This window comes from Rossellomorea sp. KS-H15a, assembly GCF_024195245.1.
GTDB classification, from domain to species: domain Bacteria; phylum Bacillota; class Bacilli; order Bacillales; family Bacillaceae_B; genus Rossellomorea; species Rossellomorea vietnamensis.
Genome location: NZ_CP096886.1, coordinates 920,172 through 1,150,857 on the forward strand (window position 1 = coordinate 920,172; position 230,686 = coordinate 1,150,857).

The 230,686-nt window shown below is 46.1% G+C and carries 216 protein-coding genes, 2 riboswitches and 3 other annotated features (2 of these 221 only partly in view); of the genes, 152 read left to right on the forward strand and 64 right to left on the reverse strand.

Going from position 1 to position 230,686, the window contains the following annotated elements; genetic code table 11:
• The 3 genes from M1J35_RS04655 to pxpB all read right to left on the reverse strand — a co-directional run.
• Positions 1-708, reverse strand: partial view of an NRAMP family divalent metal transporter gene (locus tag M1J35_RS04655; protein WP_371928737.1) — the 5' portion only. It extends 435 nt beyond the left edge of the window; the window shows 708 of its 1,143 coding nt (coding positions 1-708); the start codon lies at positions 706-708; its stop codon lies beyond the left edge, outside the window.
• A 71-nt stretch (positions 709-779) separates the two neighbouring features.
• Entirely contained in the window at positions 780-1,784 is a 1,005-nt protein-coding gene (locus tag M1J35_RS04660; protein ID WP_254652856.1) for a 5-oxoprolinase subunit C family protein, read from the reverse strand.
• Positions 1,781-2,500 carry a 5-oxoprolinase subunit PxpB gene (pxpB, locus tag M1J35_RS04665; protein WP_305882330.1) on the reverse strand — a complete coding sequence of 240 codons (720 nt, stop codon included), beginning with the start codon at positions 2,498-2,500 and terminating at the stop codon, positions 1,781-1,783. Before pxpB ends, M1J35_RS04660 begins: the two co-directional genes overlap by 4 nt.
• Positions 2,501-3,031: 531 nt before the next feature.
• On the opposite strand from pxpB, the gene M1J35_RS04670 reads away from it, so the two are divergent.
• Together M1J35_RS04670 and M1J35_RS04675 are read left to right on the forward strand one after the other, a co-directional pair.
• Positions 3,032-4,222 (forward strand): MFS transporter, encoded by a 1,191-nt coding sequence (locus M1J35_RS04670; protein WP_254652858.1) that lies wholly within the window; start codon positions 3,032-3,034, stop codon positions 4,220-4,222.
• A gap of 246 nt (positions 4,223-4,468) precedes the next feature.
• The gene (locus tag M1J35_RS04675; protein ID WP_254652859.1) at positions 4,469-7,213 is read left to right on the forward strand and encodes a GTP-binding protein; all 2,745 of its coding nucleotides are present in this window, start codon (positions 4,469-4,471) and stop codon (positions 7,211-7,213) included.
• Between the two features lie 68 nt (positions 7,214-7,281).
• On the opposite strand, the gene M1J35_RS04680 is transcribed toward M1J35_RS04675, so the two are convergent.
• From M1J35_RS04680 to M1J35_RS04700, 5 genes are all read right to left on the reverse strand, one after another.
• Complete coding sequence (locus M1J35_RS04680; RefSeq protein WP_254652860.1) at positions 7,282-8,148, reverse strand: STAS domain-containing protein; 867 nt, start codon at positions 8,146-8,148, stop codon at positions 7,282-7,284.
• Between the two features lie 152 nt (positions 8,149-8,300).
• On the reverse strand, positions 8,301-8,834 hold the full coding sequence (locus M1J35_RS04685; RefSeq protein ID WP_254652861.1) for an RNA polymerase sigma factor: 534 nt from the start codon (positions 8,832-8,834) through the stop codon (positions 8,301-8,303).
• Positions 8,835-8,857: 23 nt separating this feature from the next.
• Complete coding sequence (locus M1J35_RS04690) at positions 8,858-10,822, reverse strand: DUF6449 domain-containing protein (RefSeq protein WP_254652862.1); 1,965 nt, start codon at positions 10,820-10,822, stop codon at positions 8,858-8,860.
• Positions 10,794-11,696 (reverse strand): ABC transporter ATP-binding protein, encoded by a 903-nt coding sequence (locus M1J35_RS04695; RefSeq protein ID WP_254652863.1) that lies wholly within the window; start codon positions 11,694-11,696, stop codon positions 10,794-10,796. The genes M1J35_RS04690 and M1J35_RS04695 overlap by 29 nt, the downstream gene beginning before the upstream one ends.
• On the reverse strand, positions 11,683-12,078 hold the full coding sequence (locus tag M1J35_RS04700) for a GntR family transcriptional regulator (protein WP_159361106.1): 396 nt from the start codon (positions 12,076-12,078) through the stop codon (positions 11,683-11,685). Before M1J35_RS04700 ends, M1J35_RS04695 begins: the two co-directional genes overlap by 14 nt.
• Before the next feature lie 197 nt (positions 12,079-12,275).
• Between M1J35_RS04700 and M1J35_RS04705 the strand changes: the two genes are divergently transcribed.
• From M1J35_RS04705 to M1J35_RS04760, 12 genes are all read left to right on the forward strand, one after another.
• Positions 12,276-13,061 carry an ABC transporter ATP-binding protein gene (locus M1J35_RS04705; protein WP_254652864.1) on the forward strand — a complete coding sequence of 262 codons (786 nt, stop codon included), beginning with the start codon at positions 12,276-12,278 and terminating at the stop codon, positions 13,059-13,061.
• A 2-nt stretch (positions 13,062-13,063) separates the two neighbouring features.
• The gene (locus tag M1J35_RS04710; RefSeq protein WP_254652865.1) at positions 13,064-14,686 is read left to right on the forward strand and encodes a hypothetical protein; all 1,623 of its coding nucleotides are present in this window, start codon (positions 13,064-13,066) and stop codon (positions 14,684-14,686) included.
• 221 nt (positions 14,687-14,907) lie between these two features.
• A complete protein-coding gene (locus M1J35_RS04715) occupies positions 14,908-15,723 on the forward strand; it encodes a ZIP family metal transporter (protein ID WP_254652866.1) in 816 nt (271 codons plus the stop codon).
• Between the two features lie 79 nt (positions 15,724-15,802).
• The gene (locus M1J35_RS04720; RefSeq protein ID WP_254652867.1) at positions 15,803-16,372 is read left to right on the forward strand and encodes a histidine phosphatase family protein; all 570 of its coding nucleotides are present in this window, start codon (positions 15,803-15,805) and stop codon (positions 16,370-16,372) included.
• Between the two features lie 18 nt (positions 16,373-16,390).
• The gene (locus M1J35_RS04725) at positions 16,391-16,717 is read left to right on the forward strand and encodes a thioredoxin family protein (protein ID WP_254652868.1); all 327 of its coding nucleotides are present in this window, start codon (positions 16,391-16,393) and stop codon (positions 16,715-16,717) included.
• 261 nt (positions 16,718-16,978) lie between these two features.
• Complete coding sequence (locus M1J35_RS04730) at positions 16,979-17,278, forward strand: hypothetical protein (RefSeq protein ID WP_034760911.1); 300 nt, start codon at positions 16,979-16,981, stop codon at positions 17,276-17,278.
• Positions 17,279-17,346: 68 nt separating this feature from the next.
• Positions 17,347-17,445, forward strand: a riboswitch (TPP riboswitch).
• 70 nt (positions 17,446-17,515) lie between these two features.
• Positions 17,516-18,112 (forward strand): energy-coupled thiamine transporter ThiT, encoded by a 597-nt coding sequence (gene thiT / locus M1J35_RS04735; RefSeq protein WP_254652869.1) that lies wholly within the window; start codon positions 17,516-17,518, stop codon positions 18,110-18,112.
• A 145-nt stretch (positions 18,113-18,257) separates the two neighbouring features.
• Complete coding sequence (locus tag M1J35_RS04740; RefSeq protein ID WP_254652870.1) at positions 18,258-18,899, forward strand: DedA family protein; 642 nt, start codon at positions 18,258-18,260, stop codon at positions 18,897-18,899.
• A 130-nt stretch (positions 18,900-19,029) separates the two neighbouring features.
• On the forward strand, positions 19,030-19,791 hold the full coding sequence (locus tag M1J35_RS04745) for a threonine/serine exporter family protein (protein ID WP_034760917.1): 762 nt from the start codon (positions 19,030-19,032) through the stop codon (positions 19,789-19,791).
• Between the two features lie 23 nt (positions 19,792-19,814).
• Complete coding sequence (locus tag M1J35_RS04750) at positions 19,815-20,270, forward strand: threonine/serine exporter family protein (RefSeq protein WP_034760918.1); 456 nt, start codon at positions 19,815-19,817, stop codon at positions 20,268-20,270.
• Between the two features lie 254 nt (positions 20,271-20,524).
• Positions 20,525-22,213, forward strand: coding sequence for an ABC transporter ATP-binding protein (locus tag M1J35_RS04755; RefSeq protein ID WP_254653684.1), 1,689 nt, complete (start codon positions 20,525-20,527; stop codon positions 22,211-22,213).
• The gene (locus M1J35_RS04760) at positions 22,206-23,987 is read left to right on the forward strand and encodes an ABC transporter ATP-binding protein (RefSeq protein ID WP_254652871.1); all 1,782 of its coding nucleotides are present in this window, start codon (positions 22,206-22,208) and stop codon (positions 23,985-23,987) included. Before M1J35_RS04755 ends, M1J35_RS04760 begins: the two co-directional genes overlap by 8 nt.
• Positions 23,988-24,414: 427 nt before the next feature.
• On the opposite strand, the gene M1J35_RS04765 is transcribed toward M1J35_RS04760, so the two are convergent.
• A complete protein-coding gene (locus M1J35_RS04765; RefSeq protein WP_254652872.1) occupies positions 24,415-24,837 on the reverse strand; it encodes a pyridoxamine 5'-phosphate oxidase family protein in 423 nt (140 codons plus the stop codon).
• Positions 24,838-24,961: 124 nt separating this feature from the next.
• Between M1J35_RS04765 and M1J35_RS04770 the strand changes: the two genes are divergently transcribed.
• Entirely contained in the window at positions 24,962-25,612 is a 651-nt protein-coding gene (locus M1J35_RS04770) for a uracil-DNA glycosylase (protein WP_371928738.1), read from the forward strand.
• A gap of 29 nt (positions 25,613-25,641) precedes the next feature.
• Here M1J35_RS04770 and M1J35_RS04775 read toward each other — a convergent pair whose 3' ends face one another.
• Complete coding sequence (locus M1J35_RS04775; protein WP_254652873.1) at positions 25,642-25,890, reverse strand: alpha/beta-type small acid-soluble spore protein; 249 nt, start codon at positions 25,888-25,890, stop codon at positions 25,642-25,644.
• A gap of 180 nt (positions 25,891-26,070) precedes the next feature.
• Here M1J35_RS04775 and M1J35_RS04780 point away from each other — a divergent pair, with 180 nt between their 5' ends.
• Entirely contained in the window at positions 26,071-27,528 is a 1,458-nt protein-coding gene (locus M1J35_RS04780; protein WP_254652874.1) for an alanine/glycine:cation symporter family protein, read from the forward strand.
• A gap of 43 nt (positions 27,529-27,571) precedes the next feature.
• On the opposite strand, the gene M1J35_RS04785 is transcribed toward M1J35_RS04780, so the two are convergent.
• Positions 27,572-28,057 (reverse strand): hypothetical protein, encoded by a 486-nt coding sequence (locus M1J35_RS04785; RefSeq protein WP_224521538.1) that lies wholly within the window; start codon positions 28,055-28,057, stop codon positions 27,572-27,574.
• A 186-nt stretch (positions 28,058-28,243) separates the two neighbouring features.
• Here M1J35_RS04785 and M1J35_RS04790 point away from each other — a divergent pair, with 186 nt between their 5' ends.
• The gene (locus M1J35_RS04790; RefSeq protein WP_254652875.1) at positions 28,244-29,404 is read left to right on the forward strand and encodes an acyl-CoA dehydrogenase family protein; all 1,161 of its coding nucleotides are present in this window, start codon (positions 28,244-28,246) and stop codon (positions 29,402-29,404) included.
• A gap of 750 nt (positions 29,405-30,154) precedes the next feature.
• Here the strand turns inward: M1J35_RS04790 and M1J35_RS04795 are convergent.
• The 3 genes from M1J35_RS04795 to M1J35_RS04805 form a co-directional block, all read right to left on the reverse strand.
• Positions 30,155-31,228: an aromatic acid exporter family protein gene (locus M1J35_RS04795; protein ID WP_061809994.1), complete on the reverse strand. Its 1,074-nt coding sequence runs from the start codon at positions 31,226-31,228 to the stop codon at positions 30,155-30,157.
• Positions 31,229-31,345: 117 nt separating this feature from the next.
• Positions 31,346-31,672, reverse strand: coding sequence for a cyclic-phosphate processing receiver domain-containing protein (locus M1J35_RS04800; protein WP_224521535.1), 327 nt, complete (start codon positions 31,670-31,672; stop codon positions 31,346-31,348).
• Between the two features lie 161 nt (positions 31,673-31,833).
• A complete protein-coding gene (locus tag M1J35_RS04805; protein WP_254652876.1) occupies positions 31,834-32,766 on the reverse strand; it encodes a glycerophosphodiester phosphodiesterase family protein in 933 nt (310 codons plus the stop codon).
• A gap of 224 nt (positions 32,767-32,990) precedes the next feature.
• Between M1J35_RS04805 and M1J35_RS04810 the strand changes: the two genes are divergently transcribed.
• On the forward strand, positions 32,991-34,040 hold the full coding sequence (locus M1J35_RS04810) for an ATP synthase beta subunit C-terminal domain-containing protein (protein ID WP_159361119.1): 1,050 nt from the start codon (positions 32,991-32,993) through the stop codon (positions 34,038-34,040).
• Positions 34,041-34,237: 197 nt separating this feature from the next.
• Complete coding sequence (locus tag M1J35_RS04815; RefSeq protein WP_371928740.1) at positions 34,238-35,494, forward strand: ATP-binding protein; 1,257 nt, start codon at positions 34,238-34,240, stop codon at positions 35,492-35,494.
• A gap of 35 nt (positions 35,495-35,529) precedes the next feature.
• Here M1J35_RS04815 and M1J35_RS04820 read toward each other — a convergent pair whose 3' ends face one another.
• A complete protein-coding gene (locus M1J35_RS04820; protein WP_254652877.1) occupies positions 35,530-36,129 on the reverse strand; it encodes a YczE/YyaS/YitT family protein in 600 nt (199 codons plus the stop codon).
• A 102-nt stretch (positions 36,130-36,231) separates the two neighbouring features.
• Here M1J35_RS04820 and M1J35_RS04825 point away from each other — a divergent pair, with 102 nt between their 5' ends.
• The gene (locus M1J35_RS04825) at positions 36,232-38,502 is read left to right on the forward strand and encodes a helicase C-terminal domain-containing protein (RefSeq protein ID WP_254652878.1); all 2,271 of its coding nucleotides are present in this window, start codon (positions 36,232-36,234) and stop codon (positions 38,500-38,502) included.
• 33 nt (positions 38,503-38,535) lie between these two features.
• On the opposite strand, the gene M1J35_RS04830 is transcribed toward M1J35_RS04825, so the two are convergent.
• A complete protein-coding gene (locus tag M1J35_RS04830) occupies positions 38,536-38,973 on the reverse strand; it encodes a ferritin-like domain-containing protein (RefSeq protein ID WP_060671539.1) in 438 nt (145 codons plus the stop codon).
• Between the two features lie 148 nt (positions 38,974-39,121).
• On the opposite strand from M1J35_RS04830, the gene M1J35_RS04835 reads away from it, so the two are divergent.
• Both M1J35_RS04835 and M1J35_RS04840 read left to right on the forward strand, forming a co-directional pair.
• The gene (locus M1J35_RS04835; protein ID WP_254652879.1) at positions 39,122-39,277 is read left to right on the forward strand and encodes a hypothetical protein; all 156 of its coding nucleotides are present in this window, start codon (positions 39,122-39,124) and stop codon (positions 39,275-39,277) included.
• Between the two features lie 61 nt (positions 39,278-39,338).
• A complete protein-coding gene (locus M1J35_RS04840; protein WP_060671538.1) occupies positions 39,339-39,578 on the forward strand; it encodes a YkuS family protein in 240 nt (79 codons plus the stop codon).
• Between the two features lie 68 nt (positions 39,579-39,646).
• On the opposite strand, the gene M1J35_RS04845 is transcribed toward M1J35_RS04840, so the two are convergent.
• Positions 39,647-40,609 (reverse strand): S8 family peptidase, encoded by a 963-nt coding sequence (locus tag M1J35_RS04845; protein WP_224521530.1) that lies wholly within the window; start codon positions 40,607-40,609, stop codon positions 39,647-39,649.
• A gap of 357 nt (positions 40,610-40,966) precedes the next feature.
• Here M1J35_RS04845 and M1J35_RS04850 point away from each other — a divergent pair, with 357 nt between their 5' ends.
• Positions 40,967-41,488, forward strand: coding sequence for a superoxide dismutase family protein (locus tag M1J35_RS04850; protein WP_254652880.1), 522 nt, complete (start codon positions 40,967-40,969; stop codon positions 41,486-41,488).
• Between the two features lie 54 nt (positions 41,489-41,542).
• Here M1J35_RS04850 and M1J35_RS04855 read toward each other — a convergent pair whose 3' ends face one another.
• A complete protein-coding gene (locus M1J35_RS04855) occupies positions 41,543-42,886 on the reverse strand; it encodes a sodium-dependent transporter (protein ID WP_224521528.1) in 1,344 nt (447 codons plus the stop codon).
• A 74-nt stretch (positions 42,887-42,960) separates the two neighbouring features.
• Positions 42,961-43,170, reverse strand: a binding site (T-box leader).
• 243 nt (positions 43,171-43,413) lie between these two features.
• Between M1J35_RS04855 and M1J35_RS04860 the strand changes: the two genes are divergently transcribed.
• Positions 43,414-44,529, forward strand: a complete 1,116-nt coding sequence (locus tag M1J35_RS04860) for an NAD(P)/FAD-dependent oxidoreductase (RefSeq protein ID WP_254652881.1) — start codon at positions 43,414-43,416, stop codon at positions 44,527-44,529.
• Between the two features lie 105 nt (positions 44,530-44,634).
• A complete protein-coding gene (locus tag M1J35_RS04865; RefSeq protein ID WP_254652882.1) occupies positions 44,635-46,191 on the forward strand; it encodes an ABC-F family ATP-binding cassette domain-containing protein in 1,557 nt (518 codons plus the stop codon).
• A gap of 52 nt (positions 46,192-46,243) precedes the next feature.
• Here M1J35_RS04865 and M1J35_RS04870 read toward each other — a convergent pair whose 3' ends face one another.
• Together M1J35_RS04870 and M1J35_RS04875 are read right to left on the reverse strand one after the other, a co-directional pair.
• Positions 46,244-46,927 carry a GntR family transcriptional regulator gene (locus tag M1J35_RS04870; protein WP_224521525.1) on the reverse strand — a complete coding sequence of 228 codons (684 nt, stop codon included), beginning with the start codon at positions 46,925-46,927 and terminating at the stop codon, positions 46,244-46,246.
• A 110-nt stretch (positions 46,928-47,037) separates the two neighbouring features.
• The gene (locus M1J35_RS04875) at positions 47,038-47,883 is read right to left on the reverse strand and encodes a YitT family protein (protein WP_224521524.1); all 846 of its coding nucleotides are present in this window, start codon (positions 47,881-47,883) and stop codon (positions 47,038-47,040) included.
• 246 nt (positions 47,884-48,129) lie between these two features.
• On the opposite strand from M1J35_RS04875, the gene M1J35_RS04880 reads away from it, so the two are divergent.
• Both M1J35_RS04880 and M1J35_RS04885 read left to right on the forward strand, forming a co-directional pair.
• Positions 48,130-48,585 (forward strand): MarR family winged helix-turn-helix transcriptional regulator, encoded by a 456-nt coding sequence (locus M1J35_RS04880; RefSeq protein WP_224521523.1) that lies wholly within the window; start codon positions 48,130-48,132, stop codon positions 48,583-48,585.
• A gap of 12 nt (positions 48,586-48,597) precedes the next feature.
• Positions 48,598-50,196: an MDR family MFS transporter gene (locus tag M1J35_RS04885; RefSeq protein WP_254652883.1), complete on the forward strand. Its 1,599-nt coding sequence runs from the start codon at positions 48,598-48,600 to the stop codon at positions 50,194-50,196.
• 46 nt (positions 50,197-50,242) lie between these two features.
• Here the strand turns inward: M1J35_RS04885 and M1J35_RS04890 are convergent, their stop codons facing one another.
• Complete coding sequence (locus M1J35_RS04890; RefSeq protein ID WP_224521521.1) at positions 50,243-51,151, reverse strand: DUF899 family protein; 909 nt, start codon at positions 51,149-51,151, stop codon at positions 50,243-50,245.
• Positions 51,152-51,403: 252 nt separating this feature from the next.
• On the opposite strand from M1J35_RS04890, the gene M1J35_RS04895 reads away from it, so the two are divergent.
• The 13 genes from M1J35_RS04895 to paaX all read left to right on the forward strand — a co-directional run bounded on the left by M1J35_RS04895 (position 51,404) and on the right by paaX (position 62,368).
• The gene (locus M1J35_RS04895; RefSeq protein ID WP_254652884.1) at positions 51,404-52,729 is read left to right on the forward strand and encodes a phenylacetate--CoA ligase family protein; all 1,326 of its coding nucleotides are present in this window, start codon (positions 51,404-51,406) and stop codon (positions 52,727-52,729) included.
• Positions 52,730-52,802: 73 nt separating this feature from the next.
• Positions 52,803-53,771, forward strand: a complete 969-nt coding sequence (paaA, locus tag M1J35_RS04900; RefSeq protein WP_034760964.1) for a 1,2-phenylacetyl-CoA epoxidase subunit PaaA — start codon at positions 52,803-52,805, stop codon at positions 53,769-53,771.
• A 16-nt stretch (positions 53,772-53,787) separates the two neighbouring features.
• The gene (gene paaB, locus M1J35_RS04905) at positions 53,788-54,144 is read left to right on the forward strand and encodes a 1,2-phenylacetyl-CoA epoxidase subunit PaaB (protein WP_034760966.1); all 357 of its coding nucleotides are present in this window, start codon (positions 53,788-53,790) and stop codon (positions 54,142-54,144) included.
• The gene (paaC, locus tag M1J35_RS04910) at positions 54,141-54,959 is read left to right on the forward strand and encodes a 1,2-phenylacetyl-CoA epoxidase subunit PaaC (RefSeq protein ID WP_254652885.1); all 819 of its coding nucleotides are present in this window, start codon (positions 54,141-54,143) and stop codon (positions 54,957-54,959) included. The genes paaB and paaC overlap by 4 nt, the downstream gene beginning before the upstream one ends.
• Positions 54,960-54,971: 12 nt before the next feature.
• Positions 54,972-55,451, forward strand: coding sequence for a 1,2-phenylacetyl-CoA epoxidase subunit PaaD (gene paaD / locus M1J35_RS04915; RefSeq protein ID WP_156030065.1), 480 nt, complete (start codon positions 54,972-54,974; stop codon positions 55,449-55,451).
• A 41-nt stretch (positions 55,452-55,492) separates the two neighbouring features.
• On the forward strand, positions 55,493-55,801 hold the full coding sequence (locus M1J35_RS04920; RefSeq protein WP_034760972.1) for an EthD family reductase: 309 nt from the start codon (positions 55,493-55,495) through the stop codon (positions 55,799-55,801).
• Positions 55,794-56,573 carry an enoyl-CoA hydratase/isomerase family protein gene (locus M1J35_RS04925; protein ID WP_254652886.1) on the forward strand — a complete coding sequence of 260 codons (780 nt, stop codon included), beginning with the start codon at positions 55,794-55,796 and terminating at the stop codon, positions 56,571-56,573. The genes M1J35_RS04920 and M1J35_RS04925 overlap by 8 nt, the downstream gene beginning before the upstream one ends.
• Before the next feature lie 12 nt (positions 56,574-56,585).
• The gene (locus tag M1J35_RS04930) at positions 56,586-57,359 is read left to right on the forward strand and encodes an enoyl-CoA hydratase-related protein (RefSeq protein WP_254652887.1); all 774 of its coding nucleotides are present in this window, start codon (positions 56,586-56,588) and stop codon (positions 57,357-57,359) included.
• Between the two features lie 24 nt (positions 57,360-57,383).
• Complete coding sequence (locus M1J35_RS04935) at positions 57,384-58,901, forward strand: aldehyde dehydrogenase family protein (RefSeq protein ID WP_254652888.1); 1,518 nt, start codon at positions 57,384-57,386, stop codon at positions 58,899-58,901.
• Between the two features lie 65 nt (positions 58,902-58,966).
• A complete protein-coding gene (locus M1J35_RS04940) occupies positions 58,967-59,842 on the forward strand; it encodes a 3-hydroxyacyl-CoA dehydrogenase (protein WP_229596094.1) in 876 nt (291 codons plus the stop codon).
• Positions 59,839-61,044, forward strand: coding sequence for a thiolase family protein (locus tag M1J35_RS04945; protein ID WP_254652889.1), 1,206 nt, complete (start codon positions 59,839-59,841; stop codon positions 61,042-61,044). The genes M1J35_RS04940 and M1J35_RS04945 overlap by 4 nt, the downstream gene beginning before the upstream one ends.
• Before the next feature lie 74 nt (positions 61,045-61,118).
• Complete coding sequence (locus M1J35_RS04950; RefSeq protein ID WP_098351222.1) at positions 61,119-61,340, forward strand: hypothetical protein; 222 nt, start codon at positions 61,119-61,121, stop codon at positions 61,338-61,340.
• Between the two features lie 152 nt (positions 61,341-61,492).
• Positions 61,493-62,368: a phenylacetic acid degradation operon negative regulatory protein PaaX gene (paaX, locus tag M1J35_RS04955; protein WP_254652890.1), complete on the forward strand. Its 876-nt coding sequence runs from the start codon at positions 61,493-61,495 to the stop codon at positions 62,366-62,368.
• A gap of 53 nt (positions 62,369-62,421) precedes the next feature.
• Here paaX and M1J35_RS04960 read toward each other — a convergent pair whose 3' ends face one another.
• Together M1J35_RS04960 and M1J35_RS04965 are read right to left on the reverse strand one after the other, a co-directional pair.
• Positions 62,422-63,090 carry a DUF1129 family protein gene (locus tag M1J35_RS04960; protein WP_254652891.1) on the reverse strand — a complete coding sequence of 223 codons (669 nt, stop codon included), beginning with the start codon at positions 63,088-63,090 and terminating at the stop codon, positions 62,422-62,424.
• A complete protein-coding gene (locus M1J35_RS04965) occupies positions 63,080-63,415 on the reverse strand; it encodes a PadR family transcriptional regulator (protein ID WP_254652892.1) in 336 nt (111 codons plus the stop codon). The genes M1J35_RS04960 and M1J35_RS04965 overlap by 11 nt, the downstream gene beginning before the upstream one ends.
• Positions 63,416-63,619: 204 nt before the next feature.
• On the opposite strand from M1J35_RS04965, the gene M1J35_RS04970 reads away from it, so the two are divergent.
• The 17 genes from M1J35_RS04970 (at position 63,620) to ilvD (ending at position 82,577) form a co-directional block, all read left to right on the forward strand.
• Positions 63,620-64,576, forward strand: coding sequence for an NAD(P)H-dependent flavin oxidoreductase (locus M1J35_RS04970; RefSeq protein WP_254652893.1), 957 nt, complete (start codon positions 63,620-63,622; stop codon positions 64,574-64,576).
• 373 nt (positions 64,577-64,949) lie between these two features.
• Complete coding sequence (locus tag M1J35_RS04975) at positions 64,950-65,921, forward strand: ABC transporter substrate-binding protein (protein WP_034762640.1); 972 nt, start codon at positions 64,950-64,952, stop codon at positions 65,919-65,921.
• 16 nt (positions 65,922-65,937) lie between these two features.
• Positions 65,938-66,966 (forward strand): ABC transporter permease, encoded by a 1,029-nt coding sequence (locus M1J35_RS04980; protein ID WP_254652894.1) that lies wholly within the window; start codon positions 65,938-65,940, stop codon positions 66,964-66,966.
• Positions 66,941-67,735 (forward strand): ABC transporter ATP-binding protein, encoded by a 795-nt coding sequence (locus M1J35_RS04985; RefSeq protein ID WP_034762642.1) that lies wholly within the window; start codon positions 66,941-66,943, stop codon positions 67,733-67,735. The genes M1J35_RS04980 and M1J35_RS04985 overlap by 26 nt, the downstream gene beginning before the upstream one ends.
• Before the next feature lie 215 nt (positions 67,736-67,950).
• Positions 67,951-68,346, forward strand: a complete 396-nt coding sequence (locus M1J35_RS04990; protein ID WP_254652895.1) for a thioesterase family protein — start codon at positions 67,951-67,953, stop codon at positions 68,344-68,346.
• Between the two features lie 101 nt (positions 68,347-68,447).
• Entirely contained in the window at positions 68,448-69,554 is a 1,107-nt protein-coding gene (locus M1J35_RS04995; protein ID WP_254653686.1) for a Leu/Phe/Val dehydrogenase, read from the forward strand.
• Positions 69,555-69,616: 62 nt separating this feature from the next.
• Positions 69,617-70,681: a pyruvate dehydrogenase (acetyl-transferring) E1 component subunit alpha gene (gene pdhA, locus M1J35_RS05000; RefSeq protein ID WP_254652896.1), complete on the forward strand. Its 1,065-nt coding sequence runs from the start codon at positions 69,617-69,619 to the stop codon at positions 70,679-70,681.
• A gap of 1 nt (position 70,682) precedes the next feature.
• Positions 70,683-71,678 carry an alpha-ketoacid dehydrogenase subunit beta gene (locus M1J35_RS05005; protein ID WP_305882331.1) on the forward strand — a complete coding sequence of 332 codons (996 nt, stop codon included), beginning with the start codon at positions 70,683-70,685 and terminating at the stop codon, positions 71,676-71,678.
• A gap of 15 nt (positions 71,679-71,693) precedes the next feature.
• Positions 71,694-72,872 (forward strand): dihydrolipoamide acetyltransferase family protein, encoded by a 1,179-nt coding sequence (locus M1J35_RS05010; protein ID WP_254652897.1) that lies wholly within the window; start codon positions 71,694-71,696, stop codon positions 72,870-72,872.
• Positions 72,873-74,300, forward strand: coding sequence for a dihydrolipoyl dehydrogenase (gene lpdA, locus M1J35_RS05015; protein ID WP_254652898.1), 1,428 nt, complete (start codon positions 72,873-72,875; stop codon positions 74,298-74,300).
• A gap of 120 nt (positions 74,301-74,420) precedes the next feature.
• Positions 74,421-75,536: a 4-hydroxyphenylpyruvate dioxygenase gene (gene hppD / locus M1J35_RS05020; protein ID WP_254652899.1), complete on the forward strand. Its 1,116-nt coding sequence runs from the start codon at positions 74,421-74,423 to the stop codon at positions 75,534-75,536.
• A 181-nt stretch (positions 75,537-75,717) separates the two neighbouring features.
• Entirely contained in the window at positions 75,718-76,827 is a 1,110-nt protein-coding gene (gene hisC, locus M1J35_RS05025; RefSeq protein WP_224521507.1) for a histidinol-phosphate transaminase, read from the forward strand.
• Position 76,828: 1 nt separating this feature from the next.
• Positions 76,829-77,440, forward strand: coding sequence for a flavin reductase family protein (locus M1J35_RS05030; protein ID WP_224521506.1), 612 nt, complete (start codon positions 76,829-76,831; stop codon positions 77,438-77,440).
• A gap of 6 nt (positions 77,441-77,446) precedes the next feature.
• Positions 77,447-78,412, forward strand: a complete 966-nt coding sequence (locus M1J35_RS05035; RefSeq protein WP_254652900.1) for a fumarylacetoacetate hydrolase family protein — start codon at positions 77,447-77,449, stop codon at positions 78,410-78,412.
• Complete coding sequence (locus M1J35_RS05040) at positions 78,378-79,523, forward strand: homogentisate 1,2-dioxygenase (RefSeq protein ID WP_254652901.1); 1,146 nt, start codon at positions 78,378-78,380, stop codon at positions 79,521-79,523. The genes M1J35_RS05035 and M1J35_RS05040 overlap by 35 nt, the downstream gene beginning before the upstream one ends.
• 471 nt (positions 79,524-79,994) lie before the next feature.
• The gene (ilvE, locus tag M1J35_RS05045; protein WP_224521503.1) at positions 79,995-80,894 is read left to right on the forward strand and encodes a branched-chain-amino-acid transaminase; all 900 of its coding nucleotides are present in this window, start codon (positions 79,995-79,997) and stop codon (positions 80,892-80,894) included.
• 15 nt (positions 80,895-80,909) lie between these two features.
• Positions 80,910-82,577: a dihydroxy-acid dehydratase gene (gene ilvD, locus M1J35_RS05050; RefSeq protein ID WP_254652902.1), complete on the forward strand. Its 1,668-nt coding sequence runs from the start codon at positions 80,910-80,912 to the stop codon at positions 82,575-82,577.
• A gap of 18 nt (positions 82,578-82,595) precedes the next feature.
• Here the strand turns inward: ilvD and M1J35_RS05055 are convergent, their stop codons facing one another.
• The gene (locus tag M1J35_RS05055) at positions 82,596-82,784 is read right to left on the reverse strand and encodes a hypothetical protein (protein ID WP_254652903.1); all 189 of its coding nucleotides are present in this window, start codon (positions 82,782-82,784) and stop codon (positions 82,596-82,598) included.
• Between the two features lie 166 nt (positions 82,785-82,950).
• On the opposite strand from M1J35_RS05055, the gene ilvB reads away from it, so the two are divergent.
• The 11 genes from ilvB (at position 82,951) to thrB (ending at position 95,866) form a co-directional block, all read left to right on the forward strand.
• Positions 82,951-84,672, forward strand: a complete 1,722-nt coding sequence (gene ilvB, locus M1J35_RS05060; protein ID WP_254652904.1) for an acetolactate synthase large subunit — start codon at positions 82,951-82,953, stop codon at positions 84,670-84,672.
• A complete protein-coding gene (ilvN, locus tag M1J35_RS05065; protein ID WP_034761039.1) occupies positions 84,669-85,193 on the forward strand; it encodes an acetolactate synthase small subunit in 525 nt (174 codons plus the stop codon). The genes ilvB and ilvN overlap by 4 nt, the downstream gene beginning before the upstream one ends.
• Before the next feature lie 49 nt (positions 85,194-85,242).
• Positions 85,243-86,274 carry a ketol-acid reductoisomerase gene (gene ilvC / locus M1J35_RS05070; RefSeq protein WP_079530754.1) on the forward strand — a complete coding sequence of 344 codons (1,032 nt, stop codon included), beginning with the start codon at positions 85,243-85,245 and terminating at the stop codon, positions 86,272-86,274.
• Entirely contained in the window at positions 86,261-87,811 is a 1,551-nt protein-coding gene (locus M1J35_RS05075) for a 2-isopropylmalate synthase (RefSeq protein ID WP_034761043.1), read from the forward strand. The genes ilvC and M1J35_RS05075 overlap by 14 nt, the downstream gene beginning before the upstream one ends.
• A 60-nt stretch (positions 87,812-87,871) precedes the next feature.
• Positions 87,872-88,984: a 3-isopropylmalate dehydrogenase gene (gene leuB / locus M1J35_RS05080; RefSeq protein ID WP_079530756.1), complete on the forward strand. Its 1,113-nt coding sequence runs from the start codon at positions 87,872-87,874 to the stop codon at positions 88,982-88,984.
• A gap of 102 nt (positions 88,985-89,086) precedes the next feature.
• Positions 89,087-90,502 (forward strand): 3-isopropylmalate dehydratase large subunit, encoded by a 1,416-nt coding sequence (gene leuC, locus M1J35_RS05085; RefSeq protein WP_254652905.1) that lies wholly within the window; start codon positions 89,087-89,089, stop codon positions 90,500-90,502.
• Positions 90,503-90,514: 12 nt separating this feature from the next.
• Positions 90,515-91,120, forward strand: a complete 606-nt coding sequence (leuD, locus tag M1J35_RS05090; protein WP_254652906.1) for a 3-isopropylmalate dehydratase small subunit — start codon at positions 90,515-90,517, stop codon at positions 91,118-91,120.
• Complete coding sequence (gene ilvA / locus M1J35_RS05095; protein ID WP_254652907.1) at positions 91,120-92,103, forward strand: threonine ammonia-lyase; 984 nt, start codon at positions 91,120-91,122, stop codon at positions 92,101-92,103. Before leuD ends, ilvA begins: the two co-directional genes overlap by 1 nt.
• A 474-nt stretch (positions 92,104-92,577) precedes the next feature.
• Complete coding sequence (locus M1J35_RS05100) at positions 92,578-93,876, forward strand: homoserine dehydrogenase (protein ID WP_224521496.1); 1,299 nt, start codon at positions 92,578-92,580, stop codon at positions 93,874-93,876.
• A complete protein-coding gene (gene thrC, locus M1J35_RS05105; protein ID WP_254652908.1) occupies positions 93,873-94,934 on the forward strand; it encodes a threonine synthase in 1,062 nt (353 codons plus the stop codon). Before M1J35_RS05100 ends, thrC begins: the two co-directional genes overlap by 4 nt.
• A complete protein-coding gene (gene thrB, locus M1J35_RS05110; protein WP_254652909.1) occupies positions 94,931-95,866 on the forward strand; it encodes a homoserine kinase in 936 nt (311 codons plus the stop codon). The genes thrC and thrB overlap by 4 nt, the downstream gene beginning before the upstream one ends.
• Positions 95,867-95,892: 26 nt before the next feature.
• Here the strand turns inward: thrB and M1J35_RS05115 are convergent, their stop codons facing one another.
• A complete protein-coding gene (locus M1J35_RS05115; protein ID WP_224521493.1) occupies positions 95,893-96,198 on the reverse strand; it encodes an AbrB/MazE/SpoVT family DNA-binding domain-containing protein in 306 nt (101 codons plus the stop codon).
• A 180-nt stretch (positions 96,199-96,378) separates the two neighbouring features.
• On the opposite strand from M1J35_RS05115, the gene M1J35_RS05120 reads away from it, so the two are divergent.
• From M1J35_RS05120 to M1J35_RS05130, 3 genes are all read left to right on the forward strand, one after another.
• Positions 96,379-97,551, forward strand: coding sequence for a cation:proton antiporter (locus M1J35_RS05120; protein WP_254652910.1), 1,173 nt, complete (start codon positions 96,379-96,381; stop codon positions 97,549-97,551).
• A gap of 64 nt (positions 97,552-97,615) precedes the next feature.
• Positions 97,616-98,932, forward strand: coding sequence for an ATP-binding protein (locus M1J35_RS05125; protein ID WP_254652911.1), 1,317 nt, complete (start codon positions 97,616-97,618; stop codon positions 98,930-98,932).
• A 15-nt stretch (positions 98,933-98,947) separates the two neighbouring features.
• Positions 98,948-100,081 carry a DEAD/DEAH box helicase gene (locus M1J35_RS05130; RefSeq protein ID WP_254652912.1) on the forward strand — a complete coding sequence of 378 codons (1,134 nt, stop codon included), beginning with the start codon at positions 98,948-98,950 and terminating at the stop codon, positions 100,079-100,081.
• 58 nt (positions 100,082-100,139) lie between these two features.
• Here M1J35_RS05130 and M1J35_RS05135 read toward each other — a convergent pair whose 3' ends face one another.
• Positions 100,140-101,747 carry an amidohydrolase gene (locus M1J35_RS05135; RefSeq protein WP_254652913.1) on the reverse strand — a complete coding sequence of 536 codons (1,608 nt, stop codon included), beginning with the start codon at positions 101,745-101,747 and terminating at the stop codon, positions 100,140-100,142.
• A 154-nt stretch (positions 101,748-101,901) separates the two neighbouring features.
• On the opposite strand from M1J35_RS05135, the gene M1J35_RS05140 reads away from it, so the two are divergent.
• Positions 101,902-102,447, forward strand: a complete 546-nt coding sequence (locus M1J35_RS05140) for a GNAT family N-acetyltransferase (protein ID WP_254652914.1) — start codon at positions 101,902-101,904, stop codon at positions 102,445-102,447.
• Between the two features lie 883 nt (positions 102,448-103,330).
• On the opposite strand, the gene M1J35_RS05145 is transcribed toward M1J35_RS05140, so the two are convergent.
• On the reverse strand, positions 103,331-103,564 hold the full coding sequence (locus tag M1J35_RS05145; protein ID WP_034761070.1) for a hypothetical protein: 234 nt from the start codon (positions 103,562-103,564) through the stop codon (positions 103,331-103,333).
• Positions 103,565-103,821: 257 nt separating this feature from the next.
• Between M1J35_RS05145 and M1J35_RS05150 the strand changes: the two genes are divergently transcribed.
• Positions 103,822-106,071, forward strand: a complete 2,250-nt coding sequence (locus M1J35_RS05150) for a UvrD-helicase domain-containing protein (protein WP_254652915.1) — start codon at positions 103,822-103,824, stop codon at positions 106,069-106,071.
• A 107-nt stretch (positions 106,072-106,178) separates the two neighbouring features.
• On the opposite strand, the gene M1J35_RS05155 is transcribed toward M1J35_RS05150, so the two are convergent.
• From M1J35_RS05155 to kynU, 3 genes are all read right to left on the reverse strand, one after another.
• The gene (locus M1J35_RS05155) at positions 106,179-106,319 is read right to left on the reverse strand and encodes a hypothetical protein (RefSeq protein ID WP_167562116.1); all 141 of its coding nucleotides are present in this window, start codon (positions 106,317-106,319) and stop codon (positions 106,179-106,181) included.
• Positions 106,320-106,434: 115 nt separating this feature from the next.
• Positions 106,435-107,058 (reverse strand): arylformamidase, encoded by a 624-nt coding sequence (gene kynB, locus M1J35_RS05160; RefSeq protein WP_254652916.1) that lies wholly within the window; start codon positions 107,056-107,058, stop codon positions 106,435-106,437.
• Positions 107,059-107,079: 21 nt separating this feature from the next.
• Positions 107,080-108,357 carry a kynureninase gene (kynU, locus tag M1J35_RS05165; protein WP_224521484.1) on the reverse strand — a complete coding sequence of 426 codons (1,278 nt, stop codon included), beginning with the start codon at positions 108,355-108,357 and terminating at the stop codon, positions 107,080-107,082.
• 203 nt (positions 108,358-108,560) lie between these two features.
• Here kynU and M1J35_RS05170 point away from each other — a divergent pair, with 203 nt between their 5' ends.
• From M1J35_RS05170 to M1J35_RS05180, 3 genes are all read left to right on the forward strand, one after another.
• Complete coding sequence (locus M1J35_RS05170) at positions 108,561-109,958, forward strand: sigma-54 interaction domain-containing protein (protein WP_371928710.1); 1,398 nt, start codon at positions 108,561-108,563, stop codon at positions 109,956-109,958.
• A 74-nt stretch (positions 109,959-110,032) separates the two neighbouring features.
• Positions 110,033-111,418, forward strand: coding sequence for a YjiH family protein (locus tag M1J35_RS05175; RefSeq protein ID WP_254652918.1), 1,386 nt, complete (start codon positions 110,033-110,035; stop codon positions 111,416-111,418).
• Positions 111,419-111,467: 49 nt separating this feature from the next.
• Positions 111,468-112,790: an aspartate aminotransferase family protein gene (locus M1J35_RS05180; RefSeq protein WP_254652919.1), complete on the forward strand. Its 1,323-nt coding sequence runs from the start codon at positions 111,468-111,470 to the stop codon at positions 112,788-112,790.
• Positions 112,791-112,832: 42 nt separating this feature from the next.
• On the opposite strand, the gene M1J35_RS05185 is transcribed toward M1J35_RS05180, so the two are convergent.
• A complete protein-coding gene (locus tag M1J35_RS05185; RefSeq protein ID WP_034761092.1) occupies positions 112,833-113,684 on the reverse strand; it encodes a MurR/RpiR family transcriptional regulator in 852 nt (283 codons plus the stop codon).
• A 305-nt stretch (positions 113,685-113,989) separates the two neighbouring features.
• Between M1J35_RS05185 and M1J35_RS05190 the strand changes: the two genes are divergently transcribed.
• From M1J35_RS05190 to M1J35_RS05235, 10 genes are all read left to right on the forward strand, one after another.
• Positions 113,990-115,333 (forward strand): GntP family permease, encoded by a 1,344-nt coding sequence (locus M1J35_RS05190; RefSeq protein ID WP_034761093.1) that lies wholly within the window; start codon positions 113,990-113,992, stop codon positions 115,331-115,333.
• 78 nt (positions 115,334-115,411) lie between these two features.
• On the forward strand, positions 115,412-116,935 hold the full coding sequence (gene gntK, locus M1J35_RS05195; protein ID WP_254652920.1) for a gluconokinase: 1,524 nt from the start codon (positions 115,412-115,414) through the stop codon (positions 116,933-116,935).
• Between the two features lie 142 nt (positions 116,936-117,077).
• Entirely contained in the window at positions 117,078-117,797 is a 720-nt protein-coding gene (locus M1J35_RS05200; RefSeq protein ID WP_034761095.1) for a YebC/PmpR family DNA-binding transcriptional regulator, read from the forward strand.
• Between the two features lie 137 nt (positions 117,798-117,934).
• The gene (locus tag M1J35_RS05205) at positions 117,935-118,522 is read left to right on the forward strand and encodes a hypothetical protein (protein ID WP_254652921.1); all 588 of its coding nucleotides are present in this window, start codon (positions 117,935-117,937) and stop codon (positions 118,520-118,522) included.
• 215 nt (positions 118,523-118,737) lie between these two features.
• Positions 118,738-120,003 carry an ATP-grasp domain-containing protein gene (locus M1J35_RS05210; protein ID WP_254652922.1) on the forward strand — a complete coding sequence of 422 codons (1,266 nt, stop codon included), beginning with the start codon at positions 118,738-118,740 and terminating at the stop codon, positions 120,001-120,003.
• 57 nt (positions 120,004-120,060) lie between these two features.
• Positions 120,061-122,025: a hypothetical protein gene (locus M1J35_RS05215; protein ID WP_254652923.1), complete on the forward strand. Its 1,965-nt coding sequence runs from the start codon at positions 120,061-120,063 to the stop codon at positions 122,023-122,025.
• 100 nt (positions 122,026-122,125) lie between these two features.
• Entirely contained in the window at positions 122,126-122,320 is a 195-nt protein-coding gene (locus M1J35_RS05220) for a hypothetical protein (RefSeq protein ID WP_224521475.1), read from the forward strand.
• A gap of 12 nt (positions 122,321-122,332) precedes the next feature.
• A complete protein-coding gene (locus M1J35_RS05225) occupies positions 122,333-122,479 on the forward strand; it encodes a hypothetical protein (protein ID WP_156030069.1) in 147 nt (48 codons plus the stop codon).
• 1 nt (position 122,480) lies between these two features.
• Positions 122,481-122,681 carry a hypothetical protein gene (locus M1J35_RS05230; protein ID WP_224521473.1) on the forward strand — a complete coding sequence of 67 codons (201 nt, stop codon included), beginning with the start codon at positions 122,481-122,483 and terminating at the stop codon, positions 122,679-122,681.
• 161 nt (positions 122,682-122,842) lie between these two features.
• A complete protein-coding gene (locus tag M1J35_RS05235) occupies positions 122,843-123,496 on the forward strand; it encodes an NAD-dependent epimerase/dehydratase family protein (RefSeq protein ID WP_254652924.1) in 654 nt (217 codons plus the stop codon).
• Between the two features lie 48 nt (positions 123,497-123,544).
• Here M1J35_RS05235 and M1J35_RS05240 read toward each other — a convergent pair whose 3' ends face one another.
• On the reverse strand, positions 123,545-124,402 hold the full coding sequence (locus M1J35_RS05240) for a TetR/AcrR family transcriptional regulator (protein WP_224521471.1): 858 nt from the start codon (positions 124,400-124,402) through the stop codon (positions 123,545-123,547).
• Between the two features lie 163 nt (positions 124,403-124,565).
• Between M1J35_RS05240 and M1J35_RS05245 the strand changes: the two genes are divergently transcribed.
• From M1J35_RS05245 to M1J35_RS05285, 9 genes are all read left to right on the forward strand, one after another.
• Entirely contained in the window at positions 124,566-127,712 is a 3,147-nt protein-coding gene (locus tag M1J35_RS05245; RefSeq protein WP_254652925.1) for an efflux RND transporter permease subunit, read from the forward strand.
• Between the two features lie 356 nt (positions 127,713-128,068).
• A complete protein-coding gene (locus M1J35_RS05250; RefSeq protein WP_229596547.1) occupies positions 128,069-129,094 on the forward strand; it encodes a LacI family DNA-binding transcriptional regulator in 1,026 nt (341 codons plus the stop codon).
• Positions 129,095-129,199: 105 nt separating this feature from the next.
• Positions 129,200-130,513 carry an ABC transporter substrate-binding protein gene (locus M1J35_RS05255; RefSeq protein WP_079530771.1) on the forward strand — a complete coding sequence of 438 codons (1,314 nt, stop codon included), beginning with the start codon at positions 129,200-129,202 and terminating at the stop codon, positions 130,511-130,513.
• Between the two features lie 81 nt (positions 130,514-130,594).
• Positions 130,595-131,494 carry a carbohydrate ABC transporter permease gene (locus M1J35_RS05260; RefSeq protein ID WP_034761119.1) on the forward strand — a complete coding sequence of 300 codons (900 nt, stop codon included), beginning with the start codon at positions 130,595-130,597 and terminating at the stop codon, positions 131,492-131,494.
• A gap of 144 nt (positions 131,495-131,638) precedes the next feature.
• On the forward strand, positions 131,639-132,415 hold the full coding sequence (locus M1J35_RS05265; RefSeq protein ID WP_254653688.1) for a carbohydrate ABC transporter permease: 777 nt from the start codon (positions 131,639-131,641) through the stop codon (positions 132,413-132,415).
• 15 nt (positions 132,416-132,430) lie between these two features.
• The gene (locus tag M1J35_RS05270) at positions 132,431-133,798 is read left to right on the forward strand and encodes a GH1 family beta-glucosidase (protein WP_224521468.1); all 1,368 of its coding nucleotides are present in this window, start codon (positions 132,431-132,433) and stop codon (positions 133,796-133,798) included.
• Positions 133,795-135,123, forward strand: coding sequence for a glycoside hydrolase family 30 protein (locus M1J35_RS05275; RefSeq protein ID WP_254652926.1), 1,329 nt, complete (start codon positions 133,795-133,797; stop codon positions 135,121-135,123). The genes M1J35_RS05270 and M1J35_RS05275 overlap by 4 nt, the downstream gene beginning before the upstream one ends.
• A gap of 191 nt (positions 135,124-135,314) precedes the next feature.
• Positions 135,315-136,631: an oligosaccharide flippase family protein gene (locus M1J35_RS05280; RefSeq protein WP_254652927.1), complete on the forward strand. Its 1,317-nt coding sequence runs from the start codon at positions 135,315-135,317 to the stop codon at positions 136,629-136,631.
• A 143-nt stretch (positions 136,632-136,774) separates the two neighbouring features.
• Positions 136,775-138,652, forward strand: a complete 1,878-nt coding sequence (locus M1J35_RS05285; RefSeq protein WP_224521465.1) for a cation:proton antiporter — start codon at positions 136,775-136,777, stop codon at positions 138,650-138,652.
• A 14-nt stretch (positions 138,653-138,666) separates the two neighbouring features.
• On the opposite strand, the gene M1J35_RS22675 is transcribed toward M1J35_RS05285, so the two are convergent.
• Together M1J35_RS22675 and M1J35_RS05290 are read right to left on the reverse strand one after the other, a co-directional pair.
• Positions 138,667-138,801 (reverse strand): hypothetical protein, encoded by a 135-nt coding sequence (locus tag M1J35_RS22675; RefSeq protein WP_256503964.1) that lies wholly within the window; start codon positions 138,799-138,801, stop codon positions 138,667-138,669.
• Between the two features lie 94 nt (positions 138,802-138,895).
• Positions 138,896-139,615, reverse strand: a complete 720-nt coding sequence (locus M1J35_RS05290) for a tryptophan-rich sensory protein (RefSeq protein WP_263497692.1) — start codon at positions 139,613-139,615, stop codon at positions 138,896-138,898.
• 213 nt (positions 139,616-139,828) lie between these two features.
• On the opposite strand from M1J35_RS05290, the gene M1J35_RS05295 reads away from it, so the two are divergent.
• The 11 genes from M1J35_RS05295 (at position 139,829) to M1J35_RS05345 (ending at position 150,608) form a co-directional block, all read left to right on the forward strand.
• On the forward strand, positions 139,829-141,616 hold the full coding sequence (locus tag M1J35_RS05295; RefSeq protein ID WP_254652928.1) for a M3 family oligoendopeptidase: 1,788 nt from the start codon (positions 139,829-139,831) through the stop codon (positions 141,614-141,616).
• A 212-nt stretch (positions 141,617-141,828) separates the two neighbouring features.
• On the forward strand, positions 141,829-142,173 hold the full coding sequence (locus tag M1J35_RS05300; RefSeq protein ID WP_224521464.1) for a lmo0954 family membrane protein: 345 nt from the start codon (positions 141,829-141,831) through the stop codon (positions 142,171-142,173).
• 15 nt (positions 142,174-142,188) lie between these two features.
• Positions 142,189-142,842: a PspA/IM30 family protein gene (locus M1J35_RS05305; RefSeq protein WP_254652929.1), complete on the forward strand. Its 654-nt coding sequence runs from the start codon at positions 142,189-142,191 to the stop codon at positions 142,840-142,842.
• A gap of 123 nt (positions 142,843-142,965) precedes the next feature.
• Positions 142,966-143,697 (forward strand): cell wall-active antibiotics response protein LiaF, encoded by a 732-nt coding sequence (liaF, locus tag M1J35_RS05310; RefSeq protein WP_224521462.1) that lies wholly within the window; start codon positions 142,966-142,968, stop codon positions 143,695-143,697.
• A complete protein-coding gene (locus tag M1J35_RS05315; RefSeq protein ID WP_224521461.1) occupies positions 143,694-144,743 on the forward strand; it encodes a sensor histidine kinase in 1,050 nt (349 codons plus the stop codon). The genes liaF and M1J35_RS05315 overlap by 4 nt, the downstream gene beginning before the upstream one ends.
• A complete protein-coding gene (locus M1J35_RS05320) occupies positions 144,736-145,368 on the forward strand; it encodes a response regulator transcription factor (protein ID WP_034762656.1) in 633 nt (210 codons plus the stop codon). The genes M1J35_RS05315 and M1J35_RS05320 overlap by 8 nt, the downstream gene beginning before the upstream one ends.
• A gap of 221 nt (positions 145,369-145,589) precedes the next feature.
• Positions 145,590-146,516, forward strand: coding sequence for a hypothetical protein (locus M1J35_RS05325; protein WP_224521460.1), 927 nt, complete (start codon positions 145,590-145,592; stop codon positions 146,514-146,516).
• A gap of 63 nt (positions 146,517-146,579) precedes the next feature.
• Positions 146,580-147,209, forward strand: a complete 630-nt coding sequence (locus M1J35_RS05330; protein WP_224521459.1) for a DUF4129 domain-containing protein — start codon at positions 146,580-146,582, stop codon at positions 147,207-147,209.
• A 36-nt stretch (positions 147,210-147,245) separates the two neighbouring features.
• Entirely contained in the window at positions 147,246-148,373 is a 1,128-nt protein-coding gene (locus tag M1J35_RS05335; RefSeq protein WP_254652930.1) for a DUF4350 domain-containing protein, read from the forward strand.
• Complete coding sequence (locus tag M1J35_RS05340; protein WP_061810314.1) at positions 148,370-149,299, forward strand: AAA family ATPase; 930 nt, start codon at positions 148,370-148,372, stop codon at positions 149,297-149,299. The genes M1J35_RS05335 and M1J35_RS05340 overlap by 4 nt, the downstream gene beginning before the upstream one ends.
• Positions 149,250-150,608, forward strand: coding sequence for a DUF58 domain-containing protein (locus M1J35_RS05345; protein WP_254652931.1), 1,359 nt, complete (start codon positions 149,250-149,252; stop codon positions 150,606-150,608). Before M1J35_RS05340 ends, M1J35_RS05345 begins: the two co-directional genes overlap by 50 nt.
• Here the strand turns inward: M1J35_RS05345 and M1J35_RS05350 are convergent.
• Positions 150,600-151,556, reverse strand: coding sequence for a stage II sporulation protein M (locus tag M1J35_RS05350; protein ID WP_254652932.1), 957 nt, complete (start codon positions 151,554-151,556; stop codon positions 150,600-150,602). The genes M1J35_RS05345 and M1J35_RS05350 overlap by 9 nt on opposite strands.
• 104 nt (positions 151,557-151,660) lie before the next feature.
• On the opposite strand from M1J35_RS05350, the gene M1J35_RS05355 reads away from it, so the two are divergent.
• Together M1J35_RS05355 and M1J35_RS05360 are read left to right on the forward strand one after the other, a co-directional pair.
• Complete coding sequence (locus tag M1J35_RS05355) at positions 151,661-152,464, forward strand: RDD family protein (protein WP_224521456.1); 804 nt, start codon at positions 151,661-151,663, stop codon at positions 152,462-152,464.
• Between the two features lie 281 nt (positions 152,465-152,745).
• The gene (locus M1J35_RS05360; RefSeq protein ID WP_254652933.1) at positions 152,746-154,704 is read left to right on the forward strand and encodes a phospholipase D-like domain-containing protein; all 1,959 of its coding nucleotides are present in this window, start codon (positions 152,746-152,748) and stop codon (positions 154,702-154,704) included.
• Positions 154,705-154,753: 49 nt separating this feature from the next.
• On the opposite strand, the gene M1J35_RS05365 is transcribed toward M1J35_RS05360, so the two are convergent.
• Together M1J35_RS05365 and M1J35_RS05370 are read right to left on the reverse strand one after the other, a co-directional pair.
• Positions 154,754-155,041, reverse strand: coding sequence for a hypothetical protein (locus M1J35_RS05365; RefSeq protein WP_254652934.1), 288 nt, complete (start codon positions 155,039-155,041; stop codon positions 154,754-154,756).
• Between the two features lie 114 nt (positions 155,042-155,155).
• A complete protein-coding gene (locus M1J35_RS05370) occupies positions 155,156-155,956 on the reverse strand; it encodes a VLRF1 family aeRF1-type release factor (RefSeq protein ID WP_254652935.1) in 801 nt (266 codons plus the stop codon).
• Between the two features lie 217 nt (positions 155,957-156,173).
• Here M1J35_RS05370 and M1J35_RS05375 point away from each other — a divergent pair, with 217 nt between their 5' ends.
• Positions 156,174-156,407 (forward strand): hypothetical protein, encoded by a 234-nt coding sequence (locus M1J35_RS05375; protein ID WP_034761169.1) that lies wholly within the window; start codon positions 156,174-156,176, stop codon positions 156,405-156,407.
• Between the two features lie 223 nt (positions 156,408-156,630).
• Here the strand turns inward: M1J35_RS05375 and aldA are convergent, their stop codons facing one another.
• Both aldA and M1J35_RS05385 read right to left on the reverse strand, forming a co-directional pair.
• Positions 156,631-158,079, reverse strand: coding sequence for an aldehyde dehydrogenase (gene aldA / locus M1J35_RS05380; RefSeq protein ID WP_254652936.1), 1,449 nt, complete (start codon positions 158,077-158,079; stop codon positions 156,631-156,633).
• A gap of 176 nt (positions 158,080-158,255) precedes the next feature.
• On the reverse strand, positions 158,256-159,278 hold the full coding sequence (locus M1J35_RS05385) for an NADP-dependent oxidoreductase (RefSeq protein WP_224521452.1): 1,023 nt from the start codon (positions 159,276-159,278) through the stop codon (positions 158,256-158,258).
• Positions 159,279-159,387: 109 nt separating this feature from the next.
• Between M1J35_RS05385 and M1J35_RS05390 the strand changes: the two genes are divergently transcribed.
• On the forward strand, positions 159,388-160,299 hold the full coding sequence (locus M1J35_RS05390) for a phosphotransferase (RefSeq protein WP_254652937.1): 912 nt from the start codon (positions 159,388-159,390) through the stop codon (positions 160,297-160,299).
• A 40-nt stretch (positions 160,300-160,339) separates the two neighbouring features.
• Here the strand turns inward: M1J35_RS05390 and M1J35_RS05395 are convergent, their stop codons facing one another.
• Positions 160,340-160,843, reverse strand: coding sequence for a peroxiredoxin family protein (locus tag M1J35_RS05395; protein ID WP_254653689.1), 504 nt, complete (start codon positions 160,841-160,843; stop codon positions 160,340-160,342).
• Between the two features lie 152 nt (positions 160,844-160,995).
• On the opposite strand from M1J35_RS05395, the gene M1J35_RS05400 reads away from it, so the two are divergent.
• The gene (locus M1J35_RS05400) at positions 160,996-161,328 is read left to right on the forward strand and encodes a phospholipase (protein ID WP_254652938.1); all 333 of its coding nucleotides are present in this window, start codon (positions 160,996-160,998) and stop codon (positions 161,326-161,328) included.
• A 49-nt stretch (positions 161,329-161,377) separates the two neighbouring features.
• On the opposite strand, the gene M1J35_RS05405 is transcribed toward M1J35_RS05400, so the two are convergent.
• Complete coding sequence (locus M1J35_RS05405; RefSeq protein WP_254652939.1) at positions 161,378-161,821, reverse strand: GNAT family N-acetyltransferase; 444 nt, start codon at positions 161,819-161,821, stop codon at positions 161,378-161,380.
• Positions 161,822-162,183: 362 nt separating this feature from the next.
• Positions 162,184-162,636 (reverse strand): DUF2269 family protein, encoded by a 453-nt coding sequence (locus tag M1J35_RS05410; protein ID WP_224521448.1) that lies wholly within the window; start codon positions 162,634-162,636, stop codon positions 162,184-162,186.
• A 100-nt stretch (positions 162,637-162,736) separates the two neighbouring features.
• Here M1J35_RS05410 and M1J35_RS05415 point away from each other — a divergent pair, with 100 nt between their 5' ends.
• Complete coding sequence (locus M1J35_RS05415; RefSeq protein WP_254652940.1) at positions 162,737-163,459, forward strand: 5-formyltetrahydrofolate cyclo-ligase; 723 nt, start codon at positions 162,737-162,739, stop codon at positions 163,457-163,459.
• A 420-nt stretch (positions 163,460-163,879) separates the two neighbouring features.
• Here M1J35_RS05415 and M1J35_RS05420 read toward each other — a convergent pair whose 3' ends face one another.
• The 3 genes from M1J35_RS05420 to M1J35_RS05430 form a co-directional block, all read right to left on the reverse strand.
• Complete coding sequence (locus M1J35_RS05420) at positions 163,880-164,437, reverse strand: beta-class carbonic anhydrase (RefSeq protein WP_224521446.1); 558 nt, start codon at positions 164,435-164,437, stop codon at positions 163,880-163,882.
• Between the two features lie 23 nt (positions 164,438-164,460).
• Positions 164,461-164,958, reverse strand: a complete 498-nt coding sequence (locus M1J35_RS05425; protein WP_224521445.1) for a hypothetical protein — start codon at positions 164,956-164,958, stop codon at positions 164,461-164,463.
• Between the two features lie 110 nt (positions 164,959-165,068).
• Positions 165,069-165,719 carry a cobalamin B12-binding domain-containing protein gene (locus tag M1J35_RS05430; RefSeq protein WP_224521444.1) on the reverse strand — a complete coding sequence of 217 codons (651 nt, stop codon included), beginning with the start codon at positions 165,717-165,719 and terminating at the stop codon, positions 165,069-165,071.
• Between the two features lie 347 nt (positions 165,720-166,066).
• Here M1J35_RS05430 and queF point away from each other — a divergent pair, with 347 nt between their 5' ends.
• The 8 genes from queF to M1J35_RS05465 all read left to right on the forward strand — a co-directional run bounded on the left by queF (position 166,067) and on the right by M1J35_RS05465 (position 174,549).
• The gene (gene queF / locus M1J35_RS05435; protein WP_254652941.1) at positions 166,067-166,564 is read left to right on the forward strand and encodes a preQ(1) synthase; all 498 of its coding nucleotides are present in this window, start codon (positions 166,067-166,069) and stop codon (positions 166,562-166,564) included.
• Positions 166,565-166,816: 252 nt separating this feature from the next.
• Positions 166,817-167,665, forward strand: a complete 849-nt coding sequence (locus M1J35_RS05440) for a YitT family protein (RefSeq protein ID WP_034761197.1) — start codon at positions 166,817-166,819, stop codon at positions 167,663-167,665.
• A 109-nt stretch (positions 167,666-167,774) separates the two neighbouring features.
• Entirely contained in the window at positions 167,775-169,412 is a 1,638-nt protein-coding gene (locus tag M1J35_RS05445) for a DUF2339 domain-containing protein (RefSeq protein ID WP_254652942.1), read from the forward strand.
• A 79-nt stretch (positions 169,413-169,491) separates the two neighbouring features.
• Positions 169,492-169,605 carry an RAxF-45 family protein gene (locus M1J35_RS22745; RefSeq protein ID WP_305882332.1) on the forward strand — a complete coding sequence of 38 codons (114 nt, stop codon included), beginning with the start codon at positions 169,492-169,494 and terminating at the stop codon, positions 169,603-169,605.
• 229 nt (positions 169,606-169,834) lie between these two features.
• On the forward strand, positions 169,835-171,715 hold the full coding sequence (abc-f, locus tag M1J35_RS05450) for a ribosomal protection-like ABC-F family protein (RefSeq protein WP_254652943.1): 1,881 nt from the start codon (positions 169,835-169,837) through the stop codon (positions 171,713-171,715).
• A gap of 86 nt (positions 171,716-171,801) precedes the next feature.
• A complete protein-coding gene (locus M1J35_RS05455; protein ID WP_254652944.1) occupies positions 171,802-172,764 on the forward strand; it encodes an NAD(P)/FAD-dependent oxidoreductase in 963 nt (320 codons plus the stop codon).
• 87 nt (positions 172,765-172,851) lie between these two features.
• A complete protein-coding gene (locus M1J35_RS05460) occupies positions 172,852-173,367 on the forward strand; it encodes a GNAT family N-acetyltransferase (protein WP_254652945.1) in 516 nt (171 codons plus the stop codon).
• Positions 173,368-173,481: 114 nt separating this feature from the next.
• Positions 173,482-174,549, forward strand: a complete 1,068-nt coding sequence (locus M1J35_RS05465; protein WP_254653690.1) for a nitric oxide synthase oxygenase — start codon at positions 173,482-173,484, stop codon at positions 174,547-174,549.
• Between the two features lie 48 nt (positions 174,550-174,597).
• On the opposite strand, the gene M1J35_RS05470 is transcribed toward M1J35_RS05465, so the two are convergent.
• The 10 genes from M1J35_RS05470 to M1J35_RS05515 all read right to left on the reverse strand — a co-directional run bounded on the left by M1J35_RS05470 (position 174,598) and on the right by M1J35_RS05515 (position 184,956).
• The gene (locus tag M1J35_RS05470; RefSeq protein WP_159361179.1) at positions 174,598-174,825 is read right to left on the reverse strand and encodes a hypothetical protein; all 228 of its coding nucleotides are present in this window, start codon (positions 174,823-174,825) and stop codon (positions 174,598-174,600) included.
• 88 nt (positions 174,826-174,913) lie between these two features.
• The gene (locus M1J35_RS05475; RefSeq protein WP_254652946.1) at positions 174,914-175,552 is read right to left on the reverse strand and encodes a class F sortase; all 639 of its coding nucleotides are present in this window, start codon (positions 175,550-175,552) and stop codon (positions 174,914-174,916) included.
• Positions 175,553-175,626: 74 nt separating this feature from the next.
• Positions 175,627-176,979 (reverse strand): copper amine oxidase, encoded by a 1,353-nt coding sequence (locus tag M1J35_RS05480; protein ID WP_254652947.1) that lies wholly within the window; start codon positions 176,977-176,979, stop codon positions 175,627-175,629.
• Between the two features lie 360 nt (positions 176,980-177,339).
• A complete protein-coding gene (locus M1J35_RS05485; RefSeq protein ID WP_254652948.1) occupies positions 177,340-178,056 on the reverse strand; it encodes an anti-sigma factor in 717 nt (238 codons plus the stop codon).
• On the reverse strand, positions 178,053-178,616 hold the full coding sequence (locus tag M1J35_RS05490) for an RNA polymerase sigma factor (protein WP_254652949.1): 564 nt from the start codon (positions 178,614-178,616) through the stop codon (positions 178,053-178,055). Before M1J35_RS05490 ends, M1J35_RS05485 begins: the two co-directional genes overlap by 4 nt.
• Before the next feature lie 184 nt (positions 178,617-178,800).
• Positions 178,801-179,805, reverse strand: coding sequence for a rod-share determining protein MreBH (mreBH, locus tag M1J35_RS05495; protein WP_034761217.1), 1,005 nt, complete (start codon positions 179,803-179,805; stop codon positions 178,801-178,803).
• Positions 179,806-180,249: 444 nt separating this feature from the next.
• Complete coding sequence (locus M1J35_RS05500; protein ID WP_254652950.1) at positions 180,250-181,908, reverse strand: methyl-accepting chemotaxis protein; 1,659 nt, start codon at positions 181,906-181,908, stop codon at positions 180,250-180,252.
• Positions 181,909-181,929: 21 nt separating this feature from the next.
• On the reverse strand, positions 181,930-182,907 hold the full coding sequence (locus M1J35_RS05505; protein WP_254652951.1) for a BMP family lipoprotein: 978 nt from the start codon (positions 182,905-182,907) through the stop codon (positions 181,930-181,932).
• A gap of 259 nt (positions 182,908-183,166) precedes the next feature.
• On the reverse strand, positions 183,167-183,670 hold the full coding sequence (locus tag M1J35_RS05510; protein ID WP_034761222.1) for an acyl-CoA thioesterase: 504 nt from the start codon (positions 183,668-183,670) through the stop codon (positions 183,167-183,169).
• Between the two features lie 92 nt (positions 183,671-183,762).
• Positions 183,763-184,956, reverse strand: a complete 1,194-nt coding sequence (locus M1J35_RS05515) for a NupC/NupG family nucleoside CNT transporter (RefSeq protein ID WP_060671615.1) — start codon at positions 184,954-184,956, stop codon at positions 183,763-183,765.
• A gap of 145 nt (positions 184,957-185,101) precedes the next feature.
• Positions 185,102-185,203: riboswitch (purine riboswitch) on the reverse strand.
• 240 nt (positions 185,204-185,443) lie between these two features.
• On the opposite strand from M1J35_RS05515, the gene M1J35_RS05520 reads away from it, so the two are divergent.
• Positions 185,444-187,222, forward strand: a complete 1,779-nt coding sequence (locus M1J35_RS05520; RefSeq protein ID WP_371928711.1) for a solute:sodium symporter family transporter — start codon at positions 185,444-185,446, stop codon at positions 187,220-187,222.
• Positions 187,223-187,286: 64 nt separating this feature from the next.
• Here M1J35_RS05520 and M1J35_RS05525 read toward each other — a convergent pair whose 3' ends face one another.
• Positions 187,287-187,415 carry a YflJ family protein gene (locus M1J35_RS05525; RefSeq protein WP_079530789.1) on the reverse strand — a complete coding sequence of 43 codons (129 nt, stop codon included), beginning with the start codon at positions 187,413-187,415 and terminating at the stop codon, positions 187,287-187,289.
• 384 nt (positions 187,416-187,799) lie between these two features.
• Between M1J35_RS05525 and M1J35_RS05530 the strand changes: the two genes are divergently transcribed.
• Both M1J35_RS05530 and M1J35_RS05535 read left to right on the forward strand, forming a co-directional pair.
• Entirely contained in the window at positions 187,800-188,993 is a 1,194-nt protein-coding gene (locus M1J35_RS05530) for a hypothetical protein (protein WP_254652953.1), read from the forward strand.
• Positions 188,994-189,026: 33 nt separating this feature from the next.
• Complete coding sequence (locus M1J35_RS05535; RefSeq protein ID WP_254652954.1) at positions 189,027-190,493, forward strand: midas domain-containing protein; 1,467 nt, start codon at positions 189,027-189,029, stop codon at positions 190,491-190,493.
• Positions 190,494-190,536: 43 nt separating this feature from the next.
• Here the strand turns inward: M1J35_RS05535 and M1J35_RS05540 are convergent, their stop codons facing one another.
• Positions 190,537-191,826, reverse strand: a complete 1,290-nt coding sequence (locus tag M1J35_RS05540; protein WP_254652955.1) for an MDR family MFS transporter — start codon at positions 191,824-191,826, stop codon at positions 190,537-190,539.
• A gap of 186 nt (positions 191,827-192,012) precedes the next feature.
• Here M1J35_RS05540 and M1J35_RS05545 point away from each other — a divergent pair, with 186 nt between their 5' ends.
• Entirely contained in the window at positions 192,013-192,594 is a 582-nt protein-coding gene (locus M1J35_RS05545; protein WP_224521426.1) for a DUF6944 family repetitive protein, read from the forward strand.
• 322 nt (positions 192,595-192,916) lie between these two features.
• Here M1J35_RS05545 and M1J35_RS05550 read toward each other — a convergent pair whose 3' ends face one another.
• On the reverse strand, positions 192,917-194,149 hold the full coding sequence (locus M1J35_RS05550) for an aminopeptidase (protein ID WP_079530790.1): 1,233 nt from the start codon (positions 194,147-194,149) through the stop codon (positions 192,917-192,919).
• A gap of 226 nt (positions 194,150-194,375) precedes the next feature.
• Here M1J35_RS05550 and M1J35_RS05555 point away from each other — a divergent pair, with 226 nt between their 5' ends.
• Entirely contained in the window at positions 194,376-194,768 is a 393-nt protein-coding gene (locus M1J35_RS05555) for a hypothetical protein (RefSeq protein WP_034761232.1), read from the forward strand.
• 97 nt (positions 194,769-194,865) lie between these two features.
• Here the strand turns inward: M1J35_RS05555 and M1J35_RS05560 are convergent, their stop codons facing one another.
• The gene (locus tag M1J35_RS05560) at positions 194,866-195,324 is read right to left on the reverse strand and encodes an RrF2 family transcriptional regulator (protein ID WP_079530791.1); all 459 of its coding nucleotides are present in this window, start codon (positions 195,322-195,324) and stop codon (positions 194,866-194,868) included.
• Positions 195,325-195,485: 161 nt separating this feature from the next.
• On the opposite strand from M1J35_RS05560, the gene hmpA reads away from it, so the two are divergent.
• Positions 195,486-196,694 (forward strand): NO-inducible flavohemoprotein, encoded by a 1,209-nt coding sequence (gene hmpA, locus M1J35_RS05565; RefSeq protein ID WP_254652956.1) that lies wholly within the window; start codon positions 195,486-195,488, stop codon positions 196,692-196,694.
• Positions 196,695-196,818: 124 nt separating this feature from the next.
• Here the strand turns inward: hmpA and M1J35_RS05570 are convergent, their stop codons facing one another.
• The gene (locus M1J35_RS05570) at positions 196,819-196,986 is read right to left on the reverse strand and encodes a hypothetical protein (RefSeq protein WP_254652957.1); all 168 of its coding nucleotides are present in this window, start codon (positions 196,984-196,986) and stop codon (positions 196,819-196,821) included.
• A gap of 185 nt (positions 196,987-197,171) precedes the next feature.
• Here M1J35_RS05570 and M1J35_RS05575 point away from each other — a divergent pair, with 185 nt between their 5' ends.
• Positions 197,172-197,549 carry a DnaJ family domain-containing protein gene (locus M1J35_RS05575; protein WP_254652958.1) on the forward strand — a complete coding sequence of 126 codons (378 nt, stop codon included), beginning with the start codon at positions 197,172-197,174 and terminating at the stop codon, positions 197,547-197,549.
• A gap of 38 nt (positions 197,550-197,587) precedes the next feature.
• On the opposite strand, the gene M1J35_RS05580 is transcribed toward M1J35_RS05575, so the two are convergent.
• Positions 197,588-197,773 (reverse strand): hypothetical protein, encoded by a 186-nt coding sequence (locus tag M1J35_RS05580; protein ID WP_034761236.1) that lies wholly within the window; start codon positions 197,771-197,773, stop codon positions 197,588-197,590.
• Positions 197,774-197,817: 44 nt separating this feature from the next.
• Positions 197,818-199,299: a methyl-accepting chemotaxis protein gene (locus M1J35_RS05585; protein ID WP_254652959.1), complete on the reverse strand. Its 1,482-nt coding sequence runs from the start codon at positions 199,297-199,299 to the stop codon at positions 197,818-197,820.
• Positions 199,300-199,476: 177 nt separating this feature from the next.
• Between M1J35_RS05585 and motA the strand changes: the two genes are divergently transcribed.
• The 10 genes from motA to M1J35_RS05635 all read left to right on the forward strand — a co-directional run bounded on the left by motA (position 199,477) and on the right by M1J35_RS05635 (position 212,241).
• Positions 199,477-200,268 carry a flagellar motor stator protein MotA gene (gene motA / locus M1J35_RS05590; RefSeq protein WP_034761239.1) on the forward strand — a complete coding sequence of 264 codons (792 nt, stop codon included), beginning with the start codon at positions 199,477-199,479 and terminating at the stop codon, positions 200,266-200,268.
• Positions 200,255-201,046, forward strand: coding sequence for a flagellar motor protein MotB (motB, locus tag M1J35_RS05595; protein WP_254652960.1), 792 nt, complete (start codon positions 200,255-200,257; stop codon positions 201,044-201,046). Before motA ends, motB begins: the two co-directional genes overlap by 14 nt.
• Before the next feature lie 344 nt (positions 201,047-201,390).
• A complete protein-coding gene (locus M1J35_RS05600) occupies positions 201,391-202,782 on the forward strand; it encodes an alanine/glycine:cation symporter family protein (protein ID WP_254652961.1) in 1,392 nt (463 codons plus the stop codon).
• Between the two features lie 131 nt (positions 202,783-202,913).
• Complete coding sequence (locus M1J35_RS05605) at positions 202,914-204,008, forward strand: carbohydrate kinase (RefSeq protein WP_254652962.1); 1,095 nt, start codon at positions 202,914-202,916, stop codon at positions 204,006-204,008.
• A gap of 73 nt (positions 204,009-204,081) precedes the next feature.
• Positions 204,082-204,957 (forward strand): pseudouridine-5'-phosphate glycosidase, encoded by an 876-nt coding sequence (locus M1J35_RS05610; protein WP_371928741.1) that lies wholly within the window; start codon positions 204,082-204,084, stop codon positions 204,955-204,957.
• A gap of 133 nt (positions 204,958-205,090) precedes the next feature.
• Positions 205,091-207,523: a PAS domain S-box protein gene (locus M1J35_RS05615; protein ID WP_254652963.1), complete on the forward strand. Its 2,433-nt coding sequence runs from the start codon at positions 205,091-205,093 to the stop codon at positions 207,521-207,523.
• Positions 207,524-207,800: 277 nt separating this feature from the next.
• Positions 207,801-209,117, forward strand: a complete 1,317-nt coding sequence (locus M1J35_RS05620; protein WP_224521414.1) for an FAD-dependent oxidoreductase — start codon at positions 207,801-207,803, stop codon at positions 209,115-209,117.
• Positions 209,114-210,112, forward strand: a complete 999-nt coding sequence (locus M1J35_RS05625) for a class I SAM-dependent methyltransferase (RefSeq protein WP_254652964.1) — start codon at positions 209,114-209,116, stop codon at positions 210,110-210,112. The genes M1J35_RS05620 and M1J35_RS05625 overlap by 4 nt, the downstream gene beginning before the upstream one ends.
• Positions 210,113-210,342: 230 nt before the next feature.
• Positions 210,343-211,659: a lysine N(6)-hydroxylase/L-ornithine N(5)-oxygenase family protein gene (locus tag M1J35_RS05630; protein ID WP_254652965.1), complete on the forward strand. Its 1,317-nt coding sequence runs from the start codon at positions 210,343-210,345 to the stop codon at positions 211,657-211,659.
• 66 nt (positions 211,660-211,725) lie between these two features.
• Complete coding sequence (locus M1J35_RS05635; RefSeq protein ID WP_079530796.1) at positions 211,726-212,241, forward strand: type 1 glutamine amidotransferase domain-containing protein; 516 nt, start codon at positions 211,726-211,728, stop codon at positions 212,239-212,241.
• A 76-nt stretch (positions 212,242-212,317) separates the two neighbouring features.
• On the opposite strand, the gene M1J35_RS05640 is transcribed toward M1J35_RS05635, so the two are convergent.
• Complete coding sequence (locus M1J35_RS05640; protein WP_034761256.1) at positions 212,318-212,545, reverse strand: DUF1128 domain-containing protein; 228 nt, start codon at positions 212,543-212,545, stop codon at positions 212,318-212,320.
• A gap of 245 nt (positions 212,546-212,790) precedes the next feature.
• On the opposite strand from M1J35_RS05640, the gene M1J35_RS05645 reads away from it, so the two are divergent.
• The 13 genes from M1J35_RS05645 to M1J35_RS05705 all read left to right on the forward strand — a co-directional run bounded on the left by M1J35_RS05645 (position 212,791) and on the right by M1J35_RS05705 (position 226,301).
• The gene (locus M1J35_RS05645) at positions 212,791-213,210 is read left to right on the forward strand and encodes a hypothetical protein (protein ID WP_051758354.1); all 420 of its coding nucleotides are present in this window, start codon (positions 212,791-212,793) and stop codon (positions 213,208-213,210) included.
• A gap of 17 nt (positions 213,211-213,227) precedes the next feature.
• The gene (locus M1J35_RS05650; RefSeq protein ID WP_254652966.1) at positions 213,228-214,070 is read left to right on the forward strand and encodes a YihY/virulence factor BrkB family protein; all 843 of its coding nucleotides are present in this window, start codon (positions 213,228-213,230) and stop codon (positions 214,068-214,070) included.
• A 117-nt stretch (positions 214,071-214,187) separates the two neighbouring features.
• Positions 214,188-215,927 (forward strand): sensor histidine kinase, encoded by a 1,740-nt coding sequence (locus M1J35_RS05655; RefSeq protein WP_254652967.1) that lies wholly within the window; start codon positions 214,188-214,190, stop codon positions 215,925-215,927.
• Positions 215,924-216,637, forward strand: coding sequence for a LytR/AlgR family response regulator transcription factor (locus M1J35_RS05660; RefSeq protein ID WP_224521407.1), 714 nt, complete (start codon positions 215,924-215,926; stop codon positions 216,635-216,637). The genes M1J35_RS05655 and M1J35_RS05660 overlap by 4 nt, the downstream gene beginning before the upstream one ends.
• A gap of 304 nt (positions 216,638-216,941) precedes the next feature.
• Positions 216,942-218,390 carry a carbon starvation CstA family protein gene (locus M1J35_RS05665; protein ID WP_254652968.1) on the forward strand — a complete coding sequence of 483 codons (1,449 nt, stop codon included), beginning with the start codon at positions 216,942-216,944 and terminating at the stop codon, positions 218,388-218,390.
• Between the two features lie 328 nt (positions 218,391-218,718).
• On the forward strand, positions 218,719-218,919 hold the full coding sequence (locus tag M1J35_RS05670) for a hypothetical protein (protein WP_034761269.1): 201 nt from the start codon (positions 218,719-218,721) through the stop codon (positions 218,917-218,919).
• A gap of 191 nt (positions 218,920-219,110) precedes the next feature.
• A complete protein-coding gene (locus tag M1J35_RS05675; protein ID WP_254652969.1) occupies positions 219,111-220,292 on the forward strand; it encodes a sigma-70 family RNA polymerase sigma factor in 1,182 nt (393 codons plus the stop codon).
• A 49-nt stretch (positions 220,293-220,341) separates the two neighbouring features.
• Positions 220,342-220,592: a binding site (T-box leader), on the forward strand.
• A gap of 59 nt (positions 220,593-220,651) precedes the next feature.
• Positions 220,652-221,875, forward strand: coding sequence for an MFS transporter (locus M1J35_RS05680; RefSeq protein WP_254652970.1), 1,224 nt, complete (start codon positions 220,652-220,654; stop codon positions 221,873-221,875).
• 27 nt (positions 221,876-221,902) lie between these two features.
• Positions 221,903-222,928, forward strand: a complete 1,026-nt coding sequence (locus tag M1J35_RS05685) for a hypothetical protein (RefSeq protein WP_229597402.1) — start codon at positions 221,903-221,905, stop codon at positions 222,926-222,928.
• Positions 222,929-222,974: 46 nt separating this feature from the next.
• Positions 222,975-223,179 (forward strand) — a binding site (T-box leader).
• Between the two features lie 155 nt (positions 223,180-223,334).
• On the forward strand, positions 223,335-224,765 hold the full coding sequence (proS, locus tag M1J35_RS05690) for a proline--tRNA ligase (RefSeq protein WP_254652971.1): 1,431 nt from the start codon (positions 223,335-223,337) through the stop codon (positions 224,763-224,765).
• Positions 224,766-224,809: 44 nt separating this feature from the next.
• Positions 224,810-225,358 (forward strand): hypothetical protein, encoded by a 549-nt coding sequence (locus M1J35_RS05695; RefSeq protein ID WP_254652972.1) that lies wholly within the window; start codon positions 224,810-224,812, stop codon positions 225,356-225,358.
• Positions 225,359-225,455: 97 nt separating this feature from the next.
• A complete protein-coding gene (locus M1J35_RS05700; protein WP_156030071.1) occupies positions 225,456-225,629 on the forward strand; it encodes a hypothetical protein in 174 nt (57 codons plus the stop codon).
• 114 nt (positions 225,630-225,743) lie between these two features.
• Positions 225,744-226,301 (forward strand): GNAT family N-acetyltransferase, encoded by a 558-nt coding sequence (locus M1J35_RS05705; protein ID WP_254652973.1) that lies wholly within the window; start codon positions 225,744-225,746, stop codon positions 226,299-226,301.
• A 37-nt stretch (positions 226,302-226,338) separates the two neighbouring features.
• On the opposite strand, the gene M1J35_RS05710 is transcribed toward M1J35_RS05705, so the two are convergent.
• Entirely contained in the window at positions 226,339-228,024 is a 1,686-nt protein-coding gene (locus M1J35_RS05710; protein ID WP_254652974.1) for a DUF3159 domain-containing protein, read from the reverse strand.
• Between the two features lie 143 nt (positions 228,025-228,167).
• Between M1J35_RS05710 and M1J35_RS05715 the strand changes: the two genes are divergently transcribed.
• Both M1J35_RS05715 and M1J35_RS05720 read left to right on the forward strand, forming a co-directional pair.
• Positions 228,168-229,193 (forward strand): LacI family DNA-binding transcriptional regulator, encoded by a 1,026-nt coding sequence (locus tag M1J35_RS05715; protein WP_254652975.1) that lies wholly within the window; start codon positions 228,168-228,170, stop codon positions 229,191-229,193.
• Positions 229,194-229,328: 135 nt separating this feature from the next.
• Positions 229,329-230,686: the start of a carbohydrate binding domain-containing protein gene (locus M1J35_RS05720; protein WP_254652976.1), read on the forward strand. The gene runs 1,603 nt beyond the window's last position; only the first 1,358 of its 2,961 coding nucleotides appear in the window; the start codon lies at positions 229,329-229,331; its stop codon lies beyond the right edge, outside the window.

The following is a 230,686-nucleotide window of genomic DNA, read 5'->3' on the forward strand; positions in this document are numbered from 1 at the left end:
TGGGTCTAATGCAAACCCTTGAGCAACAATCCCTAACGCGGCGAGGAATAGAAAGATTCGCATGATGGACGCGATCCCGATGGCTGATACGGAGCTTTTTGTGATTTCAGGAAGGGCTTTTTTCCCTGTTATCCCAGCCTCTAATAATCGATGCCCCCCGGCAAAGGTGATGTATCCACCGACGGTCCCGCCGACCAGGGTGATGATCGCGAGAAAATCGATGGTGTCGGGAGCGAATGTTTTCGTTACGGCTTCGCCGACAGGTGGATTGGCAGTAAACATGACATATACCGTAAGGATGATCATCAATAATCCCAGGATTTGAGCGAATTTGTCCATCAATCTGCCCGCTTCCTTTACCAGGAAGATCCCGACTGCGACGATTCCGCTGAACAATGCGCCCATTTCAGGTGAAATCCCGAATAGGACATTCGTACCGAGTCCGGCTCCGGCGATATTCCCGATGTTAAAGGCAAGGCCTCCTGCCACGATGAGGATGGCAAGGAAATACCCTAATCCAGGAAGGACATCATTTGCGATATCCTGAGCCCTTTTTTCAGAAATGGCAATGATGCGCCAAATATTCAGCTGGGCGCCAATATCGATTAGGATGGAAATTAATATGACGAAACCAAAGCTTGCGGCCAGCTTTTCAGTAAAGACGGTTGTTTGAGTCAGGAAGCCCGGTCCGATGGCGGAGGTCGCCATCAGGAATGCTGCTCCCAGTAATAGGCTGAAATTTGATTTTTTCTTCAAGGGGTTCTCTCCTTTGTTGTGAACTAAGAGTTAAATTTCAAGGCGATTCCTTGCTTCAAATGGTTTAATTGGCGCTCACGATCTATGTATAGCTCCTGCGCCTTTTCATGGGAGATCATGGTGAATGTAATGGATTCCCCCGGCTTCGTTTGAGCAATGAGGGGAAGATCAACGGATGCAATGTATCCTATCCTCGGATAGCCTCCCGTCGTTTGCCGGTCAGCGAGCAGAATGATTGGCTGACCATTTGACGGAACTTGAATCGTTCCAAACACCACTGCTTCCGATACCATATCGAATTCCTCATCAAGATAGAGGGACGGACCTTCAAGACGGTATCCCATCCTGTCTGATTGGGAAGATACTTTAAATGGCTGATTGAAAAACTGTTCGCGGCTCTCTTCGGAAAATAAATCGTACTCCGTTCCAGGGATGACCCGAATGACTTTCTTCTGGTGATAGGATGAAATGAATTCGGATGATATCGACCAGTCTATTTCCGTGAAGTCACTCTTCTCGACATAGGGAAGTAAATAGTCGATCATATTGGCTGATTCTTTGTTGATCGGTCCTGATTCCAATGTATCGCCCGCCTGAAGGGGACGACCTTCCAGTCCTCCGATTCCCGCCCTTACATATGTGGACCTGCTGTTCATGACTTTTTCGACACGAAAACCACCCGCAACGGCAAGATAACTGCGGCATCCATTCGTGCATGCCCCAAACCTAAGGATGCTTCCGGCTTTGATCAAGAGGGATCTCCTTAATGGAACTGGTTTCCCGTCAATCGTCGGAGTTAAATCTCCCCCGCAGATCGAGATCAGGGAAGTTTCCTTAAATTCAAGGACAGGTCCAATCAGGGTGATTTCCAGGGTTGCTTCGTCCACTTCGTTGCCGACGAGAAGGTTCGCAATTTTGTGGGCGAGGGGATCCATGCTCCCACTCACGATGACGCCGTACTTTTGATAGCCGTACCTTCCTAAATCCTGAATGGTTGTCAGGAGGCCCGGTTTGACTATAGTAATCATTGTTCCTCCTCCAATGCTCTATATTCTTCAAGTGAAATCGGTGTGAAGCGTATCCGGTCCCCGGCTTTCAGCAGGCTCGGTGAGTCGTTTTTATCAGGCTGGAACAGTTTTAGGGGTGTACGGCCGATCAGTTGCCATCCACCGGGTGTTTCGATGGGGTATACCCCTGTTTGTTCCCCTGCTATTCCAACTGAGCCTGCCGGTATTTTCAGACGTGGGGATTTTCTTCTCGGTGTCGCGATTTCCGGAGACATGCCGCCGATATAAGGGAATCCTGGTGCGAAGCCGATCATGTATACGAGATAGTCCCCGTTCATGTGTTTGGTGATGACTTCCTCAGTGGATAACTGATGATGGTTGGCGACTTCTTCAAGGTCAGGCCCGAATTCTCCGCCGTAGCAAACGGGGATATCGATGATTCTTGCTTCTCCTTTTTCTCCGGTTTTCAGGGTTGAAAGCATGTTTTCAATTTCAGAACAGACGACCGTGTATGGAAGTGTGTTTTGAAAGGGTTTGTGAGAATCAATGAGTTTGATCGGGTCGTAATAGAGTGTGACGGTTGTGAAGGCCGGGATATATTCTACCAGCCAGTCGAATGATTGGGTTTCGATTAGATTTGTTACCGCTTTCACCAGGTCGTGCGTTTCTTGTTGGATCGAGCTGCCTAATTGGATGACGACGGCGTGGTCGCCTAATGGGCGTAACGTATACTTCAAAGAATGACCTCCATTCATGGTTGTATATTTATAAGGAGCAAAAAGTAAATATGTATGAGTGGCCGCGCAAATAAGATAATTCAGAAAGTTTGGCCATGTTGTTATTATAGTATAATTCTTTGTGTTTTCAATAAAAGTATGGGAATTAGCTGAATAATTGAATGGATTATGACTTTGAACCTAAGTAAGTGTTCATGCTTTTTTTGGCTTATTCGAGTGAAACGTCCGTTTCACTCGCCTTTCAGCGTGCGCTGAAAGGCCGGGTAGGGAAGGACAACCGAAAGGAGCAAATTCATTTGCTCTTTCGGTTGTCCTTCCCTACCCGGAATAAGCCAAAAAAGAGTGTAGAATTATTTTCTATATAATAATGAATCTATTCTCAATGTTACTATTTGCATTCTGTTAAAAACTTACACATTTCCGTTGTTTTAATTCGTATCGCAATTGTGTTTTATGTGCTATTATTTAGTAATCCGAAATAATATCCCCATCTGCTGGTGGGGTTTGATAGATGGGAAGGGAGGTTTGTTTATGAAGGTGAAGGATCCTTTATGGACGAGGTCTTTTATTATGTTGATGGTGGGGAATTTGTTTGTGTTTATGTCGTTTCAGATGTTGATTCCGACGCTTCCTCCTTATATTAAATCGATCGGGGCTTCAGGGCTTGAGATTGGATTGGTGACGACGCTGTTTTCGATCGGGGCTGTGTTGAGCCGGCCGTTTATTGGGTTTATGCTGGAATACAGGGACAGGAAGCCTCTTGTCTTGATAGGGGTGATCTCGTTACTCGCGATTACGGTGATTTATCCATTGTCGAGTGTGGTCTTCATCTTTTTATTATTCCGCTTTGTGCACGGGCTCGCTTGGGGCTGGTCCACAACTGTCAACGGAACGGCAGCCGTCGATGTGGTGCCTAAATCCCGATTGGGAGAAGGGATGGGGTATTACGGCTTGTCGATTACGATCGGGATGATCATCGCCCCGAGTCTCGGAATCTATTTATTCCAGGTGACGACCTTCACGAATCTGATCATCACATCAAGTGTACTTGGTGTCATCGCGATCTTCTTATTGGGAATCGTTCATTATCAGACGCCTAAAGTGGTCAAAGAAACGAAGAAAAAAGATTTGAAGTTTTCCTATCTTGGTTCATTAGTCGAAAAATCCAGCTGGTTCCCGGCTTTCATTACCATCATGGTGACATTTGGATACGGATCGATCGTAACATTCATCGTTATCTTCGGGGAAGAACGCGGAATACAGCATATCTTCCTTTTCTATTTATGTAACGCGATCATGGCGTCCCTATCCAGACCGATAGCAGGGAAGTGGTTTGATGAACGGGGACCAAAGGGGCTTGTGCTATTCTGTATCGTCGTTACGTTTATCGGTATGTGGGCACTGTCTTTCGCCCATTCCGATTTACTGATCGTCGTAGCCGGTCTTCTTTTCGGAGTTGGATTCGGTTCACTCATCCCGACCCTTCAATCCTGGACATTGTCCATGACGCCGGATCATAGACGTGGAGTAGCGAACGGCATGTTTTTCTCTTCCATCGATCTGGGTATCGGGTTGAGCGGCTTAGTATTCGGCGTGCTGGCTCAGTATGTCGAGACGGGTGTACTATTCCAAATTTCCAGTCTGTTTTTACTCATTGCCCTCGTAGTGGCGATTTTTGAAGGCAGGAAACAAAAAAAGCTTGTCCATCAGACTTCCGCATAGTTTGATGGGAGAATAATAGTGGTAAGTATAAAGGACTATCTATTTTGGAGGGGGAGCAAAGCCTTTCGTAATGGATAGTCCTTTCTTCTGTAATAGAAGTAATTCCATTGAATCACGGCAGAAAGTATCAATCGGAAAATGAAAAGGAAATGAAATTTTATCCCCATGAAATTCTGTTAGAATGAGAGAAATAGACAAGTCTGTGAGGCTTCCGGCGAAGGAGGCCCACATATAACGGAGGACATTATGACAGAAGAAAAATTACTGATGGAGAAGTCATTTTATCGAACTTTTTTAGTAGATCAGGACACGAACCGTCATCCAATAGAAGTACTTGGAGGAGCATTTGTCGAAGAACAGCAAAACGAACCGTATGATTTAACGTACATCCGCTATGCCCAAGGGGAGGTTTACTTTCACAGCAGGGACTATGAAGCAGCCATCTTCAAATGGGAAAGCATCCTGAACGAACTGGAGCCTTGGGCTAAGAAGAACATTGCGGATTCTTACTATGAGCTCGGGATGCTGTCATCAGCCGAGGATGTGTACACAGCCATCCAAACCGATAGTACGATACTGACCATGGAGGTGTCCCTGCAGCTATTCTCCCTGTACATTGAGAGGAACAAGATTCAATCGGCCTATCACACGATCGAAAAAGCATTATCGATCGAACCGGATTATCCGAACGTCACTGAACTCGCAAGGTCTTTTTATGAGGAGCAGGGGGACTGGAATAAAGCGGTGGAACTGGCGGTGAAGGAATCCATCCGGACGAGGGAACCTGCATGGTTCATGATTTTGAGAGAGTATGGTGATCAAGGGTACACAAGGTCATTTGCTCCGGATTATTTCTATGATCTATTGATCGCAGTGTATGAAAAAGACCGTAAACAATTCAAGGATCTCGTATCCAGTCTCTGGGCGAGCTACAGAGGTCACTCCGCTGCCCATATCGAATGGATGCTGACGGTGAATACAATCTTTGAATATGTGGAGATCCTTCCGAACGATTCTTGGCAGGACATTCTTTCTCACTTTCAAGAGGCATATATCGGCTTTCTTGAAGGTGATTACCTTGTGAAAGACCTTGAAGGCTTCATGCCAAGTATGTTGACGAATTGGTTGAAGGTGAGCAGGGATCAAGAGCCGCTATTTCCGGCAGCAGCCGTTTTGGCTTGGAACGATGTCTTTTCCTACAGCATCGAACCAATGGTGACGGAAGAAGCGGAGATGATCCTCCTGGAGGAAAATGCTTATCAGGCCCGGTTTGAAGACATCATTCTGTTCTTGAATAAAATCATTCAATGGTCGGAACGGAATGAAGCACCTGTCGGATACAAAACCCAGTGGATCGCAGAGCAGTTGATGAATCTGAGTGAACATCATCTATTGATTGCGGGAAGTGCATCGAGCGGGAAGTCTTCCTTCGTTCAATCCGTCCTGGGTGAAAGTGTCGGAGAAGCTGAAGAATCAACGATCATCTACAGCTATCATGATCAGCAGGTGGAAGTGAAGGAAATCCATGATCAAGGTGTTCATCAAGTGGAAAGCATCGCAGACTTCGAAGAGTTGATGCAGCGTGAAGCCTTTGTCGAGTATAAGCTTCCATCAGAGTTCCTTAAGAAAAATGGAACGGCCCTCATCGATGTTCAAACGGGTAAGAGGAAGCTTGACGATCTGACTGCCTTTTATCCTGCAGCCGATGGGTTATTGTATGTCCTGAATGCCGATGCCCCGTTTAATGCAGAAGACCGTCAGACCCTACGGAAATTAGCGGAAATCGGACAGCCTGTGAACGTACATTTCTTATTAAATAAGATGGATAAAGTATCCCACACCGAGAGAACGGAAGAAATCATTGAATCTGCACGGAACAAAGCCCGTGAATGGTTCCCGGATGCGGAGGTGCTGCCTTACTCGTCCCTTGAAGCCGTTCATCTTCAGCGTAAAGATGTGGAGACGTTCCTCAGGGAGCATTATCAGGTGAAAAGCGGTGCCCTTAAGGGAGAGCGTGGAAGCAAATTATTTTATTTAGTGAGAAAAACGTTAAGGGATCTATACTCGAAGCGTAAGAATCATGAAATTGATTTAAAGGAAACGATTGAAAAAAATGAGGACATCCTCACCCGTCTAAACGGATTCGAGAACTACTTGGGAGACATGCAAAGCGATAAGGTTTCTATCATCAAGGATTCCTTCCATCAAAAGAAGGAAGCCATGAAGAAGGAAATCTCTGAGAAAATTCCTGCGATACTCAGCGGCTGCTCGGAATTGATCAGCGAAGAAAGTGATTTCAAACAAATCCACACGGAATTAAATGATGCGATGAACACAAGGATCCAGGAGTACATCCAGGACGATCTCATGCCTCGTTACGTCACGTCCCTGGAGGAATGGCTTGCCTTTTCAAAACAGGAACTGCAGGACAGTCAGGACTACTTGAATGAAATGAGTGAAACGTTCAACGGACTATTTGGGAAGGATAAAGTCGTTTTACAATGCGATTTCCAAGTGGTTGATGATTGGCGCAGGGACGTCAGCAGAATGGGAACGAGGGCACAGATTGACAAAGAGAATATACTGTTACGGTTTAAACCGGCCCAGTTCCTTCTGAAAAGCGCAGGAAAGCTGCTTGGGGTCCTTCCGCAGAATAAGTCATTATTATACAACCAGTACAAGCGTTATCTGGAGAATGAAGACTATCAGGATATTACGGCATCCGTTGTCCAGAAGTTCTTCCTTCAGTTTGACCTGTTCGAGAAATCCCTGCAGCAAGATGTTCATTCATTCTTTGCGGAGCCGTTCAAGCAACTGGAGGTGACGATCAAGGATACGGAAGCGGAGATTGCATCCGATCAGCAAGCACTGAAGAAAATGAAAGCAAATCCGGAACGATATTTCGATCCGATCACCCTGTTTGAAGTGAAACTTCTTCAGCATGAATACATGGTGAAGGCCAGTTACAACGCTTCCCATCATTTTTCATAAAATAAAAAGACTGATTCAATCCATCGGCCACACATTGGATTGGATCAGTCTTTTCTTTCGTTCGCTACTTACATGTGCAAAAAGCTGCTGTTTTCCTGGATGACTTCGGCGATGATCCGTTCCAGGGAATTTTCAGTATGGATGGTGGAGAAATCAAGTCCGAGATGGATTGCTGTCTGGGCGACTTCAGGCCGGATACCCGTGATGACGGATTTGACTCCCAGCAGGTTCAAGGCATCAATGAGGCGGAAGATCTGCTGTGCCACCATGGTGTCCACCAACACGACTCCGGACAAGTCGATGATCAGCATGGACAGATGGGCATCAGCACTTTGCTGAAGGGTCGAGTCCATGATCATTCGGGCACGGGTTGTATCAATATCCCCAATGATCGGAAGCAGCCCAACTTCAGAGGTTAAAGAAATGACAGGTGTACTTAATTCCTGGATCAATGTGGACTGAGCCTGAAGCCTATTCATTAAGATCCCAAGGAATGTCGAAGTGAACGTTTCCAGCACATAATCCAGGGCGAAGTTAATCTTGCGCTCCCACTCAAAGACCTCTTTCAATTGGATGTGTAGTTCAGCGTGTTCTTCGACGAATCTTTCGACATACGTCCAATACACCCTTCTGAAAATACCTGAGTTTCGCACGACTTCATCAAGGGTCGTACTGGATTTGCTTCGATCGGTGGCCGTTTCCTTCGTCCAGTTAGAGATCAATTCTTTTGATTCCTCTTCTGAAAGTAATAGGCATCTTGCAATGACCTTTACATAATTGGAATTTTGTTCTTTGACTTTATTCAGAACCTCAGGCGGAGAATCCGGAGAATAGTGAGATCCGGTTTTAATATTCTGAAATCTCAGCCAGTCTTCTGTGAAATCTATGGCGTGGTGGGTTAAGTATTCATATAAATGAGACGAATGAGTGTCCATAAACTCTCCCTTTGAGAATGACTTATTCTTCTATTTTGAAACCTATTGGAAGGGCTGTCAATCATTTGGGTTAGAATTCCTAAAAACCAATAATTTATATACATCTTATTATCATTAACTAAAAAGGAGCCTTCTCACCAAGGCTCCTTTTCTTATGCCGATATTTTCGTTTGAACGATTGTATACAATTGCTTCCTTGCCCGGTGAAAACGGGTTTTCACCGTAGAAGGGGGCAGGTTCAGCTTTGTGGCGATTTCACTGTCACTCAAGTCTTCCGTGACTTTCAGTGCCATGACTTCCTGCTGAGTGAGTGGAAGGGACGTGATATGATCCTGGATGCTGCTTTTAAGGAAGAGGGCATCGATTTCATCTTCCAGGGAGCGGTGCTCCTCTATGGAATGGAATTCTTCGTGCTCTTCTATGCAGGTTTCATTGCGCCTGGATCGTTGACGGATGATGTCGATGGCTGTACATTTTGCAATCGTGGTGAGCCATGATTTGATTTTTGCCGGGTCTTCAAGGGTATCCATTTTGATATAAGCTTTCAGGAAGGTTTCCTGGCTGACATCCTGTGATAAATGAACGTCCTTTGTTATGTTGTAAGCGATGTGATAAATCAGCTTGTGATATTGTTCATACACCTCCTCTATCGTCAGAGGAGATGATGATGTATTTAGTGTGTCCATAGGGTCACCTCAACTTTCTTTATTCAATCGTTCAGTTCTCTTTTGATAAAGGAAGGGGCATCTTCCTTTTGTAACCCGAAAGTTTGGATGGATCCGTGGTTTTTATATTTGATGATGACGGTGTACGAACTGGTCATATGATCGTATACAAGATCATTCATGATGGATTCGATCTGTTCCGCATCTTTCACTTCGATTCCCTTATTTTCTTTCTTTAACTGGAGGACCGCATCTTCCACCGGTTGAGAGAAAGGATCGGTGTAATCAAGTGGCTGCGTCACATACATCCACTCGATATCAGATGCCGTCATTTCAAGGTCTTTTAAGTATCCTTTATCCTCGAGCCATGCAATAAACTTCTTATCGTTCTTTTTAACGCCGGTATTTGCCCAATTGTCTTTGGACATGAGGAATTCAACATTATAAAGATTGATTTTGTCACGATCCTCAAAGGGATCATCGTACGTTTCTTCTTTCAGGATATCGATGGCTTCCTTGATATCAGCGGGGTCTGCTACGGTGATGGCAGGTTTATTCCCCATCTCGTTATAAATGGTGAGTTTGTCGACTTTATCTGAGTCCACACCGAAAAGCTGTTGAGTTTTCTCTTTGTAATTTTTGCTTTCATAAAGAGATGCATACTGAGATTTCACATCTTCAATATTGATCAGGTAATTCCGTACGATTTTACTGCCGTCTTTCATCTTGTAATAGAGAAAGATCTGCTCGTTTTTCTCAGGTGCTTCATTCTTATCACGCTGATGATCCACAATCGCTTCATGAAGATCCAGGACGGCTTCAATCGCTTTCGGATCTGTCATAAAATGATCTTTAATCAGATTCTCAGGGTTGTCCGTCAGGGAGTAATAGCTCTGACTGACATGAACTTTCTCTACATCTGCTAATTCGGGCACTTTCTGTTCATAGTGAAACAGGTCGAACTGAATGATGAACCCGAGAGAGGCAATGACGATGGCGAATCCTGCGAAACCCTTCCATTGACGGAATACTCTCCAATGTTTCTGCAAAATCATTTCACCGATGTAGTACCCGATGAGTGAACCGAAGAAATATCCGAATAAGGTCCAGCCATCAGACTGATAAATGCCTTCGAAGTACACCCCGCCGACCAGCATGAAGCAGAAGGAGATACCGTATTTAAACAACGGTCTCAAGAAAGGATAGACAATCGCCTGGGAGGCAGCCTCCACTTTTCTCATTTTGTATAACACATATGAGAAACCATAGAATACGAGAGTGATCAAGATGAATAACAAGACATCTGTACCGGACAGGAGATTGTTCTCAAGGTAGACCGTTTTGATGAGCGGGGAGTATTTCTCGATTTGTACATTAAAGAAATAGTCCTCGGGAAATCCGAATAATAGATTTTTCAAACTGTAGCAAACAAGCATAAACATTCCTGCAGGCAATAGGAGCAGGATGTAAGTCAGTGCACCCTGCACGGCAGTCAGTCCCGTTATCATGGCAACGAAGGTAGAGGCTGTGAACAGGAGCACACTCATGAGTATCGTAATGCCGCACCAGGCAAAAATATCCTGAACCCCTACATATTGTTGAAGATCCGTGAATGAATAAAGGGAAAGGACAATTACGGTATTCAATACAACCGGCAGGATGAGGATCCCAAACCCCGTCCCGGTAAAATGGAAAAACAATTTTCTGCGGGTGATGGGTAGGCTGTGCATGAAGTCCCCAGCCTGTTTCACATGCAGATAACGAAATAGGAACAAAGATAGAATGACCGGGATGACTAGCAATAAACCTATTTGGATCGGGTATTGCATTTTAAACAAATTTTCATAAATCGCAACCGGGTACGATTGAGGATCCCTTGATAATTGTCCGATGATGTCGACAGGTAGAGAAAAGAGAAGTCCGATAAAGTAGACGATGCCGACCCATCCAACATTCCTCAGGCTGTGAACGATGATTTCTTTATTGATCCATGATGTTTTGGATGGCATATCCGACGTCCTCCATTTCATAAACGAAAATTTCTTCAAGTGTCAGGGGCAATAAGTCGAAAATGACCGGATGGTAGGACTGAATCAAGCTCCTCACCCGTTGCTCCTCACCGCGGACGATACAGAGGGACACGCTTCCCCTCGTTTCGTTGTGCAGGATTTCAAGATCACTAAAGAGCTGCCCGGGGATATCCCCTTTGAATGCCAGCTGTACTTTGTGAATGCCGGACTTTAAATCATCGAGTTCCTTCTCCAGCAAAAATTCCCCTTCATGCAAAATGCCGATATGATCACAAATATCCTCCACTTCCCGGAGATTATGAGAAGAGATGATAATGGTCATGTCCCGGTTGGCCACTTCTGAAATCAGGACGCTTTTGGCTTTTTTCCTGACAACGGGATCAAGGCCGTCCATCGGTTCATCCAGGATCAGGACGTCGGGTTGAGTGGCCAGGGCCAGGATGAAAGCCGCCTGCCGCTGCACACCTTTAGAGAATTTATGAAGGTTTTTATGAGGATCAATCCCGAATAATTTACTCAATGATTGAAAGCGATCCTCTTCCCAACGGCTATAAGTGTTCTGATAGAAACGAGCCATTTGAGTCAATGAGTAATGAGCAAAGAAAAACGGTTGATCAGGGATGAAGAACAACGTCTCTTTCGTCGGGATATTTTCATAGACAGGCTGGGTGTTAACGGACACCTCTCCACTATCAGGCTTCAATACTCCTGCAATGGTTTTCAGTAATGTGGTCTTTCCTGCACCGTTCGATCCGAGCAGGCCATAGATCGAACCTTTTTGAACAGAGAAAGAGATGTCATGAATGATTTCTGTGCCTTCAAAGGCTTTGTTTATGGATTTAATCTCGATCATCAGTTTGATTACCCCCAACCGTTGCCTCGATTTCTGCAATCATCTGCTTTAAGTCTTCCGTTGTGATCCCTAAGTAAAGGGCCTCAGACAAAAGTTTAGACAACTCTTCTTTTACTTTCATGATTTTCTCCGCGTTTTGAATGTGACTTGAAGGATTGACAAAGCTACCCCGTCCTTTCACAGAATAAATGAATCGTTGAGATTCGAGTTCCCTGTAGGCTTTTTGGATTGTGTTTGGATTTATGGTCAGTTGCTGTGCCAGGGCACGAACGGAAGGCAATTGTTCATCCGGCTTCAGCACTTCATTAATGATTAATTCTTTTAGTTTTTCGACTAATTGTTCATAGATGGGTTTACGACTTCTTAAATCAAGCTCAAACATATCCACCCTCCCGACTGTATGTAGTGTACTACGTGTCTTAATACAGTTAAAGTATATAACAAGTTCTGCCAGTTTGGGAAGGGGGGAAATGAAATATTTTTAAAAGGATCAAGTTTCCGGATATTCCGTATTTGCCTGACCATAAAATGGAATTTATGTTAGCATATAGGCATATCTAAAGAAAAAAGGGGATTGTTATGGACGGACGTGAACCGGTTTTGTCGATTAGGGATTTGAAGAAGAATTTTGGCAGTAAGGAAGTGTTGAAGGGTGTCCGGCTGGATGTGTATGAGGGACAGATCATCGGGTATATCGGTCCGAATGGTGCCGGGAAAAGTACGACGGTCAAGATCATCCTCGGCCTTGAAGAAGGATACTCGGGGCAGGTGACGCTCTTCGGTGAAGATATATCCGGTAGTTCCATAGAATATAAGAAACGGATCGGCTATGTGCCTGAGATGGCGGATCTTTATGATAACCTGACAGCAGAAGAGTACCTCACATTCATGGGGGAACTATATGGAATGGAACAAAAAAAGGCGGGGGAGAAAGCGGAGAGGCTCATCCGGTTGTTTGGACTTTCGGAAGTGTATGAGTCAAGGATCGCCTCTTATTCAAAAGGGATGAAGCAGAAGATTCTGATCATCTCGAGTTTATTACATAATCCCGATGTTTTATTTTTGGATGAGCCCATCAATGGACTCGATGCCAACTCGGTCATGATTTTTAAAGAGCTCCTCGCCCAGCTTGCTGCTGAAGGGAAAACTATCTTCTACTCCTCTCACATCATGGATGTGGTGGAGAAGATCAGCAACCGGATCGTTCTCCTGCATAACGGGCAAATCGTGGCGGATGGAAGTTTTGAAGAATTGAAGAATCAGAATATGGAAGGATCCCTGGAAGAAATCTTCAACCAATTAACCGGATTCAATGAGTATAAAGAAACGGCAGCGGAAATCGTTTCTGTTGTGCGAGGGGTGTAGGGATGAAGGAATTTCGTACCCTTTTGTTTCTGGATTGGTTTCAAGGATTGATTAGGAGGCTTGGATTCGATTACCGGTTGTTAAGAAGAATCCTTCAAGTCAAGCTGACAATGGATCAAAGACGTGTGCCTACGATATTCCAACAGCAAGGAAGGAAGAATGGAAAGGATGAAAATCGTTTCATTAAATCCCTCTGGGTGTATGCGCTGTTTGGATTATTCGTCATACCTTTCATTGTGATGGGAGATCAATATATTTTTCAGATGAGCATCACCTTTACCGTGCTCATTTTCATCGTCATGACGTCGATGATTTCAGATTTCTCAGTTGTCATACTGGACATCCGGGATCATACGATTCTGTTTACCAAGCCTGTTGAAAGGAAAACCATCAGCCTGGCTAAAACGCTTCACGTGTTTATTTATCTGTTTTTCCTGACAGGCTCCTTGACCGCCATTCCACTGGTCGTAGGGTTGATCAATCAGGGTCTTTCCTTCTTTATTATTTTCCTGGCAGGGATCATCCTGATGAATATCTTCATCGTTGTGTTTACGGCCATGCTCTATTATTTCATCCTCCAATATTTTGATGGGGAAAAACTGAAGGATATCATCAACTATGTGCAGATTGGATTATCCATCGGACTTGCAGTGGGATATCAGGTTGTGGCGCGTTCCTTTGAATTTGTGGATTTGACGGTTTCTTTTACACCGGATTGGTGGAATATCTTTCTGCCTCCCATTTGGTTCGGGGCTCCGTTTGAATGGTTCCTGAACGGTAATCACGAGACCATGATCCTGATTCTTTCATGTACGGCTGTGCTGGTTCCATTCCTGGCTCTTATCGTTTATGTGAAAGCATTGCCGACATTTGAAAAGAATCTTCAGAAGTTATCCTCCCATGGCGGTAAGAAGAAGAAAGCCCGTTTCCGGTTGGGGGATGGTCTTATGAAGGTATTGTCCAAGTCGAACGAAGAGCGGGCATTTTACCGGTTCGCCCATTATATGATGAAAAATGAAAGGGAATTTAAGTTGAAGGTGTATCCCGCCCTTGGGTTTGCCATCATCATGCCGTTCATTTTCATCTTCAATGGATTGATGGATGGGACAAGGGAAGACCTCCTGACTTCAAGCATGTACCTATCGATCTATTCAAGTTTCATCGTTATACCGACAGTCGTGATGATGCTAAGCTATTCAGGTAAATACAAGGGATCCTGGATATATAAAGTAGCGCCTGTCTCAGGCAGGGCGGCCATTTACAAAGGGACATTGAAGGCATTCCTTATGAAACTATTCCTTCCGCTTTATGCCAGCATAAGCATTGTCTTCATCATTCTGTTTGGGTACCGCGTGATCCCTGAAATCATCATCGTCTTTGTCAGTGCCTGTATATTCACCGTCATCTGTCTGAGCTTAATGGGGGGGACACTGCCATTTTCAGAAAGTTTCGAAGGTGTCCAACAAAGTGACAGCTGGAAGGTGCTGCCGTTCTATCTCATTGTAGGGGTGTTCTTCGGCCTCCATTACCTGGCCCTGCAGATTCCATTCGGTATCCCGGGCTATCTCATCCTTCTATTCGTCCTGAACCTTATTTTATGGAAAACAGCCATAAGGGACGAATAGGAAGCACGTTCCTGTCTTCAAGGCAGGGGCGTTTTTTGTATAGCCCTTAGGTAAGGAGGGAAAGTATAAACGATACATACACCATTTGAAGCGAATGACATATACATAGAAAAATGATGGGCTCTGGTAAATAGGTAGTATGACATTTCCTTTGACAAAGAAAGTTTCCTTGATGCAAGATGGTAGTATTCAAAATGTTTGATCGGAGGAGAGTGGTTCGTATGTTCATAGACTGGTTAAGTGGATTTAATCCCACGATGCAGGCACTGTTCGGCGGTCTGGTGACATGGGGGCTGACGGCCCTTGGAGCAGCCACGGTGTTTTTCTTTACGAAAATTGAAAAGCATACGTTGAACATGATGCTCGGGTTTGCCGCAGGAGTCATGATAGCAGCATCGTTCTGGTCACTGCTTGCGCCTTCAATTGAATTCAGTGAGCAAAACGGTCAAATCCCATGGCTTGCACCTGCCATCGGTTTTTTACTTGGTGGTGTGTTCATTAGACTTTTAGATTTTGTCGTACCGCATTTACATTTAGGCAATGAATCGGAAGATGCGGAAGGACCTCCAACTAAATTCAAGAAATCGACCTTATTATTCCTTGCGATCACCCTCCATAATATTCCGGAAGGTCTTGCCATCGGGGTTGCCTTCGGTGCTGCCTCACTTGGCCTCGGGGATGCAACGTTAGTGGGGGCCATTGGCCTTGCCATTGGAATCGGGATCCAGAATATGCCTGAAGGGGCTGCTCTTTCCATCCCGCTAAGGGGAGAGGGGATGTCCCGTTTGAAATCCTTCCATTACGGTCAGCTGTCAGCCATCGTAGAGCCGATAGCCGCTGTGATCGGTACTGCTGCAGTCTTGATGGTGCAGCCCCTCCTGCCTTATGCCCTTGCTTTCGCGGCAGGAGCGATGATATTCGTCGTCGTCGAAGAACTGATTCCTGAGTCACAATCTTCAGGGAGTACGGACTTGGCTACATTGGGACTGATGCTCGGTTTCGTCGTGATGATGATTCTGGACGTTTCCCTGGGCTGATCAAAAAGAAGGCATGCGTCCCAAGCGCATGCCTTTTCTCTTCCATAAACTAGTATAATGGGTGGGGGAGGGGATGTGTATGAAGATTGGTCTCATAAGGCACTTTAAAGTAACGAGGGGCTACCCGGCTTCATATGTAACGAGTGATGAGCTGATGAAGTGGGTGGAAGAGTATGATGCCTCGGACGTAGAAGGCAATGAAGTTGATCTTAAAGATATTGATTGGAAAGGCTGCTACTCCAGTGACTTATCTAGGGCACAAATAACGGCTGAAGCGGTTTATGAAGGAGAAATCACCTTTCTCAAGGAACTGAGGGAAATTAGATTATCTCCCATCTTCCGGTCTGACATAAAGCTGCCGCTCTTTCTTCATATGGCATCCATCAGGCTCGCCTGGTGGTTCAATCATCGTTCCCAGCCTGAAAGCAAGCGGGAAATCGAAGAGAGGATCCGTGTGGTGGTCGATAGGGTCGTCCATGAAGGGAAGGATGTGCTCATCGTAGGTCATGGCGGAATCATGATATTTATGAGGAAAGAATTACGAAAGCGGGGATTTACCGGGCCGTCGTTCAGGAGACCTTCCAACGGAAAGGTGTATGTTTATCAGGGCGGAACAAGGGAATCATTTACCCAAACAATACAAAAATAGGAGAAAGGAGGCCGTAAAATGGAAGAAGTCCATTCACTAAAAGCACTTCGTGAAAAGCTCGAAGCTGAGAAGCTGGTACTACTATACATATCAAGGCCAGGTTGTTCTGTATTTCACGCACTCCTGCCCCAGGTGGAAGAGATGTTGAAGGATTTCAAATCTGTGAGATCCATCCATGCCGATGCAGAAGAAATTCCGGAAATAGCAGGGGAATTTTCCATCTTCACCGTGCCTGTCATCATCGTATTTGTAGACGGTAAGGAGATGTTCAGAAAAGCACGCTTCGTTCCAATCGACGAACTCCACAGCCAAATTTCCCGTCTTACTGAGATGTTAGACAACTAAACAAACGTTTGATTAGTACGCGAAAACGTTTGTTGGTCTGGCCTGGAGGGGTTAAACAGTTGATTAGTAGGATAAATATCTGTGGGTATTATAAATGGTAGGTTGTATTTGGATTCTATATAAACTTTAAAAAGAGCTGCTAAAAATGGGTATTTAGACACATCCCATTAGAGTAGCTCTTTTGTCATGGTTCAGTGAATAGGTATATAATAGTGAGTATACGAGTATAGTAGTTATGAGAAATGAAAGGGGGCTTGATGAATGATCAGATTGTCCAGGACAAAGAAAGTCATGTTACTCTGTTTCGCAATCATCCTCATAATAGTAGCCAACCGGATTTCCACTGTACAACATCTGACAGCAAGGATCGCCACCAACCTGTATGTGAGCCTGAAATACCAGGACCTTGATCTTGAATACCAAAACGTCGAATTCTCACCCCAGTTCGGAGATTATTCTGTAGCGTATAAGGACAAGGATGGTAAAGTATATGGATTCATGGTCACCCCTAAGTCAATGCCCGTCATCATCCTTCATGATCCTCTGAGAGAGACACCTTAAGAAAAAGTTCCTATCATGCTTTTCAAATATGTTTCTTCATGTATAATAAACCTTAACAACTTTATAAACGGTACCACAAGGGGAGCGAAAGCTGAGAGTGAACAATCTGTTCTGACCCTCTGAACCTGTTAGTTAGGACTAGCGTAGGGATGTGGAAAATAGGCAGCATTGTGCTTATTTCGATTGTTCATTCTCCCTCCTTATGGTTTCGTTTCAGTTCATAAGGAGGATTTTTTTATGAAAAACACGCGACTTGTCGTATTGCTTGAAGCGTCATTGATGGCGGCTTTTGCGATCATCCTTGATCTGTTGCCTTCTATTAAGCTATCACCGAGTATCTCGATATCGATTGCCATGGTTCCGATCTTTCTATTATCTTATCGAAGAGGCTTGAGAGCCGGACTGATAGGGGGCTTTTTATGGGGGATCCTGCAGATTGCCCTTGGGGATGCCTGGATTGCGACCCCGGTCCAAATGGTGATTGAGTATTTCATCGCTTTTGCTTTTATCGGTTTTGCCGGGGGGTTCGCCGGGAAAATTCAGGGTGCACTGGGAGGCGGTCACCGGTCCAAAGCAGTCTTCTGGGTAGTGATGGCAACATTCGCAGGAAGCCTTGCCCGTTATTTCTGGCATTTCATTGCCGGATTCGTGTTTTTTGCCGAGTATGCACCGGATGAGATGTCTCCATTGCTATTTTCTCTTATAGTAAACGGGATCACGATGTTGGGATCGGCAGTATTATGCTCCGTTGTGATGGTGATCATCGCCAATATCGCACCAAGATTGATCAAAGTGCAGTCGCATCCACAGGAAATCAGCCGAAAGGCATCCTAAAGAAACGAAAGACCGGCCAGTCTCAGGGCCGGTCTTTCGTTCTGTCAATACATCTCAAGACTTAGCGTAAATTACCTCCACGGATTCTGTTGGCGTCAGAGGGTCTCTTCTATACTGAAGATACAAGCGTACAGGAGTGATTCACATGACGGAATGGATAATAAATTCAGCAGAAGAGTGGGGGATATGGGGTGTACTGTTTTCTCTATTCATTGAAGGGAGTGCCTTTCCTTTTATTGGAACGTTCTTTATCGTAACGATGGGATTCATCCTCCACCTAACGTGGATGCAAATCGTGTTCATATCTTTAGCAGGAAGTCTCCTATACACAGTGGGAAGCTATATTCCTTACTATATCAGTTTAAAACTGGGAGATAACATAGAAGGAAGGCTTAAGCCCCAGAAGCTTGAGAAACTCCGCACAGCCCAGAAAAAATTCAATCGATACGGTGTTTGGAGCGTGGCGATTGCAAGCCCCCTTCACTTAGGGAATGTCATCCCATTTCTTGCGGGGATGGTCAGAATGGATGTGAAGGCATATTCCCTCCTTACCATGCTCGGTATAGCACCATCCACTTTTCTGTTCTTGACGATCGGGAAGTTATATGACGGGGAGAAAGAAGCGATCCTTGAAGTGATTGAAGACTATCAAATGGTGGTCCTCGTGGGGTTTGTGGTGGTGACGGGTGCGTACATGATGTATAAAAGAAAGATAAAAAGGGGTTCCCTGCCAACAAACGACCCATCGGAACGAAAAGCCTTCCAAGAGAGGGAGGAAAGTAAATGATGCTTGAACCTGCCTTCCTTTCATCCCTCAAGATCAAATCTACGGAAAATCACCCCGTTCCTCATTGCTTACACCACTGCTTTCCTATAAACTAGACCTATTCAAAAAATAGTACGTGTGGAGAGATCGTATGGAAGCAAAAATGATAAGAAGATATGACATTATGGAGGTCAGCCTGCTGGCGGGGAAAATCATGCTGCAAAGTGGGGCGGAGACGTATCGCGTCGAGGACACGATGATGCGCATCGCCGCTTCTTATGGGATATCGGAATCGCATAGCTATGTGACCCCCACTGGGATCATCTTCTCGATTGAAACGTCGGAACCGACCAAAACGAAGCTCATCCGAATTAATGAGAGGTCTACGGATCTTGAGAAAGTGACCCTCGTGAACAGTATCTCAAGGCAGATCAGTAAAGGGCATCTGACACTTGAAGAAGCATACAATGCCCTTGAGAAGCTGGATCAGTCCGATCTATCTTATTCCTTCCTGATTCAAGTGGCAGCGGCTTCGATTGCAAGTGGTTGTTTTCTCATCATGTTCCAGGGGATGTGGAAGGACTTCATTCCAGCTCTGATCACGGGAGGCGTCGGGTTTACGAGCCTGATTTATTTACACCGCCTCGTCCCGATAAAGTTCTTCGCGGAATTTCTTGCATCCTTCATCATCGGCATGGTGTCATATGGGTTTGTACAGCTTGGTATCGGGCAGGAATTGGATAAGATCATCATTGGATCCGTGATGCCCCTTGTTCCCGGTCTCCTGATCACCAATGCGGTCCGGGACTTGATGGCGGGTCATCTCGTTTCAGGTCTCTCAAAGGGCGCGGAAGCTTTTTTAACGGCATTTGCCATTGGGACGGGCATTGCTGTCGTATTTACATTAACGTAAAGTGAGATTGGGGTGAAAAGGGAATGCACATCATCGAGCAATTAGTGACCAGCTTCATTTCCGCCGCTGCATTCGGGATTATCTTCAATGCTCCAAAGCAGTCCCTTTTTAAATGCGGAATTGTCGGGATGCTTGGCTGGATCATTTACATACTGATGAGTTTAAATGAAGCAGACACCGTTCTTGCTACGTTACTTGCCTCCTTTGTCGTGGCGGTGGTGAGTCAGGTGTTTGCGAAAATGTACAAAACCCCGGTCATCATTTTCTCTGTTGCCGGGATCATCCCCCTCGTACCCGGGGGGCTTGCGTACGATGCCATGAGAAATTTCGTTCAAAATGATTACAATGCCGCCATCAATCTGGCAGCCAAAGCTTTTATGATCTCCGGTTCCATTGCCATCGGGCTCATATTTTCGGAAGTCATCAATCAGGTCATCCGAAATGCGCGCCTGAACGCCAGTGCCCGGCGGATGAGATAGAGGGACGGACCTTTACTGTTATGGGTTGATAAAGAAAATGCTTTATCAGAGTTGAATAACTGCATATATTAAGAAGAGACCTCGAAATTGTCGCGGTCTCTTTTTCAATTCATGATAGGGAGCACGTCTGGTGCTTCCAACTACCACCCTGCATAAAAAAACGATATGATGATACATATAAATAATGGCAGATATTTGTTTAGAGGGGTGTTCGTTTGAAGGTCATACGTTTCTTAAAGCCTTACCGTGCTGCCATGGCCGTTGCCTGGAGTCTGATGCTGGTAGAGCTTGCAGTAGAACTACTGAATCCGCTGTTCATGGCGCGGATCATTGATGAAGGAATTCTGAACAAAGACTTGGACACCGTGTTGAAATGGGGATTCATCATGGTCGGGATGTCTCTCGTTGCCTTCTTTTCAGGTGTGACGAACTCATTTTTTGCTGCGCATACGAGTCAGGGATTCGGATATGATGTGCGGGAAAGTCTGTATAGGAAAGTCCAGTCGTTTTCGTTTGCGAGTTTTAATAAGCTTCCGGCCTCTTCTCTCATCACGAGAATGACGAATGATGTCAGGCAGCTCCAAAATACGATCTTCATGAGCCTCAGGATCATGCTAAGGGCTCCATTGCTTGTAGTGGGTTCCACCATCATGGCCCTGATCGTCAATGCCCGGCTTGCGCTTATTCTAATCGTTGTGATTCCGGTGTTATGGCTGTTCCTATTTTGGGTGTTGAAACGCGGGTGGAGTCTGTTTGAAAGAGTTCAATCAAGGCTCGATAAAGTAAACGAGGTCATGAAGGAAAACCTTTCCGGAATGAGGTTGATCAAAGCGTATACGAGGAGTAAGCATGAAGAAAGCCGTTTTCATGAAGCGAATGAAGATTTGAAGGATCGAACGGTGCGTGCCCTCAGGTTCATGGAGATCATTATGCCTCTCTTGATGCTTGTCATGAACCTTGCCCTTCTTTCCGTTCTATGGTTCGGAAGTATTGATGTGGCCTCTGGTGGTACCAGGGTTGGGGAAGTAGTGGCGATTGTCACCTATGTCACGAGAATCTCATCTGTTTTTTCCATATTCTCTTTTATCATCACCAGCTTTTCAAGAGCAAGGGCTTCTGCTGAAAGGGTCGAGGAAGTACTTGAAACGGAGATTGACTTGAAGGATGGAACGGAGGTAGACTCTCGCAACAAAGTGGTCAGAGGAGAAATATCTTTTAAAGATGTATCGTTTCAATACCCATCCACCAGGGGAAGCGTGCTTCGGGATGTTTCCTTTAAGGTGGGAGCGGGACAAACCGTTTCCATTTTAGGGGCTACGGGATCAGGTAAAAGCTCCCTGTTTCAGCTCATCCCCCGTCTGTATGATGCAACAGGGGGAACCGTTCAATTGGACGGACGGGAAATCCGGACCATCCCATTGGGGGAAATAAGAAAAAATATCGGATATGTCCCTCAGGAAGTCATCCTGTTTTCTGGATCGGTTTCAGAAAATCTCTTGTGGGGAAAGGAAGATGCCACAAGGGAAGAAATGATTCAAGCGGCAAAAGATGCCCAAATCCATGAAACCATCCTGAATCTCACGAACGGATATGATACGGTCCTCGGGCAAAAAGGGGTCAACCTTTCTGGAGGTCAGAAACAAAGGCTTTCCATTGCCAGGGCCCTTATTCGAAAACCGAAGATCCTCCTGCTGGATGACAGTACGAGTGCATTGGACTTGAAAACAGAGTCGAAGCTCCTTCAAGCATTGAAGAAATATGAGTGTACAACCATGATCATCACTCAAAAGGTCAGTACGGCGATGGAATCCGATCTTATTCTGCTGTTGGAAGATGGACGATTGATCGGGGAAGGGGCCCACCAGTCCCTGGTAGAGGATTCCGTTCTCTATCAACAGATTTACCAGTCTCAATTCGGAGAGGGGGAAATCCATCATGTCTAGGCATATACGAAAGAAATTGGGGGAAAACGACAAGGCAAAAGATGCAAAAGGGACACTTCGACGCCTGTGGAACTACCTTTCCAAAATGAAGGTCATTTTGTATCTGGTCATTTTAATGGTGTTCATCAGTTCGGCAGCGGCACTTCTCGGCCCCTTTCTTGTGGGGAAGGCGATTGATGACTATATCGTCACGAAGGAGACATCGGGGCTGGTGGGACTGATCACAGGCCTGGTTGCGGTGTACATCCTGCATTCTCTTTCCGTGTGGTTTCAAAATTATTGGATGATCGGTGTCGCTCAGGATACGGTATACAGGTTGCGGAAGGACCTCTTCCATCAATTGCATCAACTCTCCATCCCTTTCTTTGATAAACGGAAGCATGGTGAACTGATGAGCAGGGTGACCAATGATATTGACAATGTGAGTGCCACCTTGAATAGCTCATTCATTCAAATCATATCCAGTGTCCTTACATTAGTGGGGACCGTCTCGATCATGCTTTGGTTAAGCCCGCTCCTCACTCTCATTACCTTGACCATTGTCCCGCTCATGGTCTTTGGCATGAAGTGGATCACGAAACGGACAGGCCGCTTATTTAAACAATATCAGCACAATATAGGTGAAATGAACGGATATATCGAAGAAACCATCTCTGGTCACAGCATCATCAAAACGTTTTCCAGGGAAGAAACGGCCATCAAAGAATTCGGTGAAAAGAATCAGAGGCTGAAGACAGCTGCCTATTGGGCGGATACGTATTCCGGTTTCATCCCGAAACTGATGAACGTGCTGAATAATCTCAGCTTTGCCGTGATTGCCGGAGTGGGAGGGGTCTTTGCCCTGAATGGCATGATCACGATCGGTGTCATTGTCATATTTGCAGAGTATGCGAGGCAGTTCACGCGGCCGTTGAATGAGCTTGCGAATCAGTATAACACGCTCCTCTCAGCGATTGCAGGTGCCGAGCGTGTATTTCAAATTTTAGATGAAGAGGAAGAAGCGAAGGACGAAGGAGATGCCGTGGGAATCGAGTCCGTTGAAGGAAAGGTCGAGTTTCAACATGTGTCGTTCTCCTATGAAAAAGGAGATCAGACGCTTGAGGATGTATCCTTTTCCATTCGTCCCGGTGAAACCGTTGCCCTGGTCGGACCGACAGGGGCTGGTAAGACAACGATCACGAATCTACTATCCCGGTTTTATGAGCTGAATGAAGGCAGGATAGAGATCGACGGTCAAAATATTCAGGCCATTAAACGGAAAAGCTTACGTCAGCAGATGGGCTTCGTTCTTCAGGATAGCTTCCTCTTCCAGGGGACGATTGCCGACAATATCCGTTATGGCCGGCTCGATGCGAGCGATGACGAAGTAAAGGATGCCGCTAAGCTCGCCAATGCCCATACCTTCATCGAGAAGATGCCCGAGGGCTACGATACGATGCTGAGGGCGGATGGAAGCGGGATCAGTCAGGGTCAAAAACAGCTGTTGTCCATTGCGAGGGCCATCCTTTCCAATCCGTCCATCCTGATCCTGGATGAAGCAACGAGTAGTATCGACACCATTACGGAGCTGAAGATCCAGGATGCCCTCAAACGGTTGATGAACGGACGGACGAGCGTAGTGGTGGCGCATCGCCTTAACACGATCCGGCAGGCTGATCAAATCCTGGTCCTTGATGGAGGAAGAATCATTGAACAGGGCACTCATGATGAGCTTCTTAAGACGAAGGGCTTTTATCATGGGTTGTATCACAGCCAGTTGAAGGAGAGCGGTTGAGAAGGCAGAAGACAGGGAAGAATCAACGAGAACACAAAAAAACACCTCAAAAGTCAGCGCTTTTGAGGTGTTTTTCCTTATAAAGGGGCTAATCATCCCGTTAGCGATCCCTTTGCTACTGCCCTTAATCGGATAAAGGCAATTCTGTAACTTGCAACATCACAAGTAATATATTTATATCTTGAACGTTGTTTGCAGATAATAAACAGCCGCGGGCAATTCCTTGAGTCGTTTGATATACCTAAACGACGTAAGCCCTACCTCTCTTACATCCTAACGGCTCCGAAGCCGATCCAGTGTGAATAAGTTGTTAAATCAAAACAGAATAGAATTACGAATTATCTTCTCTATCGTTTCAATGTATGTTACAAGATTACAATAACTAAATATATCATTAATCTTATAACATGTCAAGGAATCATTTTATTTATAATTCAAGCGACTGCGGAGAATCTTCATCATCGTTCATCAGACGAATGGCTGTCGGCTGAATTTTCAGGACGATGTAATTGGGATCATCTGGGCCTTCAAACCATCTCTTCATATGGTCATTCCATAGTTTTTCTTTGTAACGGGCAGAATCTTCGACGGAAGCGCGTCCTTCGATTTCAACGAAAGTGTCTCCGTATCCTTCCCCTTCATAGCCGAGGAGGATGTGGACATTGGGATTATCTTCGATTTCATCGGTTTTATGCGTTTCGTTGCTCGTTGGCGTATATAAAGTGAGTTCATCATGCGAGAACGTCATATAGCGGGAATGAGGCTTATTATTCTTCACAGTCGCCAGCGTACCTACTTTGCTTTCGTCAAGAACCTTTAAGATTTGTTGTTTCAGTTCAGCTTGTGACAATCCATCCATCTCCTTTAATCTTTCTTTTATCCATACTATTCCTTTTCTGAGAGGGAATTAAACATGTGAATGTGTAGACTCCATCCACATCGGGAATAACGAAAATAATAAGAAGTGAAGGATGATGTGCGTGATACCGGAAACACTGGTGAATCTCTGTAAAGACCGGATGAAAGGGTATGACTGTGAAGGCTTTGTCCATGGAAGGGGACCGATAAACCCTACCATTATGATTGTCGGGGAGGCACCCGGGGAAACCGAAATTCATAATGGGATGCCCTTCACTGGGAGAGCAGGTAAGGTACTCGATCAGTTCTTTCATTACCTCGGATTAGAAAGGGAAGATATTTACTTCACCTCTACGGTCAGGAGCAGACCTTACAAAATTGTACAAAAGAAAAGCGTAGACAATGAAATGATCGAAAAGAAATACAACAGGGCACCGATCCTTAAGGAACAGCTGGCCCATGCACCGATATTGGATTATGAGCTCCAACATGTGAAGCCGAAGCAGCTTGTCACGTTGGGGAATATAGGGTTGCAAAGATTAGTGGGGAGGAAATATACGATTTCGGACTGTCATGGCCGGTTGATCCAGTCGAAGGTCAGGCGGTTGAAAGATCTCGATTCTAATGAATGGACCTGGAGTGATGAAACGTATTCCATCTTTCCAACTTTTCATCCAGCTTCGATTTTCTATAATCGGTCCCTGGAAGAGGCCATCTATGAGGATCTTGACCATTTGAAAGAAATACTCCATAAGAAGAAAAGCTGACATCAAGCGTATGTCAGCTTTTTGAATGATCATTTTTTTGACATATTCTCCTGGGCCATTCTGACAAGTTCTTTCACCATATTACCACCGATTGATCCTCCGACCTTGCCCGCTTGTTCAGACGTTAATTTCCCATTATAACCTCTTTGAAGAGGGATACCCTGTTCCTTTGCGATTTCATATTTGGCTTCCTTTGGATCCAGTGTACCCGACACTCTCGCTTTGAGCTCATCCATTGCGGCTCGGGATTCAGGGACGAGAAGTTTTTTTTTCGACATTTTATCACCTCTTTTATAGAATGCCCCAAAATTTTTTTGCGAGTATAAAGTCTTGGCATATAAGGGTTTTTCTACGTTTAGGAAATTTTCGTCATAAAAAAGGATTGTCTATATTGTGTCAAATAAAATATAATTCTTAATAGTTAGAAAATTTTTATAAAAATAAAAGGGGGAAATGCCGTGGAAGAATTCGTTGGCAAGCTCGTAGGGATCCTTTGGTCCCCGGTCATGATTTATTTTTGTTTAGGCGTAGGCTTACTATTTTCTATTTTAACGAAGTTTTTGCAGGTCCGGTTGATTAAAGATATGGTGGTTCAAATGTTTAAGGGTGGAAGCTCAAGTGCAGGGGTGTCTTCATTCCAGGCTTTGGCTCTTTCATTATCCGGACGTGTAGGAACGGGGAATATCGCCGGTACGGCTACTGCCATCGCCTTCGGTGGTCCGGGAGCCGTCTTCTGGATGTGGACGATTGCCTTCATCGGTGCAAGCAGTGCCTTTATTGAGTCGACATTGGCTCAAATTTATAAGGTGAAGCAGGACGGGGAATACCGCGGTGGACCAGCCTATTATATTGAGAAGGGTATTGGCTGGAAGTGGTATGCCGTATTATTCTCATTTGCGACATTACTCGCTATGAGCATTCTGATGCCGGGGATCCAGTCAAACTCGATTGCATTGGGACTGGAAAATGCATTTGGCCTTAACACGACGGTAACAGGTATCGGTCTTGTCGTGTTAATCGGTGTCATCATCTTTGGTGGAGTCAAACGTATTGCGGGAGTGGCTTCGTACGTTGTGCCATTCATGGCCATTGCGTATATTCTTCTTTCCCTTATCATCGTTGGAATGAATATTGCTGAAATACCGGCTGTTTTTGCCCTCATTTTCAAAAGTGCATTCGGTGCCGATTCTGTGTTCGGCGGTATCATCGGTATGGCTGTATCGTGGGGAGTAAAACGCGGAATCTATTCCAACGAAGCAGGTCAGGGTACAGGACCCCATGCTGCTGCGGCGGCAGAGGTTTCACATCCGGCGAAACAAGGCTTGGTTCAAGCGTTTTCGGTTTATATTGATACCCTTCTTGTTTGTACGGCAACAGCATTCATGATCCTGTTTACGGGTTCATTCAATACGGAAGGTCCTGACGGGACGATGCTTGCAAACAATCTCGATGGTATTGAAGCGGGTCCTGGCTATACACAGGCTGCCATTGAATCCGTCATTCCTGGATTCGGGGCATCATTCGTCGCGATCGCTTTATTCTTCTTTGCCTTTACGACGATCATGGCATACTATTACATGGCTGAGACGAATGTGGCTTACTTGATGAGAGGCAAGAATTCGAAGGTGGCCATGGTGATCCTGAAGGTAGTCCTTCTTGGAGCCACTTTCTACGGAGCGGTAAGAGAAGCTGCCCTTGCGTGGGCGTTGGGAGATATCGGACTTGGGCTTATGGTATGGCTGAACCTGATCGCGATCCTCATCCTTGCCAAACCGGCACTCAGAGCGCTTAAAGATTACGAAGAACAGAAGAAGCAGGGGCTTGATCCGGTCTTCAACTCGAAAAAACTCGGTATCAAAAATGCAGAGTTTTGGGAGCAGGAATACAAAGTCGAAGATAAAGAAAATGCATCATAATCTACAAAAAAAGAAACCTGTTGCCATTGTGGCAACAGGTTTTTTATTGAAGTGGGGCTTTGATTTTTGAATAAAGCTTTTCCCCGATATATTTTTGGAAAGCATACATGAGCAGTGATTTCATGAAAAACAGAAGAGATAGCTTGTATTGCTTTAAATGGGTTAATTTCCACACACCCAGTTTTTTGAAAAGGGAATAAAAAGGGTACGTGAAAAATGTATCAACAAGAAGGTTGACGAATACATAAAGGTATATGTTTTGATAAGTGAACTTAAGGATCCACACCGATCCTGTCAGGAAAACCCCGATGACAAATGGCATAACGCCGTTTACTCTCGGGAAAAGCCTTGTTGAGATGGTCCACCAATGGATTCTCTCTGCCAGCACATTTTCAGAATACACAAGAAGTGACATGAACATGGAGGCGGGTAAATATCGTTTTAAGGTTTCTTTTCCTGCCAATAAGAGGAATACCCACGATATGAGCATCAGAATCAATATGTACCATTTATTGCGTTTGTCGCTCAAGGTCATCTCCTCCTTAGTGTGTGTGATGTTATTTATAGAATGTTCATTGCAAAAACAATTATTCGATTTAAGGAGAAAATGTAACCCGATCAGATTAGTAAGCTTTATCTTTGAGTCGGGCAGCGAAATTGATTATGATAAACGGAGAAGAGAAGCGTCATTTTATCATTGGGAGGTGCTGTTTCATTGGATGTATATCAATCGTTTATACAGAATGAACGCCAAAGGAAATTGGTTGACTTAGCCGGGGAACTTGCCGATACTTTTTCAGAACGAGGGGAGAAGTACGATAGAGAGGATGCGTTCCCTTATGAAAATTTCGGCGACCTCAAAAAAAGTGGATACGGGAGTCTGTCTCTTCCGAAAGAATATGGGGGAGAAGAGATCAATTTATATGAGCTTGTGATGATCCAGGAGAGACTGGCAACAGGGGATGCCGCCACGGCATTGTCCATTGGCTGGCACTTGGGGGGATTGATGGAGCTTACAGAGACCCGTGCCTGGGAGGAAGCGATCTTCAAGGATCTGTGTGAGAAGATTGTTTCAAACAAAGCTCTCGTGAACCGTGCGGCCACAGAACCGGCAACGGGCAGTCCGACACGTGGGGGACTTCCTCAGACCAAGGCGATCAAAACCGAAAAGGGCTGGAGAATAACAGGCCGGAAATCCTTTACTTCAATGGCGAGAGTGCTGGACTATTCCTTAGTATCGGCTGTGATCGGTGATACGGAGGAGAAAGGATTCTTCCTTGTGGATCATGACTTGGAAGGCGTGAGCATCGAGGAGACGTGGGATACGATTTCCATGAAGGGGACAGGGAGCGATGACCTCGTTCTTAAGGACGTCCAGTTACCATCTTCTTCCCTCGTGGAGCGGGACAGCGACCAAGGGAAGGGTGATCTTCCTAAGGCATGGCTGCTTCATATCCCTGCCTGTTATATAGGAGTAGCGATGGCCGCACGTAATGATGCCATCCAGTTTGCCAAAGACTACTCCCCGAACAGTCTGCCCGGCCCGATCAAGGATGTTCCTGAGGTCCAGCGGAAAATCGGTGAAATTGAGCTAGAGTTGTTTAAAGCCAGGCAGATTCTGTATTCCGTGGCAGATAAGTGGGTAAGGGAGCCTGCAAAGCGGGGGGATATGGCTGCAGAACTTTCTTCTGTTAAGCACATTGTCACAAACAGCGCCTTTCATATCGTGGACATTGCCATGAGGATCGTGGGAGCAAGGAGCCTCTTCCGGACCAATTCCATGCAGCGCTATTATCGTGATGTGAGAGCAGGGCTTCATAACCCTCCAATGGATGATATGGTCATTGCAATGTTAGCGAATAATGCCCTGAAATAAGGCTTTTAGACAAATCCGTTTCATACAAAAGAAATCCGAACGTGACTCGACATTCTTTGAATATCGAATTCGTTCGGATTTTTTCGTTTTTGTAAAAAGCTCTTTTCGTAAAGATGGTTGTTTTCTAACATAGGAACTACTGAGGCTCTGTCTATGTGTGTATGGATAGATGGTGAGGGGAACGGCTTCGCTTTCCGGCGGACGAACGGCCAAGCCTCCTCGCATTCGCTGCGGGGTCTTGTCTCGTCCGTTTTTCCGCAGGAGTCTACGCCGTTCCCCTCCCCATCTAAATGAGATAGCGTGACAGAGCTTACCAGTGAAAAAACGAATGAAACAGCATTTTACTATTCAAGCTGAAATCGACCATTCCACACACTGAAAATGATGTTTTCTAGAGGTGTACAGAAGTAAATTAATCCTCGATACCAATAAAGTTGATTGTAGCGGAAGGTGCTCGACTCCGACGGGAATAGCGGGAAAGCCTGTAAAGCGAAGGTGGCTTGCTCAGCCCCGACAAGCATAAGATGAATGGGCTAAGAAGGCGTTCTTTTGCCTTCTTGGACCATTTAGCTTATGACCTCGAGGGGCTAGCCACCGTAGCTGGATCTTGAGACCCCGCAGGGCAAAGCCCGAGGAGGCTCAACTCACGCCCCGCGGAAAGCGAGCACCTGCAGCGGAAATCAACCACTACTCGCTACCTTACATAGCAACAAGGTTTACGAAAAGAGCTTTGTAAGAAGATATGAATCATCATTCAGGGTACAGTGCTTTTTCCAATACGTTACGATGCTGTGCCTCAAGGAGATGAATCTCACTCAGCTCTTCAATAAGGTCATGAATGGATAACAGTTCATAAAGCATGATGGTTTCGCAGGAGAAGTGATGCTTCATGGATTGAAATGGTTTCATATGAAGCCCCTCCTGATCCTCCCAGAATTCCTCCAATAAATTCTTCATAAGGGTGAAATGCTGATCGGGAATATCAAAGGAAGGGTGGTGCATAATTCCTTTTAAACTTAATGTTGCATCCATGATCCGTTCCTTTTCTTCTTCACTGAAAGAGTAGTGGACGGGTAGATAGATGATGTTACCGATATGAAATAGGATCTGTCTCAAGATGTTCAGCTTCTTATATTCATAATGGAAGCAGCGCATTTCCTGACGGTTGGAGCGGTGGAGCTTCCATTCTTCTTTCTGGTATTCGCAAAGAGTATCCGTCACATCAATCTCCCTTAAAATATCATTGAATATCAATTTCGTCTCTCTGTGCAGAGAATGATTCTGGAGGACCTCAGAGCCCCTTCTTTCCAGCAGGTTTCCCGTTTTGAAATAGAGATTATGAATATTGGTTGAGATTGTGTTGCTGTACTTGGGTGGAAGGATCCACAGATTGACCAAAGTCGATACAATCAGCCCGATTGTAGTCGTTCCAAGGCGGATGAAAAACGTTGCTACGTAGTGATCATGGATCGTGGGAATCATAGCGATTCCCGTTAATGTAGCGACCAGGATACCCGCACCCAGATGAAGCTTATGGCAGGTAATGATCGTCAGGAGCGCGACCAGGGCATAGGTAAGGGCGTGGGCCCCTAACGTATGAGTGATGATCACGGCAAATAAAGCACCGATAGCCGATGCCGGAAAGCGGACGTACGCTTTTTTGATAGAATTGGCAGCCGTCGGTTCAATGGTGACGATGGCGGTTATGACGGCAAAGGTCGCCGGCCAGTTCAACAGTTCACATACGAGGGCGGTAAGGAAAACGGCAAGTCCCGTTTTAGCAATCCTTCCCCCGACAAATTGAAATTTTTTCAGAAAACCCATAATGTAACCCTCTTTAAATAAAATTCTCTATTCTCCATTATAAAGTAAGAAAAAACCAAATTAAATAAATTGACAAAAAAAGAACTGTTCAGGGAACAGTTCTTTATATATGATAACTCATCTTAGAGGCAATGGCCGTAATAGAATTTGGATGGACTGAGGCATCTTCCGGTCGTTCTGTGCCTCTTTTAAATACTTGAACATTCTCTTGCCCGCGCCAGAGTTTGCGGAATGAATCGTGATTCTTTCTGCAAATAACTGTTTTTCCACCATGTAGTGGACGAGCATTAAACCATTACGTGTCTTACTCTCTAAGTCGTGATCCAGTGAAAGATGAGCGATAGAATAATTAAGAAGCAGGTCAATACATTCATCGATATCCTTCGCGAGAATGTACCCTTGTGGACAGTGTCGATAGTCGTCTAAAAACACATTTACTGTCATATTTATTCTTCTTTCGTCATTTGACTTAATTTAAGCCTAACAGAGATTGACAAACACTTATATAGGTCAATAGTATGAACATTACCATTATATTTGTAATTTTTTTGTAGGTTTTTGGTGAGGAATCTTTATATCATACCCTTTTCTCAGAGAAGAAAGTATTATCTCTCCTCCAGTAGGTTCAATAATAAATCAGGTCGATCTGTAATGATGCCGTCTGCACCGAGGTTTATGAGTCTTTCCATCGTTTCCCGGTCGTTGACGGTCCAGTAATGTACCTGAAGGCCGATGCGATGTGCGCCTGAGATCAGAATCGGTTGTGTAAGGTCCAGATTTCCTTCTTGAAGGGGAAGTTGAAAAGCGTCGACACTCGTTTTATAAAGATTTCGCATGAACAGTTTGTGCAGGATGACGAATTTCTTGGCTTCTTGTTTGCCACCTTGTGTGGCGACCCTTCCATTGGAGTAGGCTTCGACTAGATTGATGATGTCCTGGTCGAATGAGGCGATGAGGACTTTATCCTCCATATCGTATTCTTCAATCAGTTTTATTAACTTCTGTACCATTTCCTCTATCCGTTCTTCCGGGTTGTCATCTTTTACCTCAATATTGACCCTCATATCGGGAAAACGCTGAAAGACTTCCTCTAGGGTAGGGACATATACATGTTTACCCCTGAATGAGTAATCCCCCTTCAGATCTTGGAAATAGTATGCCGCATCAAGCCGTTGGAGCTCTTTCAATGTGTAGTCCTTTACATATCCACGTCCGTCCGTTGTCGCATCAACTGTGGGATCATGAATCGTTACCAATTGGCCGTCTTTGGTAATATGTATATCCGTTTCGATGACATCGGCTCCAAGATCCACGGCATTTTGGAACGCTTCAATGGTATTCCCTGGTGCAAGATGTTTTCCCCCCTGATGGGCAATGACAAGGGGACGCTCATTTTCCTTTTGCAAGAAAGGGGGTGGTGTGGCCTTTTCAACAGGCAGCCAGTACACGATGATGGAAAACAGGACAAAGAAAGCGACCATCATCTCGATGACGATGCGCTGGATTTTGGGCGTTTCGGGTAATTTCGTATTTTTCATCTGCTTTCATCCTTTTAAATAAAGAATCTTATTTTTCATTATAAGTAGGACCTTGTTTATTTAGGACAATAATATAAGAGAAATTAAGATTAATATAAAAGAGGAATGAGAAATGATGATTAGTTTTTACTTTTAAAAGTAAAAAAATTACGCTTTGAGTTAAAAAGTTATTGCTTTTAAAGGTAAAATAGATTACCTTATAAAGTAAGGAGGGGATATTTACCATGAAAGAACATTTAAGGTTAAATGTTTCATTGCTGCGTAAGCGTGTACCGAATCTCACATCTGCGGCCAAAACGGTGGGATTAAGGCCTGCCACTGTGTCAAATTTATGTACAGGAAAAATATCGGTTGGACGCGCCGAGGTGAAAACGATCGTGACCCTTGCAAACCTGGCAAATTGCACGTTGGATGAATTAATTATTCAAGGAGGGAAAGTTAGTATGATCGAAACGGGGATTAAACCGCTTGATTTATTTGCACCCATTGTTCAGGGGGGGACCAACGGATTCGTTGCGAGATCCCAGGTCGGCCAATTTGTTGTTTTGGCTGAAATGACACAAGTGTTGAAGGAGAAGGGTTACCATGCCATTTTATTAACTCCGGATCAAACCTATCCCGGTTTAAGTGACCTTGAAGGATTCGTCGATGCGAAATGCCACACGATCGGGGATGCCTTTGCGGAGGTTTCGTTGGTGGGGGATAAGGAAAGTATCCTCTTGTATGTTGATCGTTCGTTTATCGTCTCAGGGGAGCTGTATGAATTGAGAGAGAGATTTGAAGCAGAGGGCTATCCGGACATCACAACCATTTTATTTGATCCAAGCGGAGAAGCGGTCGATGAAGATGACCCGTTTGGTCCACTTGATACCTTGTGTTATTTCGACATAGATCTCGCTACCCGTGGGATGTACCCGGCCATCCATCCCGTTCAGTCGACATCCATCCTGCTCGAAGACGAAGCTTTGGATGCAAGCCACGCTGCGACCCATAAGAAGGCAAAGAAAGTATTAAGGCGATATAAAGAAATCCGCGTCTTGATGAATACGATCGGGAAGGAAAAAATCCCGGAATCAGATCTTGAGCTGTTCGAAATAGGGGAGAGACTCGAAGCTTACTTGAGTCAGCCTTTTTATGTAGCGGAGGAATTCACCAAGGTGAAAGGACAAAGTGTACAGATACAGCAAACCATCGGGGATATACAGAAGATACTTCAAGGCCATTACAACCACCTCGAACCCAAAGACCTCACCTATAAAGGACAATTGAATTAACCCTCTTATGAGGGACGGACCCCGGGCAGGATTGCCGGGGTCCGTCCCTATGACTTTTTTTGTAATTTTATGTCTATGGAGAAAGGATTTATCTAAATTTTGTCGTATGTGTAAAGTAATACTTTTTTCTGGGAGACATTTCGATGCTGATTGAGAAATTATTATTACATGTACTGATTATATTGGCTCCTGTTCTCATTCAAACCTCTCTCCTGGAAAATCACAGGCTAGGGAAATCCCCTGTTTTCATTGGTGTATTACATGGGATTGCCGCTTTCATGTGTTTGATTTTCGCCTATGAAAGCTTCGGATTGTATTGGGATTTCAGGTATATCCCATTGGTTCTTTCCATGTTGTACGGAGGTAGGAAAGCCGGGGTCATTGTCTTTCTGTTTATCTTGGCGGCACGTATCATCCATGGAGGTGATGCGATTGTCTTCGGATTCATCAGTGCGTTTCTGGCCGGGATCCTGCCATTTTTGATTTCCAATCGTTTTTGGACATTCCCTCCACGAAAGCGAGTGACATTTGCGGTGTTACTGGGTTTTTGGCCGGCTCTGGTCATGCTCGGCATCCTGCTTTCCTTTGCCTTCATTTCCGGTGTCCCTGTTTCGGGTAACCGGGAGATGGGAATCTATGTCCTTATATTCGGCGGGATCCAGGTGCTGGGAGTGGGACTCGCAGCTCAATTGAGTGAATGGATGATTGAAAAGAAGGTAATGCGGGAAGAAATCATGAAGTCGGAGAAACTCAATACTCTTGGTGAACTCGCAGCTTCCATCGCTCATGAAGTGCGCAATCCCCTGACGGTTGTGAAAGGGTTCCTTCAATTAATGAAAAAACAGGTCAAAGGTGATCACGAAGAATATTTGAAGATCGTACTAAGTGAATTGGGAAGGGCAGAGGACATTATCAATGATTATTTGAACTTTGCCAAGCCGGAGCTTGAAAAGGTCGAGAAGATCAATGTCAAAGAAGTCCTTTCAGATGTCACCGTCCTCCTCAATGCCTACGCATTGAAGGAAGGGGTATATCTTGAGGCAGACTTGAGGGAAGATGGTTATTTATTATCAGACAGGAATAAATTGAAACAAGCATTCGTCAATATCATCAAGAACGCCATTGAGGCAACTCCTCCACAAGGCAGTGTCACCATTCACCTCGAAGTCACACATACACAGGTGATCATCACCGTCACGGATACAGGGAAAGGCATGACGAAAGAACAGATTGCACGAATCGGGACCCTCTTTTTCACGACAAAGGATCAGGGGACCGGGCTCGGTACATCCGTGTCCATGCGGATCATCGCTGCCATGGGTGGGCTTGTCCATTATTCAAGCATTGTGAATAAAGGGACGGTGGCAACGATCAGCCTGCCGTTAAATCAGGAAAAACTGGCAAAGTTTGATGCGAAACCTGCCAATACGTATGTGAATAATCAAAACGCTTAGGGAAGAGCTAAGTGTTTTTTGTTTGCTTAAAAAAATCAACTCCATTTCCCGTACATACGTTCCATGATAGGATAGAAGATATGAATGATAAATCCTAACGTGCAGGCGACAACAACCGTTCCAATGCCGACAGCCCCATGGAAGACCATGGCGAGGGTGATGGCAATCGCTTCATTTAACAACCGGGAATTGCGCAGGTTCAATCCGAACCGTCGGTGGATCGCCACCATGAAGGTATCCATGGGACTGGATGGGAGCTTTGCTTGAAGATAGATGGAGATTCCGATCCCGAGAAGCAGGATGCCGATCAGGACAAGAGATAGTTGCTGCCCGAATCCAACGGGTTCAACTGTTTTAAGGCCGGTCGTGATCCAGTAATCAACCATCATCCCGATCACAAAGATGGAGAGGGCTGCCAACCACTGGATCCCTTCTTTTAACAGGAGTGCGTTAATGAGGATGAGAATGCATCCATTCATGAAGATGCATGTCCCGATAGAAAGGTGAAGCAGTGTGGATTCCCCGACGGCAAGTGCATCCCAGGGAGCTGCTCCCAAATCCCCTTTGATAATAAGTGAAACCCCTAATGATAGAGACAGTAACCCAATGCAATAAAAGACGAATCTTGCCTTCATTCTCCCGAATCCTCCGTTCCACACAGCTTGTCTAATATATATGTATATCTGAAATCAGTTAGAATCATCATTTTCCTTTTGAAAACAGGAGGTGAAACATCCGTGAAAAAAACCATGAAAGTATCCATCAGGGAGTTAGTTGAGTTTGTTTATAAGGAAGGGAGCATCGACCTGAGATTCCAGTCCCGTTCTTCTATGATCATCGGTACAAGACTCCATCAGAAATGGCAGAAACAATATAAAGAAGGCGATGAGAAAGAAGTCTTTCTGAAAGGGGAGAAGGAAGCCGGTGGTCTCGTCTATCACCTTGAGGGCCGTTGTGACGGCATCCACTATGACGACGGAGAAGTGACTGTGGAGGAAATCAAATCGACGGCAAAAAGTCTGGACTTGATCGAAGAAGGGAGCCGTGTTCACTGGGCTCAGGGTGAATGCTATGCTTACCTGCTGGCAAAGGAAAAGGAACTCTCCCATGTGAGTGTTCAATTAACCTATATCGAAGTTGAAACAGAAAGAACGAAATCCTTCATGCATACTTATTCCATTGAAGAGCTTGAACGCATCGTGAAGGAAACACTGATCGCATATACACCGTTTGCCACTGTGATACTGACAAATGAAGAAAGTAAATTGAAAAGTATCCCGGGTCTGACATTCCCCTATCCTTCTTATCGAAAGGGACAGAAAAAACTCGCAGGTGCAGTATATAAAACAGTAACCGAATCGAAATCCCTTTATGCCAATGCTCCAACAGGAACAGGGAAAACCATTTCCACCCTGTTCCCTGCCATAAAAGCGATGGCAGAAGGAAACAGCAAATGGTATTATGTGACGGCCAAAACGATCACCCGTACAGTGGCAGAAGAGGCGCTTCTCCTTTTGGAAAATAAAGGTCTGGCACACAGGACGGTTACGATTACGGCGAAAGACAAGATCTGCTTTAAAGAAGAAACGATATGTCAGAAAGAGTATTGTGAATTTGCAAACGGCTATTATGACCGCATTAACGGAGCGCTGATTGATATTTTGACACAGGAAACCATCATCACGCGTCCGATCATCGAATCGTATGCGAGCAAGCATAGGGTGTGTCCTTTTGAATATTCCATCGATCTTTCCTACCTGGTTGACGGAGTCATCTGTGATTATAACTATATCTTCGATCCGAGGGTATCCCTGAAAAGAATGAGTGATGAAAGTAAGAAAAAGACGAATCTCCTTATTGACGAGGCCCATAATCTTGTAGGCAGGGGACGAGAAATGTATTCTGCCGCCCTGACAAAATCTGCTTTCTTACAAATCAAAAAGCGACATCCTGACCATGAGGGATTGAAGCAGGCAATCACTGCTGTAAATAAGCAATTTCTGCGATTGAAAAAAGAAGAAGATGCTGACACCCGGCTGGAATTGGACGGTTCATTCCTCGAGACGATTGCAGGCTTTATTGAAATAGCGGAAAAGTGCCTGGGGGAAACGGGCAGGGAGTGGTCGGAGGAATTTATGCAGCTATATTTCGATAGCATCAGTTTTGTAAGGATTTCAAATCTCTACTCCGAAGAACATCGCTTTGTCATTGGTCGCAGCTCCCAAGATGTAGAGGTGAAACTTTATTGCATCGATCCATCGAAGCTTATTAAGCAGGTTACACGTCCTTATCAATCATCGGTATTCTTCTCTGCCACACTCCTTCCGTTTTCGTATTATTTTCAGCAGCTGGGCGGGAGTGAAGAAGATTATCGATTTCTGATTCCTTCCCCATTCCAGCACAACCAGTGGCATGTTGGGATCCACCCGATTTCCACCCGATTCAGGGACAGGGAACGGACCCTTCCCATCATTATTCGTTCCATAGAGGAAACGTTCAATGGGTACAAAGGAAATTATCTCATCTTCTTTTCTTCTTACTCTTATATGCAGAAAGCGTATGACAGGATGAATAAAGAATCAATGGACGCGGTGGTCCTTATTCAGGAGCCGAATATGAGCGAGAGAGAAAGAGAAGAATTCCTCCGGGAGTTCCGGAGTGATAGAGAACAACCCGTTATCGGTCTGGCGGTCCTCGGAGGGATCTTCTCAGAAGGGATCGATTTGAAAGGAGACAGGTTAAAGGGTGTGATCGTGGTAGGCGTGGGGCTGCCTCAGCCTACTGATGAACAGGAAATCATCAAGGACTATTTTAATGACATGGGAATGAATGGGTATGACTATGCATACGTGTATCCCGGATTGAATAAAGTATTTCAATCAGGAGGCAGGCTTATCCGTTCGGAAGAGGATAAGGGAGTCCTGAAGCTGATCGATGATCGGTATTTGACCCCGAAATACCAGGCTTTATTGCTGGATGAATGGAAGAAGCTTCGTATTATAACGTAAAAAAAGACCGCTGAAAACAGCGGTCTTTTATCATTAGTTAAAGGAAGGGTCCTTTAACAGACGGTCAAATTCTTCAAGGTGATGAGTTTCATCAGCAATCATATCATCAAGCTTGATGCTGAGCTCAACAAGACCCAATTCTTCTGCTTGTTCTTTACGCTTCTTATAGCGCTCGATGGTATCTGCTTCGGCTTTACGTCCTTCTTCAAGCATTTCCTTCACATCATCCGTTTGTTTAACGGCTGCAGGCGTCGTTGTCGGTTGACCGCCTAACGTTTTAATCTTTTCGGCAAGGTATAAAGCGTGACCCTGCTCATCAGGAATTTCTTCTTCAAAGAAAGGTTTTAAGATTTGACGATATAAGCCGCTCACTACAGCAGCGTAGTTAGTGTAAAGAATGACTGCCGCATACTCATTGGCTAAATCTTCGTTTAATCCATCAATCAATTCATGTAATTTTGCTTCATCCATGTAAAAACCACCCTTTTCATTGTTGTTATAGAGACTATTTACCCGGGTTGATGTAAAAATAAACATTCCGGTGGGAATCGGATGCCCTTCAAATATTTTGCCTGAAAATGGGGATTCTAATTCTATAAAAGTCAGAGGAGGGATGAGCATGTCTAAGCAGGGTAGGAAGAGTATGGATCAAACTTCTCAACAGCTGGCAAAACAAAAGGCCAAAAACGATGTGGAATTTGCATCTGATACCCAGGCGGGAAATACAGAAGGACAAAGTCAGAAAAAAAGCAGCAGACAAGTAAATAAAAAATAATGGAAGAATATCTTTTTCATCGAAAGAAAAACCTATATATAGAACCAGGAGGTGTAAAGGCATGAGAATTGGTGTTGAACAATCCTTAACAAACGTTGTTGAAGCCTTACGGGCACAGGGGCATGAAGTAGTGGAGCTTAAGCAGGAATCCGATGCTAACGGGTGTGACTGCTGTGTCGTGACAGGAATGGATACAGATGTAATGGGTATTCAAAATGTAGCGACTCAAGGCCCTGTCATCGAAGCAAGCGGACTGAGTGCCGATCAAATCTGTCAGGAAGTCGAAAGCAGACTGCAATAACTCCAACACCAAAAAGAACAGCCATTGATGGCTGTTCTTTTTGTGTTAAATATTGCAATCCACATCCTTCACCCAATCTGGGCAAGAGGTTGGTTTCTCAAGTGCTCGCGCAGGAGATCAGGAGCGGTTAAAAAGACCAGGCCGTTACCTTCCAGTGTTTTCGGGAAGCCAAGTGGTACAGTCCGCTTAATGAGCTGCGCATATACTTCACATTCAGAAAGTTTCCGGGCAAAGGATGCCTGTTCAAATTCCTTGATCAGGGCTAACGCTCCAGAGATGTGGGGAGCTGACATGGAGGTTCCGCTGAGCTTGGCATATTTTTCTCCGGGAATGGTCGACAGGATTTGTTCGCCGGGTGCCACCAGGTCAACTTCATTATTGGAATTGGTAAAGTAGGAAGACTTTCTTTGAAGATCGATGGCGCCGACCGAAATGACTTCATTGTAGCAGGCAGGGTAGGAAAATTCATCAGTGCCGCTATTGGAGTCGCCTTCATTCCCTGCAGCGCAAACCACCAGGATATTGGCATCCACCGCTTTTTGAATGGCTTCATGCAGAGGGTCATAATCTGAAGGTCCTCCCAAAGACATTGAAATGATGTCGACCTTTTGCTCGATGGCATAGAGAATACCATTTACGATCCAATCATACTGCCCACTTCCACGGCTGCCTGCAAGAACTTTAATCACCAGTAAGTCAGCCATTGGAGCCACTCCGATGACCCCATCACCATTTTCGTTTGCGGCAATGGTCCCTGCCACATGGGTACCGTGCCCGCTGTAATCCGTTACCTTATCTTCTGCACCGTCATCATCGTCGGTGAAATTTCGGAATCCTTTCACCCTACCTGCAAGATCGGGGTGGTTCATATCACATCCCGTATCAAGGATGGCGATGGTTACACCTTTCCCTTTATACCCATTTTTCCACATGCTGGGGGCTTGGATTAAGTCAACGCCCTTAGGAATTTCATTTGTATCCACAATCATTTCGTCCATGAAATATGGAATTAACCTCATTTCACATTGCATAGCAATCCCTCCTAAAATAGTGTGGGGCACAGGAATAGAAATCAGAAGTTTCTGAAAATATACCATTTTTAGGACAAAATGAAAAGGGATAATAGTAATAGGAAAATAAAACCAGTCATATTTCGGTCCGCCTCTGCATATAGGAAGGGCTGACCCATCTGATTGAGAGAATGATCAGGGAGGTCGGTCTTTTGGGAGATGAAAATTTAAACAAACGTTTGACTAAGGGGGCGAACCCTTGATAAGAAAGGGGTTATCAGTGTTAAACAAACGTTTGGTTAAAATCAATGTTCCGGGTTTTTCATCATGTCGCCACGGGTCCCAACATAAAATAGGGTGAAGAAAGGGGGCACATGGATGAATTATTATCAATATGGTTATCCTGCTTATTCCCATTACCGAAATGCTTCGAATATGGCCTACGCTCACATTCAGGGAGGTCCACTCGCTCCGGGGCTCAAAGGATATGTATTTTTTCGTGAAGTGCAAAATGGGGTGGAAGTATTTGCCGAGGTGACAGGTTTACCATCCTTTAAAGAAGGAAAGGGTGATCAAAAGCCGATCGGTCCCCACGGATTTCACCTCCATGAAAAAGGGGTATGTGAAATAGGAGATCCTAATGAACCTTTCACGTCTGCAGGAGGGCATTGGAATCCGACCAATCAGCCGCATGGGAATCATGCAGGGGATTTTCCCGTTTTATTTTCAAATGACGGCTACGCAAAGATGTCCTTTTTTACGAATAAATTCAATGTGAAAGATGTGATAGGGAAGGGTGTCATCATTCATCAAAACCCTGATGACTTCAGGTCACAGCCTTCAGGTGATGCAGGGAAACGATTGGCGTGCGGAGTGATCATGGGGTATGGAGCATCATAAAGAAAAGGGTTGACCCGCGCTATGGGTCAACCCTTTTGTATGGAGCGGGAGTGATTAAAACACTCCCAGGACATCAAGCATGACGAATAGTATTAACACCGGCGCCACAAAGCGTATCAAGAAGAACCATGTTTCAAATAATCCCCGTTTCAACCCGCTGCCCTGCTTTAATTCATCATATAAAGCGGTTTTCTTCATTTTGAGCGGTACAAAGAGAGCGATAAGCAATGATCCGATTGGAAGCAATACATTACTTACTGTAAAGTCGGCTAAATCAAAGATGGTTTTCCCAAACAACGTGATATCACCAAGCACCCCGAAAGATAAAGCCGATGGGATACCGCAAACGAAAATGGCGAGACCGATGATCCACGACCATTTCGTACGTTTTCCGGGGTCCCCCTTCGAAATGACCGATACGATGATCTCAAGCATCGAGAACGCTGAAGTCAATGCTGCGAACAAGAATAGCACAAGGAATGCAATGAAGAAGAGCATCCCGAATGGAAGCTGACTGAACACGGTAGGCAGTACATTAAATAGCAGCACCGGACCCGCGCCAGGCTCCAGATCAAAAGCGAAGACTGCCGGGAAAATCGCAAGTCCTGCCAATAATACGATGAAGATATTCATCGCCACGATCGAAATGGCCGAACGGGGAAGACTCTGTGTTTTCGGAAGGTACGAGCTGTATGTCACCATCACCGATACCCCGACACTTAACGTAAAGAACGATTGACCCATCGCTTCTAAAATCGTCTGTGACGTTACTTTGGAAAAATCGGGCTTGAGCAGGAATGAAACTCCTTCCGCTGCCCCATCAAGGGTCACTGCGCGGATCACTAACAAAATGAAAAGAATAAATAATGCCGGCATCATAATCTTACTTGCGAGTTCAATCCCTTTTTCAATCCCCTTGGCCACCACGATGATGGTCATCAAGATGAAGAGGAGCTGAACGAATACACTTATCCCGGGATTTGAAATCGTTGCCCCGAATACTTCTGTGTATTGATCTGAAGAAAGGCCGTTCAATTGTCCTGTAACAGCTTTGAATAAATAAACGACAATCCATCCCCCGATGACACTGTAGAAGGAAAGCAGGATGAAGGATGTAATCATCCCGAGGATCCCGACCCAGTGCCATTTGGTCCCGGGAGCGATTTTTCGGTACGAATCTACCGCATTGCTTCCGGCTGTACGTCCGATTGAGAATTCAGCCAGTAATAATGGAAGGCCGAGTAATAAAGTAAATAAGATAAAGATCAGGAAGAATGCTCCGCCTCCATTTTCACCGGCAATATAAGGGAATTTCCAGATGGCCCCCAATCCGATGGCAGACCCGGCTGCCGCTAAAATAAAGCCGATTTTCGATGACCATTGTTCACGCTGACTCATTCTCATACTCCTTTCGGTTTTTATTGACGTGTGAGGGTAATTTCTGACCAAATAAAAAAATCGCCCCTACATATCGTAGGGACGATTTGGATATCGCGGTACCACCCTAGTTATGAGAAAATAGTTCTCATCACTCTTCACACATAACGGTCTTACCCGTCTTTTGATCTCGTCAAAAGAAGCTCCGGAATCGAAATTCGCTTCATCTATGTACCGGTTCACACCAACCACCGGCTCTCTTAAACAGGGAAATGTACGCTACTAGTTTCCTTCAAAGCTTATTCAATATTAGGTTATACAATTTTTATCATGAATCAAAACAACTTGTCAATCTATTTTGGGAAAAGTAGTGAGAATTGTCTGGAATTGATGGTGGTTTTTGGTTTGGTGATGATTGTGTACCTGGTCCAAATAGGAGGGGATGTACCAGGTACAAGCTGATCCTCATCCATTGAAACGTCCAGCCATTGAGTTCGCCCCTCTTCTCAAGTAAAATAAAGAAAAAATGGACTAAAAAGGTGTTTTGCATGAAATCATATATCATCATTGGGGCAGGCATTCTCGGGGCTTCCGCAGCGTATCATCTTGCGAAAGCAGGAGCGGATGTCACGATTATTGACCGGAATGACCCTGGACAGGCAACGGATGCAGCGGCGGGAATCGTCTGTCCATGGCTTTCACAACGCAGGAATAAAGTGTGGTATCACCTGGCAAAGGGTGGGGCGAGGTATTATCCGAGCATCATAGGACAGTTAAAAGCAGACGGAGAAACTGAAACAGGATATAAACGTGTGGGGGCCATCAGCCTCCACACGGATGTGAATAAGCTCCATAAAATGATGGAGAGAGCAGAGAAACGCAGGGAGGATGCTCCGGAAATCGGTGAACTGACGCTTCTGACTTCAGAAGAAACACGTCAGCGCTTTCCGCTGTTATCAGAAGAGTTCCAGGCTGTTCACGTAAGCGGCGCTGCCCGGGTGGATGGCAGGGCGATGCGGGATGCACTCTTGAACGGGGCTAAAAAGAACGGAGCCACCCTACGACAAGGGGATGCCGGATTGTTACACGAAAAAAACAGGATCACCGGCGTCCAAATAGCGGATGAAGTGCTTCGGGCGGATGGGGTGATCGTAACAGCCGGTGCCTGGGCGAAGGAACTCTTTCAGCCTCTCGGAATAGACTTTCTTGTAACCTCCCAGAAAGCACAAATCCTCCATCTGGAAATAGGCGGGGTAGAGACGGGTGAATGGCCCGTCGTCATGCCTCCGAATGATCAATACCTCCTTGCCTTCCCCGAGGGGAAAGTCGTAGCTGGAGCCACACATGAAAACGATGTGGGCTTTGATCACCGGGTAACAGCGGGCGGACTACACGAAGTCCTTCAGAAGGCAACGGCTGTCGCACCTGGAATTGGAGACGCGGCAATAGTGGAAACGAGAGTCGGATTCAGGCCGTTCACTCCTGGATTCCTTCCGGTTTTCGGAGCAATACCGGGGTTTGATGATGTCTGGGTGGCAAATGGTCTTGGGGCATCAGGTTTGACGGTTGGTCCATACCTTGGATCGGAGCTTGCCAAACTGGTGATGGGTGAATCAACTGAACTCGATCCCGCTGACTATGACGTAGCAGGGGCCATCGGGTAAACGGTAGTAAAAAAACACCAGCTCATTTCCCCCTATCTTCTAAGCAATAGGACCCTTATAATAGAGAGAGCGAATTTTAGTATAGAAAGAAAAGGTGTTTACGACATGAGTTTATTAACAGTCAAAAATTTAACCCACGGTTTCGGTGACCGTGCGATTTTTAATGACGTTTCTTTCCGTTTGTTGAAGGGTGAGCATATCGGCTTGATCGGTGCCAACGGAGAAGGAAAGTCTACATTTATGAACATCATCACTGGGAAGCTTGAGCCTGATGAAGGGAAAGTGGAATGGGCGAAGCGGATCCGCATCGGGTATCTGGATCAGCATGCAAAGCTGAAGCAGGGGATGACGATCCGGGACGTGTTGAAGACGGCCTTTCAATACCTTTTTGATATGGAAACGGAAATGAATGAGCTGTTTGCCAAGATGGGTGACGCCACTCCTGAAGAACTGGAAGAATTGCTTGAAGAAACCGGTACACTTCAGGATGCCCTGACGAATAATGATTTCTACATCATTGATGCCAAGGTGGAAGAAATCGGCCGTGGTCTTGGATTGGATGATATCGGTTTGGATAAGGATGTACACGATTTAAGCGGGGGACAGCGGACGAAAGTCTTACTGGCGAAGCTTTTACTTGAAAAGCCGGACATCTTGTTACTTGATGAGCCAACCAACTACCTTGATGAACAGCATATCAACTGGTTGAGACGCTATCTTCAGGAATATGAAAATGCCTTTATCCTGATCTCTCATGATATTCCATTCTTAAATAGTGTCATTAACCTGATCTATCATATGGAAAATCAGGAATTGAATCGTTATGCAGGAGACTATCACGAATTCAAGCGTGTCCACGAAATGAAGAAGCAGCAGCTTGAGTCAGCGTTCAAGAGACAACAACAGGAAATCTCGGAGTTGAAGGACTTTGTGGCGCGTAATAAGGCCCGGGTATCCACCCGAAACATGGCCATGTCCCGTCAGAAAAAGCTGGATAAGATGGATATGATCGAACTGGCTGCGGAAAAGCCGAAGCCGGAATTTCATTTTAAACAAGCAAGGACCGCAGGCAGGGTCATCTTTGAAACGAAGGATCTTGTGATCGGGTACGATGAACCGTTATCAAGGCCCCTCAACCTCAAGATGGAGCGCGGGCAGAAGATTGCTCTATCCGGAGCCAACGGAATCGGGAAAACGACTCTATTACGGAGCATCCTCGGGGAAATCAAACCGATCTCCGGTTCAGTGGAGCTTGGGGATTATCTCCATATCGGATATTTCGAACAGGAAATCAAAACAAAGAACAACTACACGTGCATTGAAGAGGTTTGGAATGAGTTTCCTTCCATGAACCAGGCGGAAGTGCGCGCTGCCCTGGCGAAGTGCGGTCTGACGACCAAGCATATCGAAAGCAAGGTGGAAGTGCTGAGCGGTGGGGAAAAAGCGAAGGTACGCCTATGCAAATTAATGAATAAGGAATCGAACGTCCTTGTATTCGATGAACCGACCAATCACTTGGACGTAGAGGCTAAGGAAGAGTTGAAGCGGGCGTTAAAAGAATACAAAGGTACCGTGCTCTTAATCAGTCACGAACCCGACTTCTACCAGGATGTAGCGACGGAAGTATGGAATTGTGAAGACTGGACAACGAAATTGTTTTAATCAAAAAAAGCCGATCCTCTGAATTCAGGTGATCGGCTTTTTTTATATCATTCTACTCTGTCAAGACCGATTCCAAGGACGAATATCCATGATCCTCCATCCGCAAATCGTCAAAGCTGTGCTTCAAATGAAGGTCGATCAATTCAAGGAGCGTCTGCTGATCTTTGTTTTCAATGGCCTTCACCATTTCCTCGTGTTCCCGGAAACGGACATTTTCACCCGGCTCTACATGATAAAACACATCAAATAAAAACAAATAGACGTTCGATTGGGTAAGCATTTCGTCCATATAGCGGATCAGAAACTTATTTCCACTTACCTCCGCAAGGAACAAATGGAATTGCTTATTAAGCTCGACGTATTTTAACAGGTCCTTTTTTCTATACGTTTCCTGTTCCTCTTCAAGAAACGAATAAAGCTTGGACATATCGGATTTTTTAACTTTAGGAAGGCCGTACTTTACAGTCAGAAATTCAATTTCTTTCCTCAATTCAAAAAAAGAAATGATCTCTTCCCTGGAAGGATGGACGACGAATGCCCCGCGGTTCGGGATGATCTGAACCAGCCCCTCTGCTTCGAGCCGTTTCAACGCATGCCGGATAGGGGTCCTGCTTACAGCCATCTTCTGAGAGATGATCTGTTCGACAAGCTGGGTACCGGGTGCGATCTTCCTGGCCAATAAGGCGTCCTTTAGATGGCTATATACTTTTAATTCTGTGGTCTGTCTTTTTTTCACGGTCATCATCCATTCAATCGATATTTCCTTTTCCTATCATATATGAAAAAGAGGCTGATCCAAAATCGGATGCCTTCTAAAAAAGACACCCGACTCCAGTATCAGCCCATTTAAGCAAATGATTTAAAGTTATTACCCCAGATTTCGTTCATGCTGTGAACCGTAATGAATGCTTTCTGGTCGGTAGATTGAATATGCGCTTTCAACTTGGAGAAGTCCTTTCGTCCCACGATGGTGGTGATGACTTCTTTCTGGTCATCGGAAAAGGCTCCCTTGGCCGAATGGACGGTGGCCCCTCTCTCCAGGTCTCCAACGATGAACTCCTTGATATCTTCACTATGTTCGCTGATGATGACCACTTCTTTGCTTTCATTGAAAAATTGAAGCGTGCGGTCGATCATTATCCCTTTGAGCAGCAAGCCAAAAAATGCATATAGTCCGACCTGCAGTCCAAAGAACCAGGCAGACGCAAGGACAATCAGAATATCCGAAGCAAGAACGGCCCGTCCCAGTTCCAGCCCGGTGAATTTGTGGATGATTTTCGCCAGGACGCCGGTACCTCCGGCTGAAGCACCCTGGTTAAAGATCATGGCGACTCCGATGGCTCCGATCAGCGTCCCGATGACAATTTGAATCAGGACATCATGACCGATCGGGTTCTGAAGGGGATGGAACACCTCCAACCCCCACACCATTCCGCTGAGGGTTGTACTCGCGAAAACGGATTTCAGGCCGAAACTTGGACCGATCAATATGAGGCCGAGAATGAATAATAACATATCCAGTGTAAACATGATGACGCCGACAGGCAGATCCATAAATTGAGCAAGCACGATGCCGGCTCCGCTCGTCCCGCCAGTGCCCACCTTATTGGGTGAAAGGAAAAAATGTATATTCAATGCGATTAATAACGCACCAAGAGATATGTTTAATAAAGATTGAATTTGTTTCATCATGGAGCACGCTCCTTTTAATTACGGTAGTTTGAAAAACAATCAACCCGATTATAAAGAGTGTTATAACCCCGTGTAAATGATAAATTCTTATGAAAGCATTTACGTATAAAAGTTTTTATAATGCATGTTTTCTGATAGTTTTCCTGCCGAATGTAGAGGAGAAAAAAATGTTGACTTTTTTACATCAGGTGATTAATATTTAAACAGGTTAAATATTAAATGGTTGAATAGAAATGGGGGATGATCTTGGACCTGGAACAGATCCAGCACTCTTATATAGATCGCTTGTTTACAGCATTTCACGTAACGAATCGCCATATTCAGCAGGAAATGGCGGTTGCATTGAAAGATATGAATTTAACAGGTCCTCAGTTTTTCATACTATATCTTTTGTCGACTTCAGAAGATATGAAATCGACGGAGCTTGCTGAGAAGTTAGATGTAAAGCCAAGTGCCATCACTGTCATGATCGATCGACTTCTTAAGAATGATCTGGTTTCGAGGCAGAGAGACGAGAGTGACCGCCGGATTGTGAAGCTCGAGCTTACAACGAGCGGTCGCGAGGTTTTCGAGAGGGCGAAAAAGGTAAGGAGGGAAATTTTCTCCCAATACCTATCCTATCTTGAAGAAGAAGATGTGGAACAACTTGTAACCATCTATGAAAAGCTGGCTGCAGCCGTTGAGAACAATACAGAAGAATAAGGAGAGAAACATATGTCAGTACAACCAGGGATAAATAAACGTTTGGTTCTGACCGGTCTGATCATCGGGATGTTCTTCAGTGCCCTTGAACAAACCGTGGTCGGGACCGCGATGCCGACCATCATCGCAGAATTGAACGGGTTTTCTATTTTTGCGTGGGTCACCACGGCTTATTTGATCACTTCCACAACGGTTACACCGATCGTGGGGAAATTATCGGATTTATATGGCAGACGATTATTGTATTTAATCGGAGTCATCATCTTTATTATCGGGTCAGGTCTATGTGCCACGGCCACTTCCATGGAGCAGCTCGTGCTGTACCGCGGCCTTCAGGGGATTGGCGGGGGGATGATCATGCCTTTATCCCAAACCATCATCGGGGATATTTTCACTGCTGAGCAGCGTGCAAAGTGGCAGGGTGTGTTCGGTGCTTTATTCGGATTGAGCTCGGTCATCGGACCGTTCATTGGCGGATTCATTGTCGATACAATCAGCTGGCACTGGATTTTCTTGATCAACGTACCGTTTGGATTGTTATCAGCCCTTCTATTATTCATCGGTTTGAAAAATGAAAATGTCGGTCGCCCGACGGATAAGGTAAGCATTGATTACCTGGGAATCATCACCTTGATCCCGGCACTGGTCCTCTTATTGCTTGGACTGAATTTCGGAGGGGATAAATTCGAGTGGATGTCAGGAACGAGCTTCATGCTCTTTGGCGGATCCATCGTTTTGCTTCTGGTATTCGGGTTCATTGAAAACAAAGCGAAGGAACCGATTCTTGATTTAAGCCTGTTTAAAAACCGGGTCTTTGCTACGACGAATGCCCTAGGGTTCCTTCTCGGATTAGGAATGTTCGGTGCGATTATGTTCGTACCAATGTTCATGCAGGGGATCCTCGGTGTGACGCCTACTCAAGCCGGGTCCACCATGACACCGATGATGATCGCCTTGATCACGGCGAGTATCATCGGCGGAAGATTATTATTAAGGCTGCGATACCGTACAGTGTTGACGGCTGGTATGCTGATCACAGTGGTTGGATTCTTCCTGATGAGTACGATGGGTCCTGAATCGAAGGAATATACAGCGTATATGTACATGATCGTGATGGGATTCGGAATGGGTCTTGTCATGCCGACGCTTATGATCGCGGTTCAAAATGAATTCCCTAAATCGAGGCTGGGAGCCGTCACCTCTTCCGCAACGTTCTTCCGGTCCATCGGGGGGACAATCGGAATCACCGTATTAAACGCTGTGATGAATCAATCCCTTCAGGAAAATATGAAGGATGTAGCGGCACAGCAGGATATTCCTGCGGCAGCTCAGATCCTTGGCGGATTAAGCGAAAAGACGGATGCGCTATTCGGACTCCTCGTGACCCCGGGGTTACTGGAAGTACCGAAAGAAATCGGCAGCATCGTGATTGCATCAATTGAAACCGCATGGTCCGATGCGTTCACAACCGTCTTCTTAACTGGCCTGATCTTCATTGCCATCGGCGTCGGAGTGGCCCTGTCGGTTGGAAACGGGAAGATAAAACGGGATAAAGAATTACAGGAAGAAGCGGAAAAGGAAGAGACAATCCTTAAACCGGCTACTGAATAATATAATAAAGAGCCTGCCTTGGATTTCAAGGCAGGCTTTTTTATATTTAATTGTTTTTTCGGACCTCATACAAATGAAATGACAATCCAAATGGATCCGATATCATTTCACTTTTCGAATGATAGACATGATCTACCCTGCAGCCGCTGTCCAGGAGCTTTTGCTTACTTCTATCAAAATCATCCACAGCGAACTCGAAATGCACGGTGTTATGATCACTATCTTCAATGAAGAAATTCCGCCCATTCATTGAGAACTTTGTTTCCTTTTGTCCCTGCTCTTCAACCTTCATTCCAATGATATTCGTGTAAAATTGAATCGCTTCATGATAATGCTTCACTCCAACTGCAACATTATGAGTGAGCTGAAAGGATGAACGAAGGTTATGCTTCAGCTGAGGGACAAAATCTTCAGATGGAGCATGTAATAAATCCAGTAAAGAATAAATGACGCAATATTCGTCTCCGGGCCCGAAGTAAGCAGAGCTGCAATGATAAATCATGCCTTCTTCATTTTTTTTGAAAGTGGATACTCCGGGCATGGAGGTTTTCCCATTTTTAAACCCGAGATCTTGTGAAAAAGTGTTTTCTTTAGATGATACAAGTGGAAAGGCCCACCCTTTTGAAGCTGCAAAGTCTTCTTGAACGGCCGGGTCGTCTGGAGAGGATAGAACAAATTCACAACGACTTAACAAATGATGATACACCCCATTAAAGCCATCTCCCCACATGGAACAATAGCGACAATTCCTCCCCATATTATGGATGATGATAAGTTCATCCTTGTCTTTGAAAAGTTCCTCCAGTGTAACGGTTTGTTGATCAGTTGTTAAAAAGAGGTAGTTTTCAACCTTTTGCGGCGCTTGTTCTTTGCGTAGCTGTGCAAGCTGCCTTTTCTTTTCCATGATTTCCAACTCTAATGCCTGTATTTCCTTCGTTCCTTCAAAAGTGGTCATATTATTGCCTCCTATTTGAACGTGTCATATGTAAGATTCTGTATTGGCATGAGATGTCCTTCTTTTCAGGAGATAGATTGTACCTTACCTTGCCGTCAACAAATGTACTTTAATTAAATTTTCTGAAAATATATTGACAATTTTCAGCAGACACGTTATCTTTTGAGTAGTTGAATATAACACATATTTACGTAAACGAATTAATAACGTTATATAAATATATTTTTATATCATGACAGGGAGGCCGATACATTGATTTTGCATGAGATTGAAACTGCCGGTCGATCGCAAATGGAGCGCCTTCAACTAGAGAGACTGCAACATGTTGCTTCAGTCGTTTATGAGAAAGTTCCCTTTTACCGGGAGCAGTTTGAGAGAAGGGGCATCAAGCCGGAGGATATAAAGTCTTTGTCAGACTTAAAAATGTTACCGCTTACAATCAAAAAAGACCTTCGGGATCATTATCCATTCGGCCTGTTTGCCGTAGAGCGCGAGGAAATGGTAAGGGTCCATGCTTCAAGTGGTACGAGCGGAAAGCCCACTGTCGTAGGCTATACCCAGAATGATATTGAGATGTGGGGAGAAATCGTGGCACGGGCAATCAGCATGGCAGGCGGGAAACCGGGGGATGTCCTGCATAACGCATATGGATATGGTTTATTTACCGGCGGACTTGGTCTTCATTATGGCAGTGAGAAGCTCGGGATGATCACGGTTCCGGTGTCAGGAGGGAACATGTCCAGGCAGATCACATTATTGGAAGACTTTAAGCCGTCCATCATATGCGGTACACCTTCGTACGTTCTCAATTTAGCTGAATCAATGGAGGCTCAAGGAAAGGATCCGGCTTCCCTTTCTGTAAAGTATGGAATCTTCGGAGCCGAGCCGTGGTCGGATTCAATGAGGAAGACGCTGGAGCGGAAGATGGATATTAGAGCATGCGACATATACGGGTTAAGTGAGGTCATCGGTCCCGGGGTTGCCATGGAATGTCATGAAGCACGGGACGGCCTTCATATAGCAGAGGATCATTTCCTCGTTGAAGTCATTAACCCTGATACGTTAGAGACCCTGCCGGAAGGGGAGGTCGGGGAGCTTGTGTTTACGAGCTTAACGAAGGAAGCCTTTCCGATCATCCGGTATAGAACCGGCGATATCGCTTCGATTCAGCACGGAACATGCTCATGTGGACGAACAACGGTGAAAATGTCCAGGGTGAAAGGAAGAGTCGATGACATGCTCATTATCAGGGGTGTGAACGTGTTTCCATCTGAAATGGAGCATTTTCTGCTTCAGATAAGTGAACTTGCACCGCATTATCAAGTTCACTTAAAGAAAAAAGGGGCACTGGATTTGGTGGAGCTGCAGGTCGAGGTGACGGATGAATGTTTTAATGGGGTGTCGAATGACTTACATCATGACCGCCTGAGTGAGCTCGAAAGAAAAGTGAAGAGCCTGATGAAAGACCGTTGCTATGTTTCCATGGATGTCAAAGTGAGAGCTCCCAGGGAAATACCCCGCTCGGAAGGTAAAGCCATCCGGATTGTCGATCTTAGAGGAGAAGCCATGCTTCAATAAATTTTTTTGAAAAAAATACCTATCACACCATTTCAGTATAACGTTGAAATGGTGTGATGAAGGAGGGGCTGCAATGAGTGACGTATTGACAAATCAACCATTGACGGAAGATGAGCGTATGGCTCATTTTATGAAAAAGATCGAAAATGACGAAAAGATAGAAGCCGATGATTGGATGCCGGATGAATACCGGAATGCGCTGATCAAGCTGATCTCCATGCACGGCATCAGTGAAATCATGGGGGCACTTCCTGAGAAGGAGTGGGTCCCGAAAGCACCTACCCTTAGAAGAAAACTGGGGATCATGGCGAAGGTTCAGGATGAGATGGGGCACGGACAGCTTCTGCTTCGTGTAGCGGAAGATTTGATGAAGCCTTACGGGAAAACGAGAGAGCATATCATGAGAGATTTGTTTTCCGGAGATTTGAAGTTTCATAACGTCTTTCATATGGAGGCACCGACATGGGGGGACGCAGGATTGATCGGCTGGCTTGTGGATGGGGCGGCGATCATCACACAAACGAATATGCTTCATGCTTCCTACGGACCGTACGCCAGGGCGCTGAAGAGGATTTGTGCCGAGGAGGTATTCCATGCCCAGCATGGTGAGGCGATCATCATGGCTCTCGCAGAAGGAACACCGGATCAGAAGGCACTGGTCCAGGATGCGGTGGACCGTTGGTGGGAATCTCTTCTGATGTTCTTTGGACCTGGTGATGCGAAGACGACGGGCTCTTCCAAGCAGGATATTACCATCAAGTACAACATCCGGACGAAAACGAATGAACAGCTTCGACAGGACTTTTTCACGAAATATGTTCCAAGGATGCTGTCATTGGGACTGACGCTCCCGGATGAAACCATGTACTTTGATGAAGAACAGGACTTATGGATTTATAAGCAGCCAGACTGGAGTCGCTTTAAGGAAATCATTCGCAACAACGGGCCGAAATCGAAGGATCGCCTCCGTTTAAGGGAATTATCCTACGATAATAATGCGTGGGTCCGGGAAGCGTTAAGCCCTGGTGACCGAGTAAGTTAGAAGGGAATGAGAAGAGATGTCAGACAAGGGTCAGAACTTTTATCAGGAATTTGAAGTGTTCAGTAAACGGTCGGACGGAGCACAGATGCAGCACCAGTTCAGTCTGCTGGCTCCCAACCATGAGCTTGCTATGGTGATGGCTCAAGAGAATTTCATGAGAAGAGAGCCTGTTTCGGATATATGGGTAGTGAAACGGTCGGATGTCCGGATGATGACGCCCGAAGAAAGAGAGAGCGTCTCCCGTCTTGATAATAAAGATTACCGTAACGCCAAGGGCTACGGCTATTTGAAGAAAAAGTGGAGACAGTACGAACAGGAAATGCTTGATGAGAAAGAAATCATGTCGTGGGGAGAGTTGGTGAAGAAGAAATGAACGTGAAAAGTCTACAGGACATTCCGAATGCAAATTATAAGGAAGCCCTCTTGAGCCTCTTATATCAGCTGGCTGATGACGATTTCATCCTTGCTTACCGGGGATCTGAATGGCTGGGGCTCGCTCCCCATATCGAGGAGGATGTCGCGTTTTCTTCCATCAACCAGGACACAATGGGACATGCGACCATGTTTTATCAGCTTCTTGAAGAGTTGGGAGAAGGCGATCAGGACCATCTCGCCCATGGTCGGAAAGCGGCCGAAAGAAGAAATGCCATTCTCCTTGAAGAAGTGAACGGACCCGGAAACTACATGGAGGAACCACGCTATGATTGGGCCTTTGCCGTGGTGCGGCATTATTTTTACAGTGTGGCGAAAAAAGTGCGCATCGATGCGCTTAAGAATTCTTCCTATGAACCACTAGCCGAGATGGCCGTCAAGATCAACACAGAATTGTACTACCACCTGCTTCACTGGAAAACCTGGTTCATTCAGTTGATGAATGCAGGCGGGGAAGCAAGGGAGCGTATGAATAAGGCAATGGAAAGAGTGCTGGAAGAATTCGCTGGGGTCCTGACCCTGGGGCCAAGGGGGAAAGAAATGTCCCAAATGGCATTGATCGAAGGGGAAGAAAGTTTAACAAGACGTTGGGAGCTCGCGCTCGAGCCGGTCTTCAGGTCCTGTCAACTATCCTTTCCACCGATTGTAGGAATGAAAAAGGGGAATGGACGCTTAGGTGAACACACATCTGAACTGGATACGGCACTTTCGACCTTAAGCGAAGTCTATCAAACAAATCCGGCTGCAAGCTGGTAAAGGATGAGGGAAATGACTGCTACCGTTTTAGATGTTCTTCAAACAGTGAAAGATCCTGAAATCGATTCCATCAGCATTGTGGATCTCGGAATGGTCAATCGCGTCGATCAACAGGAAGGAAATCTTGTGATCGAGCTTCTTCCCACTTTTGTAGGCTGTCCTGCACTGGACATCATTAAAGGCAATGTGGAGAAGGCATGCAGGGAACAGCTGGACGTCCGATCTGTACAGGTGGAGTTCGTCTATTCTCCTCCATGGACATCGGACCGACTGACGATGAATGGACGGGAGCGGCTGAAGGAATTCGGCATTGCGCCGCCTCCAGAACATTTTACAGGGGAAGAAGATTGGGAGATTCATTGCCCGTACTGTGATTCCGCCTATACGTCCATGGAGAATCTGTTCGGGCCCACCGCCTGCAGAAGCATCCTCTACTGCAAACAGTGCCGGAACCCGTTCGAAGCCATGAAACCTATATCCACGATGATGTAAAAATCTAGTAAACTACTGAAAACTAAAGGAGAGATTCCATTATGGTAAAACTGATTGCGTTATATAAGCACCCTGAAAATAAAGAGAAATTCGATGAGCATTACTTCAATACCCACGGTCCGATCACTGCGAAGATTCCCGGCTTGAAGAAGATGGATGTCACTCGCATTGTCGGATCTCCGATGGGTGGGGAAGGCAAATATTACTTAATGTGTGAAATGTATTACGAAAGCCATGAAGCACTGAAGGCAGCCATGAAATCCGACGAAGGAAAAGCTTCCGGGAAGGACCTTATGGGCTTTGCCGCAGATCTTGTCACCCTTATGATCGGCGAAGAAGTGAATGAATAAAGAGTACGAATATATCGTAGTGAGCGAGAGGGACGGAGTTGGTTTCATCGAACTGAACAGACCGAAAGTCCTGAACGCCATCAATCGTCCCATGGTATCGGAACTGGTCCATGCTTTCGAAGCGTTTGACAGGAACGACAATGTGAAGGTGATGGTGTTATCCGGCAGGGGGAGAGCTTTCGCCGCAGGAGCGGATATTGATGAAATGGCAGAGGACGGGGCCATTGATCTGGAGCTCTTGAATCAATTCACCGAATGGGACCGCCTTGCCTGGATCAAGAAGCCGATCATCGGAGCGGTCCAGGGGTTTGCGTTAGGTGGCGGATTTGAGCTTGCCCTTTGCTGTGACCTTTTATTCGCAACGGAGGATGCAAGCTTCGGTTTTCCCGAAGTAAATCTTGGGGTCATGCCGGGAGCAGGCGGGACACAAAGGCTTACAAAGTTGATCGGGAAATCCCGTGCTATGGAATGGCTATTATCCGGAGACATGTTTACAGCCGCCCAAGCACTCCAATGGGGAGTCATCAACCGGACGATCCCTAAAGAGATATTAATGGAAGAAACAGAGAAATTTGCGAGGAAATTGGCTGTCAAGCCTCCGCTTTCCCTTCGCTTGATCAAGGAGTCAGTACATAAAGCCGTGGATTCCTCGATTTATGAAGGAATGCAGTATGAGCGTAAGAACTTCTATCTCCTTTTTGCCTCGGAAGACCAGAAAGAAGGCATGAAGGCTTTCGTGGAAAAACGCAAACCTGATTTCAAAGGAAAATAAGGAGGCTGCACTATGTTTGAAACGATTAACTATGAAGTGAAGAATAACGTAGCCTGGATCACCCTGAATCGTCCCGATAAGCTGAATGCATTCATCCGTCAACTGAATATGGAAATTCAAAAGGCGGTAAAAGAGTCTTCGCGAAATGAAGAAGTGAGAGCCATCGTCATCACGGGGGAAGGCAGGGCCTTCTGCTCAGGGCAGGATCTAAGTGAAGTGGATGAAAGCATGGATCACGGTGAAGTGCTGCGGAATCATTACGGGCCGATGGTGAAGGAAATCGAGCAGTGCGAAAAACCTGTCATCGCCGCTGTCAATGGAGTGGCTGCAGGAGCGGGGTTCAGCCTTGCGCTTGCATGTGATTTCAGGCTCGTGTCAGAGAAAGCGAGCTTCATTCAGGCATTTGTGCATGTCGGTCTCGTTCCGGATTCAGGAAATCTTTATTACTTATCGAAGATTGTTGGATACGCCAAAGCCCTTGAGCTGGCCGTTTTTGGAGAGAAAATCAAAGCGGATGAGGCGGAGAAACTGGGTCTTGTCACAAAGCTCATTTCAATTGATGAGTGGCAGGAAGAGACGAGAGCCTTTGCCGAAAGGATCGCCTCCATGCCGACAAAGGCAATCGGCTTGATGAAGCGCTTATTGAAGGGAAGTGCGGATCTGTCCTTCAACGAATACTTGGAAAAAGAAGCATATGCCCAGCGGATCGCAGGCAAGACAGAGGATCACCGCGAAGGTGTATCAGCCTTCATGGAGAAAAGAAAACCAGCCTTTCACGGAAAATAATTCAATCAAAAAGGAGATGGAGTTATGTCTACAGTAAAAGAGCAAAGTTTTGAAGTCCTTGAAATGAAAAGAGAGCATTATTCATTGGTGATCAACGGTCAGCGTATGGAAAGCACCTCTGGGGAAACCTTCACGACATACAACCCGGCAACAGGTGAGGCAATCGCCACTGTTTCACTGGCATCAACAGAAGATGCGGAAAAAGCGGTAGAGGCAGCAAGGAATGCATTCGATTTCGGTAAATGGAAGAAGTTCCCGATCAATAAACGTTCCCGTGTCCTTAATAAAATTGCAGGCATTATGAGATCCCGTTTCAATGAACTTGTATCCCTTGAAATCATGGACAGCGGGAAGTCGTTATCCGCGGCACAAGGTCAAGTGATGCAGGCAATCGAAGACTTTGAATTCTATGCAGGTGCGATCGTGGGTCACCGCGGAACGGTCAATAACGTACCGGGTCAATTCTCAAACGTCGCAGAGAAAGAACCGGTCGGTGTCTGTGCTCAGATAATCCCTTGGAATTATCCATTAATGATGGCTGCATGGAAAATCGCACCTGCCATTGCCGCAGGCTGCTCGGTTGTCGTGAAACCAGCCACCCTTACTCCTCTGACGGCCATTGTACTAGGTGAAATCTGTATAGAAGCGGGAGTACCTGAAGGGGTCGTCAACATCATTCCGGGAGCGGGTTCTTCTGTCGGTAATTACTTAGTGGAGCATGAAAAGGTTGATAAAGTTGCCTTCACCGGTTCCACTCCGATCGGAAAAAACATCATGGAAAAAGCGTCTCAAACGTTAAAAAGAGTCACCCTCGAATTAGGCGGAAAATCCCCTAATATCGTATTTGATGATGCCGATGTGGATGCAGCTGTGGATGGTTCCCTATTCGGAATCTTCTATAATACGGGCCAATCCTGTGAAGCGCGTTCCAGATTATATGTGCACGAAGATATTTACGATGAGTTCATGGAAAAGTTCGTCGAGAAGACGAAGAAGCTGAAACTGGCTGATCCTCATGACAAAGGAACGCATATCGGGGCCATCATCAACCAGGGTCAACTGGATACGATCGATGGATATGTCCAGTCGGCCAAAGAAGAAGGAGCAACGATTTTAGCTGGAGGAAACCCAGCGAAAGTAGAAGGCTTCGAAAATGGCTACTGGTATGAGCCAACCATCATCACCGATGTGAATCATGATATGAAGGTGGTAAAAGAAGAGATCTTCGGACCTGTTGTGGTCGTAATGAAATTCAAGGATGAAAAAGAAGCGATCAGACTGGCGAACGACAGTGAATATGGATTGGGTTCTGCCGTATGGACTCAAAACCATGGCCGTGCGACAAGAGTATCGAAGGCGATCCAGGCTGGGATCGTCATGGTGAACTGCCCGTTCTCGGCTTTCCCGGGGACTCCATTCGGAGGCTATAAGCAGTCCGGGTTCGGCCGTGAGCTCTGTGTCGAAACGCTGGATCTGTATACTGAAACGAAGAGTATCATTTCGTACTTCGGAAACCGTCCGTTAAATCCATTTGGCGTATAAAAAACATCAAGCAGGGGTTGTCCTAACAAGGTCAACCCCTTATTGCAAGAAAGGGGAAATGAAGGATGACACAGCATATCGTGGTAGTGGGTTCGGGTGTGATGGGTAGAGGGATTGCCTATGTAAGTGCAACAGGAGGTTTCAGAACCACACTGGTTGATATTAAACAAGAGCAGTTGGATCACGCAAGAGAAGAAATCGAAATCATCTTCCGGAAGGGGATCGAAAGAAACAAGCTTACACAGCAGGAGTATGTAGAAGCAAAAGAGCTGATGAGCTATTCAACGAATCTATCGATTGCCGTCAGGGATGCCGACGTGGTCATCGAAGCCGTTCCGGAAAAGACAGACATCAAGCGTGGCGTATTCGAGGTCCTGGATGCCCATGCACCTGAGTATTGCTATCTGGCGACCAATACGTCCACCATGAGTCCGACTGAAATCGGGTCCTTTACGAAACGTCCGGATAAAGTGATTGCCATGCACTTTTTCAACCCTGTACATAAAATGCCACTCGTCGAAATCGTGAGGGGATTGGAAACGAGTGATGAAACAGCGGAGGTCATCGGGCAGGTGGCCCGCCTGATGGGGAAAGAAACAGTGGTCATCAATGAATTCCCAGGGTTTGTTACAAGCAGGATCTCGGCACTCGTCGGGAATGAAGCCTTCTACATGCTTCAGGAAGGACTAGGGTCTCCCGAGGAAATAGATAAAGCGATCAAGCTTGGCTTAAATTACCCAATGGGTCCCTTTGAACTCGGTGATTTAGTAGGATTGGATACACGATTGAATAATTTAAAGTATCTCCATGAAAAGCTTGGCGAGAAGTATCGTCCGGCGCCACTGTTAGAGAAGTACGTGAAGGCAGGCCGCCTTGGCAGAAAAACAGGCAAAGGGGTCTATGATTATTCAGCACCAAAAGAGAAGGAGCCCCAATCATGAGAGAGGTTGTCATTGTCGATGCCGTCCGGACCCCGATCGGAAGATATAAAGGAGCTTTAAAAGAAGTGCGTCCTGATGACCTTGGAGCTCATGTCATAAAAGCTCTGGTGGAAAGGAATCCCCTTGTCCCCGTCCATACGATTGAAGAAGTGGTACTGGGAAACGCCAATGGTGCCGGAGAGGATAACCGGAATGTCGCACGTATGTCGACTCTCCTTGCGGGTCTTCCTGTCGAGGTCGGTGCGACGACCATCAATCGTCTGTGCGGCTCGGGACTGGACGCTGTGAACTATGCAGCAAGGGCCATTTTAGCAGGAGAAGGGGAGGTCTTCATAGCAGGTGGAACCGAAAGCATGACGCGTGCCCCGTACGTCATGGCCAAGCCTTCAAAAGAATTCCCGAGAGGCAATATGGAAATGTTCGATACGACGATCGGTTGGCGTTTCGTCAACTCCCGGCTGAAAGAAAAATACGGGACCGACTCCATGCCGGAAACGGCTGAGAACGTGGCGAAGCAATTTGGCATTTCACGTGAAGAACAGGATCACTTTGCTTATTGGAGCCAGGTGAAGGCGAAGCGTGCCATGGACGAAGAACGTTTCAAAGAAGAGATTGTACCGGTGGAGCTTCGTGACCGCAAAGGAAATGTCTCTACCTTCATGATGGATGAGCATCCAAGACCCGACACCAATAGTGAGAAGCTGCAGAAACTTAAGCCCCTGTTCCAGGGGGGGACCGTGACGGCCGGGAATGCTTCCGGTGTGAATGACGGAGCATCGGCTCTTTTACTCATGAGCAGGGAAAAGGCGGAAGAATTAGGGGTCACCCCCCTCGCCCGCTACGTGACGTCAGCCACTGCGGGCCTGGAGCCTTCCGTCATGGGACTGGGGCCAATCTATGCCACACAGAAGGTCCTTAAGCGCTCGGGCCTCGCCCTTGATCAGATCGGCTTGGTGGAGCTGAATGAAGCCTTCGCGGCCCAGTCCCTCGCCTGCATCCGTGAACTCGGACTGAACGAAGAAATCGTCAACGTCAACGGGGGAGCCATCGCCTTCGGTCATCCGCTTGGGGCAAGTGGGGCCCGTATCCTGACCACCCTTCTCTATGAAATGAAGAAGAGGAAAGTACGATACGGCCTCTCCACCATGTGCATCGGAGTAGGTCAGGGAATCGCGACCCTCGTTGAAAATATAGAATCGTAAGTGCCCTGTTTTTGCAGGGCTTTTTGTGATTAAGAGGTTTCCTTTTTAGAAAGGATAGACGTGAGGTGATAAAGATGGAATTTGAAATCATGACAGTCGAAAGTGAAATTCCCTGTCTCGTCGTCGCAGATGAAGATAACGGCAGATTTATGATCAGGAAGGCGGACACGAGCGGGGAAGTGTTCAACAGTCAGGAGGAGCTTGTACATTGGATCGAGGCAAACTGGTCCAAGGAAAAGGTCGTGAACACGTATGATTTTGTAAAGATGCTGGAGATGTTGAGGGTGTATCATTGAGGGACAGGCTCTTTGGGGGAGCCTGATTTTTTTATTTAGAATATGTATCTAAGAATATTCATTTATCTTCCTGGATTTTTTATGCTATTATATTTATTAAACGTAAAATTAACGTCATAAATGAATGCGATAGGATAAAAGGAGAGGCAGCGATGAATACAAGATCAATGATCTTTACACTATACGGGGACTATATTCGCCACTACGGAAATAAAATATGGATCGGCAGCTTGATTCGCCTGCTGAATGAATTTGGTCATAATGATCAGGCCGTCCGTGCCGCGATTTCGAGGATGAACAAGCAAGGATGGGTCCAGGCGGAGAAACAAGGGAACAAGAGCTATTACTCCCTGACTGAACGCGGCGAGGTCCGCATGGAAGAAGCGGCAAACAGGATATTTAAGCTGAAGCCTGAGCAATGGGACGGAAAATGGAGGATCCTCATGTATTCCATTCCCGAAGAAATCAGGAGTATCCGTGATGAACTGAGAAAAGAACTGGTTTGGAGCGGATTTGGAACGCTGTCGACAAGTACGTGGATTTCTCCCAACAACCTGGAGAAGCAGGTGCAATCCCTTATCGATAAATACGATATTAAAGAGTACGTCGATTTCTTCATCGCAGAACATAAAGGTCCGAATGAAAATCAACGGTTAATAGAAAAAAGCTGGGATCTGAACGAAATCAATGACCGATACCAGGAATTCATTTCCCGGTACAGCCAACAATACATGATTGATAAGAGTAAAATCAGTAAAGGACAAATGAGCGATGCCGAATGCTTCGTGGAAAGAACAAAGCTCGTCCATGAATACCGAAAATTCCTTTTCGTCGACCCAGGCCTGCCGGAAGAACTCCTGCCTGAAAAATGGCTCGGAGCCCACGCGGTCACTCTGTTCGGAGAATACTACAAAGAACTCGCAGAGCCGGCATCCCGATTCTTTGAAAGTGTATTCGAAGACGGAAACGAACTGAAGAACAAAGATGTGAGTTATAACGTGATGACACATCCGTTATTGCTTGACTGAAAAAACCACCTGCCCATTTAAATCGGCAGGTGGTTTTTTTGAGGGACGGACCTCTACTTTTTCATAAAATAAGAGAGTACTAAAAGCAACGCACCTGTAATAAGCGAAGCATACCAAGGAAACATGAAGGAAGGCCCGATATTAGGCAGGAAGTAGATACTGCAAATAATGATCCCCATTGATATCATGCCCATTGTTCCTGCCTTAAGGGAGTCTTTAATAGGGGTTTGCTTCTCTTTGAACAGGGATTTTTTAATAATAGAGAAGATAATCTTTACACCAATTAAACTTGAGCAGAAAATAAGAATGGCAAGGATGGAGAATGTGACTGGATAGAATTCATTGCTTATTTCTTTAAACATTGGACCTATCAATAATAAAAGTCCACGTGTCAACAAGAAGTATCCTAATAAATTCAAAGCTAGCGATGCTATGAATGTAGTGATACTCCTCTTCTTTTCGAAGGGAAGCTGCTCAATGATATCGTCAGCGTAAGCTTTGGGATCCTCTCCTAAGATCATTCTGGCTGTTTTCCCTTCACGTTGCCCGTCAATAATATGATCCAGAATTTCCATTAATATTTCCTCAGTCTGCTGCTCTGACAAAGTAAGCTGAAGGCGCATATATATCAGAAAGTCAGAATAGTACTTTTCATTTTCTTCCGACAAACTTGTTCGTTTCTGATTGTTTAATTCAATTAACTGCTTGGCTTCAATCATCATGATTCCCCCTTATTAACAATGTTGTCACTGGTGATACGATTTGTTCCCATTCCTTCGATATATCAGATAGTACGGAATGGCCGTCCTCCGTTAAATAATAATATTTTCGGTTGGGGCCAGAATCTGAAGGCTGCATTTCCCCCCGGATTAACTTATTTTTTTGGAGCCGTAGTAATACAGGATATATAGTCCCTTCGCTTACATCCTGTAATCCAGAAGACTGCAGTTTTTTTGAAAGTTCATATCCGTAGACCGGTTCTTTTTCAATTACAGAAAGAATACAACCATCTAATATCCCCTTTAATAGCTGACTGCGGATAGACATATGATATGAAACCCCCACTTCTAGTATATTGCATTACAAGGTACCGGATGATAAAACAGCTACCTTGCTTTGCAAAATAGCTACTTTTAGAATATGTGTTTAGGAATAAATTGTCAACAAATATTTCAAATTAGTGGAAATATCATTTGGACTTGTCGAACAATCCCAAAAAGTATAACATAAATTTAACGAAGGGGGATTATAATGAATAACTTAACGAACGTCTTACATATAAAATATCCTATCGTTCAAGGTGGCATGGGGAACATCAGCAATGCCCCGTTGACGGCGGCAATCTCTGAAGCAGGAGCACTTGGAACGATTGGAGTCGGGACCATGGGCGTGGAGGAAGTGGAAGCGATCATCGTCGAAACGAAAAAGAGAACCAGCAAGCCTTTCGCCCTGAACATCCCGATTTCCATCACACCGCATCTGAAGGAGATGGTTCGTTTAGTGGTGACACACGGCATACCTGTCGTTTCCTTATCAGCGGGAAATCCATCCCCGCTCATTCCTTATTTTCATGAGCACAATGTAAAGGTGATCTGTGTCGTCGCTTCGAAAAAACAGGGAAAGAAAGCGGAAGAGGCAGGTGCGGATGTGATCGTCGCGGAAGGGTATGAAGCCGCCGGGATCAACTCCAATCTGGAAACGACCACTCTGGCCCTTATTCCTCAACTCGTGGATACGGTAAAGATTCCGGTAGTGGCAGCAGGTGGAATCGGTGATGGACGGGGACTTGCTTCCATGCTTGCCCTTGGTGCGAGCGGAGTGCAAATGGGGACACGGTTCATCGCGACCAAAGAAGCTCCTTTTCATGAAAACTATAAATCGACCCTGGTGGATGCGAAGGACGATAGCACGGTCATCGTGGGCCGTTCTGTCGGCAGGGTGAGACGTGTGATGAAGACACCTTATGCAGATGGGTTGCTTCAAAAAGAGCGGGAGGGAATCGCTCCTGATGAGTTCAACCACATGACATCCGAGGATCATCACCGGATTGGGGCGCTTGAAGGGAAACTGGATCAGGGCTTCATCAACGGCGGGCAGGTGTCCGGTCTTGTAGAGGATATTCCAACGGTAGAGGTGCTGCTCAAAAGAATGATGAGCGATGCAAACAGGATTTTCAGAGAGCTTTCCAGTTACGAAATGCGTTCTTAATAGATTAAGGTTTTCTAAGCGCTGCTCCTTTTAGGGAGGGCGCTTTTTTTGGGTGGAGCTCGCAAAGTGGCACAGGTTCAACATCCCCCATCACAGATTCCATCCTCATGTCAGAAAGCTATTGCACAAAAATTTTCCGTAACTTCCTCTAGATATTCCCCCCAAGACCGACTATACTAGTATTAATTTTTAAATTTTCCGAATATTATTGACTATTTTGCGACTGGAGTGATAATATAACGTTGTATTTACGTTCGTTCATATTTTTATCATACATGGATTTGCTAGTCTAGTAGACTACTGATCATATATCAGGAAGAGAAAAAGGGGGATTTCTGTGAAGAAGAAGAGTTTATTACTTGTTGTGATCTCTATGTTATTTGGAATGCTGATTCTATCAGGATGTGGTAGTGATAAGAGTTCCGGCGGTGGAGATGGTGAGAAGCAATATGTCATCGGGGTAACCCAGATTGTGGAACATCCATCACTGGATGCGGCATTTGAAGGTTTTAAGAAAGCTTTGGATGAAAACGGTTTCAAGGAAGGCGAAAACGTTAAGTATGATGTTCAAATCGCTCAAGGAGACCAAAGTAACTCACAAAGCATTGCGAAGAACTTTGTCGGGGACGGTGTAGACCTTATCTTTGCAAACTCTACCCCAAGTGCACAAACTGCCCTGAATGCAACGAAAGACATTCCAATCGTATTCACCTCTGTCACGGATCCTGTCGGTGCTGAACTGGTCAAGTCATTTGACGAGCCAGGTGAGAATATTACTGGTACGACGGATACTCACCCAGAAGCGATTTCAAAGACACTCCACTTTATCACGGATGAAATGAAAGCGAAGAAAATCGGGATTGTCTATAATTCCGGTGAGCAAAATGCTGTCGTGCAGGTAGCTGAAGTGAATAAACTCGCGAAGGAAAAAGGCGTGGAAGTGGTTGAAGCAACGGTTTCAACGTCTGCAGATGTGAAACAGGCGACTGAATCCATGGTGGGAAGGGTCGATGCCCTTTACATCCCGAAAGATAACACAGTCGTTTCAGCCCTTGAGTCGGTCATCACGGTAGCGAATGAAAAGGATATTCCTCTATTCGTCGGGGAACTCGATTCATTGAAAAAAGGAGCCATTGCTGCAAGTGGATTCAACTATGAAGATCTTGGTTACCAAACCGGGTTGATGGCGGTGAAGATCTTAAAAGGGGAGAAAAAGCCTTCTGAACTCCCTGTACAGGCTCCGGAAAACTTCGAGTTGATGTTCAATAAAGCGGCAGCTGAAGAACAAGGTGTGGAAGTACAGGAAGCCTGGTCAGACCTTGGGAAGTTTATCGAAGAAAAATAGGAAGGGATGATGATTCGTGCCAACAGCAATATTCGCATCCTTTGAATCTGGAATCATTTACGCTATTATGGCCCTCGGAGTCTACCTGTCCTTTCGGATATTGGATTTTCCTGATTTAACAGTCGATGGCAGCTTCGTAACAGGGGCCGCTGTCGCTGCAACCATGATTGTCAGTGGCGTAAACCCCGTCATCGCAACGATTACGGCGATAGTGATCGGATTTGTAGCAGGATGTATAACAGGTTTACTTCATACGTTTGGTAAAATAAATGCCTTATTATCAGGGATCTTGATGATGATCGCCCTTTATTCCATCAATCTTCGGATCATGGGGAGATCGAATGTACCCCTGCTCAGTCAGGATACTGCGTTTACAGGGATAGAAGGATTCTGGTCCCCTCTTGGTATCGATGCCGCCCTTAATAAAGTATGGACAGGCATCGGGCTTGGGGAGCCAGTTCCGGGAACATGGAGCATTCTGTTCATCATGACGATCATTACACTGCTGATCAAATTTTTGACAGACGCATTTTTGAAAACGGAAATCGGGTTGGCGTTGAGAGCGACTGGGGATAATCAACGGATGATCCGCAGCTTCTCTGCCAATACGAATCTGATGATCATTCTCGGGTTGGGGATCTCGAATGGGATGGTGGCGCTATCCGGTGCTCTGATCGCCCAATACAGCCGTTTTGCCGACGTCGGAATGGGGATCGGGATGATCATCATCGGGCTCGCTTCTGTCATCATCGGTGAAGCATTATTCGGAACGAAGACGATTGCCCGTACGACCTTAGCCGTTATCGGCGGGGCGATCATCTACCGATTGGTCGTTTCCATGGCTCTTCGTGTCGATTTCCTTGAAACAGGGGATATGAAACTGATCACGGCGACCATCGTCATTCTGGCCCTTGTCATGCCTAAGGTGATGGATCGTTACAAGGATAAGAAACGAAAGGCGCAGCGGATGGCGGAACGGGTAAACCAAACGTCGATTTCAGAGAGAAAGGGTGATGGCGGTGTTACAATTAAATCGAATTCATAAAGTATTCAATGAAGGGACACCCGATGAGAAAATCGCCCTTGATGATATTCAGCTCTCTCTGAAACCAGGTGATTTCGTGACGGTCATCGGGAGTAACGGCGCGGGGAAATCGACACTGATGAACATCGTCTCAGGGGTGTTGATTCCTGATATCGGAAATGTGTTGATCGATGACCACGAGGTATCGAAGGTTTCTGAGTATAAACGTTCAAAGCTCATTGGCCGCGTATTCCAGGATCCCATGGCAGGGACGGCGCCATCCATGACCATAGAGGAGAACCTGGCCATGGCGTATTCCCGCAACCGGACGAGAACCTTCAGGATGGGGGTCACGAAGAAGCGGAAAGTGTTCTTTAAAGAAGTACTTGAAACCCTTCATCTCGGACTTGAAAACCGTCTGAATGCCAAGGTGGGATTATTGTCAGGTGGAGAACGGCAGGCCCTTTCCCTATTGATGGCGACCTTCACAGAGCCATCGATCCTGCTATTGGACGAACACACGGCTGCCCTTGATCCGGCCCGTGCGGATCTGATTACGAACCTGACAAAGGAAATTGTGGAGAAATACAAGCTCACTACATTGATGGTCACCCATAACATGCAGCAGGCCCTGGATCTCGGGAACCGCTTGATCATGATGGATAAGGGACAGATCATCCTTGAAGTGAATGAAGAACAGAAGAAGCATCTCACCGTCGAAGGATTGCTTCACGAATTCCAGAGGATCCGTGGCAGTCAACTGGCAAGTGATCGGGCACTTCTTTCATAGAATATAAAAAGAATAAACAACCTTCTGTAAAAAGCAACGGGACTTTGGTTCCGTTGCTTTTTTGCGTTAATAGAGTCACTATGCATAACTTATATTAATATAATATTTTAAATATTTTAACAATTTATTGACTATTTATAAAACAAAATGTTATTATATCGTTGAATTAACGTTATATAAAAATGTATGATTCGTTGGTTTAAAGGGGGAAAGCAATGAAGTCTGGATTAGCAGTAGGACATACTGCCGTTATTACGACTGAAGTCATCCCCGGCATGTATGCCCAGTTTGAAGGAAACGTGGTTCATCCCGTGTATTCAACGGTGTCAATGGTGTATCACATGGAATGGGCATCCAGGAAAGTCATTCTACCCTATTTGGAAGATCACGAAGAAGGAATGGGGGCAGAGGTGAACGCCCGGCATGTGGCTCCGGCGAAAACAGGTTCCCTTCTTGAAATTAGAGCGAACGTTATTGAATATGAACGAAACGTCATCGTAACGGAAGTGACTGTCAGAGATAGAGAGAGTGACAGACTCATCGGAAAAGGTGAAGTGAAGCAAGTGGTATTACCGAAAGAGAAAATTAACGAAAGAATTAAAGAGAGCTAGATCCATTTATGAAGCGGGTAGTAAAAGGAGGAAGCAAAGTGTCTAAAGTATCGACTGAATTGAAAGCGGTTACAAACAGAGAGCTTGTAGGGGGAAATGATATGGATATGTTCCAGAAAATACAGAACCATGAACAGGTCGTTTTTTGCAACGATGAGGAAACAGGGCTGAAAGCCATCATCGCCATACATAATACCACCCTCGGTCCAGCTCTTGGCGGATGCCGCATGAGACCTTATTCATCAGTAGATGAAGCGCTTGAAGACGTCCTGCGCCTATCCAAAGGCATGACGTATAAATGTGCAGCGGCCGACGTCGACTTCGGTGGAGGGAAGGCGGTCATTATCGGAGATCCGGAAAAAGATAAACATCCGGAGCTGTTCCGTGCCTTCGGTCAATTCGTCGAATCCCTTAATGGACGATTCTATACAGGGACAGATATGGGGACCACGCCTGAAGATTTCGTTTATGCCTTGAAAGAGACAAATTGTATCGTCGGCGTCAATGAAGAGTACGGCGGAAGCGGTGATTCATCCATCCCGACGGCCATGGGCGTGATTTATGGGTTGCAGGCGACAAACCAAAATGTCTGGGGTTCAAAAGACCTTCATGGAAAAAGCTACGCCATTCAGGGGCTCGGGAAAGTCGGGTTTAAAGTAGCAGAGCGACTGTTGGAAGAGGGAGCCGATCTGTATGTAACGGATATCAGTCAGAAATCCATCGATCTATTGGTTGCGAAAGCGAAGAACATTGGTGCGGCCATCAAAGTCGTATCGGGAGAGGAAATTTATTCTGTCGATGCGGATGTCTTCGTGCCATGTGCCATCGGGGGAGTCATCAACGATCACACGGTGGATCAGTTAAAGGTAAAGGCGGTGGTGGGTTCTGCCAATAATCAGCTATTAGATCTTTCCCATGGGCTGAAGCTGCACGAAAAAGGGATCCTGTATGCCCCTGATTACATCGTCAATGCCGGAGGACTGATCCAGGTGGCGGACGAATTATATGAGCCGAACAAAGAACGGGTCCTTCAAAAGACAAGCGCCATTTACAACAGCCTTCAAAACATCTATCTGCAGTCGGAAAATGAGCACATGACCACGGTGGAAGCGGCCAACCGTTTCTGCGAGGACCGGATCCACGCACGCACGAGAAGGAACAGCTTCTTCTCCCATGCGAAGCGTCCGAAGTGGTCGGTGAGAACGTAAATCCAGGCAGTTTCATGATTATCCCGAATCTCCAACAATATTGCACCACACGAGGTGATGAAATGATCGAGGAATTTCAACTGGTCCAAGTCATGGACCAACAAGGACAACTGGTTCAAAGCGAGTATGAAAAAGACATTTCAGAAGAATTGGCCCGTACGTTTTACCGGCATCTCATGAGGATCCGCACCTTCGATCGTAAAGCCGTAAGCCTTCAGCGCCAGGGCCGTATCGGAACCTATGCACCATATGAAGGTCAGGAGGCATCCCAGGTGGGGAGCGCCCTTGCCCTGCAGGAGAAAGACTGGTTATTTCCATCCTACCGCGATCATGGCGCAACCATGACATTCGGACATTCGCTCCTTCATATCCTTCTTTTCTGGAAAGGGAGGAATGAAGGGTGTGTCCCTCCTGAAGGGAAGAATATCTTCACTCCAGGCATCCCGATTGCGACCCAGCTTCCACATGCGGTAGGCGCGGCTTTCGCTGAAAAGAGAAAAGGAACCCGGAATGCGGCCATTGTCTATTTCGGCGACGGCGCCACTTCCGAGGGCGATTTTCATGAAGGATTGAATCTGGCAAGTGTATGGGGGGCTCCAGTCGTCTTTTTCAATCAAAATAATCAATATGCCATATCTGTCCCCATCCACAAGCAAATGAAGACAAAGACCATCGCCCAGAAAGCCCTGGCCTATGATATCCCAAGCGTCCGCATCGACGGCAATGATATTTTTGCCGTTTATTTTGAAACATTGAAAGCACTGGAGCGAGCAAGGAACGGGGACGGACCTACCTTAATCGAATCGGTGACATGGAGATATGGTGCCCATACGACAGCCGATGATCCGACGAAGTACCGTAACCAGCAGGAAAGCGAGTCCAGGCGTAAAGATAATGACCCCGTCGATCGTTTAACCAAATACATGAAGCTAAGGGGCTGGCTTGACGAGGAATGGACGGCTTCTGTCCAAAAGGAATGTGCGAAAGAAGTGGACCTTGCCGTCGACGAACTGGAAGCATATCCAGCCGCGGATCCGGGTTTGATCTTCGATTATGTGTTTGCCAAACCGACATGGACGATCCAGGAACAAAAAGAAAAGCTCATTGAGCAATTGAGAGGTGAATAGAATGAGCACCTTAACGAAAATGAAGACGTTGACGATGGTTCAGGCCATCACGGATGCCATGAGAGTGATGCTCGAAGAAAACGAGGACGTCCTGTTGATGGGGGAGGATATCGGGACGAACGGGGGAGTGTTCCGGGCGACTGACGGCCTGCAACAGGAATTCGGCGAAGACCGGGTGCTGGATACACCCTTAAGTGAAGCCGGGTTTATCGGTGCCGCCATCGGGATGGGTTTGAATGGATTCCGCCCGGTGACGGAGGTCCAGTTTTTAGGATTCATCTACCCGGCATATGAGCAGATCATGACCCATGCTTCCAGAATACGGGCACGCACACTCGGGTCTTTCACCTGCCCACTGGTCATCAGGGCTCCTTATGGGGCCGGGGTCCGGGCGCCGGAAATCCATTCCGATAGCACAGAGGCACTTTTCACTCACATGCCGGGAATCAAGGTTGTCTGTCCGGCCACACCGTATGATGCCAAAGGTCTTCTGATTGCGGCGATTGAAGACCCCGATCCCGTCCTGTTTCTTGAGCCCATGAGATGCTACCGGTCTTCTAAAGAGGAAGTACCGGAAGAGAAGTACACCGTGGAAATCGGGAAGGGAAAGGTAGTAGCAGAAGGGGAGGATGTCACAATCATTGCATGGGGTGCGATGGTGAAGATAGCCGAGGACGCAGCGAAGGAAGCGGCGGATAAAGGCATCTCCTGCGAGGTACTTGACCTCAGAACCCTTTATCCCCTTGATAAGGATTTGATCTCAAACTCTGTCCAGAAGACCGGGAGGACCGTCATCGTCCACGAAGCCCATGCAACGGGTGGGGTTGGAAATGATGTACTTGCAATCATCAATGACAAATCTTTTTTATATCAAAAAGCGCCCACAGAGCGCGTAACAGGATTCGATACACCTGTCCCGTATTTCGGATTTGAAGATTTCTATTTGCCTGACAGTAAACGAGTGCTTGCTGCAGTGGAGAAAGTGGCGCGCTATTAGACAAGGAGGGAGTCCATGGAAGTTAAGCTTCATGATATCGGGGAAGGGATGACCGAAGCCAATATCAATCACTTTCTTGTGAAGGTGGGGGATATCGTAAAAGCGGATCAACCACTTGTAGAGGTACAAACAGATAAAATGACGGCGGAAATCCCGGCACCATTTTCAGGTGTGATTAAGGAATTCACCGTAAGTGAAGGTGAGACGATTCCCGTCGGATCGACGGTATTGCTGATGGAAAAGGAAAGCAGGGATGCTAGCCGCCGTACCGTTTCCCAGACGACTCAGGTCTTAAAGAAGAAGAGGATCCTTGCTTCCCCGTATACGAGAAAAATCGCAAGAGAAAATGGGGTCAATATAGAAGAAGTGGTTGGTTCAGGGGCCGGGGGCAGAATCGTCGATGAAGATGTTCTCCTCTATATGAAAGGCGACATAGGGGCGTCTCCAAAACCTGAAGAGGAAACTGTTCCTGCTGTTCAACCGAAGCCAGCAGAAACCGTGCCAAACACCATCCCTTTCAGGGGCAGGAGAAAACAAATTGCTTCCAAGATGGCTCATTCACTCAGAACCATCCCTCACTGCACCCATTTTGAAGAAATCGACGTGACGAATCTATTAGTCTGGAAAGATACGATGAAAAGAGGGGGACAGTCCGTTTCCATGGGGGCGTTTTTTATCAAAGCTCTTTCTGTCTGTTTAAAAGAGTTCCCGATCTTCAATGCCCGCCTCAATGAAGAGGAAGAATGTATCGAGCTTCAGCCACACCATAATATCGGTGTCGCAGTCGACACGGATGATGGTCTGATCGTTCCTGTCATCAAAGGGGTGGAAGGAATGACAATGGTCGAAATCCAGGCTGAAATGAAGGCCCTCACCGTCAAGGCTCAGGAAGGCAAGCTTGCGATGAAAGAGATCAAAGGAGGTACCTTCACGGTCAGTAATGTCGGCCCGCTGAACGGATCGATCGGGGCCACCCCGATCATTAACGAGCCGGAAGTGGCCCTCATAGCCTTTCATAAAACGAAGAAGCGTCCGATGGTGAATGAACACGATGACATTGTCGTCCGCTCCATGATGAATGTATCCATGTCCTTTGATCACAGAGTGGTGGATGGCGGGTCGGCCGTGACCTTTACAAATCGTTTGAGGGATTTGATCGAAGAGCCTCAATCCATGCTTTTGGAGTTGATATAAATGGTAGTGGGAGAAATTACAGAAGAAAAAGACGTCATTGTCATCGGAGGAGGTCCCGGAGGCTATCACGCAGCCATCAGAGCAGCGGGCCTCGGTAGACAGGTCACGCTGATCGAACGGGAGGACCTGGGGGGTACCTGCTTGAATAAAGGCTGCATCCCATCAAAGGTATTTACCCATTTTGCCCAGGAATTCAAAAAGACGAAGCACCTGAAGGAAATGGGGATGGAGTTCGGGGAAGTAGAGGCAAACCTTGCGACTCTTCAACACTATAAAAATAAAAAAATCACCCAGCTCCGTACCGGTGTGGAATCCCTCTGTAAAGCAAACAAGGTTGAAATCATAAAAGGGACGGCTTCATTCCTGTCAGAATCCCGTATCGGAGTCGAAAACGGGCATGAGTTCAGTCTTCTTAATTTTAAAGAGGCGATCGTCGCAACAGGTGGAGACTTTCACTATCCGGATGAAATTATCTTCAATGATGATACGATCCTGAAGGAAAGACAGGTGTTTGAGCTGGAGGACATCCCCCGGGAACTGATCATGTATGGTGCAGATTACATTTCATTGGAGATCGCGTCCGTTTTCTCAACATTGGGAAGTCGGGTCACGCTAATCCTGAGTGAAGAATTAGCATTGGATCCCTCCCTTTCCAAAGAATTGTCCAGGCAGTTAAAAAAACAGAAAATCAGTGTCATCAAAGATTGCGTACTGAAAAAGGCCAGTGAGAGGGACGGACTTGTCCTTGCAGAGCTCCAAAAAGAAGATGGAGAAACGGTCTCCATTGAAGGTTCTCACTTTGTCGTGAGCGGTCAAGTAAAACCGAATCTATCTGATCTCGGTCTCGACCGCCTTCGTATCGAAACAACCGGGCAGGGATATATCCATACAGATCGGGAGGGACGGACCTCCATTCCCCATATTTGGGCGATCGGGGATGTGACGGGAGGTCCGTCCCTCGCCGTGAAGGCGATCAAGCAGGGGAAGGCAGCTGCAGAGGCAATGGCGGGTCTTCCGGTAGAAGTGGATCTGCGGTTCGTGCCTACGGTGGTGCAGATGAGTCCCCCGATTGCGTACGCCGGCCTTACAGAAGAGGAAGCGAAGAGTGAAGGCTATTCGGTCACAGTGAGTGAGAACCCTGTCAGGGGAAATGGGTACGCCCAGCTCACAGAGGAGAAGGACGGATTCGTCAAAGTCGTGTCAGACAGTGAAACGGATATGATCCTTGGTATTCATATGATGGGAATGGGTGCGGTCGAGCTGATCACGGCAGGTGTAATGGGACTCGAAATGGCAGCGAGGGATGAGGACTTTCGCTTTCCGCTCTATCCCCACCCCAGCATGAATGAGACCATGCTCGAAGCGGTCGAAGGTTTAAAGGGGGATGCCGTGCATATGCCACCCAGAAAAAAGGAGCCAGTGAGATAAAAAGAGGGACGGACTTCATCACAGAGAAGCGTTTAAGCTTTACTAGCCATTCTTGAGAAGTTGTATAAAACGATTTAATATAATATTCAGAATATACTTACGTTTAATGGAGGGGTTAATATGCAAGAGAACGTAGCAAAAAAGCAGGCTAAGGCAGAAGAGGTATTCCCGGTAAGAGATGTCGATTATTTAGAATATTATACAGGTAATGCAAAGCAGGCAGCCCACTTTTTCTGTACAGCATTCGGATTTAAGACCGTTGCTTATTCAGGGCTCGAAACAGGCAATCGTGACACGGTATCCTATGTATTGCAACAAAACAAGGTGAGATTGCTCATTACAGGGAGTCTGCATGAAGGAAGCCGGGTATCCCAATTCGTGAAGAAACACGGAGACGGCATCAAAGACATCGCACTTGTCGTGGATGATATTGAGAAGGCTTACAGTGGAGCGGTGGAACGTGGTGCCATTGAAATCATGCCCCCTTCCACACTGGAAGACGATAACGGAACAGTGAAGAAAGCCGTGATCGGTACATATGGGGACACGATCCATACACTTGTGGAACGTAAAGATTACAAAGGGATTTTCATGCCTGGATTTGAAAAATATGATACGGCGCTTAAAAACGAAGATGCCGGCATCATCGCTGTCGACCACGTCGTCGGAAATGTGGAGCGCATGGAAGAGTGGGTGGAATACTACGAAAAAGTGATGGGCTTCAAGGAAATGCGTCATTTCACGAATGAAGATATCACAACAGAATATTCTGCCCTGATGTCCAAGGTCATGCATAACGGCGGCCGTATCAAATTCCCGATCAATGAACCTGCTGAAGGGAAGCGCAAATCACAAATCCAGGAATATCTTGAGTTCTACGGTGGCCCGGGAGTGCAGCATATTGCCATCCTGACAGAGGATATCGTGAAGACAGTCGGGATTCTTAAGGAAAATGGAGTAGAGTTCCTGAGCACTCCGGATTCCTACTACGAAATGCTCTCAGAGCGTGTAGGTGAAATCGATGAAGAGATTTCGCAAATCAAAGAGTTGAATATTTTAGTGGACAGGGATGACGAAGGGTACCTGCTTCAAATTTTCACGAAGCCTATCGTGGATCGTCCTACACTATTCATCGAAGTGATCCAGCGTAAAGGGGCGAGGGGATTCGGCGAAGGGAACTTCAAAGCACTATTCGAATCCATCGAACGCGAACAGGAGCGCAGAGGAAACCTATAAAAAATAGATAGATAGAATATATATAACGGGGGTCAAAGGACCGGTCAGGGGGTTAACTCATGAAGAGATTAGCTGCTTCTACGCTTAATATCGTACCGATTGCAGGTACCTATTTGAACGGGAAGACAAGCTAACACATGAGTCAACCCCCTTCATCCATGAGGAAGGCGAGGGTATATGTATGGCACTGAAGTTCAAAACAAGGGAAGCGGTCACACATATCGCTCCATATGTGCTGGGGAAGACGCTTCTGGATTTAAAGAAGGAGCATGGACTCAGCTCGATCAGAAAGTTATCGGAAAACGAAAATATATATGGCTGCTCCCCGAAAGTGAAAGAGTGGTTTAAAGAAAACGGAAGCGACTTGTTTTTATATCCCGACGGGGCTGCGGTGGACCTGAGTCAAAAAGTTTCAGCGTTCTTGGGCGTTCCGAAAGAACAACTCGTATTCGGGAACGGATCGGATGAAGTGATCCGGCTGTTGACGAGGGCCTATTTGAGCAGCGGAGACGAGGCGATCATGGCCGATGTGACGTTTCCGAGGTATCAGACCAATGTGTTGTTAGAGGGAGGCACACCCGTCATTGTCCCTCTCGTAGCCGGTACCCATGATTTACAGGGCATGCATGACCACATCACACCAAGAACAAAATTGATCTTTGTCTGCAACCCCAATAATCCAACGGGGACCATTGTAGGGAAAAGGGAACTACTGCAGTTTATCGAAAGTGTCCCATCCAACGTTCTCGTGGTGGTCGATGAAGCTTATATGGAGTACGTGACAACCGATGATTATTTAGAAACCCTGCCGCTTCTTACGGCATTCGAAAACCTGATCGTCCTCAGGACATTTTCAAAAATTTATGGCCTTGCCGGGTTAAGGGTCGGGTTCGGAGTCATGAATGAGGAAATTGCTGAACAGCTCCGTAAAGTGAAGGATGTCTTCAATGTGAATACCGTTGCCCAGAAATCGGCGATCATTGCCCTGGAAGATCAGGCGTTTATAAGGGAATGCACCCATAAGAACGAACAGGGTCGTCATTACTTGGAGGGGGAATTCGACCGGATGGGCTTATCCTATTTCCCTTCTCAATCCAACTTTATCATGGTGGACACAGGCTTGAATGGGGACGTGGTGTCCCATGAACTCGTAAAAGAGGGTCTCGTCGTTCGTTCAGGAACGCTTCTGGGATACCCGGACACGGTCAGGGTCACGGTTGGAACAGAAGAGGATAATAAACGATTTGTTGCAGCGCTGGAATCCATTTTGAATAACAAAGGGGTGAAGTGAAATGGACATCAAACCCCAGACCCTTGAGTGGCAGTCAGCGTATAAATTGATGATCGGCTCGATTCTGCCAAGACCGATTGCCTTTGTTTCATCCATTGATGAAAAAGGGAATGCGAACCTCGCTCCATACAGCTTCTTTACGGCGATTTCTGCAGAGCCTATGCTCGTCTGCTTCTCTCCCATGAGAAGAGGGAAAGATGGCAGCAAAAAGGATACCCTTCGAAATATCGAGAAAACGAAGGAATTTGTCATCAACATCGTCAGTGAAGAGTTTGTGGAGGAGATGAATAACTGTGCCATCGAATTTGATTCCGACGTGGATGAATTTGAACAGGTCGGACTGACGAAAAAGGAGTCCATCACTGTAAAGCCTCCTGGAGTGACGGAAAGCAAGGTTCAGTTGGAATGCGTGCTTCATGAGGTCCTTCACTTCGGCGATCATCCTGGTGCAGGAAGCCTTGTCATCGGGAAGGTGGAGTGTGTCAGGGTCAATGATGAACTCTACTATGACGGGAAAATAGATTCAGAGAAACTCAAACCGGTGGGAAGGCTTGCCGGCCAGATGTACACCAAACCATTATCCGATTCATTTGAATTGATTCGAAAAAGGTGATGACACGTGAAGTTGGTTAGTTTTTTAATAGATGGAGAAGTAAAGGCGGGGATGGTTCAGGATGAACTTGTCGTGGACATCCATGCTGTGAGCGGAGGCTCACTCCCTAAAGATATGTTATCCATCATCGATCTTGGTGACGAAGGACTGAAACGGATGAAGGAGCTGGGTGCTTTTTCAGAGGGAGAAGAGGGAGTGTATCCATTACGGGACGTCACACTGAAGGCACCGATTCCAAGACCTGTGAGCATCCGGGATTTCTATGCCTTCGAAGAGCATGTGAAAACGGCCCGTAAACGAAGGGGGCTCGATGTGGTGCCGGAATGGTATGACATTCCCGTGTTTTATTTCACCAATCACTTAGCTGTAAAAGGTCCAGGCGATCCCATCGCGAAACCTGCCGGCTGTGAGTGGCTCGATTACGAGCTGGAAATCGCCTGCGTCATCGGAAAAGAAGGCAGGAACATTTCCCCAGGAAGCGCGCAAGACTTCATTTACGGCTATATGATCATGAATGACTGGAGTGCAAGGGACATCCAGAAGCATGAAATGAAAGTCGGGCTCGGTCCTGCGAAAGGAAAGGATTTTGCCACGTCATTCGGACCTTATGTAGTGACGAAAGATGAGATGGATGCGTATCGAAACGGGGAACGTCTTGATCTGCCCATGACGGCAAAAGTGAATGGGAAGCTCTTATCCGAGGGGAATTATCAGGATATTCATTATACATTTGAAAACATGATCGAGCGCGCATCGAAAGACGTCACCCTGTATCCCGGTGAGGTGATCGGATCCGGTACGGTCGGCAGCGGCTGCATTTTAGAGCTTGGTCCCGAGAAGCATCCGTGGTTGAAGCCCGGGGACGTAGTGGAATTAGAGATTAAGGGATTAGGAGTATTAAGGAATACGATTGTAGAGAGAAGAAAGGGGGAAGACCATGTACTATCGTCAATTGGGGAACATACCTCATAAACGTCACACCATGTTTAAAAAGGAAGACGGAACGCTTTACAGGGAGCAGGTCATGGGAACGAAGGGATTTTCGGGAACCCAATCGATCCTGTATCATCATCACTTGCCTACGGCTGTGGCGAAAACAGAGTTTTTAGGCAGTTATATGCCGGAATTTGAGGAAGAGGGTGCTCTGCGTCATCGACATTTCTTTACAGACAAAGTCGAGAAGAAAGGCTGTGCCTTAAAGAGCCGTGAGTATTTACTTGGTAACTCCGATTTATTGATTGGAACCGCCTATGTCACGGAAGAGATGACAAGCTTTTACCGGAATGGTGACGGTGATGAAATGCTTTATATCCATTTTGGTAAAGGAAAGGTAGAGACGATGTTCGGAACGATCACGTATGGAAAAGGTGATTATGTGGTGATTCCGATCGGAACCATCTACCGGGTCGTTCCTGAAGAAGAGACGAAGATGCTGATCGTCGAGTCCTTCAGCCAGATCACCACTCCTCGTCGCTATCGTAACGAGTACGGGCAGCTGCTGGAACACAGTCCGTTTTGTGAGCGTGATCTGCGGGGACCTGAGAAGCTTGAAACGAACGATGAAAAGGGAGAGTTTGAAGTGATCACCAAATCCAGGGGTGCGCTTCATTCCCATGTATTGGATCATCATCCACTGGACGTCGTCGGATGGGATGGATATTTATATCCATGGGTATTCAACATAGAGGATTTCGAGCCGATCACCGGCCGTGTCCATCAGCCGCCGCCTGTCCACCAGACGTTTGAAGGTCATAACTTCGTCGTATGTTCATTCGTGCCGCGATTATATGATTATCATCCTGAATCGATCCCGGCTCCCTATAACCACAGCAATGTGAACAGTGATGAACTGCTGTATTATGTGGAAGGGAATTTCATGAGCAGGAAGGGGATCAAGGAAGGGTCGATCACCCTACATCCGAGTGGAATTCCACACGGGCCTCATCCAGGAACGACGGAAGCCAGTGTCGGAAAAAAAGAAACCTTGGAGCTCGCTGTCATGATCGATACCTTCAAACCGTTGAAAATCGTCAAAGAAGCAAACGATGTCGAAGATCAGAATTATATGTTCACATGGGTATAGAAGAATCAATCCAGAGGCCAGACTCTGGATTGATTTTTTTTTGTTGCATGAACATGCCTATTCCAGATCCGATCCGGCTGGGTACAAACACCCCGAACGCCGATACCTGTAGGATTTTGTCGAAAATTTTTTCAAGAGGTATTCTCCAAATCTGAACCACCATTCACCACCCTTAATGAAAAAATTCTTAAAAAATTTTTTCTTCCCACAAACTCTATAAGGACAAAGATGTAAGCGTTTACTTATAATCAGATTAATCTAAATAGTCAAATAATTTACAAAAAGCCTGTTGACCTTCCTGGGAAACGGGAGTAATATTGTCCTCAATATAAAAAACAGAGCCGGCGGGAAGCGGCAGTCACAAACCAATCAGCCGCGTTCTGAGTAGGCTTATCAAGTCAACGTACTTTCGTTGCAAAAATAAATTTCTGAATAATCAAATAAATCACAACCGGGAAAGGAATGATTAACATGAACGAACAGTGGATCTACTTAGACGGACAATACGTAAAAAAGGAAGACGCAGTTGTATCTGTGTACGACCATGGTTTTCTATATGGAGATGGAGTGTTCGAAGGGATTCGAATGTACGATGGGAACGTGTTCCGTCTGGATGAACATGTTGATCGCCTTTATGACTCAGCAAAATCCATCATGTTGCACATTGAACTCTCTAAAGAAGAGATGAGCGACATTATCGTTGATACATTGAAAAAAAATAAACTCGAAAATGCCTACATACGGGTGGTCATTTCCAGGGGTGTTGGAAACCTTGGGTTGGATCCATTCACTTGCAGGAAGCCACAGGTCATCGTCATTGCTGAACAACTGGCTCTATTCCCTAAAAGCTTATATGAAACAGGCATCGATATCGTTACCGTCGCAAGCCGGCGAAATCGTGCGGATGTCCTATCACCAAAAGTTAAATCATTAAACTACTTAAATAACATTCTCGTTAAAATCGAAGCCAACCTTGCAGGCGTAAGCGAAGCTTTGATGTTGAACGATCAAGGATATGTAGCAGAAGGATCGGCTGATAACATCTTCATTGTGAAGAAAGGAAAAATCCTTACACCTCCGGGATATGTAGGAGCGCTCGAAGGGATCACCCGGAATGCCATCATCGAAATTGCCGAAAAAGCAGGTTTCGAGATGAAAGAAGAAGTCTTCACCCGACATGATGTATATACAGCAGATGAAGTGTTCTTAACAGGAACAGCCGCTGAAGTCATTGCCGTTGTAAAAGTTGATGGCCGTGTCATCGGAGAAGGAAAACCTGGAAAGTATACAAATCAATTATTGCAGGAATTCAGAAACACTGTCACGCAGGATGGAAGAAAAGTTTACAAACAAAACGCTCAAGTTGGCTAAGTTGGAGGTGATGACGTGCGAAGTGACATGATCAAGAAAGGGATCGACCGGGCTCCCCACCGCAGTTTACTCTACGCGACGGGAGTCAAGCTCGAAGACATGGAAAAACCATTTATCGGGGTATGTAACTCTTATATCGACATCATCCCCGGTCATATGCATTTAAACGGATTCGCCCAGGTGGTGAAAGAAGCGATCCGGGAAGCGGGGGGAATCCCGTTCGAATTCAATACGATCGGTGTTGATGACGGGATCGCCATGGGGCATATCGGGATGAGGTACTCACTCCCAAGTCGCGAACTGATCGCCGACTCGGCAGAAACGGTCATCAATGCTCACTGGTTTGACGGAGTATTCTACATTCCAAACTGTGACAAGATCACACCGGGAATGCTGATGGCATCAGTCAGAACCAATGTCCCTTCCGTTTTTGTATCGGGAGGCCCCATGGAAGCAGGAGTCTCAAGTGAAGGGAAGCCACTATCACTCGTATCCGTTTTCGAAGGGGTCGGCGCCCACCAGTCAGGAAGGATGACGGCAGAACAGCTTCTCGATATCGAAGCAAATGCCTGTCCGACCTGTGGGTCATGCTCCGGGATGTTCACGGCGAACTCCATGAATTCCCTGATGGAAATGCTAGGAATGGCTCCACCGGGGAACGGGACGATCGTAGCCACCTCAGAAGAACGTCACAAATTGATCAAAGACGCAGCGAAACATCTTGTGGAAATGGTGAAAAAAGATATCAAGCCACGAGACATCATAACAGAGGACACCATCGATGACGCATTCGCCTTAGACATGGCGATGGGAGGCTCGACGAATACCGTCCTCCATACGCTGGCGATTGCCAATGAGGCGGAAATCGATTACGACATCAACCGGATCAATAAAGTCGCAGAAAGGGTTCCCTATCTATCCAAGATAAGCCCGGCCTCGGATTACTCCATGCAGGATGTTCACAATGCCGGAGGGGTCAGCGCCATCATTAAAGAGCTCTGTGAAATGGAAGCTGTACACAAAGACCGCATCACCGTTACAGGGAAATCCCTTTATGAAAATGTGAAGGATGCTCATATTCAAAATGATGATGTCATACGCCGCAGGGAAAATGCCCACAGTCCAGTCGGGGGATTATCCGTTCTCTTCGGGAATATTGCTCCTAATGGCGGTGTCATCAAAGTAGGGGCAGTCGACCCATCCATTAAAACATTCATGGGTGAAGCGATTGTATATGAATCCCAGGATGATGCCCTTGCCGGAATTGAAAGCGGAGAAGTGAAAGAAGGTCATGTTGTCGTTATCAGATATGAAGGTCCAAAGGGCGGTCCGGGAATGCCGGAGATGCTGGCACCGACAGCAGCCATTGCAGGACGCGGACTTGAGAAGCAAGTCGCACTCATGACAGACGGCAGATTTTCAGGTGCATCCCGTGGTATTTCCATCGGGCATGTCTCCCCTGAAGCAGCCGAAGGAGGGCCGATCGGTGTGGTGGAAAATGGAGATCCCATCTTCATTGATCTTACAAACCGGACGATTTCCCTCATGGTTTCTGAAGAAGAGTTGACGTTCAGGCAACAGGAGTGGGTACAGCCTTCTCCGAAAATCAAAAAAGGGTATCTTGCAAGATACGCAAAACTTGTTACATCAGCAAGTACAGGTGGAATCTTGAAAACGGAATAAGTGAAAGCGTTGAAGAGGTTAAAGGATTGGGAGCTGTATTTTCAGAGAGCTGGTGGTGCTGCAAACCAGTAATACAACCAATACCGACATCCCCTCTGAGTATCGTTCTGAACCGTGTAAGTAGGAACGATCGAGTAGATGATACTCGTTACAAAAACAAAGGCTGATGAAACCGATCAGCCTGCCAAGGGAGATGATATCGATCATCTCTGAACGAGGGTGGTACCGTGGAAAGGATCAAGACCTTTTCGCCCCTGCGAAAGATGAACTCTGTCGTAGTGGGTGGAAAGGTCTTTTTTATTTGAATGAATTGGTTGAACCATGCTGAGTGAAAAATCGAACATAGCAATTTAATAAGGGGAGGAGATAGGCAATGAGAGCGAAGGTAGAGGCAGAACCGGCTTCACAGACACTGACAGAAAACGGCAACGGCGCTGATATGCTCATGAAAGCTTTAAAGGAGGAAAAGGTTGAGATTCTGTTTGGGTACCCTGGAGGAGCGGTCTTGCCGATTTACGATGCTCTATACAAAGCCCCGATCAAGCACGTACTCGCCCGCCATGAACAAGGGGCCATCCACGCGGCTGAGGGTTATGCAAGGGTATCAGGGAAGCCGGGTGTGGTCATTGCGACATCTGGACCTGGTGCTACCAATCTCGTGACAGGGATTGCCGATGCCATGATGGACTCCCTTCCGCTGGTCGTCTTTACGGGGCAGGTGGCGTCGGGGGTCATCGGGACCGACGCATTCCAGGAAGCGGACGTGGTAGGCATCACGATGCCGATCACCAAGCATAATTACCAGGTACGGGATATTAAAGATTTACCGAGGATCGTGAAGGAAGCCTTTCACATCGCATCAACCGGGAGGCCCGGACCCGTACTTGTCGATATTCCAAAAGATTTGACCCTACAGCAGGCCTACCCGGTACACGAAGTGGAGATGGACTTACCCGGTTATCAGCCCAACTTTTATCCGAATCCCCTCCAAATCAAGAAGCTGGTGGATGCGATCAAGGTGTCGAAGCAACCCGTCATCCTTGCAGGGGCTGGAGTGCTTCACGGAAAGGCCACGGAGGAATTGAAGGCATTCGCTGAACAATATGACATCCCGGTGGTTCACACCTTATTGGGATTAGGGGGGTTCCCGGCAGACCATACCCTGTTTCTTGGCATGGCGGGGATGCACGGATGTTATACGAGTAATATGGCTATCCACGAATGTGACTTGCTCATCAATATCGGTGCCCGTTTCGATGATCGTTTAACAGGGAATCTCGCTACCTTTGCACCGAGGGCAAAAGTGGTTCATATCGACATCGACCCGGCTGAGATTGGCAAGAACGTTGAAACACAGATCCCGATCGTGGCCGATGCGAAACAGGCGCTTACCAGGCTCCTTCAAAATGAGTCCGAGAAGCCCGATTTCGATGCCTGGCATCAGCATCTTACATCATACAAAAGGGAATATCCTTTCTGGTATAACCAGGCTCATGATGTATTGTCCCCACAGCGGTTGATTGAGCAGGTGTACGAAATGACGAACGGGGAAGCCGTCGTCACAACGGACGTGGGTCAGCATCAAATGTGGGCGGCCCAATACTATTCTTTTAAAAAGCCGAATAACTGGGTCACATCCGGAGGACTTGGCACGATGGGATTCGGATTTCCCGCAGCGATCGGGGCACAGTTAGCAAACCCGGACAGTACAGTGGTCGCCTTTGTAGGAGATGGAGGCTTCCAGATGACTCTTCAGGAGCTTGTCCTCCTGAAAGAATTGAACCTTCCTGTAAAAGTGGTCCTTCTCAATAACGGCACACTTGGAATGGTGAGGCAATGGCAGGAAACGTTCTTCGAAGAGAGGTATTCCCAATCGGTGTTCTCCACCCAGCCTGATTTTGTGAAACTGGCTGAATCATATGGAATCAAGGGATATAAAGTACAAACCCAGGAAGAAGTCGATTCTGTTTTAAAAGAAGCCTTAACAAGTGATGAACCGGTGCTCATCGATTGCTGGGTGAACCCGAAGGAAAATGTCTACCCGATGGTGGCTCCAGGTAAAGGATTACACGAAATGTTAGGAGTGAAACCATGAGGAAACGGATTGTAACAGCCCTTGTTCATAACCGAAGCGGTGTCTTGAACCGGGTGACCGGATTGTTTACAAAGCGTCAGTTCAATATTGAAAGTATTTCGGTCGGATATACAGAAACGGAAGGGATTTCGAGGATGACCTTCGTCGTCAACGTAGAAGACGATCGTAAAATCGAACAGCTCCTGAAGCAGCTCCATAAACAGATCGATGTCCTCAAGGTTTCCGACATCACGGATCAAGGAGTCGTTGCCAGGGAGCTTGCCCTCATCAAAGTCCTGAGTACCGGACAGACAAGATCCGAAATCAATGGGATCGTTGAACCTTTCAGAGCGGCCATCATTGATGTCGCACGGGACAGTGTTACGGTTCAGGTAACAGGAGAAACCTCAAAAATAGAAGCCATCATCGACCTATTAAGGCCTTATGGTATCAAAGAAATCGCCCGTACAGGCATCACGGCATTTGCAAGGGGCAATGGAAAATCGGTCACGGATCTGAAACAGTATTCGATTGTAAATTAAAAGTAACGTTAAAAAACGTATTATTTAAAAAATGGAGAGGATGAGGGAAATGGTAAAGGTCTATTATAACGGAGATGTGAATGAAGAGGTTTTGAAAGGGAAGAAAGTAGCGGTTGTCGGTTATGGCTCACAAGGTCACGCACATGCTCAAAATCTGAAGGAAAGCGGATTTGATGTTGTAGTGGGATTGCGAAAAGGAAAGTCGTGGGACCAGGCGGAAAAGGACGGATTCGACGTCTACTCCGTTAGGGAAGCGAGCGAACAGGCGGATGTCATCATGGTTCTCCTGCCGGATGAGCATCAGCCGAAAGTATATGAAGCAGAAATCAAGCCCGCCCTGTCATCAGGTAAAGCACTCGCATTTGCACACGGATTCAATATCCATTTCCATCAGGTCGTTCCTCCGGAAGATGTGGATGTCTTCCTTGTTGCCCCTAAAGGACCCGGACATCTTGTAAGAAGGACCTTTGAAGAAGGAGCCGGGGTACCTGCACTCTTCGGGGTTTATCAAGACGCTTCAGGTCAAGCCGCAGAACTGGCCCTGGCGTATGCCAAAGGTGTCGGCGCAGGACGTGCAGGAATCTTGGAAACATCCTTCCAGGAAGAAACAGAAACCGATCTCTTCGGGGAACAGGCAGTCCTTTGCGGAGGGGTGACATCACTTGTGAAAGCAGGATTTGAAACACTGGTCGAAGCCGGTTATCAAAAAGAAGTCGCCTATTTCGAGTGTTTACACGAATTGAAGCTGATCGTTGATTTGATGTATGAACAGGGATTGGAAGGAATGCGCTATTCAATCTCAGATACGGCTCAATGGGGAGATTTCGTTTCAGGTCCAAGGGTAGTGAATGAGGAAACAAAAGCCCGCATGAAGGAAGTACTGACGGATATCCAAACAGGAAAATTTGCGAAGGGATGGATCCTGGAGAACCAGGCGAACCGTCCGGAATTCAACGCTATCAATCAGCGTGAAAGTCAGCACCCGATCGAAGTCGTTGGCAGGGAGCTTCGTAAAATGATGCCATTTGTACAGAAACCTTCTACTAAAGAAAAGGAAGTGGTAGCGAGTGCGAACCATTGAGATCTTTGACACGACTCTACGGGACGGAGAACAGTCAGCGGGCGTAAATCTGAATACGATTGAGAAAATCGAGGTAGCAAAGCAGCTGGAGAGACTCGGGGTGGACGTCATTGAAGCTGGATTTCCTGCAGCTTCAAAAGGGGACTTCGATGCCGTGCAGCGGATCGGTTCCACGATCAAGAACAGCTCGGTAACGGGACTTGCGCGGGCACAGCAGCGGGACATCGATGCCGTATGGGAATCCCTTAAAGGAACGGCGGAACCAAGGCTGCATGTCTTCCTTGCAACCTCCCCGATTCACATGACCCATAAGCTGAAGATGACACCGGATCAGGTCATCGATACGGCCGTGCAGGCCGTTCAGTACGCGAAGAAATTTTTCCCGGTCGTCCAGTGGTCGGCGGAAGATGCTTGCAGATCGGATCTCAACTTTTTAGTGAAGATCATGGAGAGGGTTATTGATGCCGGAGCTTCCGTCATCAATCTTCCCGATACGGTGGGGTATATCACCCCACATAAATACGGTGAACTGTTTCGGTACGTAAGAGAAAACGTACCGAATATCGGCGGCGTAAAGCTATCGGCACACTGCCATGATGACCTGGGGATGGCGACGGCCAATTCCCTTGCAGCCATTGAAAACGGAGCCGACCAAATTGAGGGAACCATCAATGGAATCGGTGAACGTGCCGGGAATGCAGCCTTGGAGGAAGTCGCGGTTGCCCTACGCATCCGTGAAGATTTCTACGGGGCGACGACCAGACTGAAGCTGGATGAAATCAAGAAAACAAGCTCTCTTGTCAGTAAGCTGACGGGGATGAGGGTACCGGCTAACAAAGCGGTTGTAGGGGATAATGCCTTCGCCCATGAGTCAGGCATCCACCAGGATGGCGTATTGAAAGAGAAAACAACGTACGAAATTATCACACCGGAACTGATCGGAGTGAATTCCAACCGACTCGTTCTTGGAAAACATTCAGGGCGTCACGCGTTCAAGAATAAAGCTGTCGAGCTGGGCTTTGACTTAACGGATGAAAAGTTGAACGAAGCGTTCCACACATTTAAAGATCTTGCGGATAAGAAGAAGGAAATCGTCGATGAAGACCTCTTCAGCATCCTGACGAATAAGCAGACGGAAATGACTGAAGGTGTCGGATTCACTCTGGAAAGAATGCAGGTTCAATATGGGATGGACAATATCCCGACGGCTACGATCGAATTGAAGTTTGAAGACGGAAGCGTCACTCGCCTTGCTTCAACGGGATCAGGAAGCGTGGAAGCCATCTACAATACAATCGAAAAAATCCTTCCGGGCAAGTCAAAGCTCTTGGATTACAAAATCAACTCAGTGGGCGGTGGCCGTGATGCACTCGCCGAAGTGTATGTCCGACTGGAGTATGACGGTGAAAATACAAGCGGACGCGGAACCGCTCAGGATGTATTGGAAGCATCAGCCCGCGCGTATCTAAATGCTGTGAACCGGTCGGCACAGCGATCACACTCAAGAGGGAAAGAAGCGGTGCAAGCCAGCTTATAAACCACAGGAGCCTTGAATTATAAGGCTCCTCATAAACCAAAAAATCAGGAGGTAATTCTAATGAAGAGAAAAATCGCTGTACTACCAGGAGACGGTATCGGTCAAGAGATTATGGACGGGGCATTAGAAGTACTGAAGGCAGTGGGTGATTGGTTCGGTCATGAATTCGAAGTCGAGAAAGGATTCATCGGGGGATCGGCCGTTGATCGCTTCGGTACACCGTTACCTCCTGAAACGATCAAGCTTTGTAAAGAGAGCGATGCCGTCCTATTAGGGGCAGTCGGAGGACCGAAATGGGAGCACTTGCCGAAAGAAATCCGTCCTGAAAAAGGGCTCCTGGCCATCCGAAAAGAGTTCGACCTTTTCGCGAATCTGCGCCCGGTGAAGGCATTTGAAAGTTTACTGGGGGCATCCCCGCTTAAACGGGAGATTGTGGAAGAAGTAGATTTGGTGATTGTCAGGGAGCTGACGGGTGGATTGTATTTCGGTCAGCCGTCCGGCCGCCAGGGGAAGCGGGATGAAGTGGCCGTTGACACCCTGGTTTATGAAAAAAGTGAAATTGAACGGATCGTCCATAAAGCATTCAAGCTGGCTCAGAAACGCAAGAAAAAATTAACGTCGGTCGACAAGGCAAACGTTCTGGAAACCAGTCGAATGTGGCGTGAAGTCGTGAACGAAGTGGCCGGTGAATATCCGGATGTAGAAGTCGAACACATGCTTGTGGATGTTGCAGCCATGAAGCTGATGTATCAGCCGAAACAATTCGACGTGCTCGTGACCGAGAACATGTTCGGTGACATCCTGAGCGACGAAGCCTCCATGATCACAGGCTCACTTGGAATGCTTCCTTCCGCCAGTTTAAGAGGGGACTCATTCGGCCTTTACGAACCGGTTCACGGATCCGCCCCTGATATCGCCGGAAAAGGAAAAGCCAATCCACTGGCTATGATTCTATCGGTTGCCATGATGCTTCGTCATTCCTTCGGCTTGAAAGAAGAAGCGGAAATGATCGAAATGGGGGTCCAGGAAGTCCTGAATGCAGGTTACCGGACAGGAGACCTTTGGACGATGGGACGCGGTACCGTCGTCGGAACGGGTGCCATGAGTCAGCTGGTCGTAGAGCGTCTGGAAGCAGATCATGCCCTGTCTTCCATCCTGGCAGCGTACTTGTAATAAAAATTTATGGAGGGGGTGACCGGAGCGAAAATCAACGGTCACTCTCTCCACCAAAACAGTCTTCATTAAAAAAAATCTGACCAAACCAGGAGGGAGTTCATGGCAGGGAAAAATATCATCGAAAAAATTTGGGAAAAACACATCGTACACAGGGAAAAGGGCAAGCCGGATTTATTGTATATCGATCTTCACCTTGTACATGAAGTAACGTCCCCCCAGGCATTCGAGGGGTTGCGCCTGAAAGATCGCAAGCTGCGGAGACCGGACCTGACGTACGCGACCATGGACCACAACGTTCCGACAAGAGAACGTCACATTGTCAGGGATGAGATCGCCCGACTGCAAATGGAGACGTTGAAGAAAAACTGTGCAGAATTCGGTGTCACCCTGGCAGACATCCATCATCCCGATCAAGGAATCGTCCACGTCATCGGTCCTGAACTGGGTCTGACCCAACCGGGGAAAACGATCGTGTGCGGAGACAGCCATACTTCAACCCATGGAGCGTTCGGAGCACTGGCCTTTGGGATCGGGACGAGTGAGGTGGAGCATGTACTGGCGACCCAGACATTGTGGCAATCGAAGCCCCGGACCCTTCAAGTCGAAGTCTCAGGGGAGCTCGGATTCGGTGTCACGGCTAAAGACGTGATCCTGAACATCATTTCCACCTATGGAGTCGGTTTCGGCACCGGATATGTCATCGAATTCACGGGAGACGTGATTCGCAATCTGTCCATGGAAGAAAGAATGACCGTCTGTAATATGAGCATTGAAGCAGGAGCGAAAGCCGGATTGATCAGTCCCGACGAAACGACCTTTGACTATTTAGACGGCAGGGAATACCTTCCCAAGAACAAATCGTTCCAGCAGTGCAAGGAAGAGTGGCAATCCCTGACAAGCGATCGTGACGCCACCTATGATCACAGAATCGAAGTGAAGGGTGAAGAGATCGAACCTCATGTGACATGGGGGACGAACCCGGGGATGGGTGCTGGGATTTCAAGGTCCGTCCCTCATCCGGATGAGTACGGGGACCCTTCTGAAAGGGAAGGGGTTGAACGGGCGCTTCATTATATGGGGCTTGACGCCGGAATGAGAATCGAGGACATCGAGGTTGATTACGTATTTATCGGTTCTTGTACGAATTCACGCTTGAGTGACTTGAGAGCGGCGGCTGAAGTGGTGAAAGGGCACAGTGTTAAGCAGGGCGTCACCGCATTGGTTGTTCCCGGTTCGTTTAAGGTGAAGAAAAAGGCAGAAGAAGAAGGCTTGGATACGATCTTTACAGAAGCTGGTTTTGAATGGAGGGAAGCGGGCTGCAGCATGTGTCTCGCCATGAATGACGACATCGTCCCACCCGGCAAACGCTGTGCATCGACTTCCAACCGGAATTTTGAAGGCAGGCAGGGTAATGGTTCAAGAACCCATCTTCTCAGTCCTTCCATGGCAGCAGCCGCGGCCGTCACAGGGAAATTGACCGACGTACGAAAGCTTGAAAAAATGCCGATTTCATAGGAGGTGAAAAGGGTGGCAATCAATCATGTGGAAGCGAATGTATTTCCTCTCAGGAGGGACAACGTAGATACGGATCAAATCATACCGAAACAATTCTTGAAAAGGATCGAGCGTAAAGGCTTCGGTCAGTTCTTATTTTATCATTGGCGGTTTGAAGACGATGGGAAGTCCCTGAGACATGACTTCTCATTGGATACCCCTAAATACCGGGATTCCGAGATTCTTCTCGGCGGAAAGAATTTCGGATGCGGGTCTTCACGGGAACATGCACCCTGGGCCCTTCAGGACTATGGATTTCAAGTGATCATCGCGAAGAGCTTCGCAGACATTTTTTATAACAATTGTTTAAAGAATGGGATCCTGCCGATTCAGTTGAATGATAAAACAGTCGATAGCCTTATGAAGAATGAGAGTCAAGTTGATTTATATAAAATCGAAGTGTCCCTTGAGCACCAGACCATCTGTGATTCTGAGGGGCTGCGTGTCTCCTTTGACATTGATCCTTATTGGAAAACGATGCTTCTGAAGGGTCTGGATGAAATCGATTTAACGTTGCATTACGGTAAACATATCGAAGACTACGAAAAAAAATATGAGGTGAGTGACTTGGGAATTTAATGGATAACACTGAAGTGGTAGAAGCGATGGAAAGAATCAGTCATCAGGTGCATCGAACACCGTTAAAGCAATCATCGACGCTGAATGCGTTCACTGGTGGAGAAGTCTATTTGAAAATGGAGAACCTGCAGCGGACGGGTTCCTTCAAAGTGAGGGGCGCCATGAATAAAATCATGTCATTGTCTGAAGAAGAAGCAGGGAGGGGGATCATTGCCGCGTCGGCAGGGAATCATGCCCAAGGGGTGGCGCTGGCTGCCTCCAAGCGAGGGGTCCCTTCAAAAATCTTCATGCCAAAGCGGACGCCTTCTACTAAAGTTGCGGCAACGAAACATTACGGAGCTGAAATCGTTTTGACTGGAGACACCTATCAGGAAGCCTACGGGGCAGCACTTGAGGAGAAAATCAAAAAAGGCTCGACGTATGTTCATGCATTTGATGATCATAAAGTGATGGCTGGACAAGGGACAGTCGCACTGGAAATGCTTCAACAGCTCAGTGATTTAGACATGATTCTCGTCCCCGTCGGTGGAGGGGGCTTGCTCGCAGGGATGGCACTGGCCGTGAAAGCCTTTAATCCCCGCGTACAGATTGTCGGCGTGCAAGCTTTGGGGGCGCCGGCTACGTATAATTTTTTTACAGGAAGCAATAAAGGTTCCCTTGAGCATGTTCATACCATTGCGGACGGGATCCTCGTCAAGAAGCCTGGAGAGCTCACGTTTCCGATCATCCGGAAGTATGTGGACGACATGGTCACCGTGACCGATGAAGAAATCTCCTATAGCATCATGTTCATGCTTCAACGGGAGAAAACCCTGGTCGAAGGAGCGGGAGCCGCATCCTTGGCGGCAGCCATGGGTCAAAAAGTCAAGGTACAGGGGAAGAAGGTAGGCTGCGTCATCAGCGGCGGGAACGCCGATCCGAGTAAAATCCCTGTTTATCGGGATTTATCCAAAATGGCCAGACAGCTGCATCATATTGTGTAAAGATGGGACGGCTCTTGACTGCGTGAGTAGTTGGGGGCAGTCCTCTGTTTTTACCAATTTGTTAGGGGATTTGTTTGGTTTTTCCTATAAATGGTAAAAGACGCAATTACTATGTAAAATGACGCAATTATCGAGAAAATGACGCAATAAACATAATAATGACGCAATTCCTCACTAAAATGACGCAATTATCTACAAGTTGGGATGGTGAAGTGCCGTAATAATAGATAAAAGAACCACCACACCCCTAAAAAAGATCAACAAATCACAGGCGATCCTTGAAAAATCAAATTCGGCAACTGTTTTTGCTGAAAACTAGAGTGATTCAGCAATATCACAATCAATTAGTATTGTAAGCTCTTACATTCTGAAAATACGCAAAAACCTATTGTAATAGGTAATATTTTCAACTATAATGTCCACTATACAAATACAAATGTACACCAGAAATAAACAAATGGAGGTTTTCGGCTTATGGAATCAATTTCAATCGGACTTTTAGGACTCGGAACGGTGGGAGCCGGAGTGGTGAAGATAGTAGAGAATCATCAGGATAAATTGTCTCATCAGATCGGCTGCCCGGTGACGGTGAAAAAAGCCCTCGTTCAGGATTTAGAGAAAGACAGGGGACTGGATATTGAAAACAGCATATTGACCTTAAATCCTGAGGAAGTCCTGTTTGACCCTGAAATTGATATTGTGGTCGAGGTCATGGGTGGAATCGAAGCAACGAAGGAGCATCTCCTGCATGCATTAAACGAAGGTAAGCACGTCGTCACGGCAAACAAAGATCTCATGGCCCTCCATGGACCTGAATTATTAAGAGCAGCCTCGGAAAATGGCTGTGACTTATTCTACGAAGCAAGCGTCGCAGGAGGCATCCCGATTTTAAGGAGTTTAGTAGACGGGCTTGCCTCGGACCGCATCACGAAAATGATGGGAATCGTCAACGGGACAACGAACTTCATTTTGACAAAGATGACGAAAGAGGGACGGACCTTCGATGATGTTTTAAAAGAGGCCCAGGATCTCGGCTATGCTGAATCGGATCCGACGGCAGATGTCGGTGGATTGGATGCGGCAAGGAAGATGGCGATCCTGTCCACTCTGGGGTTCTCGATGAATGTGGACCTGGCGGATGTGAAAGTGAAGGGCATCACGGAAGTAACGGGAGATGACATCCAATATGCCGATCAATTCGGTTACACGATGAAGCTCATCGGTTACGCCCACCGGGAAGGGGAAAAGGTCGAGGTAAGCGTGGAGCCGACCCTGCTCCAAAATGAACACCCCCTGGCGTCTGTACATGATGAATATAACGCCGTGTACGTGTACGGCGAAGCGGTGGGAGAAACGATGTTTTACGGTCCGGGTGCAGGGAGTCTTCCTACAGCGACTGCTGTCGTATCCGATATGGTGGGAATCATGAAGAATATGAGACTGGGTGTGAATGGGAAGAGTGCCGTGAATCCACAGTTCCCGAAGAAACTAAAAGAACCTGATGAAATTCATTCAAAATATTTCTTGCGGTTGCATGTTCGTGATGAAGTGGGCGTATTGGCCAAACTGACGTCCATCTTTTCAAATCACGGAGTCAGTTTCGAGAAAATACTCCAGAATCCCCTGGACAGTGATGAGTTTGCTGAAATCGTCCTGGTGACTCATAAGGCATCCCTGGAGCATTACGAAGACATCCTCATGGAGCTGAAGGATTATGAAGCGGTTCATTCGATCGAAAGCTCATACCGCGTAGAAGGAGGAGAAAAAGGATGAAATGGAAAGGACTACTGGAAGAGTACGGAGAACAGCTTCCATTAAATGCAGATACTCCCCTTTTAAGCTTGAACGAAGGAAACACACCATTGATCGAGTTGAAGTCGTTGTCCGAGGAGTGGGGCATCGAGCTTTATGCAAAGGTTGAGGGGGCGAACCCGACAGGCTCCTTTAAGGACCGGGGGATGGTCCTGGCCGTTGCGAAAGCGGTGGAATCAGGCAGCACGACGGTCATTTGCGCTTCGACAGGCAATACTTCTGCTTCAGCTGCAGCTTATGCGGCACGGGCGGGGATCAAATGCATCGTCGTCATTCCGGAGGGGAAAATCGCCCAAGGGAAATTGGCTCAGGCCGTTATGTACGGGGCCGAAATCATTTCAATCGAAGGAAATTTCGATGAAGCCCTCGAGATTGTCCGGGAGCTGAGTAAAACGGAATCCGTCACGCTTGTGAATTCGGTGAATCCATATCGACTGGAAGGACAGAAAACGGCGGCCTTCGAAGTCATCGAAGGATTAGGGGAAGCCCCGGATGTGCTCGCCATACCTGTCGGGAATGCAGGAAATATTTCAGCATACTGGAAAGGATTCAAGGAATATTCAGTTCGCAGCGCTTCATCGCTTCCCCGCATGTTCGGCTTTGAGGCATCGGGGGCAGCAGCCCTTGTCCACGAACGCGTGTTTCCCCAGCCCGAAACGATTGCCACTGCCATCCGCATCGGGAACCCGGCGAGTTGGACATTGGCTGTCGACGCAATGAAGGAATCCAACGGACATATTGATGAAGTGACGGATGAAGAAATCCTGGAAGCCTATCAGCTGATGGCAAGGAAAGAAGGGATCTTCGCGGAACCGGCTTCCTGCGCTTCCATCGCAGGGATCAAGAAGTCATTGGAAAAAGGGCTCCTTGAACCAGGGGCGAAGGTTGTCGCGGTATTGACGGGGAATGGATTGAAAGATCCGGTTACGGCCATGGAGTGCAGCCCGGTGACACCGGTGAAGCTGCCAAATGATCGTGAACTGGTGAAGGATTATATCAAGGGAACGATCGGGGTATGAAGGGCCGGGAATCTCGCTCCTGGAAAATCATCGTCCCGGGGAGCACAGCCAATTTAGGAGCAGGATTTGACTCACTCGGTTTGGCTTTGGATGTCTTTTTAACCGTCGAGGCACATGAAGCAGATGACTGGCAGGTGATCCCTTTGTCACCTGCCCTGGAGGTATTTCCTGAAGATGAGTCGCATTTCATCGTAGAAGTCGTCAAGGAAGTGGCAGGTGAATATGGAAGGAAGCCTGCTCCATGTCATGTATATGTATCAAGTGATATCCCATTAACCAGGGGTCTCGGATCCAGTGCCGCGGCTGTCGTGGCAGGGGTCGAACTCGCCAATGCTTTATGCGACCTCAACTTGACACAGGAAAAGAAGCTGGTTCTGGCCAATCGTTTCGAAGGTCATCCCGATAACGTCGGGGCATCGCTCTACGGAGGGTTTGTCGTCAGTTGTCAAGATGAAAGGGGTGTTAACCTGATCACAGTGCCTGACCTTCCAATCGATGTTGTATGTGTCATTCCGAAAGTGGAGCTGAAAACGTCGGATTCGAGAAATGTCCTCCCGTCATCTCTATCATTTGCAGAATCCGTTAGTGCTGGAGCGGTATCCAATGTTTTAGTGGCGGCGTTCCTGACCGGTGATTGGGAAATGGTCGGGAAGATGATGAAACGGGATCGTTATCATCAGCCTCACCGGAGAAAGCTTCTACCCCATTACGATGCCGTTGAAAAAGTGGCGGATCGCTTCGGTGCTTTCGGCGTCGCTTTAAGCGGGGCCGGCCCAACGGTTGCCTGCTTTGTGGAACGGGAAGCAAGTGAATGGCTCTTCCGCCAGCTCGAACAATCCTTCCCGACCATGGATGTCCGCAAACTATCCATCTCCGACACGGGAAGCAACATCACCATCCAACAACCAAAGGTCCGTCCCTCATCGCTTTAAAGCAGCGAGGGACGGACCTCATTTTATTATTTCTCCGTTGTGATCATAAAACAGTTGTCTTTTTCGTTGACGTGCAAGCAGTAGGAGGATGGATACGTCATGCCCATTTCTTCCCGGAGTTCCTTCGGGATGTGGACCGTTCCTTTTTCTGAGATGTAGCGTTTGTTATTGGTGGAGTCCCGCGTGGCCTGCTTAATATAGAGGCAATTGTTTTGATAGACGAGCTCTGCAAGTTTTCCCGGCAGCAGTCCAAACTTCTCCCTCCATTTATGGGGGAGAGTGATTGTACCGCTTTTACTGAAAGGTTTACTCCCATACATCATACTTAACATTCGTATCACCTGCCTTCACTATCATATTGTTCTCTTTTTACCTCCCTAAAGGAAAATAAACACCAATTTGAAAAATTAGGAAAAAGGATGGATGTTAAGTTTAGTAAAATATAATGAGTGGAAATAATCTTGTAACTGGAGGTGTGAATCATCGAACCTATACATATTTTAATCCTGCTTATGATTGGTTATAGTGTCTTTACCTTTGATAAAAAGAAGAAGAACATTCCTGTTCCGGTTGTTTTGCTTCTCATTGGAATAGGTCTCTCGTTTATTCCCGCGTTTTCTGATGTCACCCTGACGAAGGATATTATATTCCAGTGGTTTCTGCCGGCACTTTTATTTATATCCGCTTATCAATTTCCTGCAAAGGCTTTAAAGAAACATGCTGGAATCATCACTCTCCTAAGTACGATTGGTATTGTCATCACTACATTATTGATGAGTCTCCTTACGTACTACGGTTTGCACCCATGGATCCCTATGACCTATGGAGAAGCTTTACTGATTTCTGCGATCTTAACACCGACAGATCCGGTCTCAGTGGTATCGGTATTGAAAGAGTCTTCAAACAGAGACGACATAGCCGATGTAGTGGAGGGGGAATCGATGATCAATGACGGCACAAGTATTGTTCTCTTTACTGTTGTGGCCGGAATTTACTTTGGAGGGGAAACGTTTTCCGTTTCTTCTTTCATGGGAGAATTCCTGTTGGTTTCTCTGGGAGGGATCGTATTGGGTGTGACGCTTGGATGGATGGCGAGTAAAGCGATCCACTTCACGACAGATTCGCGATATCAGATCATGCTGAGTATCATCCTTGCATACGGAACCTTTTATGTGGGGGAAGAGTTGGGTGTCTCAGGCGTCCTTGCAACAGTATCCTCAGGAATCATGCTTTCCTATGAATATGGAAAAACAATAAAGGAAAATCACTTCAGGCAGGACCTGGATGGATTCTGGACCGTTATTGAACCGACCATTCTTACCTTTTTATTCTTATTGATCGGAATCCAGACGACACGGTATTTATCTTTCTCTTTAACCGGCTGGATCTTCTTCCTTTTTGTTCTCTCATTATTCGTTCGCTATGTTATTATTATTGGTGTTGTAAAAATGAAAGAAACATGGAGGATGACGTATGGATGGAAGGAAGTATCCATCTTAACCTGGTCTGGAGTTAAAGGAACAATGTCTGTTGCTTTATTATTAGGTTTAGATGATCAAGGCCCCTTTCTTCTGCACTCCTTAACTTTCGGAGTCATCATGCTTTCACTCCTGATACAAAGCGTGGGAATCTACCCCTTATCTACATTGTTCCTGGAAGGAGAGAATAAGGGGGAAGATTTTTGATAAATGGATAAGAACTGAGAAACCATAGGAGAAAGACTATTGGAATTTAGGTGAATGTCACATCATGAAACAAGCTAAAGATATTGCCTTGAAGATATCCGTCACCTATGTATTGTTAGGCGCAGTATGGATAGTGTTTTCAGATTATGTTTCCATGATTATCGCACATGAGAAGCTTAGTATGTATATTTATTTTCAGCGCTATAAGGGCTGGCTATTTACATTTGTCACAGGTATCATCATTTTTTTCCTGATCTACCGCAGGACCAATGAGCTGATTATCTCAAACGATAAACTATCGAAAAAAGAGAACCAGCTTCAGATAAGAAATCAGCATTATCATTCGTTGTTCGAGCAGAATCCCGACGCCGTCTTGGAGCTGAGCTTAGATGGACATGTCATATCTGTCAACGCAGAAGCCGAGGTATTACTTGAATTCACTCAAGAAGAGTTAAAAGAAGTGAAATTCAGTAAGTTCCTGGATGAAGAAGAAATGAAGCGGGTGACAGACTACTTTTTTGCTACGTTCAAAGGCCTCGCATCCACCTTTGAAACGAAGATCCATATCGGCGATAATAAAGGAAAGATCCTCAGGTGCTCCCTCGTTCCGATTATCATTAATCGTGAGGTGACAGGAATGTTCGCTATCGCAAGGGATATCACATCCAATCGGGAAAACGAAGAAATGGTCGTCGCATCGGAAAAGCTTTCCGTCATAGGTCAGTTAGCAGCTGCCGTTGCCCATGAAATACGCAACCCGCTCACATCTCTCAAGGGATTTATCCAACTTATGCAAACGACCAATACCATTAACCACGATCATTTGGACATTATGCTTTCTGAAGTGGATCGAATTGATTTGATCTCAGGTGAGATGCTGATCCTTGGGAAACAACAGGAAACTCACTTTCGTCCTGAAAGAATAAATGAGATCCTCCAGCAGGTCCTCGTCCTGATGGAAGCACAGGCTAATTTTGATAATGTTTCCATAACATATGAGAATCTGTCTGAAAAACCTTTGTATGTGTCGGGAGAGTCCAATCAGCTTAAACAGGTTTTCATCAATATCATAAAGAATGCCGTGGAAGCCATCCCCCCATCCAGGGATGGGAAGGTCTCGATCACATTGGAAGAGCAGGGGACAGACGCCTTGGTAATCGTGAAGGATAATGGAGTCGGCATGGAGCCTGGAAGAATCGAACATCTGGGGGAACCGTTTTACTCGACGAAAGAAAAAGGTACGGGCCTCGGTCTCGCCGTATGCAAGAAAATCATCCAGCGTCATAAAGGACATATACACTTTCAAAGTGATAAAGAAATAGGGACGGCAGTGGAAATCAGCTTACCCATTGAGGAAGAGCCTTCTGCCTTTACCAATTAAGAAAGGACGAAACGAATGAATTCAATCTCAAGCATCATCCATTCGCCAATACTACAAAAAAACTGGGAAGAAGCAGGGTTTACTGCATTCACTCCCGTACAGGAAAGAGTCGTGCCCCTTATCATGGAAGGGAAGGACGTTGTGTGTGAATCACCAACGGGGACGGGGAAAACCCTGGCTTATTTACTCCCGATCATCCAGGCCATCGATCCATCAAGAAAACAGGCACAGGCAGTCATCCTTGCACCATCAAGAGAGCTGGTCATGCAGATCCACCAGGAAATCCAGAAATGGGCTAAGGGGACGGACATTACGAGTGCTGCCTTCATCGGTGGGGCGAACGTCAAGAAACAAGTCGAGAAGCTGAAGAAAAAGCCTCATATCGTTGTCGGAACAACGGGTCGCCTGATCGAATTGATGAAAATGAAAAAACTGAAGATGCATGAAGTGAAAACCATCGTCGTCGATGAGTTTGACTTAATGATTTCATCAGAGCATATCCGGGAAGTGAAGGATATCATCAAATCAACTTTGAAAGAACGTCAGGTGCTTTTCTTCTCAGCAACTTTATCAGATGAAACGGAACAAGTAGCCGAATCTCTCTTACAGAACCATGAAATTGTCAAAATGGAAGCCAACCTTGATAATCCGAAAGTCGACCATGTCTTTGTATATAGTGAATTGCGGGATAAGATGGAAGCCCTCAGAAGTATCTCTTACTTCAAAGGGATCAAGGCACTTGTATTCTTCAATCAACTGGAGAAACTCTCTGAAATGGAAGAGAAGCTGAAATATAAAGGAGTCGAGCTCGAAGTCTTAGCAGGAGAATCGAACAAGATGGAGCGCAAGCAATCCCTGGATCGTTTCCGCTCAGGGAAGGTGTCCATGCTTCTGACAACCGATGTCGCGGCACGAGGCCTCGATATCACCGATGTCACACACGTGATCCATTTCGATTTCCCGAGCGACACAAAGCAGTACATTCACCGTTCAGGAAGAACCGGCCGCATGGGTGCAGAAGGAACCGTCATCTGCCTCGTATCCAAGCGTGAACTGAGCTTCCTTGAAAAGCTAAGCAAAGAACTCAACCTGCCATTCCAGGAAAAGAACATCCGCGGCGGCGGACTGCAACAACCGGAAACAAAATAAAAAAAGAGGTCCGTCCCCGGATATGAGGGACGGACCTCTATTTAGTTATACACTTCCGCTATTTTTCATACACAATCCTGCCGTCCATCACTGTCATCCATACCTTCGTCTCAAGGATCTCCTCAGGATCAACTTCAAATGGATTCCGGTCCAGAACGGCTAAATCAGCTTTTTTTCCGACTTCGATCGTTCCTAAATCATGCTCCCTGAAGTTTCCGTAAGCAGGGGATTTCGTGTAATGAATCAGGGCATGGGCCAATGAAATTTTCTCATGAGGATTCCATCCGCCTTGAGGAGAGCCGTCTTCGTGCTTCCGTGTGACCGCCCTGTACAGGCCCAGCATCGGATTCAAGTCCACAATCGGAAAGTCCGTTCCAAACGCAATGGCTGCGTCATGCTTCTGCAATGAACCGATCGGCCACGTATAGCGTGCCCGCTCCATCCCGAGTCTGTCCAGATACGCATGGGAATCCATGGAACCCGATGTGAGATGCTCGGGCTGGATGGATGCGATGACCCCGAGCTTCCGGAAGCGCTCGAAATCCTGTGGGTCGCATACTTCAATATGTTCGATCGTATGTCTGGAATCCCTTGCACCATTGACCTTCCTCGCATGCTCATACACATCCAGGCCCAACCGGACAGCGGCGTCCCCGCAAGCGTGCAGGCGGATCCGGAACCCTTCCCGGTCAGCATCCTCGATCCACTTTTGATACACATGGGGTTCATAAATGGTCCCGCCAATTTCCGTCGGCCGGTCTGAGTATGGCTGAAGCAAATACCCCGTATACGTCAAGGGGACCCCATCGAGGAACTGCTTCAAACCAGAAAACTGAAGCTTATCCGATTGATACTTCTCCCTAAACTGTATGCCACGCTCGAGGTCACCATCCAGCACGTCCAGGAAGTGAATGCGGGTCGTCAGCTCCCCTTTTTCTTCAAATTCCCGATAAAACCCGGGGTCTCCCAATGTATAGCCGGGAAGAGGCAGCATGTCGGCAACGGAAGTGATCCCATAGGATGCCGTCTTCTTCAGCATTCCGTTCATCAATCTGTTCTTTACTTTCCTCTCGAATGTAAAAGCCTCCGTCACATACTGTACGGCCGTCTCATATAAAAATCCGGTTGGTTCACCGTCGGAATCTTTTTCAATCTTACCAAAAGGAGGTGCGGGAGTATCCCGGTGAATCCCTAATTTGTGGAGGGCAGCTGTATTCAACCAAGCGCTATGAGCTTCTTCATTGAGCAGAACAACGGGGCGGTGGGGCAGGTACCGGTCCAATGAATGGCGGGTGGGGGTGGTCTGCTCCGGCCAGCGGACATGATGCCATCCAAATCCAAGCACCCATTCCTCCTCGGGATGGTCCCGGGCATATTCCGCCACCATTCTTGCTGTCATATCCTCTGTGGTTCCGAAAGTCAGTTGGCAAAACCCCTCAAACATCGCTCCTAAAAACCAATGAAGATGAAAGTCATGGAACCCTGCCGTCACCAGGCGGTTTCCGGCATCCTTGACGTCCGTAGAGGGTCCTATGAAACTCTCCATCTCCGCACGGGGACCGACCCCAATGATCACGTCATCCTTTACTGCAACGAATCCGTTGATGGGAGCAGCTGCATTCCCGGTGAATAGGGCAGTGCTTACCAGTATTTTATCGGCCTTCATGTCATCCCCATCCTTTTTCATCTATTACATCGATTGTAACCAGATGAAGGAAAGAACACAAACGGTGAAATGATAAAAACTTGCTTTTACAAGAAGGCATTGGAAAATCCCATGTTGAATACATAAGGAGAACAAATAGAAAAGGAGAATGAACATGTTGACACGAACCTTTCCGGCACTTGAAACAGATAGATTTCGCTTACGGCAGATGAAAGAAGGGGATGCTCCCCGTGTTTTTGACTATTTCTCAAAAGATGAAGTCACCCGATATTATGATCTGGAATCGTTCCATGAGGAAAAACAGGCACTGGAGATCATTGAGAAGTGGAACGAAAGGTTTCATCTGAATGAAGGAATCCGATGGGGGATTGCCCTGAAAGAATCCAACGAGATCATCGGCAGCTGCGGTTTTCATCAATGGGAGAAAGAACATTTTAAAGCCGAGGTGGGGTTTGAGGTACATCCATCCTATTGGAGACAAGGGGTCATCACAGAAGTATTACAGCCGATCCTGAGATACGGCTTTGAAGAAATGAATCTTAATCGGATCGAGGCCTATTACGATCCGGAAAATATGGCATCGAAGAGGAGTCTCGAAAAGGCCCGCTTTACATTTGAAGGCGTATTGCGAAAAGCGGCATTTGAAAAAGGTGTCTTTTGCGATGCGGCTGTCTGCTCTTTATTAAAAGAAGAATACTGACCACAAATTTAAGACGCTGCTTATGCCTATACCACATAAACAGCGCCTTAACTTAAGTAAACCTTATTCAATTAACTTTACTATCCTTTCTTACTAATACACATACGTAACATTCATTTAACATTAAATTAATGGTCTTGCATGGTTTATTAGTTTATTTTCGTTTGCCGCTGATTTTCCCACACGCCCACATGTTACGAAGATAGTTTTCACGGGCTATCTTCTTGCGTACCATGATGTTAGCATGCTTCGCTTACATTCTTCATTGGAATCATCTCCTGAAATAAGATTGCGCATTCCCGCATATCCACACATCTTGAAATCAGTTTTCACGGGCCGATCTCAAAAGCGAGATGTGATGCTGACATGCTTTGCTAACTCACTTCATTGGAATCACGCCTTCCTTTAAAGATTGTTTTGTAAATCATTTATTAATTATATATTAACAAATTATAAAATTAATGCAAATGTTCAGAATAATCAATATAGTGCGATTTTGGGTGGTTTTTGAATTGAAATGGGCGGTTATCTTGGTTTATCTTATTTTTTCTAGTTTTTTTATGTTTTTTTAAAAGAGCTTAGTAGCTCTGTAAGGAGAATTTATTGAGGCGGAGACCGTTCCTTTCTGCTACAGGTGCTCGCTTTCCGCGGGGCGTGAGTTGAGCCTCCTCGGGCTTTGCCCTGTGGGGTCTCAACTTTCCCGCTATTCCCGTCGGAGTCGAGCACCTTTCGCTTCAATCCACTCTGTGCTTTTTCATAATATTTTCTTTGGATCAAAGATCAAACAGTAAAAATAATTTAACAACAGTATTGAACTTTACTTCAAAATCAGACATTCTACATTGGACAAGCGCTAATTTCATTATATGAACAAAAAAGAGCGTTAATCCAATCTCCTATTAAGGTAATTCTCCTCCAGATCCATTTCCCTATTCACCAGCAGTTCCATTTGTTCTAGGTGATGGGTTTCGACGACGGGGTCGAGGTGGGACCAGTGGATTTTGTTGATGAAGTAGTAGTTTCTGATTTTCCTCAGGATGACGAGGGAGTGGGGGAAGTGGTCGAATTCTGCTTTTATGCTGTTGAAGCGGGTGTAGCCCCATTTTGTCAGTTTCATTGTTTATCACCTAATGTTCTATTACCTTTTCTTTCAATATATTAATCCTCTGGGAGCATATCTGATTTAAACAAACGTTTGTTTAGTGTTTCAAAACATTTATTCTACTAGGGTTGGGGGGATTAAACAATCGTTTAACAGTATTTACATATCGTCTCGTGCATCTGTTTCGTCCTGAGATTGTCATTGCTATTCACGGAGGGCTCTTGTTATGATGAGAAGGTTATGAATCGAAAGAAAAGCTAGGAGAATGAGCTTTGAATAAAGTAGTATCCAACTATTCCATTTATCCATATGAAGCAGATAAGAAGGAGATCCCCGTGTCTCCGCTCCATAAGGGGGAAACCACGAAGCAGCTGATATCCTCCCATGACGAGGATGCTTTTTTCTTTCGGACGATGGAGGAAGCGGGCATTCATCTGAATGCGGCTCAGATTGAAGCGGTCCGTCATGTGAAAGGACCATGCTTGACCCTTGCCGGTGCGGGAACGGGAAAAACGACGGTGCTCGTCTGCCGTGCAGGCTACTTGATGGCCGTGAAGGACATTCAGCCAAGAAATATTTTGCTTGTCACATTTACCAAAAAAGCATCGGAAGAGATGAAGCAGCGGATTTCAAGGCTTCCGGGAGCAGAACATGGTGGACAGGTACATGCCAGCACGTTTCATGCCCTGTTCCTTTACTTGCTCAGATCCCGTCATTACACACAGGAAGTGATTGGGAACGAGCGCTATAAACAAATCATTTTGAAACAGATCCAGAGAGAAATGAATATATATGATCCGTATGACGCCGAGACGCTCCTTGCCAAGCTTTCTCATTATAAGCTGAATCAGAAAGATATACGGGAGCTCCCCGAGAAGTCCAAGTCAGAAAAAGAAGTGCGAAGCATCCTCTTAAAATATGAAGAGTGGAAGCGGATGAATCATAAAATGGATTTTGATGATATTTTGACAGAGGCCTATCAATTACTATTGGGAAATCCGAATCTCCTGACTTCCCTTCAGCACCGTTTCCAGTATGTGATGGTCGATGAATTTCAGGATACGAATCTGGTTCAATATGAATTGATCAAATTGATTGCGGCTCATCGTAATCTGTTCGTGGTCGGGGATGATGATCAAACGATTTACACCTTTAACGGGGCCCGGAACGAATTCATTTTGGATTTTGATGAGGAGTTTCCGGATGCCAAAGTCGTGACCTTAAAAGAAAATTACCGTTCAGACGCTTATATCATCGGACTCGGGAATGAAGTCATCGGACGGAATGAACATCGGAGAAAAAAAGAGCTGATCGCTACAAAAGTGGAGGGACAGAAGCCTCTCTATTCAAGACCCGCTACAGCCGATGAAGAAGCCGTCTGGATCACAGAAGAGATTCAGAGATTACGAGAAGAAGGCTACGGTTATGGAGATATGACGATTCTCCACCGTACGATGAGCAGTGGGCGTGCCGTCTTTGAGCAGCTCCTGTTAAAGGAGATTCCCTTCACACCATACAATCAAAAGGATTCCCTTTTCTATGATAACTGGACCGTGAAGCCCGTGGTGGATTACATGCGATTATCGATCGTTCCAAGAAATTTCTCAGCCATGGAATCGCTGCTGCCCACCCTTTTTATCCGAAGAGACCGGGGAATGGCTCACATCCTGGAAGAAGAGCAGAAGGAGCGGAAGAAGTATCCCCTCATTCACTTAACGACTTTATCCGGGCTGAAGCCTTTCCAGGTGAAGAATGTGAAAGAACGGATGAAGTTCCTGAAGGCGATCGGTGACCAATCACCGGAAAGTGCCATCAAGCGTATCCGGAAGGAATTCTATCACCAGTACATCGACGCCCAGGAATCTCACGTGGTGACGGAGCAGAAGGAGCTCATTAAAGAAATGCTGGACGAGCTTGAAGGCTCAGCAAAGCGCTTTGATACGATTTCTAGCTTCATTACCTTCATTGATGAGATGAAAGCGAAGTATGAGGAGATCTATTCGAATCAAAGGGGAAGCAGGGACACGGACAGTGTATCCCTTATGACGATTCACCGGTCAAAGGGCCTTGAGTTCCCCGTTGTGTTTTTAATCGGGGCCATCGAAGGGAATCTTCCCCACAGTTCAGCTCTCAACGCCAATAAGCTCGAGGATAAGGTGTATAAGGACCCGAGCCAAAAAGAGAAGACTTCGGGTGCAGTGGAGGAAGAAAGGCGCCTTGCCTATGTAGCCATCACGAGGGCAAAAGAGAAATTGTTCATTTCTTCACCGGCCTATTATCAAGGCGAACAGCGTAAGTGCTCGCGCTTTATTGCTGACTTATTCAAACAGACTCCACACGCTGAGCCGAAGCCTTCTAAAAAGGCGAGAAGCGGAAAGGTGGGTAAGATTCTTGCCTTGGTGTGCACAAGCTCTGAGTGCATTGCCTGGCAGAGGCCCGATACCCATGAAGATACCAAATCCAAGGTTTGTCCCCTTTGTTCAAGCCCTATGAAACTGGGAGAAAAGGACATTATCGAATAAAAAAAGCCCCGGCGTCCTGGAAAATGAAGGACGCCGGGGCTTTTTGCGGTTTATTGAGCGTTCTATGAAATGCTTCACATACAAGCGAACATCAGTAAACCGGCCCCTTACTGTGAAAAATGGTCATCTCGTGAATCAACCTTCTTCGAATCATTCGAATCCAAGGCCTGTCTTAAAAAATAAATAAGAATTCCCATGATGATTCCAAGTATCGCGATAAAACCGATGGTGATCGTGATTCCCATCATAAACCCCACTCCTTTTTATAGCTATCGCTATATGATTGCAGCCTTCTACTATCAGTCTATGAAAAAGGAGTGGAGATATATTCGAACCGAAGGACAAAAAAGGTTCACGAATATTTTACGTCCGGTCAATCAAAACGGCACGAACCGGGGATCCGTCCCCTTCTTTAAGAGGAAGGGGAAGGGCTACAAGCTCGTATATCCCAGGAGTTACATGGGTAAGATCGATCCCTTCGAGGATTCCGATGTCATGTTCCCGCAATGAGTGATGGGCATGCAATTCCTTGCTGTCCAAAGGGTCAACAGAGGGAAGATCCACCCCGATCAGATCAATGCCCTTTTTCTTTAAAAAAGGGGCAAGTTCTTTCGTGACAGGGGGGATGTGTCCGGGGAATCGGTTTGGATCACTCCAGGCATTGGTTTTAAACAGAACTTTTTTGACATCAGTCAAGTCGAGCTCTATTAATCGTTCAGGACCGATTTCAGGCGCGCCTTCCAACGAAACCACGATGGCCGGTCCCATAAAACGTTCTGGGGCCATATCGAGGATCCGGTTCCCGTCACTGTCGAAGTGGAAGGGGGCATCCACATGGGTCCCGGTATGGGAGCTCATGGTCAGCTGACCGACATTGACGGATCCCGATTCTTCCTTCGTCCAGTTCAAGGAAAAGGAGAAAGGCGTGTCTCCCGGCCAAACAGGGGTTTCATTATGCAGGGGTCTTGAAATATCGATGATTTTCATGATTGCCTCATCCTTTCAGTGTTAAGCGACAACGTTCCGTGTATTGTCAAACTGCTTGTATTCTTCTTTTTCCATGATGTTTTTCAAAATATGAATCGTTTCCCATACATCTTCATACGACGAATAAAGAGCCACAGGTGCCAGGCGGATCACATTGGGTGCCCGGAAATCAGGTGTTACCCTGTTTGCTTTCAAGGCTTTACAGATCCTCGCTGCTTCCTCATGCTGCAGACTGATATGTCCGCCCCGGCATTCATCTTCAAGGGGGTTACAGATGGTAAATCCATAGCCGTTAAGCTCCTGCTGGAAGACATCCATCATGAATCTTGTAAGAGAAAGGGATTTCCGTCTCAGATTCTCGATCCCTGCTTCTTCAAACAGTTGAAGGGAACCGAGGAGGGGGGCGCTGCTCAAAATATGGGGTGTCCCGATTTGGAAAGCACCGGCAGAATCAGCATGAGTAAGCGTATGATCCATATCGAACTGTGCATCCTTTCGTGAACTGAACCAGCCGGAAAGACCGGGCTTTTTCCCTCTGTGGCGGTTGTGAACGAATAATCCCCCGACACCACCCGGACCGCTGTTTAAGTATTTGTAATTGCACCACACCGCAAAGTCCACACCGTCTTTGTGCAGCTGATGAGGAAGGGCTCCGATCGAATGGGCGAGGTCGAATCCGATGACAATACCCCGTTTGTGGGCTTCATCCGTCAAGCGTTTGATATCCAGCAGCTGCCCGCTTCGGTATAGAACGGACGGTAGGAGGATAAGGGCAATCTCATCGGTCATTTGATGAATGATGTCTTCCTCCCGCAGGGTAAATCCATCCCTGCTTTCCACCTGTACCAGATGCTCGTCAGGGGAATAACCCTTTAATTCTAGCTGACTTTGAACCGCGTAAATATCCGACGGGAAAGTCAGTTCATCTGCCAGGATCCTCGTTCGTTTTCCCTGAGGTTGATAGAAGGTGGCCAGTAATTGATGAAGATTCGTCGTGATGGAACCCGTCACGATGACTTCTTCCTTTTCTGCACCCACTAAAGGAGCCGTCATTTCTCCAAGCTTCTCAGAATAATAGAACCAGGGCTCCTGCCCGTCCATCCAGCCATCGATGCCATGTTCCTTCCAATCATTCAATGAGGTCAAAAGCGATTCCTCGGCTCGCTTCGATAGTAGGCCCAGGGAGTTCCCATCCATATAATAGTGATTTTCCTTTATGTAGAATTCCTTTCGGAAATGGGCGAGCGTATCCTGTCTATCCATCTCTTTGGCGTGTTCCAACGTTAATGCATGTGTCATCCTTTTCCCACCTTTCACTGTCTTACCAAAATGATAATCGAAATGATTTGAATAGTAAAATAATTGTTTTATAAGAGAGTGGGTTTTTATGCATTCTTAAATAAATTATTCAAAAATGTATAAAAAGTCAAAATAGTCTGGTATAAATGGATTAATATAATAAAATTCAGTGGAATTATTCTTAATTGAATAATCCGGAGAAGATGAAAGGGGTGACCACGGTGAGTGAGACGAAAAAAAGTTGGAATGAAAATGAAGCAATCCTGCACTCATTGCAGGACGATATTTTAGTCACGAATACAGATGGAATCATTTTGAAAGTCAGTGAGGCGACTGGTGGTATTTATAATGTGAAGTCAGAGGATATGGTAGGGAAATCCGTCTATGATCTTGAGAGAGAGGGAATCTTCACACCGATTTTGACTCCATTGGTTTTAAAGGAAAAAAGGAAAATTACCCTGGTTCAGACAAGTAAGGATGGAAAAAAGCTCCTGGTCACAGGGATCCCGGTTTTCCATGAAGATGGTGAGCTTGTGCGGGTCGTCAGCTATTCACATGACGTCACGGAATTATTGAATATGAAGAAATACTTAGAGGACATGGAAGATGAGATGGAAAGGGTGAAAAGTGAACTCGAAATCCTCAGGAGCCGTCATTATTATTCGGAAGGGATCATTGCCACAAGTGATGAGATGAAGAGGGTTCTCCAGATTGCCCTGCAGGTGGCAGAAGTGGATGTGAATGTCCTGTTGTTAGGGGAATCCGGTGTCGGCAAGTCCCATATTGCGAAATTCATCCATAATAAAAGTCAAAGAAAAGGGGGGCCTTTCATTGAAGTCAATTGCGGTGCCATACCGGAATCCTTATTTGAAGCTGAGTTCTTCGGTTATGAACCCGGCTCTTTCACCGGGGCCGATCGCAAGGGGAAGGTAGGATTGGCTGAACTTGCAGAAGGCGGTACCCTGTTTCTTGATGAAATCGGGGAACTGTCTCAACCCAATCAAGTGAAAATCTTGAAATTCATCCAAGAGAAACAATTTTACCGGGTCGGTGGCACGAAGCAAAGGAAGGTGGACTTTCGGGTCCTGGCAGCGACGAACAGGGATTTGGAGATGGCCGTGGAGAACAGGGAATTCAGGCAGGATCTATTCTTCCGCCTGAATGTCGTTCCCATAACCATCCCGCCTTTAAGGGAACGGACATCGGATATTATAACGATGATCGATTATTTTGTGGGCTATTTTTGTGAAAAATATCAGCGCCGGAAGACATTGGATGAAGGGGTGATCCATCAGCTTCTCATTCAGGAATGGAAAGGGAACGTCAGGGAGTTGATGAATCTGATCGAGAGGCTGATTGTCACATCTTCGAGGCAGCTCATTGAAATGGAAAACCTGCCCGGGCAATACATAAAGCATAGTGGGGATCTGTCAGAGTTTGACCGTGACGGACAATCATTAAAGGACGTCCTGGAAGCGGTTGAAGAGCAGGTGCTGAAGAAAGCGAGGCAGCAGTATAAAACGACGACTATAATGGCTCAAAATCTTGGGATCAGTCAGCCTTCGGTTGTCAGAAAAATGAAAAAATACAGCATTAGATGAAAGGTTGGCATGATACTTGCAAGTTCTTTGGTGAGTAGAAGGATAAATGAATCATTTCAAAGGGGTGTTTGACAATGGAGGTTGGAAAACAGAATGTCAGTCAGTTACAAACCCGGTCCGGGAGGTCAGCTAAGGAAGCAATGAAGTTTATCATTCCTTCCTTAATAGGAGTATTGCTGTTTTTGATCCCTGTGACGTACGAAGGGAACATGACCATCGGGGTCGGAATCTTTGCTTCTTATTTTCAAGGGATATTTGAAGGAGTATTGCCATTATTCATGACGATCATTTTTGGGATATCCGCTCTCATGGCCATTTATACAAAGCTTCTTCAACCTAAGTGGATCGTCACCCAGCCATTTTTAAAAGGGCTGTTCGATGTAGGTACGTTCTGGATCGCCATCCGTGTCATCGGTTCAGTCTTTGCCATCATGACCGTCAACGGGATCGGACCGGAATGGATCATATCCGACTATACAGGCGGAACGGTTCTGTATTCGTTGGTCCCTGTTTTGACCACATGGTTTTTGTTTGCAGGATTATTGATGCCTCTTCTATTAGATTTTGGACTGATGGATTTCTTCGGGACCCTGCTGCAGAAGATCATGAAGCCTTTATTCCAGCTGCCGGGACGATCTTCCATTGATGCCCTGGCTTCCTGGATGGGGAGTGGGACTGTTGGTGTCCTCATTACAACGAAACAATTTGAAGAAGGCTACTACACAAAACGGGAAGCTGCGGTCATTGCAACCAACTTCTCTGTTGCTTCCATCGCTTTCAGCCTCGTGATCGTCAGTTTCATAGGTTTGGAATCCATGTTTGTGCAATTATACGGAACCGTCGTCATTGCCGGGATCGCAGCCGCGGTGATTTGCCCGCGCATTCCGCCTCTTTCCCGTAAGAAAGATACGTATTACGAGCCGGTGGGAATGCAAATCTCTGAAACAGTACCTGAAGATGTTTCCCGTCTTCAATGGGGCTTCGAAAAAGCTGTTGAAAAAGCATCTGAAGTGAAAAGTGTCGGTGAAGTGACCAAAAAAGGACTGCAAAACGTATTTGATATCTGGTTCGGACTCATTCCACTCGTCATGGCCCTTGGAACGCTTGCTTTAGTCGTGGCAGAATACACACCGGTGTTTGATGTGCTGGCTTACCCGGTCGTCCCACTCCTTGAACTATTGCAAATCCCGCAGGCTGCGGATGCTGCCCCTGCGATGATCGTCGGGTTTGCCGATATGTTCCTGCCTGCAGTGGTCGGTAGCGGGATCGAAAGTGAGTTAACGAGATTTGTGATCGCGGCCATGTCTTTGACTCAATTAATCTACATGTCTGAAATCGGGATCCTGCTGATCAAATCCAAGATTCCCATCAGCTTCCTGGATCTCTTCATCATCTTCATCCAACGAACCATCATCACACTGCCAATCGTCGCATTACTGGCGCACTTTTTCTTTATGTAAAACCTCGACAATCTAGCATTATACTATAAGAATATCTGGGGGTACTGAAATGGAACGAACGTTTGAAAAGCTTATCGAGCGGATGCCGGATCGTCTGGCACCGAGCATGGCAAAGGATCATCCGAATTTACCGGTTGTGAAAGAAGAAGGGTGCTACTACTATGGGCTTGACGGAAGGAAGTATCTTGATTTCACCTCTGGCATCGCCGTGACAAATGTGGGCCATCGTCATCCGAAAATCGTCCAGGCGATCAAGGATGCAGCGGACGGTCTGATGCACGGTCCTTCCGGTGTCATCATGTATGAATCGATCCTTCGCCTGGCTGATGAATTGGCGGAGATCCTTCCGGGTGACCTTGATAGTTTCTTCTTTGCCAACAGCGGGACGGAGGCCATCGAAGGGGCGATCAAGCTTGCTAAATATGTAACGAAGCGCCCTTATGTCATATCCTTTACGGGATGTTTTCATGGCCGTTCATTGGGTGCACTCAGTGTCACGACCTCAAAGAGTAAGTATCGGAAGTTCATGCAGCCTTCGGGTTTGACGTATCAAATTCCGTATGCGAATGAACGGGAGTGTCCGGAAGGAGAGGATTCAGCCCGCTATGTTGTCAGCAAGCTTGAAAAGGATTTTGAAACGCTTTTTGATCACCAGGTCACTCCTGAAGAAGTGGCGTGTGTCATTTTAGAACCGGTGCTGGGGGAAGGGGGATATATCGTCCCTCCGAAAGCCTGGCTCAAGAAGGTAAGGGAGGTTTGTGACCGGCATGATATATTACTGATTTTCGATGAAGTCCAAACGGGCTTCGGACGAACGGGTAATTGGTTTGCGGCACAAACCTTCGATGTGACGCCGGATATCATGGCGATCGCGAAAGGAATTGCGTCGGGTCTTCCCCTGAGCGCGACGGTGGCGTCCAATAAGCTGATGAAGCAGTGGCCGCTTGGAAGCCATGGCACGACGTTCGGCGGGAACCCGATCGCTTGCTCTGTCGGTCTTGCCACCCTGGAAGTCATGAAGGAGGAAAGACTCCTTGATAATACGAAGACGATGGGGGCATACGCCGTTTCAAGGCTCGAGATGTTGAAAGAAAAACATCCTGTGATCGGCAGCATCCGGGCGGTGGGGTTGATGATCGGGATTGAAATCGTCCATCCGAAGACGCGTAAACCGAATCAGGAAGGCTTGATGGATATCCTTGACCGGGCGCTTGAAAAAGGGGTTTTATTTTATCTGTGCGGAAATCACTCCGAAGTGATCCGCATGATTCCACCCCTTACGGTGACAAAAGAGCAGATCGACGCCGGTCTTCACATGCTGGATGAAGCGGTGACGGAATATGAAGCATCACTGATGAGTCATCTGGATTAAAATAAAAAAAGGTTGATCAGTTCTGAACTGATCAACCTTTTTTTATAGCCTTTTAACCGAAATGGCCTTCCTCATCTTCCGGAGGGCATCCTGTCCTTCTGTTTCCCTTCTCATCATTAAGTTCACATAGAGAGCATCAATCAATGTTAACTGAGCAATGCGGGACGACAGAGCTTCTGAACGGTAGTCGGTTTCCTCTGAAACGGTGAAGAGGGGTGTGTCGACCCTCTGGCTTAATGGGGACTTAGCGAAATTGGTGATGCAGATGGTCTTTGCCCCGGTTTCTTTCACAATGTCGAGAAGCTGAAGAATATCCTTCGTCGATCCTGAATGGGAGATGAACACGGCGCAATCGTCACTCGTCATCTGGGAAGCGGTCATCAGCTGAATGTGACTGTCACTTGCCGCATGCACGCGCAGACCGGTCCGGATGAATTTATGGTAAGCGTCGAGGGCGATGACACCGGATCCGCCGCTTCCGAAGAACTCGATGGAGCGGGCGCTAGTCATCATGTCCACGGCTTTCATCAGCTTTTTCTCATCCACCACCATCAACGTGTCTTCGATCGTTTTGATATTGGACTTAAATACTTTTGTGGCGATCGTTTGTGCCGTGTCACCTTCATCGATGCGTTCGTGAATGTCCTTAAGTCCGGTCACGATTTCAGAGGCAAGGGCGATTTTCATCGCCTGATAGCCTTTAAAGCCGATTCGTTTACAAAAGCGAAAGACAGTAGAGTCGGCCACTCCCAAATCTTCTGCCAGACCGTTGATCGTTGAATGGATGATCTCGTTGGGGTTTTCCAGTATATAGTCGGCGATTTTTTTCTCCGTCACACTGAATTGAGGATAGTGAGAACGGATGCTTGCTAAACAATGTTGATGTTGACTCATTGACACCACTCCTGTAAGGGTTTTCATAGTTTCATTATACAAGATTTGTAGAAAAATAAAAATAATTTCTGTAAACGGTTGCAAAAAGAAAAATATTTTTTATAATAGAGATAGACAGAAAATAATTTTCCTGCTCGTTTTGTTCTCTCGAATTGGCAGCTCTCATACTGAAATGGGAGAGTCATAGTTACATAGAGTGTTTTGCAAACGCTTTACTTGCTCGTCGGGAACATATAAGCAGGATCAAGTGGTATAAAAAATTTGGCAGCAGGGCTGCCGTGAGGAAAGAAAGGTAGGGATACACAATGTCAGATCAAATGCTCATTTTAGTGGCACTGGCCGGAATTTTTCTTTTATTATTTTTAGTAATTAAAACAAAGCTTCACGCTTTTGTTGCCCTATTATTAGTAAGTTTAATCGTAGGGATCGCGGCCGGCATGCCGCTGCAGGAAGTAGTGGCATCTATACAGAGCGGTATGGGCGGAACCCTCGGATTTGTCGCCGTTGTCGTTGGTTTAGGTGCGATGTTCGGACGCATGCTCGAAGTATCAGGGGGAGCGGAACGACTGGCTCAGACCTTGATTAACAAATTTGGGGAAGATAAGGCACAATGGTCCCTTGGGATCACAGGTTTCCTCGTTGCCATTCCCGTATTCTTTGATGTAGGATTCATCATTCTTGTACCGATTGTATACGGATTGGCCAGAAAAACAGGCAAGTCACTCCTGTACTATGGAATTCCATTGCTTGCAGGTCTTGCCGTCACACACAGCTTCATCCCACCGACTCCGGGACCGATCGCGGTTGCTGACTTGATCGGGGCGGACCTTGGATGGGTCATCCTGTTTGGTGCGATTGCCGGTGTTCCATCCATGATCATCGCTGGTCCACTTTTTGCAAAATGGATTTCAAAACGAATTCACGCAGTGGTTCCTGACTATATGCAGGCAGAAGAAATAGAGTACGATAAAGAGCTTCCAAGTTTCGCTCTGATTGCTTCTCTTATCTCGATTCCATTAGTATTGATTCTATTGAATACGCTTTCGGGTGTTATCCTGGATGAAGGAAACATGATTCGTTCCATCCTGACTTTCTTGGGACATCCATTCGTAGCTTTAACAATCGCAACATTATTGACGTTCGTTCTATTAGGAACAAAGCGCGGATATTCCCGCCAGGAAGTTCAGGACATTGCAACGAAAGCACTTGAGCCTGCAGGGATCATCATCCTTGTAACGGGTGCCGGTGGAGTATTCAAACAAGTATTGATCGACTCCGGTGTTGGGGAAGTATTAGGAAATATGATGGCTGGTTCTAGCCTGCCACCGATCGCACTTGCCTTCTTGATCGCCATGGTCGTTCGTGTCGCTCAAGGATCGGCGACTGTTTCCATGGTAACAGCTGCAGGATTGATGAGCCCGCTGATCGAAACTCTTGGTATGCAAGGTCCCGTTCTTGGTTTGATGGTTATTGCCATCGCTTCAGGAGCGACAGTATTCTCCCATGTAAACGATAGTGGTTTCTGGCTCGTGAACCGTTACTTTGGATTAGATGTAAAAGATACGTTAAAATCTTGGACAGTGATGGAAACCCTCATCGGTTTTGTAGGATTTGCCGTTGCGTTCATTTTAGGGATATTCATTAGCTAAAATAGGATAGAATAATAGCAGAAGAGGGAAGAGCCATGTCGCTTCTTCCTTTTCTCTATTTATTTAGGAGGAACGAAGATGTCAGAATTCATGATCGGTGTCGATATCGGGACCACCAGTACAAAAGCCGTACTATTTAATAAAGAAGGAAAAGCGATCGAGCGTCACGGGATCGAATATCCATTACATACACCAACGCCCGGGACGGCTGAACAGGATCCTGAAGAGATTTTTCAGGCAGTCCTGAAGTGCGTCAAGGAAGTGGCTTCAAGTACAAATGAAACGATTTCATTTGTGTCGTTCAGTTCTGCCATGCACAGTTTGATCCTTGTGGATGAAAACGACCAGCCATTGACCCCTTCGATTACATGGGCAGATAACCGAAGTGCTGCATGGGCGGAGAAAATCAAGATAGAAATGAACGGGATGGAGATTTACAGAAGGACCGGTACGCCGATCCATCCGATGTCACCCCTTGTGAAGCTTGCCTGGCTGAAGGACGAAAAGCCGGAATTGCTCGGAAAAGCGGCAAAGTTCATCTCGATTAAAGAATTCGTTTTCCATCGTTTGTTTGGGAAGTATGTAGTGGATTATTCCATTGCTTCTGCTACAGGGATGTTCCATCTGGAAAACCTGGCTTGGGATGAGGAAGCCATGAAAGTGGCCGGAGTCTCGAAGGATCAGCTGTCGACTCCGGTATCCACAACAGAAAGCCTGGTTGGTTTAAAGTCTGAATACACAGAGATGCTGGGCTTACCTGCCGATACGCCATTTGTTGTCGGCGCAAGCGACGGGGTTCTATCAAATCTTGGTGTCAATGCCATCGAGCCGGGAGTGGTCGCCGTGACGATCGGAACAAGTGGTGCGATCCGGGCTGTGACGGACCGGCCGGTGACCGATCCAAAAGGACGGATCTTCTGCTATGCCTTAACGGATAAGCACTGGGTGATCGGCGGACCCGTGAACAATGGTGGAATGATCTTCAGATGGGTCCGGGACGAACTTGCTTCCGGTGAAGTGGAAGTGGCGAAACGATTAGGGAAGGATCCCTATGAAGTACTAACGGATATTGCGGCAAAAGTAGAGCCGGGATCAGAAGGACTCCTGTTCCATCCTTACATGGCCGGGGAACGCGCTCCCCTTTGGAATGCAAAAGCACGCGGTTCTTTCTTCGGCCTCGGGATGCATCATAAAAAAGAGCATATGATCCGTGCCGTCCTTGAAGGAATCGTCATGAATTTGTACAGTGTTTTACTTGCCCTGGAGGAATTGATCGGTACGCCGAAACGGGTCCAGGCAACCGGTGGATTTGCCCGCTCTGAGCTGTGGCGCCAGATGCTTGCCGACGTGTTCGATCAGGAAGTGGAAGTACCGGAAAGCTTTGAAAGCTCATGCCTAGGTGCCGTCGTACTCGGGATGTACGGCAGTGAAATGATCGACTCTTTGGAAGCAGTAAGTGAAATGGTAGGGTCCGTTCATTCCCATCAGCCAGACCCGAAAGCGACGGAAGCTTATACGAGGTTGATGCCGATTTTTATCCGGGTTCCACGCTTGCTGGAAGAGGAATACGAAGCCATCAGTGCATACCAGGAAAAAGGCTGACTCACTTGAGTCGGCTTTTTTTTCGGAACAGGATGGAAGGGAATCACTTAGCCAAAAGGTGCCTTTTTCATGTATAATAGAAACGAATATACCTTTTATAATCAGAAACTATCTATAGATAAATGAAAGAGAGTGAAACGATATGGGACGTAAGTGGAATAATATTAAAGAAAAGAAAGCGTCTAAGGATGCCAATACGAGTCGTATATATGCCAAATTCGGCCGCGAGATTTATGTTGCAGCGAAACAGGGAGAGCCGGATCCTGAACTTAACCAAACGTTGAAATTCGTTCTTGAACGTGCGAAAACGTATAGTGTACCGAAACACATTGTCGATCGTGCCATCGAAAAGGCAAAGGGCGGTTCAGAAGAAAATTATGACGAATTGCGCTATGAAGGCTTTGGACCGAACGGATCCATGGTCATCGTGGATGCCTTGACGAACAATGTCAACCGTACAGCATCCGAGGTTCGTGCTGCTTTCGGTAAGAATGGCGGGAATATGGGTGTGAGTGGATCAGTAGCGTATATGTTCGATGCGACAGCAGTCATTGGCATCGAAGGGAAATCTGAAGAAGACGTAATGGAAATCCTGATGGAAGCGGACGTGGACGCTCGTGACATCATCGAAGAAGATGATTCCGTGATCGTTTATGCAGAGCCGGATCAATTCCACGCTGTTCAAGAAGCATTTAAAGGTGCCGGTATCACTGAGTTTACAGTGGCAGAGCTTACGATGCTTGCTCAGAATGATGTTGAACTTTCTGAAGACGATCAAGCTCAATTCGAGAAAATGATTGATGCGATTGAAGACCTTGAAGATGTTCAACAGGTATATCATAACGTTGATTTAGGTGAATAAAAGCTGTTGAATCCCCCTGACGAATGTGTCAGGGGGATTTTCTGCATTAGAAAATGGTGACTTCCGGATAGAAACTTCAGATAATCTCAGTAAGGCTGGTAAAACTATGGTTATACCAATTTGATTGAGGTGATCCGATGAAGTATATCCATATTTTGATTCTGGTAGTATTTATAGTCTTCTTCTCGTACACAGGTTCAATCGGAAGTGCTCATCCGAACGGGGAAAATTCTGAAGTGGATGTCAGTGATGTGACCTATGTCCTGTCAGAAACGAAAAGGGATCCAATGCTTGAAAAGGCATTTAGTAAAGCTTTTGATTTAAAACAGGGTGAAGATCAGATTCAGTACTATTATAATCACATCGACTTGAATGATGATCAACAGCCTGAAACATTTGTTTATCTGGTTGGTTCCCCAGTGTGTGGAAGTGGGGGATGCAGCGGTGCACTATTCACAAATCAAAACGGTGAGTACAAGCTGGTTACGACCTTTTCATTACTCAGGTCACCCGTGATCATCGAGAATGAGAAAACGAATGGTTGGAAAAATATGATCATGTATGTTTCCGGTGGGGGGATAAAAGGAGGCTATAAACGCTTACGCTTTGATGGTAAGACCTATCCTTCCAATCCTTCCGTACAACCGGATGTTCAAAAGGGAAAAATCAGCGGAGTGGGAATCATCAATGATGACATCTCGAAGAAAGAAGGCATCCCTTTTTAACATCTTTCATAAAGAAAATGAGGCATATTCCGAAGTTGGGAATATGCCTTTTTTTATCTAAAGAGGTCTTGAGAGGCAGTCGGTGTCGGGTAAAGTCGCATTAACACTTTATTTGTCGAAAAGACTGAAAATTCAGCATAATACTTCATTCTCAGCAGGGCCTTTGTTATGCTAAAGATGAATCTGAATAAATACGTGAAAAGGGAGAGGAAAATATGGGACTAGATCAACTTGAAATGCAGCAGGCCAAACAGAATGTGAAAGAAAAAACCAAACCCTATTTAACGGCACTAATCGGTTGGAGCCTGCCGGCCATCGAGGCGTGTACGAAGCTTGAACGACCGTTCGTTGTTGTGGGTCCACCTGATTTTGAGTCTTATGCAGAAAAGCATGATATTGCCTTTATCGGCTGGGACTTCGATCGGTTGAATGAAGGTTCAGATCATCTTTACAAACAGCTGAATGCCCTTGGTGCTGAAGTCGCCATTCCTTTATATGAAGAATGCGTGGAGTGGGCAGGAGCACTGAACTCCCGTTTCCGCAGCGAACCCCGTGTCTTTAACCGATCTCTCCTCTTAAGGGATAAAGGGATGATGAAGCGTAAAGCCCAAATTGCGGGAATCAAAGTAGGTGTATTTGAAGAAGCAAGGGATAAAGAGGATGTAAGACGCTTTCTGAAACGAGTAAATGAAGCCCTTTTGAAAGTCGAAGGGGATAAGAACGACCCCATTCATGTCAAGCCTCTTGATAAAGCAGGCTCTGTCGGACACCGGGCCATCGAGAATCCTGAAGATATAGATGCCCTCACTGAATCTGAGTTTCCATTGTTGATGGAGAGTCACTTAGACGGGCAGGAATTCTCGTGTGAAGCGTTCATTCATAAAGGAAAGATCCAATTTTTAAATATAACGGAATACGTGAGATTGGGTTATTCGAATTTCGTACCGGCTTCTCCGACACTTGAAGAAAAGCGTCCGATCATCCGGGAGGCCATTCAACAGCTCATCGATGCATTTGAAATAGAATACGGAGTCATCCATCCTGAATATTTCATCACGTCCGACGGTACACTTCATTTCGGTGAAGTCGCAGCCAGGGTACCTGGTGGTCATATCTTTGATTTAATTGAGCGGGCATATGGTTTTAATGCGTACCAGGCACAGATTCTTTGTGGAGATCCAAACACAACGGAAGAGGAACTGAGAGAATTCTTCCCTTCGACAGGTGAGAAAGCCGAGGCCCATGCAGGGTGTTTAATGGTTCACCCTCATGTCAATTATGTAGAAAAGCTTGAGGTGCCGGACGAGCTTGAAAATCATCCGTATTTCGAAAAACATGATATGTTTAGCCCCGCCCAGGGGAAAGTGGCCCAGAGGATCGGGTTCGGAAACCATTACGGGACCATCTTCTTCTATGGGGAAGACAGCGAAGTGATGAGGGACCTTTTAAAAGAGTACGAACAATTTAATTTCTATATTTAGGCTGGTCTTTTGCCTGAACAACCTGTCCGATATTCTGATCGATAAAGGAGTTTTGAAATGGCTTTTGAATTAACTTCCAAGCTGGAAGATCGATTTTTGCAGGCGCTGAATGAATTGGAGAGTGCAGCTTCTTTTGCAAAATCAATGTATCAAACGGACGTCTATCAGGAAGCTCAACGATTACTGGACACTGACGAAGGTCTCGGAATTTTATACCAAAGTGCAAGCCGCTTTGAAAAAGCCGGGGTATTCCAAGACGGTCCCTGGGAAAAAGCATCCAAGCTTCAACCGCCACTTGTGGCGGGATCCCTGCAAGCAAAGGGTCTGCCCTCGATTATTGAAATCCTGAGCGAGCTAAGGATGCTTTCCATTGCCGAAGCTCAATATGAACATTCCGATGTCACGGCGGAGATGGCGCAGGATTTCCTGAATGAAGTAATGGTACTGAATCTGAACCTGCTTTTCCCTGAAGCGACGGAAGCGGCGCGGATAGAAGGTGGGGAACAGAGTGAAAGGGCTACAGAATTGTTTCACTTCCTTTCAGATAAATTGTCTTATCAAGCCCTTACGACTACGTTGATCAAAGAGATCGAACGGTTGACGGCACAGCGTCCCATCATGGTGAAACGAACCGTTTCCATGATCGAGACCGCTAAGAAAATGCTCCATTCCGATCTTAGTGCAGCGGAACGTCTGGTGTTGGAGAAATACGTATCGGCAATTGAAGGCCCGACCCCGTTAAGTAAAAGTATTGTGAAACCGGGTGAATATCGCAAGAAGCTGTTGGAACTATCTCAAGAAGAGCTGGAGAAAGAGGCGGTACATTTTGCCGGGTCTATGCGTGATACCGGATTGGTGGCTCCGCAGCACGCCATCCTTCTAAGATATTTATGCAGGAAGTTTCCTGAGCTTGTACCGACAGCCCTTCAGTTGAATGATAAAGGTAAAGCGAACCTGGATGAAAATGCAGAGCTTGTATTTCAACTTGTGAAAGTGGCGATCTACCCGGCCACGAAGCAATCCGTATACGGACTTGCCCTCATGCTTGAACGAGGAGTTCTTTCCTATTCCCCGGTCTCACCGGGACTCAAAAGGCTGATCGAACTCGATATCAGGGCCGAGGTAAGAAAGACGCTTCTGAATTCATGTAAAACGGGAGATGGCATTACAGCAAACTCCGTACTCCTTGCAGGTGTCATCAATGTCCTCGGGCAGCCCATCGGTATCGGTCAAGGCCTGAACCCAACCTGTCAAACAGCGCGGGGGATCAGCCTGTGGGCGCAGCATGCTCCCGGGTATCTGCTTGAACTGATCCCAAGGGCTGCAAGGGATGGCGACATCGATATCATGTTTGAAGGTACGCCCGTTCATTCAAAGGACTTGAGCGGAGGATTGGCGCCTGAGCTTCATCAGGAGCTTGATCCGGTTTCACTTGTTCTCGTCCCGCATCTTGATCGTATTTATAGTGAAATGATGAGAAGGGTTTCTCTCAGAGGGGAAGATGGACATCGTTGGGTGAATCCGGAGTTTTATGGAGATTGGGTGCAGAAGGGTTTCAGCACGGTCATCGATCCGTTGACCGGACTCATTTCTGACTATCCGGGTTTTGTCAGGCTGTTTTATGCAACTCATCATCCGGAATACAATGATGATTACGGATTGATCTATCCGAATCCGGTAGGGATTTTCATCACGAATGTCCACGGGAAGCTCCTTGGATTTCACGCCGTCTCCATTCTCCGGATCACACAGGATCCGAGGGGTGAGTACCGGATTTATTTCTATAATCCGAACAACGACGGTTCGCAGAATTGGGGCCAGGGAATCGAACCTTCCGTGATGGATAACGGGGAACTGGAAGGCGAATGCTCCCTTCCGTTCCATGAGTTCGTCTCCCGGCTCTATGCCTTCCACTACAATCCGTATGAGCAGGGGGATGCATTTGCGGTTGAGAATGAAATAGTCGACGAAATCAAGGTCCTTGCCAGGGAAAGCTGGGGAAAGGATTATACATGGGTTTAATAGGATGAAAGGCGCCTGAGCGACGGTCGTTGCTCAGGCGCTTTTTAAATTGGAATGATTCTCCTGCCACTAGCCATACTAAATAGTGGAGGTGGTACAAATGAGTAACGACAAGAAATCGGAAGATGTGCTTATGGACACCCCATTGAATCCTGAATTCACCATGAATGACCGGCGACGCGATCCAAGCCAGGTATACGTTCCAGGAGAATCGTTGGAAGAACATCATGCGGTTGAAGAAGGAAATGGCGTCATTGCAGAGAAAGTCATCGGTCAAGCAAATGAAAATGGATAGGAGGGGTCGGCTATGAAAGAATATCCCGTGGCGGATTTGTCTGAAGATGCCTTGAATAAAGTGAAGAGTATGGAAAATGAACTTTGTCAGCAATCTGCAGATGACATCGTTTTGATTGCTTATAAAAATACGGATAGAAGCCGGGAAGGGGCAAGATAAGATGGATAAAGGAAATAAAGATATGCCGGACTTCAACGAGTTGAATGACCGTGTCATTGCCGAGGAACCAAAAGGTCCATTTTTCGCCATCAAAACCAATATGGATACACAAGGTGTAAAAGATAATCCTTATGCGACAGAAAAAGCGAGTCCTGAACAAGAGGAGAAATTACAGCAGTTTTTTGAAGATGAAGAGTTATAGGGGTAACCGAAAGGCGTTAATCACCAAACGTTGATTAACGCCTTTGCAGTTGGAACCGGCCACTGGCTATAGGGAGGAGACTATTAGTGGTTACATAAGGATTTTATATGGAAATGCATTATACTTAAGAAAGATTACCCATATAGAGAGGGGAAAATAATGTGTCTAAAGTAGCCTTAATCGCAGGGGCGACCGGCCTGGTCGGTTCCCACCTGATGGATATCCTCCTAAAGAGTCCTGAATATACAAGAGTGATTTCCTTTGTAAGAAGAGAAAGTGGAGTGAAACATGAGAAGCTGGACGAACGGATCATTTCATTTGATGGGATGAAGCTTCTGCCCCATGAGGAAATTGATGATGTGTTTTGCTGCCTGGGAACCACGATTAAGAAAGCCAAGACGAAACATGCCTTTAAGAAAGTGGACTACGAGTATCCCATTCAACTTGGGAAACTTGGGAAAGCACATGGAGCAAAGCAGTATCTCGTGATATCCTCGATTGGTGCAAGTCCGGAATCACCGTTTTTTTATAGTAAGGTCAAAGGGAATTTGGAGAAGGAATTGAAGGAGCTTCATTATCTTTCCCTTCATCTATTCAGGCCATCCCTTTTATTGGGGGAGAGGCAGGAGTTCCGATTGGGTGAAAAAGCGGGGGAGATCTTCTCAAGAGCGCTCCGCCCTGTCATGGTGGGCAGGCTGAAACGATACAGAAGCATTCCGGGCAAACAGGTTGCCTATGCCATGTACCGGGCGGCTGTAGGGACGTTCGGAGAAGGGGTAATCATACATGAATCGGAAAGGATTCAAGAGCTTTAGGGTATAGGGGGAAATGAGGAAAGACCCGTGTCGGAAGCGGGTCTTTCCTCATTGTATTTGATAAAAATGCCTCAAAGCATTCATAAGGTGCTTCATTGAAGTATCCTCTGCCAGATTCACAAGCATTCCTTTGATGACGACGGGGCGGGTTTCGTCTTTTTGTACTTCTTCTCTGATGACTTCCAGGGAAATCCGGATACTCTCTTCCTCAGCAACCTCCAGCGCGTCCTGGATCATGTGAATGAGTGTCGACTCAGTGATTCTCGACGAAGAGGTAAAGTCCTTCACCAGATCATCCAGTTTCTCAAAGGATAGCACCGGCTTATCTCCGCTTTTGAGCAAACCATCCACAAGGTCATCTGTTCGTCTCAATATAAAATGGGATAGATATGAAAAGTCCAGATCGATTTTATCCAGCATGACCAATTCTAAATAAGAATGGAAAAAGCCTTGAATCATCATGGTGATGTCCCAAAAATAGGGTTCGATCTTTTTTCCGTATATCCCAAATAATCTTCTTCGGTAATACCGGTGAGTATTCATCTTCATCTCGCTGAGGAGATCATGGATTTCATCATTGAACGGCATGGCGTTCTCCCTGATCTGCATGATGATGAACTCTTTATGTTTACAGATTTCAATCAGCTGACACTCTAATTGCTTTTGGAATTTATCGTATGGTGATAAATCCTCGTTCTCGATCTCGTTCACTTTATCCGTGATCATCGTGAAATAGTAATTCATAATGGCGAGCAGCAGGGCTTCCTTTGATTTGAAATATAAATAGAAGGCACCCTTCGATATATCACATTCGTTCACGATTTCTTGAACGGAGGTAGCGTTGAACCCTTTCGTGGCAAAAAGCTTAATGGATGTTTCAATGATTAATTTTTCTTTTTCCTTCATACTTTCCTCTCCTTGATAAACTCCTTATGTACATTATGACCGATTGGTCACAAAAAATAAACCTTTTGTTTTATAAGTATATTGACTTATGACTATGTGGTCAGTTATATTAGATTGTGTTATGACTAGTCGGTCAGAATAAGAGAGAAGGGATGAATACAACGTGAACAGTATTATTAATTTCGTACTTAAGAATAAGTTTGCTGTGTGGCTGATGACGATCATTGTCATTATTGCAGGACTATATTCAGGATTTAATATGAAACTCGAAACACTGCCGAACATCAATACCCCGATTGTCAGTGTGACAACCGTTTATCCTGGCGCCACGCCGGAAGATGTTGCAGACAAGGTTTCAGAACCGATTGAAAAACGCTTGAAGAATTTAGATGGGGTAAATGTCGTCAGCTCTACCTCATATCAGAATGCTTCAGCCGTTCAGATAGAATACAAGTTTTCAAAGGATATGGATGAAGCCAAGACCGAAGTGGAAGAGGCTCTTTCCGATCTTCCTTTTCCGGATGGAGTCAATGAGCCGGAAGTTTCAAGACTCAATTTTAACGCCTTTCCGGTCATTGCCCTTAGTGTAGCGAATGAAGACCAATCATTGGCACAGTTGACCTCTACAGTAGAAGATACGATCGTTCCGGAACTCGAGGGAGTGGACGGGGTAGCTTCTGTACAGGCTTCTGGTCAACAGGTACAAGAAGCCCGTCTTGTATTTGACGAAGAAAAGCTTCAAGAGTACGGACTTACAGAAGAAACGGTTCAAAACATGATCAAAGGCTCGGACGTGACGGCTCCATTGGGATTGTACACGTTCAAAGACAGCCAGAAATCCGTCGTGGTCGACGGAAACATCACGACGATTGAAGATTTGAAAGAAATGAAGATTCCTGTGACTCCAAGCACTGGTGGACCCTCGGCACAAGGGCAGCAACAGCCTTCTGCACAGGGGCAAACGCCACAAGCACCTCCTGCTGGAGCAGCATCTTCAGGCATGAAGATCCCAACGATTCAACTTTCAGATATTGCTGATATTGAACTGGTTGGTAAAGCAGAATCCATTTCCAGAACGAATGGGAAAGAATCCATCGGACTTCAGGTGGTAAAAACGGCAGACGCCAATACGGTGGATGTTGTCAATGCCGTCAAAGATAAGATCAAAACGTTTGAAAAAGACATTGATGGTGTAGAAATCATTTCTACCTTTGACCAGGGGGAGCCGATTGAGGAATCAGTCAGCACGATGCTGAACAAAGCATTATTCGGTGCTGTGTTCGCAGTCATCATCATTCTCCTGTTCTTACGGGATATCAAATCGACGCTGATTTCCGTCGTGTCGATTCCATTATCATTATTAATCGCGATTTTACTTTTAAAACAGATGGATATCACGTTGAATATCATGACCCTTGGTGCGATGACCGTGGCCATCGGGCGGGTTATCGATGACTCCATTGTCGTCGTGGAAAATATCTATAGAAGGATGTCACTGAAAGGTGAAATGCTGAAAGGGAAAAACCTGATCCGTGAAGCAACGAAAGAAATGTTCGTTCCGATCGCATCCTCTACGATCGTCACGATTGCCGTGTTCCTTCCATTAGGGTTGGTACAAGGGATGATCGGGGAACTATTCCTGCCATTCGCCTTAACGATTGTGTTTGCTCTATTGGCTTCCCTTCTTGTAGCGGTTACGATCGTACCGATGCTTGCCCACTCCATGTTTAAAAAAGGCGTTGGGAAGAAGCATATCGAGAAGAAAAGCCGTTTAGCGAACTGGTATAAAGGCGTATTGAATTGGACGCTGAACCATAAAATCATCACATCGATCCTGGCGATTGCCATGTTGGTCGGAAGCTTGTTCCTGGTTCCATTGATCGGTGTCAGCTTCCTCCCATCCGATGAAGAGAAGATGATCATGGCGACGTATAAACCAGAACCTGGTCAAACGGAAGAAGATGTTCAGAAAATCGCACAGGATGCAGAAGGATATTTCCAGGACCGTAAAGGAGCTGAAACCATTCAGTACTCTGTCGGCGGGGAAAACCCGATGAGTCCGGGAAGCAACAATAATGCGATTTTCTACGTTCAATATAAAGACGATACAGAGAATTTCTCTGAAGAAAAAGAAAAGGTCATCAAAGACCTTCAACAAGCAACAGATAAAGGGGAATGGGCTTCCCAGGACTTCTCTGCAAGTGCCGGCAGCAACGAGATTGTCGTGTATGTATACGGGGAAACCCTGAAAGACATAGAACCTGTTGTCAACGATATTCAAGACATGATGGAAGACAAGAAGGATTTCAAAAAAGTCGGATCAAGCATCTCTGAATCCTATGATGAGTACTCGTTCATCGCCGATCAGGAAAAGCTGAGCGAACTGGGCCTCTCAGCAGGTCAAATCGCCATGGAACTTGGTCAGACACGACAGCGTCCGGTCCTTACTACCATTGAAAAAGATGGAGAAGAAGTAAATGTCTATCTTGATGTGGAGAAGGAAAAGTATGAAAACATCAACGACTTAACGGATAAAACCATCCAGTCACCACTGGGTATGGAAGTTCCAATTAAAGACGTTGTTGAAGTCCAGGAAGGTGAAACATCCGATACCGTTTCACGACGTGACGGAAAAGTCTTTGCTCAAGTGAGTGGGGAACTGAAAACCGACGATGTCTCGAAAGCATCCCAGGATATCCAGAAGGAAATCAAGGATATGGATATTCCATCCGGCATCGATGTGAACATGGGCGGGGTAACAGAAGACATCAAGGAATCCTTCACACAATTAGGATTAGCGATGCTTGCAGCGATCGCGATTGTCTACTTGATCCTTGTCATCACATTCGGCGGTGGTCTAGCACCATTTGCCATCCTGTTCTCACTGCCATTCACGATCATCGGAGCATTGGTAGCGTTATTGATTGCGGGAGAAACGATCAGTATTTCCTCTATGATCGGAGCACTTATGCTGATCGGTATCGTCGTCACCAATGCGATCGTTTTAGTCGATCGTGTGATTCATAAAGAGAACGAAGGTTTATCCACACGTGAAGCCTTGCTGGAAGCCGGCTCAACCCGACTTCGTCCAATCCTCATGACAGCCATTGCTACAATCGGGGCTCTGTTCCCACTGGCACTAGGACTTGAAGGAAGCGGATTGATCTCGAAAGGGCTCGGGGTAACCGTTATCGGCGGATTGACCAGCTCGACGCTCTTGACGCTCGTCATCGTACCGATCGTGTATGAAATCCTGATGAAAATCAAAGGGAAGATCGGTGGGCGTAAACGGAAAGTAGTGAAAGAATAGTTTGAGAGAAAAGCAGTCCTTTAGGGGGCTGCTTTCTTTATTTTTGAAGGTGGGGTGTGCGAGAAGATGAGGTTGTTAGTTCTAAAATATGTAAAACGGCTGGATAATCTGTCATATCGGCTGGATTCCATCCAGTGTCGGCCGGATTTCCGCTCATTTCGGCTGGATTTTTATCCGAAGCGGCCGGATTACAACCAATTTCGGCTGGATTCCTTTCACCCCCACACTCATTAACTCAGCGGCATGGCAAAATCTCTGAAACTTTTTAAAGTTTTCTAAAAATAGTATTGATTCCATCAAAAGTCTGGACTATAATAACAATTAACGAAAGCGCTTTCGATGAAGAGGAGACAGCAATGGTTACAATCTATGACTTAGCAAAACGCACTGGGTTTTCCAGTACGACAGTTTCTAAGGCTCTTAACAATTATACAGATGTGAGTCAAAAGACGAAGCAAAAAATCCTCGATGCAGCGGCTGAAATGGGTTACTTACCCAATGCCCATGCCCAGTCCTTATCAACTAAGAAATCATGGACGATCGGGGTCATGTTTGCAGAGGACAATGAGGTCGGATTGAAACATCCTTTCTTCAGCGCCCTTATTGAAAGTTTCCGCAAGTATGTGGAACGGGAAGGGTATGATTTGATTTTCGCATCAAGGAATCTACGAAATCGGGATACGAGTTACCTGGAGCATTTCTTATATCGTGCTGTGGATGGAATCGTCGTGATCTGCTCAGATCCCCACGATCCCCAGGTTCAGGACATGATCAATAGCCACCTGCCGATTGTCGTGATCGACATGAGCAACCAGAACTGCTCAGTTGTTTATTCCGATAATATCGAGGGTGGAAGATTGGCCGTCAAACACCTGCATTCGTTGGGCCATACCAGAATCGCCCACATTTCAGGGGATCCGTCGATCGATGCGGGAGCACAGAGGATCAAAGGCTTCAAGAAGGGCATGGATGAGCAGCATCTCCCCATTCTTGATGGGTATCTTGTTAACGGCGGGATGTTCTCGATTGAAGAAGGAAAAGCTGCAATGGAAACACTCCTGGAACTTGAAACCATCCCTACGGCAGTCTTCGTTGCAGGTGATCACATGGCCATCGGTGCCATGGAAGCCATCAAAGAGAAGGGATTAAGGATTCCTGAGGATATCTCCATCATCGGGTATGATGATATCGAAATGTCTTCCTATCTCACGCCGAAGCTGACCACGGTCAGACAGGATACGGACCGGATCGGTTCACGGGCGGGGCAATTACTGATGAAGCAGATCATCCAGAAGAAGAAGCTGTTATCCACAGAAGTCATCCCGGTGGAACTCATTATCAGGGAATCTTGTACGATGGTAAAAAAAGAAAAAAAGAAATAATCTTATATTTTTTCGGGAATTTCGAAACCGGTTTCGAAATTTTTAATTGAAGTGAACCGAAACCGCTTTCGTATCTATATCTACAAATGTAAAAGGGGGATTAAGATGAAGAAGATTTTGGCAATATTCATGACGGTTGTACTGGTTGCAGGGGTACTTTCGGCCTGTTCGGGAGATTCCAAGTCATCGGGTAGCTCGAAAGATAAAGACGTAGATTTAAAGGTATGGTCCTTCACGGATGAACTGAAGAAACCGATCACGAAGTTTGAAGAGAAAAATGGTGTGAAGGTAGAATTGACGATCGTTCCGATTGCCGATTATCCGACGAAATTAAAGCCTGTTCTTGAAAGTGGCGTAGGGGCTCCTGATGTATTCACAGGGGAAATCGCGTTCCTTAAGCAGTGGGTGGACGCTGGCTACTGGGAAAACTTATCAGAAAAACCATACAATGTTGATGAAATCAAAGATAAATATGTACCTTATGTATTTGACCTAGGTAAAGATAAAGACGGTAATGTAAGAGCATTATCATGGCAAACGACTCCTGGCGGGATCTTCTACAGAAGAAGCATCGCGAAAGAAGTACTTGGTACGGATGATCCAACTGAAGTAGGAAACATGATGAACTCCATGGACAATGTATTCAAAGTAGCGGAGAAAATGAAAGAAAAAGGCTATAGCATGTTCCCGGATGAAGGCTCCATCCGCTGGTTCTCTCAAGGAGATAATCCACAACCTTGGGTAAACGACAAGAATGAGCTTCAACTGACAGATGAAAAGATCGAGTATATGGAATCAGCGAAGAAGCTTCGTGAAAACAATTATACAGCTCTTGCTGCAGAATGGTCTCCATCATGGTTCGAAGCGATGGATAAGCCGATCAAAATGAAAGAAAACGGTAAAGAGAAAGAAACACAAGTATTCTCTTATGTTCTTCCTACTTGGGGACTTCACAGCGTCCTGAAAACGAACGTAAAGGAAACAACAGGTGACTGGGCCGTTACAAGTGGACCAAGCCCGTACTTCTGGGGTGGAACATGGTTAGGGGTTTACAACAAATCAGAAAACAAAGAACTTGCCTATGACTTTGTGAAAATGATGACTCAGGATGACGAATTCCTGACAGATTGGGCGAAAGAAACGGGCGATGTCCTTGCCTACAACCCTGTAACGAATGCGATCAAGGATGACTTCAGCAGTGAATTCCTTGGCGGACAGAACAACTATCAATTCTTCCTTGAGCAGGCAAAAGAAATCGAGCCTGGTATCGTAACGAAATACGATCAGCAGCTTGATACGTTCTACGGAAATGCCGTGCAACAATATGTGGACGGAAAGAAATCCAAAGACGATGCCATTAAAGAATTTTATAAAAAAGTACAAAACGCATATCCGGACATTAAAGTACCAAAAAACTAAAAGAGTAACCATGTAATGGCAGGCGGTGTGGCTTCATGCCGCCTGCCGATAATCTATTAAAACAACTAGGGGGGCTGGGGAATGAAGAAAGTAGATCGATTTGGTTATCTGTTTATCGCCCCGTTTTGGATCATCTTTTTAATATTCAGTATTTATCCTGTTGCTCTTACATTCTATTACAGCTTTACAAACTATTCAGGAAGCGGGACAGCGGAAGTCGTCGGTCTTGCCAACTACACCCGTTTACTCACGGACAGCTATTTTGTGGAAGCATTTTTCAACACGTGGAAAATATGGGGAATCAACTTTGCCCTGCAAATTGGTCTTGCCCTTGTACTCGCATTAATCTTCTCTGATATGAGAATGAAGTTGAGAGGTTTGGCGTTTTTCAGATCAATCTTTTATTTACCTAATTTAATCACGATTAGTTCGGTCGCCCTGTTGTTTGGTATCTTACTGGACTGGCAGCATGGATCATTAAATATGATTCTATTAAATATAGGTCTTATATCAGAACCGATTAATTGGCTGAACGAGCCTGCGACTGCACAGTTGTCAGTATCCCTGATCCTTACGTGGATGTGGTTCGGTCATTCGTTCATCGTCGTCATGGCGGGGGTTTCCGGAATTTCGAAGGACTACTATGAGGCTGCTTTGATCGATGGTGCAAACAGATGGCAGACGTTTACGAAAATCACGATCCCTTTATTAAAACCGATCTTGCTTTATATCATGATCACATCCCTGATCGGCGGTCTTCAATTATTTGATCTGCCAATGCTTCTGACAGATGGTATCGGTTCTCCGGATGGATCACTGAATACGATGGTACTGTATCTGTACAATCAGGCATTCAAGTTTAATAACTATGGATATGCTTCAGCTGTCGCATATGGATTGTTCGTCATTACCTTGATCTTCTCGGCGATTGTCTTCAAAGGGATGTATGGAAATGAACGCAAACAAGCAAGGAAGGTGTAAAGCATGTTGGGGAAAACAGCGGTAGAAAAAAATGTACCGGCTCAAAAGGTAGAAAAGTCAAAGCCTGAACTTTTGCCACATGAGTCCAAACTGAAAACCAGAAACACCATTGTGAAGAGCATCATCTACATCGTACTTGTGTTGATGGCGATTGTCTGCTTCATTCCATTCCTGATGATGCTTGTGAATGCTACAAGGTCAAATGAAGCGATCCTGTCTGGATTCACCTTGGTACCGGGGAGTTCTTTAGTTGAAAACTACACGACGATGATGGAGTACGTAAACATCTGGTCGGGGTTCAAGAATAGTCTGATCATCTCTGTCCTTACGACTTTATTATCAGGGTATTTCTCAGCATTGACTGCCTATGGATTTGCCTTTTACACATTCAAGGGGAAGAATTTCCTGTTCGTGTTCATGCTTGTGATGATGATGGTCCCAGGACAGTTGGGGCTCATCGGCTTCTACGAACTGAGTAAAAATCTGGGGATCCTCGATTCCTTCATTCCTCTGATCGTTCCGGCCATAGCAAGTCCGTTCGTCGTATTCTTCTTACGACAATACATCCAGACCACGCTTCATCCAAGTTTAATCGAAGCTGCCCGCATCGATGGGGCAAGTGAGTTCAAGATTTTCCATACAGTGGCGATTCCGATCATGATGCCGGCAATTGCGACGATGTCGATCTTCACGTTCATTGGATCATGGAATAACTACATCATGCCACTCGTCATCCTGTTCTCACCTGAGAAATATACGCTGCCAGTATTGATGGGATTCTTGAAGGGATCTCAAGTGGCACAAAATTTAGGTTCAATGTACTTAGGAATCGCGATTTCAGTCGTACCAATCATGATTGCCTTCCTATTCCTGTCTAAATATATCGTCAACAGCATTTCAGCAGGATCAATCAAAGAATAGAGGAGAGAATGACCGATGAAATTTGATCAAACATTTACCTTTGGAACCGCCACATCATCGTATCAAATCGAAGGTGCACATAATGAAGGAGGAAGAACTCCGTCCATCTGGGATATGTTCTGTGACATTCCAGGGAAAGTATATAAGCAGCATAATGGTGATGTCGCTTGTGACCACTACCACCGATTCGAAGAAGACATTCAGCATATCAAGCGCCTTGGTGTAGACACTTATCGTTTTTCCATTGCCTGGCCTCGTATCTTTCCTGAAAAAGGGAAGTACAATCAGGAAGGAATGGACTTTTACAAAAAATTGGCGGCAAAACTTCAAGAAGAAGGCATCAAGCCAGCTGTGACACTGTATCACTGGGACCTGCCGATGTGGGCCCATGAAGAAGGCGGATGGGTCAATCGTGAATCTGTAGAATGGTTCATGGACTATGCAAGAGTGTGCTTCGCGGAACTTGATGCGGTCGTCGATTCATGGATTACCCATAATGAACCTTGGTGTGCAGGGTTCCTTGGCTATCATCAAGGCGTCCATGCACCGGGTCATACGAATCTGGATGAAGCAGTGAAAGCGGTCCACCATATGCTTCTCTCCCACGGAAAAGCGGTTGAGCTGCTGAAGAAAGAATTCAAATCTGAAACCGACATCGGCATCACGTTGAACCTGTCACCTGTGTATCCAAACACGGATTCAGTGAATGACCTTCTTGCTGCCAACAACGCGGACGGTTACTCGAATCGCTGGTTCCTGGATCCAGTATTCAAGGGAGAATATCCGAAAGACATGATGAACTTATTCTCAAAATATGTTCACTCCTATGACTTTATTAAAGAAGGGGACATGGACCTGATTTCAACGGAATGTGATTTCTTCGGGATCAACTATTACAGCCGGGGGATCGTCGAGTTCAGTGCCGCCAATGATTTCATGCATAAGGGAGCTTATTCCGATTATGAAAAAACAGGCATGGGCTGGGATATCGCGCCGAATGAATTCAAGGACCTCATCCGCCGCCTGAGAGAGGAATATACGGATCTGCCAATCTATATCACGGAAAACGGAGCCGCCTATGATGATGTGCTGGAAAATGGAAGAGTGCATGATCACGAACGTGTCAACTACTTAAATCTGCATCTTCAAGCGGTTTCTGACCTTAATGAAGAAGGCATGAACATTCAAGGATATTATTTATGGTCACTGATGGATAATTTCGAGTGGAGCTTCGGATATGATAAGCGTTTCGGCATCCTTTATATCGACTTCGATACCCAGGAGCGAATCTGGAAAGACAGTGCTTTCCGTTATGCTGAAGTCATTCGGGATCATAAACAGAAGCATGGCCTCCATACCAATGCCGAGGAAGTAGCCCAATGAATATGAAGGTGATTTTGACAGCTAAAGAAACAGGAGATCGGTTCTCTGAAAAAGAACCGGTTTCTTTTTCTGAAGGACGTGCTTCTACCCACATCCAACTCGATCGGGAGCTTAAATATCAGGAAATATTGGGATTTGGCGGTGCATTCACCGAAGCGGCGGCTCACAGCCTTTCCCTCATCAGCCCTGAAAAAAGGAAAGAAATCATCCACCGTTATTTCGATCCGTCAGAAGGACTTGGTTACCGCTTCGGCCGGACGCATATCAACAGCTGTGACTTTTCATTAGGGAACTATGCCTATGTGGAAGATGGAGATACTTCGCTGGAAAGCTTCTCCATCGAGAGGGAGAAGAAGCTCGTGATTCCCCTTATCCGGGAAGCGAAGGAAGTAGCCGGAGGGGAACTTTCCATCGTGGCTTCTCCGTGGAGTCCTCCTTCATGGATGAAAACGAACGGTGAAATGAACAACGGAGGGAAACTATTGCCCGAGTTTCAATCCGTATGGGCAGACTACTACTCGAAGTATATAGAGGCGATGGAAGAAGAGGGGATCGGAATCTGGGGATTGACGATCCAGAATGAACCGGAAGCGAAGCAGGTGTGGGATTCATGCCTGTACACAGGGGAAGAAGAACGGTACTTCATTAAAGATCATCTAGGTCCGTCCCTCGAGAAACATGGCCACGGGGATGTGAAGGTCATCATCTGGGATCATAATCGTGATGTGATTCATGAACGTGCGAAGGCGGTCCTGTCTGATCCCGAAGCGGCCAAGTATGTGTGGGGAACAGGTGTCCACTGGTATGTATCAGAGGAGTTTGATAACCTTTCTAAAGTGCATCACGACTTTCCTGATAAGCATTTGATCTTTACAGAAGGATGCATCGAAGGCGGGGTCAGACCCGGCGCCTGGGATACGGGTGAACGCTATGGCCGGAATATAATGGGTGATTTGAACAATTACCTTGAAGCGTGGATCGACTGGAACATCGTATTGAACGAAGAAGGCGGACCGAACCATGTCGGGAATTACTGCGATGCACCGGTGATTGTCGACACTGTGAATGACGAGGTCCGGTACAATAGCTCGTACTATTACATCGGGCATTTCAGCAAATACATCAAAGTCGGAGCAAGACGTATCGGATGTCAGATTTCCAATGACGCTGTATCGGCTGCTTCCTTTGAAAATCCAGACGGGGAGATCGTCGTCATTGTGATGAATGCGAATGACCGTGAGGAACAGATCTCGCTTGCCATAGGTGAGGGGAGTTTCAATACGACTCTTCCATTGCATTCGATTGCCACTTTTATGATCCGTTAGTTGGAAAGCAGTCCTTTTGGGGGCTGCTTTTTATTTTGATTGAGAGTGGGTATTATGATTTTTCACTAAGTTCCCCGAATCCGACGCAACACTTCTACCACCGTACTTTCTCCGGCCTGCACCCACGTCTCATATTCCCCGGACAACCATCATAGAATAGACCATCTTACATAAAGGCAGGGTACAAGCATATGAGTCTGTTTTTAAGAGGTACATTGGTGTTGGTGGTGACGGCATTCGTAGGGGAATGCCTGGAATTTATCATTAATATGATCCTTGCCCGGGAGCTTGGGGAAGCAGGGCTTGGCACATACATGTCGATTCTCCCGACGGTATTCCTGATCGTCATTTTGTCGAGCATGGAACTGCCGATCAGCCTTTCTAAATTCTTTGCAGAAAAGGAGGAAAGCTACCACAGGGGGATGCTGCACTATGCTTTCAGGTTTGCGATCATCACCACATGCATTCTTTTATTGATCATGGTGATGGTTTACGCCTGGACTCCTTTATTCCAAGGATATCACTCCGGGATTCGTTGGCTCGTCCTGATCGTGATCCCGATTGTAGCCTTCACTTCCATAACAAGAGGGTATTTCATGGGGATACAGAAGATGGGGAAAATCGCAGCGGCGAATTTTCTTCGTAAAGGAATCCAGTTATTTTTATTGGTGTCCATCTATCAATTTTTATCCTTTGGCATCGATACATCCATCTTCATTGCCCTTGGGACGTTAATTGCCAGTGAAGTGGTGGTTTTTGTCTATTTGATTCATGCTTACGTTCTTGAAATTAAGGGTAAAAGAAAGAACAGCCATTCTACACTATCAACAAGTGAAATGAGAAAGTCAGTGCTATCTGTTTCGATCCCGACCACGGTCCTTCGCATCTTCCATGCACTGACCCATGCCATACAGCCTTTTTTGATCAAATGGGCCCTCGTCCTTTCGGGGATGGGAGCGGTGGATGCGAATGAACATTTCGGGATGCTGGCGGGAATTGCCCTCACCATCGGGTTCTTTCCTTCGTTCATTGCATTTTCGATGTTGATCGTTTTGATCCCGACCGTATCGGAAAAAGTATCGTCCAAGGATTTTGATGGGATCCTGACCCATCTTAAGCAAGTGATGTGGCTCACATTGGGCTACGGTGTACCGGCCGTGATCATTTACTATACGCTCGGAGACTACATAACAGGGACGTTTTTTCACTCTGTTTCCTCCGCCTATTATTTAAAGCTGCTTTGGCCGTACTTCCTGTTTCATTTTCTGGTGTTTCCCCTTCAGGCTTTTTTGATCGGCCTTGGACTGGTGAAGGATGCTCTCCTTCATACCATCTGGTCGAGTGTCTTTTCGTTTTCACTCATTTACCTGCTTGGTTCCCGTTTTGGAATGGAAGGTGTCATCCTGGGCATGAATGCAGGAGCCGTCTTGATCACCATGCTCCACTATGTGACCATCTGCAGGGAATTGGAAACGACTCTTTGGTTAAAATCAGCCATAAAAATGTAAACTATACAAAACAAATGTGCGAGCGTGAGGCATTTGTTTTGCAATAGGAGGGACGGACCTTTTATTCTATTTGTAATCTGTAACACCTACATACCATTCTTTTGTTATGATGGCTGATTTCATAACCTTTAAAGGAGAAATATATGATCGATTCTATTTTATTCAACATCATGTTAGTCGGAGTACTCGGGATCGCTTCCCAATGGCTTGCCTGGAGATTCAGGCTGCCGGCCATCGTCGTCATGTCGATTGTCGGACTGCTCGTAGGTCCGATCTTCGGCCTCATCAATCCTAAGGACGATTTTGGGGAAGTGTTTAAACCCATCATTTCGATGGCTGTTGCCATCATCCTCTTTGAGGGAAGCTTGAATCTTGATTTCCGCGAAGTGAGGGGACTCGGGAAACCGGTATTCAGGATCGTGACGTTCGGAGCCCTCCTTGCCTGGATCCTCGGTTCCCTTGGAGCCCATTATGTTGCAGGATTATCGTGGGCTGTGGCCTTCGTGATCGGAGGATTATTCATCGTAACGGGTCCAACGGTCATCCTTCCGCTACTCAGGCAGGCGAAGCTTAAGCCGAGACCTGCAGCAATCCTGAAGTGGGAAGGGATCGTCGTCGACCCATTCGGCGCATTGATCGCGGTATTTGCCTTTGAAATCATCAACTTTTTGATCAGTGACGATGTAACGGGATTATCATTACTGTTATTCTTTGCCGCATCCCTGTTTGCCGTCGTATTTGGATGGGCGCTCGGGAAATTCACAGGCTTTATCTTTGAAAATGGACATGTTCCGGAATTCCTTAAGTCACCTGTCGTGTTCGCGCTTGTCCTTGCCTGTTTCACGATTTCGGATCATATTACACATGAAACCGGCCTCCTTGCTGTAACGGCCATGGGGATGACGTTAGCGAATATGCATATTTCATCCATCGACGACATGCGTCACTTTAAGGAAAATATATCGGTGCTGCTCATATCGACCATATTCGTGATGCTGACGGCTTCCTTAACCGTCGATACCCTATTCCAGATCTTCAATTGGAATATCATCGCATTCGTCCTGCTCATGCTATTCATCGTACGGCCGGTGTCCATCTGGCTTTCCACGATAGGGACGGACCTCTCCGTCAGGGAGAAGATCCTTGTGGGATGGATCGCACCGAGGGGAATCGTAGCCTTGACCGTATCAAGCTACTTTGCATCGGTATTGTTGGAGAAGGGGTTCGAGGATGCGAAGATTTTGACATCCCTCACATTCGCCCTTGTATTCTCAACCGTATGTGCGCATGGATTCTCGATTAAATGGCTGGCTAAGAAACTGGATCTGGCCATCAGCGAGCAGCCGGGTGTCATGATTGTCGGAGGAAGCAAGTTCAGTACCGAATTTGCCAAAACCCTTCAGAATATGAAGATACCGGTCCTTATCACAGATTCCTCCTGGCAGCGATTGTTTTCGGTCAGAAAAGCCGGGATCCCTTTTTACAGGGGAGAGATTTTATCCGAGCAGACCGAGTATTATCTGGATATGACTCCTTATGAATATATGATTGCAGCAACAGAACTCGACTCCTATAACGCCCTCGTCTGTACGACATTCGTACCTGAAATCGGGCGGAACAACCTCTTCCAGCTGAGCCTCAGGAGCAAGCGTGATGATGACCTGGAAGATATGGTCCATACAATTGGTGGACGCATTCTCTTCCAAAACCATGTCACGTGGGAAGAGTTGAATAAACGTGTCGAGCGCGGAGACGTATTCAGGAAAACGAATATCACGGAAAAATACACCTTCGAAGAGTATTTACACGAGCGGGATGAAAATACCCTGCTGATGTTTGCCCATAAACCGACGGGAAGAATCGAATTCTTTACGGAAGGCTCATCACCGAAGATTGAGCAGGGAGATGTGATTGTCAGCCTGACACAGCCTTGTAAGGAACTCAATAAGATTCAGGAGAAGCTTACGGTTCAAAGGGAAACAAAAGCTAAAGAAGAACAACAGAAAGAAAGCGCCGACTGAGTCGGCGCTTTCTTTTACTTTTTACCTGTATATTGCTCACCTAACAGCTGCTTCACTTGATTGTACGTCAGGCCGGATTGTGCGTTCTGACGTTTCACCTCGTCAATGTCCGTACCTGCTTTCGAAACATTCCTCTTCTGCTGATCCATCCAAACACCCCCTATTCCTTAATGTCAGTCACAGGGGACGATTCTATGCAGGAAGAAAGGTCCGTCCCTCAACCATGGGGACGGACCTTCCATATTATCTGCGTGTGCGCTTGTAGACAAGGTCAAAGATCAGGATGATGACGGCAAGGGCATAGGCGGTATATGAATAGGTGGAGTGATCTGCCATATTCTTGACGCCGATACCGATAAAGGCCCATACAAATACGAGTGGGTATAGGAGATCATGCTGGGTGATACGGAACCAGAAGGCAAGGACAGTCGCGACAATCAATCCCAGGTATGCCCAGATAAGCTCGGAAAACCCGAATCCGTTCCAGCCGATATCCGTTAAATAATAGGTGATATTCACAATCGTCGCAATCGAAATCCATCCTAGATAAATCGAGAAAGGGGCCGAATCCAAGAGGGACGGACCTGTGCTCTTCACCCGTCTATACAGGGCGATGAGGGTTAATAAAAGTCCGAGCATAACAAACACGGAAACGAGAAAATAATTATAGTGCCATACCAGGATCCATCCTGAATTCAAAAGGCAGCTGAGGACAAATAGACCGCTCGTTTCCTGATAAAGCGGGAGCTCCCGTCTTGCTTTAGGGAATTGGCGGATGATCCAGATGGCGAGCAGAAGGTAAATGAGGCTCCAAATGGAAAAAACGTAGCCTGCAGGAGTGATCATGATATCCAGCCGGTCACTGATTTCGCTCGTGGATTGATTGTTCAAAGGCAGTGTGACAGCCAGCGTATTCATGACAATCACCAATGCGAAGGCTAGAATATTTAAAATCAACTTCATAATGTATCCCCCTTGAAAAATAATGGTGATGCCGGAAAGGATCCCTTTCGAGACCTGTTGTTTGCTATATACTATTCCACTTTTATCCGTTTAAAAACCAAATGAAGAGAGTTTAGGTAAAAGGAATTGTAAAAGATCATGAAGGATTTAGAGGTTTTATCGAGAATTAAAAATAGGATAGGGACAATTTACATATTACATTAGGGGGACATTATGGACCATACAACTCATACATATTCAACGGTTTGGAATTTAGATGTTTTTTTCCAAGGAGGAAGTGAATCACAGGAATTCAGGAATCATCTCGATACATTAGAAAAGAAGAAAAATGATTTCGCAGAGAATGCGCTTGCCTTTCACCCGCCTCAATCGGCGAAGGATGGGGAGCTTGTGTGGAAGCTCATTGATGAAGCGAAGGACGTGATGTTGTATTTGCGCCAGGCCGGTGCTTTTGTCAGCTGTCTGGAAGCTCAGAACATGCATGACCGGAAGGCGGATGCTCTCAGAAGCGAAGTGACAACCCTGAGTGCCGATTTCTCATCAACTTTCACGAAATTCCAACAGCAGCTTTCAGATTGCAGGGAAGAAGTGTGGGAAGAATTGCTGAAGCATGATCGCCTGAGTGAAATCACGTTTGTGCTGAATGAGTGGAGACAAAAAGCGAAGGACAAACTTTCAAGCAGTGAGGAATCCTTGATCCAGGCATTGGCCGTCGACGGATATCACGGCTGGGGACAGATGTACGACACGATCGTCGGTGCGATGGACATTACTCACGACGGAAAAAGCCTCTCGGTGGGACAGGCCAATAATCTTCTATCAAGCCCCGATGCGAAAACCCGGAAAGAGGTTTTTGATAAACTGGAGAACGCATGGGAACAGAATGAAGAGCTTTTTGCCCGTACCCTTAATCATCTTGGCGGCTTCCGCTTGAATGTGTATAAAAAGCGGGGCTGGGGCGAATTGATGAAGGAGCCCCTTGAGTACAACCGAATGAAGCAGGAAACCCTGGACGCCATGTGGGGGGCCATCAGCAAAAACAAAAAGCCTTTCGTCCAGTATCTGGACCGGAAAGCGAAATTGATCGGCAAGGACAAACTGGACTGGTATGACCTGGACGCTCCGGTGGCGGAATCGACGAGCACGATGTCATACGATGAAGGAGCGAAATTCATCCTGAAACAGTTCGCCCGTTTCGGAAGTGAAATGGCCCAGTTTGCAGAAAAAGCCTTTGAGGATGAGTGGATCGAAGCAGAGGACCGTTCAGGAAAACGTCCCGGCGGCTTCTGTACATCATTCCCGTTAAGCGATCAATCACGGATCTTCATGACGTACTCAGGCTCGATGTCGAATGTTTCGACACTCGCCCATGAATTGGGCCATGCATTCCATTCCTATGCGTTAAAGCCAATGCATACGTTGAATCGCAATTACGCCATGAATGTCGCAGAAACGGCCTCGACTTTTGCCGAAATGATTGTGGCGGATGCAGCCGTGAAGGAAGCGGAAACGAAGGAAGAAAAGATTGCCCTTGTCGAAGATAAACTTCAGAGGAGCGTCGCGTTCTTCATGAATATCCATGCCCGCTTCTTATTCGAAACCCGTTTCTATGAAGCACGCAAAAAAGGGGTCGTGTCTGTCGATACGTTGAACGACCTGATGGTGGAAGCCCAGAAGGAAGCATTCGCCGATTCACTGGGAGAGGTCCACCCGCGTTTCTGGGCCTCGAAGCTTCATTTCTATATCACAGGAGTGCCGTTCTATAACTTCCCGTATACATTCGGCTACCTGTTCTCGCTGAGCATTTACGCGAAGGCACTGGAGTCCGGCGAAAGCTATGAAGAGAAATACATGGCCCTGCTCCGTGACACAGCCGTCATGAACGTGGAAGACCTTGCCATGAAGCACCTCGGTGAGGACATCACCAAAGAAGCCTTCTGGCAAAAAGGAATCAACTTATGCATCGCCGATGTAGAAGAATTCCTTGAACTGACGAACTAAATAAACGTTTTGAGGTCCGTCCCTTGTATTGAGGGACGGACCTTTGTTTTTAACCCACCCCCATCCATCACCATCAATCCTCCCTTCAAAATTCCTATAGTCCCACCCCTCCTAAGCCTCAAGTCTGATTCGAAAATAAAGCTCCGGCTCGTTATGGGAAATCCGGAAAATAGGTAGGATAGAGACATGAAGAAGAAAGGAGGCAACAACATATGAAGAAATTCGGATTGCTTTTAGCTGGAGGGATTGCAGCGATTGTGCTGCTTGCCAATTTAGGACCGATTGTGGGGCTTGCGATCTCGTTAGTGATCATGTATTACAGCTTTAAAGGTTTCGTCAAGACAGACTCCACAGGGAAGAAAATCCTATGGGCACTGATCGGTCTTGCCGCATTCAGTGCAACTGTATCGAACTTCCCGGCGATCATCGGGCTCGTTGCTCTGTATGTCCTGTATGTCATCTATAAGAACTGGAAGAAAGAAGAAGTCATCGTGGAAGAGTCATCATCTGATCCCTTCACGAACTTTGAAAGAGAATGGTCTCAATTAAAAAACTAAAGGAGAGATTTAATAATGGCAAATTTATTTCAAAGATTGAAGAATACCGTCATGTCAGACCTTCACGAAGCAATCGATAAAAAGGAAAAGAAAAACCCGATTGCCGTCCTGAATCATTACTTAAGGCAGTGTGAGCAGGAAGTGGAAAAGGTAAGAAAGCTTGTCGAAAGACAGTATCTCTTGAAAGAAGAGTTTCAAAAAGAGTACCAGCAGGCTTCGGTTCTTGCTGACAAACGGAAGTACCAGGCAGAGGTAGCGTCAAAGGCAAATGAAGATGGCCTGTATGAATTTGCCCTCCAGGAACAAAAATACTATGAAGAACGTGCCGTCCGCATCCAGGAATCCAAACTGCAAGCAACAAAAGAGCTTGAAGAGCTTGAGCGTAAATATGAAGAAATGAAGCACAAGCTAAAGGATATGTACATCAAGCGCATGGAGCTGATGGGCAGGGAAAATATTGCCCGCGCTCATAACAAAATGAACTCTGTCCTGGAATCATCTTCAGGGTATAATAATCAGGCATTTTCTAAGTTTGATGAAATTGAAACATACTTAGATCAACTGGAGCACGGTGTGAATTCTTCCTATTACCGGAACACAATTGACGCGAAAATCGCTAAATTGGAAAAAGAAATGAAAAATGAGGAAACAGAAGCCATTCCGTCCTGAAACATGGTATTCTAAATGAAGAAAAACATGATAACGTAAAAAAGGGGGAGCCCATGATGGGTTCACCCCGTTTTATCTTAGGATTTGAGCCGTTACATACATAATCGGAAAGGAGGGACCCCCGTGTTCAATCGCTTACGCTCTGACGGGATCAGTTGGATCATCTTAATCGGGACATTACTTATACTGCTGGAAGTCTCCTTTTATGATGGGGGGGTTCTTGTCTTTCTATCGATAGCGGCATTCTGCATTTATATCGGACGCAAAAAACTGCCGAGGACGTCGGGGAAGATCCTGCTGTGGTTCGGGATCATCAGCTTAGCGATCAATATTTTCAATACGGTCGCATTTAAATTCCTGTTATTTGGCATTCTTCTCTTTATCATTGTACGTTTCGCCGATTCAAAGAAACATCCGAAGCATATCACGCCGTCCATCAAGGAAACGTTTACCCAAAGCCATGAACCGCTCATGATGAAAAGAGCGGCTCTTCAGAATGAGTGGTTCGGTCCCAAGCGGACGCCGGATGATGTGTACGAATGGAATGATATCAACATCCAGGGCGTCATCGGGGACTCGGTCATCGACATCGGGAATACGGTACTTCCAAAAGGTACTTCCGTTGTATCCATCCGGAATATACTGGGGAATATCGAAATTCTGATCCCATATGACGTGGAAGTGAGTGTGCATCATTCGGTCCTGGCGGGATCCATCGAGATTTTTGATGAAGTGGAACCGAAGGCGATCAATCAGTCCCTCTATTATCAAACACCGGGATACGATGATGCGGTCCAGCGGGTAAAGATCATCACCTCCATGTGGATCGGGGATCTTGAGGTGAAGAGAATATGAGTACGGTCAGTAAGCAGGTCGTTGCAGGTATCCTCTTTTCCCTTGTCATGGTGCTGTTTTTATCTCTTTCCTTCTTTTATTTATATCCGTTACAGGATTGGTCCCTTTTATGGGAAGTGGAAATCATGGATATACCTGGAGCCGGGTTTATTCTCGTGTTCAGTATTGTGATCGGGATTGTTTTCGGCATCGGGAGCGGCTTGAAGGATAAGCGGCAACTGCGGGAAATGGAAGATGCCCTCCATCACGTGGAGCAGGGGCGCACGATCACCATCCCTGAAACGGCAACCTCCGAGGTGCAGCAGGTGTGGAAAAAGGTCGACGCCCTTGGGAAGCATCTCACCGATCAAGCCCGGTACTCCCAGAAACTTGCCAATGAAAAAGCCGAGGAGCAGGAAAAGAGGATACAGGAAATCGTATCTCAGGAGCGGAATCGATTGGCGAGGGAATTGCATGACTCGGTCAGTCAGCAACTGTTTGCTGCATCGATGCTCATGTCGGCGATCACGGAGACACCCTCCCCCCACAGGACCCCCCATGAAGAGAAGCAGCTGGGAATGGTCGAACAGATGATTCATCAGTCGCAGCTTGAAATGAGGGCGCTCCTCCTCCATCTTCGTCCCGTGGCGTTAAAAGGAAAGAATCTTCAAGAAGGAATGAAGGAGCTGTTGGTCGAATTAGCTCAGAAGGTCCCCCTTGAGATCGAATGGAAAATAGAGGACATGAGCCTGGATAAGGGAATTGAAGATCATTTGTTCCGGATTCTGCAGGAGTCGGTTTCGAACACACTTCGCCATGCCAAAGCGACTTCCCTCGACATCCGCCTCATTAAGAGGGAGTCGATCATCATCTTGAGGGTGGTGGACGATGGCCTCGGGTTTGATGTGAATGAGTCGAAGGTGACGAGCTCGTATGGGCTTCAAAATATGAGGGAACGGGCCATTGAAATCGGTGGGACGTTTAAAGTCATTAGTGTGCCAAATAAGGGGACGCGATTGGAAGTGAAGGTTCCCGTTGTAGAGAATGAAGGTGAAAAGAATGATTAAAGTAGTATTTGTGGATGATCATGAAATGGTGAGGATCGGTGTATCATCTTATTTGTCGGCCCAGGCGGATATCGATGTCGTCGGGGAAGCGTCAGATGGGAAAGAAGGTGTGCAGCTGGCCCTTGAACTGCGTCCGGATATCATCCTGATGGATCTTGTGATGAAGGAAATGGATGGGATTCAGGCGACGAAAGAAATCATCCGAGAGTGGCCGGATGCGAAAATCATCATTGTGACAAGCTTTCTCGATGATGATAAGGTGTATCCTGCCCTTGAAGCGGGTGCCGTCAGCTATATGCTGAAAACATCGAAGGCCAGTGAAATCGCAGAAGCGGTTCGCAAAACCCATAACGGTCAGTCGATACTCGAGCCCGAAGTGACGGGGAAGATGATGACACGGATGAGGCAGAAGACCGTTTCCCATCCCCATGAGGAATTGACGAACCGGGAGCTTGAAATCCTCCTTCTCATGACGCAGGGGAAAACGAATCAGGAAATCGCCGATGAATTATTCATCGCCCTGAAAACAGTGAAAACCCACGTGAGCAACATCCTGTCGAAGCTCGGAGTTCAGGACCGGACCCAGGCCGTCATCTATGCCTTTAAACATGATCTCGCTAAATAATATAAGAAAAGTGACCCAAAATGAAAACTTTTGGGTCACTTTTTCGTATAGAAAGAAGAAGGCAGAGAGCATCAAATGCAAATGGGACCATATGAACAGGCATAGGATGCTGATAGTAAATTAGTGCAGGAAAATGACAAATATTTCATCAACTGAAGGAGGAATAATGTTAAAATAAGCGATATATTGTAAAAATTTGAAAAATAGCGGAGGGTCAGAATATGAACGCACAATTCAGTAAACCAAAGCGATTCGGTGAAATACTGGATCATACATTTCGACTAAGTAAGAATCATTTCAAAGATTTTTTCCTGATTGTCCTTGTATTATTGGGACCTGTCTATTTGTTGCAGGCTCTCATTGATCTTGCGTCGGGAGTCAGTTTCTTTAGAACGACAGGGTCAGGGGAAACCTGGTTCGAAGGAATTGTCAATAGCTTTTCAGGAGAGTTTTCACCTGAGGAAGGGCCGGCTGTGAATGTGGGAGCGGAACTCGGCGCGGCACTGATTGGTCTTATCACAATGATTCTGTCACCGATCGCCCAGGCGGCGATATTGTTCACCCTGAATCATATGAGGAAAAATGAAGACTACTCGGTCAAGCTGGTCATCAAAGAAGGATTCTCCCGTTTTTGGCCGATCATCGGAAGCAGTATCCTATTCGGATTGATTGTGTTTGGATTCATCTTTGTCCCTATTTTCACAATCGGGATCGCAGGGGTATTCAGTGCTGCCTTATTTGATACAGGGGTCGGGGTAATCATTACGATCATCGTCTTATTCCTCCTCATTGCGGCTGTAGTCGCTTATTTGTTGACACGATGGAGCTTCTATCTGGGAGCGGCGGCCATTGAGCATGACGCACCTGGACTTGGAAGAAGCTGGAGACTGACGAAGAAGCGCACATTCACCATCATTGGATTGTATATTGTGTTCGGGCTGATCATCGGGATCGTCAATACCGCATTTGAATTCACGTTCGGCCTGGCATTGGGGAATAGTGTTTTATACGGGATGATCCTCAATGTGGTGACATTATTTACGACCATGTTGTTCGCTGTTGGTTTCGGAGTGATGTTCTTTGACCTGAAAACAAGGCATGATGCGGATGATTTAAATGAAATGATTGATGACTACCGTACGATTTAACCAAGGAAGTATACAGTCTGGCCCGGGGTTCCGGGCTTTTGATCTGAAAGCCAGGTGAAGAAAGTGTTGAATGAAAACAGAGCACGGGATCAACTCGAAGAAATTCTGGAAAGGGAAGAATACAAAGCCTACATTCAGGATCATGAGGGCCTGCTGTCGGGCTTGTGGGAAAAGGCAAAGGAATGGATCAGGGATCTGCTCGGAAACATTGACCCTTCTCTTGAGCCGACAGGCGGGGCGGCATCGGGGATCCTGATCACACTCATTGTCATCGTTGTGGGCATCCTTCTCCTCATCGCATTCAATGCGGTGCGAAACGGGGTGAGAAGGCGCAAGTTCCGTTCGAACAAGCCCCTTCAATCCATGAACGAGATGGAATGGTCTTATACAAGGCATCTTGAGGAAGCCCGTAAGCATGAGGACCTGGGTGATTATTCGAAAGCCACCCGTCATATGTTCCTTGCATTGCTTCTGTACTTTCACGAAAGGGAGTATCTGGAGGCGCGCGTGTGGAAGACGAATTGGGAATATTACGACGAGCTTCGTAAAGTGAATCAAAGATGGGCGGATCGATTCTACCGGCTTGCCCTTTTATTTGACGAGGTTGCATATGGTGAACGAGAAGTGGAGGAAGAGGAGTATCATCACTATAAACAGGAAGCCCGCAGCTGGTTGGAAAATGGAGATTCATAGATGGACAGTGTAAGGGAAAGGAGGTAGGATCGGGCATTGAAGTTAACTATAAAAAGGTGGATTCCCCTGGTGGGTCTTCTTGGTGTATTCATCGTGATCGGGGTCTTTCTTTCTCCGGAAAAGCTGAAGGAGTATCCGGCCTACGTATCAGAATCCCCCTCGCCAACAGGGATAAAGGCCCTTTACACCTATTTGGAAAACGAAGGGGATGCCATTTCTAGATGGTCCCTTTCACCTGACCGGTTGTCCAAAAAAGAAACCGGCCAGCTTTTGATCATGGCGGAGCCCTTTACAGTCCCGGATCAGGAAGAAATGGAAGAATACGAGGATTTCATGAGGCGGGGAAATACCATCCTCCTTCTGAAGGATAATCCAAAAGGGATGTTCGATATCAAGACGGAAATGATAGACAGCCCCATTCTTCCCCTTGTACGGGACGGGAAAGGAAATACATATAAAACCGATACTTTATCAGGCGTCCGCCTTGAGGAAGAGACGGGAGATAAGGTCCTCCTGGATGATGTGGATGGAACAATCGCCTACAAAACGGACGTAGGTCAGGGGTCACTCATTGTTTCCACCACTCCTGCCTGGATGACGAACGGCAGTATCCTTGAGAAGGATCATCTTTCTCTGATCCTTCTTTTATTAAAAGAGGGTGGTGCCGAAGAGGGGACCATCCTGTTTGATGAATTCCTCCACGGAGGAGAAAGCGGGGCATCCCTTGCGACTCTATACCCGCAATGGCTATTGCTTCTGCTTCTTCAATCGGCCATCTTCACCTTACTCGGGCTATGGATGCAGGGGAAACGGTTCGGGGGCATCCTCACCCCCCGGGAGGAAACGGTCCGGTTCAGCGATGAGCGAATCAAGGCCCTATCAGCGTGGTACTTGAAAGGGAAACAGTACAAGGCTTCCCTTCTGATCCAGTCTGATTATGTAAGACTCCTGTTCCAGGAGCGGTGGGGGATCCCGACGAGTAAAGAGTGGGGGGACTTGAAAGAATTGTTGGAACGGAGACTGCAAACCCTCTCCGAAAAGGAAATCGCCTCCTTTTTAATGGGGATAAAGGGTGTGCTGAATAAAGAAAGAATCAGTAAACAGGAATACATCATGTGGTCGAAAAGATTAGAATTATTCAGGAAAGAGGTGGAGGATCGTTGAAACCAGAAATCACATCCTTAATGGAGATATTTGAAGAGCGCATCGTAGGACAGGGGACGAATCTTAAACTCTTGCTGTCTTCGATTCTCGCAGGAGGACATGTATTGATCGAAGGGGTACCGGGCACCGGGAAGACTCAAATGGTCAAAACATTGTCCCGTTTGCTTGGAGGAAGCTTTAACCGGATTCAATTCACCCCGGACCTGCTGCCGAGTGACATAACGGGAAGTACGATTTATAACATGAAGGACAACCGTTTCCAAACGATTAAGGGACCGATTTTCACCAACGTCCTATTAGCCGATGAAATCAACCGGACACCGGCGAAGACCCAGGCGGCACTCCTTGAAGCCATGGAAGAAAAGCAGGTAACGATCCAAGGATCGACGTACCCCCTTGAAGAGGTATTCTTTGTGGTGGCAACCCAGAACCCGATTGAATTCGAAGGTACCTACCCGCTTCCCGAAGCTCAGCAAGACCGATTCCTGTTCAAGCTCGATATTGATTTCCCTTCATTTGAAGAAGAGAAATCGGTTTTAAAACAGGTGATCGAGAATCATGTGGACCGGAGTGAAGTGGGGGCGGTCCTCGACATTGAAACCTTCTTATCCATCAGGAAAGAAATCGAGGAGGTCACCCTGAGCGACGCGGTATTGGATTATATCATGCAAATCGTCAGGAAAACCCGGGAAACGGAGACGATCCGCTTCGGTGCAAGTACACGGGCGGCCATTTCCATCGGGAAGGCAGGCAGGTCGTGGGCCTATCTGTCAGGGCGGGACTATGTCACCCCTGATGATATCAAAATGGTGGCAAGACCGGCCCTCAGACATCGCATCCAGCTATCCCCGCACGTAGAATTGGAGGGACTGACCATTGACCAAGTCATCCAGGAGCTTATTGGGTCGATTACTGTTCCAAGATAAGGGGATCCTGCCGACTGGGCGTCTGCTGATTGTGTACGCATGCTTTTCAGGTATCCTTTTTGCAGGCACGCTGGTTGGGCTGTCGTGGACATGGATCTTTGTATTGAATGCTTTGTTTCTCGCTTTGAGTCTCATCGATTTAACGTTCTCTCCTTCAAAGAAAAATATTGAAGTAAAGAGGAACATCCCTGATCAAATGGAAAGGGGACTTGATTATACGGTCGAATTAACGATCCATAACACATCGGATCGGGATATGTCGTATCGTCTCTTGGACGGGACACCGCAAAGCTTTCAAGCCACGTTCCCACTTAAAGGGAAGCTATCCGGACATTCAACTGCTAAGCCCTCTTACCATGTGGTGACACCTGTACGGGGGGACTATGAGTTAACCCGGCTCTATTTCCGCTACCGGAGCTCACTGGCACTATGGGAGAAACAAAAAACCGTGGAAACGGTGGAGAAGGTGAAAGTCATCCCCGATCTCACTGAGACGAGAAAGGTACTCGAAGATGCCCAGCGGTTTTTACTGTATGAAGGGGTGAAAATCCGGAAGATGCAGAGTGGCGCAGGGGAGTTTTCGAAAATCAGGAATTACGTCGTGGGGGATGATCCAAGAAAGATCAACTGGCGTCAAACGGCAAAGCTCAGAGAAGTGATGACGAATGAATATGAACCTGAGCATGGAAAGTATATCACGATTCTCATTGATTGCGGACGGATGATGGGGGCGGAGCTTGAGAAAGGGAACCGGCTGGAGAGGTCCCTTGAAGCCGCCATGACCGTCACGGCGGCTGCCCTTCAGAACGGGGACTATGTTTCGGTCCTCGCTTTCAGTAAGAATGTGAAGGTCTACATCCCGCCTGCCAAAGGGATGGCGCATCTCCAGACCATCCTCCACCGCATTTATAATCTCGAGGTGGACGCGGCGGAATCCAATTATGCTGCCGTCCTCCATTACGTCCAGACGGTCCAGAAGAAACGGAGTCTGCTGTTATTATTCAGCGATATCCACACATTCCTCCATGAAGATAATGCTCTCTATTATCTGCAACGACTGCGCAGGCAGCATCTCTTTTTAATGATCGGGATCGAAGATGACATGTTGGTGAAAAGGATCAAATCGGAGCCGATTGACGAGATCCAGGCCATGATGAAGAGTATGGCCCAGAAACAGATGCTCGTTAAAAAGAGGGAGAAATCCAAGTGGGAAAAACAGGGCCTCCTGATGGTGGAGGCCCGTGAAGAGAAACTGGCAACGACCGCCGTTTCGTACTATATAGATCTGATGAATCGCGGATTAGTGTAATCTGCTGAGTCGGAGCTTACCGATGGCCACATAGAGAATCAGTCCGGCAACCGTCAACAGAGCGACCATGTACTTCGCAGGAAGTGAAATCGCGGCCGGTGTGATGAAGCCTTCAATGAGCCCGGCGATGACAAATAGCGGGATCGTACCGAGGAGGAGCTGGACGGATCGCTTAGCCTGCTCCTTCAGTTGATATCCCCGCGTGAAGCGTCCGGGTACGAAAAGCTTATAACCCATCAATAATCCCGCACCACCGGCTATGAAAATGGCCGTAAGCTCAATCATGCCGTGGGGGACGATATATGCCCAGAATTCGTAGCTCATTCCCTGATGCCAGAAGACGGCGGCGAGGGCACCGACAATGATGCCGTTGTATACGAGCATATACATCGTCAATAAGCCGAACGTGACACCGCCTGCAAAAGCAAGGAAGGCCACTTTGATATTATTGGTCATGATGGCAGCAGACATGATAGAAGAATTCACTTCCCCGTCACTTTTTCCCAGATTACCGGGATCCACTCCCTGAGACATTTCAGGGGGGAGGAAGGAATAAAGATGCAGGGGATCATTCACGATGGAAAGAAAGGCACCCAGTGCACCGATCGTAAACAAGACCATTGCCAGGACAACGAATTTCCATTGATCGAGAAGGAGACCGATAAACGTCGTGGAGAAAAAATGCCGGATTTGCTTTCCACTTGTGATCTGATCTTTATAAAAGAGATTGTGAGATTTCGACACGAGTCCGTTTAAATAATCCGTCACTTCTTCTTCGGGGAAATAGGTCTGGCTGTACGATAAATTCTGGGCAGCCTTTTGATAGAGGCGATTGAACTGATCGATGGACGTTCCCGTCATATTCTTTCTTTTTCGCAACGTTCCGAGGAGATCCTCAAGAGACTTCCAATCATCCCGGTGCTGTTTGACAAATTGCTTCACTTTCATTGTGACACCTACTCGTTCATTGGATTTCTTATCTCTTATTATAGTAAGTTTAGAAAAAAATAGAAACTATTAAAGGTAAATTCAACCAAAAGGAGGGGATGGATATGCATGAAGAACAGGTCGATATCCGGACGCCCGAATATGTATCCCTGAAATTTCAGCCTGCGGGACTTGGAAGCCGTGCCGCGGCTCTTATGATCGATCAAATCATCTTGACCATTGTGAACATTTTGATTGTGGTGCTCCTGTTTTTCGTCCTCGCAGATGATAACCTGAAACTAAATATGTTCGATTTCAACTCAGTTCTCCTGGGGTTCTTCTTGATCACCATCTTTGTCATTAACTGGGGATATTTCTTTGCACTGGAGTACTTCTGGGGAGGGAAAACAGTGGGAAAACGGATGTTGGGCATCCGCGTAATACAGGAGAATGGACATAGTGTCACACTCTTATCCTGCTTCATCCGTAATCTGATGAGAATCATCGACATGCTCCCGGTTTCCTATTTTCTCGGAATGATCATGATCTTCCTTCACTCCAAGCATAAACGGCTGGGTGACATCGTCGCAGGAACCATCGTCGTGCATGAACGACGGGTCAAAGGGAAGAGAAAAGAGAAAGCCATCGAAAAAGAAATCCGGCAACGAGGGCTCAGGCAGGAAGACCTGTCAGTCGAAGAATGGACACTGAAGCAGCTCGGTACGAAAGAATGGAACCTGGTCAGGACGTACGCGAATCGCTTCCTGCAGCTGCCCCTTTCAGAGCGAAATCAATTAAGCAAAAAATTGGCCGATATCCTGTTTCCGAAACTGGGAATGGATATGGAGGGCAAGACGTATGAAGAACTTGAAAACACCCTTCTCCTTCTCTATTTGGCATTGAGGGAAGAATGGGAAATCGAATGGTAAAACGGCAGAGTCTGAAGAGGACTTCGCCGTTTTTTATTGGGTCTTTGTACCTGGATGGGGTTGTTCCTTTAACGTAAACGTTTGTTTCTTAATAGACCAAATCTATTAGTAAATAAAGTAAAACTAGTAGGAATATAGTGATGACGATTTACACTGAATCTACAAAATTTACAAAATGGTTAGAAAAATCATGTCCATTCTCCCCTTACATTACAAAATGCGACAAAATATACTTGTACTGTAATCATTTTAATATCTTTGCATTCTGAAAGGGGAAGGGCATGAAGACAAAAAAGGTATCATTATCGATCATCAGTATCCTGTTTTTGCTGACGGGAGGATTCATTCAACCACAGGATGGAAATAAGAGCGTGAAAGCGGCCACTCAGACAGCCGTCATCAATGAAGTGGCATGGATGGGAACGACAGGTTCCTACAATAATGAATGGATGGAACTCCACAATCCGACTTCAACGGATCTTGTCCTTGATGGTTGGACACTTGAAGCCGGGGACGGTTCACCAAGCATTGCCTTAAGCGGGACGGTTGCGGCACAGGGTTATTTTTTGCTGGAAAGAACGAGCGACAGCACGATCTCAACTGTTACAGCTGATCAAGTATATACAGGAAGCCTTGGGAATTCCAATGAAACCCTGTATTTGAAAGATGCATCGGGTACCATCATCGATGAAGTAAACGGATGGTATGCCGGGGACAATACGACGAAAGCGACGATGTCGAGGATCGATCCGTCTGTCAGTGGGACCGTCTCAACGAATTGGAGTACGGCAACCACTTCATACGAAGGTGGATTCGGGACACCTAAAGCGGCTAATGCCGAAGCTCCGGCGGGTGATGGGAGTGAATCCCTTACGAATGTGAGAGAGGAACTGGGGGCCATCAATGTCTATTTCAATAAAAGTGCCTCTACTCAATACGCCATGCCGGGTAATGAAGCAAACTACAATGTCAATCTCGAAGATCGATTATTAAAGCGATTGAATGCAGCGACAACGTCAATCGATTTCGCCACATATGAAATCAATCTGCCGCGGGTGGTGGATGCGCTAATGGAAAAAGCCGCTCAAGGGGTGGACGTACGAATTCTGGCAGACGCGAAGGACGGAAGTGATCCTCACTATGCAGAACGTTATGAGACGATGCGTCTAAACTTGGAAAAGCTTGTCCGAGGAAAGGATGGAGTAGTCGGAACTGGGGACGATGCCCATATTTTATCGGATTCTCCCATGTTTGTCGTTGAAGATGCAACGAAGCGTGGGGCCTATGGTTTACCAGCAAGCTTCAATGACTTTCCAAAGCGTAATGTGACAGTCGGAAGTACGGCGACTACAGGCTATATGTTTGTCGAAGGAGAACTGAAAGACACGGACAGCTACTATTCTCCCGGTAATCAGATGCATAATAAATTTGCGGTGATCGATGGGCAATGGGTCTTCACCGGCAGCTGGAACTTTACCGTTACAGGACTCTATGGAACGGAAGAAAACATGGAGCAAGGAATCCTTGACGGAAATCAGCAGCATGTCGTAGAGGTCCATTCACCTGAGCTTGCTTCTATCTATAAAACAGAATTTGAAGAAATGTGGGGAAGCGGGACGACGACGCCGGATAATACGGTTTCCAATTTCAGTACCCGCAAAATCGATAATACTCCTCATACCCTGACCATCGGTGGCGATAAAGTTGAAATTTATTTCTCTTCGGGGGATGACGCTGTTGGGCGCATGAGGGATCTTGTGAAAACGGAAGCGGACGAAAATGCGTACTTCACCATTTTCGCCTGGAGCGATCAGGCATTGGTGGACGAATTGAAGAACAAATGGGAAGGAAGCTATGTGGATAATCAGGGGACTCGGACTGGCTTTGACGTAAAAGGCGTATTCGATCCAAGCTTCTGGAACCAATGGTGGTCGGCAAGCATCGAAATGACGGGGAGAACGGCCACCCAAACGAGTACGAATAACCCGAATACACGGTGGGCGAATCCTGCACCTGTATACGCAGCCAATGAAAGTCGGAAGCTTCATGCCAAAACGATGCTCATCGACGCGGACACGAACAGCGATCCAACGGTCATTGTGGGGTCGACCAACTGGAGCGAAAACGGTAATAATGTGAATGATGAAAATATGCTTATCATCCATGATGAAAACATCACGAATCAATTCCTGCAGGAGTTCAATGCAAGATACGCGAATGCAGGCGGAGTGCTTCAATAAATATGAAAAAAGGATGGTTCTCATTTCGAGAACCATCCTTTTTACTTGGTCATTCCATCCCGGGGGCCTTCTGAATTTCAAAGATAAGGACAATTGCAGTGATTGCATGGGCAATCAATCGGATAATCGGGAAGAAGTTCAGGAAGGAAGCAATAATTCCAAGGAGACTGCCAAGGATCGGCTGATCTTCCGACCTGGAAATGTACAATACGCTCGCATGCCACAGAGCTATTAAACAGAGGAGAAAAGGAATCGATTCTCCGGCGATATTACCAAAGATGGGGACAGCGAGAAATAATTCAATTGAAAAGGACAGCCATTTTATTCGTGAAAGCACGGACACACACCTCCTTATCTCAGTGTATGAACGAAGGGGGGACGTGTGCCTGTTTGAGTGGAGGATTATCCAACAAAAATCCACCGTCCGGATAAAGGACGGTGGACGCTAAGGTTATGCCAGTATTTTCTCCACGACTTTATGTTCATTTTCATTCAATAAGTTTTTTCCGATGGTTTCATGGACTTCTTTATTCATGCTTTCTTCCAGTACAGCGGCTTCCTCTTTATCCCCGACCAGGATGATTCGTTCCCATTTTTCATCGGCTGCTTTTTTGTCGAGGATGCTGCCGAGACTTTTCCACCAACGTTGTTGATTGGCTTTCAAGCGGTTTTCGTACTCCTCCTGCTGATTGGCTTTTCCGCCGCCGCTTCCCATGCTGACATCAGCATGATGCGGGCCTTCGTGCTTACGCCAGTCATCGGTTTCCAGATCGAATTCCATGAACTCGCTGGACTGAATTTCTCCGAACACAGAAGTGAGGATTTTGATTTGATTTTGTTGAAGAAGCACGAGCCCCGTATAAGGATGCTCTTTATGCAGAGCCTTCAATTGGTCAAGATGAGGATTCTCCTCCCAGTAGAAATTCGTTTCCACAGGCACCTGAAGTTCAAATGTTTCCCAGATCCCGCTATCCGCAGAAGCGAAAATGATGAAACTCCTGGGCAGCTCGCGTTCAAGGCTATGCACGTGGTTCTCCACTTTCGGCCGGATGGTTTGGAGCCTTTCTTTTTCCTCCGGTGCGCTTTCAAGATATTCTTCGAGTCGATTGAACCCATTCTTGAGGGCGATCTTCCACTCCCCACCCTGCTGATCAGGATCGCTGCGGTCGGTATTTAAATAGATTGTCAATAACTTGTCCGGCTTCTGTAAGTATAAGTTTTCCAACACACTGATGGTCTTCCTTAAAGACATGGAACTCCTCCTTATCGGATCGTTACTTTTCATATAAACGGTGGAGGAGGTGTTTAAACATCTTTTTGTAAAAAAAGGGAATTTCATCTGGGCAAAGGGTAAACAGCTGCAATGTTCCTCTGTCCATCTTTTCTCCAAGAAATCAGATAAATCATGTTTTATGTTCTTTACACCGGGTAAATATGTACTAAATAACATTCGACGGGAGAGAAAAAACATGAGCTATATTAACCAGGGAAGAGAGCGCATTCAATTTGATCGGAAAGGGAAGACAAAGGATTTACATATACTGGAGTGTACGCGTTGTTCGAATGAGTTCCGTTCGACAATGAATGTAAATCAGATAGAGTGTTCGAATTGTTCTACATCGACCAATCCTAAACTGGACTTGTCCCTCTTTAAAGTCATCGGTTTCATTGAAAATCTTCAAGGGAGTGAAGTACGTTGCTAAATAAAGATAAAATGGCTGATTTGAAAATGGATTTTAATGATATTCTATGGATGAGTTCCGGTGTTGCAATCATTCTATTATTAATTGCGTTGGCGAATTTCTTTATCATCTCTTAAGTGTCTCATATACCGTTTATTAAAAAGTCCTGAATTGCAGGGCTTTTTTTGTTGGGAAAATGTATCATAATAAAAAAGCCTGACCCGAGGCCAGGCTTTTCGTTCTGTTAACCCTTGTAGTTTTCATCGTACTCGAGATAAACAACATGTGTTTCAAGGTATTCATTCAGTCCGTGTTTCCCGTCAGCTCCACCGATTCCAGATTGCCCACGGCCGGCATGGAATCCATTGATGGCTTCGAAGTTTTCACGGTTGACGAAGGTTTCCCCGTATCGAAGCTCGTTAGCGGCTCTCATGATCTCATGCAGGTTCTCGCTGAAAATCGAAGACGAAAGACCATACTCCGTATCGTTGGCAAGCTCGATCACTTCATCGAAATCCTTGTACGTCATGATCGGCAATACTGGTCCGAAGATTTCTTCCTGGATGATGTCCATCTCCTGCTTCACATCGACAAGGATGGTAGGTTCATAGTAGAAGCCTTTTTCCACGTTAACCGGTTTCCCACCCGTAAGGACTCTGGCTCCGTTTTCGACGGCGGTGTTGACCATTTCCGTCACGGTTTCAAGGCGGTCTTTATTGACGAGAGGCCCGATATCATTATCACGATTTGTCGGATCCCCCACCGTTGTGTTTTTCATGGCATCGGTCATCTTTTGGATGAATTCTTCAGCCACATCCTCATGCACATAGACGCGTTCCGCGTTCGTACACGCCTGGCCTGAGTTCGTGATCCTGGACGTTTTGATTTTTTCGACGGCAAGGTCGATATTGGCATGCTTGGTGACGATGGCCGGGGCTTTACCTCCCAGCTCCAGGTTCACTTTCGTGATGGACTTGGATGCTGCCTCCATCACTTTAGAGCCTGCCGGGTAGCTTCCCGTCATGGAAACCATGCGTACTTTAGGATGACTGGACATTGGATTTCCGATATCAGAGCCTTTTCCGGTCACCAGATTGAATACTCCTTTAGGCAGTTTCACTTCATCTATGATTTTGGCAAATTCACAGGCAGTGTTCGGAGTATACTGGCTTGGCTTCAGAACGATTGTACATCCTGTCACGAGTGCAGGTGCCACTTTCCTGGCAAGGATGAACATCGGGAAGTTCCATGGAACGATTCCCGCAACGACTCCGATCGGCTTCTTATAGACGAGGATGTTCTCGTTCGAACGCTCACTCTCAAGGATCTCTCCTTCGTAGCGGAGCGCCCAGCCCGCCATGTAGCGGAAATACTCGATGGCAAGGTCGACTTCTCCTTCGGAAGCTGCAAGGGTCTTCCCGTTTTCATCTGTCAGCATCTGAACGAATTGATCCCGGCGTTCCTCCAGCTTATAAGCAATTTTATATAAATATGAAGCCCGTTCCTTGGAAGGAACCTTGCTCCACGAAAGGAATGCCGTATGGGCAACATCCACGGCGTGGTTGACATCGTCTTCCGTACCAAGCGGAATAGAAGAAATCGTCTCCTCATTCGCCGGATTAATCACATCCCACGTCTCTTTCGACATACTATCAACAAACTCACCATTCACATACATCTGATACTTCTCCACTTTATTTCCTCCTTCAAGAACTGATTTCTCACATATCTCTTTCTTTTCCCGTCCGATGGGGAGGTGTAAACATAGGGATGTGCAAAAGAAGAGGGACGGACACCACTCTCACCTACCTGAATGTTGATGTATCAGGGTTTTGGGTGTGAATATGGAGGTCCGTCCCTCAAAAGGGCTTATTTAGATGGTTCGGCGATTTTAACGAGCTGTTTGCCGATGTTTTTGCCTTGGAAGAGTCCTAGGAAGGCGTCGGTTACGTTGTCGAGGCCCTCTGTGATGGTTTCTTCGTATTGGAGTTTTCCTTGGGACAGCCATTCCCCAAGCTTTGTTGCGCCTTCTTTGAAGCGGTCGTTGTAGTCATTGACGACAAAGCCTTTCATGAGTGCGCTTGATTTGATCAGTCTTGATTGAACACGTGGTCCAAGGTCACGATCTGTTTTATTATAAGACGAAATAGCCCCACACACTGGTATACGTGCATGTTTATTTAGTAAACTAAGGGCAGCGTCTCCGATTTCACCACCGACGTTTTCAAAGTACACGTCGATACCATCCGGACATGCTTCTTTTAACGTTTTATAGATGTTGTCTGTGGTTTTATAGTTGATGCCTTCGTCAAATCCGAGAGTATCCGTCAGGTAGCTGACTTTTTCATCAGATCCTGCAATCCCGACGACACGGGCACCTTGGATCTTCGCAATTTGCCCTACGACTGAGCCGACTGCACCTGCAGCACCGGACACGACGACGGTTTCTCCTTCTTTCGGCTGACCGATGTCCATGAGTCCGAAATACGCAGTAAGTCCTGTCATTCCAAGGATACTTAAGTATGTGGAAATCGGTGCGACATCCGGATCGATGGTGCGGACCTCTTTCTCTTTCGCAACGGAATACTCCTGCCAAGGAAGCATGCCGACTACGAAGTCCCCTTTTTGGAAGTGTTCAGATTTTGATTCCACGATCTCTCCTACCACTCCGCCGGCCAATGCCTCGTTTAGCTTGAAAGGTTCAACATACGATTTGGCATCAGACATTCTTCCGCGCATATAAGGATCCACAGAAAGGTAAATCGTCTTGACAAGCACTTCCCCATTTGAAGGCTGTGGCACATCGATTTCTTTATAAAGGAAATCTTCTTTTACAGGCATTCCTTCTGGTCGGGAGACTAATTGAATTTGCTGCTGTTTTTCAGGTAACATAACAATTCCTCCTTAGAATTTGACTCTATTCATTTTTTCCGATTAATTGAAACTTATCACAATCAGTTTAGATTCTACAAAGAATAACACTTGAGAAAGGTGGGGTAATATGGCGCATGTATGGGACGCAGAAGTAGCTGTCACTACTTGTCAGGCTAAAAAGTTGATCGAGTCCCAGTTCCCGGATTTGATTCCTGCTGACATCAAGATTATGGATTATGGTTTTGACAATACGGTCATGAACGTAAACAACGATTGGGTTTTCCGGTTCCCAAGAAGGGAGATCGCTGTAAGGCTTTTGGAAACGGAAGGAAAGCTCTTGCCACTACTTGAACATAGCGGTGGGGTCCTTCATATACCGGTTCCGGCTTATTACGGCAAGCCTTCGTCTCAATACAAGTGGCCATTTCTCGGTTATCGCTTTGTGGATGGGACCATCCCGTCCCGGGCGGCCTCTGTGGTGAGAGAGGGCGAGTCTGCCGTTGCATTGGCGCGGTTCCTTAAAAAACTTCACGGAACGAGTGTGGAGGCAGCAGAAAAACAAGGGGTTCCTTATGACGAGCTGTCTCGGTTGGATGTTGAAAAGCGGCAACCCGTATTGGAAAAAAACAAAGATGAAATCAAAGATCTCAATCTATTCCATCAAATGGATAAATTAGAGACGTATCTTCATAACCTGCCCAGGAAGGCTTTGCCTGAAGAAACCACATTGGTACATGGTGACCTTCACTTTAAAAACATTGTGGTGGACGATGGTGGCATCCTTTCAGGGATCCTGGATTGGGGGGATGTCCATCTTGGTCATCGTGCCATTGATTTAAACTTGATCTACAGCTTTCTCACTCCTAAAGGAAGGATCCAGTTTTTAAATGAATATGGAGAGGTTGGGGAGGAAGAATTGGCCTACGCCCGATTCAAAGCGGTTTATACGAACGTGGTGTTACTTCTTTACGGCTACCATGAAAGGCAGCCTCATACAGTGCTGGAAGCCCGGAACAGTCTGGAGCTTGCCTTGACATGAAAAAGCCGGGTTGACTCCTCCGTCAACCCGGCATTGCTTCTTACTTCACATTCTTTTGAATATATTTCACGATTTTACGTAGTTCATTGGCATGGGGACGGCCGAAAGGACTCGTTTGTCTTTGTTGGTACATGGCCTGTCCCTTTTCGTTCACTAGGAAATAAGCCGGTTCTCCATGCTGGCCATGATCTTCATAAGGGGCATCCTCGCCATGATAGAAGACATCATAGGCTTTGATCGCCTCTAATTTTTCGTCGGCTAATACAGGGAAGGTCAGGTCTTCTTTATTGGCGAACTCCTGTAAATCGGCCATCTTATCACTCGAAATCGTCAATAAGTGCACATTATGTTTCTCGAAGTATTCTTTGTTCGCTTGAAGCTCCCTTAACTCTTCCTGACATACCGGACACCAAGATCCGCGGAAGAACACAATGAGATGCCAGCTTTGATGTTCCTTCTGATGATCCTCAAACGAGAACGTTTCACCAGAAACTGCGGGGAGCGTGAAATTTGGTACCTTATCATTTAATTGAAAAGCCATTATTCATTCCTCCTAAGTGTTTTCTTATTTGTCAAATAGGCGTTAGGACAAACCCGACCTCTTGCCATCACATACAGTATAGTAATGTAATTTTCTTTCATAAGGTGTATTTCCCTTTTGGTGAGAAATAAAACGTACAAATGTGCAGATCATGAATGGAGAGGAAGAAAACGATGAGAAATAACAACAGACCGAAACTATGTATTTTCCCTGAATACAAGTGGTGCGGGCCGGGATGCAGTGGACCGGGGGCACCCGTTAATTCGGTGGATGCCGCTTGCAAAGCCCATGACCTTTGTTATGACCGGTATGGCCCGACATGTGAGTGTGATCGGATGTTCATGAAGAAATTGGAGGGTGAAATCGACCCGCATACACGAAAAGGGCGACATGCTTTCCTCTTCTATCAATACATGCAGCTGCAGACGAAGGTGAAGTGCCAGGGGAATCGATGTGGGAGGGGCCGGTGCAGGGGGGCTTGGATCTAACGTGAAAGAAGGTCCGTCCCTCACCGGACCTTCTTTTGGTTTGAAGAAATTATTTTAGTTTCAGGGTATAATGGTAAACCGTTTCTTCCATTACATAACCATTCTTCTCATACAATGCCTGAGCCTGTATATTGTCCCGGTCCGTTTCCAGAATAAGCGACTTTGCACTGGTTTGCACCGCATGTTCCTTCGCAGCATCCAGTAACAGCTGGCCGGCACCCAGTCTGCGAACCTTTTTGGAAACATAAAGGTCATTCAGCTTCCAGATCCGTTCCATATAAACCGAGGAGAAAGATGGATACAACTGGGTGAACCCTGCATATTCATCCTCGTGAATGGCGACAAAGATCACTGATTCATCATGTGATAGACGTTTTTCAAGATACTGCCTCGCTCCAACGGGATCCGACTTCTGATGATAAAACATACGATAAGCATTAAAAAGTTCCACAAGTCCTTCCAGGTCTGAAAGGCGAGCACGACATACCTTCATCCAATTCCTCCTTCCATACACTATTTTATGAACGGTGGGGAAGAACATGACGGTGAGGTTTAATATGAAGTGGTCAGGAGTGTTGATTAGAGGAGTTTAAAACGAAAAAAAGACTGGATTGGGGCTCAAAGGGGATTGGGGCATCCGGTCAGGTGAAAGAAAGTAGGGATATATGCGACTTTTTATAGTTTTTGCGTCATTTTTTGGATAATTGCGTCATTTTAGAATTTATTGCGTCATTTTCCAAAGAATTGCGTCATTTATGAGTGTATATGCGTTAAAATACAAATAATGGTAAAATTAGATTCGGCGACTTTACATAAAAAAACCAGCCTGCACTAAAAGCAGGCCGGAGACTCAGATTAAAACGGTTTGATAGACATTAAGATAATAAGAATAATGGCGGCACTATGTATAATGATGTTGTATGGTTTTAATTCTGAGTTGATTTTTCCGTAAGATTCAGGGACATCTTCACCTTCGTGTCTGTGGATGATTTCGGCCATCTGCTTTACTTTTTTCGGCATGATACCGGCAACGATGAACTGGACACCGATGTAAATCACGATGGAAGCAATGTACCAGCCGGTTTTGAATAGATACGGGTTGATGATGCCCATAATCAGACCGGTAATGAGGAGTACGATACTGCCCACTTTTGCAAAGGTCTCAATTTTTTTACTGAGATCTAAAGAGAATTTCGCCTGATGTGATGTTTCAGGTGTTCTCATCACGACAGGCATCGAGAAGCTTGCGCCAAGGCCGGCGACCGCTGCAATCACATGGACAAGAACCAATAATTCGTAAAATGACATGTTATTCACCTCCATATTAGGTAATTTTGAACAGATTTCATTGTATAGTAAAATAGTACCTGTTTCCAGGTTTTTTTTGAAAAAAAGGGGAGGAAAAAGTATGAGTGTGAAAGATGAAATCAGACATAAAGTATGGAATGCGCTGACAGAAAAGAAATTGGGCCGGTTTCCTTTTCCATTAGTGGGAAGGATCCCGAATTTCAAAGGGGCGGAGAAAGCTGCATCATTTGTGCAGAGTATGGACATCTATAAGACGGCGAGTGTGGTGAAAGTAAATCCCGATGCCCCGCAGCTTCCTCTACGGGCAACGATTCTAAAGGATGGCAAAACGCTCCTCATTCCGACACCAAGGTTGAAGGATGGGTTTGTCATGATCAAGCCTGATTCTGTTCCAGCGGGAGAGGAAAGGAAAGCAGCGAGCATCAAGCATATGAATACATACGGGAAAGTGGTGCCTTTGACAGATATTCCAAGTATTGACCTCATCGTGGTCGGTTCCGTTGCCATTCACCCCGATGGAAGAAGACTTGGAAAAGGGGAGGGGTACGCCGACCGGGAGTATGCCATCCTGCGGGAAATCGGAAACAAACCGGTGCCGGTCATCACGACGATAAACAGTGAACAGCTGGTAGGGGACGACATTCCAAGAGATTCCTATGACCTTGCAGTCGACTGGATCATCACAGAAGAAGGAATCACCGAAACCAACACCCCCTATCCAAAACCAGATGGCATCCAGTGGGAGCACGTAACCGAAGACGAAATGGAAAGCATGCCGATCCTCAAAGAATTGAAGGGATTTAGAAGAGGGACGGACCTCTGAATTGCTGTTGAAAATCTTGATATGACAGCGTTTCTCGTCTCAATGTTGCCGAATTTAGAGGTCCGTCCCTACACAAGGGATATGAAAAAACCATGAAGGCGAAATTCGCCTTCATGGTTTTTTAGAAGCTATGCTTGTCCGAACTTTCCAAGCCGCCTCCGCTCTTCTACATGTCCAGCTCCAGGGGCTTGGGGCTCGAGGTCATAAGTCAAGTAACCCAAAAAGGCAAAAAGCGCCTTTCCGGGTTACTCGCCTTATGCTTGTCGCCCCAGTGCGAGCCCCTTCCGCTTTTCTTATTGTCCAGCTCCGGCGGCTAGAGGCTCGAGGTCATAAGCTAAATGGTCCAAGAAGGCCAAAAGCCGCCTTCTCGGACCATTCATCTTATGCTTGTCGCCTCTGCCCAAGCCGCCTCCGCTTTTCTTAGTACCCCTCAACTACCAAATCAAGTTTCCCGGTTTCAGGACTGATCACAAGTCCGTGAACAGGGATCTTTTTGTCCATCAATGGATGGTTTTTGATCATGTCGACGCTGTGGGCGACGCTTTCCTGTACGGAGCTGAAGCCTTTCAGCCAGTCGTGAAGGTCGATTCCGGAGTAGTTGACGGTATCGAGTGTTTCTTCCGTAATGCCGCGTTCCTTCATTTTGTCAAGGATACTGTCGCTGTTGATGGCGCTCATGCCGCAGTCGTGATGACCGATGACAATCACTTCATCTGCCTGCAGTTCGTAGACTGCCACAAGCAGGCTGCGCATGATGCTTCCGAATGGGTGGCTTACGATAGCGCCTGCATTTTTAACGACTTTGACATCTCCGTTTTTCATGTTCATGGATTTAGGGAGCAGCTCTACTAAACGAGTGTCCATACAGGTAAGAATCACTAAGCGTTTGTCCGGGAATTTGGTGGTCCGGTATTCTTCATACGATTGTTCTTCTACAAATTGCTGGTTGTAATCAAGTATGTTCGTTAATAAAGTCATATCGTCTCTCCTATAAAATAAAATTATTTCACATTTCGTTGAATGTGAAATTCAATCTCTTTTATTTTATCCATAATTTCTTGCCGATTCCAATCAGATGTATTGGAAAGCTTTAAATATAATGAAGAAATTTTTGCAAGTACTTCTGTCAGGTTCGGTTCTTTTCTCGAATAAGCGGGATTACCCATCAAATCGAATAAACCGTTCATTTGCTCGGATACTTTTTTGTATTGATGATCCTTGGCAATAAGGGCAACATGGAAATACTGCTGAACATCTGAAAACTGGAAGAAGATGTCGAATAGTTCGAAGGAATCGTTTTTCTTTAGATTCAGTTCCATTTCGCCTTTTGGCTGTTTGTGAATGATCCGGGCGAACTTTGGTGAACTTTCTTCTTCTACAATAGACATGAAGTTTTCGCCGGGCATCAAAAAATCATAGCCGGTATTTGAAGCATCTATTAAGTTAAACTGCCTATCGAGTAAAAGATACGGGATAGGGCATAAGTGTAAATTTTCCACATGATCACTCCTTAGAGAAAGGTTCCGGACGTCACTCTTGCGTCTCGTAAATCAAGACGATTGGTACGAATACCGGAACCTTTTATTGTCGGCTGCATGTGATTAAGGAGTTAGCCCTTCAAGGAAACAAGCCCGTTGGACATATCGTCGAGATACTCATTGAGTTCCAACAAGTCATAAAAGCTTGTCACTTTTGATTTTTCCAAGAAATCAAGAGAATAGTGGGAGACGAGTCTGCCACCGACGAGAATATCAATCTCCTTATGATGCGCTCTGATTTCTTGGATGCACTCTTTTAATCGGGTCAGTTCCGTCGTCATACCAATGGATATTCCAATGGCATGGGGTTTCCAGACGCTAATGAAGGTTAATGCATCTTTGACAGGGACGTTGGCTCCCAAGTAACGGGTATTCCATTGCTTTTCTTTGAATACTTCGTTCGCAAGCTCCAGTCCCAAACTGTGATGTTCACCCTCGATACAAAATAAAAGAGCTTTAGGTTGGTTTTCTAAAGCCTCTTGATGGGTAAAAATAGTAGCAAGTAAATATTTAAGGGTTGCAGTAGCTAAATGTTCATCTGCAACGGTAATTTGATTTTTCTCCCAAAGTTCACCAATTCTATACATAGATGGTTTAATGATTTTTTCGTAAAAAGTAAAGTTATCTATTTTTGAATCAATGGAAGACGAATGCAGTTCCAGTAATGCAGGCACGTCTCCAGCGAGAATAGACTTGGTGAAAGCCTTGACCAGCTGATTCATATATCATCACTCCTAGCAAAAATACCAATTACTATATTCCATAGATAGAATCGAAATTCCTGCTGCAAATTTCAACCTATAATTGGATTGACTTTCCCAAAATTCTTATTTAATATAACCTCTGTAACACTCATTATCGCTCACGTACCTGAGAGAGGTTCATAGCATTAACCCTCTATAAAAAACTATGGTTCTATGAATCTACCATGGGGTTTTCTTAAACATGTTATCCTTCAAGCATAACAGGATATAACAATTTTTTCAATTCACCCGCCTGTTATGTCGATTCTTAGGCTAATGCTATGTCCTCCTTCATTCGAGGCACTCTGAAGGGGAGGATTTTTTACATGTCAGGAAGAAAAGACGAAGATTTAACAGATTTATCATTATTAGGGGATCAAGGGACAAATTACTTGTTCGAGTATGCTCCACACATTTTGGAAGCATTCGACAATAAGCATCCGAACCGGGATTATTTTGTGAAATTCAACTGTCCTGAATTCACCAGTCTCTGCCCGAAAACAGGTCAGCCGGATTTTGCTACCATCTATATCAGCTACATCCCTGGTGAAAAGATGGTGGAAAGTAAATCGCTCAAGCTCTATCTGTTCAGCTTCCGTAATCACGGTGATTTCCATGAAGACTGCATGAACATCATCATGAACGATCTCATCACATTGATGGATCCCCGTTATATTGAAGTATGGGGGAAATTCACCCCGCGTGGAGGGATCAGCATCGATCCATACTGCAACTACGGAAAGCCAGGTACGAAATATGAGACGATGGCCGACCATCGTCTGATGAACCATGACTTGTATCCGGAGAAAATTGATAATCGATAAAGTGTAAAAACGATCCCTGAGTGGGATCGTTTTTTTAATAGAAGCTAAAATTCTTCTTTTACCCAGAAATAAAGTCAGTAAACCTTACCATTGCCCTCATCACATCTGCAAACCCTTCCAATTTTCACAATTATTAAACCTTATTTTTTTGACCGGATTCCCTTTACAAAGGGTCTCGATGGGCTTTATAATCCCGTTGTTCAACTATTTACGGAAAACCAATAAATTTTAAAGAAAAAGGAGGTTGCGGTGATGCGACAAAGAATATTTTCCTTCCTAATGATGAATCTCGGGGCATTTCTTGTTTCGGTGAATGTCCATTTTTTCTTATCGCCTAATAATTTAGCGACAGGGGGAGTCAGTGGATTGTCGATCATCATGAACGATCTGTTCCCGGGAATGTCCCTTGGACTGTTCATGATTATCATCAATGTGATTCTGTTTATTGTCGGTGTGATATTTCTTGGGTTTAATTTCGGAGCGAAAACGATTTACGCGAGTTTCGCGCTTTCATTCTATGTCTGGTTACTCGAGACAGTTGCTCCGATGAGCGCGCCACTCAGTGATGATATCTTGATTCAATTGATCATCGGTCAATGCATTGCCGCAACCGGAATGGCGATTGTGTTCAACCAGCAGGCATCAACGGGTGGAACGGATATCGTGGCCCTGATCTTTAATAAATATTTCAATATAGATGTAGGCAGAGGCGTATTATTGGCGGATTTATCCATCGCCCTGTCCTCAGCCGTCCTATTCGGACCTCAAGTCGGAATGTACGCATTCTTCGGGGTCATCCTGAACGGACTGGTCATTGATTATGCACTGCAGCAGTTCAATTCAAATAAAGAAATTGTAATCATCAGCCGTTACAGTGATGAGATCAAGTCGTACATCGTCCACGAGCTTGGAAAAGGGGCGACGATCCATACGGCAACAGGAGCGTTCACGTCCGATGAAAAGGAAGTCATCACGACCATCCTTGGACGCAAGGACTTCTCCAGGCTGAAAGGCTTCATCACCCAAATTGATAAACGTGCATTCATCACGGTTCACACGATGAATGAAATCCTTGGACAAAACTTTAAACGATTAGCATAGAAACGAAACTCCACCTGCTTATAGGGTGGGGTTTTTTTATTGTGACTTCAAAAAAATATAGGAAAATATTCCATTATTCCTGTATAAATAGAAGTAGGGGGGTGGAAGTATGGAAAAGGATGAACTCAAGAGGTTGGAGCAAAAAATCAACTTTCTGGAAAAAGAGCTTTATCTCGTGAAACGGCAGTTGATTCAGGCAAAGAATGAAAACGAATCACCCGTCATCCAAAAAGCAGAGGTCTACACAGAACCTCAAAAACCAATTCCTGCTGAATCAGTACAGCCCATCATGGAAAAGGAGCCTTTTGATTTCTCAGTCGAACGCTGGCTCCCGAAAGTATTCTTGTTCGTTCTATTAATAGGAAGCATTTGGGGATTCATGGCGGCTTCCCAAAACGGCTGGGTCTCACCGGGGCTCCGGGTGTTGACGGGTGGCGTCATCAGTATCGTGATGTACGCACTTGGTGAAAGGTTCAGCCGGGATCAGCGTAAATTGTCCATCACGCTTCTTTCTGGAAGCATCGTCCTCGCCATCATTACGCTGTTTTCAGCTAATATCCTATACGGGTATATCGGAGGACTCATCACGAATCTCTTATTGATCCTAATCATTTCTGTTGGGCTGTGGGCATCCCATAAGCACGGTTCCCAACTGATTCTTTGTTTGATAGGCGCAGGGGCATACCTGTTTCCATTCATTTTCGCAGGGGATGAGCGGAATGAATGGCTGTTTTATGGCTATGAGCTTGTGCTGTTCTTTGTATTGATGACGTTCAGTACGTTGAAAAGGTACCGGATAGCCTGGAATATTCATTATTATTTACTGTATTTTTCACTGTTTTTCTTTGCGGCATTTGGTGTCGGGGAAATGACACTGACCGTCCTCATCCCATTTGCCATTCAGCATGCGTATATCCTGCTTCTGATCATCCTTAACCGGGATGAACGGGTGAACGCTGAGATGATACCGGCCCTCGTGACGGGCAGTTTCATCCTTCTGGGGCTGCTGAATGATGTTTATTCACAGATTCCTCTTGTCTACTATGCCATCTTTGCAGCTGTTTATATCGGGGCTGCCTTTATTGAACCGAAGGAAATGAAGAGAACGAAGGATACTTTGCTCGTCCTCGGATTCCTGCATATGCTTCTTTTCCTCTTTGATCTGTTTGAATATGATTGGCGCTTCGTGCTGATTGCCATACAAGCGAATGCCCTTCTGTGGCTGGCGGGGAGAAGAGAAAGCTATGTCAGCCTTGCAGGTTCACTCTTGTTGATGCTGCTCTCATTCCTTGGAATGGTGACGGGATCACAAGGCGATTTCATTGCGATTGAACTGCCGATTTTTATCCTGGCATTTGCCTATGTCTATTTGTTTGCCCATTTCAATCAGCAGGAATCCTCCTTCCTGAACGTCTCAACGACGACAATGAAAGTCGTGCTGACAGGTCTCGTGATGTTCTTCATCCTGAGGTTGACCGAGTTCATCGTGATCGGTTGGGATTACACCCCGCGGACGACTGCCTACACCGTGGCGATTGCCGCCCTGTCCATCGGGTATCTCATCTATGGGGAAAGCAGGAAGGACATGTTCTACCGGTGGGTGGGAATCATCTTCCTTGCACTGGCTCTGTTGAAGTTTTTCCTTGCCGATCTCGTGTTCCTCGATTTCACGATCCGTGCCATGATCCTGATTCCAATCGGTGTGATCGGCCTTGTGCTATCAAGGATTCTTTATAAAAAAGAATAAACACATTGCAAAAGCTTTCAGAATAATTATATAATGGTGGTATCAATATTCGTGTAATGAAAAAGGAGGTGGAATTGAGATGAATCGTTCTGTAGGATTGCGTGGGAAGTATTTAGACTATATTTACATTTGCCGTGCAATTTTTCATACATTTGCGTTCAAGGGGACACGTATGCCCTTTTTCAGCAAATGAATATGAATACTGAACGGTAAGAGGTCTCAATTCCAATCACTTTTTTATTAAGAATCGGAAAAAATGGGGGCGTTTTCGCTCTCTTTTTTTGTCCCTTCTTTTATGAAAGGGGAAGTGCGGTGCAGTAAAGTCCCGCACTTCCGTAGAGCCATGGGCGAGCCTTCTGCTCCCCCATGGCTTTTTCTATGAACCTCTTACCTCTAAATAGATACCCGAAAGGAAGAGGAAAATGATTATTTGCAGCGCACAGGAAATCAGTAAAATGTTTGGTGGTCACTTGATATTTGAGGATTTGAGCTTCGAAATACCTGAGAGGGCCCGGATTGGCCTTGTTGGGCGGAATGGGACCGGGAAGACGACCATCTTTAAATTATTGTCAGGGGTGGAAGCTCCGGATAAGGGGCTCATTCATCTGAAAAAAGGGGCAAAGGTAGGGTACCTGGCTCAGATTCCACATTATAAGGAAGGTACGAAGGGAATCGATGTATTGCGTTCCGCGTTTTCGGAACTGATCCAGATTGGTCTCCGATTAAAAGAGCTGGAAACCAAAATGGGGAATGAACGAAACCCGGATACTCTCAACCGACTACTAGAAGAATACGGAAAGCTTCAGGATCAATACACCCTCTCTGGAGGATATGAGATCGAGTCCGATATAGCGAAGATCGTGAATGGCCTAGCCATTGGGGAACTGGTCGAGAAGGATTTCAATGCGTGCAGCGGCGGGGAGCAGACAAAACTTTGTCTCGGTTTGATTCTCCTTCAGAAGCCGGACCTGCTGCTGCTTGACGAACCGACGAATCATCTGGATATCGGGGCGGTGGAGTGGCTTGAGGATTTTTTGAAAGAATATGATGGAACCGTGGTCTGTATTTCCCATGACCGCTATTTCCTCGATCACGTCATTACAAAGGTTTATGACCTGGAGGACGGGGAGCTGACGATTTACCATACGAACTACTCCGGATTTGTAAAGGAAAAGGAAGAGCGCCTGATGATCGAGTTCCAGGCGTATCAGGAGCAGCAGAAAAAAATCAAGAAGATGAAGGAGGCCATCAAAAGGCTGAGGGAATGGGCGAACCAGGCGAACCCTCCGAATGAAGCCCTGCACAAGCGGGCACGGAATATGGAGCGTGCACTGGAACGGATGGAGAAGATCAAGCGGCCGATCCTGGACCGGAAGAAGATGGGGCTGGAATTCGACGAAACCGACCGGAGCGGGAAAATCGTCTTTTCCATGGAAGAAGTGACGAAAGCCTATGGGGAAAAGACCTTATTCGAAAAAGTCGGCCTCCATGTCCATTTTAAGGACCGCACAGCGATCGTCGGTCAAAATGGTACAGGGAAATCGACGATCATCAAGATGCTCCTCGGGGAGGAGTCAGCGGATCATGGCGTGGTGAAACTCGGAAGCAATGTGAAACTCGGCTACCTGTCCCAGCACTTTACTGTCGCCGATCCGTCGGTCAGGTTGATTGATGCGTTCAGGGAAGAAGTGGCGGTGACGGAAGGGGATGCCCGGCATATCCTCGCGAAGTTCCTGTTTTATGGACCGAATGTGTTCCGGAAGGTCGGTCAGCTGAGCGGCGGGGAGAAGATGAGGCTCCGGCTTGCCCAGCTTATGCATCAGGACATCAACTTCCTTGTCCTCGATGAGCCGACGAATCATCTGGACATTGATTCAAGAGAAGTATTGGAGGATGCCCTGGAGGATTTCAAAGGCACGATTCTCGCTGTCTCCCATGACCGGTACTTTTTGAATAAGCTGTTTAAGAAAACCTATTGGATCCACCAGGGTGAGCTTTATTTCTTTGACGGCCCGTACAGCTGGGCGAAAGAGAAGCTTCCTGAAATTGTACCTGAAGAGCCTGAAATGAAAGCAGTCAAGGAAGCGGAACCTAAAGTAGTTCAAGAGAAACAGAAACCATCCCGAAAGATGGAAGAAATTGAAGCGGATCTTGAACGGGTGGAAGAGGAAATCTTCGCCATCGATGAGAGGCTTCTCTCCGTGGAAGATCTGGACGTCCTTCAAGAACTGTACAAGGAAAAAGAACAGAAAGAACATGAACGAAACCGGATGTATCAAGATTTAGAAGGATTTTTGGCGTAATGAAAGGGAGATGGCGACAGGAGTCATCTCCCTTTCATTTTTCAAGATGAAATTCGTATAATGAAAGCAAAGAGAGGATGAGAATAATGACAACCAAAGAAGTGATCATTATCGGAGGCGGCCTGTCGGGAATCATGGCGGCGAGGACACTGTTCGAAAACGGGGTAGAGGATGTCCTCATAATAGAGAAGAGTAGAAGTGTCGGAGGGAGGCTAGCCACAAGGCGGATAGGAGAAGGAAAGGCCGACCACGGTGCCCAGTTCTTCACCGTCCGGTCCGGGGAGCTCCAACAGGATGTAGATAAATGGCTCGAGGCAAGGTGGGTGAAACGATGGTTTGGAAATCCCTATCCCCGTTACACATCCACGGGCGGAATGAATGACCTTGTCAAACAACTGGCGGAAACCATCCCGGTCAAACTGAACACGAAGGTATCTGCCATTCGCGACGGGAGGGGCGGACTTCTTGAAATAGAACTCGAAAGCGGAGAAACAATCCTCACGAATCATTGTATCGTAACGGCTCCCGTACCCCAGGCATTATCGCTGTTGCCGGGGATGACAGAACCACAGGTTTCCACTATTTCATTTGCCCCTTGCTTTGTTGGTATGTTCACATTCAATGGATCAAGCAGCATCCCCTCACCGGGACATACGGATGAGAATCTGCCTGACGGGGTTGAGAGGGTGGTGGATCATCATAAGAAAGGTATCTCCCAGTCGGTCACTGTCAGTGTATATATGACGGGGGAGTGGGCGAAGAAGAATGAAATGCTCGAGGACGACGGGATACTGACTGAAATCCAAAGGGTGGCAGAACATTATCTTGCAGAGGGAAGTGAGATTGCAACAGCAGAGTTGAAGCGTTGGAGATATGCTGAAGCAGAGACGGTGATGCGTAGCCCGTTTGTAGAAGTTGGGACAAGTAAAAGGATCATCATCTGTGGGGATGCGTTCCTCCGTGTAGATGATGAAGCCGGAAGGACACGCTTTGAGAGTGCTTATTTATCCGGGATTTCAGCAGGGGAAAGGGTTGCCTGCAAGGGATAGTGAATCTGATCCGCCCGCATAACGTCCCCATTCAGGACAAACACTACAAAGAGTTACATAAATCAATCGATAAGCAGGAGATAGAAAATGAATTCACAATTAATCAAAGCAACCCGTGAACAGCTCGACACCATAATGGACGTTTATATCAGGTGCAAAAAGGATCTAGATGAGAAAGGCCTTCTTCAATGGAACGATGAGTACCCAAGCAGGGAGTACTTTGAAGAAGTGATGGAAAACGGGAACCTCTATGTGCTTATGGTGGACGAAGAGGTGGCAGGATCCGCCACTCTGAATGAATGGCAATCCCCTGAATGGTCGGAAATCCCTTGGCAGCTTGATGACGAATGGGTGATTCACGCCCTGTTTCTTGATCCCCTTCAACAGGGGAAGGGACTTGGCAAGACGTTCATGGAAAAATGTGAGGAACTTGCCGGAGAAAAAGGCTACAGAAGTATCCGGCTGGATGCATACTACAGAAACACAGGAGCCAACACTCTCTATGAAAAAATGGGGTATGAGTATAGGGGCTCTGTTTATTTCACCTCTAAACCTGAAGGACATCAGGAATACCGATGCTATGAGAAAGCCGTGACTCTCTAGAATTCAAGGGTTGTTCAAATGTACCAAGGAAATAGGTATGGGAAAAATGGTATACTTAAAGGTACAGTATGCGCTGAATAAGATAGTAGGGAAGCGATTATATTGACACCGATTATGGATGAGGCGAAAGCCTTCATTGAACAAGTGTTTATGGAACTGAATAAAAGCGAAGCAGACATCGCGTTTCGATTACAACAAATAGAAAATGAAATTGCTACAGAAGGAACTTATACCCATACAAACGAAGAGCTTGTACATGGCGCCAAGATGGCCTGGAGGAACAGCAATCGATGCATCGGCCGATTGTTCTGGAATTCGTTGAACGTATTTGACGAAAGGGAAGCTACAACCGAGGATGAGGTATTCCAGGCGTTAGAGCGCCACTTGGAATTTGCGTCCAACGGTGGAAGAATCCGCCCGACGATCACGGTATTCAGACCGTCCCATCCCAATAAGCCTGACATCCGATTATGGAATCACCAATTGATCCGGTATGCGGGTTATGAGGGTGATGGTCAATACAGAGGGGATCCCCATTCCATCGAGTTCACGAATAAATGCCTGGAGCTTGGATGGGAGGGGCAGGGGACGGACTTTGATGTTCTGCCTTTCGTCGTGCAAATCGGGGACGAGCCCCCGCGAATGAAAGACATTGAGCCCCATCTTACACTGGAAGTACCTCTTCGTCACCCTGAATTTGACTGGTTTCGGGATCTCGGATTGAAGTGGTACGGCGTCCCGATCATTTCTGACATGGAGTTGAAAATCGGCGGGATCTCATACAAGGCTGCCCCGTTTAACGGCTGGTATATGGAAACGGAAATCGGTGCACGGAATCTTGCCGATGAGAACCGCTACAATTTGATCCCTAAAGTCGCAAGCTGCATGGGACTTGATACATCAAGAGCGGCTACATTATGGAAGGATAAGGCACTGATCGAATTGAATATCGCCGTGCTTCATTCTTTTAAAGAAGATGGGATAAGCATTGTCGATCATCATACGGCTGCTCAGCAGTTCCGCCTGTTTGAAGAAAATGAGAAACAAGCTGACCGAGATGTAACCGGGGACTGGACGTGGTTGATCCCACCTGTTTCGCCGGCGACGACCCATATCTTTCATAAAGAATACGAGAATACGTGGAATTCGACCAATTACTTCTATCAGGAGAAACCATATTGAAGAAAAGCTGTTTTCTGTGAATGTGCAGAGAACAGCTTTTTTTGAGGACTATAAAGTAAAAGGTGGACGCTTCGAAACCTCGTAATATTGGAACCAGAACCTGAACTCGTCGAACAAAACAGTACAATCGAACTTGAAATTCTCAAAGAAATCCTCGAGTAAATCGGCGTCTGCATCGTCCATGATGCCGGTCACATAAAGGGGAGTCTTGAATCTCTTGTATAAATCCTCATATCCATAGAAGCCGAACAGATCTTCCAACTGCTCCTCGTTCATGGTATCACCTTCCTTACTGTTAGGATTTCTATTCCTTCTAAAAATATCCATAAAAAAACAGCATCGGAGGGATTCCGTGCTGTTTTCATCAGGATTTCAATTCGGTGTAGACGACAAGCCGCTTGCTGTAATTTCTTGCAGAATGGTCAAAGTCACCTGTACAGGTGATGAGATTGAGAGAGCTTGCAGCGGAATACCCAAAGATTGATTTCAAAGGGGCGTCGTCCCAAGGATATTCTTTCTTATCCATGACAATAAACGTTCTCTTTTCTCCAGCCTTATCTTTGACGATGATTTCGTCACCTTTTGAAAGCTTGTTGAGCTTATAAAAAACAGCTGGACCATTTCGGCTGTCCACATGACCACCAATCACAGCATTACCGGGTTCACCGGGCTTGTAACCACCCTGGTACCATGCAGTCGTCTCAAAGCTTTCCGTTACGGCCATTTCGCCATTTTCCTTCAATCCAACCGCTTCGATGCTTGTGGAAACATCAATGGCAGGGATTTCGATGGTAGCCGGTACGATTCCGCTTCTTTCATCCTTGATGATCGTATCTGCAAATTGAGAAGGCGAAGTGGTAGTGCTGGCCATCTGAGTTGTCGGCTTTTCCTGAACCTCTGAGGTTTTCGCCTTTTCTTCAGTGGGATTTGAACTAATCCCGGCAGAACATGCAGAAATGGGCAATAGTACAAGCACAAGCAGTACAACCCTCATAGTATACATTATGTGAAGCCACTCCTTTCATCTTCACACTGGGGGACGGACCTATTATAGGTCCGTCCCTCTCATGTTAAAGATTATTGTTTATGTGAAGCGTATTTTTTCATTCCAAGGGTTGTACCACCCGCGATGATCAGTAGGGCTGCAAGAAGGTATTCGAATGGGAATTCGTTGTTGTCAGCCGTTCCACCCATCCCGGTATTAGGCATTTCAGAAGGCATGTTGGCTTTGAACTTGTCAGGGAATTGATCCGCGAAAGCTCCTGATAATCCTTTTGCAGGGTTCAGCATATGCTCATACGCCATACGGATTCCATCCCAGGCCTTTTCATAGTCGCCTGCCACGTAGCTGTCAAAAGCACCAATCAATTGTTTAACGTGCATTTGAAGGCCATCTGCAAGAGCGTCTGATTCTAAACGTCCGTCTGTAGCTGTTTCCAGGAATTTAGAGAATTCAGCACGGTAGCCATCAAGATTCTTGATTGCTTCTTCTTTTGCGGCTTCATCTTCAGCACCGGTCGCCTTTACATAGTCCACAAAGAATCCGATGTGTTTTGACCACATGTCTTTGAATTGGTTTCCGGCATCTTCACCGTATACTGATGCGATGGCTGCTGAAAGATCTTCCGTGTTGGCATTCAGTGCATTGACGGAAGCGTCAAAATCTTTAGAACCGTCGATCCCGTTTTGCATCGCCATTGTCGCAAGGGCAGCATGCTCTGTTAAAAGATGGTTAAGCGTAGAGCGTAAATCCGTTGCCGGTGTTACCGCCATCGTGTTTTCGAATTTGTCGGGATATTGGTCCGTGATCGCGCTGGATAATCCTTTTGAAACCATGGCCATATGTCCGATCGCTTCACGTTCATATTCGTAAGCCTTTTCATAATCTCCTGCTACATAACTGTCAAATGCACCGATGAGTTGATTAATATGCATTTGAAGTCCTTCTGCCAAACTATCCGATTTCAATCGTTCACCAGTGGCTGTTTCAAGGAATTTAGAGAATTCGTCTTTATATCCTGATAGATTCTTAAGGGCTTCATCTTTGGCAGCCTGATCATTGGCACCCGTTGCTTTGACATAATCAACGAAGTATCCGATATGATTGGTCCAGATCGTGTTGAACTGATTTCCTGCTTCTTCACCATAAACGGAGGCAATCGCGCCTTTTAAATCGGCTGCGTTATCATTTAAAGCACCGGCAGCCGCATCGAAATCTTCAGCGCCTTCAGCTCCGCGTCTCATGGCTTCAACGGCTAAGTATGCATGCTCTGTAAGTAAGCGGTCCAAAGAAGTTCTTAATTCCCCTGCCGGCGTATCGACTTTCGTCATGGAATGATCTTCACCGTTATGTGCTGATACGGCACCTGCAGTTGGAATCAATAATGTCATACTTAAAGGGACGGCTAAATAACTTTTTTTCATTTTCATAATGGTATCTCTCCTTTTGGTTTTTTATATTTTCATAAAGCTAACGACAGAAGTTGAAACATGGATCACTTTTTTTGAAACTTTTTTCTATTCTTTTTAATTAGGTTAAAAAGTAGGGTGATAGATATAGAATGAATCTAGCCTCTTTTACTATGTAATCCTTTTAAAAAAAGTAGAATGAAGATAAGTAAAACATTTGTTTAGTAATTGTATAACTCCTGTTACATAGGACTTAATTCCCTAGTTCGAATCTCTCAAACATTTCGATATACGAAAAAGATGAAATCATGATTGTTAAGCCATAAAAAAAAGCCCGGCAGTGAAGGGCTGCCGGGCGAAATACGATTTATGAAACTTTTTTTATATTTCGGAAGCTAACACGATGTTTCCTTGAGGAAGCTGGCTATTGGCATCCGGTTCAAGGGTGATGGCGACCGTATCCCAATCCTTCTTCGTGAACTCTTCATTGAATTTGAAGACGACCGAACCTTTTCCATCCTTGCTCGTGACGAATGTACCGGCGCGCTCAGGCTTATCATCTTTAATGAGCCATACCTGATATACTTGTTCATTTGAGAGTTCCTGCAATTCAGAAGCCTGGACGACCATGCTCGTTTGAGTACCTTGTTTAATGATACTGGCAGTTCCTTTAGCGCTTCCGTTAACAGCAGCGAGATCGACGTATTGAACAACCTGATCGATCGTTGCCTGTTCCACGACTTCATCCTGATCTTCAAGCTGTGAGAATAAGTAGGCATTCCCAATGAGGGAAAGGAATAAAGCGGCAGCGACAGAAGGGAGGAACCATGTTTTCTTTTTCTTTTTAGATGGAGGCTCGACAATTGAGGTTCGTTTCTCATCTCCGAGAATGCCGGCCATCACACGGTCTTCCAGGTCCTTGGGAGGTTCGACAACATCAGATGCGAAAGGCATATAGTCCATTAACTGCTCCAGTTCATGAAGTTCCTCCTGACACTGTGGGCAGCTCTTCAGATGTTTCTCAAATTGAGCTTTCTCGAGTTCTGATAAATGTCCGTTGTAGTAATCCAGTAAATGATCGCATTGTGGTGTAGTCATTCGAATGTACCTCCTTTCCCTTTTAGGCACGTGTGTAAGTGTTTGAGAGCCAAGCGGATTCTTCCTTTAACCGTCCCGAGCGGAGTGTCTGTGGATTCGGCGATGGATGCTTGAGTCAATCCTTTAAAGTAGAATAGTTGAACGATTTTTTGCTGATCCTCTTGCAGGGTTTGTATGCAGTCCCTGATCGCGGTCCCTTTTTCTTTCCACTCCAGTTGATCGGCGGGCGTTTCATAGGTGACCTGAAGGGAGTCTTTTTCTATATATTCAACAGACTCATGCTTCTTTCGTTTGCGTATGGCATCGAGACAGGTGTTCCGCGTCATCGTCAACAACCATGATGAAAATTTCCCTTTGCTATGGTCATATGGAGAATGCTTCTTCCAGAGCTTCATGAAAACCTCCTGGATCACTTCCTCCGCGATCTCACGGTCTCCTGTCATTTTATATGAGAAGGAATAGATCAATTTTTCATATTGCTGATAAAGCTTTCGTAATGCAGTCGAATCTTTTGCCAAAACTTGTTGATATAGTTCTATATCCTGACGGTCATTGGGCATAGTACGCTCCTTATCTTTGACATATAAAATAAGGATACTAAACAACGGGGCGGAACTCAATTTTAATAAGCTAACGAGGGAAATAAGAATTTGGATCACAAATGTTTGAAAAAAATGTTAGTGGGGTATATAGATGAGTTTGGGTACAAAAAAATCCCCCAACGAATGGGGGATGTCTTCTTACTTATTTTACTTTTTGCAGTTTGTGGATCACGGATAGGGAACGTCCTGTTCCGATGGCCACTGATTCAAGCGGGTTGGGAGCTAAGTGAACCGGTACAACGATTTCCTGGCTCAACCAATCTTGAAGTCCGTTCAATAGGGCTCCACCACCAGTCAGAATCACACCGCGGTCAACGATATCCCCACTCAGTTCAGGAGGACAGTTTTCCAATGTTGCACGGATCGTCTCCAAGATGTGAAGGAGGGATTCTTTCAATGCATCCTGAATTTCGTTCGATGATAGTTCAATCGTTTTAGGAAGACCAGTGACAAGATCACGTCCACGGATATCCATCGTTCTTTCTTCATGATCGATCAATGCCTGCCCGACTTCGATTTTCACTAATTCAGCCGTTCTTTCACCGATCAGGAGATTATAACGTTTTCGAACGTACTGGACGATATCTTCATCCATTTGGTCTCCACCGATACGGATCGTGTTACAAGAAACGACACCGCCGTAAGAAATGATCGCGACTTCCGTCGTTCCACCACCGATATCAACGATCACGTTGGCAACAGGCTCTCCAACCGGTAAGTCAGCTCCGATTGCGGCTGCTACAGGTTCTTCGATAAGGGTAACGGATTTCGCACCGCTTCCTCTCACAGCATCCTGTATCGCTCTTCTCTCAACACTTGTTGCACCAGAAGGCGTACATACAACAACCGTAGGCTTACGGATAGAGAATCCAAGTTTCTTACTCGCTTTTTTCATCACTTGCTTCAGCATCTCAGTCGTCACATCAAAGTCGGCGATCACACCATCTTTAAGAGGGCGCACAGCCACAATCTTTCCAGGTGTTTTCCCAATCATGCTTTTCGCTTCTGTACCAACGGCCAATACCGTTTTGTTTTCAGTGTCAATTGCCACAACAGATGGCTCATTAAGTATAATTCCTTTATTTTTACTATAAACAAGTATATTTGCAGTTCCTAAATCGATCCCAATTTCAGAGTTTGATAACATCAGTATTCCTCCAACTATAAGAATTCTACACAGTATAACCTTCTATACAGTATAGGAGATTTTCGAGGGTTGTGTAGGTGGAGATATTTACCACCGACAAATTGTTACAAAGTATGACAGATATGAAAGCGCTATTCAAAAAATAAAACGTTTCTACAGAGCCTTTTTGAATACCCTTATATGTATATAGGGACGGACCTTCCTTTTTTGTTCGTTAAAAAAATTTAAACGTTCTGTAATAAATAGAGGGGTGATTTTGACTAGTATTTTAGGGTGGGGGAGGGTGGACGTAGGGGAATGGTGTGAGGTTATTGTCGGAATGTGGAAGATTCGTGGTCTATGAGGGGCACCGGGACATTTCGTATCAGAAAAACGTCCAAACACCGCAGCTTTTCTAATCAACAAAAAGAGAATGCCCAATTTAAAAGGCATCCTCTCAATCTTCTAAAGGGTAAACCGTTCCAACTCTTTCTTCATGTCTACCGTCATTTTGTTCAATTCGCCAACTTGCTCATTCATGCGTTCGAAATATCGAAGCTGTTCCTCCGTTGAGGAAGAAATTTCTTCTGTACCGGCAGCGGTTTCTTCCGTGATGGCTGAAATGTTTTCAACGGCGGCAATGACCTGACTGGTTCGCTCGGAAGAAGCAATCATCCCCCTCTCGAGCTTGGCGAGATTATCGAATATAGTAGAAACATTTCCTGAAATCTCTTCAAAAGCCTGTTCCGTCACAGTCATGGAATCAACTTGCTGGGTGGAAAGGTTTTTCCCTTTATGGGAAGCATCCATGATGGACTGAATGCCCTGTTTAATGTTCCCGACCATGCTGCCGATCCGCTCTGTTGCAACGGAAGAGTCTTCCGCAAGCTTCCGCACTTCCTGGGCCACAACGGCGAAACCTTTCCCGGCGTCTCCTGCACGGGCCGCCTCGATCGCTGCATTCAATGCAAGGAGGTTCGTTTGATCGGCAATTTCCCTGACCGCCTGGGCGGCATTTTCAATTTCCCCTGTATATTGGGCGAAGGATTTAACCGAGTTCATGATCGATGACGAAGATTCGGCGATCATCTCGGCAAATTCCTGCTGCTTATTTAAGGAAGTTCGACCGTTTCCGACCGAGGTCATGGCGACTTTGCTGCTCTTGGAAGATTCTGCACTCTGTTCTACATTCCGGGCAAAGTCATCCCCCATCACAGCCATAAGGGAAGCGGTGGATTGGATATCCTCAGAAATCGATTGGCTTCCTTTTGCGAGCTCTTCTGTGGAAAGTGCCACCTGGTTGCTGCTTTCCGTCAGACTCGACATTTGCGAGCGGACATCCTGAGTGAATCTCTCTACATTGGATCCGATGTCATGGACAGATTGGACCGTACTCCGCAAATTTATGACCATAAGGTGAAATACCGTTTGCAGCTTATCGACTTCGAATCTGCTGTTCTTCTCTTTAACTGCGTCGATGGTGATGGTTAAATCCCCATCGGCCAATTTTTCAGCGTTTTCTACCATCCGGTTCAATGGCTTGACAATTCTCTTGGTAAGCAGGTTCGATGCTAAAAGAGAGAGGAAGATCGTCACGATGAAACCGATGACGGAAGCCCAGACGATGAATTGGATTTCATTTTTGTTTTCTTTTAATAGACCCTGGTACCAATCATTTGTTTGTTTATTCAGTAGATGCATATCGTTCAGAACGCCGGAAATACGTATCGACTGCCGTTTGATCTCTGCTTTGTTCATTTCACTGAGAGCGGAATCCGAAGCCGACTTCAGTTCAGTGAATTTGGACTCTATGGAAGACAGGGTCTCCTTTTGATCTTTTACGGAAATGAGTTTCTTCAACTCAGTGATTTGAGTCGTGGTTTCTTTCAATAAACTTTCGACCATTTGCTTATTTTCTTCCGTCGAATTGACCGAGTAGTTCGATAGGGCTTGTTTCGTAACGATGAGATCCCCTCGTAATGTTTCCGTTTCGAGCAGTACCTGCACATCTTCCTTTGCAGAATTCTGGAGTGAAATCAATTGGGAAACGATGTAGCCGATAATGATGGTCGAAAGGATAAGGGGAATCAGCCCCAAGATCAGTAAACGTTTTTTTAGTGGCATGACTTTTCTCCTTAGATGAATTTATGGCAACTTGACCGAGATATCTCCCGAGATGATTTTGTTTTTAGCGTCTTCCAGTTTTTTTGTTTCCTCCGGAGACAGACTGGTGACACGAATCGGGGCAAGGCCGACACCGTCTTCTTTAAGACCGAGTTCATAAGCGTGCTGAGAGATCTTCCCGTCGGTGATCAGTTCGTTTGTCATATTAAAAACAGCGTTGTCGACTTTTTTGACCATGGAAGTGACAACCGATTTTTCGGCAATGAAATATTGATCTGAATCGACTCCTGCAGACAGATGGCCAGCTTTCTGAGCAGCCTGGATGGCGCCGACCCCTGTAAATCCGGCAGCTGGGTAAATAAAGTCCGCACCCTGTTTCATTTGTTTCTCAGCCATCTGCCTGCCCAGTTCTGCGTCACCGAAGTTATTGGCATTGTCTTTTAGCACTTTAATAGAAGGGTTGATATATTTCGCTCCTTGTATGTAGCCTTGTTCAAAGCGCGCGATGACCGGTACATCGGCTCCGCTGATAAATCCGATCTTTCCTGTCTTGGTTTTCATGGCGGCAACCATACCGAGAAGGAAACTTCCTTCATGTTCCTTAAACGTAATCGACGTAATATTATCCATTTCTGAAAAACCGTCTATCAATAGGAATTGTTGATCGGGATTTTCTGCTGCCACCTTTTCAAGGGCATCCTGAATCGAAAACCCAAGACCAATCACAAGGTCATGATCCTGTTCAACCAGTTCCTTGAGAGCTCCTTCAAAATTTCCGTCCGGAGCTTCTCTATAATCGAATAATATACCTAATTCGTCACGGGCACGTTCAAGACCCCTAAAGGCAGAATCATTAAATGACCCATCCCCAAGACCTGTGTCCGAGAGCAGGATTCCGATACTATGCTGTTTCTCTGTGCTGGTTTCTTCCGTCATAGGCGTAGAACACCCTGCCACTATAAGCAAGACAAGAAGAAACATACTGACTATATTCTTCAAACCGTAACCTCCAAATATGGTAATAATAAGACACCCTACATGTCCGTACCTCTGTATTATCGGAGGGACGGACCTATTTTGAAGGGGGATAGGTAAAAAATATTGGGAAGATCTGGAATGGGTTTTATGTGATTGCGACAGGGAAAGGATAGGTGGTTTGGAGTGGGAGCTTGCGGGAAGGGACAATGGCAAAATCTTCTTTTAGCTGCCTTTAGCCACATAAAAAAAGAGATGCTCTATTACAAGCATCTCCATCCGTTTAATACGCTTTACGGAAAAATTCCGCCAGCTCTTCACTATGTTTTTTGCGTGCTTTACGGTGTTCAGCACGATTTTGGGCTGTTTCGTTCAGCCATTTCTCTTCTTCTGTTTCCGGCACGACTTCAGGAATGATCGCCGGCTTATTTCCTTCCAAGGCTACAAACGTCAAGAAGGAAATGGCAGCCACATTGGTTTCTCCTGTGAGAAGGACTTCTGAAGTCACCTTCACACAAATCTCCATGGAGCTGCGTCCCGTATAGGTTACCATCGCTTCAAGTGTAACTGCGTCGCCGACTTTAATGGGCTGAAGAAAGTCGACGGAATCCGTGGAAGCCGTTACGACGGGTTTGCGGGCGTGACGGGTGGCGGCAATGGAGGCCACGTCGTCTATATAGGCCATCAGTTTTCCACCAAACAGCGTACCGTGATGGTTCGTGTCAGGTGGAAGAACGTGGGTCGTTTTACTTGTTTTCGTTTCTTTCATGGTCTTTTTTTCTCTCAATGGTTTCACCTTCCGTTGTCAATGTGAAAAAAGATTACTACCTTATACTATTCACTAAATGGTGCCGGGAGAAACATAAATAACGCAAAAAATTATAGAAATATACTAATGATGATGGCTGTGATAAAGCTTGCGAGTGTCCCGGCAAGGATGGCTTTTAAGCTTAACTTGGACACCATCGGTCGTTGGGTAGGCTCTAATGAACCCAGTCCGACGATCAGCTGTCCGATGGAAGACAGGTTGGCGAAATTACAAAGGGCAACAGAAAGGATCGCCACGGTCTTTGGTGAAAGATCACTCATCATTCCTGAAAGTTCTTTATATGCCACAAACTCGTTCACAGATAGCTTCGTCCCGATGATGGACGCTGCCCGGAATGCTTCATCCATCGGAATGCCGACGAGTAGGGCAAGTGGATAGAAGACATATCCGAATACGGTTGAAAGGCTTGTATCGACGAGTCCAAGCAGTCCATTTACAGCAGCAAGGATCCCGATGAACGCAATCAGTAATCCACCGATATTAATCGCTAATTGAGTACCACTCAGGGCGCCTTCGGATATGGCTTCAAATACATTCGTATGAGTGGTTTTCCCTAATGAAATATCTCCGTTCGTCCGGGATTCTTCCGTTTCCGGCTCGATGATCTTCGAGATGACAAGGGATACGATGGGAACACTGAATACAGACAGAAGAAGAAATTTCATGTCGATCCCCATGAGTGAGTATCCGATCAGGATGGCACCGCTTGCTGATGCCGTTCCCCCGACCATGACGGCAAAAAGCTCGGAGCGTGTCAATTTTACTAAGTAAGGCTTGATCAACAGGGGAGCTTCCGCCAATCCTAGAAACGAATTCCCGATTGCATTAAAGGATTCAACTTTTGTCGTACCAAGGATTTTCCCCAAGCCGATTCCGATATATTTCACGAAAAACGGGATGATCCGTAAGTAGTAAAGAGCTGAGATCAAAGCTGAAATGAAGATGATGGCGCCTAACACATTGATGGCGAACACGAATGAAATATTCGTCCCTTTTTCAAAAAATCCCCCGAACACAAACATGATTCCTTCATTACTGTAATCAATGACTTTCTGGACACCAAGGGCGGCTTTCTTCAAGACCGTTTGTCCAAACGGAACCTTCAATACAAAAAGAACCAGCAGAAATTCCAGGCAGATTCCGATGATGATCGTCCGCCATTGGATGGCTGAGCGGTTGCTGCTCAAAAGCCAAGCCAGAAATAAAACGCCAAGTAAAGATAAGATGCCATACACTAAACTCACACTATCAATCCTCCAAAATAGGTTCTTCATCGAATCCTCACGTTGATGTCGTATGATGTCAGACTTCTTAAAAAATAAATAAAAAAGTGCATGAAGACATTCTCTGATACACATAGGGAAAGTCTCCATACACTTATTGTCAGTATATAGCATGGACTTTCCTTATAGTCCGGCACTTTACGGCTGCCAGGTAGAGACTTATGGTCCATATCACCATAGATATATAAGGAATTCGTATGAAGTTATTTTTAAAATATGTTCTTTACTTTATCACAGGGTGAAAGCCCTCCACAACCGTTTTTTCAAAAAGAATTCGATGGAAAAACGTGGTGGTTCGTTTTAACTATTTTTAACAAAATTCCAAAAATAATAGTTTACTAGTATACCTTTTGGGGAACTTTCACAAACACATGTAATAAATTTGAAGGGAAGAGGATCGATGTTTGAGAATGGTTTGCTTTTTACAATTTTATCCTGTGTCTTTTTTATGGGATTGGTTGCGTGGGTTTCATACATAAAAACGAAGGGATCCCTGAATGATTCCACTGGTTATTTCCTGGCGGGGAGGGGGCTTACAGGAACGTTCATTGCCGGATCGCTGTTACTCACAAATCTATCGGCAGAACAGCTGGTCGGGCTGAATGGACAGGCGTTCCGTGCAAACCTGTCGAACATGGCGTGGGAAGTGACTGCCGCATTTGCCATCATCATCATGGCCCTGTATTTGCTACCGAAATATTTGGGTAGGAGCTTCACCACATTACCTGAGTTCCTGAACCAACGATATGATAAGGGCGTTCGCCAATACACGACCATTCTCTTTATGCTTGGCTATGTGTTTGTGACGATTCCTTCGATGCTCTATTCAGGGGCACTTGCTGTCTTGAAGTTATTCGATGTCCCCGAACTTCTTGGAATATCCTATACTCAATCGATTTGGGTGATTGTGTGGACGATTGGGATCATCGGAAGTATCTATGCCATTTTCGGTGGACTGAAGGCTGTGGCCATCTCTGATACGTTGAATGGTGTAGGGTTGCTGATCATCGGGATCCTCGTCCCGATACTAGGATTCTATGCCCTGGGGGAAGGAAACATCCTTTCAGGAGTGAAGGAAATTGCGACCAAGAACCCTGAGAAACTGAATTCGATCGGTTCCGCATCGGATTCCGTTCCGTTTTCAACCATCTTTACCGGTCTGCTTTTTGCGAATCTATTCTATTGGGCTTCCAATCAGTATGTCATTCAGCGTACCCTTGGAGCGAAAAACTTAGCGGAAGGACAGAAGGGTGTCATCATTTCAGGTTTCTATAAACTACTCGTTCCCTTTATGATGATGCTTCCCGGAGTCATTGCATTCCATCTGTATGGTGACTCTTTGAAAAGTGTCGACTTGGCATACCCAGCATTGATAAATGCCGTACTGCCATCGTATTTAACAGGGTTCTTCCTGGCTGTGTTGCTTGGAGCCGTGTTAAGCTCCTTTAATTCATTGCTGAACAGTGCAGCGACGCTTTTTGCCCTTGATATTTATAAGCCTCAGTTCAATCCGGATGTGAGCGATCAGAAATTGATCACGATCAGTAAATGGTTCGGAGCGCTGCTGGCCGTAGTATCCATGTGTGTGTCCCCGCTATTGATCAATGCGACAGACGGATTATGGGACTTGATCAGACGATTCACGGGATTCTTTAATATCCCGATCATCGTGGTTTTACTTGTCGGTGTATTTTCAAAACGGATCCCGGCATTGGCTGCGAAAACGGTCATCATCCTTCATGTCATCACGTATTATATGCTCGTGTGGGGTACGGGACATCTATTCGGCTTCACCATTGATATCAACTTCATTCACATCTATGGGATTCTCTTTGTAGGAGAAGTGGCCCTGATGCTTGTGATCGGCTGGTGGAAACCAATGAAGAAGCCGTACGAATACCGTTATAATCCGAAAGTGGACATGATGCCATGGAAATACAGCCTACCGTTATCAATCGTCCTGATGGCCTCGGTCGTATTGACGTATTTCATCTTTTCACCGATCGGTCTTGCATATGAATCAGCGGTCATTTCACCTTATTTCTGGCCCGCCACCGGAGGACTGTTCCTCCTGACAGCAGGACTCATCGTCTGGTCGCTGAAAAGCTGGAACCAAAAATACAGAAACTATTTACTCAAAAACAAAACATACAAACTGAACCGGACAAAAAAATACTCCATTCAACCAAACCTGAACCCAATCTACTCAACTAAATTGCTGAAATGAAAAAAGGGACGGACCTTCATTCCTATGACCTGGTCATAGGAATAGAGGTCCGTCCCTCTTATTTTTATTTTGTACGTTCTAATAGGTTTGCAAGAACGTGCTTTTTATAAGATTCTACTTTGCGTTCTTCGTAGCGGCGTACCCCCGCTTTTTTGAGTTCTTCTACGTACCAGCCTTTGCTTCCGATATGCATTGAAATAAACATCCTTTCTTTGCGTAGTATTGATTGGAATCTCCGACTAACTCCCGAAAGAGCTACGTTAAGATTGCTTACGGTTGTACATTGTAACATCTCACTTTTTATGGGAAAAGGGGGTAAAGGGAATTTTTCGGATTCATCCTTTTCTGAAAATTTTTCAGGAGAAAAAATAGTTTTTTTTAAAAAAAAAGTGATCCAAATATGAACCGACTTCGTTAGCTTAGTGAAAATCGGATACAGTAGGGTTTTTTATTGTGATGATCGCAAATTGTACCTAGTACAATGAATGCTATTTATACCAGGTACAACAGATACAGCACTATCCAAAAAAACAATTCAGTGTCCGCTATTTGAATCGGAAGGAGGTGACAAGACGCAGTGCAAAAACGCCTCATTCAGGCTTTGCTTTTTCTTGGAGTCATCAGTATTCCAACCTTTGCTTCAGCAGAGGGCGGACTTCTCTCCAACGTGACGGATGAAGTCAACACTGTCACGGACAGCGCGACAACGACCGTGAATGAAGCCGTGTCCGCTCCTGACGTGGAGAAGGACAAACCTTCTACGGATGATCAGCAGTCGGAAGGAAATATTCTTTCAAATACGGTTGATTCGGTGACAGACACGGTCGATGAGACGACAGAATCGGTAACAGGTACAGTAAACGTTGTAACGAAGACCGTCGGGAACACAGCGGACACAACCGTTGAACAAGCGACAAAACCAGTTACAGATATCGCAGGGGACTCAGCGGCTCCTGTAACGAAAACGGTGAACAACACCACCAAGGTCGTTACCAAAACCGTTGAAAAAACAACGAAATCTGTAACCGGAACGGTGGATTCGACGACGAAGACGGTCACGAGCACCGTGGAAGAAACAACGAAGCCTGTGACGGAATCATTGTCAGACGATGAACCTCTGTTGGAAGTGGATCTGTCGGATGAACCCGAAGTGAAAGTGAATACAGGGGTCGCCGATGTGGAAGTATCCAAAGATCCACAGGTGAAGGTGGATACCGGAGTAGTCGACGCCGATGTTTCAAAGGAACCAGCTGTCAAAGTGGACGTTGAAACAGAAGTGCCCGACGAGCCTGTGATCGACATAGAGGATAAAGATCGTGACGTCGAAGTGGAGAAAGAAAATGTTCGAAAGGAACCGGTCAAACAAGACGTTCCCGTCGAACCAGAGATGAGCTCCACTAAAATAAGCAAAGCCAAAAGACTAAGTGAAACCATACTTACAAAAACGGTTGAAGTAGAGGAAAAGGGTTCAGTTACGATGGAAGAACCTAAAAGTCAGAATGAACAACAACCTTTTCCGCCACGTAAAAAGATGGAACCGGTCCTGGCGACGACTACGATGAATTCAACAAGTCAGTCATCCAGTACAAGTGGAATGAGTGCTCAGGTAACAGGATCACCTTCTTTATGGGGTGTGTCGGAGCAATATGCAACGGCGGTCAACTTCCAAAAAGCCAATATGTACGAGAAAAAGAATCTCTACTATGATCAGTGGTTAAACGCACCACCGTCCCAACCACCTCAAGATTCTCTTCTTTTCAAAAGTATATAAACTTAAAAACTTTTAAAAGGAGAGAAAAATAAAATGAGAAAAAGCGTATTTAGAACATTGGTTATGACAGGTGGATTAGCAGCAAGTCTTACAATCGGAGGTCACACAAGCTTAGCGGCAGGCAATGATTCACTGCTGAACAGCAATAATGGGTTATTGGAAAACGTCAACATCCTTGATTCGGAAGACGGTTTATTGAATGGATTGAACATCGGTGGATCAGACAACGAAGAATCAAATGCGGGTGCAAATGTTGATGCGGATTCAAACATCGTAAACGAGACGGTTGTAGACGAAGAAAATGATTCTGTTACGACCAGCAACGGTGCAGAAGCAACTTCAGATGTAAACGCAGCGGTTGAAGGAGAAGACGAATCAGCGGAAGTGAACGCTGACACAGACACAGCTGTCATGAACGAAACAATGGTAGACGAAGATTCAGCAACTTCCAAAACAGAAGCAGGAGCATCCCAGGATGTAAACGCAGCAGTTGAAGGAGAAGACGAATCAGCGGAAGTGAATGCTGATACAGACGCAGCTGTCATGAACGAAACAATGGTAGACGAAGATTCAGCAACTTCCAAAACAGAAGCAGGAGCATCCCAGGATGTAAACGCCACAGTTGAAGGAGAGGACGGATCGGCAGAAGGGAATGCTGATACGGAAGCTGGTGTCATGAATGAAACAACGTACAGCGAAGAAGACGATTCTTTCACATCCATGACAGAAGCAGGAGCATCTCAGGATGTAAACGCAGCAGTTGAAGGAGAGGACGGTTCAGCATCAATAGACGCTATGACCGATGCGGGAATCATGAATGAAACCATGTACAATGAAGAAGATGATTCTTATGCTTCTACTACTTCCGGTAACCTTACGTCTGGTCTTAATGCTTCTGCCTCTGATGAAGAGAATGAAGTGAGTGCTGATGCGATGACCGATTCCGATGTATGGGTGATGACAGAAGGCAGTGAAGAAAACGCTTCTTCTAAAACGTCAATCGGTACTGAATCTGCAAATGGTCTAGTACTTGGAACAATGGACAAAGAAGATGGAGATTCTTCTCAAGTAGAAGCTATGAACGATACTTCTGTTATGACGACTGTTGAAAACAGCGATGACTATTCCAAGTTCGAAGCAAATGCAGCGAACAACCTGATGCTTGGTGCTATGACAAACGATGAAGACAATGAATCTGCAGCGACTGTCATGAACGCAGTGAATGCAGGACTATGGGCTGAATCAATGGATTCTGAAGAAGAAGAGTATAGAAGTGCCGGATTGAATGCAGGTACGGATACAGCTCTTGGATTCTTATCTTCTAGTGAGGACAACGAATCTTCTCTTCTATCAAACCTTGGTGTAAATGCAGATGCAAGCTACACACAATGGAGAAATGAAGAGTCTTCAGATTCAGAGTTCAACCTTGGTCTTTCAACAGATCTTGGTCTAAATACAATGCTAGAGTCTGATGATGAAGGATTTGATCTAGGACTGTAATAGAAAAGGAAAAGGAATGATCCATTGCGGATCATTCCTTTTTTTAATGAGCAGCTTTCTTCAGTTCCAATTCTTCCTTCTCAAAACGATCGAACATGATAAAGAAGAGTCCAGCACTTACAAGAGCAAGAATCGAAAGGATGATGAACGTCCAATCGTATCCTACATAAAGAGACAGGGTGATGGACAGAGGTGCAATGGTCCTTGCAATCGTGAAGCGCAGGCTGGCTGCGGCAAAATACTGCCCGCGCATATGATCCGGTGCAAGCTTCGATACGAAGCTTTGCTGGATACCGGCCGTCATCAATTCCGCGAATGTGAACACCGCCATGCTGATCACAAACATCCATACGGAACTTGTTTGTCCAAACATGAAGATTGAAACCGCATAGATGAGAGAAGATAGAATGAACACATTGCGCTCACGGAATTTTGTAATCCATCGTGTAATGACCACTGTAAGAAGTGCCACCAGGAATCCATTTTCCGATAGGATCAAACCGAATACCTGCTCACTTACGAGTGTCAAGGACCAATCCCCGAAGCTGAACAGTGTGGCTTTATCCGTGACATCTTTTATATACACGGGAATCAAGAGGTCCAATTGCATGAACGTTTGACCTACCAGGACCCCGGCTAAAATAAACAATAAAAACGTTTTGTCTTTGAAAATGACGCTATAGTCTTTGAATTGATCAGACAACACACTGTGCCAGGCTTTCTTTTTTCCCTCTGTAACGAGAAGCTTATTTTTATCAGCCGGTGCCGTTTCCCTCGTCATTTTATAGAGCAGCAGGGCTAAAAACATACATATTAATGCCGCTGCAATCAATAATTGAAAGCGATAGTGGACGTAGAAAATGCCCCCTAGTATCGGCCCTACGACGACGGCAATATTGATGGATGTATAAAAGACGGCAAATACATGGCTCCGATCTTTCTCGTCCACCACATCGGCAACCATGGCCTGACTTGCCGGCCAATAAAAGGAACCGAATACCCCGACCAAACTGAAACAGATAAACCCGATCATGGCAGAATCAAGCCAAGGCGAACTGGCCAGTCCAAAGATCAGAAAAGCAAAGCCTTGTCCAAATGCCGATATCACCATCATCCTCTTGCGGCCAAAACGGTCCGCGCAGTAGCCTCCCATCAGATTCGCGAGTACGGCGAATACTTGTGAAAGAACCAATAATAATCCCGCTGTCTGCTTTCCAAACGACTCTGTGAAATAGATCGTCAAAAACGGAAAGAACATCCAGAAGGTAATGTTAATCGCTGCTTCCCCAAACAGCCGGACCTTTAAATTGCGGTCCCAATCCCGTATTCTCATCTAAATCCCTCCCCTTATGAAACTCTAGATGAACTAGATTATCATAGCCCGACAGGACAAAATAAACAAGACTGATTTACTGGTATTTACAAATGATTTACTCATTCCGGTATGAAGGCTTGAGATACCATTTTCCTTATTCTGAATAGATTAAAAGTACTGAGTGGAAAGGGACGGTGGTCGGAGATGGTTGATAGTGAAATTCTCCTTACAGGAGTGTGGATCCAGGTCTTCGGTACGGTAATTGCGGCCATCGGTGAAACCATGCTGATCCAAGAAGAACGTCTGGATCTGGAGCCTCTCGGGTTTCGAGTGGTCTCCCTCGGGAATGGCTTCGAGGCTGTCGGAAATTCGCTGCAGGGGGTGGGAGCCGAAAAACTATCGGATGGTTCAGTTGGGGAAACCTACCGGGTGGCAGGTGACTGGATCCAAGCCTCTGGAAATGTGACGAATGTGTTTGGGGCAGAACTTCAATTTTATGGGCGTGAGCTGGAGGGATTGAAACTTGATATATTCGGGGACACCGTGCAGTCCATCGGGGCAGGACTCGAAGCATACGGGGCGACCTTGAGTAGCCGGGCATTCTCTAATCTTCTCGCAGCAGGAAATACGATACAATCACTTGGAGCGGCACTGGAAGGAGTGGGAGAACTGTTCATTCTGAAAGGAAAAAAGGATATCGGAATGCAGATCACCGCTTTCGGAAGCTACGCCCAGGCAGCAGGGGCGACGATTGCTGCGATTGCATTGACGAAACAGTATGGATAGGGAAGATTTTTGGACCGGGAGAGTATGGTTTTCCTTAATAACTGGATAGTTGGTGATTTGGCAAGGGGTTATTAAGATTCAAACTTAGTCAGGTAGAAGGAATTGCGTCAAAATTATTGGTGATTGCGTCAAAATAAAATTTATTGCGTCATTTTTGCAGGAATTGCGTCAAAATTTGGTTTGATTGCGATTTTTACCAATGGTATCCATTCGAGCGAGCGCTCAGTCAAGATGCCAGTCTACCAACCACCATCCCAGCCAAAACAAAAACCCCCAAAAGACAGCCAAGCCGCCTCTCAGGGATTCATACTACATACTGAACTTAAAACGCCCAACCGCCATCGCGGAATACGGCTTCAGACGAGCCGTCTTCTTTTACTCCATCGATGTTCATTTTGTCAGAACCGATCATGAAGTCAACGTGAGTGATGCTGTTGTTCAAACCGTTTTTCTCAAGCTCTTCTTCGCTCATTTTCTTTCCGCCTTCAATACAGAATGCATAAGCATTACCGATCGCAAGGTGATTTGATGCGTTTTCATCGAATAATGTGTTGTAGAATAACACATTCGATTGAGAGATTGGGGATTGATGAGGAACAAGGGCGATTTCCCCAAGATAATGAGATCCTTCATCCGTATCCACAAGACGCTTCAGGATTTCTTCGCCTTCTTCAGCCTTTACATCTACGATGCGTCCGTTTTCGAATGTGATCGTGAAGTTGTCGATTACGTTACCACCGTAACTAAGTGGTTTCGTGCTTGATACTGTACCGTTTACACCGGTTTTAAGTGGAACCGTGAATACTTCTTCCGTCGGCATGTTCGCCATGAAAGTCGTTCCTTCTTCGTTCACGCTTCCTGCCCCTACCCAAAGGTGACCTTTCGGAAGTTCGATGGTAAGGTCCGTCCCTGGTGCAGTGTAATGAAGCTTCTGGTAGTTCTTTTCGTTCAGGTATTCGACTTTTTCGTGAAGGTTTGCGTCGTGATCCTTCCATGCCTGGACAGGATCCGCCTGGTCGGCACGGACTGCTTTGAAGATCGCGTCCCATAACAGGTCCACTTGTTCTTCTTCAGAAGCATCAGGGAATACTTTGGCAGCCCAGTCTTTCGAAGGAGCGGCCAGCACACACCAGCTGACTTTGTCGGATTGGATGAACTGACGGTATTTGGACATCGCTTTACCGGCAACCTTCTGGAAGTTCGAGATGCGATCCGGATTGACGCCTTTTAACAGGTCAGGGCTAGAAGAGACGATGCTCATGAAGGCAGCTCCGCCTTCAGCTAGCGTTTCAACTTCACGTGCCTTCCACTCAGGGAACTCCTGGAATGCTTCATCCGGGGCAAGATCGTATTTCGTACGGTTGACGGTATCATCGCTCCAGTTTACATATACGTGCTTAGCTCCTACTTCATAGGCTTTCTTTACTACTAAGCGGACGAATTCTGCAGAGTCAATGGACGTGTTGATGACGAGGGTCTGACCCTTTTGAACATTCACTCCGACTTCGACTGCAAGATTTGCGTATTTCTCTAAATTTTGTTGGAAATTAGTCATATGTATTCTCCTTTTTTCAGAATGTTCTATTACATTCTTATTGTATCAGGGCCCACACCGTTTGCAAGTGTTTACACCTATCTTTGTATCGTATGTTAAAGAAGGAAAAAGTATTTATGCACGCTAAATTTGAACGTTGTATGGCAACGACTCAAGATTCATACCTGGATTCGGACAACTATACTATAATGATGGAAGCGTGTTTATAAAAAAGGGGGAAGACGACATGCCTTGGAATGTCCTATTATTACGAATGTCCGCCATTTATGGGTTTATCGGAGCATTTCTCGGGTCTCATATGGCCGGGGCCGGATCGTATGCATTCAAGCCGATCCATGCCCATATCCTGGTGGTCGGGTGGTTGAGCTTATTTGCCTACTCTTCCTATTATCGATCCTACCAGGTACCGAAATCTTCTAAACTGGCATTTGCCCATGTGTGGACGGCGATCATCGGTTCGATTGGATTGACAGTCGGGATGTGGATGTACAATTTAAATCCATTCAATCTGCCGGCAGGCTTTACCACCGTCTTTTATATTGTCGGGGGAAGTACACTGTTACTCAGCTTTTTCCTGTTTCTATTGATGACATTTAAGTATAGCGAGAGTAAGAAGTAAGGCCCGTTCCGGTTAAATCGTTCAGCTGCTGATTATGGAGGAATAGTCAGCAGCTGAACAAAAAAACTTCCCACCGCAAATCGGTGAGAAGCATTCTTCAAGTCGACGTTTCATCCCGTTCCTTCTCTTGAAAGAGGAATCGGTAGTCCATGGGATTCTGGATGAGGTCGGACAGGGTGTAATCATCGAGGACAGAGAGATAGGCGTTTAATGCTTTACCAAGGACATGCTTCAAACCGCATACCGGTGTGATGATGCATGAGTTGTTTTCGGCATCGAAGCATTCGACAAGATGGAAATCCTCTTCCGTCGCACGGACAAGTTTGCCTATATTGATGTCTTCAGGTGACTGTGCAAGCCTGATCCCGCCGTTTCTGCCGCGGATCGTTTCGATCATCCCCATCTTTCCGAGTTCATATGTCACTTTCATCAGGTGATTCTTTGAGATGCTATAGGCATCAGCGATTTCTTTTATATTAGAGAGTTCGTCCTTTGGTTTTGAAGCCAGGAAAATCAGGACCCTCAGTGAGTAGTCAGTGTATAAAGTTAGTCTCATGTATCTCACCTTTCCGTTCCATTATCCCCATTATACAAAAGGAAGTAAGTTTGTGTCTAAATGTGACTGTTTTGTTAAAGATGTATTTTATATATTGCTTTAATCGATGAGCAGGAGTAGGCTAAAGATGTATTCAAAATATATCTTTAGAGGTGACCAATATGCTCTCTCAAAAAACCATTGAAATCGTGAAATCCACTGCTCCTGTATTAGAAGTCAAAGGAACGGAAATTACATCTGTTTTTTATAAAAATTTGTTTACCAACCATCCGGAATTACTAAATATTTTCAATCATGCCAATCAGAAAAAGGGCAGACAACAAACCGCGCTGGCCAATACCGTGTATGCTGCCGCTCAGAATATCGATAAGCTTGAGATGATCCTCCCTGTTGTAAAGCAAATCGCTCACAAGCATAGAAGTTTAGGCGTTAAGCCTGAGCATTATCCAATCGTTGGCGAGCATCTGCTTCAAGCGATCAAGCAGGTGCTTGGAGATGCAGCGACAGATGAGATCATCGAAGCATGGGGAGACGCATACGGTGTCATCGCAGGAGTATTCATCGATGTAGAAGAAGAAATGTATAAAGAAACTGAAGCCAAGGATGTCGGCTACAGAGACTTTAAACCGTTCATCATTGCTGAAAAAGTAGTGGAAAGTGACGTCATCACTTCGTTTTATCTTCAACCGAAAGAAGGCGGCAGTGTCCCAACCTACATGCCGGGTCAATATTTATCTGTGAGAGTGACGATCCCTGGGGAAGAATTCACCCATATTCGTCAGTACAGTTTATCAAGTGCGCCAATGGACCATCAATTCAGAATTTCTGTTAAAAGAGAAGCAGAGTGCGATCCACAAGGGAAGGTGTCCAACTTCTTACATGATCAAGCAGTTGTAGGTAGCGAGATTGAAGTCAGCGCGCCTGCCGGTGATTTCTATTTAGAGGACGGGGACTCACCTGTGGCGTTTATAAGCGGAGGCGTTGGGATCACACCTATGATGAGCATGCTCGAACAAGTGGCCAAATCCACACCTGAACGTAAGACAGCATTTATCCATGCGAGCAGACATGAAGGCGTGCATGCCTTTAAAGGGGACGTCGAAAAGCTCATGACGGAACTTAAAGACGGGGAAGCTTGCTTTGTTTATGAAAATCCAAGGGAAGAATCTTCATCCCACTTCACAGGATATGTGAATGAAGAGATCCTGAAGCAGTATGTGGACGCTGGAACAGAATGCTATGTGTGTGGCCCCGCACCATTTATGAAAGCCGTCATCGGTACATTGAAGGAAATGGGCGTATCAAAGGTGCGTTTCGAATTCTTCGGTCCCGCAATGGATTTAAGTAAGCAGGAAAGTGTGACGGTTTAACACTTTGAAAATATAGTTGTACCAATGGAAATACATCCTCCTGATTTGAAAATAATCATCCAGATTCAGTTCATTTCGATGAAGGAAAACAGAAAAACGCTAGGATTCCTAGCGTTTTTCGACTTTAGTAGCGATGTTCATCGTTATCTTCACGATTTTTAAACGCTTCCTGTGTCACGATCAATTCTTCATCGCCGACTGCATCCTCGGAATGTTTACTAGATGTACTATTTTGAGGGAAGTTCCCCGGGTGTCCCTTTTTCTTTGAATCGAATGATTTACCTCGTGCCATATGAGCCACTCCTTTTCGTTCGAGATACAGGTAGTTTTTCCAGGAGGGACGAAAATATGTGAAAATGAATTGTCAGAAAACGGACGCATCTCCCATGTGCAGCGACCCGTCCATTTGGATATACTGGTAGTAACGGGTGAGGAAATGCTTCTTTAGAATCAATCAATTCCTAAGGGGTGATAGCGTTGGATTTTTCATCAATTGTTTCGGAACAACGAATTAAGAAGGCGTATGAGGACGGGGAGTTCGAGAACCTTCCCGGCTATGGGAAACCGTTGAATCTCGACGATGACAGAGGGGTTCCCCAAGAATTAAAGATGGCCCATCGAATCATGAAGAATGCAGGATTCACAACGGATGAAATGAATGTGAAAAAGGAAATGATGAGGATCGAAGACTTGATCAGAGCCTGTGAGAATGAAGAGGAAGAGCAGGAATTAAAGCAGAGTCTGAATGAGAAAATGCTGAAATACAACAGCATGCTTTCGAAGAAGAGAATCAAAACAAATAGTTCCTTGTTCAAAAATTATGAGCATAAGCTGGAAGGCAAACTGCTGAAATGAAGAAAACACCACGTTCGTCACGGAACGTGGTGTTTTCTTTATTTCGGTTCTTCGTCTTCTTTAAATAGGAAGAAGGAGATCACGCCGGATAGGAGGGTGCCTCCAATGATCAGCATGAATTTAGAACCAGGTTCGATCTCGGAATAATATTTGCCGAGCATCCAATAACATGCAACGGCTACGAGTATCATGATGGGAATGATCATGGTGAAACGTTTTTTCAACAGTGCCACATCCTTTAAAGCTTCTCTTCTCAGTTTACCACAGATTATGCTTTGACACTGTTCTGAATACGGGCTGCACTTGTGGCAGTATCTTGAACATATTGCGCAATCGTCCGGTTGTCACCGTGAAGAGTTTCAATGGTGGCGCTGATTTCCTCCAGGCCCGCAGAAGTCTGTTGGATGACAGCCGCGAGTTCCTTCGTCGACAGCTCGGCTTCCTCGGTCTGCCCCCTTACGTCAGAAGCGGTGGTGGTAAGGTGCTGGAATTCATTTGACAAGGCGTCAAGCTTCTCTCGCAATGATGTGAAATACGCCGTGACCTCACCGGTAGCCCCCACATTCTCATTAAGCTTCTCAGAGCTTAGATTCATGATTTCAACGGCAGAGGAGTTCACCGCATTGACAGATGCCAGATTGTCATTGATGCGTGTCGCCGTATTCCGTGTGATTTCGGCCAATTTCCGTATTTCATCGGCTACGATACTGAAGCCGCGTCCTGCTTCTCCTGCCCGTGCTGCTTCGATGGATGCATTCAAAGCGAGCAGATTGGTTTGATCGGTGATGTCCTGAATGCTGCCGATAAAGCTGTTGGTTTCTTCAATTTTGCTTGTGAGCTCTTTAAAGGTCTGGTGAAGGCCTTCAATGATGTTTTTCAATTCAATCATGTTTTCCTGAAGATCCATGACACGTTCGCTTCCCGACACGGCAATCGCATTCGCATCGGTTGAATGGGCGGTAAGGTCATCGGACAGCTTTGCGACTTCTTCCATTTTACCCATTGTCGTTTCTGTGACGAGGGCGATGTTATTGATCTGATCACTTTGGGTGACACTTCCCGCTGAAATTTCATTCACTGCCGTTTTCATTTCATCATGGGAGACGAGATGGGTCTGGATCTGTTCGTTGATTTGTTGGATGCTTCCTGAGATGGTCGCTAGTTCTTTTTGTAAGAAGTTTCGCTGTTCTTCTTTTTTCCTGCTTTCGTTTTCCGTTGTGTGGATAAATTCCTGGAGCTGCCTGAATTGCGTTCGATTCAGTTGGATGACGACGGCCAGGACAATGCCTAACAACACATAACTCAACAGGGAAGGGATGAATAATTCAGTGAATATGGGATCACCCTTTGGGGCTAGCAATCCATTCAGTAAAAGCATGGCAAGACCGGATGTGAAACCAATTCCGAAGATGACAGGATTAAAGTGAATGGCGCTGATAACAGCTAAAAAGAGAAGGATGACTAAATCTGGAGGGTTCGACCCTTCCAGAAAAAGCCAGATTCCCATTATGATATAGGAAGTAGGGATGGCGAAATAGACATAAAGATTCGGTTTTTTCAGGATGAATTGAAGCACAACAAAGTATCCCGCAAGAAACAGGATCTGTAATGCGAATACCGTTACGGTGATGGTGCCTGATTCATGAAGGATGGAATACGTGAGCGCAGCTGCAAGGCTAATTCCGTACGTGATCAGCAGCAGAAGATTCTTCCTTTTACTATCGATTTCTTTCAATTGCTTGGGGGTCATGACATTTCTCTCCTTTTAATAAAATCCCGTATATTCCATATATCGACAAAAAGAGAGTGTGTGTTTATAACGTTTTACAGTAATTTTTACAAAATTTTGAATAGAATTTCCACTCAATAATCAGGTGTTCTATCCGATATTAGTAATAGACTACGATGAGTAAGGTGGAGCGATCAGATGGATAAGACGTCTTTAATAGGAGTCATTTTAGGATTGATAGCGGTGGGAGTAGGGATGGTATTCAAAGGGGTGAGCCCGGTTGCCTTATTGAACCCTGCAGCCATTTTGATTATTTTACTGGGGACGGTGGCCGCAGTGACCATTGCGTTCCCGACACACGAAATCAAAAAAGTACCGAAGCTCTTCGGCATATTGTTTAAAGAACAAAAATTGCAGGACCCGAAACAAACGATTCAATTCTTCTCGCAAGTGGCGGATCTTGCCCGGAAAGAAGGGCTGCTTGCACTGGAGGCCAAAACCCAGGAAGTGGATGATCCATTCCTCCGGGACGGACTTTCATTGGCGGTGGATGGACAGAGTGCCGATTACATAAGGGATGTGCTCCATGAGGAAATCGATGCCATGGAAGAGCGTCACAGTGCAGGTGCCCTCATCTTCACACAGGCAGGGACGTATGCGCCGACCCTTGGGGTCCTCGGGGCCGTCATTGGGTTGATCGCGGCCCTCAGCCACATGGATAATACTGATGAGCTCGGCTATGCGATTTCTGCGGCCTTCGTTGCGACATTGCTTGGGATCTTTACGGGTTACGTGTTGTGGCATCCCTTCGCCAACAAGCTTAAACGGAAATCCAAGCGTGAAGTTCAAATGAAAATGATGATGGTGGAAGGCATTCTTTCCATCATTGAGGGAGAATCTCCCCGGGTGATCGAACAGAAGCTGGCATCTTATTTACCGGCAAGTGAGCGGATCTTGTTATTAAAGGGGGAAGAGGATGAGGCGGCGTAAGAAGAAACATGACGACGAACATATGGACGAGTCCTGGCTCATTCCGTATGCTGACTTACTCACCCTGTTGCTGGCCCTGTTTATCGTCTTGTACGCATCAAGCTCGGTGGACGCCCAGAAGTTCAAAGAACTCTCACAGGTATTCAGTGAAATCTTCACCGGAGGCACGGGAATGATGGAGTATCCAAGCCCTGTCGCCCCCCAGCAGTCCAGCGATCAAGAACAGAAGCAGGCTGCATCAGCAGGAATCGATAAGGAAAAAGAAAAGGAATTAAGTAAAGATGAGCTGGAGAAGCAGGCCTTCATGAAGGATCAGGAAGAACTGAAGGAAATCCAGAAAAAAATAAACGAATATATCAAAACGAATAATCTCGAGCTTCAATTCGTCACTAAGTTGACGGATGAAGGGCTTCTCCTCACGATTCGCGACAATGTATTATTCGACTCGGGGTCTGCAACGGTCCAGCGCAGTGACCAGAATGTTGCCGAGGAATTATCGGGCCTTCTCGAAATGAATCCGCCGCGAAACATCATCATCAGCGGTCATACAGATAATGTGCCCATCCGCAACGCGGAATTTGACTCCAACTGGGAGCTAAGCGTTATGCGGGCCGTCAATTTCATGAAAATCATTTTAGACAATCCTGCTCTTGATCCCCAATGGTTCAGTGCGAAAGGGTTCGGTGAATTCGAACCGATCGCAGACAACGGAACAGCAGAGGGTCGGGGACAGAACCGCCGAGTGGAAGTGTTGATATTACCAAGGGTGACAGAATAAAAGAAGGGACCTGCAGCTAATGAATCGGCTGCAGGTTTTTTGACGTATTTCCGGGGAAATGGATGGATCTTGTCGAAGAAAGGAGGAGGGATGAACGATCATGGTGGTGGCCTCCCACATTAAGCTCCTGAATCCATGTCGCAAGAATTCTCCTCAAAATGTTTTATAGCACCCATTTTAGGGAAAAGTCTGGAAAAGCATGTAGAAGTAGTGGCTAATTTTTCAGGATTCGGGGTCGTCTGTGATAGAAAAATGATAGGCTTTATACATACGTAAGAAAACAACAATTCCCCCGCGTTTTATTCCAAACGTTAGCCACTGCCTCTATCAAAGGAGGAGCACGATTGGATACGTTTTTTGACATCATAGGTAAAGTTTCGGCGTGGTTATGGGGTCCACCATTGATCATTGTCCTGGGTGCAACAGGTTTGTACTTAACAATATTATTGAAATTTATACAATTTCGGTATCCTCTTTACATTTTTAAGCAAACAGTTGGTAGTGTGTTTAAGAAGCCGAAGGGAGAAGGGACGGTCACTCCCCTCCAGGCACTGACGTCTGCCCTGTCGTCCACGATCGGGGCCGCGAATATCGTCGGTGTCCCGGCTGCGATCATGTTCGGTGGTCCCGGGGCCGTTTTCTGGATGTGGGTCATTGCCCTTATCGGGATGGCGCTTAAGTTTTCGGAGAGTGTGCTTGCGGTCCGCTATCGTGAGAAGAATGAAAAAGGGGAATATGTCGGCGGCCCCATGTACTATATGACGAAAGGGTTGAACATGAGATGGCTTGGCGTCTGGTTCGCCTTTGCCCTTATGATCGAGCTGATCCCGAGCGTCATGGTACAAGGGAATGCCGTGGCTTCTACAGTGGAAGAAACGTTTAATGTAGATGGATTGATCACGGGTATCATCGTTGCGCTTATCGTCGTGCTGATTGTATTTGGCGGCATTAAACGGATCGGTAAGGTGACGGAGATCTTCGTGCCGTTCATGGCCCTGATTTATGTCGGGAGCGCCTTGGTGATTTTGTTTATGAATATGGATGCAGTACCTGAATTCTTCAGCTTGATTCTGTCACATGCCTTTCAACCCATGTCTGCAATGGGAGGGTTTGCCGGGGTAGCCATCGCAGAGACGATCCGCTGGGGATTTGCCCGGGGATTATACTCCAATGAGGCAGGGCTCGGAACGGCGCCGATTGCCCATGCAGCGGCCCAGACGGATCATCCTGTCAGGCAGGGGCTTTGGGCAATTGTGGGGATCGTGATCGATACGATCATCGTCTGTACCGCCACTGCATTTGTCGTCTTATCATCAGGGGTGTGGACGGCAGAAAATGCTCTGGATGATCCTTCAGCCCTCACGACAGAGGCATTTACGAACTATTTCGGAGAGTTTGGAGGAATCCTCGTCACGATTTCGTTGATTTTCTTCGTCTTATCTACGATCATCGTCATCGTCTTTTATGGTGCCAAGCAGGCTGAATTCCTGTTCGGCTGGAAGGCGGCTCAGGGGATCAAAGTGGTTTATACCGTTGCCATCGTCCTTGGATCCGTCGGAGCGGCCAAGGTCATCTGGCAGTTCCTTGATTTAGCATTGGCAGCCATCCTGATTCCGAATATCATCGCGGTCCTTCTTCTAAGTAAAGAGGTTAAAAGACTCACGAACGAGTTCTTTACTTCCGAAGAGTACTATTTGAAGGACACAGGTAAAGTGAAAGAAAAGAAGATATCGTAACCTGATAGACTTGTTTTTCCTAAAGGAAGAGCAAGTCTTTTTTCTATTTTGTGAACTTCCAACTTGTGTAAAATAAAACAAAAGTTTAGAATATTAACAAAAGTTACTTTTCTTTATAGGGGTGGGAGAAAGTGAACGAGAAAGAAAAGCTTTTATTGTCATTCATAGAAGAAAATCCGTTTATGACGCAGCAGGAATTATCTGAGCGAAGTGGGATTTCGCGATCGGCTGTTGCCGGTTATATTTCTAATCTGGTCAGACAGGGGAAGATTTTAGGCCGTGCGTATGTGATCCCAAAGAGGAACGGGGTCACCTGCATAGGGGGAGCCAATATCGACCGGAAGATGCAGCTGCTGGGTGAAATGATCCCCGAGACATCCAATCCTGCGAGGTCGGAACAGACGAGTGGCGGTGTCGCTAGAAATGTTGCTGAGAATCTTGGGAGACTCGGGAAGTCTACGAATCTTATTACCGTAGTGGGGGAAGACACAGAAGGCAGCTGGCTCATGGACCAGACGAAAACCTTCGCTGATGTGTCCGGTTCCCAAAGGCTTGTAAATGAAAGCACAGGAGCTTATTCTGCCGTATTGGATGAAAAGGGTGAACTGTTATTTGCCTTGGCTGATATGAACATTTATGAAAGCGTTGACATTGGTTTTATAGAAAGGCGTTGGGGCTTGATTGCCTCTTCGGAAATGGTACTGCTCGATACCAATTTTCCGGAAGAGGTGTTGAAGTACATCATCAGAAGGTGTCAATCCGAAGGGGTTCCCTTGGCGGTGATCCCTGTCTCGGCTCCAAAGGTGAAGAAACTCCCTCCTTCATTGGAAGGGGTGTCATGGTTCATTTGCAATAAAGGCGAAGCAGAGATGTATCTGGATATGAAGATTGAAACCGAGGGGGATTATTTTAAAGCGGCGAAGGATCTGACAATGAGGGGAGCCGAGCGTGCTGTCATTACCCGTGGGGATCAGGGGCTTATTTATTACACTACATACAAGGAAGCAACGGCCATCCTGCCGCCAAAGGTTGAGGTGCAGGATGTGACCGGGGCGGGGGATGCCCTCGTAGCCGGCATAGTATTTGGCTATTTAAAGGGATCTGATACGGACGGGGCGTGCAGGATCGGTGTGATTTGTTCGTCGATCACGCTTCAGTCGAGGCATACGGTGGCACCGACGCTTAACGAAAGCAAGCTTCAACAGGAATTCAGTCTCTATTATTAAGGGGGAAATGGTTGTGAATATCCATTCATATGTAGAATACTCAGAGGAAGTCAAAGAAGCAAAAAGAAAGGGCATGGCGATCGTCGCATTGGAGTCAACGATCATCTCTCACGGCATGCCATATCCGCAAAATGTGAAGACGGCAAGGGAAGTTGAAGATATCATTCGATCCAAAGGCGCGGTACCGGCCACAATCGCGATTTTGAATGGAAGGATTAAAATCGGATTATCCCAGGAGGAGCTTGAATATTTAGGGCAGGCAACAGACGTGATTAAGGCGAGCCGGCGTGATATCCCTTATATCCTCGCCTCCGGTAAAGACGGGGCGACGACGGTAGCGGCAACGATGATTTGTGCAGAGCTTGCCCATATCCCGGTATTTGTGACGGGTGGGATCGGTGGGGTGCACAGGAACGCGGAAGTGACGATGGATATTTCGGCGGATCTTGAGGAACTCGCCGTATCGAACGTGGCTGTCGTATGTGCCGGAGCCAAGTCCATATTGGATATCGGCCTCACTCTCGAATACCTGGAAACAAAGGGAGTACCCGTTTTAGGATACAGAACCGACTCACTGCCGGCGTTTTATACAAGAAGCAGCCCTTATTCCGTGAATTATAAGGTGGAAACACCAGAGGAGACCGCCGGCATATTGAAAGCGAAATGGGAACTTGGTATGAAGGGCGGAGTGGTAGTGGCCAATCCGATTCCTGAAGCGGATGCCATGGATGAGCAGGAGATGGATCATATCATTGAAACAGCATTAAAAGAAGCGTATTCAGAAGGGATCAAAGGCAAGGAAGCCACTCCCTTCCTGCTCGGGAAGGTGAAGGAGCTGACGGATGGCAGGAGCCTGACGGCGAATATCGCCCTCGTGAAGCATAATGCTCAAATCGGGGCAGACATTGCCGTTCGGTATGCCGAACTTGTCCAAATTGAAGCCATTTAATTTTAGATGACAGGAAGGAACCCGGGCAGAAAGGTGATGCCCGGGTTTTTGGTGTGAATTGACATTCGTCGTTTATATGTTGGGAAAGGTAGGGTAAAATGGGGGTAATAACGTTACGATAAAGGAAGGTACTATGGCTCAAATGCACTCTAACCATGCATTGAATGTAGATTCAATTCCAGCCCCGGCAGCAATAATCGATGTGACACAACCATCTTTTATAGAACAAAATGAAGAATGGAGGGGGATCACCCTCAAGGAAGACAATCTCCTCCTGAAAATTCTGGAGGATGACGATTATTCCATTCGCTTGCATCATCAATACTACGGATTTAAGAGGAAACGGATGGATGAGTCCAAAGAATTGGTCATGATGATCCCTGTTGAGTCCGGCGTTTCACGCGATGATGACCATCATTCCCATTCGGCGATTTATGAAGCCCTTATCCACAATACGCCTACATGTGTTTGTATCATTGATAAAAATGGAAACGTGATGGAAATGAATCAGTCTTTCCAGGAGCTGTTTCAGATTTCGGATGCCATTCTAGGGGAGTCTCTCTGTCAGCAGCCGCCACTGCAGAATGGAGCCTTTCATTCCATTGTGAAAGATGGTTTGAAAGGCTTGAATACGACAGGGGAAGAAGTGACTTTCCAGATGGGTACGCACCTTCAGATCACCTGTAATATCACCATTTCCCCAGCCAATTATAAGAGTGACGGAACGGTGGATAGTGTGGGGATCATCCTCCATGACATCACGGAAAAGAAAAAGTATGAAAATGAATTGATGTCCTTAAAGGTTGAACTTGAAAATACCCTCCGCCTTCAAAAGACGATCACGTACAAGATAAAGAAAAGCGATCAGGATTTTGTCATTGAAATGGCAGCGGGGGAGCTATTGAATAAGCTGAACCTGACTCCTTCGAAAGTGATCGGGAAAACGATTCAGGAAGTGTTCGATTCCCATCATCTGGGGAAGATCCAACCAAAGTTAAAGCGGATATGGGAAACGGGAGAAGAGCTGACCTATGAAGACGAATACAAAACATTGGAGTATTTGGCTTCCATCGTCCCGGTCGTTCAAAAAGGTGCCGTAGTGGAAATCATCGTGTCCATATCAGACATTTCCCTGATTAAGGACATCCAGAGAAAACTGATCGAAAGCGAACAGAAATATAAATCAATCGTAAAATACAGCCCCGACAATATTTATATGGTCGATACTAACGGCATCATACAAGAAGTGAATCCAGCGGTGAAAACCCAGTGGGACCACATCTCCCCCCATATGATCGGAAGCCACTTCAGTGAGTTCATAGCAGAGGGAAGCAAGGAAACGGCCATCAAGAAATTTGAAGTCGCCCTTAAAGGAGAAGCGTCAAGATTCGTGACCACCTTCGAAAATGGAGAAGGTGGCAAAAGCCATGTGGCCGTCACCAATATCCCGATCCGAATTAAGAATAAGGTGATCGGGATCTACGGATTTGGGCAGGACATCACGGAAAAACTGCAGATGGAAGAAGAACTGAAAGAAGCGAAAGAACTGCTTGAAGCCTATTTCGAGCATGCAGGGGACGGGATCGCCCTACTGGATCCGGAAGGAAAGGTCTTAAAAGTGAATCAACAGTTTGAATCGATGTTCGGGTGGACGAAGGATGAAATCACAGGAAGGGAAATCACCTTCCTCCATCAGGACGATCAGGTCGTTCAGTTCAAGCAAAACCTGGCCACGGTGATGGCCGGGAAACGGATCAAAGACTATGAAACTGTCCGGTACCGGAAAGACGGCTCACCGGTCGAGATTGCATTTAATATGAATCCGATCTTGAATGATGGAGGACGTTTGATCGGTATTTCTGCCATCATACGTGACTTATCCGAGAAGAAGCTTAATGAAGACCTGCTGAAAAAGTCAGAGCAGCTCGCGATGATCGGTCAGCTTGCAGCGGGCGTTGCCCACGAAATCAGGAATCCCCTGACGACCCTGAAAGGATTCCTCCAGCTCATGAAGGAAAATGCCGAGGATGACTTTTATCTTGGTGTCATCCAGGGGGAACTGGACCGGATCGAAATCATCACCAATGAGTTTCTGGCACTGGCTAAACCGAGGGCCGTCAAGTTTTCCCTCACCTCCCTGACAACTCTTCTCACAAGTTCCGTTGAATTCATCAAGATGGAATGCCTGAAGCAGGGGGTCGATGTGAGGTTCTCTGTCGAAGAGGCCGAAATCTACTGTGATTCCCATCAAATGAAACAAGTCATCTTGAATGTGATGAAAAATGCCCTGGAAGCCATGCCCGCAGGCGGACTCCTCAATGTTCAACTGGAAAAGGTGGATGGCCATGGGAAGATCTCGATTCAAGATAACGGGAGCGGGATCCCTCCTGAGCGAATGAAACATCTTGGGGAACCATTTTACAGCACGAAAGAAAAAGGGACCGGGCTCGGACTGATGATTTGTCAAAAGATCATCAAGGAGCATCACGGTTCACTATCGATTCAAAGCAACGTCAGCGAAGGGACCACCGTAACAATCCTTCTGCCGATTGCCGACAATCATTAGAAAAATACTCCACGATAAGAGAAGAATCTTGTCGTGGAGTATTTTTTGTTTTCACGGGTATTGTCGATTTTTCAAACGGAAATAATCCGACAAATAGTGAACAAGACGCTGGATGGGAGGGGGTGATAACACTGATATTTTCCCGGGAAATAGCGTCTTCTACAAATTTCTTCAAGGTGGTTTTCCTGCAAGGAACTTGTCACCTCATGGCGAGAGCACACCGGCAAGTTTCAACATCCTGGAAATAGGATAAATGAATGGAAAGAGGTGAAGAGAGATGAAGACGAACGTCTTTATAAGCGGTGGAGGCATTGGCGGCCTGACACTCGGGTTGAAACTCGCCCGGTGTAACATCGATGTCACCGTCGTAGAGCGGTTGCCTGGGCCCGGTGCCGTCTACAAGGGTGAGTTACTCCAACCGAAGAGCCTGGAAATATTCGATTCCCTGGGAGTCATAGATGATGTCTTCCAAAACGGGCACAGCATTTCCGATCTGGAACTGATTGAATTGAAACGGGCGAAATCGAAGGCCGATCATTCTACCATGAGCTATTCCATCCTTCCGACCCCGTATCCATTTTCCCTCATGATCCATCATGAAACCCTAAAGGACATCCTGAGACAAAAAGGGGAAGAGTATCCATCCTTCCATTATCGTGCGAATACCGTCTGTAAAAAGATAAATGGTCATACCGTGACCGTCGAGGATCGGGAGACGAAGGCAGAAACGGATATTCATAGTGATTTCATCATCGGTGCAGAGGGGAGGAGTTCAGTCACTCGTGACTATATGGAAGTAGATGTGAAGGAGAAAAAGTATAATCATCATTTCCTCACGGTCACATTCCCAAGGCCCAAGGAAATGGTGAAGGGGCGCATCATTTCTACATATCAATCATTTTTAGGCTTATTTCCACTTCCGGACAATGAAGTGAGGTCGGTTTATCTTATCCCGGCAGGTGAATACAAAACACTACGGAAAAAGCCGATTTCAGAGTTTCATAAACTCTATATCGAAATGTGCCCGGATCTTGACGGGTATGTGAACCAGATAGAGGATTGGAAGAAAATCCAGCTCATGGTCCCATTGAAATATCATGCAGAGACCTATGTGAAGGATCATTTTGCCCTTATCGGAGACGCCGTCCATACGGTCCATCCCATGGCGGGGGAAGGGATGAATATGGCGATCCAGGATGGCAGCATCCTCGGGGAGCTATTATGTGACATGTATAAAGAGGGGAAATTGGATCCAGCCAATTTGGAATGGTATCCAAAGGTGAGAAAAAAGAGGGTCGCCCACCAAATGCACCTCAGTCACTTATCGGCCCTCGTCTATTCCTATCCATACCGACCCGTCGGCTGGCTCCGGAATAAAAGCCTGCAAAGGATGGAAAGGGATTCGATTTCCCATTACAAACAGATGCTGAACATCTCAGGCCTCGGCATGTGGAGGGAAACCCTTTATGACCGGATGATCCAGGGGGGGATGCTCCCGATCAGGCATGATTCATTAACAGACGAAGAAAAATCAACGACTGCATTTACAGAAAATCAGGACTATCCCTGGAAAGGAAAGGAGGCACTACAATGATTGGAGAAATGGTGAAGGTATGGCGGGCACGTACCTGGATGAAAAAGAATGTCCCTTTCCTATACAGCTGGCACGCCTATGTGGGCTATGAAATGGACCTTTTCGATCAATTTACAAAGCCTGCTTCCATTCAGGAAGTGGCGCTCTCTCAAAATATCGAAATGGATCTCCTTGAACAATGGGTGGAGGTGGGAATCACCATCAAGCATCTGAAACGGGTGGAGGATGAGAAGGTCACGACAAGAAACAGATGGAAGCTGCCGACTTCCAAAAAAGATCCCCACTCATCAGGGATCCTGCTGAAAGAAATGATGGAACTGCATATCCCGGCGCTGTTGTCGTATCCCCAACTACTTCGGAATCAGACGAAACAGCACTTCAATTCAGATGTCCACGGCTCCACGGTAGCGAAAACGTCGATTCTACTGGAGCGATTCGCTTTTCCAAAGGTGCAGAAGGCGATTAAAAAATACAATGTGGACTCCATTCTGGACTTGGGATGCGGTGAAGGAGGATATGTAAAGAGGATAGGGGAGCGTTATCCCGATAAGAAAATGGTAGGGATCGAGATTCATGAAGCCGTCGCCAAAGCAGCGGAACAATCTCTGCAAGACTTTGAAAATATCGATATCCACTGTGGGGACCTGCATGAATATGAGCCCGAACAGCCCTTCGATATGATCATGGCCAATAATCTTTTTCACTATATCGACCCATCCGAACGTCTTCAATTCTTTGAAAAAGCATCTGCGTGGCTCGGGTCCGAAGGCTTGTTCTTCGTCCTGACACCGATGCAGAAATCCAAGCACGGAAAGCAATTCTCCAGTGCCTTCAACAGCTTCTTCATGACGTTCCAGAACCTGTACCCGATTCCTTCACAGAAGGAGATGGAGACGCTGGCAGGTAAAACCCGTTTTAAAGTCGAGTCCGTCGAACCGATCGTGAAAGAAGGCGGATGGTACGCGATGACTTTCAGGAAAGACGGATCCTTGTGAGAAGGGATCCGTTTTTTGTTTGGGGTCTGCTTTTGTTCAGCTGCTGAATAATGGATGGAAATCAGCAGCTGAATAACGCTCGAGCTTCACCTGTCAAAATTCTAAAGAAATTCAGCAGCTGAACCCCCATCGTCACACATTCCCCATAATTATTTTCAAGAAACAGGGTAATCACCCGTCCTTTTAGGGTAAAAATAGAAAAGTAGATCATGAATGTGGAGGAGAGCCGATTGAGTAAACATGAAAGATTCGACTGTATCGGAATCGGGATCGGGCCGTACAATTTAAGTTTGGCTGCCTTGATGGAGGAAAGGACCGATCTGAAGGTGAAGTTCTTCGATCAGACCCCTGAGTTTCAGTGGCATCCGGGAATGCTGATCAACCTGACAGATTTGCAGGTGCCGTTCATCGCGGACCTGGTGACGTTTGCGAATCCACAGAGCCGGTACAGTTATTTGAATTATTTACATACCCATAATCGTTTATATAAATTTTTCTTTTTTCAAAAGTTTGAAATGCCGCGTCAGGAATACAATGAGTACGCCCGCTGGGTCTCGGGGCAACTGAGCTCATGTCAATTTCACAGTGAAGTGATCGGGGTAACGGATGTTGGCGACTGTTATAAAGTGGTGGTCGATAACCGGCTGGAAGATGAGCGTGAGGTTTATTATGCGAAGCATATTGTGATGGGAACGGGAAGCAAGCCTCTTATTCTAAAAGGAATGGAAGGGTTGCCGGATGAGGACGTCCATCACACGAGTAAGTATCTGTTCCATAAAAAAACGACGATGGAAGGGGCCTCCATCACGATAGTGGGATCCGGTCAAAGTGCAGCCGAGGTATTCTTTGATTTATTGAAGGAGCAGGAAAATCATTCGTATCAGCTCTCGTGGCTGACCCGTTCCGAAGGGATCCTGCAGCTTGAATCGTCAAAGCTCGGGCAGGAATTCTTCGCACCTGACTATGTGGATTATTTCCATGAACTCTCGTATGAAAAGCGGATGGAAGCCCTGAAAACCCTCGATCAGCTCAGAAACGGGATCGATCCGGACACCCTGAACAATATTTATAACATTCTCTATAACCACTCAGTCAGAGACCAGTCAACCCGCACGACCATCCAGCCCCTGACGGAAGTGAACGAGGTCCGGGATGAAGGGGATGGTTACGTCTTGAGCTGCCGCCAATGGCAGGAAAATCGCGAATTCACGTATCAAAGCGATAAAGTGATTTTAGCGACAGGGTACAAGCCAAATATTCCTGAATGGTTTTTTGAGGAGTTCGAAGACAAAATCCTGTGGGAAGATGATAAGAAATTCAAAGTCTCCCGGAACTATCAGCTTCAATTTAAAGAAAAGCCGGATCGCGAACATCATTTTTACACCGTGACGAATCTGGAGCACTCCCACGGGGCCGGGGCGACGAATCTTGGATTGGCCGTCGACCGGAATATCCATATCATCAACGACATCATGGGGAAAGAAGTGTATGAAGTACAAAGGAATACGATCTTCTCCCAATTCACGATGGGTAATGATGGGTTTTAATCTATGTGTGCCGGGTAAAGTATAAGTGTGATAAGAAATCAAACAATAATAGGAGTGTTATATTTTATGGCTAAGATCGCAACATTAATTACAGACATGTTTGAAGACGTAGAATTTACAGATCCTGAAAAAGCGTTTAAAGAAGCAGGCCACGAGGTCGTGACGATTGAGAAGGAAAAAGGAAAATCAGTCAAAGGCAAACAGGGTGATGCAACGGTGAAAATCGATGAAAGCATCGATGACGTCAATCCTGCAGACTTTGATGCCTTACTATTACCAGGTGGATTTTCTCCGGATCAGCTCCGAGCAGATGACCGTTTCGTGACATTCACCAAGCATTTCATGGATGAGAAAAAGCCGGTATTCGCGATTTGCCACGGACCACAATTACTCATTACGGCAAAAGCACTGGAAGGACGAAAAGCAACGGGCTTCAAGTCCATCAAAGTGGATATGGAATATGCAGGTGTGACATACGAAGATAAAGAAGTCGTCGTGTGTGGCAATCAGCTTGTAACCAGCAGAACACCAGATGATATCCCGGCGTTCAACCGTGAATCATTGGCGCTTCTTTCTAAATAAGACAAGTAAATGAAAGGGGACATTCCCCAAGGTATTTTGTACCTTTGAGGGAATGTCCCCTTTTTTAAGTGACGGTTCACGCTTTTCTTCTAAGGTTCCCCATTTCTTCAATGATGGCGTTCATCTCGCTCGGGCTGAAATGATCCTTGCGATTCACCATGACATAAAGGTCGTGGAGATCCTCGTACATTTCTTCATTGAAATCTTCAGGCTTGACGGCACCTGCATTGACCATTCTCAATTTTTCCTTAATCGCTGTGACCATGTATTCGATGTTTTCTGCTGTGTTCTGTGATAAATCCATCTCTGAATCGTCCTTTCTGACGTGCAGTGTAGTACATTTATCTTTCCATGATTCCTTCATCCTGTCAATAAGGCATGGATAGAAGAGGATTTTTTTCAGAGAATGTTTTACACTATAAAGGAATGGGAAATGAGTAGATAAGCTAATACGTGAGAATGCTGCCAGAAAGTACATGATGTAGTGGAATCCGGCTGCAGCCGATTGCTGAATAAAAAAAGACAATCATTTGAAGGAGGGTAATACATATGGGAAGAAATAAGTTTTACAAAGGGGTCATGCTTGGTGCTGTTGCAGGGGGGATTCTGTCTCTACTGGACAGATCGACACGTCAGGAAGTGGGCTCCACTTTAAAGAACAGTGGACAGTACATCTCCACCTACTCAAGAAATCCTCAGAGATTGCTTGAGACATCAAAGGAAGTGTATGAGAAACTTCGCATGACGGCAGATCAGGTCTCGAGGGACATTCACTTCATCAGTGAAAAGGTAGATGAAATCAAAGGGATGACCCCTCAGGTGAAAGAGATCATCGAGGAGACGAAAGAAACGTTTGAAGACTCATCAGAAGCATATAAAGATACATTTTCAGGTCATGAACCATCGAATGAACTAACTGCTCAGGATGAAGAGAGCCAGCCGATTGCTTCTTCATTTAAGGGGTATTAACGAAATGAGGTGAAAGCATGTCGGATGAGACGGTCAAAGGAGAATGGAAAGGATTTTCGAAAAGTCTTTTCGCCAATATCAGTGCGAATGACGTAACGGGCCTTGCTGCGCAAATTGCCTATTACTTTCTTTTATCGCTCTTCCCACTGCTGATATTTATTGTCTCCCTTCTCCCGTATCTTCCCTTTGAACAGGGGGATATCCTTGGATTGGTAAGGGACTTTGCACCGGGTGAAACGATGTCGATGATCGAGGAAACACTGCAGGACGTCATGTCCAACCGCAATTCCGGTTTACTGTCCGTCAGTATCATTGCCACGATCTGGTCGGCATCCAATGGGATGAATGCCATAGTGAAGAGCTTGAACCGGGCATATGATGTCGAGGAAACCAGATCATTCATTGCCACGCGCCTGATGTCCATTCTGTTGACATTCGCCATGATCCTGGTATTTGTCATCGCTCTCCTGCTTCCGGTATTCGGAAAACAGATTGGTCTATTCCTCTTTTCTCAATTTGGATTTTCAGATCAATTCTTAACGATATGGAACGGGATACGCTGGGCAATCACTCCCATCATCCTCTTTATCATTTTCGTCGGATTGTATTATTTCGCTCCAAGTAAACGGATTAAATGTTTAAGTGCGTTTCCGGGAGCGATCTTTGCAACGCTTGGATGGGTACTTGCGTCCTTGGCCTTTTCGTATTATGTGGGAAGCTATGGGAATTATTCCGCCACATACGGCAGCATTGGTGGAATCATCGTACTCATGATCTGGTTCTACTTAACGGGAATCATCATCATGATCGGTGGAGAAATCAATGCACTCGTCACGATTAAAGACAAGGATTCGTGTTAAAATAGGGGAAATCATCCCCTGGACATAGGAAAGGTTGAAGTAGGGGAAGATTCTATTAAACATTCATGTTTAAGGGGTCTTCTTTTTTTATGTGCTAGAGAAAGCGAGGTGGGGAATATGTTAATTGCCGCAATGGTCGAACGGCTCGGCATCATCGTGACGATTGCCTTTGTGATGACGAGGATCAGCTTCTTTCGGCATCTGATTGAAAAACGCACCCACGTGAAGAAATCCCAGACGCTCCTCCTGATCCTGCTGTTTGGGTTCTTCGGGATCGTTGGTACATATACAGGATTGATCGTGAATCCGTTTCAGGAAGAATATACGAAATGGCAGTGGCATCTTCAACAGAATGAAGCGATTGCGAACTCGCGCGTAATCGGTGTCGTGGTGGCAGGACTCCTCGGTGGTCCCTGGATCGGTCTAGGGGCCGGACTGGTGGCGGGTGTCCACCGGTATTTCCTTGGTGGATTCACGGCGTTCTCATGCGGGATCTCGACGGTGCTTGCAGGTCTGTTGGCAGGATGGATCGGAAAGCAGGAAAAGAAAAACAGGCTCGTTTCTCCGCAAAAGGCGTTCCTTGTCGGCTTTATTGCAGAGGGGATGCAGATGCTTCTCATCCTGTTATTGTCGAAGCCATTTGACGATGCTTACTTGCTCGTGTCTGACATCGGTTGGCCGATGATTCTCGCCAATGGCGTCGGGACCGGGATTTTCCTGCTTATCATCAAGAGTGTATTTCAAGAAGAGGAACGGATGGGGGCTGCTCAGTCACAGAAAGCACTGCGCCTGGCAGACAGTACAGTGCAATACATGCGAAAAGGATTGAATGCATCGTCAGCCCGGGCGACATGTGAAATCCTCATGAGGGATGTCAATGCCCTGGCCGTTTCCATCACGAATACATCCCACATCCTCGCTCATGTCGGGCTTGCATCTGATCATCACCATGAAGGGCGGCCGATCCAAACGGAAGCTACGAAGCGGGTCATCGAAACCGGTGAGCTCATGAAGGTGGGGCGGGAGGATATCCAGTGTGATCGGAGCGGGTGTCCACTAGGAGCGGCCATCATGGCCCCGCTTTTAAAAGGGGATGAAATCGTCGGGACCCTTAAATTCTATTTTCATTCCGAAAAGGAAATTTCACCGATATTGATGGAGTTAACCAAGGGGATTGCGACACTTCTCAGCCATCAGCTGGAGCTTGCTGAAATCGATACCCATAAGGAGCTGGCGAAGGAGTCCGAAGTAAAGGCACTCCAGGCTCAGATCAACCCTCATTTTCTGTTCAATACGATCAATGTCATTGTGTCATTGACCCGGATCAATCCCGATAAGGCCAGGACACTGCTCATTTCCCTTTCCCAATTCGTCCGCCAGAATCTGACGGGGAGCACGAAATCAACGTCCACTCTCAAAGAAGAAGGACAGCATGTCAAAGCATACCTGGCCATTGAAGAAGCACGATTCTTTGACCGGCTGAAAGTTGAGTATCACATCGATGAAGAGGCTTTACAGGCGAAAGTCCCATCCATCACCCTTCAGCCCCTGGTGGAAAATGCGATCAAGCATGGGATGAAACATGTAGAAGAAGGGTTTGTGTTAACGATCTCCATAAGGAAAGAAGGGGAGAAAGTGACCGTCAGCGTGACGGATAATGGATGTGGCATCGCTGAAGACAGACTGAGTAAGCTATTATCGGAGCCCGTTGAATCAGAGGCAGGCACAGGGATCGGCCTATACAATGTGAACAAACGCCTGGAAATGATGATGGGAAAAGAAGCAGGGCTGAAGATCTCATCGACAAAGGAAAGCGGGACCACCGTTGCCTTTACGTTAAGGAGTGAAAAGGAATGAAAATCGCAATCATCGATGATGAACCATACAGCCGTGAGGAAATGAAGCATCTCCTCGGCAGTTATACCTGGGCAGAGGTGGTCGGGGAAGCAAGCTCAGCCGAAAAGGGCCTCGAAATCATACTGACGAAAGAGCCTGACGTCCTGTTCCTGGACATCGAGATGCCCGGCATGAGCGGAGTGGATCTCGCCGAGGCCCTTCAAAACATGAAGCATAAGCCGGAAATCGTCTTCGCCACGGCGTACCCTGACTATGCCCTTAAAGCATTCCGGGTCGAGGCTGTCGATTACCTGCTGAAACCTTTTGAAGAGGATCAGCTTGCCCAAACGATGGAGAGACTGAAGTCTTTAGTGAAGGTCGAACCTCGTGAAAATCCATCCCTCGGGAAACTGGCCGTCCATGATGAGGACAAGATTGTATTCGTCAAGCCGGAGGATATTCTCTACATTTTCAGGGAAGAGCGGGAAACGTTCATCTGTACGGAAAAAAAGAAATACACGTGCAGGCTGCCAATCAAGGAATTGGAAGCCAAACTGAGCACCTATCCATTCTTCCGCGTCCACAAAAGCTATCTCGTTCAGCTGCCCTTTGTGGAAGAGCTGATTCCATGGGGGAGCGGCGTATACCAGCTGAAGGTTCATGGGGCCGATGAGGCGATTCCGGTGAGCCGGAATTATGTGAAGGAGTTGCGGGAGCGGTTGGAGTTGTAGTTGTCGTTAGTGTGTAGTATGGCTGTACCAGGTACAATCGGTGGGATTTGTACCTGGTACATTTTTTGATTTTTGTGCCAGGTACAAAATGGTTGATGGGTGCCTGGTACATTCCTGGCTTTTGGTGCCAGGCACAAATCCAGCATTCGGTGCCAGGCACCCATCAATTCCACCATGCACAATAATCCCCTCCCAGAACATCTCAACCCCAATTTTCGACATCTTAAACAGAATGTGACGAAAATGTGAATATGCTTGCTATAATGAAAGCGTATTCATAACTGAACGAAAGGGGATCATATACATGGTCACATTCCTGATCTCGATTGTTGTCTTAATTATTGGTTACTTCACATATGGAAAATTGATTGAAAAGATTTTTGGAGTGAATGAAAGTCGTTCCACCCCTGCTTATGCAAAGGCAGACGGAGTCGACTACGTCCCAATGGACACGAAGCGTAACTCCATGATCCAGCTGTTGAATATCGCTGGTGTCGGCCCGATCTTCGGCCCGATCATGGGAGCATTATACGGACCGGTCGCTTTCCTTTGGATCGTAATCGGGGCGATTTTTGCCGGAGCGGTCCATGATTACTTGACAGGGATGATTTCAATCCGTAACGGAGGGGCTCATTTACCGGAGCTTGCAGGGCGTTTCCTTGGCAAAACGATGAAGCATGTGGTGAACGCATTCTCGATCCTGTTACTTGTATTGGTAGGGACAGTGTTCGTTACCGCTCCTGCAGCACTGATTGCGAATATGACTCCGGCATGGATTTCACTAGGTGTCATCATTGCAGCGATCTTCATTTACTATATTGTCGCAACATTACTTCCGATCGATAAAATCATCGGTAAAGTGTATCCGCTGTTCGGAGCACTGCTTCTGATCAGTGCAGTAGGAATCGGAGCAGGATTGGTGATTACGGGAGCGGATATTCCTGAAGTATCCCTGACGAATATGCATCCTGATTCTGTAGCTATTTTCCCTTTATTATTCTTGACGATCTCTTGCGGGGCCCTTTCAGGTTTCCATGCAACACAGTCACCGATCATTTCAAGAACGACTCAAAACGAAAAGAACGGACGCAAAATTTTCTACGGTATGATGATTTTAGAAGCGATCATTGCGATGATCTGGGCAGCAGCAGCCATGAGCTTGTTCGAGCCTGGTGAACTGAATGCGATCTTGAAAGACGGAGGACCTGCCGCAGTCGTGAGCGAAGTGTCTGTTCTGATGCTTGGTTCCATCGGCGGAACGCTTGCCATCCTTGGGGTCATCGTTCTTCCGATCACTTCCGGTGATACTTCATTCCGAAGTGCACGTATGATCATTGCGGATTACATCAAAGTCGGACAGGCGAAAATGTCCAGCCGCCTTTGGATCGCCGTTCCACTGTTCGTGATTTCAGTCGTACTGACACGCATGGACTTCAATCTCTTATGGAGATACTTCTCATGGGCGAACCAATCGACGGCGATGATTGCTCTTTGGGTAGGTGCTATGTATCTTGCCCTTCAAAAGAAACCACACTGGGTCGCAACGATCCCGGCCATCTTTATGACGATGGTGACGTTCACGTATATCCTGAACGCTCCGATTGGATTCGGGCTTTCCATGGGCACAGCCTATATGGGAGCTACCGTCATAACGATTGTGTCAATCCTTGCCTTTATCTACACATTACGAAAGCGCTTAAACGATGGTAGCGTCATACAGGTCGACGAAGACGTGCCGCAGCCAGCAGCGTAAATGGAGAGTTTTCCGGTTATTACCGGGAAACTCTTTTCTTTTTTTGTACAAAATAATAAGGATTCACAAACTATGTCTTGGGAGTGATTCAACATGACAAAGAAAACGAAAAAAGACGGCGGTACAAAGCAAAATCAAAACGCCAAGCCGAAACATAAAACATCCGGTTCTGCAAACGGACAGAATGGATATCACTAGAAATATTTTTTCGCCAATCCTTTACGGGGTTGGCTTATTTTCTTTTTTAGGCAGATGTCTTTATTCCGTAGGATGTATTATAATGGAGGTAGTTTCAAAAATTTAGTAGTCTCAAAAAGGAGATCCCATTATGTCGAATACTAATGATCAACAAATACAGCCAGAAAAGAAAAAAATCAGCCTTCAGGAAGCGATGAAGCAACAGCTTGCGAAGAAGAAAGAAGCACAGGCAGGCGGCAAGCAGGCAACAGGCGGTCTTGCATCCAACCAACGTATGCAAAGTCAGCAAACGAAGAAGCCAAGCAATACCCGCCGGAAGATGGGTAGCTAATTGGGGAGAGGAGCACTCGTTAGGAGAGTGCTCTTTTTTTTGTGGAATGGTCGGTATCGTGAGAAACGGTCGATACATTCAATTCGAAACTCCTCACCGCAAGGAACCCCAAATGAAATCCCCCTACCGGAAAAAATCAAACCTTTTCCCCTCGACACTCGTCAAAGTAGTAGAAAAGAGGTGAGTTCCCATTGAATGAGGGTCCAGCATACGAAATTCCTATCTCCAAGGATGATTTACTCGAAGAAGTGATGAGTCAATATGGAAAAGAAGTGCTATATATAGCATATTCCTACGTAAAGGATTACCGCTTAGCCGAGGATATTGCTCAAGAGGTGTTTATCAAGTTCTATCAGCGGGTTGATTCGTTCCGAAATGAATCTTCTCTGAAGACCTGGATCATTAGGATTGCGATCAATCAGAGCAAGGATCATCTTAAAAAGTGGGAAACGAGGAAGCTTCTTTTTTCGAATAAACTAAGTGAAATTCTACATGAGTTCACAGGTAATAATCCTCAAACTCAAGTCTTACATAAAGAAACAAGCAAGGAGCTGCATCGGAAGCTACTGTCCCTTCCAGTTAAGTATAGGGAAGTACTGTTTCTGTATTATTATGAAGAGTTGAAAGTCTCAGAGATCGCCGAATGCTTGGAAATCAACATCAATACAGCTAAAACAAGATTGAAGACAGCGAAAGAGAAACTGAAAAAATGTATCCAAAAGGGGTGCCTTATGATGGATAGGGAACTTCAGCAACAGATTAGAAAAATGACGGATGAGGGATTGAGGGGCTTTGATTTTGACAACAAAATGAAGGAAAAAGTCAGGAATAGAGCAGGCGGTGAAGTACTGAAAAAAGAATACCGGCGCAGGTGGTATGCCCCTTTTATCAGTTTGGGGATCATTCTCATCCTTCTTTTCGGGTTTGCGGTAGTGAAGGGAGAGCAATGGGGATTCTTGGGGAGCGAGAGGTTGAGTGGTTTCTTTACCAATAAGTCTAATTTTGATGTGGAGATACGGTATGATGGCGGTATGACAGTAAGTACTTTTACGGACTCCCTGACCAGCGAGGATGGGGAGAGGAAAGAGTTGTTCTTTACAAAGCAGGAAACCCAGGAGATTTTTACAAAAGTGGAGAGTTTGAACTTGAAAGAAGAAACATATCTTTCTGATGAGGAAAGTTGTTATAGTCAACCGAATCGAAGCTATGTCATGAAGATCAGAATGAATCGGGAAACGTATGAATACCGGTATTCTGACTGCAATACGACTGCTGACGCCAGGGAACTGGATGAACTCAGGGAACTTATCATTCAAATCGTAAACCGGAAACCGGGGTATAGAGATTTTCTGAAACAAAAGCTGATCATGTAATTTTCATTTACTTTCCACCCCAGCCATGCTATCATAATAAAAATTTCAAAAAAATGCCATGAAGAGAAGAGTAGATATCAAGACTTCTTTAAAGAGAGCTCCGGCAGCTGAAAAGGGGCAGGAAAGACGATGTTGAACCAAGACTCTGAGCAGCGCATCGGAACCGGCAGCGGGGATGGTGTGACGGGAGCTCCCGTTACGGAGCTAGGGTATACGCCGATGGGCCGTACCCGAAAAGGCCGGTATGGTGACATACTGGTGAACTGGGGTGGCACCGCGATATAGAATCTCGCCCCCAAGACCAACGTCTTGGGGGTGGGATTTTTTTGTTGTACACAAATCGCGGGGAGGAATAGTGGATGAAAAAGTGGAAGGATCCTATGTTGCTTTTATCGGGTATCGGAATTTCGAGTATTGGCGGATGGATTTATCTGATTGCCCTTAATTTGATTGTATTGGATGAGTGGGGGTCACCTGTGGCGGTGGTGATGTTATACGTGTTGAAGCCAGTTGCGGCGCTTATCACGAACGGTTGGGCCGGGAGTTTGATTGACCGGGTCAATAAGCGGAATCTGATGGCGGCATTGGACTTTTTCAGGGCCGTGTTGATTGCGGCTTTGCCATTCCTTGCGACGGATTGGTGGATGTATGTTGTCGTGCTTTTCATCAATATGGGGAGTGCTGTCTTTTATCCGGCGTCGATGGCTTATACCACAACGTTGATTCCGAAGGGGAACAGGCAGCGGTTCAATGCTCTTCGGGGACTCGTGGGGTCGGGGGCATTTCTGATCGGGCCCGGGGTGGCGGGGATCTTATTCCTGATGGGAACACCGGATTTTGCCCTTTATATGAACGCTCTTGCCCTTTTGTTATCAGGGGTGATCACCCTGTTTTTGCCTAAACTTAAGGGGGGTTCATCGAATCAAACAAGTACCTTCCACTGGGAAATCATTAAGGATGATTGGCGGGTGGTATGGGGTTTCAGCAAGAGATCGGCTTACGTGATGATCCTGTACGTATTTTTCACGTGCATGCTCGTGATGACGGCTGCCATCGATTCCCTTGAAGCCGCTTTTTCTAAAGATATGCTGCATCTCTCCAATAGTACCTACGGATATCTCGTGAGCATTGCAGGGGGAGGGTTTGTACTGGGATCTCTCCTGAATGCGGCGTTGTCTCATAAGCTTCATCATATGCACCTCATGGGTGTCGGCTCTGTCATCGTCTCCGTTGGGTATATCATATATGCATTTTCACATGACTTCTTGACGATTGGGATTGGATTTGCTCTTTTATCCTTTGCCCTGGCCTTTGCGACAACAGGGTTCGAGACTTTTTATCAAGAACATATCCCTGTTGAAATCATGGGGCGGGTAGGGAGTCTGTATGGGTTGCTTGAAGGGGTCCTTGTCATCTTGCTGACGGTTCTGATCGGACTGGGGGCAGAGGTGGTGTCGATTCGGGCTGCCGTCGCTGGAGGTTCGATCGTCATGCTTGTGATCACCCTGGTTTTATGGGGAGCAATGAGGAAGAATTCTTGGAAAAAACAGTTAAAATATAATTCAGAATGTTATAATAAATAAAAACGCACTCATGAAGGAGGTTCGCGGATGAAGATGACGGTGGATCAATATTGGGATAAATGGGAAGAGCTGATGAGTCGGGAAGAAGCGAGCTTTGAAAAGTGGGATGGGTTGGAGGATCTGTTGTTCATCGCCCAAAAAGAAGGGGATCTCTATAAGGAATTCTGCTGTCGGTTTGGAATCATGAGGACCGTCAACTATCTTGGGGAGTATGAGGAATTATTCGATCATTTCGAATGGTGCAACGGGTTCTTTTTAGATAATGAAGAGAACTTGGAGGATTGGGTGGAAAGCTTCCTCTGGATCTATAAATGGATGGCGGAGCATCTGGTGAAGATGCCGGGCATTGAAATGGAGCTCCTGGATGCATTTTTCAATGACTTTCAGGAAGCGTATGACCGCTACGGATACAGTCTACGCCCTTATTATCAACATCAGCATAAACGGGCTTTGAAGACAGGTGAAATAAAGGACGCCCACGATTATTATCATGAATGGCTCGCCGCAGAACGGGATTCCCTGGCGGATTGTGAAGCGTGTGAATATCAGACACAGCTTGAGTATTTCTATTTAACAGGGGAAAAGGAGAAGGCGGCTCCAATCGAGAAGCTGTTATTATCCAAAGAAGTGTGCTGCGGGGAAATTCCACATCTTACGTACAGCAAGCTGCTCCTTCCTTATTATGAGGACGGCCGGTTGGAGGAAGCCGTACGTTACCAATCTGAGGGATACTTTTTCATTTACGATAAACCTCACTTTCTCATTGAGGCCTCTGAGCATATCCGGTTTCTAGCTTTAACGGAACCTCTTAGGGGCATTAAGGTATTGGAGCGCCACATTGAGTATGCCGACAGCGGAAAAGATCCGTATGGGATGTTCTATTTTTATATGAGTGCCATCGTCCTCCACCGGAAGCTCTTGGAAGCGGGGCATCGCCCGGGCTTCGCCGTGGATGTAATGAGTGAAGTGGCCGAGGAAATTGCGGGAGATTTCGATGAAAGGAATGGGAATGATTTCTTTGAACGGGAAATGGAACGGTTTTATTCCCTCTAACAGATATTGACACCCTCATGGAATCTCTATATAATCATCTAAAATAACTGAAACATTGAAGAGGATCAGTAAAGGGATCTTGTCTTTTCAGAGAGGGAGCGGTTTGGTGAGAAGCTCCCATGGATGAACCTTTGAACCTGCCTCCTAGTTCTGTATCGAATGAAGATATCAGCGGTCCGAAACCGTTATCATGGAATGAGTGTAAAGCTTTGCTTTGAATCAGGGTGGTACCGCCAGAAATGGTCCCTGATGAGAAGCAGGGCTTTTTTTGTTACCGTCGGGCGGTTCGCTGAATGTGGAATTTCGCTGATAAAATGAAAATTCCGCTGATATATCCGGGATTTCGCCGATAAATCGAAAATTCCGCTGATAAAACCAATCCAACCAAAAAACGAGGTGCTCTCAAATGGCTAAAGAATTTGTAAAAGATGTAACGGGCATGGATGAAGACTTTGCCCAGTGGTACACCGATGTCGTGACGAAGGCGGAGCTGATCGACTACTCGAGCGTCCGGGGCTCAATGATCATCAGACCATACGGATACGCAATCTGGGAAAACATCAAGGATGCCCTTGATGCGAAAATCAAGGAAACCGGGCATGAAAATGTGTATATGCCCCTTTTTATACCGGAAAGCCTGCTGCAAAAAGAGAAAGATCATATCGAAGGATTCGCTCCTGAAGTCGCATGGGTGACCCATGGCGGAGATGAGGAGTTAGCGGAACGGCTATGCGTCCGTCCGACGTCCGAGGTGTTATTCGGTGAGCATTATAAAAACATCATCCATTCCTACCGGGACCTGCCGAAGCTCTACAACCAGTGGGCGAATGTGGTTCGCTGGGAAAAGACGACCCGTCCGTTCCTCCGAACGCTTGAGTTCCTGTGGCAGGAAGGCCATACATGTCACGAGACCGATCAGGATGCTCATGAGGAAACGGTTCAGATGCTCGAAGTATACGCAGAGCTTTGTGAAGAGATGCTGGCGATTCCAGTCATCAAAGGTCAGAAAACAGAGAAAGAGAAATTTGCCGGTGCGAAATATACGTACACGATCGAAAGTTTAATGCATGACGGGAAAGCGTTGCAATCAGGAACGTCCCATCATCTCGGGGACGGATTTGCGAAATCATTCGGCATCCAGTTCACGGACCGTGACGGCAAGCTTCAATATGTCCAGCAAACATCATGGGGACTCACCACCCGCATCATCGGGGCCATGATCATGGTGCACGGGGACGACAGGGGACTTGTCGTGCCGCCACGGATTGCTCCGACCCAGCTGATAATCGTGCCGATCGCCCAGCATAAAGAAGGTGTCCTTGATTTTGCCTATAACCTGAAGACACAGCTTGCAGGTGTTGCCCGCGTCGGGATCGATGCCAGTGACAAAAAGCCGGGCTGGAAATTCAATGAATATGAAATGAAGGGGATTCCACTCCGCCTGGAAGTCGGTCCGCGGGATATCGAGAACGGGCAGGTGATTCTGGCGAGACGTGATACCGGGGAAAAAATCACGGTCACGATGGAAGAGCTGGAAGGGAAAGTGACAGCGCTCCTCGAAGACATTCAACGCAATCTATTGGAAAAAGCGAGACAACACCGCGAAGAAAAAACGACGGTCGCCAAAACGTTTGATGAGTTCAAAACGACGTTGAATGAAAAAGGCGGTTTCATCAAAGCGATGTGGTGCGGAGACCGTGCCTGTGAAGATAAAATCAAGGAAGAAACGAGTGCCACATCACGATGCATGCCGTTTGAACAGGAGCAGGTGTCCGATACGTGCGTGTGCTGTGAAAAGGATGCGAAACAGTTGGTCTACTGGGCGAAGGCGTATTGAGGAAGGGGAGTATCATTTTCCTTTTGTCCCTAGTCAGCAGTGTGATGTTGGTGGCACTGGCGTTTTTTCAGTGGCACCTCATCCACATCCTGACACCGTTTTTGATGCCTTTTCTTTGGTTGATGGCAGGAGGTTTTTTCCTTGTCACAATCGTGTTTTCCATCATTGCCGTTTTTAAGAGAAGGGAATGGAAAGCATTAATCCTCCAATCTTTGACTGTGATTTTTCTTTTCTTTTTCCCGTTTACCAAGGTCGTTCTGAATATGGACTATGAGAATAACCGTGCCGATCGGGAGACAGTGGTAAAGAAAGTGCGGGAAGGTGCCATTACACCCAACGTTCCATACAATGATTCGGTTATACACCTCCCGGAAGAATATGAAGCGTTATCAAGGGGGGGCGGAGATATTTTGGTAGAGAAGAAGAATGATGAAATGCTGGTTCTCTTTTTCACCTTTCGTGGCATACTGGACAGCTTCTCCGGATTTGTCTATTCTACTTCAGGGAATAAACCTTTGTCAGGTGACTTTGGGGGAGATTTTATTGAGCTTGAGAAGCTCGATAAACACTGGTATTACGTCAGTTCCGGATAAGCAGGGGACTTTCGCACCTTTCCGGACTTTTTCTGAGTAAAGTCTTCTTTTTTCTATGTTTACTTAATAAATATAGGTAAAGGAGGCGTCGATTAATATGGATGTGGGACTCATCGTCATTTTTTTCATGGTATTCGTGGTAATCAGCCTATGGATCGTGCATTCCAAGCTCAACCGGATCACCGAGCATGTTCAGCAGCTGGATGAGGAGTATTTATCCGATGAGGAAATCGAGAAGGAATTAGAGGAAGAGTGGAATAATGAGAAATAACGAGGAAGGCGTTTCTCCGTAGAGAAACGCCTTCCGTTTTTATGAAAAAGAACTACCAATCTACTTAGGTGGTTGGTACTATTAACGTAATACATAAAAAGGAGGGAGCAGAGGATGAAGCATAAGGACTTAACCATCGAAACACCACGATTGGTGATCAGGCCCTTCGTGAATCAGGATTATGAAAACTGGTTGAGGGAACATCTGAACAGGCTCCCGTCACAGCATAAATATGATGTCGGCTATCAGGATATGAGTGAGTGCACGGAGTTCTGGTTCAGGGAGATGCTTGAGAAACATGACGAAATGATCGAGGGGGATCAGGTGTATATCCTCGGGATCTTCCTGAAAGAAAATGGCGCCAACATCGGTACGATCGATTTCTCGACGCTCATGAGGTACAACTTCAACTGGGGCAGGGCGGGCTACACGATACATAATCGTTATTGGAATCGTGGTTACGGGAAGGAAGCGATGAAGGCTGCCCTGCAGCTGGCATTCGTGAAATTGAATTTTCACCGCATCGAAGCCCATATCAATCTGGACAATACGCCTTCAATCCGACTTGCGGAAGCCGTGGGCATGGAGTATGAATGTACACGAAAAGGGTTCATTTATGAATTTGGAGAGTGGACGGATAATCTGGTGTATTATGTGAATGCGGGGGAATAGAAAAAGGCCGGAATCATCTTTGATTCCGGCCTTTCGATTATTGTTGTAATCCTTCGATCGTCATCTCTTTTACAGGGAGGAAGGCTTCTCCTGTATCCATATACGTGACGTTGACCTTATCATTTTCCTTCAAGTAGATGGCAAGTAAGCTGTTTTCAGAAGAAACGATATAGTTTTTTCCGTTATCCAAGAGGAAGGAAACGATGGTGTAGTCACCGGACTTTTCTTTATAGACCCGGACGACCGTACCGTCTGCTTGTTTCTCCTCGGCTTTCGAGCTGCCATCGACGCTTCCGCCGCCGCGTTGCAGGGCGGTTTTATAAGCTTTCAATGCCTGATTCGGCGTGTTTGCATAAGCTGAGATTTCCGGGTTGGCAGCCGAGACGATGAAGTAGTTTTGTAAGAAACCATTCGCGTCAAGCACCGGTGTCAGCCAGCTTGCTTCACCGTAGAAGTTATAGAGCACAGGCATTTCGCCGTCCCATTTCTTCTCGATGAATTTCTTCTGGATGATTTGCAGGGCGCCCTGTGAATCCATGTACGATTCTTCCAGATTTCCTGTGTAGAATGTCGCTTTACCCGTCCTTGAGTTCGTCAGGGAGTAGCCGAGCATGGAATCGACGCCTTCTTTTGGCGATGTGAAATCGGTGAAGTAGTACATGTCACCATTTTCGTCAAAAATAGGGCTCACGTTTGCTTCTGTTCCTTCATCAGATGGCAGTTTCACGTCCGATTTACCGAAGCGGCTGTTCCAGAAACCTTTCACATAGTTACCGAAATAGCTATTCTGAAGGCTGACCGTTTCAGGAGAAACCGCGCCGTCGATGAACGCCGGTACATCTTTGATGGCATATGACTTCGTTTTACCTGTCTGAGGGTCGACCATGACGATTCCTTTTACATCGAAACCGTTACGGGCTGAGATGAAGTTTCCGTACGTCTGGATATAGAACGGTTTTCCATCATCATCGATTTCAAGCTGGACGTCCCCGTTGAAGATTTCCTTCGGATAATTCAAGCGGATATGACGTTCCACTTTTTTATTGAAGTATGAAGAAGGTGTGTACACCATTTCTTCTTTGATGAATTTAGGATTTGCATTTGAATCCGTGGCACTCAGCTTGAAGTACCCGGGTGTCGAATCCCCTTTGAACCATTTGAAGAAACCGGAGAATTCTACAGGTGCGATGTAGACATACTCACCGTCCACCTTCTGGATCTGCAGGTTGCCGAGCTCATAATAGCTTGTATTCGGAACCTGGCCGAATGCTTTCTTCATTTTGTTACGGGCGAATTGAGGAGGGACGCTTGCAGGCGTTTCCTTTTCATCAAAAGCCTGGATCTCTGTTTTGACATCCATTTTCGCCGATTCGAATTTCTCATCGGCATTGAAGACGAACGCGGTCAGGAAGTAAGCACCGACAAAGATGCTCGCCAGGAACAGAATCCCTTTTACCATCCGCTCTTTCCCCGTGGCAAATGCGGCCCCGAATCCGGAGGCGATGATCAGGAGGATCCATATGCTCGTGAAGTTCTGATCGAGATTCGAAAGATAATAGAAGACGAATACTACAACAGTCGTGATGAGTAAGGTGGCTCCAAATAGTGCCGGGAAGGAAGGATATCCCTCTTTTTTATTTTGTTTTTTCATGACGGCCATCGGTACGAGCAATAAGGCCATGACCAATCCGACAATCAATGAAAATAGTAAGATGTTTCCCATAGTGTTCCCCTTTCAAGGTTGTGATTCTGTTTATAGTGTATATACGGATGAGGGGGCGGGGAGGTTTCAATTGTTTTTTACCGCATACCAAACCCACTCATCATCCGTTATAATAGGAAGAAGTAACCACTCAGGAGGAAAGTATGGATATATTTGATATAGCGAAGCTAGCCGGGGTGTCGCGGAAGACGGTGCAGCGGGTGTTGAATGATTCGCCCCAGGTACGGACCGAGACCCGGGAGCGGATCTTGAAGATCATGGAGGAGCATCAGTATCAGCCGAATGTTTCAGCACGGAGGCTGGTGAAGAAAAAGACCCATACGATCGGGCTGTTCATCATTCAGGACCCTGGGAAGGATCGGATCTATTCCGATGATCTTTTTTACAGCGTGGTGATCGGGGCGGTGATCAATGCCTGCTCTCTTCGGGGGTATAAGGTGCTCGTGACGATGGCGGAAGTGGATGATCCGTCTCCCGTGTTGAAGCTTTACAGGGAAAAAAGCATCGATGCAGGCATCATCATCAGCTGGAGTAATGTCCAGTCGATCGTCGATGAAATCCTTTCCGCCAACTTTTTGGTCGGGGTTTTCGATCAGAACAATGTGACCCGTCGTACTCCTTCCATCCCCATGCCTGTATTGGAAAATGAAGTGAGTGCCATGGAAGCGACCCGTCACCTCCTTCAGCTGGGGCATGAAGAAATCGGCATCATTACAGGTGACCAGGACAATCCTGCAGCGGTGGAGCGCCTTAATGGTTACCAAAAGGCGATGAAAGCAGCAGGGATCAGCGTGAAGCCGGAGTACATCTATACGGGCAGGTTCGTGGAAGAGTCGGGAAAAGATGCCATTCATCATTGGCTCCGGCAGGGGGAACTTCCTTCCGCCATCCTCTGTTCCAATGATCATATCGCCTTCGGGGCCCTCAAGGCATTGAAGGAAGCGGGACGGGATGTACCAGGGGACGTTTCACTCATCGGTTTTGATAATATTTTGCTGACAGAATACACATCGCCTGCACTTTCGACCATGAACGTTCCGAGAGTGGAGATGGCGGTTGCGTTAGTGGAGGAGCTGATACACAGGGTGGAAGGGGAGCCATATGAAACGATGAGTCCTTTTCAAGCTTCTTTGGTCAAGAGGAATTCCTGTTCAGAAAAACAAGCCTGATCCCCTTTGGGACGGGCTTGTTTTAGTGTATGAGAAATCATTATGGTAGAAAAATGTTGTCAAACGATCGTGGTGGTTTTATAGTTATATACAAATGTCCCACGTGAGACATAAATGAAAACAGGAGGAGTTCACATGTTAAAAAAAGCAGTCACTTCGTTTACCGCTGCATGTCTCATCATGACTCTGCCACCCGCGAACATAGGTAGTGCCGCCCCACAAAAAGACAAACCTTTTCACCTCAAAGATTCAACCTTAAAAGATAGAACGATAGAAGGCGACCTCGTGATCACACCGGCTGCCGGAAAGGACATTACCCTTGAAAACGTGACGGTACAAGGAAAGACGTTGATCAAGGGAGAGGAACCCGATACCGTGCAATTGACAGATTCCGAGTTGAAGAGTCTTTCAGTTGAAGGACCTGGTCATTTGTCGACGATCACGGTTTCCGGAGATTCGGTCGTTGAACAAACCTTCCTCGAAGGAAATGTGTTATTGGAAGAAAACGAAATTACGTCCGAAGGATTTCAAGACGTTACGGTCTCGGCTTCAAATGTAAAAACGAAAAATGCCGAATTGAAAGGTGAATTTGATACGATTGCCACGACAGGGAAAAAGGGAGAAGCTCAGGTGGAGCTTGACGGTATTGCCGAGCGGTTAGAATTGAACGCGCTTTCAAATGTCTCCCTTACGCCTGATGGGGTGGTGAAGGAACTCCTCGTATCAAAAGCAGGGGAGGGATCGGCCATCGATGGAGAAGGTTCCATCGAAAAAGCCACGCTGGATGGCGTCATCGTATGGAATGGAAAAGAAACAAGTGAAGCGACTTCTGTTGTCACGCCATGGACCCTTGTGTGGAATGATGAATTCAATAAGGATGAGATCGATCGCGACAAGTGGACGTTCGATATCGGAAACGGATATACCGATGCGAATGGTACCTTCATTTCAGGATGGGGGAATAATGAAAAGCAATACTACACGGACCGTCCTGAAAATGCGCGGACTGAAGACGGGAAGCTTCTGATTACGGCTAAAAAAGAAAACTATCAAGGATACGGCTATACGTCCTCCCGTTTGAAGACGAAGGGCCTGTTTTCCAAGACGTATGGAAAATTTGAGATGAAAGCCTCCCTTCCGGTTGGAAAGGGATATTGGCCGGCGTTCTGGATGCTTCCGGAAGATGACCGGTATGGCGGATGGGCTGCATCCGGTGAGATTGATATTTTAGAAGCCCAGGGCAGCAATCCGGGTGAAGCAATCGGGACGCTTCATTATGGGGAATCGTGGCCGAATAATAAATACACCGGTGATCACTATAGCTTTGAAGATGGATCGACGATTGCCGACGAGCATGTGTACTCCGTTGAATGGGAGCCGGGGGAAATCCGCTGGTATGTGGACGGAAAACTCCGCCAGACCCAGAACAATTGGTACAGCAAAGGGACCGGAAACGCTTCCAACTTCACGTACCCTGCGCCGTTTGATCAATC

What these genes read in the sequence shown, in the direction of transcription:
- M1J35_RS04660 (WP_254652856.1), bottom strand. Translation starts at nt 1,784, where the DNA reads ATGATTACTATAGTCAAACCGGGCCTCCTGACAACCATTCAGGATTTA.
- M1J35_RS04670 (WP_254652858.1), top strand. Translation starts at nt 3,032, where the DNA reads ATGAAGGTGAAGGATCCTTTATGGACGAGGTCTTTTATTATGTTGATG.
- M1J35_RS04675 (WP_254652859.1), top strand. Translation starts at nt 4,469, where the DNA reads ATGACAGAAGAAAAATTACTGATGGAGAAGTCATTTTATCGAACTTTT.
- M1J35_RS04680 (WP_254652860.1), bottom strand. Translation starts at nt 8,148, where the DNA reads ATGGACACTCATTCGTCTCATTTATATGAATACTTAACCCACCACGCC.
- M1J35_RS04685 (WP_254652861.1), bottom strand. Translation starts at nt 8,834, where the DNA reads ATGGACACACTAAATACATCATCATCTCCTCTGACGATAGAGGAGGTG.
- M1J35_RS04690 (WP_254652862.1), bottom strand. Translation starts at nt 10,822, where the DNA reads ATGCCATCCAAAACATCATGGATCAATAAAGAAATCATCGTTCACAGC.
- M1J35_RS04695 (WP_254652863.1), bottom strand. Translation starts at nt 11,696, where the DNA reads ATGATCGAGATTAAATCCATAAACAAAGCCTTTGAAGGCACAGAAATC.
- M1J35_RS04700 (WP_159361106.1), bottom strand. Translation starts at nt 12,078, where the DNA reads ATGTTTGAGCTTGATTTAAGAAGTCGTAAACCCATCTATGAACAATTA.
- M1J35_RS04705 (WP_254652864.1), top strand. Translation starts at nt 12,276, where the DNA reads ATGGACGGACGTGAACCGGTTTTGTCGATTAGGGATTTGAAGAAGAAT.
- M1J35_RS04710 (WP_254652865.1), top strand. Translation starts at nt 13,064, where the DNA reads ATGAAGGAATTTCGTACCCTTTTGTTTCTGGATTGGTTTCAAGGATTG.
- M1J35_RS04715 (WP_254652866.1), top strand. Translation starts at nt 14,908, where the DNA reads ATGTTCATAGACTGGTTAAGTGGATTTAATCCCACGATGCAGGCACTG.
- M1J35_RS04720 (WP_254652867.1), top strand. Translation starts at nt 15,803, where the DNA reads ATGAAGATTGGTCTCATAAGGCACTTTAAAGTAACGAGGGGCTACCCG.
- M1J35_RS04725 (WP_254652868.1), top strand. Translation starts at nt 16,391, where the DNA reads ATGGAAGAAGTCCATTCACTAAAAGCACTTCGTGAAAAGCTCGAAGCT.
- M1J35_RS04730 (WP_034760911.1), top strand. Translation starts at nt 16,979, where the DNA reads ATGATCAGATTGTCCAGGACAAAGAAAGTCATGTTACTCTGTTTCGCA.
- thiT (WP_254652869.1), top strand. Translation starts at nt 17,516, where the DNA reads ATGAAAAACACGCGACTTGTCGTATTGCTTGAAGCGTCATTGATGGCG.
- M1J35_RS04740 (WP_254652870.1), top strand. Translation starts at nt 18,258, where the DNA reads ATGACGGAATGGATAATAAATTCAGCAGAAGAGTGGGGGATATGGGGT.
- M1J35_RS04745 (WP_034760917.1), top strand. Translation starts at nt 19,030, where the DNA reads ATGGAAGCAAAAATGATAAGAAGATATGACATTATGGAGGTCAGCCTG.
- M1J35_RS04750 (WP_034760918.1), top strand. Translation starts at nt 19,815, where the DNA reads ATGCACATCATCGAGCAATTAGTGACCAGCTTCATTTCCGCCGCTGCA.
- M1J35_RS04755 (WP_254653684.1), top strand. Translation starts at nt 20,525, where the DNA reads ATGGCCGTTGCCTGGAGTCTGATGCTGGTAGAGCTTGCAGTAGAACTA.
- M1J35_RS04760 (WP_254652871.1), top strand. Translation starts at nt 22,206, where the DNA reads ATGTCTAGGCATATACGAAAGAAATTGGGGGAAAACGACAAGGCAAAA.
- M1J35_RS04770 (WP_371928738.1), top strand. Translation starts at nt 24,962, where the DNA reads ATGTGCGTGATACCGGAAACACTGGTGAATCTCTGTAAAGACCGGATG.
- M1J35_RS04775 (WP_254652873.1), bottom strand. Translation starts at nt 25,890, where the DNA reads ATGTCGAAAAAAAAACTTCTCGTCCCTGAATCCCGAGCCGCAATGGAT.
- M1J35_RS04795 (WP_061809994.1), bottom strand. Translation starts at nt 31,228, where the DNA reads ATGGGTTTTCTGAAAAAATTTCAATTTGTCGGGGGAAGGATTGCTAAA.
- M1J35_RS04800 (WP_224521535.1), bottom strand. Translation starts at nt 31,672, where the DNA reads ATGACAGTAAATGTGTTTTTAGACGACTATCGACACTGTCCACAAGGG.
- M1J35_RS04805 (WP_254652876.1), bottom strand. Translation starts at nt 32,766, where the DNA reads ATGAAAAATACGAAATTACCCGAAACGCCCAAAATCCAGCGCATCGTC.
- M1J35_RS04810 (WP_159361119.1), top strand. Translation starts at nt 32,991, where the DNA reads ATGAAAGAACATTTAAGGTTAAATGTTTCATTGCTGCGTAAGCGTGTA.
- M1J35_RS04820 (WP_254652877.1), bottom strand. Translation starts at nt 36,129, where the DNA reads ATGAAGGCAAGATTCGTCTTTTATTGCATTGGGTTACTGTCTCTATCA.
- M1J35_RS04830 (WP_060671539.1), bottom strand. Translation starts at nt 38,973, where the DNA reads ATGGATGAAGCAAAATTACATGAATTGATTGATGGATTAAACGAAGAT.
- M1J35_RS04835 (WP_254652879.1), top strand. Translation starts at nt 39,122, where the DNA reads ATGTCTAAGCAGGGTAGGAAGAGTATGGATCAAACTTCTCAACAGCTG.
- M1J35_RS04840 (WP_060671538.1), top strand. Translation starts at nt 39,339, where the DNA reads ATGAGAATTGGTGTTGAACAATCCTTAACAAACGTTGTTGAAGCCTTA.
- M1J35_RS04845 (WP_224521530.1), bottom strand. Translation starts at nt 40,609, where the DNA reads ATGCAATGTGAAATGAGGTTAATTCCATATTTCATGGACGAAATGATT.
- M1J35_RS04850 (WP_254652880.1), top strand. Translation starts at nt 40,967, where the DNA reads ATGAATTATTATCAATATGGTTATCCTGCTTATTCCCATTACCGAAAT.
- M1J35_RS04855 (WP_224521528.1), bottom strand. Translation starts at nt 42,886, where the DNA reads ATGAGTCAGCGTGAACAATGGTCATCGAAAATCGGCTTTATTTTAGCG.
- M1J35_RS04860 (WP_254652881.1), top strand. Translation starts at nt 43,414, where the DNA reads ATGAAATCATATATCATCATTGGGGCAGGCATTCTCGGGGCTTCCGCA.
- M1J35_RS04865 (WP_254652882.1), top strand. Translation starts at nt 44,635, where the DNA reads ATGAGTTTATTAACAGTCAAAAATTTAACCCACGGTTTCGGTGACCGT.
- M1J35_RS04875 (WP_224521524.1), bottom strand. Translation starts at nt 47,883, where the DNA reads ATGATGAAACAAATTCAATCTTTATTAAACATATCTCTTGGTGCGTTA.
- M1J35_RS04885 (WP_254652883.1), top strand. Translation starts at nt 48,598, where the DNA reads ATGTCAGTACAACCAGGGATAAATAAACGTTTGGTTCTGACCGGTCTG.
- M1J35_RS04890 (WP_224521521.1), bottom strand. Translation starts at nt 51,151, where the DNA reads ATGACCACTTTTGAAGGAACGAAGGAAATACAGGCATTAGAGTTGGAA.
- paaA (WP_034760964.1), top strand. Translation starts at nt 52,803, where the DNA reads ATGAGTGACGTATTGACAAATCAACCATTGACGGAAGATGAGCGTATG.
- paaB (WP_034760966.1), top strand. Translation starts at nt 53,788, where the DNA reads ATGTCAGACAAGGGTCAGAACTTTTATCAGGAATTTGAAGTGTTCAGT.
- paaC (WP_254652885.1), top strand. Translation starts at nt 54,141, where the DNA reads ATGAACGTGAAAAGTCTACAGGACATTCCGAATGCAAATTATAAGGAA.
- paaD (WP_156030065.1), top strand. Translation starts at nt 54,972, where the DNA reads ATGACTGCTACCGTTTTAGATGTTCTTCAAACAGTGAAAGATCCTGAA.
- M1J35_RS04920 (WP_034760972.1), top strand. Translation starts at nt 55,493, where the DNA reads ATGGTAAAACTGATTGCGTTATATAAGCACCCTGAAAATAAAGAGAAA.
- M1J35_RS04925 (WP_254652886.1), top strand. Translation starts at nt 55,794, where the DNA reads ATGAATAAAGAGTACGAATATATCGTAGTGAGCGAGAGGGACGGAGTT.
- M1J35_RS04930 (WP_254652887.1), top strand. Translation starts at nt 56,586, where the DNA reads ATGTTTGAAACGATTAACTATGAAGTGAAGAATAACGTAGCCTGGATC.
- M1J35_RS04935 (WP_254652888.1), top strand. Translation starts at nt 57,384, where the DNA reads ATGTCTACAGTAAAAGAGCAAAGTTTTGAAGTCCTTGAAATGAAAAGA.
- M1J35_RS04940 (WP_229596094.1), top strand. Translation starts at nt 58,967, where the DNA reads ATGACACAGCATATCGTGGTAGTGGGTTCGGGTGTGATGGGTAGAGGG.
- M1J35_RS04945 (WP_254652889.1), top strand. Translation starts at nt 59,839, where the DNA reads ATGAGAGAGGTTGTCATTGTCGATGCCGTCCGGACCCCGATCGGAAGA.
- M1J35_RS04950 (WP_098351222.1), top strand. Translation starts at nt 61,119, where the DNA reads ATGGAATTTGAAATCATGACAGTCGAAAGTGAAATTCCCTGTCTCGTC.
- paaX (WP_254652890.1), top strand. Translation starts at nt 61,493, where the DNA reads ATGAATACAAGATCAATGATCTTTACACTATACGGGGACTATATTCGC.
- M1J35_RS04960 (WP_254652891.1), bottom strand. Translation starts at nt 63,090, where the DNA reads ATGATGATTGAAGCCAAGCAGTTAATTGAATTAAACAATCAGAAACGA.
- M1J35_RS04965 (WP_254652892.1), bottom strand. Translation starts at nt 63,415, where the DNA reads ATGTCTATCCGCAGTCAGCTATTAAAGGGGATATTAGATGGTTGTATT.
- M1J35_RS04970 (WP_254652893.1), top strand. Translation starts at nt 63,620, where the DNA reads ATGAATAACTTAACGAACGTCTTACATATAAAATATCCTATCGTTCAA.
- M1J35_RS04975 (WP_034762640.1), top strand. Translation starts at nt 64,950, where the DNA reads ATGTTATTTGGAATGCTGATTCTATCAGGATGTGGTAGTGATAAGAGT.
- M1J35_RS04990 (WP_254652895.1), top strand. Translation starts at nt 67,951, where the DNA reads ATGAAGTCTGGATTAGCAGTAGGACATACTGCCGTTATTACGACTGAA.
- M1J35_RS04995 (WP_254653686.1), top strand. Translation starts at nt 68,448, where the DNA reads ATGGATATGTTCCAGAAAATACAGAACCATGAACAGGTCGTTTTTTGC.
- pdhA (WP_254652896.1), top strand. Translation starts at nt 69,617, where the DNA reads ATGATCGAGGAATTTCAACTGGTCCAAGTCATGGACCAACAAGGACAA.
- M1J35_RS05005 (WP_305882331.1), top strand. Translation starts at nt 70,683, where the DNA reads ATGAGCACCTTAACGAAAATGAAGACGTTGACGATGGTTCAGGCCATC.
- M1J35_RS05010 (WP_254652897.1), top strand. Translation starts at nt 71,694, where the DNA reads ATGGAAGTTAAGCTTCATGATATCGGGGAAGGGATGACCGAAGCCAAT.
- lpdA (WP_254652898.1), top strand. Translation starts at nt 72,873, where the DNA reads ATGGTAGTGGGAGAAATTACAGAAGAAAAAGACGTCATTGTCATCGGA.
- hppD (WP_254652899.1), top strand. Translation starts at nt 74,421, where the DNA reads ATGCAAGAGAACGTAGCAAAAAAGCAGGCTAAGGCAGAAGAGGTATTC.
- hisC (WP_224521507.1), top strand. Translation starts at nt 75,718, where the DNA reads ATGGCACTGAAGTTCAAAACAAGGGAAGCGGTCACACATATCGCTCCA.
- M1J35_RS05030 (WP_224521506.1), top strand. Translation starts at nt 76,829, where the DNA reads ATGGACATCAAACCCCAGACCCTTGAGTGGCAGTCAGCGTATAAATTG.
- M1J35_RS05040 (WP_254652901.1), top strand. Translation starts at nt 78,378, where the DNA reads ATGTACTATCGTCAATTGGGGAACATACCTCATAAACGTCACACCATG.
- ilvE (WP_224521503.1), top strand. Translation starts at nt 79,995, where the DNA reads ATGAACGAACAGTGGATCTACTTAGACGGACAATACGTAAAAAAGGAA.
- M1J35_RS05055 (WP_254652903.1), bottom strand. Translation starts at nt 82,784, where the DNA reads ATGATCGATATCATCTCCCTTGGCAGGCTGATCGGTTTCATCAGCCTT.
- ilvB (WP_254652904.1), top strand. Translation starts at nt 82,951, where the DNA reads ATGAGAGCGAAGGTAGAGGCAGAACCGGCTTCACAGACACTGACAGAA.
- ilvN (WP_034761039.1), top strand. Translation starts at nt 84,669, where the DNA reads ATGAGGAAACGGATTGTAACAGCCCTTGTTCATAACCGAAGCGGTGTC.
- ilvC (WP_079530754.1), top strand. Translation starts at nt 85,243, where the DNA reads ATGGTAAAGGTCTATTATAACGGAGATGTGAATGAAGAGGTTTTGAAA.
- leuB (WP_079530756.1), top strand. Translation starts at nt 87,872, where the DNA reads ATGAAGAGAAAAATCGCTGTACTACCAGGAGACGGTATCGGTCAAGAG.
- leuC (WP_254652905.1), top strand. Translation starts at nt 89,087, where the DNA reads ATGGCAGGGAAAAATATCATCGAAAAAATTTGGGAAAAACACATCGTA.
- ilvA (WP_254652907.1), top strand. Translation starts at nt 91,120, where the DNA reads ATGGATAACACTGAAGTGGTAGAAGCGATGGAAAGAATCAGTCATCAG.
- M1J35_RS05100 (WP_224521496.1), top strand. Translation starts at nt 92,578, where the DNA reads ATGGAATCAATTTCAATCGGACTTTTAGGACTCGGAACGGTGGGAGCC.
- thrC (WP_254652908.1), top strand. Translation starts at nt 93,873, where the DNA reads ATGAAATGGAAAGGACTACTGGAAGAGTACGGAGAACAGCTTCCATTA.
- thrB (WP_254652909.1), top strand. Translation starts at nt 94,931, where the DNA reads ATGAAGGGCCGGGAATCTCGCTCCTGGAAAATCATCGTCCCGGGGAGC.
- M1J35_RS05115 (WP_224521493.1), bottom strand. Translation starts at nt 96,198, where the DNA reads ATGTTAAGTATGATGTATGGGAGTAAACCTTTCAGTAAAAGCGGTACA.
- M1J35_RS05120 (WP_254652910.1), top strand. Translation starts at nt 96,379, where the DNA reads ATGATTGGTTATAGTGTCTTTACCTTTGATAAAAAGAAGAAGAACATT.
- M1J35_RS05125 (WP_254652911.1), top strand. Translation starts at nt 97,616, where the DNA reads ATGAAACAAGCTAAAGATATTGCCTTGAAGATATCCGTCACCTATGTA.
- M1J35_RS05130 (WP_254652912.1), top strand. Translation starts at nt 98,948, where the DNA reads ATGAATTCAATCTCAAGCATCATCCATTCGCCAATACTACAAAAAAAC.
- M1J35_RS05135 (WP_254652913.1), bottom strand. Translation starts at nt 101,747, where the DNA reads ATGAAGGCCGATAAAATACTGGTAAGCACTGCCCTATTCACCGGGAAT.
- M1J35_RS05140 (WP_254652914.1), top strand. Translation starts at nt 101,902, where the DNA reads ATGTTGACACGAACCTTTCCGGCACTTGAAACAGATAGATTTCGCTTA.
- M1J35_RS05145 (WP_034761070.1), bottom strand. Translation starts at nt 103,564, where the DNA reads ATGAAACTGACAAAATGGGGCTACACCCGCTTCAACAGCATAAAAGCA.
- M1J35_RS05155 (WP_167562116.1), bottom strand. Translation starts at nt 106,319, where the DNA reads ATGATGGGAATCACGATCACCATCGGTTTTATCGCGATACTTGGAATC.
- kynB (WP_254652916.1), bottom strand. Translation starts at nt 107,058, where the DNA reads ATGAAAATCATCGATATTTCAAGACCCCTGCATAATGAAACCCCTGTT.
- kynU (WP_224521484.1), bottom strand. Translation starts at nt 108,357, where the DNA reads ATGACACATGCATTAACGTTGGAACACGCCAAAGAGATGGATAGACAG.
- M1J35_RS05170 (WP_371928710.1), top strand. Translation starts at nt 108,561, where the DNA reads ATGAAAGGGGTGACCACGGTGAGTGAGACGAAAAAAAGTTGGAATGAA.
- M1J35_RS05175 (WP_254652918.1), top strand. Translation starts at nt 110,033, where the DNA reads ATGGAGGTTGGAAAACAGAATGTCAGTCAGTTACAAACCCGGTCCGGG.
- M1J35_RS05180 (WP_254652919.1), top strand. Translation starts at nt 111,468, where the DNA reads ATGGAACGAACGTTTGAAAAGCTTATCGAGCGGATGCCGGATCGTCTG.
- M1J35_RS05185 (WP_034761092.1), bottom strand. Translation starts at nt 113,684, where the DNA reads ATGAGTCAACATCAACATTGTTTAGCAAGCATCCGTTCTCACTATCCT.
- M1J35_RS05190 (WP_034761093.1), top strand. Translation starts at nt 113,990, where the DNA reads ATGTCAGATCAAATGCTCATTTTAGTGGCACTGGCCGGAATTTTTCTT.
- gntK (WP_254652920.1), top strand. Translation starts at nt 115,412, where the DNA reads ATGTCAGAATTCATGATCGGTGTCGATATCGGGACCACCAGTACAAAA.
- M1J35_RS05200 (WP_034761095.1), top strand. Translation starts at nt 117,078, where the DNA reads ATGGGACGTAAGTGGAATAATATTAAAGAAAAGAAAGCGTCTAAGGAT.
- M1J35_RS05205 (WP_254652921.1), top strand. Translation starts at nt 117,935, where the DNA reads ATGAAGTATATCCATATTTTGATTCTGGTAGTATTTATAGTCTTCTTC.
- M1J35_RS05210 (WP_254652922.1), top strand. Translation starts at nt 118,738, where the DNA reads ATGGGACTAGATCAACTTGAAATGCAGCAGGCCAAACAGAATGTGAAA.
- M1J35_RS05215 (WP_254652923.1), top strand. Translation starts at nt 120,061, where the DNA reads ATGGCTTTTGAATTAACTTCCAAGCTGGAAGATCGATTTTTGCAGGCG.
- M1J35_RS05220 (WP_224521475.1), top strand. Translation starts at nt 122,126, where the DNA reads ATGAGTAACGACAAGAAATCGGAAGATGTGCTTATGGACACCCCATTG.
- M1J35_RS05225 (WP_156030069.1), top strand. Translation starts at nt 122,333, where the DNA reads ATGAAAGAATATCCCGTGGCGGATTTGTCTGAAGATGCCTTGAATAAA.
- M1J35_RS05230 (WP_224521473.1), top strand. Translation starts at nt 122,481, where the DNA reads ATGGATAAAGGAAATAAAGATATGCCGGACTTCAACGAGTTGAATGAC.
- M1J35_RS05240 (WP_224521471.1), bottom strand. Translation starts at nt 124,402, where the DNA reads ATGAAGGAAAAAGAAAAATTAATCATTGAAACATCCATTAAGCTTTTT.
- M1J35_RS05250 (WP_229596547.1), top strand. Translation starts at nt 128,069, where the DNA reads ATGGTTACAATCTATGACTTAGCAAAACGCACTGGGTTTTCCAGTACG.
- M1J35_RS05255 (WP_079530771.1), top strand. Translation starts at nt 129,200, where the DNA reads ATGAAGAAGATTTTGGCAATATTCATGACGGTTGTACTGGTTGCAGGG.
- M1J35_RS05260 (WP_034761119.1), top strand. Translation starts at nt 130,595, where the DNA reads ATGAAGAAAGTAGATCGATTTGGTTATCTGTTTATCGCCCCGTTTTGG.
- M1J35_RS05265 (WP_254653688.1), top strand. Translation starts at nt 131,639, where the DNA reads ATGGCGATTGTCTGCTTCATTCCATTCCTGATGATGCTTGTGAATGCT.
- M1J35_RS05270 (WP_224521468.1), top strand. Translation starts at nt 132,431, where the DNA reads ATGAAATTTGATCAAACATTTACCTTTGGAACCGCCACATCATCGTAT.
- M1J35_RS05275 (WP_254652926.1), top strand. Translation starts at nt 133,795, where the DNA reads ATGAATATGAAGGTGATTTTGACAGCTAAAGAAACAGGAGATCGGTTC.
- M1J35_RS05280 (WP_254652927.1), top strand. Translation starts at nt 135,315, where the DNA reads ATGAGTCTGTTTTTAAGAGGTACATTGGTGTTGGTGGTGACGGCATTC.
- M1J35_RS05285 (WP_224521465.1), top strand. Translation starts at nt 136,775, where the DNA reads ATGATCGATTCTATTTTATTCAACATCATGTTAGTCGGAGTACTCGGG.
- M1J35_RS22675 (WP_256503964.1), bottom strand. Translation starts at nt 138,801, where the DNA reads ATGGATCAGCAGAAGAGGAATGTTTCGAAAGCAGGTACGGACATTGAC.
- M1J35_RS05290 (WP_263497692.1), bottom strand. Translation starts at nt 139,615, where the DNA reads ATGAAGTTGATTTTAAATATTCTAGCCTTCGCATTGGTGATTGTCATG.
- M1J35_RS05295 (WP_254652928.1), top strand. Translation starts at nt 139,829, where the DNA reads ATGGACCATACAACTCATACATATTCAACGGTTTGGAATTTAGATGTT.
- M1J35_RS05300 (WP_224521464.1), top strand. Translation starts at nt 141,829, where the DNA reads ATGAAGAAATTCGGATTGCTTTTAGCTGGAGGGATTGCAGCGATTGTG.
- M1J35_RS05305 (WP_254652929.1), top strand. Translation starts at nt 142,189, where the DNA reads ATGGCAAATTTATTTCAAAGATTGAAGAATACCGTCATGTCAGACCTT.
- M1J35_RS05315 (WP_224521461.1), top strand. Translation starts at nt 143,694, where the DNA reads ATGAGTACGGTCAGTAAGCAGGTCGTTGCAGGTATCCTCTTTTCCCTT.
- M1J35_RS05320 (WP_034762656.1), top strand. Translation starts at nt 144,736, where the DNA reads ATGATTAAAGTAGTATTTGTGGATGATCATGAAATGGTGAGGATCGGT.
- M1J35_RS05325 (WP_224521460.1), top strand. Translation starts at nt 145,590, where the DNA reads ATGAACGCACAATTCAGTAAACCAAAGCGATTCGGTGAAATACTGGAT.
- M1J35_RS05350 (WP_254652932.1), bottom strand. Translation starts at nt 151,556, where the DNA reads ATGAAAGTGAAGCAATTTGTCAAACAGCACCGGGATGATTGGAAGTCT.
- M1J35_RS05355 (WP_224521456.1), top strand. Translation starts at nt 151,661, where the DNA reads ATGCATGAAGAACAGGTCGATATCCGGACGCCCGAATATGTATCCCTG.
- M1J35_RS05360 (WP_254652933.1), top strand. Translation starts at nt 152,746, where the DNA reads ATGAAGACAAAAAAGGTATCATTATCGATCATCAGTATCCTGTTTTTG.
- M1J35_RS05370 (WP_254652935.1), bottom strand. Translation starts at nt 155,956, where the DNA reads ATGTCTTTAAGGAAGACCATCAGTGTGTTGGAAAACTTATACTTACAG.
- M1J35_RS05375 (WP_034761169.1), top strand. Translation starts at nt 156,174, where the DNA reads ATGAGCTATATTAACCAGGGAAGAGAGCGCATTCAATTTGATCGGAAA.
- M1J35_RS05385 (WP_224521452.1), bottom strand. Translation starts at nt 159,278, where the DNA reads ATGTTACCTGAAAAACAGCAGCAAATTCAATTAGTCTCCCGACCAGAA.
- M1J35_RS05390 (WP_254652937.1), top strand. Translation starts at nt 159,388, where the DNA reads ATGGCGCATGTATGGGACGCAGAAGTAGCTGTCACTACTTGTCAGGCT.
- M1J35_RS05400 (WP_254652938.1), top strand. Translation starts at nt 160,996, where the DNA reads ATGGAGAGGAAGAAAACGATGAGAAATAACAACAGACCGAAACTATGT.
- M1J35_RS05405 (WP_254652939.1), bottom strand. Translation starts at nt 161,821, where the DNA reads ATGAAGGTATGTCGTGCTCGCCTTTCAGACCTGGAAGGACTTGTGGAA.
- M1J35_RS05410 (WP_224521448.1), bottom strand. Translation starts at nt 162,636, where the DNA reads ATGTCATTTTACGAATTATTGGTTCTTGTCCATGTGATTGCAGCGGTC.
- M1J35_RS05415 (WP_254652940.1), top strand. Translation starts at nt 162,737, where the DNA reads ATGAGTGTGAAAGATGAAATCAGACATAAAGTATGGAATGCGCTGACA.
- M1J35_RS05420 (WP_224521446.1), bottom strand. Translation starts at nt 164,437, where the DNA reads ATGACTTTATTAACGAACATACTTGATTACAACCAGCAATTTGTAGAA.
- M1J35_RS05430 (WP_224521444.1), bottom strand. Translation starts at nt 165,719, where the DNA reads ATGAATCAGCTGGTCAAGGCTTTCACCAAGTCTATTCTCGCTGGAGAC.
- queF (WP_254652941.1), top strand. Translation starts at nt 166,067, where the DNA reads ATGTCAGGAAGAAAAGACGAAGATTTAACAGATTTATCATTATTAGGG.
- M1J35_RS05440 (WP_034761197.1), top strand. Translation starts at nt 166,817, where the DNA reads ATGCGACAAAGAATATTTTCCTTCCTAATGATGAATCTCGGGGCATTT.
- M1J35_RS05445 (WP_254652942.1), top strand. Translation starts at nt 167,775, where the DNA reads ATGGAAAAGGATGAACTCAAGAGGTTGGAGCAAAAAATCAACTTTCTG.
- M1J35_RS22745 (WP_305882332.1), top strand. Translation starts at nt 169,492, where the DNA reads ATGAATCGTTCTGTAGGATTGCGTGGGAAGTATTTAGACTATATTTAC.
- abc-f (WP_254652943.1), top strand. Translation starts at nt 169,835, where the DNA reads ATGATTATTTGCAGCGCACAGGAAATCAGTAAAATGTTTGGTGGTCAC.
- M1J35_RS05455 (WP_254652944.1), top strand. Translation starts at nt 171,802, where the DNA reads ATGACAACCAAAGAAGTGATCATTATCGGAGGCGGCCTGTCGGGAATC.
- M1J35_RS05460 (WP_254652945.1), top strand. Translation starts at nt 172,852, where the DNA reads ATGAATTCACAATTAATCAAAGCAACCCGTGAACAGCTCGACACCATA.
- M1J35_RS05465 (WP_254653690.1), top strand. Translation starts at nt 173,482, where the DNA reads ATGGATGAGGCGAAAGCCTTCATTGAACAAGTGTTTATGGAACTGAAT.
- M1J35_RS05470 (WP_159361179.1), bottom strand. Translation starts at nt 174,825, where the DNA reads ATGAACGAGGAGCAGTTGGAAGATCTGTTCGGCTTCTATGGATATGAG.
- M1J35_RS05475 (WP_254652946.1), bottom strand. Translation starts at nt 175,552, where the DNA reads ATGTATACTATGAGGGTTGTACTGCTTGTGCTTGTACTATTGCCCATT.
- M1J35_RS05480 (WP_254652947.1), bottom strand. Translation starts at nt 176,979, where the DNA reads ATGAAAATGAAAAAAAGTTATTTAGCCGTCCCTTTAAGTATGACATTA.
- M1J35_RS05485 (WP_254652948.1), bottom strand. Translation starts at nt 178,056, where the DNA reads ATGACTACACCACAATGCGATCATTTACTGGATTACTACAACGGACAT.
- M1J35_RS05490 (WP_254652949.1), bottom strand. Translation starts at nt 178,616, where the DNA reads ATGCCCAATGACCGTCAGGATATAGAACTATATCAACAAGTTTTGGCA.
- mreBH (WP_034761217.1), bottom strand. Translation starts at nt 179,805, where the DNA reads ATGTTATCAAACTCTGAAATTGGGATCGATTTAGGAACTGCAAATATA.
- M1J35_RS05500 (WP_254652950.1), bottom strand. Translation starts at nt 181,908, where the DNA reads ATGCCACTAAAAAAACGTTTACTGATCTTGGGGCTGATTCCCCTTATC.
- M1J35_RS05520 (WP_371928711.1), top strand. Translation starts at nt 185,444, where the DNA reads ATGGGATTGGTTGCGTGGGTTTCATACATAAAAACGAAGGGATCCCTG.
- M1J35_RS05525 (WP_079530789.1), bottom strand. Translation starts at nt 187,415, where the DNA reads ATGCATATCGGAAGCAAAGGCTGGTACGTAGAAGAACTCAAAAAAGCG.
- M1J35_RS05535 (WP_254652954.1), top strand. Translation starts at nt 189,027, where the DNA reads ATGAGAAAAAGCGTATTTAGAACATTGGTTATGACAGGTGGATTAGCA.
- M1J35_RS05540 (WP_254652955.1), bottom strand. Translation starts at nt 191,826, where the DNA reads ATGAGAATACGGGATTGGGACCGCAATTTAAAGGTCCGGCTGTTTGGG.
- M1J35_RS05545 (WP_224521426.1), top strand. Translation starts at nt 192,013, where the DNA reads ATGGTTGATAGTGAAATTCTCCTTACAGGAGTGTGGATCCAGGTCTTC.
- M1J35_RS05550 (WP_079530790.1), bottom strand. Translation starts at nt 194,149, where the DNA reads ATGACTAATTTCCAACAAAATTTAGAGAAATACGCAAATCTTGCAGTC.
- M1J35_RS05555 (WP_034761232.1), top strand. Translation starts at nt 194,376, where the DNA reads ATGCCTTGGAATGTCCTATTATTACGAATGTCCGCCATTTATGGGTTT.
- M1J35_RS05560 (WP_079530791.1), bottom strand. Translation starts at nt 195,324, where the DNA reads ATGAGACTAACTTTATACACTGACTACTCACTGAGGGTCCTGATTTTC.
- hmpA (WP_254652956.1), top strand. Translation starts at nt 195,486, where the DNA reads ATGCTCTCTCAAAAAACCATTGAAATCGTGAAATCCACTGCTCCTGTA.
- M1J35_RS05570 (WP_254652957.1), bottom strand. Translation starts at nt 196,986, where the DNA reads ATGGCACGAGGTAAATCATTCGATTCAAAGAAAAAGGGACACCCGGGG.
- M1J35_RS05585 (WP_254652959.1), bottom strand. Translation starts at nt 199,299, where the DNA reads ATGACCCCCAAGCAATTGAAAGAAATCGATAGTAAAAGGAAGAATCTT.
- motA (WP_034761239.1), top strand. Translation starts at nt 199,477, where the DNA reads ATGGATAAGACGTCTTTAATAGGAGTCATTTTAGGATTGATAGCGGTG.
- motB (WP_254652960.1), top strand. Translation starts at nt 200,255, where the DNA reads ATGAGGCGGCGTAAGAAGAAACATGACGACGAACATATGGACGAGTCC.
- M1J35_RS05610 (WP_371928741.1), top strand. Translation starts at nt 204,082, where the DNA reads ATGGCGATCGTCGCATTGGAGTCAACGATCATCTCTCACGGCATGCCA.
- M1J35_RS05615 (WP_254652963.1), top strand. Translation starts at nt 205,091, where the DNA reads ATGGCTCAAATGCACTCTAACCATGCATTGAATGTAGATTCAATTCCA.
- M1J35_RS05620 (WP_224521414.1), top strand. Translation starts at nt 207,801, where the DNA reads ATGAAGACGAACGTCTTTATAAGCGGTGGAGGCATTGGCGGCCTGACA.
- M1J35_RS05625 (WP_254652964.1), top strand. Translation starts at nt 209,114, where the DNA reads ATGATTGGAGAAATGGTGAAGGTATGGCGGGCACGTACCTGGATGAAA.
- M1J35_RS05635 (WP_079530796.1), top strand. Translation starts at nt 211,726, where the DNA reads ATGGCTAAGATCGCAACATTAATTACAGACATGTTTGAAGACGTAGAA.
- M1J35_RS05640 (WP_034761256.1), bottom strand. Translation starts at nt 212,545, where the DNA reads ATGGATTTATCACAGAACACAGCAGAAAACATCGAATACATGGTCACA.
- M1J35_RS05645 (WP_051758354.1), top strand. Translation starts at nt 212,791, where the DNA reads ATGGGAAGAAATAAGTTTTACAAAGGGGTCATGCTTGGTGCTGTTGCA.
- M1J35_RS05650 (WP_254652966.1), top strand. Translation starts at nt 213,228, where the DNA reads ATGTCGGATGAGACGGTCAAAGGAGAATGGAAAGGATTTTCGAAAAGT.
- M1J35_RS05655 (WP_254652967.1), top strand. Translation starts at nt 214,188, where the DNA reads ATGTTAATTGCCGCAATGGTCGAACGGCTCGGCATCATCGTGACGATT.
- M1J35_RS05660 (WP_224521407.1), top strand. Translation starts at nt 215,924, where the DNA reads ATGAAAATCGCAATCATCGATGATGAACCATACAGCCGTGAGGAAATG.
- M1J35_RS05665 (WP_254652968.1), top strand. Translation starts at nt 216,942, where the DNA reads ATGGTCACATTCCTGATCTCGATTGTTGTCTTAATTATTGGTTACTTC.
- M1J35_RS05670 (WP_034761269.1), top strand. Translation starts at nt 218,719, where the DNA reads ATGTCGAATACTAATGATCAACAAATACAGCCAGAAAAGAAAAAAATC.
- M1J35_RS05680 (WP_254652970.1), top strand. Translation starts at nt 220,652, where the DNA reads ATGAAAAAGTGGAAGGATCCTATGTTGCTTTTATCGGGTATCGGAATT.
- M1J35_RS05685 (WP_229597402.1), top strand. Translation starts at nt 221,903, where the DNA reads ATGAAGATGACGGTGGATCAATATTGGGATAAATGGGAAGAGCTGATG.
- proS (WP_254652971.1), top strand. Translation starts at nt 223,335, where the DNA reads ATGGCTAAAGAATTTGTAAAAGATGTAACGGGCATGGATGAAGACTTT.
- M1J35_RS05695 (WP_254652972.1), top strand. Translation starts at nt 224,810, where the DNA reads ATGTTGGTGGCACTGGCGTTTTTTCAGTGGCACCTCATCCACATCCTG.
- M1J35_RS05700 (WP_156030071.1), top strand. Translation starts at nt 225,456, where the DNA reads ATGGATGTGGGACTCATCGTCATTTTTTTCATGGTATTCGTGGTAATC.
- M1J35_RS05705 (WP_254652973.1), top strand. Translation starts at nt 225,744, where the DNA reads ATGAAGCATAAGGACTTAACCATCGAAACACCACGATTGGTGATCAGG.
- M1J35_RS05710 (WP_254652974.1), bottom strand. Translation starts at nt 228,024, where the DNA reads ATGGGAAACATCTTACTATTTTCATTGATTGTCGGATTGGTCATGGCC.
- M1J35_RS05715 (WP_254652975.1), top strand. Translation starts at nt 228,168, where the DNA reads ATGGATATATTTGATATAGCGAAGCTAGCCGGGGTGTCGCGGAAGACG.